Source organism: Amycolatopsis sp. NPDC049868, from assembly GCF_044461365.1.
In the GTDB taxonomy this organism is placed as follows: domain Bacteria; phylum Actinomycetota; class Actinomycetes; order Mycobacteriales; family Pseudonocardiaceae; genus Amycolatopsis.
On record NZ_JBITKV010000013.1, the window covers coordinates 1 to 227,721 of the forward strand.

The following is a 227,721-nucleotide window of genomic DNA, read 5'->3' on the forward strand; positions in this document are numbered from 1 at the left end:
ACGGTTCGCCAAACGAGCCGCCTACCACCGCGCCGAGATCATCCTCGCCTGCATCATCCTCCACCTCCGATGAAGATCCCCAGGACACGCCCTAGTCAGGCAGGACGACGGTGAGGCGCCGGGAGTCCGTCCGGTCCCCGGACGGCCCCAGCGCCCGCTGCGCGTCGGAAAGCACGCTGCGGACGGCCAGGTACGCCTTGGGATCACGTTCCCGGAGCCCCGAGGAACCGGCCCAGATCAGTACGTGCTCGCCGGCCGGGAGCCAGGACAGGTCGGTGAGGCAGTCGTAGAGCGCGTCGAGGTTCTTCCCGAAGTAGTCCGGGAACGACAGCGCCTCCGCGATCGCGTCGAGCGTCGAGTCCTTGTCGACCGTCCGCGCGCCGTCGATCAGGTGCGGATACGCGCCGCGGGCGAACGCCTTGTCCGCCGCTTCCTTGCCCGCGCTCACCGGCTGGGATCCACTACGACGAAGGACTTGTAGTGGTCCTCGGTGTAGTACAGCTCCTTGCCGGTACCGGTCACCAGCCGCCTCGCCCCGCGATCCGGGCTGTTCGGCGTCTTCACCGTGTACTCCCGGTAGTAGCCGGAACCCTTGGCGGGCAGCACCTTCTCCCGGTTCTGGAAGGTGACGTCGTCGTTGCGCGGATACGGATACGGCCCGCCCGCCTGGATGAGCTTCCAGGTGTCGGACGCCTGCGAGGGAAGCTTCGTCAGTGGCTTGACCGGGAGACCCGATTCCTCGCCCGCGACCTTGCCCTTCGCCCCGCTCGCCGCGGCGTCGCCCGACGGCGCGGCCGAAGCGGACGAACTCGCCGGAGCGCTCTTCGTGTCGTCACCGCTGATGCCGTCCTTGACGAACCAGCCTGCGAGCACGAGCACGATCAGGCCGATCAGGGCGGCGGTGATCCGCCTACGGTTGAACATGGTGTGCCAGCTTAGGAGGGCCGGTCGGGGTCGTTCGCATCGCGGGCCGTGCCGAAGCGCCGGGCGACCTTGCCGAAGACCGTGTCGAGCACCCAGGCCGCGACCAGGCACAGCGGCACCACGACCGCCATGACCAGCACGAACTGCACGGGGAACGGGGCCTGCGCGAGCCACAGCTCGACGCCGTCCCACCAGTCTGCAAGCCCGTTGAACACAGTGTGAGCCTACGCTCGCACCCACTGCCGCCGCCGGTCAGGCCATGTAGGTTGCTGACATGTTCGCCGTTTACGCTTCCGAACCCAACGCCGAAAAGCCGCTGGACTCGCTGGTGATCGGCGAGCGGCCCGAACCCGAGGTCCCCGAAGGCTGGGTGCGGGTCAACGTCAAGGCCGCCAGCCTCAACATGCACGACCTGTGGACCTTGCGCGGCGTCGGCATCAAACCCGAGCAGTTCCCGATGATCCTGGGCTGCGACGGCGCCGGCACCCTCGACGACGGCACCGAGGTCGTCGTCCATTCGGTGATCAACGCCCCGGGCTGGCAGGGCGACGACACCCTCGACCCGAAGCGCACCCTGCTCACCGAGAAGCACCAGGGCACCTTCGCCGAGCAGGTCGTGGTCCCGGCACGCAACGTCGTTCCGAAGCCGACGAGCCTGAGCTTCGCGGAAGCCGCGACCATGGGCACGGCGTGGCTGACCGCGTACCGGATGCTGTTCGTGAAGTCCGGGCTGAGGCCTGGACAGACGATGCTCGTCCAGGGTGCCTCCGGCGGCGTCTCGACCGCGCTCGTCCAGCTCGGGCGTGCGGCCGGATTCCGGGTCTGGGTGACCGGACGTAGCGAAGAGAAGCGTGCGCTCGCCGAAAATCTGGGCGCACATCAGACCTTTGAGCCCGGCGCGCGGCTGCCGGAGCGGGTCGACGCGGTCTTCGAAACCGTCGGCAAGGCGACCTGGTCCCACTCCGTGAAGTCGCTGAAACCGGGCGGGATCATCGTCGTCTCGGGTTCGACCAGCGGCCCGGACGCTCACGCGGAGTTGCAGCGCGTGTTCTTTCTGCAACTGCGCATCGCCGGTTCGACCATGGGGACCAGGGACGAACTGAACGATCTCCTCGCCTATCTGGAGCTCACCGGGATCCGTCCGCGGATCGGCGCCGAACTGCCGTTCACGGAGGCCGAAACCGGGTTTAAGAACATGCTCGATGGGGAAACCTCCGGCAAGGTGGTCTTCAGTCATTGATCGGAGGGGTGAGTTCACCCCCTCGCCGTGATCAAGCCCGCACGCAAGCGCACGTCCGCGCGTTCCACGCAGGTCAAACAGTCATTTCGCGGTCTTGTCAAGTGTCAAGAACGTTATGACTTGGCGAGCTTCTTACGACCAAAGTTCGACCAAAATCCGACCTCTCGCGGTTAGCCTGGAACCATGACCGCATCGCAGCGGCCCGAACCGGCGGACCCGGGGGGCCGGACCACCACCGACGCCGACCCGATCCGCGTCTCGTTCCGGCGCTATGCCGGTGTCCGCACCAGAGTGCTCGAAGTCGGGCCGCAGCCGGTGGAATCCACCGACCGCACCCCACGGCGGATGCTCGGCAAACGGGCCACCGCGCGCGGACAGGCCAAGCCGACCGCACCGAGGCTGGTGCTGCTGCACGGCTACTGCGACAGCGCCGACACCTGGCGCCCGGTTCTGGAGCTGCTCGCGGCCGCCGGTGTTCCGGCGGTCGCGGTCGATCTGCCCGGATTCGGTGACGCTCAGCCACTGCGGCCGGGTCCGATGCTGCCGCAGCTCGACGCGTTCACCTCGGCCGTGGTCAAGGAACAGGCCGTACTCGGCACGGTGGTGCTCGCCGGCAACTCGCTCGGCGGCACGATGAGCCTGCGTGCCGCGGAGAACCACCGGCTGCCGGTCGCGGGCGTGGTGTCGATCGCCGCGCCCGGTTTCGTGGACAGCTGGCTCATCCGCACCGTGGCCAGGTACCCGCTGCCGCTGCGGATGTACTCGGCCCTGCCACTGCCGATCCCCGGCTTCGTCGTGCGCGCCGTCGCCGAGCAGGTCGTCCCCCGGCTCCTGTACGCCGACTCCGCCGCCGCGGACGCCGCCCAGGTACGCCGGTTCACCTCGCTGTTCCCGGACTACCGCTCCACCACCACCAGGCTCGAACAGGCGAGGCAGCTCGTCGAAGAGCTGGCGAACGCGTACCGGCTCGAAGAGGTCCGTGTCCCGCTCCTGGTGGTCGTCTGCGGCAAGGACAAGCTGGTCAGCGCCGCCTCCGGGCGGCAGCTGCACGCGCTGGTCCCGCACAGCAGGCTGATGGTGCGCGAGGACTGGGGCCACTGCCCGCAGCTGGACGACCCCGTCGAGATCTCGGAGCTGCTCACCTACTTCTCCGCCGGCGCGTCCAGGCCGTCGAAGATCGCCACTCGCGTGGCCGCCGAAGTGAGCGAGGACACCGTCGCCGGATAGGTGCGAAGTCCTGACTCCCGCTACGGTGCCTTTCGGACTGTGACCCGGTCCGAAAGTCACAACCTGTTGGGAGACGACGATGTCCGCACCGCGCAGCCTGGGCACGGGATCCGGGATATTCCGCCGCAAACCGATCGATCAGATCCAAGAATTCAGTGGAAGCGGCGGGCTTCAGCGCACGCTGGGGCTGCGGCAACTGACCGCGATCGGCGTCGGCGGCATCATCGGCGCGGGGATCTTCTCGCTGGCCGGCGCGGTCGCGAACAAGACGGCGGGCCCCGCCGTGCTGATCTCGTTCCTCATCGCGGGTATCGCCAGCGCCGCCGCCGCGTTCTCCTACGCCGAGTTCGCCGGGCTGATCCCCCGCGCCGGGTCGGCCTACACCTACGGCTACACCGTGCTGGGCGAGATCGTCGGCTGGTTCATCGGCTGGGACCTGCTGCTGGAGTACACCGCGATCGTGGCGGTGGTCGCGATCGGCATCTCCGGCTACTTCAACGAGCTGCTGGGCTACCTCAACATCAAGCTCCCGACGTGGATGCTGGGCGCTCCAGGCACCGAAACGGGCGATGTCGCACCGGGCTCCTACAAGATCAACCTGTTCGCCGTGCTGCTGTGCCTGCTGATCGCCTTCATCCTCAACCAGGGCATGAAGAACGCGGCCCGGTTCGAAACACTGCTGGTCTACCTGAAGGTCGGCCTGGTCCTGCTGGTGATCGTCGTCGGCGTCTTCCACATCAACACCGACAACTACTCGAACTTCTTCCCGTTCGGTCTCAGCGGCGCGTTCACCGGAGCGGCGACGGTGTTCTTCGCGGTCTTCGGATACGACGCCATGTCCACCGCGGCCGAGGAATCGACCGACTCCCAGAAGCACATGCCGAAGGCGATCATCTACTCGCTCGCGATCTCGATGGTGCTCTACGTGCTGGCCTGCCTGGTCCTGACCGGGATGGTCAACTACAAGGACATCGACAGCGAGGCCGCCTTCTCCAGCGCCTTCGCGGGCCTCGGGATGAAGTGGCTCGGCCTGATCATCGCCGTCGGCGCGATCATCGGTATCACCACGGTGCTGTTCACCTTCCTCATGGGCGCGAGCCGCGTCGGCTACTCGATGAGCCGCGACGGCCTGCTGCCCAAGTGGTTCGGCAAGACCCACCCGGTGCGCAAGGTGCCGAGCCGGATGACGTGGGTGCTCGGTATCGCGTCGGCGGTCATCGCCGGGCTGCTGCCCATCGGTGAGGCCGCGGAACTGACGAACATCGGCATCCTGCTCGCGTTCGTCGTCGTCTGCATCGCGGTGATCGTGCTGCGCTACAAGCAGCCGGACCTGCCTCGCACGTTCAAGACGCCGGGTATGCCGATCGTGCCGATCATCGGTGTCGTCTTCTCGATCTGGCTGATCACGTTCCTGAACCCGGAGACCTGGCTGCGGTTCGCGGTCTGGTTCGGCATCGGCCTGATCATCTACTTCGCCTACAGCCGTCGTCACTCGGTGATGAACGCGAACAACGGCGACGCGAAGCAGGTCAGCGGAGACGACTCAAACGCGTAGCGGCTTCGCGGGTTTCGGCCTGGAGGCGTTCGACGATCGACGCCGCCGGGCCGGAGCCCGCGAGTTCATAGGTCTGCCCCGCGTAGAGGGACATGATCTCGGGGTCACCGGCCTTCACCGCCGCCGCGCGGATCGGCTTGGTCAGGTTGTTGACCTCCGGATACGCCGACGGCGCGGTGGCCGAGAAGTCCTCGACGGCGCGGTTGACCAGTGACCGGGCGGGCCGTCCGCTGAACGCCCGGGTGAACGCCGTCGGCCTTCCCCCGTCCGCCAGCGCCTGCCGGTGCGCGGGCTGCGTCCCGGCTTCGTCCGCCCGCAGGAACGCGGTGCCCAGCTGTGCCGCGACGGCCCCCGCCGCCAGCACCGCGGCGATGTCGGCGCCGTGCACGAGCCCACCGGTCGCGACGAGCGGCAAGTCCGTCCGCGCCGAGATCAGCCGGAGCAGGCTCAGGACGCCGTACTGCGCACCCCCGCCTTCGGCTCCGGGCTCGTCGGCGAAAAGCCCTCGATGTGCTCCGGCCTCGAATCCCTGGACCACGAGCGCGTCCGCGCCGACGGCCACGGCCCGATCGGCTTCCGCCGGGCCGGTGACCGTGACGGCCACCTTGCTCCCGTTGGCGTGCAAGCGTTCGACGTCCTCGACCGAAGGCGTGCCGAAGGTGAACGAAACGACCGGCACTTTCCGTTCCAAGACGACGTCGAGCTTCGCGGCATAGGCGTCGTCGTCCCAGGTCGGCTCGCCGGGCTCGACGCCGAGACGCTCGGCCTCCGCTCGCCAGCGCTCGATGTGCACACCGAGATCCGCATCGGCGGCGGAGCCACCCGGCACGAAGAGGTTCACGCCGAACGGCTCACCGGTCAGCTCGGCCGTCTTGGCGATCCGGTCCGAGAGAGCGTCGGCGCTCAGGTAGCCCCCGGCCAGGAAGCCGAACCCGCCCGCCTCGGTCACCGCGGCCACGAGCTCGGGAGTGGTCGGCCCGCCCGCCATCGGGGCCGCGATCACGGGGAAACGCAAGTCTTCGAACACGTTTCCGACGATAGTCTCCTCGCCACGACACGCATTGTGACGTTCGAGTCACTGCAAGGTTCCCTCATGGTGGTCTAGACCTTTAACGGCGAAAATGCGACGATCGGACGGTCGTGACGCGCGTCACGCCCCTGTCCCCCTTGGAGGCCCCGGTGAAGACCTTGAGAGCGCGGCTGGGCCGCGCCTTCGTCGGGGTGGCGCTGCTCGCCGGCGCCACCACCGCAGCCGCCCCCGTCGCCGACGCGGCCACCCCGCCGCTGCAGGCGATCGTCCCGGTCCCGGTCTCGGCCCAAGCGGTCACCGGCTCCGACCACACCCTGACCGCGAGCACCAAGATCTACACCCAGGCCGGGTCGGCGCAGGCCAAGGCCGTCGGCGAGTACCTCGCCGGGATCTTCCGCACGTCCACCGGCTTCCCCTTGCCTGTCGCCGACGCCCCGTCGGGCACACCGGCCGACGGGATTTCGCTCCTTCTGTCCGGCGCCGACTCTCGCGTCGGCGACCAGGGCTACCAGCTGAACTCGACGTCCGCCTCGGTCATCCTGCGCGCGACGACGGCACAAGGCCTCTTCGGCGGCGTACAGACACTGCGTCAGCTGTTGCCCGGCAAGATCGAAAGCCCCACGGTGCAGCAAGGCCCTTGGACGATCCCGGGCGCGAACATCCTGGACTACCCGCGCTTCGGCTACCGAGGCGCGATGCTCGACGTCGCCCGGCACTTCCACCCGGTCGCCACGGTCAAGCGGTACATCGACCAGCTGGCCCAGTACAAGATCAACAACCTGCATCTGCACCTCGCCGACGACCAGGGCTGGCGCATCCAGATCGACAGCTGGCCGCGGCTGACCACCTACGGCGGCAGCACCCAGGTCGGTGGCGGCGCCGGCGGCTACTACACCAAGGCGCAGTACACGGAGATCGTGAACTACGCGGCCTCGCGGTTCATCACGGTCATCCCGGAGATCGACATGCCAGGGCACACCAACGCCGCCTTGGCGTCGTACGCCGAGCTGAACTGCAACAACACCGCTCCTCCGCTGCGCACCGACACCGCCGTCGGCTACAGCTCGCTCTGCATCTCGAAGGAGATCACCTACACCTTCGTCAACGACGTCATCCGCGAGGTCGCCGCGCTGACGCCCGGACCGTACTTCCACCTCGGCGGCGACGAGGCCCAGGCCACCAGCGACGCGGACTACCGCACGTTCATGAACCGCGTCCTGCCGATGGTGGCCGCCGCGGGCAAGCAGGTCGTCGGCTGGCACGAGATCGGCAAGGCCACCCTGCCCGCCACGGCGACCCCGCAGTTCTGGGGCACGACGACGTCCAGCACGGAGGTCTCGAACGCCGTCGCCCGTGGCAGCAAGGTGATCCTGTCACCGGCGAACAAGGCTTACCTGGACATGAAGTACAACTCCAGCACGCCGATCGGGCTCTCGTGGGCGGGCTACATCGAGGTCCAGGACGCCTACAACTGGAACCCGGGCGCCTATCTCTCCGGTGTGCCCGAATCCGCCGTCCGCGGCGTCGAATCCCCGCTGTGGACCGAAACCGTGGTGACCCCGGCGAATATCGACTACCTCGCCTTCCCCCGGCTCCCGGCCCACGCCGAACTCGGCTGGTCGCCGTGGTCGACCCACGACTGGAACACCTTCCGGGTGCGCCTCGGCGCGCAGGCGCCGCGCTGGCAGGCGCAGGGCCTCGCCTACTACAAGTCGAGCCAGGTGCCCTGGGAAACCGGATCCGGCAACCCGGGCACCTGCACGCTCCCCGCGTGGGACCGTGCTTCGGTCTACACCGGCGGAGCGACCGTCTCCCACAACGGGCACAAATGGACGGCCCAGTGGTGGACGCAAGGCGAAGAGCCCGGCACGACCGGCGAATGGGGTGTCTGGCGCGACAACGGCACCTGCTGACCCCGTCCAGTGGTCCCGCTCGGCCCCTTCACCGGGGCGAGCGGGACTACGGTGGTCCCATGGCCGCAGATCTCGAACTCGTCCGCACTCTTTCCTTGCGCGAAAACGGACTCGCGACCGTCTCGACGGTCCGCGCGGACGGCACCGTCCACTCCTCGGTGGTCAACGCCGGTGTCTTCGAAGACCCGGTCACCAAGGCACCGGGAGTCGCTTTCGTGGCGATGGGCGGGGTGAAGAAACTCGACCTGTTCCGCCGAGCGGGCCACGCCACGATCACGTTCCGGCGTGGCTGGGAGTGGGCGGCGGTCCAAGGGAGCACCCACCTCATCGGTCCGGACGACCCGGACCCGGACTTCGACCCCACCGGTCTCCCCCGGCTGCTGCGCGAGGTCTTCATCGCGGCGACGGGAACCCACGACGACTGGGACGAGTACGACCGGGTGATGGCTGCCGAACGCCGGGTCGCGGTCTTCGTCACCGCGAACCGGGTCTCCGGGAATCGCTGATACGCGAAGGCCGCCCGGACGGTGATCCGGGCGGCCTTCGCGAGTATCGGTTACTTCTTCTTGCTACCGGCGTCCTCAGTGGACAGAGCGGCGACGAAGGCCTCCTGCGGGACCTCGACCCGGCCGACGGTCTTCATCCGCTTCTTGCCTTCCTTCTGCTTTTCCAGCAGCTTGCGCTTACGCGAGATGTCACCGCCGTAACACTTCGCGAGCACGTCCTTGCGGATCGCGCGGATGGTCTCGCGGGCGATGATCCGCGACCCGACGGCCGCCTGGATCGGCACCTCGAACTGCTGCCGCGGGATCAGCTCGCGCAGTCGTGTCGCCATCCGGTTTCCGTAGCCGTACGCGGCGTCCTTGTGCACGATCGCCGAGAAGGCGTCGACGGTCTCCCCCTGCAGCAGGATGTCGACCTTGACCAGATCGGCGACCTGGTCGCCGCCCTCTTCGTAGTCGAGCGACGCATAGCCGCGCGTACGCGACTTCAGCGTGTCGAAGAAGTCGAAGATGATCTCCGCGAGGGGGATGTTGTAGCGCAGCTCGACACGGTCCTCGGAGAGGTAGTCCATCCCCAGCAGCGTGCCGCGCTTGGCCTGGCACAGCTCCATGATCGTGCCGACGAACTCCGACGGCGCCAGGATGCTCACCTTGGAAACCGGCTCGTGGACCTCGGAGATCTTCATCCCGGACGGCCAGTCCGAGGGATTCGTCACCACGACCTCGCTCTTGTCCTCGAGCACGACGTTGTAGATGACGTTCGGAGCGGTGGAGATCAGGTCGAGGCCGAATTCGCGCTCGAGCCGGTCACGCGTGATCTCCAGGTGCAGCAGGCCGAGGAAACCGCAGCGGAACCCGAACCCGAGCGCCACGGAGGTTTCCGGCTCGTAGGCGAGCGCGGCGTCGTTGAGCTGGAGCTTGTCCAGTGCCTCACGCAGTTCCGGGTAGTCCGAACCATCGACCGGATACAGGCCGGAGTAGACCATGGGCTTCGGCTCGCGGTAACCCGCGAGCGGTTGGTCGGCGCCCTTGCGCTCGGAGGTGACGGTGTCACCGACCTTCGACTGACGGACGTCCTTCACCCCGGTGATGAGGTAACCCACCTCACCGACCCCGAGCCCCTTGCTCGCCTTGGGCTCCGGCGAGATGATCCCGACCTCGAGGAGTTCGTGGGTGGCACCGGTGGACATCATCTTGATCCGCTCGCGCGGCGTGATCTTGCCGTCGACGACCCTGATGTACGTCACGACGCCCCGGTAGGTGTCGTAGACCGAGTCGAAGATCATCGCGCGAGCGGGCGCGTCCGCGTCGCCGACCGGCGGCGGCACCTGCTTCACGCACTCGTCCAGCAGTTCGGTCACGCCCATGCCGGTCTTCGCCGACACGCGGAGCACGTCGGAAGGCTCGCAGCCGATGATGTGCGCCAGCTCGGCCGCGTACTTGTCCGGGTCGGCCGACGGCAGGTCGATCTTGTTCAGCACCGGAATGATGTGCAGGTTCTTCTCGAGCGCCAGGTAGAGGTTCGCCAGCGTCTGCGCCTCGATCCCCTGCGCGGCGTCGACCAGCAGAATCGCCCCTTCACAGGCCTCCAAGGCCCGGGAGACCTCGTAGGTGAAGTCCACGTGGCCGGGGGTGTCGATCAGGTGCAGGACGTGGTCCTGGCCGTCGACCTTCCAGGGCAGGCGCACGTTCTGCGCCTTGATGGTGATCCCGCGTTCCCGTTCGATGTCCATGCGGTCGAGGTACTGAGCGCGCATGGCCCGCTCCTCGACCACGCCGGTGAGCTGCAGCATCCGATCGGCCAGGGTCGACTTGCCGTGGTCGATATGCGCGATGATGCAGAAGTTCCGGATGAGCTCCGGGGGCGTGAAGGTCGTGTCGGCGAACGTCGTCAACGGGTTTCCTCGCGAAGGTCGGGGTGTGCCAGCTCTATGGTCCCATGCCGCTCCGGGTGCGAGTGGGGGTCATCCCCGATGCGGCCCGTGATGAGCTGTGGTGCCCTCGAAGTATGAGTACTTCACTGTCCCAAATGCTCGATCGCACGTTCGGCCATCCCCGGGGACTGCTCGGTCGGTTCGGCGGCCGGGCGATGGCGCACGGCAATGCCGCCACCGAGCTCCGCGTTGTCGAACTGGCCTCGATCGAGTCCGGCGAGACCGCTCTGGTCGTGGGCCCCGGCCCGGGAGTCGGCCTGCGGGCCACGGCCGAACGCGCGGGCCGGGCGATCGGTGTCGATCCCTCCCAGGAGATGCTTTCCCGCTCTCGACGCCGCTGCGGCGACCGGGTGGAGCTGCGGCAGGGCACCGCGGACTCCACAGGCGAGCCCGACGAGAGCGTCGACGTGGTCCTGAGCGTCAACAACGTGCAGCTGTGGGACGACCGGGCGGCCGGGTTCGCCGAACTGTTCCGGGTGCTGCGTCCCGGCGGCAGGCTGCTGCTTTCGTCGCACGAGAAGTGGTTGCCGGTGTCCCGGCACGAGCTGGCCGACGAAGCGGCCGCCGCCGGCTTCGTCGATCTGCAGACCTGGACTTGGGAGCCGCCGGGCTTCGGCGCCTCACTCGCCGCTCAGCTGCGCGCGATCAAGCCCCTGGGCTAGCGCGGATCAGTGCGCAGCGGATGCTCACGCGGCACTTCGACCAGCACGATCCTGGTGCCGTCCGGGTCGGCGATCCACGCTTCGTCCAGGCCCCAGGGCTCACGCCGCGCGCCGCGAACCGGCTCCAAGCCCTTCTCCGCGAGCTCCTCGAGCGCCGCGGGCAGGTCCCGGACCTGGAGCCACAAGGCGACGTCAGGGGTCGGGCCGGTCTGTCCGGTACCGACGATCTCGATCGACCCGTTCCCGGCGAAGAACACCGTCCCGCCGGGGAACTCCTTGTCGATGGCCAGGCCCAGGGTGTCCCGATAGAACGCCGTCGACACGTCGAGGTCCTTCGGGTGGATCAGCACCCTGCTGCTCAGCACGTCCATGGCTCAATCCCTACCGGATGGGTTCAGGCCATCGCAATCGCGGCGATACCCGCCAGCACCACCACCGACCCGGCCAGCCGGCGGACGGCGTTCGCCTCGCCCAGGACCAGCCAGGCGGCGATGCCACCCAGGACGATGCTCAGCTCCCTCGCCGGTGCGACGAGGCTCACCGGGGCGACCTGGAGGGCGTAGAGCACCAGCAGGTAGGCGACCGGCGAGAGCACACCGACGATGACGACCTCACGTTTGTGCTCGCGCCAGAGCCACGAGACCTCCTCGCGGTCCTTCAGCGCGTACGGCGCCATGAGCAGGCTCTGCACGATCGCGCCGGTTCCGAAGTACACGATCGGCGGGACGCCGAGACCGGTGACCGAATGCGCGTCCCACAGTGTGTAGGCGGCGATCGTCAGGCCGGTCAGCAAGCCGTAGAGCAGACCTTTGCGGCGAGCGACACGATCGGCGGCGCCGGCGTGGGCCGGTGCTCGCCCGGTGCCGATCACCAGCACCCCCGCGACCACGAGCAACGCGCCCACCAGGCCCAAAATCCCCGGCCGCTCGCCGAGCACCACGACGGCGGCGAGCACCGAGATCAGCGGCCCGGTACCGCGGGCGACGGGATAGACGACGGACAGATCACCGACGGCGTATCCCCGTTGGAGGACGATGCCGTAGGTGACGTGGAACACCGCGGTGACCACGGCGGCGAACAGCCAGGTCCACTGTGGACGTTGCGGTTCCACGGCCAGCGAGACCGCCATGACGGGAACGAGCAGGATCGCGGAAAGGCTGTAGTAAGCCCAGACGAACCGGGCTCCACCACGGCGGATCCGCTTGGCGGCGAGGTTCCAGCCCGCGTGGATGACGGCGGCGATGACGACGAAGGACAGAGCGGTGGCGTTCACAGCGGACCTTTCACGTTTTCCGCGCATGCGGAAAACCCGGTCCTCCAGGCTTTTGTCCCGTCAGATGAACGGCGGTGCTTCCGGCTCCGCCGATGGTGCCGCTCGGACCGGTCCCGTCTGCCCTGATTGTGTGTTTTCGCTGAACGGGCAGGCGGCGGAACCCTAGGCACTACGATCTTCACCGTACCGCAAGCACCCCTCCCGAGGCTGCCGCGAGCCGCGCCGGGACGGCTGTTAAGCTTGCCCTTCACCGTCGTGTGGCATTCCGTCATGGAGGAAACCCGCGCCGCTCCCACGAGCACGCAGGGCCGGTCACAGCGCGGCGGTGAAACCACCGAGAGATTCAAGAGGAGCGCCCCCGTGGCCAACATCAAGTCGCAGATCAAGCGCATCACCACCAACGAGAAGGCGCGTCAGCGCAACCAGGCGATCCGGTCCTCGGTGAAGACCGCGATCCGCAAGTTCCGCGAGGCCGCCGACGCCGGCGACAAGGCCAAGGCCCTGGAGCTGCAGAAGGACGCGGCCAAGAAGCTCGACAAGGCCGTGACCAAGGGCGTTCTCCACGCCAACCAGGCCGCCAACAAGAAGTCCGCGCTCGCGAAGCGCGCGAACTCTCTCTGATCGGCTTTCGAAGGGCCCCGGCGACTCGCGTCGCCGGGGCCCTTCGCCGTTCTCAGCGGCTTGTGCCGTGGGCGTCGACGACCTCCAGGACGGCACGCTCCAAGGCGTACTCCGGATTGGCCGCGACCCCCTTGACCTCGGCGTTGAGCCGGGCGACCACCCGCATCGCGGTGGCCAGGCCGTCCTGACCCCAGCCGCGGGCCTGCCCCTGGGCCTTGCGCACCTTCCAGGGCGGCATCCCCAGCTCGCCCGCCATCTGGTTCGGGTTCCCGCGACCGGCGCCGGACACCCGTGCGATCGTCCGGACGGCGTCGGCGAGCGCGTCCGCGACCAGCACATGCGGTACGCCCAGCTGCATCGCCCAGCGCAGCGACTCCAGCGCCGCCGCCTTGTCACCGGCCACGGCCTTCTCGGCGACGGCGAAACCGTTCACGTCCGCGCGGCCACGGTGGTAGCGCCGGACCGCCTGCTCGTCGACCGCCCCGCCGGCGTCCGCGACCAGCTGGGTCGCCGCCGAAGACAGCTCGCGCAGATCCGAACCGACGGCGTCGATCAACGCGAGCACGGCCGCGCCGTCGATCTTCCCGCCGACCCGGCGAACCTCGTTGCGGACAAAGGATTCCCGCTCAGCGGCCTTGGTCAGCTTCGGGCACTCGACGACCTCCGCACCCGCCTTCTTCAAGGCGGCGGGAAGCCCCTTCGCGGCCTTGCTCCGGCCGCCTCCGCTGTGCACGACGACGAGCACGATGCCGTCGGCGGGCGCCTTGACGTAGGCCATCACCCCGTCGGCGAGCTCCTGCGAGATGTCGTGCGCGGATTCGAGGACGATCACCCTGCCCTCGGCGAACAGCGAGGGGCTGACCATTTCCGCCAGTGCCGGGACTGTGAGGTCCGACACCCGGATCCGGGTGAGATCCGCCGTCGGATCGGCCGCTTTGGCCGCGTCCGAAGCGCTGCGGACCGCACGTTCGATCAGCAGCTCTTCCTCACCGAGAACCAGGACCAGCGGCGATGGGGCGGAAGCTTGCGTCGTCACGGTGACGATCCTGCCACTCCTCCTCTCGTGTGCTTTGTCCGGTGATGTGTTCCGGGCGCGGTGGCCCCACGGGAGCCTCATGTCGTACGGTGTTGGCGAGGCGACGCGATCACACGCGTGCCGACAATCGAATACCGCTCATCCAGAGGGGCAGAGGGAACGGCCCGATGAAGCCCCGGCAACCGGCGTCAGCCTGTCATCCCGCGATCGCGGGGTAGCTGACGAACACGGTGCCAATTCCGGCCCGCCATGGCGGGGCAGATGAGGAAGGAACCTCGCGATGACCGCAACCCTCGGCACGACCTCCACCACCAAGACCCCGGATCTCGGACCGGCCGTCGAACTGGTGTCGAAGGAAGAGGGACACCGGCAGCCGCTCGCCCCCGAATTCGTTTCCGCCGAGGACTTCTCGCCGCTCGAGGTCGCCTACGACTTCGGCCGCGTGCGCCGCGAGGACATCGAAGCCGGGCCGAAGAACATCTGGCGCTACAAGAAGCTCCTTCCCGTTCCGTCGAACGTCGAAGAAATCCCCAACACCGAACCCGGCGCCACCCGGCTCATCCAAGCCGACAGGCTCGCGAAAGCCCTGGGCGTCAAGAAGGTCTGGGTCAAGGACGACACCGGGAACCCCACCCACTCGTTCAAGGACCGCGTGGTCGCCGTCGCGCTGGCCGCCGCCCGCGAATTCGGGTTCGACGTGCTGGCCTGTCCGTCGACCGGCAACCTGGCCAACGCCGTCGCCGCCGCGGCGGCCCGCGCCGGCTGGCGGTCGGTCGTGCTGATCCCGAAAACCCTCGAACGCGCCAAGATCCTCACCACCGCCGTGTACGACGGAGACCTGATCGCGGTCGACGGCAACTACGACGACGTGAACCGGCTCGCCACCCAGCTCGCCGCCGAGCAGGAGAGCTGGGCGTTCGTGAACGTGAACGTCCGGCCCTACTACTCGGAAGGCTCCAAGACGCTGGCCTTCGAGGTCGCCGAACAGCTCGGCTGGCGGCTTCCCTCCCAGATCGTGGTGCCGATCGCCTCCGGTTCCCAGCTCACCAAGGTGGACAAGGGTTTCCGCGAGTTCGGTCAGCTCGGCCTCGTCGACGAGACGCCGTACAAGGTGTTCGGCGCGCAGGCCACCGGCTGCTCCCCCGTCTCGGCGGCCTTCCGCGCCGGTCACGATGTCGTCCAGCCGGTCAAGCCGGACACGATCGCCCGGTCGCTGGCGATCGGGAACCCGGCCGACGGTCCCTACGTCCTCGATGTGGTCAACCGCACCGGCGGTGCGATCGAAGACGTCACCGACGAGGAGGTCGTCGAGGGCATCCGGTTGCTCGCGCGCACCGAGGGCATCTTCACCGAGACCGCGGGCGGGGTCACCGTCGCGACGGCCAAGAAGCTCATCGAGACCGGCAAGCTCAACCCGGACGAAGAGATCGTCCTCCTGATCACCGGCGACGGCCTCAAGACCCTTGACGCCGTCGAGGACAAGATCGGCCCGAAGGCCACCGTCAGCGCCTCGGCCGACGCGGTCCGCGAAGCTCTGGGTATCTGAGTTTCCGCCGGGGCCCGCCTCAGGAACGAGGCGGGCCCCGGGGCTCACCCCGCCGTACCAGGGCGAGGCCTCGCGCGTCGGCGACCACCGCGGTGTCGCCGTCCGTGTCCGTCCTGGCGACCGACGCGCCGACGGCCACCAGATTGTCCAAAGTGGACTTGTTCGGATGATCGTAGGTGTTTCCGGCACCGACGCTCACCAACGCGGCCCGTGGCGAGACGGCGTTGAGGAAATCCGGTGCCGTGTAACGACTTCCGTGGTGCGGGACCTTCAGGATCTCGGCACGAAGATCGGCACCCTCGGCCATCAGGTCGGTCTGGGCGGCGAGCTCGATGTCGCCTGTCAGCAACAGGCGGCCCGCTGAAGTCCCGGCGCGCAGGACGACCGAACCGTTGTTGATCACCGTGCCGTCCTGTTCACGAACCGATCGCCGGGTGACATAGCGCGGTCCCAATACATCCAGTGACAACGCGTTCCACTCCAGCCGTTGTCCGATCTCCAGCTCCAGCAAGGGGATCCCGCGGCGCGCCGTCTCGTCCGCGACCTGCTGCCACGCCCAGGCGGGAGCCCGGCCCGGGCCGACGGCGACCGCTCCGACCGACCGGCCCTCGAAGACGGATCCGAGGCCGCCGATATGGTCGGCGTGCAGATGACTCAGCACGATCAGCGGCACGCGGTCCACGCCGAGCCTGCTCAGGCATTCGTCCACCGGGCCTGGTTCCGGCCCGGTGTCGACGAGGACAGCCCGCCCCTGTTCACCCGTGGCGAGGACGACGGCGTCGCCCTGTCCGACGTCACAGGCGACGGCATTCCACGCCGGCGGTGGCCATGCCGGTGCCAGCACCCGCACCGGTACGAAGACGACCAGCCCGGCGGCCAACGCGAACGCCAGGAGGATCCTGGCCTGCCGCAGCCGGATGACCACGAGCAACACGACGAGCAGTCCTGCCGCCAGAAGCCCGCCCCACCAGCCATCCGGCCAGTCCACGACCGCTCCCGGCGCCCGGGCGCCGTGGCGGGCCACGGTGATGAGCCAGCTCGCCTCGGGTTCGGTCAGGCGGACCAGCAGTCTGCCCGCCGACGGCCACCACGGTCCGACGGCGGTGGCGAGCACGCCGAACACGGTGGCCGGGGCGACCACCGGCGCGGCGAGCACGTTGGTCAGCACCGAGACGAGACTGACCGATCCCGCCATGCCCGCGATGACCGGCGCCGTCATCACGAACGCGGCCAGCGGGATGGCCAGCCCCTCGGCATACCCGGCCGGAACGCCGCGTCCGACCAGCCACTCCGCCCACCTCGGCGCCAGCAGGACAAGCCCGGCCGTGGCGAGCACCGAAAGCGCGAACCCGAAGTCGGCGGCCATCGCGGGATCGGCCACGACCAGCCCGGCCACCGCGAACGCCAGCGCGGGCAGCGCCGAACCCCGGCGCCCCAAGGCCAGCGCCAGCAGCCCGACCGCCCCCATCACCCCGGCGCGGAGCACGCTGGGCGCAGGCCCGGCGAGGACCACGAACCCGGCAAGCCCTGCGGCGGCCGCGGCGGCTGAAGTCCGCGGCCCGACCCGGAGCACTCTCGACAGGAGAAGGATCGAGCCGCAGACGATCGCCACGTTCCCACCGCTCACGGCCATCAGGTGGGACATGCCGGAGTCCGTGAACTCGTGTTCCACCCTCGGGGAGAGTGTGCTCGTGTCCCCCACTACCAGTCCGGGCACGAGACCGGCCTCCTCATCCGGGAGAACGGTGCACAGACCCCGGAGCCCGGTGCGCAGCGATTCCGCGGCTCGCTGCCACCAGGGCGCCGGTCCGGCGGCCGACGGCGGACCTCGCACCGAGAGGACCGCGACCGTCAGTTCGGCCCCCTTCGCCGGCGCGAGCCGGCCGGAGGCGGTGACCTGCTGCCCGGGCAGCAGATCCGCCCACCCCTCGGCGGGAGCGAGCAGGAGGATCCGGCCGGCCGAATCCACCACCCGCTCACCCGCCACCGCGGTGTCCACCGTCGCGGCGATGACCACCAGGCGGGTGCCTGCCCGGCGATCGGCGTATCCGGCACCGCGGACCGGACGTGGCCGCTCGGTGACCACCACCCTCGTGGTGGCCTCGCTCCCCCGTGCGGCGGCGGCACGGAGGTCGTCGTGCTCGGCGGCCCGGATCCGCAGCGCCACCGGACCGGCGGTGAGCACGCCGAGGACCGCCAGGGCACCCAGGCCCGCCACCCACCGGGACGCCGTCCGGCGGGCACGGACACCGGCGATGATCGCGAGCACCACGGCGGCCGCACCGCAGAGCATCGTGATCCACCAGCCGGCGAGCAGCCCGGAAAGAGTGCCGAGCCAGGCCGTCGCCGCGGCCGGTAACAGCCGCAGGTCTTGACCCCGCCACGACGCGGTGTCCACTTCGGACGGATCGGCGGACGGGTTCATCCGACGGACACCAATTCCCGGAGCTTTCTGTACTTACTTTCGCCGATCCCTTCTACGTCACGGAGTTGCTCGACGGTGGTGAACCCGCCGTGCCCGGACCGCCAGTCGACGATGCGTTTCGCCATCACCTCGCCGACCCCGGGCAGCGTGTCGAGTTGCTCGGCCGTGGCCGTGTTCAGGTCGAGCTTCCCCGCCGGTGCCGCCGTTCCGGCCGCGGCCGGAACGGGGACACCGACGGCCACCTGCTCACCGTCGGTGAGCCGCCGGGCCAGATTCACTCCGGTCAGATCCGTTCCGGGCTGTGCCCCACCAGCCGCCGTGAGGGCATCGGCGACCCGTGCGCCCGGAGGGATCGTGACCAGGCCGGGTTTGAGCACCCGGCCGACGACGCTGACCACCAGAGGCGCCTTCCCCGCCGCGGCGGGGACGTCTCCGGCGGCCTTCGCCGACGGCAGGGGCGGAACGGTCTCCGCCCCTGGCCGGTGTCCGAACAAGGCGATCGCTCCGGCCACGATCACGGCCACCGCGATCAGCACGGCCACCACGGCGAACCACCGCCGGTTCACCGGAATCCCGTCCGCCGTGAACCGAGCGGGCACCCAGCGGCGGACGAGCCTGCCCGCGGGCGGGCCCTGGGTGGGCGGCGACAGCTGCGCGGCCAGCCACGCCAGCCTGGCGTTGACGGACGGACCCGGTGGTCGGGCGGTTTGGTCGAACACGTGAACGACGCTACGGAGCGGGGATGGCGGGCGGCAGTGGTGAATCCGGAAGCTGTGGACAAGTGGGGTGTTGTGGACAACTCGGCCGCGGCCGAGACCGGATCACCCTTTTCCGTCAGGGCCGTATGGGACGCTGACGGGTTTCCCTAACCTGCTCGCTGGATCACGACGCCGAGCACCCCTGGTCCGGTGTGGGCCCCGATGACAGCGCCGATCTCCGAGACCACGCACCCCTCCGGGCAGTCGATGGATTCCTCGAGCCGGTTGGCCAGTTCGACGGCGCGCTCGGGCGAAGCCAGGTGGTGGACGGCGATGTCGGCGAGCCCGCCCTCGGCCGCCTTCACGGCGAGTTCGACCAGCCGCGCCACCGCGCGATTCATCGTCCGCACCTTCTCCAAGGGCTGGATCCGGCCTTCGGACATGTGGAGCACCGGTTTCACCGCGAGGGCGGTACCGAGCAGGGCGGCCGCCGGCCCGATCCGCCCGCCGCGGCGCAGGTATTCGAGGGTCTCGACGGCGAACAGGGTCTCCGAGCGGCTCACCGCGTCGACCGCGGCCGCCTCCACCTCGGCCGGTTCCGCTCCGCTCGCGGCGGCGCCCGCCGCGCGCAGGGCGGCGAACCCGAGTCCCATCGCGGTGCTGCGCGAATCGACCACGCGCACCTTGTCCGGTCCGACCTCCTGGGCAGCCAGCACCGCCGCCTCCCAGGTCCCCGACAGCTCCCGGGACAGATGGACCGACACGACGGCGTCCGCGCCCTCGGCCAGCGCCGCCCGGAACTCCTTGACGAACTCGGCGGGCGTCGGCCGGGAGGTCGTCACCAGGCTGCGTTTGCCGAGCGCCTCGGCCAGGGCCGCGGGCCCCATCTCGACGCCGTCGAGGAACACGACGCCGTCCACGAGGACATGCAACGGGACCACCCGGATCCCGTTCCGTTCGGCGAAGCCTTCCGGCAGGTGGGCGGTGGAATCCGTGACTACGGCGACCGACACGGCAGCCAGCCTACGTTGCCGCGGGGCGAAGCACCGGGGCCATCAGGCGGGCCATTTCCGCGCCGACGGCGGCATGTCCTTCCCACCCCCAGTGCATCCCGTCCGGATTGCCCCGTCCGCTGAGCACGTGGTCGCCGACGACGGCCCCGAGATCCAGCAGCGGGACGTCCGCACGACGACCCCACTCGGCGATGGCGGCGGCGGCACCGGCGCGGGCGGTGTGCACCCGGCCGTAGGCGTCGGACCGGTGGACGGACGGCAGGATGCCGAAGATCGGCATGTCCGGTCGCAGCACCCGCAGGGCTCCGACGGCGGTGTCGAGGTACTGGACCGTGAGCTTCGACGGCAGGACCACCGGACGTCCTCGAAGAGCGATCGCGAGCCGCGGCTGGGCGGCGAGGTAGGCCTTGCGCGCCACTCGCCGCAGCGGGTCGGGTCGCAGGTACCGCAGGCCGGTGCGCAGGTAGGTGGGCAGCGGCGAGGGCAGCGTGTCCATGCTCCCGACGGCCAGCACGACGGCGTCGACGCGATGGAGATCCGCCCAGACGCGTGGGTCGCCGATCAACGACCACCAGGCGTCACGGGCGGTCCAGCCGAATCCGGCGACGAGATCCACCCCACCACCACCGAGCGCCTCGGCGGCGACATTCGGCCACAGGCGCGCGTCGTCGGCGGCGTGCGGACCGTCCGGGCCGTGGAAACTGAGGGAATCGCCGAACACCAGCAGGCGCGGGGCCATGGATCAGCCGGTGATGCCCGCGTTGTAGGCGGCCAGCCGCCAGTTGCCGTCACGCCGGGTCAGTTCGACCCAGTGACAGTTCGCGATCCCGCCCAGCGTGGGCCAGGACGTGACGGGCAGGCCGAGCAGTTTGGCGGTCAGCGCGATGATCAGACCGCCGTGCGTCGCCAGCAGCACGGCGTCGCCGGCGCCGGAATTGGGGTGGTCGAGGTCCGCGACGACCTCCATCGCGCGTTCGGCGACGTCGACCCGCGACTCGCCGCCCGGCGGCGCCCAGGTCGCGTCGACGCGCCAGCGGGCGCGTTCGCCGGGGTACGCCTCGTCGACCTGCTGGCCGGTGAAGCCCTGCCATTCACCCAGATGGGTTTCCCGAAGGCGCTTGTCGATGCGCAGCGGGACGCCGATGGCCTCGGTGAGCACCGTGGCCGTGTCGGTCGCGCGGCGCAGATCCGAGGCGATCACCAGATCCGGCGAAAACCGGGCGAGCGCGGGCACGGCGAACCTGGCCTGGTTCCAGCCGATCTGGGTCAGCGCGGAGTCCAGATGCCCCTGCATCCGGCCCGCCGCGTTGTAATCGGTCTCACCGTGGCGCCAGAGCACCAGCCGCCGCGGGCTCACGAGGCGCCTTGCGCGTCGGCGGGGTCCTCCTCGGCGGGTGTCTCCAGACCGGCGACCTCGATCCGCGGGCAGTCCTTCCAGAGCCGCTCGAGACCGTAGAAGGAGCGTTCCTCCTGGTGCTGGACGTGGACGACGACGTCGACGTAGTCCAGCAGGACCCAACGGCCCTCGCGGGCGCCTTCACGGCGGACGGGCTTGTGCCCGCCGAGCCGCAGCTGCTCCTCGACGTTGTCGACGATGGCGCCGACCTGGCGCTCGTTGGGCGCGGACGCGATGACGAAGGCGTCGGTGATGACCAGCTGGTCGGACACGTCCAGCACGACCACGTCGCTCGCCTTCTTGTCCGCCGCCGCATGGGCGGCCGCTACGGCCAGCTCTCGTGCCTCGGACGTGGCTGTCACAGTTCTCCTCAAACAGATGGCTTTACTCGCGGGTGCGCCCGACGAGGGTACCCGGTGGGGAACCCCGGTCTTTGCGATAGAGGTCCTTTTTGGCGATGTAGCGCACCACACCGTCGGGGACGAGGTACCAGACGGGTTCCCCGCCTTCGACTCGCTCGCGGCAAGCGGTGGACGAGATCGCCATCGCGGTCACCTCGACGAGGCTCACCTTCCCGCTCGGCAGATGCTGCGAGTTGAGGCGGTACCCCGGCCTGGTGACGCCGATGAAATGCGCGAGGTCGAACAGCTCGTCGGCGTTGCGCCAGGTGAGGATCTGTTCGAGCGCGTCCGCGCCGGTGATGAAGAACAGCTGGTCGTCCGGATACTCCGCGCGCAGGTCGCGCAGGGTGTCGACGGTGTAGGTCTGCCCGACGCGGTCGATGTCGACGCGGCTGACCGAGAAGACGGGGTTGGACGCCGTCGCGATCACCGTCATCAGATAGCGGTCCTCGGCGCGGGTGACCACCCTGTCGGACTTCTGCCACGGCTGACCGGTGGGCACGAAGATGACCTCGTCGAGCGCGAACCGCGACTGGACCTCACTGGCCGCGACGAGGTGCCCGTGGTGAATGGGGTCGAACGTGCCGCCCATGACCCCGATCCTGCGTGGTGACATGGGTCGTGAGCCTATACAGCGCGCGAGGCCGCACGCTCGGGTCGCCGGACCCACCGACCAGGCGTGATCTGGATCACATTACAGTCGGTTCCATGGATGAACGGTCCGTTCACGACATGCCGATCGCGACTTCGTCGGTGGCATGGGGTAGAGGTGGGGACGTGGACACATCGACTCTCCGGGACCGCGCCGAAACCCTCCTCCAGTCGTTGGCGGGCGAGGGCGCCCGGCTGCGTGACGACCAGTGGACGGCCATCGAGGCCTTGGTCGCGCACCGCCGCCGCGCGCTCGTGGTTCAGCGCACCGGCTGGGGGAAGTCCGCGGTCTACTTCCTGGCCACCGCGTTGCTGCGGGAGCGGGGCAACGGCCCGACCGTGATCATCTCGCCGCTGCTCGCGCTGATGCGCAACCAGATCTCCGCGGCGGCGAGGGCGGGCATCCACGCCGCGACGATGAACTCCGCGAACCCGCAGGAGTGGGATCAGGTCCAGGCCGCGATCGCGGCCGGCGAGGTCGATGTCCTCCTCGTCAGCCCGGAACGGCTCAACAACCCGGACTTCCGGGACACCGTCCTGCCGAAGCTGACCGCGAGCGCCGGTCTGCTCGTGGTCGACGAGGCGCACTGCATCTCGGACTGGGGTCACGACTTCCGGCCGGACTACCGGCGGCTGCGGACACTGCTGAAGGACCTGCCCGACGGCGTCCCGGTGCTCGCCACCACCGCGACCGCGAACGACCGTGTGGCGACCGATGTCGCCGAACAGCTCGGCATCGGCAACGGGGGCGACACCCTCGTCCTGCGGGGCAGCCTGGATCGCGAAAGCCTGCACCTCTCGGTGGCCAAGCTGCCGACGTCACAGGCCCGGCTCGCCTGGCTGGCCGAGCATCTGGAGGAGCTGCCGGGCTCCGGGATCATCTACACGCTCACCGTCGCCGCCGCCCACGACGTGGCGGGCCTGCTGACCGAACGCGGCTATCCGGTCGCCGCCTACACCGGGAAGACCGACCCCGCGGACCGCCAGGCGGCCGAAGACGATCTGTTGAACAACAACGTCAAGGCCCTCGTGGCCACTTCGGCGCTGGGCATGGGGTTCGACAAGCCGGATCTGGGCTTCGTCGTCCATCTCGGGGCTCCGTCCTCCCCTATCGCGTATTACCAGCAGGTCGGCCGTGCCGGGCGTGGCGTCGATCGAGCCGAAGTGATCCTGTTGCCGGGCCACGAGGACAAGGACATCTGGGCGTACTTCGGCTCGCTCGCGTTCCCGGACGAACTGCGGGTGACCCAGGTGCTCAACGCGCTGGCGTACGCGGACCGTCCACTGTCGACACCCGCGCTCGAACCGTTCGTCGAGCTGTCACGGTCCAGGTTGGAGATGGTCCTCAAGGTGCTGGACGTCGACGGCGCCGTCCGCCGGGTGAAGGGCGGCTGGGAAGGCACCGGCGAGGAGTGGCAATACGACAAGGAACGCTACGCGCGGGTGAGCGCGGCGCGGACCAACGAACAGAACGCCATGCTGGCCTACCTCGAAACCACCGGCTGCCGGATGGAGTACCTGCGAAAGCAGCTGGACGATCCCGAGGCGACACCCTGCGGACGGTGCGACAACTGCACAGGAAAGCATTGGGACACCACGATTTCCGACGACGTCGTCGACGCCACCCGGCAGCGGCTGCGCCGTCCGGGGGTCGAGGTCGCGCCGCGGAAGATGTGGCCGACCGGGATGGCCGGACTGGAGGTCCCGCTCTCCGGACGGCTGCCGGCGGGCGAGCAGGCCGAAACCGGTCAGGTCGTCGGGCGGGTGACCGACGTCGGCTGGGGCACACGGCTGCGAGAACTCGTCGGCCCGTCCGCGGCGGACACCGAACTCCCCGATCCGGTCTTCCAAGCCTGCATCGAGGTACTCAAAGGCTGGCAGTGGTCGGAGCGTCCGGTCGCGGTGGTGGAGGTGCCATCCGCCACCCGTCCCCAGCTGGTCCACAGCCTGGCGACGAAGCTGGCGTCCATCGGACGGCTGAGCTACCTGGGCGCCATGACGTCGGCGGGGCCGCCCCCGCGTCAGGCGAACAGCGCGCAGCGGCTGGCCGACCTGTGGAATCGCCTCAGCCTTTCCGACGGGCTCGCCGCCGAAGTCGCCTCGGCCGAGGGCCCGATCCTGCTGGTCGACGACCTGATCGACACCGGATGGACGATGACGCTGTCCGCGCGCTTGCTCCGCCAGGCCGGAGCTCGCGCCGTACTGCCGTTCGCGCTCGCGAGCACCTCGTAACCGAGGATCCCGATCCCGACATTCGACAGGTTCTTTCCCGCACGGGAACTTTCTGGCATGGTTCCGTCCACGCGCGAGTACGGAGGTACCGATGGCGGACGCAACGACGGAACGACTGAGGCATCGGCTGCCGGTGAAGAAGTTGTTCGCCGCCAGTGTCGGGAACGCGCTGGAATGGTTCGACTGGACCATCTACGCGACCTTCAGCATCTACTTCGCCAGCGAGTTCTTCCCGAAGGGGAACGAAGCCCTGGCGTTGATCAACACCTTCGCCACGTACGCGCTGGCGTTCTTCTTCCGGCCGCTCGGCGGGATGTTGCTCGGGCGCTTCGCCGACATCAAAGGCCGGAAGCCCGCGATGATCCTGACCATCGTGCTGATGGCCGGCGGTTCGGTGGCCATCGGCCTCCTGCCGACCTTCGACCAGGTCGGCTGGCTGGCCCCGATCCTGTTGCTGCTGGCGAGGGTGGCGCAAGGACTGTCGCTCGGCGGCGAGGTCTCCAACGCTTCGGCGTACCTCGGTGAAATCGCGCCACCCGCCCGCCGCGGGCGGTACTCCGCCTTCTTCTACATCTCGACCGGTTCCGCCGTCCTGATCGCCTCGATCCTCGGGTTCGTACTGGCACGGACGATGTCCAAGGCTGATCTGACGGCGTACGGCTGGCGGATCCCGTTCCTGCTCGGCGGCGTTCTCGGCATCATCGGCCTGTGGTTGCGGCGCAGTCTCGCCGAGACCGAGATCTTCGAGGAGAAGAAGTCGACGGCGCGCCGGGTCGAGCGGCCGCTGCGCACCACCCTTCGCGAGCACCCGCGCGCCGTCGTGCAGCTCGTGGGTTTCTCGATGCTGTCGACCCTTTGCTACTACACGTTCTTCAGCGCCCTGACCTCGTTCGCGGTCAAGACCCGCAAGGCCGACGACGTCGACGTGTTCCTCGCGTTGTCGATCGCGACGGCGTTGTTCGTCGCGCTTCAATATCCGATGGGTGCCCTGTCGGATCGCTTCGGCCGCAAGCCACAGCTGCTCGTCTGGGCGGCGGCGACCGCGATCCTCATCGTCCCGCTGTCCACTTTGGTCCGGCCGGGACTACCTGGGCTGCTGGTCGTGTTCTGCGTCGGGCTCTGCCTGTACACGGCGATGACGTCGATCGCGCCCGCGATCATGAGCGAGCTGTTCCCCACCGAACTGCGCGGTTTGGGTATCGGCGCCTGGTACAACCTGACCGTCGCGTTGTTCGGCGGGACCGCTCCCCTGGTGCTCACGGCACTGTCCGACGCCGGGCTGTCGACGTTGTTCTTCTGGTATGTGGCCGCCGGAGCGGTGATCGCGTTCTTCGTCATCCGGACCCTGCCGGAGACCAAGGGCAGCGACCTGCGCTGAAACTCCGTCGCCGACGACGTGGCAGGTGGCTACTCTCGCGCTCCTACGACGAGCGCGAAGGAGGGACACCGTGTTGTTCGGCGATGTAAGCGAGGAATTGGCGCGACGCGTGGTGACGGCCCTTCGCCACGTCACCGACTTCGAACCTCCGTCCGCGCTGGTGCGGGTCTCCGCGCAGAGTGGCGTCGACTATCAGTGCGATCTCGCGATGAGCCTGGGCAAACGGCTCGGCAAACCGCCGAGGGAGATCGCCGCCGACATCGCGGCGCGGCTCGACGTCGCCGATATCGCCGAGCCGCCGGAGGTCGCGGGGCCGGGTTTCCTCAACTTCACGCTGCGCTCGTCCTGGCTGGCGGAGCGGACGACCGCGCTCAACGGCGACCCCCGGCTGGGTGTCGCGGTGACGCCGCGGCCTCGGCGGATCGCCGTCGACTACAGCAGTCCGAACGTGGCGAAGGAAATGCACGTCGGGCACCTCCGGCCGACCGTCATCGGCGACGCGATCGTCCGGCTGTCGCGGTTCGCCGGGCATGAGGTCATCCCGCACAACCATCTCGGCGATTGGGGTACTCCGTTCGGCATGCTGATCGAGCATCTGCTCGACGAACGCCCGTCCGGCCCGTACGCGATCGGAGATCTCAACGGCTTCTATCGGGCCGCGCGGTCGAAGTTCGACACCGACGACGGCTTCGCGACCCGCTCACGCGAGCGGGTGGTACTCCTGCAAAGCGGCGACGAAGAGACGCTGTCGCTGTGGCGGCGCCTGGTCGACGAGTCGACACGGCATTTCACCCAGGTCTACGAACTTCTCGGGATCGGCCTGACCAGTGAAGACGTCTACGGCGAGAGCTTCTACAACCCGTTTCTCGCCGCGGTCGTGGACGATCTGGACACCGCCGGGCTGACCGAGATCAGCGACGGCGCGGTCTGCGTCTTTCCTGACGGTTTCCGCAACCGGGAAGGCGATCCGCTGCCGCTCATCGTGCGGAAGCGGGACGGCGGTTACGGCTACGCCGCCACCGATCTCGCGACCCTGCGGTACTGGACGGAACAACGCGAGGTCACCGATCTGCTCTACGTCGTCGGCGCGCCGCAAGCACAGCACTTCGCGATGGTCTTCGCCGTGTGCCGGGCCGCCGGCTGGCTCCGCGAGGAGCATCGAGCCGAGCACATCGGGTTCGGCTCGGTACTCGGCGAGGACGGCCGTGCCATGAAGACCCGGGCGGGTGAGTCGGTCCGTCTTTCCGACCTGCTCACCGAGGCGATCTCCCACGCCGCCGAAGTGATCGACGACCGGGCCGACCTCTCCCCTGAAGTCAGGGAAGAGGTCGCCAAGGCGATCGGGATCGGCGCGATCAAGTACGCCGACCTTTCCGGCGATCGCGAGCGTGATTACGTCTTCTCCTGGGGCCGGATGCTCGCCAAAAGCGGGAACACGTCGGTCTATCTGCAATACGCCAACGCGCGGATCCGTTCCGTGCTGGCGAAAGCGGATCAGGACCTCACCGGCGCGCGGGTCCTGCTCGGCCACCCCGCGGAGCGCGCGTTGGCACTCGCGCTGGCCCGCTTCCCCGAGGCGGTCGGCGCGGCGACCGCCGGACATCTCCCCCACAAACTGTGCACCTATCTGTACGAAACCGCGGTCGCCTTCTCGCGGTTCTACGAACAGTGCCCGGTGCTGGACGCGGAAGGCCCCGGCATCCGCGACTCACGACTGCTGCTGGCCGAACTCACCTCGAAGACGCTGACGCTCGGCCTGTCTCTGCTGGGCATCTCCACACCCGCCCGGCTATGAGTCGCCGTGGTCGCTGAAGACCTTGCGCTTCAGCGGAGGGACCGCCTGGAAGAAGCGGAACATCCCTCGTGCCATCGTGCGGCCCGCCCGGTTCTCCGAGACGAACTGGCGGGCACTGCGTTCCGAGTCGCGCACCGCCGCGAAACCGTAGTCACGCATCCGCTGCTCGTAGTCGGCGACCGCGGAGCGCACCGCGCCGGTCTTTCGGGCTTCGACGAGGTTGCGGCACAACAGTTGCGCGTCCCGGAGCGCGGTGTTCGCGCCGATGCCGCGGAACGGGGTCATGCTGTGGATCGCGTCGCCGAGCAACGTGACATTGCTGGTCGGCCATGGCCCTACCGGCTTCGAGGTGAAGATCGGCAGCCGGGACACCGCTTCCTCGGGGGAACCGGCGACCAGCTCCTTGAACGCGGGATCCCAGCCGTCGATCAGGTCCAGCACCAGGGCCCGCAGGGCAGCACCGTCCAATGAGGACAGGTTGCCCGGGTAGCGCCGATCGTCCGCCGCGAACGCCCACATGACGTAACTCGAGGTGTTGTCGAACAGGACTGGGTCGTAGTCCGCCGTCTCGTCGTTGACCGACGAGGCGCCGGCCAGCTCGTGCGGTGCGGTGAACAGGCCCGCCCCGGTGCGCGGCATCACCATGCTCGGACCGTCGGTGAGCCGGGCGGGCAAACGCTTGCGGGTCTCTTCGGTCAGCGGGTGTTTGCCCGCGATCGCGATGATCCCGGTGTCCACCCGCTCGGCCTCGGGAAGAAACTGTTTGCGCACCCGGGAATTGGCCCCGTCGGCGCCGATGACCAGGTCTGCTTCGACGGTGCTGCCGTCGGCGAACTCGCAGACGACCGCCTCGCCTTCACGGCGGTAGCCGACGAACTCCTTGCCGTGGTGCAGAACTCCTTCGAGCCCGTCCGACAGCACCTGATGCAGGCTGATCCGGCTGACCGAATGATGGTCCGACGCGGGATCGGGGCTCGACGTGAGCTCGGTGTCGATCACCATCAGGTCCCGCAGCCGCTCGGTCACGAAGGTGAACGGACCGCTCGTGGTGCCGGTGGTGTCCAGGAACCGCTGCCAGAGATCGGAGGGCAGGCATTCGTGCAGGGCGGCGGAGCCGTGCGGGTTGATGTGCACGCGATAGCCCTGCAGGCGTTCGGTCCGGGTGCGGCTGCGCTCGTGGACGGATACGTCGATTCCCGCCTTGCGCAGCCCTTGCGCCAAGCAGAGACCGCCCGTGCCGCCGCCGATGATCGCGATTCTCGTGGTCATGGTGTTCTCCTCTCTCTGCCGACAACTATCAACCATAAGGATGATAAAGTCAACCATACGTTTGAAAGAGTCAGCGGCTAAGCTGAACCGCATGTCCGAAGCCGCCCCGCGCAGCCCTCGCCGCGCCCCCGTCGAACGCCAGCGCGATCCCGAGCGCACGAAGGCCCAGCTCTTGGAGGCGGCGAAGGCCGAGTTCGGCGCGAAGGGCTACGCCGCGGCACGCGTGAGTGAGATCGCCGCGAAAGCCGGCGTGAACAAGCAACTGATCTCGTACTACTTCGGCGGCAAGGAAGGGCTGTACAACGCGCTGACCGCGACGATGTACGACGACTACGTCGCGGCGGCCGACCACGGGAAACCGTTCGCGGAGGTCGTCCGGTTCTTCGTCCAGTCGGGAGTCCGGGATCACGACCTCGCCAAGCTGTTCCTCTGGGAGAACCTGACCGACGGCGCCCCCGACGCGATCGGTGTCGAAGGGCAGCGCGGATTCCTGCAGCAGCAGGTGGAGTACGTGCGAGCCCGTCAGGCCGCGGGAGACTTCCCCGCCGACCTCGACCCCGCGTTCCTGCTGGTGATCTTCATGGCCGCGTCCAGTGCCGCGCTGGCGCTGCCTCGCGTCGTCCGGGCCGTCTCGGGCCAGGACCCGCAGTCGGCCGAGTTCGCCGAGGCCTACGGCGAACAGCTGGCTCGCCTGGTCGGCCACCTCGCCGATCCGGGGAAGCGGTAGCAAAGGTCCCCCGCTGTCGCTTGAACCTTTCGGGGCTCCTCCGGACTAGAGAGGGCAGACGAAGAGGGGGTGGCCGATGGGACAAGCGAGAGACACCGACTTCAGCGAGTACTTCGCGGCCCGTGTGCAGCGGTTCCGGCGGCTGGCGTTCGGCATGTGCGGTGACTGGCACGGCGCCGAGGACCTGGTGCAGGCCACGTTCGTCCAGCTGTACCGGCGCTGGCGACGCGTCCGGCCGGACACCGTCGACGCCTACGCGCGCCGGATCCTGCTCAACCTCTTCCTGAGCGGAAAGCGCAAACACCGCGGGGAACTGGTGACCTCGGCGCCGCCGGACCGGGCCGCACCGGCCGGCTACGACAGCCACGACCGGATCGATCTCGAGCGGGTGCTCAGCGACCTGACGCCGCGCCAACGCGCGATGGTCGTACTTCGCTTCCTCGAAGACCTCTCGGTCGCCGACGTTGCTTCGTTGCTCGGTGTCGCCGAAGGCACCGTCAAGAGCCAGACCGCCCGCGGGGTCGAGGCACTGCGCGCCGTCCTGGCCTCCCCGACGAGCAAGGAGTAGTCATGGAAGACCAGGACGTCCGCTCCGCCTTGAAGGAGTATGTGACCGAAACGGAGCCGCCGATCGGGCTCAACGGTGACGACGTGCTCGCCGCGGGCCGCCGGTCAAGGCGGCGCCGTCTGACGACCGTGATCGCGGCGGTCGCGTTGGCCGCGGCAGGATTCCCCGCGGGAACGGCACTCATCGTGCTTCCCGACCGGCAAGAGCCGACCGCGACCTCACCTTGCGGCGAGAAGTCGCCCGGCGAAAGCCGCGACGCGGTGACGGCGCGCTTGGATTGCCTGCTCGAACGGGCGATCCGCACCTACGTCACCCCGGCGGACCCGCTCGACCTGGAGACCTATCCGGGGCCGGATAAAACGCTCTACCTCATGTCGGCCGACGTGGGCGACCGGACGGGATCGGTCTTCGTGGAACTGATGACCAACGACGGCACGCTGCTTTCGGCGGAGACCGCCTGCAAAGTGCAGGTCCCGGCTCCGACCACTTGCTCGGCGAGCCTGGTTCGCGGCGGAACCCTCGTGGAGACGACGATCAAAAAGCCCGACAGCCCGGGTTTCGTCGCCTACCAAGCCGCCTACCGGACCGAGCAGGCCATCGTCGTCATCACTTCCACCAACAGCACCGAAGCGGGCACTGACGCACGGCCGTATCCACCGGCTCAGCGTGAACTGCCTCCCCTGACCGAGGCCCAGGTCCGTGAAATCGCCCTGACCCCGGGCCTGGTGCCCTAGCGACGCAGGGGAACGAGATCGTCGGCGTGGACGACCTCGCGCCGCTGTTCCGCGGGGAGGTCGTGGCTGGAGCGGCCGATGAGGTCGGGCAGTTCGCCCGCGTCGAAGGCCACGACGCCGCGCGCCACGGTGCGCTGCCGGAGGTCGACCAGGTCGACGACGTCACCGGCCTGGAAGTCGCCGTCGACGCCGGTGATCCCGGCGGCCAGCAGTGAGCGGCGACGGCGGACGACGGCCGCGACCGCGCCGTCGTCGAGGTGCAGTTTCCCGGACGCGCCCGCGGCGTAGCCCAGCCAGAACCGGCGGGCCGACAGCCGGGAGTCCGCGGCGGCGAACGCCGTGCCGACCTCGGCGGTGGTCAAGGCACGTGCGGCCTCGGAAGCGGCGGCGAGCAGGACCGGGATCCCGGCGCCGGCGGCGGTGCGGGCGGCGGCGAGCTTCGACACCATGCCGCCGGTGCCGAGCCCGGAGCTCGACATGCCGACGGTGATTCCGTCCACATCGGACTCCCCGGCGACCTCGGCGATCTTGCGGGTCGCGCCGTCACGGGGATCCCCGTCGTAAAGACCGTCCACATCGGACAACAGGACGAGCGCATCCGCGCCGATCAGGTGTGCCACCAGCGCGGCCAGCCGGTCGTTGTCGCCGAAGCGGATCTCTTCGGTGGCCACGGTGTCGTTCTCGTTGACCACGGGAACGGCGCCGAGGGCCAGCAGCCGGGTGAACGTGTTCTGCGCGTTCCGGTAGTGCGCACGGCGCACGACGTCGTCCGACGTCAGTAGAACCTGGCCCACGGTCAGGGAAAAGCGGCCGAACGACTCGGCGTAGGCATGCGCCAGCGCGAGCTGTCCGACGCTGGCCGCGGCCTGCTGGGTGGCGAGGTCACGCGGTCGTTTGCCGAGGGCGAGCGGCGCGAGTCCCGCGCCGATCGCGCCCGAGGACACCAGCACGATCTGCGTGCCGCGGGAGACCCGGTCGGCGATCGCGTCCACCAATGCGTCCAGCCTGGCCACGTCGAGACCGTCGCCGGCGGTGGTCAGTGCGGAGGAACCGACCTTGACGACCACACGCTTCGCGTCGGCGATCGCCACCCGGGTTGAGCTCACTCGTCGTCCATCTCGTCTTCGTCTTCGACGCCGTCCGGACCGTCACGACGGATCCGGCGGGCTTCCTTGCGCTCGGCGGCACCGATGCGGCTGGTGTTCTCCAGCCGCACATCCGTGCCCCGGCCCGACAGGTGCACCGCGACCCCGGCCGGGGTCGACGGCTCCCATTCGAACTGGACGTCGCCGATGGTGACGGGGCTGCCGGGTACGGCGCCCTTGCGTGCCAGTACTTCCTCGACACCCAGCCGGTTGAGCCGGTCCGCGAGGTAACCCACGGCTTCGTCGTTGCCGAAGTTGGTCTGCCGGATCCATCGCTCCGGGCGGGAGCCTCGGATGATGAACGCGCCTTCCTCCTCCGGGTCGAGTTCGACGGTGAAGCCTGCGTCGTCGACGGCCATCGGCCGGAGCACGACCTTCGCCGGCTCGGGGGCCGGCTGGTCGGCGCGGTACTTCTCGACGACGGCGGCGAGCGCGTAGGTCAGTTCCTTCAAACCCTGCCGCGACGCCGTCGAGATCTCGAACACGCTAAGCCCGCGGGCTTCCAGTTCCGGGCGCACGAACTCGGCGAGCTCGGCGGCGTCCGGGATGTCGATCTTGTTCAGCACCACCACACGCGGCCGGTCGGCGAGGTCGCCGCCGAGGCTCGGGGTGTAGCGGGCCAGCTCTTCTTCGAGGGCGTCGATGTCGGACAGCGGGTCGCGACCGGGCTCGAAGGTGGCGCAGTCGACGACGTGCACCAGCACCGCGCAGCGTTCGATATGGCGCAGGAAGTCGAGGCCGAGGCCCTTGCCCTCGCTCGCGCCGGGGATCAGCCCCGGCACGTCGGCCATGGTGAACACGGTCGATCCGGCGGTGATCACGCCCAGGTTCGGCACCAGGGTGGTGAACGGGTAGTCGGCGATCTTCGGCTTGGCCGCGGACAGCACCGAGATCAGCGACGACTTGCCCGCGGACGGGAAGCCCAGCAGCCCGACGTCGGCGACCGAACGCAGCTCCAGGACGAGGTCGCGGGTCTCGCCCGGCTCGCCCAGCAGCGCGAACCCGGGCGCCCGGCGGGCCTTGGAGGCCAGCGCCGCGTTGCCGAGGCCGCCACGGCCGCCCTGGGCGGCGACGAAGGTGGTGCCCGGCCCGACCAGGTCGGCCAGGATCTCGCCGTCCTCGGTCATCACGACGGTGCCGGACGGGACACGCATCTCCAGCGTCTCCCCCGCCGCGCCGGCGCGGTTGCCGCCCTGGCCCAGCTTGCCGTTGCCGGCGCGGGCGTGCGGGCGGAAGTGGAAGTCGAGCAGCGTGTGGACGTTCGGATCGACGATCAGCAGCACGTCGCCGCCGTTGCCACCGTTGCCGCCGTCCGGGCCGCCGAGGGGCTTGAACTTCTCGCGGTGCACCGAGGCGCAGCCGTTCCCACCGTCACCGGCGGCCAGATGGATCACCGCTCGGTCCACGAACCGGGACGCCATGACTTGCCTCTATTCACTCGCGAAAAGAAAGGGGATACATAAAACAAACGAGGGGTGGGCCCGGATATTCCGGCCCCACCCCTCGTCAGAGGTTCTAACTCGAAGCCGAAACTCAGGCTTCGGTCGGCACGATGTTGACCGTCTTGCGGCCACGCTTCTCGCCGAACTGGACCGCACCGGCGGCCAGCGCGAACAGCGTGTCGTCGCCGCCACGGCCGACGTTCACGCCGGGGTGGAACTTGGTGCCACGCTGGCGGATCAGGATCTCGCCCGCGTTGACTTCCTGGCCGCCGTAGCGCTTGACGCCCAGCCGCTGCGCGTTCGAATCGCGACCGTTGCGGGAGCTGGACGCACCCTTCTTGTGAGCCATGGCTCAATCCTCTTTCTGACGAAGATCCGGAGAAAGTCCTACTTGGAGATGCCGGTGACCTCGACGCGGGTCAGCTTCTGCCGGTGACCCTGGCGCTTGTGGTAGCCGGTCTTGTTCTTGAACTTGTGGATCCGGATCTTCGGACCCTTGGTCTGCTCGACGACCTTGCCGGTGACCGAGACCTTCGCCAGCGCGTCGGCGTCCGCGGTGACGTCGCCACCGTCCACAAAAAGGACTGCGGGGAAGGTGTGCTCGGTACCCGGCTCGCCTTCGAGCTTCTCGACCTCGACGACGTCGCCGACGGCCACCTTGTACTGCTTGCCGCCAGTCTTGACGATCGCGTACGCCGACACGGAAGTCTCCTGCTTACTCGACAACGGGTGGGGGCTTGCGTGATCGGCCCACCAGGAAAGTCTCGGTGGTCCAGATGCTGCGCAAGGTGCCCGCTCTAGGTGGCGGGCCGTTCTACAGGTTACGTGGGGCTCCCCGGTGCGATCACACCGGGGTGCCCCTAGGTGTTCACTAGCTCTTTTCCGACGCCTTGACCGGCGGACCGGCCGGCCGCGAGGCCGCCCGTCGCGGACGACGGCGGGTGGTGGAGCGCACGGCCGGGGCCGGAACGTCCACCCCGGGCTCGGTCTCCTCCTGGGCCGGAGGAGCCTCGGGCTCGGAAACCTCTTCCGTCACAACAACCTCAGGAGTCACCGGAACCTCGGGCGCTTCGGGCGCCGGGCCCGATTCCGCGACGACGGCGATCTCTTCCTCGCGCACGGCCGGAGCCTCGTCGTCCGGAGTCGTCACCGGTTCACCGGCGAGTTCCGTCGCGGGTGCCTCGGCGACCGGCTCGGAAACCGGCTCAGCGGCCGCCTCGGCCGCCTGTTCGACGGTCGCTTCGGCCACGGGCTCCGAAACCGGCTCAGCGGACTGCTCGGCCGCCTGCGGGGCGTGACCGTTCAGCGCGGCGCCCTCGACGTTCTCGGTGACCTCGTGCGTGTGCTCGCCCTTGGCCGCCTTCGTGGCGTTGGCCACGGCCTGGACCGCCGAAACCACCGACTCGCGCTGGCCGGACGGCTGCGGGGCCTCGGTCTTGGCCGCGACGGGCTCGTTCTGGCCCTGCTCCTCGCCCTTGCCCCGGCCACGGGACCGGCGGGAGCCCTGCTCCTTGCCGCCGCCACCGCCACCGCCGTGGTTGTGACCGTTGCCGCCACCACCGGTGCGCTGCGGCTCGGTCGAGACGACCACGCCGCGGCCCTTGCAGTGCTCGCACGGCGTCGAGAACGCCTCGAGCAGCCCGGTGCCGATCTTCTTGCGGGTCATCTGCACCAGACCGAGCGAGGTGACCTCGGCGACCTGGTGGCGCGTGCGGTCGCGGCCGAGGCATTCGGTCAGCCGCCGCAGCACGAGCTCACGGTTGGATTCGAGCACCATGTCGATGAAGTCGATGACGATGATGCCGCCGATGTCCCGGAGCCGGAGCTGGCGGACGATCTCCTCCGCCGACTCCAGGTTGTTCCTGGTCACCGTCTCCTCGAGGTTGCCACCCGATCCGGTGAACTTGCCGGTGTTGACGTCGATGACCGTCATCGCTTCGGTGCGGTCGATGACCAGGTAGCCGCCCGAGGGCAGCCAGACCTTGCGGTCCAGCGCCTTGGTGATCTGCTCGTCGATCCGGTGGTCGGCGAAGGCCGAACCGGTGCCCGTGTACCGCTTGACGCGATCCGCCAGGTCCGGCGCGACGTGCTGCACGTAGTTGTAGATGGTGTCCCAGGCCTTGTCGCCCTGGATCTCCAGTTTGGCGAAGTCCTCGGTGAACAGGTCGCGGACGACCTTGACCAGCAGGTCCGGCTCTTCGTAGAGCATGACCGGGGCACTGTTCTTCTTGCCGCCGTTGCCGGCTTCGGCCTTCTCCTTGATGACGTCCCACTGCGCCTTGAGGCGGCGGACATCCCGGTCCAGCTCCTCCTCGCTGATGCCCTCGGACGCGGTGCGGATGATCACACCGGCATCCTCGGGGACGATGCGCTTGAGGATGTCCTTCAGGCGGCGGCGCTCGTTCTCCGGGAGCTTCCGGGAGATACCGGTGGCGCCGCCCGCGGGCACGTAGACCAGGAAGCGGCCCGGCAGCGAGATCTGCGTGGTCAGCCGGGCGCCCTTGTGCCCGACCGGGTCCTTGGTGACCTGGACCAGCACGGAGTCGCCGGTGGAGAGCGCCTGCTCGATCTTGCGGGCCTTGCCTTCGAGACCGGCGGCGTCCCAGTCGACCTCGCCGGCGTAGAGCACGGCGTTGCGGCCGCGGCCGATGTCGATGAAGGCGGCCTCCATCGACGGCAGCACGTTCTGCACACGGCCGAGGTACACGTTGCCGACGATCGAGCCGGTGCCCGACGACGTCACGAAGTGCTCGCACAGGACGCCGTCCTCGAGCACGCCGATCTGCGTGGACTCGCCCTTCTCGGCGACGACCATGGTGCGCTCGACCGACTCGCGGCGGGCGAGGAACTCGGCCTCGGACAGGATCGGCGCACGACGGCGGCCCGCCTCGCGGCCGTCCCGGCGGCGCTGGCGCTTGGCCTCGAGCCGGGTCGAGCCGCGCACGCTGCGGACCTCGTCCCGCGCGGGGCGCTCGGTCTCGGCGGCCTTGGCCTGGCGCACGTGGACGACCGTGTTGGGCGGGTCGTCGCTGGTGGCCTCGGCGTTGTCGTCGTCCCCGCCCTTGCGACGACGGCGCCGACGGCGGCGCTTGCTGCCGCCGTCCGAATCGCCGTCGTTGTCCGAGTCGGCCTCGGCGGCCGCTTCGTCGGCGCTCTCGGCACCGGCCTCTTCGGTGTCGGCGTCCTTGTCCTTCGCGCGCTGCTGGCGACCACGCGGGGCTCGCGGCTCTTCGGACTGCTCGTCTTCGTTCTCGGACTCGGCCGAGCTCTCGTCGCCGCCCTTGCCCCGGCCGCGACCACGACGCCCGCGACGACGGCGGCGACGGCCGTTGGCGTCGTCACCGTCCTCGTCGGTGCTCTGGCCTTCGGCCTGCTCGGTCTGCGTCTCGTCCTCGTCGGAGGCGGTCTCGTCGGTCTGGGTGAAGGCCGGCTCCGGCTTGCGGGCGGGCTTCGCCGCGACGGGCTCCGGCGGCAGGAACACCGGCGACGGCGCGGCGAACACCGGGAGATGCGCGGCGACCTTCGACGGCCTGGTCGTGCGCTCCGGCGGCTCCGGGGTCACGGGGGCGGCCAGCGCGGGCGGAACACGCCGCGAAGGGGCCTCCACCTGCGGCTCGACGGGCTCCGGCGCCGCCTTGACCTCAGGCTTGGCTTCGGGCTCGGGAGCCGCGGGGGTCTCGGTGACGGGCTCCTCGGCGGTTTCGGGCTCGTCGCCGCCGGCGAGGGCTTCGGCGAGCTTGAGGGCCACGTCGCGAGTGACGCTGGACTGCGCGCTACGTACGGTCTCGCCGAGCTCACCGAGCTTGGCCATCAGTTCACGGCTGTTGGATCCCAGCAGCTTCGCCAGCGCGTGCACCCGGATACGGGGAGGCAGTTCGCCCAGCTGGCCTGCGATGGGTGTGGCGGTATTCCCGCCGGTGACGGCGGGTGTGTCCGCGTTCGACATATATCTCCTCCGCCCCCGGGCGCGTCGGCTGGCTCACACCGGCTCGACGCGGCCGCGCAGGGGCCCCTTTCTGTTCGTTCCGCCGTGGTGGTCACCAGCAGCGGGAATCCTTGCCCGGCACCGCGACGGCGCCGGGGTTGTCCGGGCGCCGCGTACGGCTGAAGGTCTGCTCGGCGGAGCGCTGGCCACGTTCGCGACATCGGGCCGCCCGCCACGTCGTCGAGCCGCATACAGCGGCGACGCGTGTGGAGGATGTGCAGCACACCACCGGGCCACGAGACCGCGAGCGCCACCTCTCACGTGTGCCCGTCGGCCAGCGGCCACCGCGAGTATCCCACACCCCGGCCCCACTCCGGTGTACTCGGTGCCACAGACCTGGCTCCCGGGCGCGCCGCGGCCACCGGCCGAGCGAACTTCGCGGGAGAGCTTGTCGACCCGGCCGAGGGTGGCTAGCGTGCCGCTCGGGGGTGCCGAAGCTCAGGCCGCGGTGCCCTCGTTGCCCGATGTTCTCCGGTGGGAGGTCCGGTGTCCCTGCTGGGGCGGTCCCTGCGAGCGGCCGTATGCGCCTTGGTGGTGCTCTGCGGCTCGGTCGCGGCTGTCGCGACGGCCGAGGCCGAGCCCTCGTGTCATCCCCAGGGACGGGCCCTGCGTTACGTCGTCGCCTTCGACAAGGGCACTTCCGAGGCCGAGGCCAGGGCGGCCGTCGCCGATGGCTGCGGCAGCACGACCGTCTACTACCCGCAGATCGCCGTGGCCGTGGCGACCTCGGCCGACCGGGACTTCGCCGAACGGGTCCGGCCCGCCGCCGCGTTCAGCGCGCAGGCCGAACGGCTGGCCGTGCAGCGGGCGAACGGCACGTCACCGGCCAGGTCCGCGCCCGCCCGCGCCGAGCTCCAGCCGACGGATCCGGCGAAGGTGTCCTCCGCCGACCGCACCGGCGAGCAGTGGGACATGCGCGCGATCGGCGCCGACAAGGCCCGCGCGATCGAGCCGGGCAGCCGGGACGTCGTCGTCGGCGTCCTCGACTCCGGCGTCGACCCCACTCATCCCGACCTGGCGAAAGCCCTCGACCCGGGCAAGTCCGCGGGCTGCCTGACCGGCGCGCCCGACCGGAACTGGGCCGCTACGACGTCGGTGCACGGCACGCACGTCGCGGGGGTCATCGCCGCCGACGACGACGGCAAAGGGGTCACCGGGGTGGCGCCCGGCGTGCGGATCGCCTCGGTGAAGGTGATCGACGATCGCGGGTACGCCGACCCCGAAGCCGCCGTCTGCGGGCTGATGTGGTCCGTTTCACAGGGCATGGCGGTGACGAACAGCAGCTACTTCGTCGATCCGTGGTCGCTCTCCTGCGCCCACGCCGACGAGCGGGGCGTGGTGAACGAGGTCATGGCCCGCGCCGTCGAGTACGCGACGTCGGCGGGCACCCTCAACATCGCGGCGGCGACCAACGAAGCCGCCGAGCTGGTGCCGTCACCGCGCTCGGGTGCCCGGCGCCAGTCCGAAGGCTGTCACGCGCTGCCCGCCGGTCTGCGTGACGTCGTCGCGGTGTCGTCCGTGAGCGAAGAGCGGGTCAAGGCCGGCTACAGCTCGTACGGGCTCGGCGTGATCGACGTGACCGCTCCGGGTGGCGAGGCCGGGCAGTGCGTGCTTTCGACCGTTCCCGGCGGGTACGCGCCGCTGTGCGGGACGTCGATGGCGGCGCCGCACGTCGCCGGTGTCGCGGCGTTGCTCGCTTCGAAGCATCCCGGCTACAGCGCCCGTCAGCTGAGGCGGACGCTGGACGCCCAGGCCACCCCGATCGCGTGCCCCGCCGACTACGACCTGACCGGTGACGGCTCACAGGACGCGTACTGCACCGGTTACGCGGGATTCAACGGCTTCTACGGGCACGGGCTGGTCGACGCGCTGGCCGCGGTGGCTCCCCGGCGAACGGGCTCGAACCCGGCCCGGTGACGGGTCAGCGCAGCAGGAGCTTGCCGAACCGCTTCGAGGACGCGTAGATCCCGACCGCCGCCAGCGCCACCAGATACGCGACGTTCCCGACCATGCCCCACGACAGGACACCCGCCGAAAGCCCGCGCATCAGCTCGATGCCGTGGTACAGCGGGAAGATCTGCACGATCCACTGGATCCCCGCCGGGTACACCGAAAGCGGGTAGAACGTCGTGGAGAACAGGAACAGCGGCATCAGCACGAGGTTGATGTAGTCGAACTGCGACACCGACCGCAGGAAGGTCACCAGCACGATGCCGATGGCCGAGAACGCCATCGCGATCAGCAGCGCCGCCGGGATCATCAGCAGGGCCCACCACGACCCGGGCAGCCCCATCACGGTCATCACGCCGAGGAAGGTCACCGAGTAGATCCCGCCGCGCAGCACCGACCAGCCGACCTCGCCGAGCGCGATGTCCAGCGGCCCGATCGGGGTGGCGAGCATGGCGTCGTACAGCTTGGCGTACTTCAGCTTGAAGAACAGGTTGTACGTCGAGTCGAGGATCGCGCCGTTCATCGCCGACGCGGCGAGCAGGCCGGGCGCGACGAAGGCGACGTAACTCATCGCCTGGCCGCCGGGCCCGACGACCTCGCCGACGAGCTTGCCGAAGCCGAGCTGGAAGGCCATCAGGTAGAACAGCGGCTCGAAGACACCGGACACGAACAGCATCCAGGCGTGCGAGTACGTCAGGAAGGTCCGCTCCAGCACCGCTGTCGACCGGCCGCTGTACAGCGCGGACGGCAGGATGCGCAGCAGCACCCCGCGGCGCGGGACTTCGGTGAGCACCGCCATTTCAGACCACCAGCCGTCGGTAAAAGTACTTGTGCGCCAACGCCCAGCCCACCCCGGCCAGCACGATCAGGAACGCGAGATGGCCGAGCGTGGCGAGCGGGCCGACGGTGCCGAGGCTGATCGCTCTGGCGGCCTCGTTGCCGTGCCACAGCGGGGAGATCCAGGCGATCCACATCAGCGGGGCAGGCAGTTCGGTGATCGGGAAGAACGTGCCGGAGAACAACGTCATCGGGATCAGGATGAACCGGAACACCAGGCCGAACCGGGTGCCCTCGTCGTAGGTGGTCGCGGCCAGTGCCATCACCGGGGTGCCGCACGCGATGCCGGTGAGCGTGCCGATCAGGATGACGGCGAGCACGCCGAAACTCGTCCAGGACCCGAAGAGCGCCGCGATGACGGCGTAGATCGTGCCCGCCAGGGTCAGCCGCAGGCTCACCCACATGATCTGGCTGCCGAGCACCTGCCCCGGCGTGATCGGGGTGGCGGTGACGGCGATGTAGTCCTGCTGCCATTTGAAACCCGACAGCACCGGGTAGCTCGACTCCCCCACCGCCAGCTGCGCCGCACCGGCCACGAGCAGCGCGGGAGCGACGTACTCCAGGTACGAGAACCCGCCCGTCGCCGCGCCGGCCTGGACCTGCGAGCCGAACCCGAGCCCCATCGCGGCCAGGAAGAGCACCGGTTGCAGGCCCGTCGAGTACAAAGTGGACACCCAGTAGCGGCGGTACCACATCCAATGGCCCTCGACCCGCAGCCAGGCTCCAGCCCAGCGCGAGACCACGCGGCCCGTCGACGCCTTCGTCTGTGCTGTGGTCATCAGTCCACCAGCGTCCGGCCGGTGAGGCGGAGGAAGACGTCCTCCAGCGAGCTGCGGCGGACCAGGCTCGACAAGGGCCGCAGCCCGCGCGCGTGCGCCTGTTCGAGGGTGGCCTCGCCGGTCATCGTGTAGAGCAGGACGCGGTCCGGCAGCACCTCGACGCGTTCGGCGAGGCCTTCGATCCGCTTCGCGGCCGCCTCCTGCTCGCCGTTCGGGAAGCGCAGCTCCACGACCTCGCGGGTGGAGTACCGGCTGATCAGGTCCGCGGGCGAGCCTTCGGCGGCGATCCGGCCGTTGTCCATCACGACCAGCCGGTCGCAGAGCTGCTCCGCCTCGTCCATGTAGTGCGTGGTGATGATCAGCGTGGTCCCGCCGGCCTTGAGCCGGAACAGCCTGTCCCACAACAGGTGGCGGGCCTGCGGATCCAGCCCCGTGGTCGGCTCGTCGAGCAGGAGCAGCTCCGGGTCGTTGACCAGGGACCGCGCGATGGTCAGCCGCCGCTTCATCCCGCCGGAGAGCGAATCGACCTCCGCGTTCGCCCGGTCGGTGAGCTGGGCGAACTCCATCAGCTCCTCGGCCTTGCTCCGCACGTGCGACCGGGAGAGCCCGAAGTAGCGGCCGTAGATCTGCAGGTTCTGCCGGACGGTGAGCTCGGTGTCGAGGTTGTCCTGCTGCGGCACGACGCCGAGCCGGGCGCGGATCTTCGGCCCCTCGACGTCCGGATCCATGCCGAGGACCCGCAGGTCACCGTCGGTGCGCGGGGAGACGCTCGCGATCATCCGCATGGTGGAGGACTTGCCCGCGCCGTTGGGCCCGAGGAAGCCGAAGGCCTCCCCCGGGCGGACCTCGACGTCGATCCCGCGTACGGCCTCGAAATCGCCGAAACGCTTGACCAACGCCTTCGCCTGCACCATCGCCGGTTCGTGCTCCGAGTCACCCACGGTAAGCACCCTAGGACCTGCCACCGACAAAACTCGACCGGTTTATCCGGTCCCTTGTTGGACGGTCCTCGCTCGTCGATACTCACCGACCATGAGTCTCAAGCCCAAAATCGCCCTGTTGTCCGTTTTTGTCAGCGCCGGGCTCCTGGTGGCGCCCGCCGCGCAGGCGGCCGAGCCCCGTGCGGCCACTGTGGACCCGCGTCCGTCCACCGCCAAGCTGGCCTTCGAACTGCACAAGCTGGCGGTGCTCAGCCACGGGAAGATCCGCGTGGACAAGATCGGCCGCAGCAACGAAGGCCGTCCGGTGTGGGCGGCCAGGGTCGGCCACGGCAAGACACGGATCCAGTACGTCACCCAGCAGCACGGTGACGAGCCGCTCGGCACCCCCGCCGCGCTCGAGTTCCTGCGCGAGGTCGGCGTCGGGAACAGCGCGTGGGCGCGGAAGCTGCTTTCGAAGGTGACCGTCGACATCGTCGTGCGCGCCAACCCCGACGGGCACGAGCGCGACTGGCGCTACAACTACGACCCGGACGCCACTCCCGAATACGGTGAGAAGGGCAAGGGGTACGACATCAACCGCTACCACGACCCGGCCGTCGCGCCCGAGGACAACCCGGCCACCGAAGCGGGCCTGATCCAGCGGCGGAACGCGTCGTTCAAGCCGGACATCATGGTCGACTACCACATGCAGGGCCGTTACCGGGACGCCGACGGCAAGGAGATCACCGCTTCGACGATGTGGCCCACGCATCCGGGCGTGAAACCGTCCGATGTGGACTTCGCGAAGCAGATCGCGGTCGTGGTGCAGCGGTCGATCGACGGCAACGGCGGCTACGTCTCGCAGTATCCGGGCGGTTCGTATCAGGGCATCGCGCGCAACGGGTACGGGCTGCTCGGCAACGGCAGCGTGCTGATCGAGCTGAGCCTCATCCCGGAGCGGGAACAGCAGCAGATCCAGGACGCGCGGGCCTCGATGCTCGCGATCGCGCGGGCCGCGGCCGACGGTTCGGTGCGGACCGTGGACCCGGCCGCCGCCGACGCGATCCCGCCGCGGGGTCCGGCGCTGCCGGGCACGGTCGAAGAAGGGGACGAAGCCGCCTGACGCGTGCAATGAACGGTCCTTTCCTTGCGAATTTCGCAAGGAAAGGACCGTTCCTAGCACTAGCGGACGGTGACCGAGAGGCTCCGCGTCACCCCGTTGACGGTGACCGAGAGGTTCGCCGTCCCCGGCCGCAGCGCGGTCAGCACCCCGCTCGCCGGGTCGAACGACGCGACGTCCCACGGCATCGCGGGCAGGAATCCGCCGGCGACATGCGTGCCCCAGCCGCCCTTCCAGTCCGCGCTGACCGGATACGAAACCGGCACCTGACGCGTTCCCTGCGTCACCACGGCACGGACGTCCGCCTTCTCCCCGCGCGCGAGCGACGAGGGACCGGACAGCGTCAGCGCGTCGACGTTCGGCCGCGTCTCGAACCGCACCGGCTGCGCCTTGTCCCCCGGCTCGAACCGGACCATCGTCCAGCCGACGAACCCGCCGTCACCCGGAGCCGCCGCGGGCGACTTCCCGGAGTTGCCGTTCACCAGATACGGCACGCCGTCGACCCGCGAAAGGGCGAAAACGCCCGCGTGCGAGGCGATCGAGGCCGCCTGCTTGCCCGACTCGCGTTCGAAGGCGGTCAGCCAGCCGGTCAGCATGGCGGCCTCCTTGCGGTCGGCCAGCTGCGAGTTCCCGGTGGGGCTCGGGTCCTTGACCGGATGGTGCATCGCGACGACCACGCCGCGGATCCGCCTGTCCGCCTTCGCCCCGTCCAGCGCCTCGCGCAGCATCCGGATCTGGTCGAACCCGCCCGCGCGCAGCGATCCGCGCGAGGAATCCATCAGCACCAACCGGATCCCGGCGACGTCGGCGACGCGGTGGGTCTCCCCGAACGCCGCCTGGAACTCCGCGAGCCCGTGTCCGCCGTCGGCCTCGTGGTTGCCCGGCACGTAGTACCAAGGCGCCTTGCCGACGAGTTCCTCGTCGATGACCGACTTCGCCAGCGCGAAATCGGCGGCCGTGCCCCGGTCGACGAAGTCGCCGTTGATCAGCACGAGATCCGGTTTCGCCGCCACCGCCTCGCGCAGCGCGCGCCGGGCCTGGGCGACCAGCGGGCCGCCGGGCTGGTCGGCGGTGAACTGCGCGTCGCTGACCACGGCGATCCGCAGGCCACCGGTCGCGGCGCCGTCGGTGATCAGCGCCGGGTCACGCGGCGCAGGGTCGGCGGGGACGGCGGCCGCGGGCGCGACCTCGAAGGTGAGATCGTCGAACACCAGCCGTCCCTCGTACTGCTCGGCGGGGACGTTCTCGACGGCGTAGAACTTCGTCAGTCGCTGCCCATCGGGGAGCCCGGCCGGGATGGCCGCGCGGACGTAACGCCAGCCCGTCCAGTCGACGCTCAGCGACAGGTCCACGACCGACGGGACGTTGGCGGCGTCGCGGAGTTCCGCCCGCAGCCAAGCTCCCTTCGCGTCGCCGTTGACCCACAGGCCGACGCGCTGGGTGCCGCGCGGCACCGCGAGCGGCGACGCCGAGTTGACGTAGGCCGCGCGCGTGGCGTTGGTCCCGTTCAGCCGGTAGTCCAGCGCGAGACCGCGACCACCGTCACGGCCGGGCGCCTCGGAAAGCGCGGCGCCGACGACGGCCGGGAAGACGCTGGCGGTCCAGCCCGCCGGGCCGTCCAGCGGTGCCGCGACACGGGACTCCGTGCCGACGGAGGCCGCCAGATGCGTCACCTTCCCGCCCGCGGAGGCGGTGATCGCCGAAGCGCCCGACGCCTTCAGCGCGGTGACCGCGAACCCGTCACCGGACGGTTCGATCTTCACCACCGCGGGGTCGTAGTCGAGTTTGACGTCGTCGGGTTCGATCCACGTGCCGTAACCGTCGGCGTCGTAGCCGAAAACCTTGAACGTGCTCCTCGCGCCTTCGCCGGACAGCGCGACCTGTTCGGTGCTCGTGCCCAGCCGGACCGGTGAGCCGAGGACGTTCAGCGTGGTCTTGCCCATGACGCCACCGCGTTTCGCGTAGACGTCGACGTTCGCGGGCGCGTCGGGCCGGAGCCGGTCGGCGTGCGCGGTGAACACGCCGTCGGTCACGGTGCCGCGGAAGGGATTGGTGCTGAGCCACTGGACGTGGGCGTCGACGGCGGCGCCGGTCTCGTCGTGGCCCCCGGCGACGAGTTTCCGGGTCAGCCCGGAGAGCACGCGCGTCGCGTCGGTGGTGTCCTGCGCGGGAGCGGGCGCGAATCCGGTCAGCCGCCCGCTTCCCGGCACGGTGGCGACGCCGATCCCGTTGGGCACCAGGCGTTCCCCGCCGTCCGACGGCGAATTGCGCACCAGCGGCGACTTCTCGCCCTCCTCGCGGGCGAGCATGGTCGACGAGCCGCCGCCGTCGAGGTTGATGGCGTCGTCCGCGCCGAGCGACTTCATGTGCCGGGCCAGTTCGAGTTCGGTCATGCCGCGGCTGTCCGCCTGGCGTCCGTCGACCGTGGCCAGCCACATCTTCGTGCCGTCGGCGGAGAACCCGACCGCGGTACGGGGGTGCATGGCGACGTTGTCGACCGGCTGGACCGCGCCGTCACGCAGCAGGACCTTGTTCCCACCGACCGAGACGGACAGCTTGCCCGCGTCGCTCTTCGGCGCGTACGCGACGCCCACCTTGTCGCCGGGCTTCAAGCCGGACAACGAATCCACCCCGCCGTCACGGGCGAGCAGGATCGTCGCCCCCGCGGCGATCGGGCCGTCGGCGGGTTGTGTCCGCACCTGCGTGACCACACCGCCGGAGACCTCGATCTCGACGACGCGCCGGGCGCCCGCGACCGAAGTCCGCCGCGAGGACGCGCCCCACAGCGGCGTGTAGACACCGATCGCGTCGCCGCTCAGCACGGGGCTGTTGAAGTTCGACGCGGGCACGACCTTGCCGTCGGGCAGGGTGACCGACGCGTCGAGGAACACCTCCGCGAGACGCGCCTTGCCTTCCTCGGTGATCGACGCGGTCAGGTTGTGACCGCGCGCGGGCGCCGTCTGGAGTTTCCCGGCGTCGATGCCGACGCCGATGGGCGCGCCGGAAGCGTTGATGTCGAAGAAGTCCCCGTTGACCCCGGCGACCGCGCCCGCCCTGGCGACCTGCTGGGAGAGCGGCGTCCGCGCGGAAACCGTGCCGGGGCTGAGGTACGCCGGCTTGAGGGTCTTGTCGGTGAGATCGACGGCGAGGGTGTCGCCGCGGATCCAGCCCGCCGGGTCGTACCGGTCGAACTCGGTGAGATTCAGGCCCGGCGCCACGCGCGAAGTCGCGCTGGTGGTGACGAGACCGTCGTCGGGCGCGGCCACGGCGTACGCGGACGGCCCCTCCTTCGCCGAAGAGGCCGCTGGGGCGGCTTCGACGGGCGCCGGACCGAGCGGAGCGGCCAAGGGATCGGCGTACGCCGGTGGGGCGACGAACAATCCGGGCAGCAGGGCAGCGAGCAACAACAGACGTGATCTTCTCACGAGTTACCCCACGATCGAGTGACAGGCAGCACCGCTCAGCACAGCGGACGCGGGCCGCCAGGAGAAGACCCCGAGGTGAACGTGAACCGAACGGCGTAGGGCGCGAAGGTCAGGGCGTGAAAGGCCCGGCGAGGAAGGTCTTCGCCGCCGTGGCGTCACCGGTGATTTCCAGGCCCGCACCGTCGAGCTCGATCCGTTGCCACAGCAGCAAGTCCAGCGCTTCCGCAGGCCCTTCGACGACGGCACCGGCCGCTTCGGCGGGATCCGCCTGCCGCGAGCCGGGAACGTCGGTTTCGCCCGGCGGTGTGATCAACCAGGCGTGTCCGGTGTCGGATGTCTTCAGCAGCAACGGAATGGTGACCACGGGCGGGGTGTGCCAGCGCTTCACCTTCGGCAGCATGCCGAGGAGGACCTCGTCCACGCCGTCGGCGGCGACGGACGGATCCAGGGTGTATTCGGTCCCTGCCGCGCGATGCGCGTCGAGCAGATGCACCACGGTCTCGTGGACCTGGCGGCGGAACCAGAAGGCTTTGGTCTTGGCGGCCGCGGTGAAGTTCCAGGCGCCGTCTTCGGGAGCCGCCTCGCCCAGCGCCTCGATGAGCTCGTCCGCGCTTTCGCGATACCAGGCGGCGAGATCCGCCCCGGGTTCTTCCTCGAAGCGCTGCGGGGCGAGCTCGCCGGTGCGCACGATCCCGGCCGCCCAGCGGTGGACGTTGCCGAGGTGGACGACCAGGTCACGCAGGAGCCAGTCGCCGCAGCACGGCACGGGCGCGGCGTGGTCCCCGGTGCTCGCCACCCGCGCGAAACCGGCGGTGAGCTCCCGCAGGTGTTCCAGGTACTCATCCGGTGTCATCACGGCTCCCAGGTTCGTGGACGGCGCGGCGGTCCCGCGCCGTCCACGAGTGTGTCAGACCTCGGGGAACCAGAGCTTGAGCTCGCGCTCGGCCGACTCCGGGGAGTCCGAACCGTGCACCAGGTTGTACTGGGTCTCCAGCGCGAAGTCGCCGCGCAGGGTGCCGGGGGTGGCCTTCTCGACCGGGTCGGTGCCGCCGGCGAGCTGACGGAAGGCGGCGATGGCGCGCGGGCCCTCGACGGCGATCGCGACCAGCGGGCCCGAGGTGATGAACTCGAGGAGGTCGCCGAAGAACGGGCGCTCCTTGTGCTCGGCGTAGTGCTCCTCGGCGACCGAGCGCTCGACGGTGCGCAGTTCGAGGGCGGCGAGCTTCAGGCCCTTGCGCTCGATGCGAGCGATGACCTCGCCGACGAGGCCGCGCGCGACGCCATCGGGCTTGACGAGGACCAGCGTGCGTTCAGTCACGGCGGTATTTCTCCTTGGGTGGGATTCGTGCTATTCGCCCGGAGCCTACCGGGGGCTTCGCCGCTCACTTCACGTCGGACCAGGGAATGGCCTCGATGCGCTCCAGGTGCTCCTCGCCCCACTCACCGAGCGCGGCCATCGCGGTGTTGAGGGAATCCCCGAAACCGGTCAGCGAGTACTCCACCTTCGGCGGAACCTGGTGATACACCTCGCGATGCAGCAGCCCGGTGGTCTCCATCTCGCGCAGCTGCAGGATCAGCACCCGTTCACTGATACCGGGCACCGCGCGCCGCAGCTCCCCGAAGCGCAGCGGACCGTCCTGGAGCGCGAACAGGATGAGCCCTTTCCATTTGCCGCCCACGACGGCGATCGCGGCGTCGAGGCCGCAGGTGAACGTGCGGTTCTTGGTCATCGCTTCACTTACCTTTTTGTCGGTACCCGGCAAAATAGTAGGTACTTGATCGAATGTACGCGACCGCCCAGCATGGGGTCATCCCGAAGATTTCCTTTGACTGGAGCGAAAAATGCCGAAGACACCGGTGACCGTCGTGGGCCTCGGTTCGATGGGCTCGGCCCTCGCGGATGCTTTCCTCGCGGCCGGGCATCCGACCACCGTGTGGAACAGGACGGCCTCGAAGGCAGATTCCCTCGTCGCGCGCGGAGCGCGTCCGGCCGCGACGGCCGACGACGCGGTGCGGGCGAGTCCGCTGACCGTCGCCTGCCTGACCACCTACGAAGACACCCGTGCTGCTTTGGAAGCGGCCTCGCTGACCGGACGCGCTTTGGTCACGTTGAACAGCGGCTCACCGGCGGGAGCACGCCGGATGGCCGAGTGGGCGGGGAATCGCGGCGCGCGGTTCCTCGACGGCGCGATCAAGAACGTGCCGTCGGCCGTGGGAGCACCGGACACGCTGCTGTACTACGGCGGCGACAAGACCGTCTTCGACGAGCACCTGGAAACGTTGCGGGTGCTGGGCGGCGACACCGTCCACCTCGGCGAGGAGACCGATCTGGCGGCGCTGTACGAAATGGCCGTCGGCGGCACCCTGTTGCCCGCGCTGGTCGGGTTCTTCCAAGGTGCCGCCGCGCTGCGGTCGCGCGGGCTCGAAGCCGGAACGCTCCTGCCGTACGCCACCAAGTGGTTCGAGATGATCATCTCGGTACTTCCGATGTACGCCAAGGAAATCGACAGCGGCGACTACTCGGCCCCCGCTGCCTCGGTGAATATCTTCCACGCCGGTGCCGCCGCCGACCTCGAACTGGCCGAGGAAGGCGTCGACGTCGGATGGCAGCGGCCGATGCACGACCTCGTGCGGCGGGCGGCCGAGGCCGGGCACGGCGAGCTCAGCATCGCGGTGCTGACGGAACTGCTCAGCGTTGGGGCCGCAGGGTCTTCGACCACAGCGAAGCGCCCCTAGCGTCCCTCAGATCGACCGTGAGCGCGCCGCTCCGTCCGTCGATGTTCACCTCTCCGAAGTGCTGGAAGCCGTCGGCGGGCGAGGTGTTCGCGGCGGGCGGGGCGTGCACGAACACCGCTTCCGGCCCGAAGGTCGGGTCGAGCTTGTTCGGGCCGAACGCGCCGGCGTTGAGCGGGCCGGAGACGAACTCCCAGAACGGGTCGAACTCGGTGAAGGAAGCGCGATCCGGCGAGTAGTGGTGCGCCGCGGTGTAGTGCACGTCGGCGGTCAGCCAGACGACGTTGCGCACCCGCCGCCGCGAGATCTCCCGCAGCACCCAGGCGAGTTCGGTCTCGCGGCCGCCGGGCGCGCCGGGAAGGCCGTTGGCGACGCCCTCGATGGCCTTGCCGTCCGGGACGGTGAGCCCGATCGGAAGGTCGGCCTGGATGATCTTCCAGGTCGCGGTGCTGCGGTCGAGCGCGTCGACGAGCCAGCGGGCCTGGCGATCGCCGAGAATGCGACCCGGCTTGGTCTGATCCGAAGTGTTGGCGTCCTTGTACGTCCGCATGTCCAGCACGAAGACCTCGGCGCGCGAGCCGTGCCGGAAGTTGCGGTACACACGGCCGTCGACGGCCTGGCGGCGGTCGATCGGGTGCCATTCGTGGAACGCCTGGAATGCCCGCGCGGCGAGCACGTCGACGCGCTTCTCGGTGTATTCGGGGCGGTCGTTGAGGATTTCCCCCGGGTACCAGTTGTTCACGACTTCGTGGTCGTCCCACTGGACGTAAGCGGGCACGTTCGCCGTGAAGCGCTTGAGGTTCTCGTCGAGCAGGTTGTAGGCGAACTGGCCGCGGTACTCGTCGAGCGTCTCGGCGACCTTCGACTTCTCCGGGGTGACGATATTGCGCCATACCCGCCCGCCGGGCAGCGCGACGGTCTCGGTGAGCGGGCCGTCGGCGTAGACCGTGTCTCCACAGTGGAGGAACAGGTCCGGACGGCGGTCGGCCATCGCACGGTAGATCGTCATACCGCCGCGTTCGGGGTTGATGCCCCAGTTCTGCCCGGCGACGTCACCGGACCACAGCAGCCGGACGTCGGAGCGGCCGACGGGGGCGGTGGCGAAGCGGCCGGTGACGGCCTCGCTGCGAGTGCGGCCGTCGAGGCCTTCCGCGGTCACGCGGTAGTGGACTTCGGTCCCCGGCGGGAGGCCCGCGACGCGGACCTTGCCCGTACCGCCGGTCTCGGGGCTCATCACCGGGCCGCGCACGCGGCGCGCGTGCCGGAACGACGGATCCCGGGAGACCTCCACGATCAGCCGCGACGGCCGGTCGGCGCGCGACCAGACGATGCCGGAACCGGTGGAGACGTCGCCGGACTGGACACCGTGGGTGAGCACCGGACGGTCGCTTCGGAGCAGCGGAACGGCGTTCGCGGTTCCAGGGAGGAGCAGGCCGCCCGCGACCGCTCCGGCGCCGGTGAGACCGGCTTTGAGCAGCGTGCGGCGGTTGTGGTGGGTTGCGGTCATGGCGCGGTTCTATCCCGCGGCCACGGCCGGTGGGCCAACGGCGGTTTGCGCGGTGATGAACGAACGGACGGTAGCCATTCCGGCGGTCTCCGCGACTCTATTCGGCTTGTCGTGCTTCGCGCGTTCTAGCCAGCGAAGGAAGTTTTCGCCGCCGAGAAGCGACTAAAGAATGCTTCGCAACAAAGAGTTCCCCTAAGGAAAGTGAACCAATTTTCGCGCGTTTTGCTAACTTTTGATTCGAATCTTTGTTCGATTACCTGGTATTCTCGTGGGGTGTCCGGACAACGTATCCTCGAACCGCCGCAGGAGTTGTGGCGTGCCGGTGCGCGGGAGCTCGCGCACGGTGTGGTGGAGCGGTTGTCGGTGGCACGGCAGGCACTGGCGGAGGTCGGGCAATTCCTGGTCGAGATCGAATCCCGCGGCCCGATGGAACTGTTCGGGCACGGCTCGACCGCGGGCTGGTTTTCTGAGACCGCGAGGGTCAGCCCGAACGAGGCCCGCGACACCGTGACTCGCGCGTTGGCTGTGAACGAGAGCCGGAATCTGGATGGCACTCCCGCCCCGGCGTTCGCGCCGATCGCCGGTGCTGCGGCGGCGGAGGGTGACCTCGGGCATCAGCAGCTGGATCCGATCCTCGCGGTGCTGAAGAAGATCCCGGCCGAAGCCTCGGCCGACGACCGGACCGGCGCCGAGCAGATACTGGTCACCTTGGCCCGCCACGCCGGACCGCAGGAGATCAGCAATGTCGGCGCCGACCTCTTGGCACACATGGACCCCGACGGGAACGAACCCAAGGACGAGGACCTGAAACCACCCTCACGCGAGGTGTATTTACGGAAGCGCGACGATGGCTGGTGGCGGCTCAACGGCCTCCTGGACCCGGAATTCGGGGCCCGCGCCAACGCCCTGTTCGAGACCTGGGGACAGCGAAGACCTGTCGACGAGGACGGCAACCGCGACCCCCGTACTCCGGGCGAGCGCCATGGGGACGCACTCTTCGACGCGATCCATTACGCGATGACCAACGACAAAGCCCCCACCCTGTCCGGAGACCGCACGACGGTCGTGGTCACCATCCCCCTGGAGACTTTGACGTCCGGGCTGGGGGCGGCCTGCGTGGACGGGGTCGCGCAGATCACCGCCCGGCATGCCCGGATGCTAGCCTGCGACGCGAAAATCATCCCCGCGCTTCTCGGCAGCGAGAGCGAACCTCTCGACATCGGGCGCGCCGCCCGCAGCGTCACCCCTGCTCAACGCCGCGCCTTGAACCTGCGGGACCAGGGGTGCGCGTTCCCCGGTTGTCGGCGAAGACCGAAACACTGCGAAGCCCACCATATTTTGCCGTGGGGCCAGCTCGGCGACACCGACCTGAACAATCTCTGCCTGCTCTGCCGATATCACCACATGGTCATCCACGGACAATCCGGCTGGAAAGTCCAGATGACCGGCGGCCGACCGGAGTTCATTCCACCGCAGTATTTGGATCCGCTACAAACACCCCGCCGCAACCACCGCTGACACCGAGAGCCCGCCGACCACCAGGCGACGGGCCCATCGGCATGCCCAAGTGGCGGCATCGCAATACTTCCCGCTACAGCGGTCGCACGCTGCCGCCGACTCCCGTGAACGCTCGCCGGAATCGGATTCCGGCGACCGGGGGCTATTTGCTTCCGTAGTCGCGACGCAGCCGCAACCTGCCCACCGTCATCACGAAGAACGGATCTCCAAGTGGCGACGCCGTTACTGCGGTTGCTGCTGCTGACTCGGGAGCGTCCCCGCCGCCATCCGCCGCGCCACGTCCCGCCGCAGCCACAGCAGCCACAGCCAGATCCCGAGGAAGATCACCCCGAGGATCGCCACGGCGGGCAGCGCGACGAAGAAGGCGATCAGCGCGACCTGCAGTACGAGCACCGCGGGCACGGCCCAGGGCTTCTTCAGGAAACCGCACAGCACGATCAGCGCGACCGCGATCACGATCACCGACCAGCCGGTGAGCGAGCCGACGCCACCCCCGAGTTTCGCCACCACCGGCAGCGCGAGCGCGACGGTGATGCCCTCCATGATCAGGGAACCGGCCATCACACCGCGGAAGGACTTCATCGGGTCCTTGGCGGGCGGCTTCGGGGTCTCGTCGGTCACGCCGGCTCCTTACCGAACAGGGTCCTGGCCTCGCCCGCGGTGACGACCGAGCCGGTGACCAGCACGCCGCCGCCCGCCAGCGGTTCCTCAGGGTCGTCGCTCTGCTCGACGAGGCCGATGGCGGTCTCGATCGCGGCGTCCAGGCTGGGCTCGGCCACGACCCGGTCTTCGCCGAAGATCGAGATGGCGACGTCGTTGAGTTCGTCGAGCGGCATCGCGCGCGGGGACGAGTTCTTGGTGACGACGATCTCGGACACCACCGGTTCGAGGGCGTCCAGGATGCCGCGGGCGTCCTTCTCCGCCATCACGCTGACCACGGCGGCGAGACGGCGGAAGGCGAACTCCTCGGCGACGGTGGTCGCGAGCGCCTTGGCGCCGTGCGGGTTGTGGGCGGCGTCGAGCAGCACTGTCGGTGCGGCGCGGACGCGCTCCAGCCTGCCGGGGGTCTCGACCTCGGCGAAGGCCTCGCGAACGGCCTCGACGACCAGCTGCTTGTCCTTGCCCGCGCCGAAGAACGCTTCGACGGCGGCCAGCGCCAGAGCGGCGTTGGCGGCCTGGTGCGCGCCGTGCAGCGGCAGGAAGATCTCGTCGTACACCCCGCCGAGGCCCTGCAGTTTCAGCATCTGCCCGCCGACGGCGACCTCGCGCTCCAGCACACCGAACTCGCTGCCCGCGCGGGCGACGCTCGCGTCGACCTCGACGGCACGTTCCAGCAGGATCTTCTGGACCTCGGGCTCCTGCTCGGCGATGACCGCGACGCTGCCGGGCTTGATGATCCCGGCCTTCTCCACCGCGGCTTTGGCCGGAGAGCCGCCGAAGTACTCGACGTGGTCGACGCCGATCGGCGTGATGACGGCGACGTCGCCGTCCACGACGTTGGTGGCGTCCCAGGAGCCGCCGAGCCCGGTCTCGATGACCGCGGCTTCGACGGGCGCGTCGGCGAAGGCCGCGAACGCCATCCCGGTCAGCACCTCGAACTTGCTCATCGGCACCGCGTCCTGGCCACCGGCGTTGTCCACCATGGTCACGTACGGCGCGACGTCGCGGTACAGGTCGACGTACGCGGCGGCGGAGATGGGGGCGCCGTCGAGCGCGATCCGCTCGGTGACCAGCTGCAGATGCGGGCTCGTGTACCGGCCGACGCGCAGACCCATCCGGGTCAGCAGCGCGTCGATCATCCGGGTGGTCGAACCCTTGCCGTTGGTCCCGGCGACGTGCAGCACCGGGTAACCGCGGTGCGGTTCACCCATCAGGTTGACCAGGGCCGCGATCCGGGCGAGGGACGGCTCGATCTTGGTCTCGGGCCAGCGCTGGTTCAGCTCGGCCTCGACGGCGAGCAGTTCGCGGCGGGCCTGCTGCCCGTTGGGGTCGGACGGGGCGAACTCGTCGCCCTGGTCGTCCAGTTCGTGCAGTTCCACGTCCTCCGGGGCGACGAGGTCCGGCACGGGGCCGAGCGCGAGGTTGTCCCCCAGCTGCCCGATCCCGCCGATGCCGCCCCGTGAACCGCCGCCCGCCTGGTACGCGGCGTCGGGTGCGTCCAGATCCGGGTCGGTGTCGTCGGACGGATCGTGGGCGCGGGCCCCCAATTCGTCGACACCGGCGAAACTGTCCAGATCTGCCAGGTCCGGGGATTCCCTGAAATCTTCGGAATCCCGGCCGTCACCTCGCGGCACGAACTCTCCTCTTACCCTTGCTGCCTGTCGGGCCGAGTCTACGTGCGGCTTTTCCTGGCACTCTCGACGCATGGGGTTCAACCACAACGACCACTATCACCCGCTGCTGCTCGACCAGCTGCCTCCCGGCCCCGGCGTGGCGCTGGACGTGGGCTGCGGCAGCGGGCGGTTCGCACGGCGGCTCGCGGCGACCGGGATGTACGTCGAGGCGATCGACCGGTCCGGTCCGATGATCGACCTCGCCCGCGCCGCCGGCTCACCGGGCCCCGGCACGATCTCGTACCGGCAGGCCGACGTGGTCGCCGAAAAGCTGCCGGACGAGGCGTACGACTTCATCTCCTGCCTCGCGATGCTCCACCACGTGCCGTTCGACACGGTCGCCAAGCTGCGTGACGCGCTGGTCCCCGGCGGTGTGCTCGCCGTGCTCGGTCTCGGCAGGCCCAGCACCTTCGCCGACTACGCGCGCGCTCTCGTGGCCTCGCCGGTCAACGCGCTGGCCAGGGTGGTCGTGTACGCGGGCGACCGGCTGAACGGCGGCGCCGACCCGCTGCCGTCGGCGCCGATCGTGGAGACCTACCCGCCGATGAACCGGATCCGGCGCGACGCGGCCCACCTGCTGCCCGGGAGCAAGGTCCGGAACCTGCTCTTCTACCGCTATCTCCTCGTCTACCGGCGACCGGAAGACGATCACCCGATGTGACGCCCCAAGCGGGTGAAACCGGCACCCGACCACCCGATCGGCGGCGCCGACGGGGGCGGATGCGGTTCATTTTTGAGAGGCCATCCAGTCCGGAGATCGGGGTCCTCATGCGCTACAGACGCGTCCTGTTCGCGGCCGTCTCGACCGTCGTCCTGCTGATCGCCTCCGCCACGGCGGCCACCGCCACCACGCGGTCCTACCGGAATTACGTCGCGCTGGGTGATTCCTACACCTCCGGACCGCTCATCCCGCTCCCCCGCCTCGATCCGCTCTTCTGCGGCAAGTCGACGCAGAACTACCCGTCGATGCTCGCCGCGGCGCTGCGGGTGCGCTCCTTCACCGACATCAGCTGCGGCGGCGCCGACACCACCAACATGACGCAGCGCCAACGCGTGACCCTCGGCAGCAACCCGCCCCAGTTCAGCGCCCTGCGCGCGAACACCGACCTGGTCACGGTCGGTATCGGCGGCAACGACTACGGCGTCTTCGGCACGCTCGTCGGCACCTGCCCGGCACTGCGTGCGAGCGATCCCGCAGGGAACCCGTGCCAGGAGAGGTTCACCGTCGATGGTGTCGACACCATCAAGGCCAAGATCGCCAGTACCGGCAAGAACGTCGAGAAGGTGCTGGCCGGGATCCACGCCCGCTCACCTCGCGCCGCCGTGCTCGTGGTCGGCTATCCCCGGATCGCACCGGAGCGCGGCTATTGCCCGAAGATCCTGCCCTTCGCCGAGGGCGACTACGCCTGGCTCAACGACGTCGAGAAGTCGCTGAACTCGGCGATCGAGAAGGCCGTCGCGGCCGACCGCAAGTCGACCTTCGTGGACACGTTCGGACCGTCCGCGGGACACGACGCCTGCGCGCCGAACGGGGCCGCGTGGATCAACGGGCAGCACACGAAACTGCTCGCCGCGGCGGCTTACCACCCGTACCGCACGGGGATGGCGGGGGTGGCCGGAGTGATCCTCCGTCACCTCCGCTGAATGCCATGAACGGTCCGTTCCTTGCAAATTTTGCAAGGAACGGACCGTTCATAGCGCTTGTCAGGAGGCGGGGAGGGCGGCCAGCCGGGCGTTGATGCGCTCGATATCCGCGACCGCGGTCTCCTTACGGGCCCGGATCTTGCCGATCACCGGCTCCGGCGCCTTGTCGATGAAGGCCTGGTTGCCGAGTTTGGCCTCGGCCTGCGCCAGTTCCTTCTCCGCCGCGCCGAGGTCCTTCTGCAGGCGCTTGCGCTCCGCGGCGACGTCGATCGTGCCGGACAGGTCCAGCTCGACGGTCACCACACCGGCCGACAACCCGACCTCAAGCGACGCGCTCGGCGCGAAGCCTTCCTCGGGCCGGGTGAGCCGGACCAGCGAGCGGATCGGCTCGTCGTGCCCGGTGATCTCGGCGAACCCGTCGCCGGACAGCCGCGCAGCCACCTTCTGGCTGGGCTTGAGGCCCTGGTCCGCGCGGAACCGGCGGACCTCGGTGACCAGCTTCTGCACGTCCGCGATCCGCTTGTCCGCCACGGCGTCGGCGTACGAGGCGTCCGCCACCGGCCACGGGGCGATCACCAGCGACTCGCGGCCGGTCAGCGCCGTCCACAGCTTCTCGGTGATGAACGGGATGAACGGGTGCAGCAGCTTCAGCACGGTGTCGAACACGTGCCCCAGCACCGCGCGCGTCGCCGTCACGCGGGCCTCGTCACCCTGGAAGACCTGGACCTTCGACAGCTCCAGGTACCAGTCGCACAGCTCGGTCCAGGTGAACTGGTAGAGCGTGTCGGTGGCCTTCGCGAACTGGTAGTCCGCCAGGTATCCGGTGACCTCGTCGACAACACTGCCGAGCCTGCCGAGGATCCAGCGGTCGGCCTCGGTGAGTTCGGCGGCCGGGGGCAGCGGGGCGTTCGCGTCCGCGCCGTTCATCATCGCGAACTTGGTCGCGTTCCAGAGCTTCGTGGTGAAGTTCCGGGAGCCCGCGACCCACTCTTCGCCGATCGGCACGTCGGTGCCCGGGTTGGCGCCCCGGGTGAGGGTGAAGCGCAGCGCGTCGGTGCCGTACTTGTCCATCCACTCGATGGGGTCGACACCGTTGCCCGCGGTCTTCGACATCTTCTTGCCGAACTGGTCGCGGACCATGCCGTGCAGCGCGATGGTCTTGAACGGCGCCTCGCCAGTGGCGTAGAGGCCGAACATCATCATCCGCACGACCCAGAAGAACAGGATGTCGTAGCCGGTGACCAGCACCGACGTCGGATAGAACTTGTTGAGGTCCGGGGTCTTCTCCGGCCAGCCGAGGGTGGAGAACGGCCACAGGCCCGAGGAGAACCAGGTGTCGAGGACGTCCGGGTCCTGGGTCCAGCCCTCGCCCGAGGGCGGTTCCTCGTCCGGTCCGACGCAGACGACCTCGTCGTTCGGGCCGTACCAGACCGGGATGCGGTGTCCCCACCACAGCTGACGCGAGATGCACCAGTCGTGCAGGTTGTCGACCCAGTCGAAGTAGCGCTTCTCCATCTCCGCCGGGTGGACGTTCACGCGGCCATCGCGCACCGCGTCGCCGGCGGCCTTCGCGAGCGGGCCGACCTTGACGAACCACTGCAGCGAGAGCCGCGGCTCGATCGGCTCCTTCGACCGCTCGGAGTGCCCGACGCTGTGCAGGTACGGGCGCTTCTCCGCGACGATGCGGCCCTGCTCGCGCAGCTTCTCCCGCACCGCGACACGGGCCTCGAAGCGGTCCATGCCGTCGAACTCGGTGCCGGTGCCGTCGATCCGGCCCTGCTCGTCCATGATCGTGATCATCGGCAGGTCGTGGCGCTGGCCGATCTCGAAGTCGTTCGGGTCGTGCGCGGGGGTCACCTTGACCGCGCCGGTGCCGAACTCCGGGTCGACGTGCTTGTCCGCGACGATCGGGATCTTGCGCCCGGTCAGCGGCAGCTCGACCTCGGTGCCGATGAGGTGGGTGTAGCGCTCGTCGTCCGGGTGGACCGCGACGGCGGTGTCGCCGAGCATCGTCTCCATCCGGGTGGTGGCCACGACGATCGCGTTCTCGCCGTCGCCGTAGCGCATCGAGACGAGTTCGCCCTCGACCTCTTCGTGCTTCACCTCGGCGTCGGACAGCACCGACCGCAGCTCCGGCGACCAGTTGACCAGCCGCTCGGCGCGGTAGATCAGGCCGTCGTCGAAGAGCTTCTTGAAGATCGTGTTGACGGCCTTGGACAGCCCGTCGTCCATGGTGAACCGCTCACGGGTCCAGTCCACGCCCTCGCCGAGGCGCTTCATCTGGGCGAGGATCTTGCCGCCGTGCTCGTTCTTCCACTGCCAGACGCGCTCCACGAAGGCCTCGCGGCCGAGCTCACGGCGGCTGGTGCCCTCGGCGCGGAGCTGCTTCTCGACCAGCGCGTGGACCGCGATGCTCGCGTGGTCCATACCCGGCAGGTACAGCGTCTCGTCGCCGAGCATGCGGTGGTAGCGGGTGATGGCGTCGATCAGGGTGTGCTCGAACGCGTGCCCGATGTGCAGCGAACCGGTCACGTTCGGGGGCGGGATGACTACCGTGAACGGCGGCTTGTCCGACGTGGGGTCGGCCGTGAAGTAGCCGGCGTCTACCCAACGCTGGTAGAGCGAGGCTTCTTCGTCGGCCGGGTTCCAGGTACCCGGAAGGTCGGTCTGCTGCGGCTGGGCGTTCTCGGTCACAGTTGACAAGTCTACGAACCCCCTCTAACGACTTCCTCACCGGCCGTAACGCCCGCCGTTCCCAGCCGATGAGGGGATGTCGTCACGCACTGGGGAGGGGCGGGTTCTTGGAGGACGCGCGGTTGGAGACGCATCCGGATCTGATGGATCCGGAGTGGCGTAAGCATGCCGAACGCGAGGCTCGGCTCGGCGCGAAGAAGGATCTCAAGAAGCGGCGGAAGCAGCGGCCGCGCCGCCGGTTCCGGATGACCCGCAAGGTCGTAGTGGTCATGTTCGTGGTCGGGACCGTGGCGTTACTCGGGGCCGCGGCGGTCGTCGTGCACCAGATGCGGGGAAGCTCTGCTCCCGGGCCGCAGCCTCCGAAGGCGGCCCCCGTGCTCACCGGCGTGGACCTCGATCGGCCGTTCGACCGCACGCCCGCCGCGAACTGGCGTGAAGGGACGGCCGGGATCACCGTGCCGCCGGGGCAGGCCGTCGGCGGCTTCACCGCGCAGGAGGTCGACGCCGCGTACCGGAAGGTGACGGAGGCCATCGCGGCCGCGCGGCTCGGCTCCCGGGCGCTGCGGGAGCACGACGGTTCGGAGCTGCTCGCCCTGCTGGCCCCGAACGAGCGCGCCCGAATCGAGCCGAAGGTCACGAGCGCGGCGACCATCGACAAGAGCCAGTACCTGATCCTCATCGGACCGAACCGGCTGCTTCCGGTGAGTCCGCGCATGACCGGGTCTCTCACCACCAAGGCCGGGGAGAACGGCGAATTGACCATCCACGCCAGTTACGTGACCGCGTACGCCTTCGACGCGCGTCCGGGCGAGGCCAGGTCCCCGCAGGACATCGTCCCGTTCGTCCGGGACGAGCAGGACTACGTGATCCGCAAGGCGCCACCGTTCGCGAAGGCAGACGCCGGGCTCAGCTTCGGGGACGGCTCGGGCTACAACGCGCACATGGCCTGTGACGCGGCCAGGGCCGGGATCCTCGCACCCCAGTACGCTGACAAGGACAGCACCGTCGCCGGCACACCTCCCGTCGACGAGACCAGCACCTACGACCCGACGAAACCCCTCCCGTCGAGGGACACCTGCCGGTAGTCGGCCGAAATCCTGGGGAAGAGGACCGAGATGGACGAAGAGGACCGGCGGATCGAGACCCATCCGGATCTGATGAATCCGGACTGGCAGAAACACGCCGAACGCGACGCCTGGCTGGGTGCGAAGAAGGAACTCAAGAAGAAGCGTCGCAAGCAGCGCAAGGCGGCCGCGACGTCCGGGGGCGGCTACCACTCGCCGGGGTCGAGCCGGTGGCCTGGCATCGCGGCGCTCGTCGGCCTGATCGTGCTGGTCGTGGCCGCGGTGACGGTGAACGCGGTGCAGGAACGCGGCGTCAACGAGACACCCTGGTTCCCGCTGGACGAATCGCAGATCACCCGGCTCGCCACCGACGCCTGACCCCTCGGTCGCGCGCGGAAGCGGCAAGGCGCACGATGGGGTCATGACCCGCGAAGCACCCGCGAACGACGTTGACGAGACACAGCTCGAGGTCGGGAAACCGAAGAGCTGGGCGGCCGGGATCCCCGGTGTCGCCGTCTCCCTGATGCGCGGCATGGAGCAGATGGGCGCCGCGCGCACCGTGAAGACGCTCCGTCTGCTGAACCAGCGCGACGGCTTCGACTGTCCCGGTTGCGCCTGGCCGGAGCCGCGTGAGGTCGACGGCGAGCACCGCAAACTCGCGGAGTTCTGCGAGAACGGGGCGAAGGCCGTCGCCGAGGAGGCGACGAAGCGCCGGGTCGGCCGCGAGTTCTTCGCCCGGCACTCCATCCACGAGCTGGCGGACAAGACGGACTACTGGCTCGGCCAGCAGGGCCGCATCACCGAGCCGTTCGTGCTCCGCGAAGGGGCTTCGCACTACGAACCGATCTCCTGGGACGACGCGTTCACGCTGGTCGCGGACGAACTGCGGGCGCTGAGCGACCCGAACGAGGCGATCTTCTACACCTCCGGCCGCACCAGCAACGAGGCCGCGTTCCTCTACCAGTTGCTCGTGCGCTCCTACGGCACCAACAACCTGCCGGACTGCTCCAACATGTGCCACGAGTCCTCCGGCGCGGCGCTCGCGGCCACGACCGGGATCGGCAAGGGTTCGGTGTCGCTCGCCGACATCCACAAGGCGGACCTGATCGTGGTGGTCGGCCAGAACCCCGGCACCAACCATCCGCGCATGCTGTCCGCGCTGGAGGAGGCCAAGGGCAACGGCGCGAAGATCATGGCGGTCAACCCGCTGCCCGAAGCCGGCCTGATGCGGTTCAAGAACCCGCAGAACGTCCGCGGCGTGGTCGGCAAGGGCACCCCGCTGGCCGACGAGTTCGCGCAGATCCGGCTCGGCGGTGACCTCGCGCTGTTCCAGGCGATCGGTCATCTCCTGCTGCGGTGGGAGCAGGAGACCCCCGGCACGATCGTCGACCACGCGTTCATCGAGTCGTCCTCCGAGGGTTTCGAGGACTACGCGAAGCATCTGCGCGAGATCGACTGGACCGAGGTCGGCGCCGCGACCGGGCTGCCGCGTGAGCAGATCGAGCGGCTGGCGCGGATGATCGCGACGTCGAAGCGGACCATCTACTGCTGGGCGATGGGGCTGACCCAGCACAAGCACGCGGTGCAGACCATCTCCGAGATCGCGAACCTGGCGCTGGTGCGCGGCATGATCGGCGAGCCGGGTGCGGGGCTGTGCCCGGTGCGCGGGCACTCCAACGTCCAGGGCGACCGGACGATGGGCATCTGGGAGAAGATGCCGGAGTCGTTCATGGACAGTCTCGACGCGGAGTTCGGCATCAAGGTGCCGCGGGACCACGGTCACGACACCGTCGCCGCGATCCGCGCGATGCGGGACGGGCAGGGCAAGGTCTTCTTCGCCGTCGGTGGCAATTTCGCTTCCGCGACACCGGATACGGAGCTGACGGAGAAGGCGCTCAAGTCGTGCTCCTTGACCGCGCACGTGTCGACGAAGCTCAATCGCTCGCACGTCGTGCCCGGCAAGACGGCGCTGATCCTGCCCACCCTCGGCCGCACGGAACGCGACCTCCAAGCAGGCGGCGAGCAGTTCGTCACCGTCGAGGACTCGATGTCGCAGGTGCACACCTCACGCGGCAGGCTGGCCCCGGCCAGTGAACACCTGCTCTCCGAGGTCGCGATCATCTGCCATCTCGCGGAAGCCCTGCTCGGCGCCGGGCACGCGGTGCCGTGGCGGGACTTCCACGCCGACTACGACCTCATCCGCGACCGGATCGCCAAGGTCGTCCCCGGCTGCCACGACTACAACGCCCGGGTGCGCGAGCCCGACGGGTTCGTCCTCCCGCACGCGCCGCGCGATTCGCGGCAGTTCAACGGAACCGCGAACGGCAAGGCGAACTTCACCGTCTCCGAACTCGAATACCCCCAGGTGCCCGAAGGCAGGCTGCTGCTGCAGACGATGCGCAGCCACGACCAGTACAACACCACCATCTACGGCCTTTCGGACCGCTACCGCGGCATCGAGGACGCGCGGCGCGTGGTGCTGGTCAACCCCGACGATCTGGTCTCGCTCGGGCTGTCCGACGGCGTGATGGTCGACCTGGTCTCGGAATGGCGGGACGGCGACCGCCGGGCCCCGCGGTTCCGGGTGGTCTCCTATCCGACGGCGAAGGGCTGCGCGGCGGCGTACTTCCCCGAGGCGAACGCCTTGGTGCCGCTGGATTCGGTGGCGGACAAGTCGAACACACCGGTGTCGAAGGCGATCGTGGTACGGCTTGAGCCAGTCGCCGCACCTTAGGCTGCCCGCTTGGCGGTGCCGCGCGGGCTCGACCGAGGTCCACCGTGAAGTGGCCAACCCACTCGCGGAAAGGCCTTGCCATGTCACGAAGATCGACCCTGCGCGGCTTCGCCGCCCTGCTCTCGCTCATGCTCGTCGCGGTACTGCCCGGCGCGGCCACCGCCGCTCCGGCCGCACCTCCCCCGCTGCCCTTCGTCTCCCAACTCGACCTATCCTGCTATCGGACCGAGGGCTACAAACCGCCGCCCACGGAGCTCACCCTCAAGCACCTCAACCCCGTGCTCGGGAAACTGCCGGTGGAGACGGTCAACCTGGGGGAACGTCGGCAGCTTTGCGTGCCGGTCGCGAAGAACGGAGTGATCCCGCCGCCCGGGATCCTCGACTTCGTCCGCTGGGTGGATCTGTCGTGCTATCGGATCGAAGGCCGCGCGGTGGACTTCCCGCTGACGCTGAGCCAGCTGAACCCGGTCGTGCAGAAGCTGGGAATCCAGGACTCGCACGTGACCATGTTGTCGCCGGAGCAGCTGTGCGTCCCGGTCGCGAAGAACGGGAAGCTGCCGCCGCCGGAGATCCTGTCGTTCGTGCGGCACATCGACCTGGAGTGCTACGCCCTGCGCGTCCTCGGCATTCCCACCATCCCGTTCCCGCTCACGCTCGGCCATCTCAACCCGGTGCTGGCCGACCGGCCGAAGGTGGACGTGAAGGTCGGCAACGCGCGGCAATTGTGCGTCCCGGTGGCGAAACGCGGTGACGAGATCCCGCCGGAGGTGCTCGGCACCGTCCAGTGGCTGGATCTGGCGAAGGCGGACGTCAGCACCGCGCCGAGTGTCGTCGGGCCGGTCACGCTGAAGCTGACCCACTTGAACCCGGTGCTGGCCCACCTTCCCAGCGAAGCGGCCGTCATCACCGAGCCGGTTCAGCTGGGCCTTCCGGTCGCCAAGAACGGCAAGATCCCGCCACGGGGATGACCCCGCTCAGTTGATGCATTCGGTGTCGTCGGAGGTGATGGGCTGGTCGGTCCGGACCCCGGCCGCCCCGCCGCCCGAGGACACGCCCGGTCCCTTGTAGACCTGGCCGAGCACGACCTGCACATGGCCCGCCGCGACGGACGAGACCTTCTCGGTTTCCAGCCCGCCGAGCAGCTTCGCGATCTCCGTCGCGGGTCCGGACGCGTCGCTGAACCGGACGACGGAGGTCCGCCGTCCGGTCTCGGCCGTCGTCTCGCCCTTGCCGAATCCCTTCTCCGCGAGGAGATCCGAAACGCGGGCGGCGAGACCGTCCTTGCCGCTCGCGTTGACGACGTCGACCTTGGGGCCCGCGGGCGCCTGCGGGGTCGTGGGCTGGACGCCGATCAGGGACGCGGCGAAAGCCCGCACCTGGGCGGGGTCCACCTGCACGGCGGTCGCGGTCGGCTGCTTGGGGTTGTAGCGATAGTCGGGATTGACCACCGGGATCGTGTCGAAGGCGATGCCGCCGCCGGAGACGCCCCGCATCTGCCGGACGAAGTCGAGCAGATCCCACGAGCCGTCGAGCACGACCGAACGTTTCACCGCGTCGATCAGTTCGGAGAGGCGGGCCGGATTGGCGAGCGTCCCGGCGGAGAGCACCTGCTTCGCCAGCCCCGCGAGGAACACCTGCTGACGGCGGACGCGGTCGAGGTCGCTGCGCGGCAGATCCTCGCGCTGGCGCACGAAGGCGAGCGCGTCGGCGCCCTGGATCAGCTGCTTCCCCGCCTTGAAGTTCGCCCCGGACTTGATGTCCTTGGTGTCCCGCTTCAGGCACACCTCGACCCCGCCGACGGCCTTGCTGATGTCGTAGAAACTCTGCAGGTTGACCTCGGCGAAGTGGTCCATCTTGACGCCGGTGAGGTCCTCGACCGCCTTCAAGGTCGCCTTCCGCGCGGCCGTGATCGCCACCTTGTCGATCTCCGCCTTGTCGGTTTTGCCCGCCGCGCGCTGCGCACTCGCCGAAGCGAATTTGGCGTGGCCGAAGATCCCGTTGATCTTGGTCTTGTCCTTCGTCCCCGGCTCCGCGACCCAAGAGTCGCGCGGGATGGAGAAGGCCTTCACCGCCTTCTGGCCGTTGGGGATGCGGAGCACGATGAGCGTGTCGGTCAGGTCGTCGCCGTTCGCGCCCACGCGCAGTTCACGCAGCATCTCCGGGGACAGCGGGTTGCCGTGCTCGTCGGTCCGCGAATCGCGCCCGACCAGCAGGATGTCCAGCGAACCGTCGGCGGGCTGCTCCCCCGGGTCCGGGGCTTCGATCACGTCTTCGCGGCTGACGCCTTCGAGCGACTCCAGCGTCGTGTATCCGTACGCGGTCCCGCCGAACACCGCCACCGCGAGCGCGGCGACCAGGACCTTCCCCAGCTTGTGCACGTTCCTTGGACGCGCGGGAGCCGCTCATTGCTGCATAGGTGATCCACTTCACATTCGCAGATGCGACGCGCCGTTCAGGTCGAGGATCGCGCCGGACGCCCACGCGGCCTCGCCCGAAGCGAGGTAGAGCACCGCGGCCGCGACCTCCTCCGGCGTGCCGACCCGGCCGAAGGGACTCTCGCCGCTCGCGCCTTCGACCTTCGCCGCGACCCGGTCCGTCGCGGTGAAACCGGGTGCGACCGAGGTCACGGCGATCCCGTGCGGGGCGAGGGCGACGGCGAGCGACTGCCCCAGCGAGTGCAGCGCCGCCTTGCTCGCGCCGTACGCCGGGAATTCGGGCTCACCCTTGAAGGCTCCCCGCGAGCCGATGTTGACCACGCGGCCGGGCGCGCCACGCCCGATCATGTGCCGCGCCACGCAATAGGTCACGTTCGCCGTGCCGAGCACGTTGACGTCGAGCATCCGCCGCCAGACCCGCTGCCAGTCCGCATAGGACACTTCGGCGACGGGGTGGGCCGATCCCGCGGACGGCGCGAAGGCGGCGTTGTTCACGAGGACGTCGACCCCGCCCACCAGCGCCTCGGCCTCGTCGGCGACCCGCTGCGCCACTTCGGGTTCCGAAAGGTCGCCTTGGATCAGGCCGTGCCCGGAACCGGGCAGCTCGCCGAGGGTCCGCTCGGCTTCCTCCCGTTTCGAGGCGTAGTGGACGGCGACACGGTCGCCCTTTTCCGCGAAGGCGCGGGCGATCGCGCGGCCGATGCCGCGCGACGCCCCGGTGACGAGAACTCCCACGAGCCGACCCTACTCAGCCGCCGAAGAGCTGGACCACCTTGCGGAACAGTTCGTAGACGCCGTAGGCGAACGGGAGCGCGACCCACAGCCACGCGAAGACCATCAGCCCGGTGCGGCGGTGTTCGGGAGCCTGTTCGGTCATCGGGCCTCACTCCTCGCGGGCTCGCCGGACGGCGCCGGCTCGTGGTGCTTCGGGTTGACCGGGCGCACCAGTTCGTTGGCGACGAAGCCGACGACCAGCAGGCCGATCATGATGAACAGCGACGTCGAGTACAGATCCGGGCCGACCTTGCCCGCCGACTTCTGGCTGTCGGCGATGGCGTTGACGATCAGCGGCCCGAGCACCCCCGCCATCGACCACGCGGTCAGCAGCCTGCCGTGGATCGCGCCCACCTGGTAGGTGCCGAAGAGGTCCTTCAAATACGCCGGCACGGTCGCGAAGCCGCCGCCGTAGAAGGACAGGATCAGCATCGCGCACAGGACGAACACGAGCTTCGAGGCGTTGGTGGTCAGTGCGATCACCAGGTACAACAGGGCGCCGGCGCCGAGGTACAGCCGGTAGATGTTCTTGCGCCCCACCAGGTCCGAAGTGGACGACCAGACGAACCGGCCGAGCATGTTGGTCAGCGAGAGCAGCGCGACGAACCCGGCCGCGGCGGCGGTGCCGACCGGTGTCGAGGTCTCACGGAAGAAGTCCGCGATCATCGGCGAGGCCTTCTCCAGGATGCCGATGCCCGCGGTCACGTTGAAGCACAGGACCACCCAAAGAAGCCAGAACTGCGGCGTCTTGAGCGCGTTGCGCGCCGACACGTTCGCGGTGGTGATCATCGCGTTGCCGTGGTCGGTCTTCGGTTCCCAGCCCTTCGGCTTCCAGCCGTCGGCGGGAACCCGCACCAGCAGGATGCCGAGGGTCATGAAGACCGCGTAGACCAGGCCGTGCACGAGGAAGGCCGTCGCGACCGTCCCGATGGTCCAGGGCGCCGCGCCCAGCATTTGCGAAGACCACGGGGAGGCGATCAGCGCGCCGCCGCCGAAGCCCATGATCGCGATCCCGGTGGCCATCCCCGGCCGGTCCGGGAACCATTTGATCAAGGTCGAAACCGGCGAGATGTAGCCGATCCCGAGCCCGATACCGCCGATCCCGCCCCAGCCGAGGACGACGAGCCAGTACTGCGACGTCGCGACGCCGAGCGCGGAAAGCAGGAAGCCCGAGCTGAAACAGACCATCGAGACGAACATCGCCCAGCGCGGACCGTTGCGTTCGACCAGCGTCCCGCCGAAGGCCGCCGACAGCCCGAGCATCACGATGCCGAGCTGGAACGGCAGGGCGCTCTCCGTGCCGGTGAGGCCGAGGGTCTTCTCCAGCGGCGGTTTGAACACGCTCCACGCGTAGGCCTGCCCGATCGAGAGGTGAACGGCCAGCGCGGCGGGCGGCACCAGCCAGCGGCTCCAGCCCGGTGCTGCGACGATGCGGGAACGGTCCAGGAAGCCGACAGCCATCCGGCGCCTCCGTACTCTGAGGATGTGCACTGGGAATGTATTACTTAATTCCCGACGTTGCAGTATCCAAGTGTCGAATAACCGGTCAGAAGGGTGGACAAGTGGGCAGGGTGACGGTGCGGCGTCCGGTGCGGAAGATCTCCGCGACCAAGGACGTGCGGCGTCCCGACGCGCTCGCGGCCGAGGAACCGCTGGAGATCCGCGTCGGGGGTAAGGCACTCGCGGTCACCATGCGGACACCCGGCAACGACGTCGAACTCGCGCACGGGTTCCTGTTGTCCGAGGGCGTGCTCGCCTCGCGCGAGGACGTCGCGGTCGCCCGGTACTGCGACGGCGTCGACGACCAGGGCCGCAACACCTACAACGTCCTGGACATCGCGCTGGCCGAAGGGGTCGCTCCGCCGGAGACCGGCGTCGAGCGGAACTTCTACACCACGTCCTCGTGCGGCGTCTGCGGCAAGGCCGCGCTCGACGCGGTGAAGCTGAAGAGCCGGTTCTCCCCGGAGAAGTCCGAATTCTCGGTGAGCACCGACGTGCTGGCGAAGCTCCCGGACACGCTCCGCGCGCACCAGAAGGTGTTCTCCAGCACCGGCGGGCTGCACGCGGCCGCCCTGTTCGACGGCGACGGGAACCTAGCGGTCGTCCGCGAGGACGTCGGCAGGCACAACGCCGTCGACAAGGTGCTCGGCTGGGCGCTGCAGGAGGGCCGGATCCCCGCGGCGGACACCGGGCTGCTGGTGTCCGGCCGCGCCTCGTTCGAGCTGGTGCAGAAGGCCGCCATGGCCGGGATCGGGCTGCTGGCGGCGGTCTCCGCGCCGTCGTCGCTGGCCGCGGAACTGGCCGAGGAGAACGGCATGACCCTCATCGGTTTCCTGCGCGGCGACAGCATGAACCTCTACACCGGGGAACAGCGGGTGCTCGGCCTCGACTGAGCGGCGAGGACGGCTAGAACCATCCTCCTGCACCTACTGGCCGGAAGTCCGTGAAGGCGTGACTCGCGTGATCGGGCACGTGACTCGCGTGACTGGAAGCCGCACCCAGGTGTCCCGCCTTCCAGCACCCGAGATCCGCCTTCAATCACGTGAGTGCGGTGCCGCATCGCGGCCGCGCCCGAAACACCACCGTCGAGCTTCAGCCCAGGTCACCTCGACCCTGCCACGAAAGCCACTTTCGGGACCTCAGACATCGCGAAAGTGGCTTTCGCGACACGCCTCGGCCGTGAGGCGCCGGAAACTACGACCGTACTGTCCTCAGCAACTTACGAGCTTTTACTCCAGCGGCTTCGCGTGATCAGCGGGACGGCACACGTGATTGCGTGGACGACACACGTGATTGGACGGACGGCTCGCGGTGGGGCTCGGCCGCGAGCGCGCCGTCCCGCTGATCACGAGTGTCGTCCTTCTGATCACGAGTGTCGTCCACACAATCACTCGAAAGTACCGGTTCGGCACCGCAGGTCACGGGACCCTTTACTCCGTGCCCACCCAGTTGCCGTGGAAGCCGTTCGGTACTCGGTCCGGCAGGTGCACGGCACCCACCGTCTCCAGTGTCCCCGCGTCCAAAATGGTCAGATCGCTCTTCTGCGTCGCGGCGTCGTAGACGAACCCCATCAGCACACCCTCGTCCTCGCCGGCGTCCACAGAGGACGGGACGAACACGAACTCCCCCACGTGCGCGCCGTCGCCGAATTCCCGCGACTGGACCGACCGGTTCCACAGATCGTGCTTGAGCAAGGAGCCCGAGGACGTCGAACCGTCCCTTGTGGACACGGAGTAGCCGAAGCGGTGTGGCCGCCCGACCAGTCGCTCGTCGACGCGCGGGAACTCCTGACCCTGGTCGTCGAGGCGTTCCTCGACGACCTTGCCGGCGGCCAGGTCGATGGTCCAGCGGTCCAGGGTCGGCGGCCCCTCGGCGGGTCCGAGCAGTTCGGTGTCGAACATCTTCGGGTGACGGACGACGTCGAGCACGATGTCGTCGCCGTCGTCGTAGGCGTTCATGGGGTGGAACACGTAGCACGGCTCGACCTCGAACCAGCGGACGTCGCCGTTTCCACCCTCCCGCGGCATGACACCGACCCGCGCCGGATACTTCGGGTTCCAGCGGTACGGAAAGCCCGCGTTGCCCGAGATCCGCTGTCGCAGCCTCGCGCTGAGCGGGTCCGGCACCTTCACCTTGCCCACCAGCGCGGACACCACCAGCTGGGCGGGCGTGCGCAGGAACGGCGGGACGGAAGCGGCGACGGCCTGTTCGGTCTCGAAGGTGACCGGAAGGTCGTAGAAGACGACGTGCTTCTCGGTCAGGGAGAAGTCGTGCATCATCGGCGAACCGGTGACCTCGACGTCCACCTTGCGCCGCGCGCGGCCCTGCGCGTCGATCACCGAGTACTGCACCTTGTTGCCCCAGCCGAAGAAGTACGACACGGCGTGCAGTTCGCCGGTCTCCGGGTCACGCTTCGGATGGGCGGTGTAGCCGCCGGGAAGGGTGCCGTCGAAGTCGCAGGCGCCGACGGTGTCGAGTTCGTCGGTCAGTTCGAAGTTCGTGGGGCCGCCCTCGATCAGCGCGAGGGTCTTGCCCGCGTGGCCGATGACGTTCGTGTTGGCCCCCAGGGAGGAGACCCCGGAGACCTGCCCGCCTTCCCAGCGCTCGTCGATCTCCCGTGACAGCCGGGGGTTGCGCACCCAGCGGTTGCGGTACCACTCGGCACGGCCGTCCCGCAGCCGGACGCCGTGCACCATGCCGTCGCCCGTGAACCAGTGGTAGGTCGCCGGGTCCACTTCGGACAGCGGGTTCGGCCCGTTCCGCAGATAGCGCCCGTCCAGGTACGCCGGGATGTGCCCGGTGACGCTCAGTTCGGTGATCGTGTGCTCACGGCTGACCGGGGCGAAGTTGCCCTCGAGGAACTTGTTGCCCATCACAGGCCCCCTAGCGCTGGGATAACGAGGTTATGCACTCTTTTATAACAGGGTTATGAGATACTGGCAAGCATGGCATCGAAACCCTCCGCCGCCGAGGTCAAGACCAAGCTGATCGAGGCGGCGATCCGGCTGCTCTCGGAGGGCGGTCCGGAGGCCCTTCAGGCCCGCAAGCTGGCGGCCGAGATCGGCGCGTCGACCATGGCCGTGTACACCCATTTCGGCGGGATGGGCGCACTGGTCGACGAGGTCGCGCGCGAGGGATTCCGGCGGCTGTCGGCGAATCTGGACGCGGTCGGGGAAACCGACGACCCCGCCGCCGACATGATCACCCTGGCGCTGGCGTACCGGCGGACCGTGGTGGACAACCCCCAGCTCTACGCGGTGACCTTCGGCCAGAGCCAGCCCAGCGGACAGAAGGCGGCGCTGGGCGACATGACCAACGAGGAGACCCGCCAAACCCTCAGCGAAGAGGGCGTCGAGGCCTTCAGCTACCTCGTCCGCGCCGCGAAGCGGGTGATCGACGCGGGCCGGATCCGCCCCGCCCCGGAGTTCGAAGTCGCCGCCCAGCTCTGGAGCGCCGTGCACGGCTACATCACGCTGGAGGTCGCCGGTCACTTCGGCGACGGCCGGAATGGCGTGGACCACATCCTGATTCCCCTGGCCACCGCCCTGGGCGTGGGCCTAGGCGACACTTACGAGGCCGCGACGCGGTCCGCGCGGCGCTCGATCGAGGCGTGGCGCGCGAAAGAGGGAAACATCGGCACCTGATCCGGCGATACCCCGGTCACAGGTCGGTGAACCGTGCAACCTTCGAGCGGAAACGCGCGTCTGACCTGGTGGAAGCTCAACGGGGGAACGGGGATAGGTGAACGAGGACGACCAGGGTCACACGACGCCGGCGGGGGTGGACGGCGCCCGCCGATGGCTGAGCCGTCGTTCCGTGCTGATCGCGGGCGCTTCCGGCCTCGGAGTCGCCGGGCTCGCCGCCGGAACCGCCACCGGAGCCCTGCCGTTCAGCGAAGCGCTCCAGCGGGCGCTCGGCGTCGCGTCGCCGACCCCGGCCACCCAGCTGGGCAGCCCCCGTGTCGAACGCGTCTACTCCGAAGCCCGCGGCCGCGAGGTCGATCTCGTGCTCATGCTGCCGACCAAGGCGCCGCCCAAGGGCTTGCCGATGTCGCTGATGCTGCACGGCCTCCACGGCACCGCGCGCCACGCGGCCCCGACAGGGCTGCTCAAGCAGCTCGGCAGCGACGTCGCCCGCAAGGCGGTGCCCCCGTTCGGGTTCGTCGCCGTCGACGGTGGCGACCACTACTGGCACGAGAACAAACCGGGCGACAACCCGATGGCCATGCTGCTCGAAGAAGTCCCCCGCTGGCTCGCCGCGCGCGGCCTCGGCGGCCGGGACGGGCAGCCGTTCGCCGCCACCGGGCTTTCGATGGGCGGCTTCGGCGCGCTGCTGTACACCCGGCGCCGTCTGGAACGTCGTCGCCCGCCCGCCGCGGTCGCGGCCCTCGCGCCCGCCCTGATCACGTCGTGGGCCGAGATGAGCAAACGGCGCGCGTTCCGCGACGCCGCCGACTGGGGCTCACTAGACCCGCTGCGCCATATCGACGTCACCAAGAGCGTGCCGACCGGGATCTGGTGCGGGACCGAAGATCCGTTCATCGGCGGGGTGCGGAAGTTCATCTCCGAGGCCCGGCCCATGGTCGCGCACACCGCGCGCGGCAAACACGGTGACAGCTTCAACCGCACGGTCGTGCCGAGCCTGATCGCGTTCCTCGGCAAGCACGTCCCGAAGAACGCCTGAGGCACTCAGACGCGGAAGTAGATCCTGGTCACGGTCGACCCCGGTCTCAGGTACTGCCGGACCAGGTCGGCGACCTGGTTCACCAGTACCAGGCCGCGTCCGCCGATCTGTCCCGGCGAGGCCGGCCGGCGGCCCGCCAGCGGATCGCGCAGCGTGCCTTCGTCGATGACCTCGCAGAGCACGTAGTCCTCTTCACGCCAGACACGGACGACACCGTGGCCCGAACCGTGCAGCACGCTGTTGGCGGACAGCTCGGCCACGGCGAGCACGAGATCTTCCACCCGCTCCAAGGCGAGCCCGTACTCCTCGGCCCGGTCCTGCGCGAAACTCCGCACCGCGCCGAGCCGGGCGAGGTCGAAGCGGAACGCGTCGGCCGCCGGCGGTTCGGGCAGCGGAAGGTTGTACTTCTCGACGACCGCGTCGGGGGCGTAACCCGCGCTCGGACGATCGCCCCCGGCGCCGGAGAGGGTCGGATGGGTCCGCTCGACGTCGGCGAGGACGTCGTCTTCGAGCCGATCGCGGTCGTACGGGCAAAGGATGCCGAGCTCGCGGTCACCGAAAGCGACGTTGATCAGCGCTTCGTGCTGCGCGCACGCCGGGTACTCGAGGGCCGACCGTCCCGCCCAGATCGGTTCGCCGATGATCCGCACCGGGCCCGGGCGGTTGTCCGCGAACGCGAGCAGCACACCGGGCAGGATGCGGCCCGGGTTACGGCCCGCCTCGGTCATGTCGATGAACTCGACACGGGCGGCGGAATCACCCAGTGCGGCTTCGATCAGCGCCAGATTCCGGCCGGGGACGGCCACCGCGACGGGCTCGCCGAGCTTCAGCCCCTCCAGGATGTACGGAACCGTACCTTTCAGGTACTCGGCGTCACCGGAGTAGAGCAGGCCAACGTGGGAGAAGAGACCCGCGGTGACTGTCACGGACACGTCATACCCCGTGGCCGCGGCTCTGAAACCCTGCTAACGGAGGGAAATGCCGGAATGGGCCCGCGCCGATCAGGCGAGCCAGCGTCCCGCCATCGAGATCAGCCAGAATCCGGCGAGCGTCGCACCGGCGAACAGCCCGGTCCAGGCGACGAGCGACTGATTCGCCTCCGCGCTTCGCGCCGCCTTGAGCCGGATGAGCGCGTACGCCGAAACGGCGAAGAACGGCAGCGGGATCAGCGGCAGGGGCGACAAGCGGACGACACCGGCCACCAGGCAGGTCGCCACCAGCACGCCCAGCGCGATCGTCAGCGCCCGCGGGATCCACGGATGCCCGCGGTAGGCCCCGACGACGATGCGTTCGGTGAGTTCGACGAGTCCCCTGACCTCGCGTGGACTCGCGGCTGCCAGCTCGGGAGCCTCGTTCTCGTCCTTCGTGGGAGTCAGCGGCACCTTCGCATCCTATCCCGGTCCGGTCACCGGCCGGACCGGGCCGGATAAACCGATGCCCCGGCCGGATGGATCCGGCCGGGGCATCGACGACGAAACCACGCTTCGTCAGGCGGACTTCTCACCGCGCTCGCTGCTGCGACGGCGCGACGGCTGACGCGCCACGATCGTCGGGTTCACGTTCTCGCGGACGGTCTGCTCGGTGATGACGACCTTCGCGACGTCGTCGCGGCTGGGGATGTCGTACATGACCGGCTGCAGGACCTCTTCCATGATCGCGCGGAGACCACGGGCGCCGGTGCCGCGGAGCACGGCCTGGTCGGCGATGGCCTCGAGCGCGGTCTTGGTGAACTCCAGCTCGACGTTGTCCATCTCGAAGAGCTTCTTGTACTGCTTCACCAGCGCGTTGCGCGGCGTGGTCAGGATGCTGACCAGCGAGTCCTTGTCGAGGTGGGTCACCGTCGCCACGACCGGGAGGCGGCCGATGAACTCCGGGATCAGCCCGAACTTGATCAGGTCCTCCGGCATGGTGTCGGAGAAGATGTCGCTCTCGTCGATCTCGGCCTTGGTGCGGATCTCCGCGCCGAACCCGAGGCCGCGTTTGCCGACCCGCTCGTTGATGATCTTCTCCAGCCCGGCGAACGCGCCGGCCACGATGAACAGCACGTTCGTCGTGTCGATCTGGATGAACTCCTGGTGCGGGTGCTTCCGGCCGCCCTGCGGCGGCACCGAGGCGGTGGTGCCCTCGAGGATCTTCAGCAGCGCCTGCTGCACGCCCTCGCCGGACACGTCGCGCGTGATCGACGGGTTCTCCGACTTGCGGGCGATCTTGTCGACCTCGTCGATGTAGATGATGCCCGTCTCGGCGCGCTTGACGTCGTAATCCGCCGCCTGGATCAGCTTGAGCAGGATGTTCTCGACGTCCTCGCCCACGTACCCGGCCTCGGTGAGCGCCGTGGCGTCCGCGATCGCGAACGGGACGTTCAGCATCTTCGCCAGGGTCTGGGCCAGATAGGTCTTGCCGCAGCCCGTCGGCCCCAGCATCAGGATATTGGACTTCGCCAGCTCGACCGTCTCGTCCTTGGAATCCTTCGGCCCGGCCTTGTCGTCGGACTGCACACGCTTGTAGTGGTTGTACACCGCCACGGCCAGCGATCGCTTCGCGTCGTCCTGGCCGATGATGTACTGCTCGAGGAACTCGTGGATCTCGGCGGGTTTGGGCAGCTCGTCGAGCTTGACCTCACCGGCCTCGGCCAGTTCCTCTTCGATGATCTCGTTGCAGAGATCGATGCACTCATCGCAGATGTAGACCCCGGGGCCGGCAATGAGCTTCTTCACCTGCTTTTGGCTCTTGCCGCAGAAAGAACATTTCAGCAGGTCGCCGCCGTCACCGATCCGTGCCATGGCCGTTGACCTCGTCCCCTCCGGCGCGATACGCGCCTGACTGTCTTACCGCCCCGGTCACGGATGACCTCTCGGAGCCTCACACACTGCCACTGACGGTACCCGTCCGATGCCGCCGACGGGAGAACCAACGTCACATCTGAGCACGCCAGAAGCTGACCATAGACCAGGGGTCCGGTGCGTGTCGTCACCCGACACGCACCGGTCCCCGGCACGATCAGCTGCTCGAAGCCTTGCGGTACTCGAGCACCTCGTCGACGATCCCGTACGCCTTGGCCTCGTCGGCCGTCAGGATCTTGTCGCGCTCGATGTCCTTCTTGACCTCGTCGGCGTCCTTCTTCGTGTGCTTCGCCAGGATGACCTCCATCTGGCGCCGCACCCGCTGGATCTCGTTGGCCTGGATCTCCAGGTCCGACACCTGGCCGTAGGTGCCCTCGGTGGCGGGCTGGTGGATCAGCACGCGCGAGTTCGGCAGCGTGAACCGCTTGCCGGGGGTACCGGCGGCCAGCAGCACCGCGGCGGCCGAGGCGGCCTGGCCGATGCACATGGTGACGATGTCCGGACGGACGTACTGCATCGTGTCGTAGATCGCCATCAGCGCGGTGAACGAGCCACCGGGCGAGTTGATCAGGATCATGATGTCGCGGTCCGGGTCCTCGTGCTCGAGGTGCAGCAGCTGGACCATCACGTCGTTCGCCGACGCGTCGTCGATCTGCACGCCGAGCATGATCTGACGCTCTTCGTACAGCTTGTTGTACGGGTTCGATTCCTTGATGCCGTAGCTCGTGCGCTCGACGTACGAGGGCAGGACGTACCGCGACTGCGGCAGTTGGAGCCGCGACTGCATCCCGGGCGCCTGCGACCCGTTCGGAAGCTGGAAGTTGCTCATTGAAATTCTCCTGTGTGCCGGGCGCGGATCAGCTGTTGGGAAGCGGGTTCTCACGAGTGAGGACCTGGTCCACGAAGCCGTAGTCCTTCGCCTCCTGCGCGGTGAACCAGCGGTCGCGGTCACCGTCCTGGACGATCTGCTCGACCGTCTGGCCGGTCTGCTCGGCGGTGATCCGGGCCAGCTCCTGCTTCCACTTGCCGAACACCTCGGCCTGGATGGCGATGTCGGAGGCCGTGCCGCCGACACCCGCCGAGGGCTGGTGCATGAGGATGCGCGCGTGCTGCAGCGCGTACCGCTTGCCGGGCGTGCCGGAGGAGAGCAGGAACTGCCCCATCGACGCGGCCAGGCCCATCGCGTAGGTCGCGACGTCCGGGCGGATCAGCTGCATGGTGTCGTAGATCGCGAAACCCGCGGTGACCGAGCCACCGGGCGAGTTGATGTAGAAGCGGATGTCCGACTCGGAGTCGTCTGCGTCGAGCAGCAACAACTGGGCGGTGATCCGGTTCGCGACCTCGTCGTTGACCTCGGAGCCGAGGACGACGATGCGCTCCTGGAGCAACCGCTCGAAGACCGAGTCGGTGAGGTTGAGCCCTGCGGTACCGGTCCGCGCCTGGGGCGTGTGCTGCGTCACGTCATGCCTGCCTTTTCGCCGACGGCGGCGGGTGGAACGTTCGCCGCCGCGTATGTCCAGATGCTTGAGGATCTTGCAACCGACCCTAACGAACTTGGGCGGTGCAGAATGCCTGACACCGCCCAAGTTCGCTTACAGCTTTACGGTCCGTTTCGACCGGACCGGATATTCCCTACTCGGCCGCAGTCTTCGCGGTCTCCTCGGTGACCTGCGTCTCCTCGGCTGCGGGGCCGAAAAGCTCTTCGAGGTCGACCGTGGCGCCGGAGGCGTCGGTCACGGTGGTCTTGCGGACCACCGAGGCCAGCGCCTTGCCGCGGCGGACGTCGGCGTAGATCGCGGTCAGCTGACCGGACTGCTGCGCCCGCTGGACGTACTCGTCCGGGCTGACGCCGAAGCGCTGCGCCTGGTAGATGATCCGCTCGGTGAGCTCGCCGTCGTTGACCGACGTCTGCTCGGCGTCGGCGATGCTGTCCAGCAGCAGCTGCGTGCGGACCGCCTTCTCCGACTCTTCGCGGACCTCGGTGTCGAACTCTTCGACCGTGCGGCCTTCGGCCTCCAGCGCCTTCGCGAACTGCGCCTCGTCGTGGTCAAAGGGGTGGATCGCGTCGTGCTTGCGGTTCTCGATCTCGGCTTCGAGGACCTTCTCCGGGATCGCGACCTCGGTGCGCTCAAGCAGCTCCTCGAGGACCTTGTCGCGGGCCTGGACGCCCTGCTGCATCTTCTTGACGCGGCCGAGGCGCTCGCGAAGGTCGCCCTTCAGCTCGTCGATCGTGTCGAACTCGCTCGCCATCTGGGCGAACTCGTCGTCCGCCTCGGGCAGCTCGCGCTGCTTGATGGTCTGCACGGTGACGGTGACGTCGGCGTCCTTGCCCGCGTGCTCGCCGGCGACCAGCTTCGTGGTGAAGGTCTTGGTCTCGCCGGCGTTCGCGCCGATGATCGCCTCGTCGATGCCGTCGACGAGCTGGCCGGAGCCGATCTCGTAGGACAGCCCGGTGGTCGAGGCCTCCTCGACGTCCTGACCGTCGACGGTGGCCGCGAGGTCGATCGAGACGAAGTCGCCGTTCTCGGCCGGGCGGTCGACACCGGTCAGGGTGCCGAAGCGGGCGCGCAGCTCGTCGAGCTGCTCGTCGACCTCGGCGTCGGTCAGTTCGACGTCGTCGACGCTGACCGCGAAGCCTTCGAGGTCGGGCAGCGAGATCTCCGGGCGGATGTCGACTTCGGCGGTGAACTCGAGGACCTCGCGGTCCTCCAGCTTGGTCACCTCGAACTCGGGCTGCCCCAGCGTGCGGACCTCGCCCGCGCGCACGGCTTCCATGTACTTGGCCGGAATGACCTCGTTGACGACCTCGTCGAGCACCGGGGCTCGCCCGATCCGGCTTTCCAGCACGCGAGCCGGCGCCTTGCCCGGGCGGAAGCCGGGGATGCGCACCTGCTGGGCGATCTTGCGGTAGGCGCGGTCGAAGTTCGGCTTGAGCTCGTCGAACGGCACCTCGACATTGATCTTGACTCGCGTCGGGCTGAGCTGCTCGACGGTGCTCTTCAACGTATTCTCCTCGAGCGGTAAACGATGTGTTTGAGCATCCGCATGTCTTCGACGGCGGATGTGCCCTGGTCACCTTGCAGACCGGGCCGTCCGAGTCTAGGCCGTGGCCCACATCGACCCGGTCCCGGGGCCATCAGCCCACCCTCGTCCGCCGATCACAGGTTTCGAGCAGCGTCCGGCCAACCGGCCCCCGGCCACCCGATCGGACCAGTTTTCGGTTCTTCTCTGTTACGAACCGGCCCTTTCCTGGACACGGATGCGTGCCACGCTTCACCATCGGACGCCGTGACGAGGCGTTTCGACAATGGGATGAAGTTTACAAACCAGTACTAATTGTCTACGGTGTGACAGCTTGTCCCGGTAGCCATCGACCGAGGGGAACGATCGATGACCGTCGCCGTAACCCGGTCCGAGGACACGGGGGAATCACCTGAGAGAAGACGGGCACGCGGTGTGCCCAACCCGCGGATCCCGCTGCCGATGGTTTCGGTGCCGACGGTGCTGCTGTTCGTCGGTGGCGCCATGGTCTGGACGGGTGCCACCTGGCTGGTCGTCAACGAGGCGGCGCCGCTCTGGGTGACCATTCCCCTGCACGCGCTCGTCACCTTCACCATGTTCACCGTGCTGCACGAGTCGACGCATCACGCGGCCGGGCGGCTCACCTGGGTCAACGAACTGCTCGGCAGGATCGCGATGCCGTTCGTGGCGGCCTACGGCTCCTTCCCCTTGGTGCGCTACATCCATCTGGAGCACCACCGCAACACCAACGAGGACGCCCACACCGACCCCGACGCCTGGACCGCGCACGGCCCCTGGTGGCAGTTGCCGCTGCGCTGGCTGACGATCGACCTCTGGTACGCCCGCTTCTACGTGGTGCGGCAGCGCACGCGGCCGCCGTCGGAGCGGATCGAGACCGCGGCCGTCGTCGCGCTGAGCCTCGCCGCGTTCGCCTGGCTGATCGTGAACGGCCACGGCTGGGAACTGCTCATGGTCTACCTGATCCCGCAACGTGCCGGGCTGGCCGTGCTGGCCTGGTGGTTCGACTGGCTCCCGCATCACGACCTCGGCGCGCAGCGGCAGAACCGGTTCGGCGCCACCCGCGTCCGCGTCGGGCTCGAATGGCTGATGACGCCGATCATGCTGTGCCAGAACTACCACCTGGTGCACCATCTCCACCCGGCGATCCCGTTCTACCGGTACCTGCGCACCTGGCGGGACAACCGCGACGCCTACCTCGCCAGGGACGTCCCGATCGCGACGCCGTGGGGCCGCGAACTGACGTCGTCGGAGTACCGCGAATGGCGCCGGCTCACCGGCTCGTTCGACGAGGAACCGCCCGCACCCCAGCCGCTGCGGCCGAGCCGGTTCCACTCGCTGCGGGTCGCCGAGGTCCGGCCGCTGTGCGAAGGCGCCGTCACCGTGACGTTCGAGGTGCCGGAGCGGCTGCGCGAGACCTTCCTTTTCACCCCCGGTCAGCACCTCGTCATCCGCGCGGAGGTCGACGGGGAAGAGGTGCGGCGCGCGTACTCGATCTGTTCGGCGCCGGACTCCGGTGTACTGCGGATCGCGATCAAGCATCAGCTCGGCGGCGCGTTCTCGACGTTCGCCACCACGGAACTCGCGGCGGGCGACGTACTGGACGTCCTGCCCCCGGACGGGGAGTTCACGCTGACCCCGGAGCAGGGCCGCGCCGGGCGTTACGTCGCGCTCGCCGCGGGCAGCGGGATCACGCCGATCCTGTCGATACTGACCGCGACCCTGCGAAACGAGCCGAACAGCAAGGCGACCTTGCTGTACATCAACACCTCCGGCGCCAGCACGATGTTCGCCGACGAGCTCGGCGCGCTCGCCGCGCGGCTGGGCGGACGGCTGCACGTCGTGCACTACCGCACCGACGAACGCGACCCGGACCTGCGCACGCAACGGCTCGAAAAGCCGTTCGACATCGTCGGCGAGGCGCTGGCCATCTCGCACGAGCGCTACCAGCGCGGCCGCCTCGACAGCACCCGCCTCCGCGCCCTGCTGCAGGCGCGGCTGCACCCGGCGAAGGTGGACGACTGGTTCCTGTGCGGCCCGCGCGACCTCGTCGACATGGCCCGCCGGACGCTCACCGAACGGGACGTCCCGGAGGAGAACGTCCACTTCGAACTGTTCCAGGGCGCGCTTCCCGTCCGCCCCTCGCGGCACCCCGGCTCGACGCTGACGGTGACCGCCGGCGGGAAGACCGTCGAAATCCCCGCGACGGTGGGCGAAACCGTGCTCAGCGCCGCGCTCCGGCACGGCGTCGACGCGCCATACGCGTGCGTCGGCGGGGCTTGCGGGACGTGCCGGGCGACCGTGGTGCGAGGCAACGCGCGGATGGACGTGCACTACGCACTCGGGGACGAAGAGGTCGCGGCGGGGCGGATCCTGACCTGCCGGGCGGTGGCCACCTCTCCCGAACTCGGCGTCGACTACGACCGCTGACCGCGGCCACAACGGTCGATGGGATCGAGTCGGTGGCGTGACTGAGTGGACGGCACGTGTGATCAGACGGACGACACGCGTGACTGGGTGGACGACACTCGGACGCGACCGGTCCTGACGCGAGACGTCCGGCTGGACACGCGTGTCGTCCACTCAATCACCTGTGTCGTCCGTCTGATCACGTGTGTCGCCCCGACGGTAGGTCTGTGACCGCGGCGCACAGCGGGCTCACAGGCGGGACACAACGCGCGCATACGACCGCGGCGCACGCTCGGGTCATGGCATCCGGTCCGACCACCGGCTCGCGCCGGTGGCCCCGGCCCGGGCGGCTTTCCCTGCGCGCCAAGCTGACCGGCTCGATGGTGCTGCTGCTCACGTTCGTCTGCCTCGTGATCGGCGTCGCCAGCGAGATCGCGCTGCGGTCGTTCCTCACCCGCCAGATCGACGACCAGCTCTCGGCCGCGTCGGCCCGCGCCCACGACTTCGCGAGCAGGCCGCCGGAGGACGGGCTCGGTCCCGATCCGCTCAACGCGCCGGGCCAGGCCTCCGGGACGCTCGGCGTGCGGGTCTCCGGCGACCGCGTGCTCTACGCGGGAGTCCTTACCGTGCAAGGACTTCCCCAAGGGCTGTCGGCCGAGCAGGAGGCCGGGCTGTTCTCGATCCCGGCGGACCGGCCGCCGATGACGCTGACGATCGGCGGGCTGGGCGATTACCGCGTGCAGGCCGCCTCGATCCCCGGCGGTGTGGTCGTTACCGGGCTCCCGCTCGGGCCGATGCAGGACACGCTGGCCACCGTCGGGTGGATCCTGTTCGGGGTCGCGGCGGCGGGCGTCACCGGCGCCGGGTTCCTCGGCGCGTTCGCCGTCCGGCGCACGCTGCGGCCCCTCGACCGGGTCGCGGCGACCGCGGGCCGGGTGTCGGCGATGCGGCTCGACCGCGGCCAGGTCGCGCTTTCCGTGCGGGTGCCCGAGATCGACACCGATCCGCGGACCGAAGTCGGCCAAGTCGGTTCGGCGCTGAACCTCATGCTCGGGCATATCTCGCGGGCGCTGGAAGCCCGGCAGGCCAGCGAGACCCGGGTCCGCCGGTTCGTCGCCGACGCGAGCCACGAACTCCGCACGCCGCTCGCGGCGATCCGCGGATACGCCGAACTCGCCGGCCGCGGCAGCGCGCTGGCACCGCCGGAGGTCGCGCGTTCGATGTCGCGGATCCAGTCCGAGGCGGCCCGGATGACGACGCTGGTCGAGGATCTCCTTCTGCTGGCGAGACTCGACGCCGGGCGGCCGCTCGAAGCGGGCGAGGTCGACCTCACCCGGCTGGCCGCGGACGCCGTCGGTGACGCGCACGTCGCAGGCCCGGACCATCGCTGGGAACTCCGGCTCCCGCCGGTGCCCGTCCTCGTCCGCGGCGATGTCCAGCGCCTGCACCAGGTACTGGCGAACCTGCTGTCCAACGCGCGCACGCACACCCCGCCGGGCACCACGGTGATCACCGCGCTGACCCGCTCGCACGGCGGGGCCGCGGTGCTCACCGTCACCGACGACGGTCCCGGTATCGCCCCGGAACTCCTTCCGAGCGTGTTCGAACGCTTCGCCCGCGGCGATTCCTCCCGGTCACGGTCCGCGGGCAGCACCGGGCTCGGGATGGCGATCGCGTCGGCCATCGTCGTCGCCCATCACGGCACGATCGAGGTGCACAGCCGTCCGGGGCGCACCGAGTTCGCCGTCCATCTTCCGGTGATCGGATCCTCACAGCGGGTGCACAGCTTCGGCACAACCACCCCCCAGGTCGGCCCCCGACGCTGAGGCCATGACCCTCCTCGCCTCCCGCGACGAAGCCGATCGAACCGCTCCCCCCGCCCGAGGCAGGCCCGCCGATCCGCGCTGGGCCCGGCCGTCCCTGGCCGCGCTTCTGCTCGCGACCGCCGTCCTGTACCTGTGGAACCTCGGGGAATCCGGCTGGGCCAACGCCTTCTACTCGGCGGCCGCGCAGGCCGGATCGCTGAGCTGGAAGGCGTTGTTCTTCGGTTCCAGCGACGCGGCGAACGCGATCACGGTCGACAAGACACCGGCGGCGTTGTGGGTGATGAGCCTTTCCGCGCGCCTGTTCGGCGTCGACGCCTGGAGTGTCCTGGTGCCGCAGGCGTTGATGGGCGTCGGCTCGGTGGCGTTGCTGTACGCCGCGGTGCGCCGGACGTCCGGTCCGGCCGCGGGGCTGCTGGCGGGCACCGTCCTCGCGCTCACCCCGGCCGCCGCGCTGATGTTCCGCTTCAACAACCCCGACGCGTTGCTCGTCCTGCTCTTGACCGCGGGCGCCTACTGCGTCGTCCGCGCACTGGAGAAGGCGAGCCCGCGCTGGCTGGCGCTGGCCGGAGTCGCCGTCGGTTTCGGTTTCCTCGCCAAGATGTTGCAGGCGTTCCTGGTGCTGCCCGCGTTCGGGCTCGCCTACCTGATCGCCGCGCCGACATCGCCGGGCAAACGCCTGCTGCACCTGCTCGGAGCTTTGACCGCAACCATCCTTGCGAGTGGCTGGTATCTCGCCGTCGTCGCGTTGTGGCCCGCGGCCGACCGGCCCTACATCGGCGGCTCGCAGGAGAACAGCCTGTGGGAGCTCGCTTTCGGCTACAACGGCCTCGGCCGCATCACCGGCGACGAGGTCGGCAGTGTCGGCGGGAGTCCCAACGGCGGCTGGGGCGGCACGGGCTGGGACCGGTTGTTCGGCAACGAGATGGCGGGCGGGATCGCCTGGCTCCTGCCGGCCGCCGCCGTCGCGCTGGCCGCCGGGCTGTGGTTCACGCGCCGTGCCCCGCGCACCGACCGCGGGCGGGCGGCGCTGATCGTCTGGGGTGGCTGGTTCCTGGTGACCGCCGCGGTGTTCAGCTATATGGGCGGCATCATCCACGCGTACTACACGATCGCGCTCGCCCCGGCGGTCGCCGCGCTCGTCGGGATCGCCGGGACACAGCTGTGGCGCGCACGGGGGAATCCGGCCGCCGCGGGCACCTTGAGCGCGGGGATCGGGTTGACCGCGCTGACGGCGTATCTCCTGCTGTCACGGCAACCCGACTGGCTTCCAGGGCTGGCGATCGCGGTCCTCGTGGCCGGTCTCCTGTGTGCCTTCCTGGTGTTCTTCGCGTCGCGGTTGCCTGACGCGGCAAGGCGTCTGGTCGCCGTCGGCGCGTTGGTCACGGTTCTCGCGGGCACCGGCGCGTATACGGTCGCGACGGCCGCCACCCCGCATTCCGGCGCGCTTCCCTCAGCCGGGCCGGATACCGGGCGGGGCATGCGGATGGGCGGCGGCGGGCTGCTCGGGACGAGCCTGCCCGGCGACGAGCTGGCCGCTTTGCTCCGGCGGGACAGCGCGAACCACACCTGGGCGGCGGCGACCGTGGGCTCCAACAACGCCGCGGGCTATCAGCTGGGCAGCGGCGCGCCGGTGATGGCCGTCGGCGGGTTCAACGGCACCGATCCGGCCCCCACGCTCGAACAGTTCCAGGAACACGTCCGCAATGGACGGATCCACTACTTCCTCGGCGAAGGCATGATGATGCGCGGGGAGACCGGCAGCGACGCCGCCGAGCGGATCGCCGCGTGGGTCGCGGAAACCTACGAACCGACCACTGTGGACGGTGTCACCGTCTACGACCTGAGCCGGTGAATCCCGTGACAGGACACAGCGACAGCACAGCTCGGGCACAAGGCGACCTCAGCGCGATGGCCGAGATTGAGGCCATGACAACCGCGATCCTCTCCGGCGCCGACACCGGCCGCCGCCCCGCCATCGCCCCGGACGGCTCCCCCGTGCTTGACGTCGTCATCCCGGTCTACAACGAGGAGAACGACCTGGAACCGTGCATCCGCAGGCTGCACGCGCACCTCGTGGAGCAGTTCCCGTACCCGTTCCGGATCACCGTCGCCGACAACGCCAGCACCGACGGCACACTGCGCGTCGCGGAACGGCTGAGCCGCGAGTTCGACGCCGTCGAAGTCCAGCACCTCGAAGAAAAAGGCCGCGGCCGCGCGTTGCGTGCCGTTTGGTCCACTTCGGACGCTCCGGTGCTCGCGTACATGGACGTCGATCTCTCGACGGATCTGGCCGCGCTCGGGCCGCTCATCGCGCCGCTGCTGTCCGGCCATTCCGACCTCGCCATCGGCAGCAGGCTAGCCCGTGGCGCGCGGGTGGTGCGCGGGCCGAAGCGGGAGTTCATCTCCCGCTGCTACAACCTGATCCTGCGCGGCACGCTGGCGGCGAGGTTCAGCGACGCGCAATGCGGTTTCAAGGCGATCCGCGCCGACGTCGCCGAACGGCTGCTCCCCCACATCCAGGACACCGGCTGGTTCTTCGACACCGAACTGCTCGTGCTGGCACAGAAGGCCGGGCTGCGGATCCACGAGGTCCCGGTCGACTGGGTGGACGACCCGGACTCGTCGGTGAACATCATCGCCACCGCGACCGCCGACCTCAAAGGCATCGCACGGCTGGCCAAGGCGACGATGACCGGGCGGATCCCGATCAGTGGCCTGCGCGAACAACTCGGCCGCGCGCCGATCCAGGTACAGGCGCCGGGGGTGGCGCCGAGCCTGGTGCGGCAGCTGGTGCGGTTCGCCGCCGTCGGTGTCGCGAGCACCGTCGCCTACCTCGTGCTCTTCCTGCTGCTGCGGACGTTCACCGGCGCGCAGGCGGCGAACCTCGTCGCGCTGCTGGTGACGGCGATCGGCAACACCGCGCTCAACCGGCGCCTGACCTTCGGGATCCGCGGCCGGGAAGGCGCCGGGCTGCACCAGTTCCAGGGGCTCATCGTGTTCGGTCTCGGGCTCGCGCTCACCAGTGGCGCCCTGGCGCTGCTGCACACGATGACCGCGCCCGGGCTGGCGCTCGAGATCACCGCGCTCGTGCTCGCGAACCTCGCGGCCACCGTCCTGCGCTTCCTGCTGCTGCGCGGCTGGGTGTTCCGCCGCCGTCCCGCCACCGAGATGGAGAGCTGATCCATGACCACCGCACTCGCTTCCCGGGCGGAACCCGGCCACGTCGGGGAAACCGCCACGAAGCCACCCGGCCGATGGGTCCGGCCCGCCGTTTTCGGGCTGCTCGCCGCCACCGCACTGCTGTACTTCTGGAACCTGACCGCCTCCGGCTACGGCAACTCGTTCTACGCGGCGGCCGTGCAGTCGGGCACCCAGGACTGGAAGGCGTGGCTGTTCGGCTCCCTCGACGCGGGGAACGTGCTGACCGTCGACAAACCCCCGGCCGCGCTCTGGGTCACGACGGCGTTCGCCCGGCTCTTCGGCTTCTCCAGCTTCACCGTGCTGGCCCCGCAGGCGCTGATGGGGGTGGCCTCGGTCGGTTTGCTGTACCTGACGGTGAAGCGGACCTCCGGGCCCGTCGCCGGCCTGTTCGCCGGGGCGGCGCTCGCCGTCACCCCGGTCGCCGCGCTCATGTTCAAGTTCAACAACCCGGACGCGCTGCTGACGCTGCTGCTGATCGCGGGCGGGTACTGCACGATCCGCGCGATCGAAAAGGCGAGCCCGCGGTGGCTGGCGCTGGCCGGGGTCGCCATCGGGTTCGGCTTCCTGACCAAGATGATGCAGGCGTTCCTGGTGCTGCCCGCGTTCGGGCTCGCGTACCTGGTCGCGGCGCCGGCTTCGCTCGGCAAACGCCTGCTGCACCTGCTCGGAGCTTTGAGCGCGGTCGTCGTGTCGGCGGGCTGGTTCATCGCGCTGGTCGACCTGTGGCCGACCGATTCGCGGCCGTACATCGGCGGCTCGGAAGGCGACAGCCTGCTCGAACTCGCCTTGGGCTACAACGGGCTCGGCCGGATCTTCGGCATGGGCGGCGGAGTGATGGTCGGTGGCCCTGGCGGCGCCGTCAGCTCCGGCGGCGGGAACGTCGGCTTCGGCGGGGAGAGCGGTCTGACCCGGATGTTCGGCGCGAGCTTCGGCGGCGAGGTGTCGTGGCTGCTGCCCGCCGCGCTGATCGGGCTGGTCGCGGGGCTGTGGTTCACCAGGCGGGCCGCCGGGACCGACCGGACGAGGGCCGCGCTGATCGTGTGGGGCGGCTGGATGCTCGTCACCTCGCTGGTGTTCAGCTTCATGAGCGGGATCGTGCACCCGTACTACGCCGTCGCACTGGCGCCGTCGATCGCCGCGGTGGTGGCGATCTCCGGGACCGCGCTGTGGCGCGGCCGGGCGCATCTCGCGCCCCGGGTGTTCCTGTCGCTGATGATCGCGGCCAGCGCCGTCTGGGCGTACATCCTCCTGGACCGTGACGCGGACTGGCTGCCCGCGTTGCGCTGGATCATCGTCGGCCTCGGTCTGGTGACCGCCACCGTCGTGCTGGTGGGTGTCCCGCCGATGCGCAGACTCGTCGCCGTCGTCGCGACGGTCTCCGTGCTGACGATCGGCCTCGGCACGACCGCGTACGGCATCGAGACCGCTTCGCAGTCGCACTCCGGCTCGATCCCGATCTCCGGCCCGTCCACCGGTGACGAGCGCGGAATGGGCATGGGCATGGAGGAGGGGTCCTCGGCGGAGATCGGCGCCACCCTCGCCGCCACCACGACGAAATGGGCCGCCGCGACGTCGAGTTCGCAGTCCGCGGCGAACCTCGAACTCGCGAGCGGGAAGTCGGTGATCGGCATCGGCGGCTGGAGCGGCCGGGACCCCGCTCCGACGCTGGCCGAATTCCAGCAGTACGTGGCGAACGGCGACATCACCTACTACGTCGAAGGTGGCCGCGGTGGCGGGCCGGGCGGCGGCTCCAACGAGATCTCCGAATGGGTCGCCGAGAACTTCACCGCCACCACGGTCGGCGAGCAGACGGTGTACCACCTGCTTTCCTGAAAATGCTTCGACAAACCTTGGGGCGCACGGGAATCCTGGACGGCGTGAATCGGCCGTACCGCTGGGATCTCGTGCGCCCCGACCAGCTCGGGACGCTACTGGAGCGCGCCGAAGAACCGTCGTTGTGGTTCCTGGACGAACTGATCGAATGCGCCGCGAAGGTGATCGCCCGGGCGGGAGACGCGGACCTCTACTTCGTCGGCCGCTCCGCGGACAGCGTGCACGATCTGCTGAGCGGAACCCCTTGGCGGGAAAGGATCCACCAGTTGCCGCTGTCGTTCGCGGGAACCGGTTCGGGACTGGCGGAGTCCGATGTGGACACTCTTCGCGACTATCTCGCTTCGGCGGGCCTGAGCCCGTACGATCTGGCCCGCGGACGGCCGAAGGTGTTCGTCGACCTCGTCTACACAGGACAGACGTTCACCGACCTCTACCGGCTGTTGCGGAAGTGGATCGACGACGAACGCGAGGCCTGGAGCATCATCCGCGGCCGGCTCCGGTTCCTCGGGATCACCATCCGCGAGGACACCACCCCGTCGGCGTTCCGCTGGCAGCAGCACTTCGGCTGGCCCGCCGACCTGCCCGCGAACGGCGTCCGGAACATCTCGCTCGACGAGCCGGTGTGGCTCTACTTCGGGAACACCCAGCCCAAGCTCACGGCGTCGTTCCCGCGGCCGCGCTGGTCGGACGAGAACGGGCGCGCGCCGGAGCATTCGGAGGAGCGGCTGCGGGGGCTCGCCGAGGCGGTCGCGATCGTCGAGGCCGGGCGTTCGAAGGCGGGCCGGGACCTGCTCGTGCGGCATCTGCGGAAGGAACCGGCGATGGCGGAGAGCTGGCTACGGACGCTGATCACGCGGCTGCGCTGACCGCCGACAGCGGTCCGACACCGAACCCTCAGGTCACCCACAGGATTCAGGCGGATCCTGGAAGCAGGGAATCACCCAGGGGTGAGGAGAAGACGATGAGGGAGCTTCCGCACTGGCACACGGCGAGCGCGCAGGGACCGCGCGCACACAACGCGGACGCCGTCGCGGCGTACGCGGCGGCGGGCGGCCGGGGGATCGTGTTCGCGCTGGCCGATGGAGTCGGAGATCACCCGAACGCGGCACAAGCGGCGCGGACGGCGGCCTCCGCGGCGGCGCGGACACCGGTCGAGCAAGGGGCCGTCGGGGCCGTTCTCGCTGCTCAGCGGGCCGTGCTCGCACTCGGCGGGGCCGGTGACTGCGTCCTCGTCGTGGCCGTCCAGACCGGCGAAGGGTATGGCATCGCGTGGGTCGGGGACGCGCGGGCGTACGCTTGGGACGGTTACACCGTGCGGCAGGTGACGAAGGACCATACGCTCGCGCAGTACTTCCGCGACCACGACCAACCCGTGACACCGCGGATGGAACACGTCGTCACCACCAGCGTCCGCACGGCCGGTGCGCACGAGATCGGCACGGCCACCGTCACGACCGGCGGGCTTCTGCTCACCAGCGACGGTGTGCACAAGACGCTCAGCGGTCCGACCATGCTCGACATCCTCGGGATGCCGGACAGGGCGGCCACCGAGCTGGTGCGGACGGCGATCTCGCTCGGTGGCTCCGACAACGCCACCGCGATCGTGGTGGATCCGCCCGGCGCGGAGGTCACCACGGAAAAGTTTCGCGTCGCGGCCTGAACCGGGCGGTCAGGCCGCGACGCGATCCCTCTTCAGCTGACGGTATTCACGCAGCACCAGCACGATGATCACGACGTCGAGGGCGGCGAAGAACGGCAGCGCGAGCGAGTGCGTGTGGATCGCGCGGAAGACCTCGTAGACCACGAACGCCGAGAGCACCACGGCGGCCACGGGGTAGGCCCGCATCACCTTCTTCGCGAGTGCCCAGACCAGGCCGAGCTTGATGAGGCCGTGCGCGACGAGGTACACGACGGCGAACGTCCGCCCCTCGGCGAAGTGGCCGGCGGCGAGTTCGAGGTGCCGGGCAAGCGTCCCCTCGGGGTCGCCGAGCAGGTCACGGGTGACCACGGCGTGCGCGAAACCGGAGACGACCGTCGCCGGGACGATCATCAGGACGAGCCCGCTCACCAGCTGCAACGCGCCGTCGAGGCCCTTCAGGGCGATGGCGATCCGGAACAGCTTCTCGGTGCTCATGTCACCTCACCCTGCCGCACCGGGCCGCCGCCCGCAGCCGCCGTCACCGGAACAGGCGTTTCCGGCAGGTCCGGCACCGTTCGTGCCGGGCGGTCCGGCCGGCGGGGTCCCTGCCGTAGAACGGAAAGCACGGCGCCCCGCAGAGGGCGAGATAGATCCGTCCGCACCGCAGCGGCCGCTCGCCGACGTGGTGGGCCACGGCCAGCGCCCGGTGGCGTGCGCCCGCTTCCGGCAGCCAGCCGTCGTCCGGCAGCTTCGCGAGCACGTCCGCGTCGACGTCGTCCGAACGGGTGAGCAGCGCCGTGCCGAGATCGGTCAGCCGTTCCCCGAGATCACGGAGGACGTCGGCGCGCGGCGCGTCGTCCTCGACCATCCGGGTGACGAAGGTGATGTCGGTGCCCAGGGAGCCGTGGAGGTCCCGGAGCCGGTCGAGTAGGCGGTGATCCATGCCCTTCCATTAAGGCGTTGCACCCGGGCAAGGAAAGGCTCACGACGCGTAGGTGACCTGGCCGTTCATCACGGTGGCGGTGACGGGGATGTCGCGCAGTCCGGCCGGGGACAGCCGCACCGGATCCACCGCGGTGACGACCAGATCCGCGACATCGCCCACGGCCACCCCGGTCCGGCCTCCGGACGACGCCGCGAGCGCGGCCTCCAGCGGCATGGCCTGTTCGGGGTGCCACGCCGGACGGTCGTCGTCGGTCCGGCTGACCGCCGACGCGATCGCGTCCCACGGGTCCAGCGGCGCGACCGGCGCGTCCGAGCCGAACTGAAGGGTCACCCCGGCGCGGTGCAGCGCGCCGTACGGGAACGCCCGATCGGTCCAGCCGTGCCAGTGCCGGTCGGCGACGTCGCGGTCGTCCGGCTGATGGGCGGGCTGCACACTCGCCACGACACCCAGTTCGGCGAAGCGGGCGACGTCCTCGGCACACAGCAGTTGCGCGTGCTCGATGCGGCCCGCGCAGCCGACGCTCGCGAAGGCGTCGAGCGCGATCTTGTTGGCGTGGTCGCCGATCGCGTGCACCGCGGGTGAAAGACCGTGTTCGGAAGCCTTGCGCATCAACGGCTCCAGTTCCCCGGGCGGCAGTTCGAGCAGCCCGTGGGACTCGGTTCCGGCGTAGTGGCCGACGCAGTACGCGGTGCGCGTGTTCAGTGAGCCGTCGACGAACAGCTTGAACGGCCCCACCGTGAGCAGCCCGCCGCTGTCCTCCAGGACGTCGCCGGAGCGGTGGCCGCGATCGATGGCCGTGTCGAGCAGATACCTCGCGATCACGCAGGAAACCCGGACCGGCAGCGGTTTCCGCGCCAGCCGTCGCCGCCAGTCGGTGACGGTGTCGGCGTATTCGTAGTCGACGATCTTGGTGACGCCACGGGCGGCCGCCGCGTCGAGGGCGTCGGCGACCCAGCCGTCGATGACGTCGTCGGGGGCGACCGGGAGTTCGGCCGTCGCGCTCATGCAGTCGTTCTCCAGCAGCACCCCGGTCGGATGCTCGCGGCCGATGAGCTTCAGCGCGGCGGGGCTGAGCCACAGCGTGTGGAGGTCGGCGCTGAAGAGGGCGACCGGATGCCCGGGCAGCGCCTTCTGCAGCAGATCCTTGTGCGGGGCGTCGGGCCAGAGGCCGTCGCGGAACCCGGCACCGAGGACGAGTTCGCCGGGTGGCGCGGGACGCGCCAGCAGATGGGCGAGCACGAGCTCGACCGTGTGGGCGGCGGAGGTCGCCCCGCCCAGCGGGATCCGGCGGCGTGCGGCCGACCACTGCGCGGTGTGCACGTGCGCGTCGACCAGGCCGGGCAGCAGGGTGCCGCCGTGCCCGTCCAGGGTCTCCGACGCCTCACCCGCTTGCCCCGGACCCGCGATGGCCGCGATCCGGCCGCCCTCGATCCGCACGTCCGACAGGGAACCCGCCAGACCGACCCGGACCCGGCGCAACAGAAGATCGTTCACGCCCTCACCTTGCCAGCCCGCCCGCGTTTAGTCCTCTGAATGCGGGAGGGGGTCAGGAGCGGGCGAAGGTGAGCTTTCCCAGTGCGGCGACCAAAGGCGCGAGTTCGGGGAGTTCCTCGGCGGCGGCGAGGGCCTCGGTGAGGACGGTGTCGTGCGTCGGCCGCGCGGCCGCGAGCAGTTCCTGCCCCGACGGCGTGACCTCGGTGTAGATCCCCCGCCGGTCGTCCGGGCACAGGTAACGCTGCAGCAGCCCCCGGTCCTCCAGCCGCGACACCAGCCGGGTGGTCGCCGACTGGCTCAGCACGACGGCGTTCGACAGCTGGTTCATCCGCAGGTGGAAACCGTCCTGACGGGCGAGCACGTCCAGCACGGTGTACTCGCTCACGGACAGCGAGTGCTGCTGCGCCAGCGCGCGCTCCAGTGCGTCCTCGATCCGCGCGTGCAGTGCGGCGAGGGTCCGCCAGCCCTGCGCGCGTGCCTCCACGGCGTCGTCGGCCAGTGACACGGTTCACCTCTTCCCCGGTTGCCCGAGCTTCGTTGCGTCATGCATCATCAAGCGTGTGCAATATACGGCGCGTGCAACTATTTCAGACGCCCGTAGTTGCCAACGCCAGCCAACACCACTCTACGGGAAGAAGTGAGCCTCCAATGCCTGCCGCTCTGCTCGCACTGGCGATCAGTGCCTTCGGTATCGGCACCACCGAGTTCGTGATCATGGGCCTGTTGCCCGAGGTCGCGGGCGACTTCGGCGTCTCGATCCCCTCCGCCGGGCTGCTGATCTCCGGATACGCGCTGGGCGTCGTGGTCGGCGCCCCGCTGCTGACCGCGCTCGCGTCGCGGGTGCCGCGCAAGACGGTCCTGGTCGGCCTGATGGTCCTGTTCATCGCCGGCAACGTCGTATCCGCACTGGCCCCCACCTATGGCCTGCTAATGACCGGCCGCGTGGTCGCCGCGTTGTCGCACGGCGCGTTCTTCGGCGTCGGCGCGGTCGTCGCCGCCTCGCTGGTCGCGCCGACCAAACAGGCGGGCGCCATCGCGATGATGTTCACCGGCCTGACCGTCGCCAACGTCCTCGGCGTGCCCGCCGGGACCGCGCTCGGCCAGGCGCTGGGCTGGCGTTCGACGTTCTGGGCGGTCAGCGCGCTCGGCGTGATCGGCCTGATCGGGATCCTCGCGCTGGTCCCCGCGCAGGCGACGACGAAGAGCGCCGGGCTGCGCAGCGAACTGGCCGTGTTCCGGCGCCCGCAGGTGTGGCTCGCGCTGGCGATGACCGCGCTCGGCTTCGCCGGGGTGTTCGCATCCTTCACCTACATCGCCCCGATGATGACCGAGGTCGCCGGCTTCTCCCCCGGCGCGGTGACCTGGCTGCTGGTGCTGTTCGGCGGCGGCCTGTTCGTCGGCAACCTGCTCGGCGGCAAGGCGGCCGACCGGTCGCTGATGCCCAGCCTGTACGTCATCCTCGCCGTGCTCGCGGCCGTACTGGTCGTGTTCGTCTTCACCGCGCACGCCCAGCTCCCCGCCGCGATCACCATCGCGGTCTTCGGCGCCGCCGGTTTCGCGACCGTCGCGCCGCTGCAGGCCCGCGTCATGAACAAGGCCGAAGGCGCGCCCGCGCTGGCTTCGGCCGCCAACATCGCCGCGTTCAACCTCGGCAACGCCGGGGGCGCGTGGCTCGGCGGCAAGGCCATCGACGCCGGTCTCGGCTACACCGCGCCCAACTGGATCGGCGCCGCGCTCGCGCTCGCCGGACTGCTGGTCGCGGTCATCTCGGGCATGCTCGACCACGGGCGGCGAAAGGCTCGTCGCGCCGAACTGGCCCCCGCCGCCTGAACCGGAAAAACCCAGAAAGGAACGCAAGTGACCGACATTCCCACCGTCAAGCTCAACAACGGGGTGGAGATGCCGCAGCTCGGGTTCGGCGTCTTCCAGGTGCCGGACGAGGAGACCACCGCCGCGGTCAAGGCCGCGCTGGACGCGGGCTACCGCAGCATCGACACCGCCGCCGTCTACGGCAACGAAGCGGGCGTCGGCAAGGCACTCGCCGAGTCCGGGATCGCCCGCGACGAGCTGTTCATCACCACCAAGCTGTGGAACAGCGAACAGGGCTACGACGCCACGCTGAAGGCGTTCGACGCCAGCCTGGCCAAGCTGGGCCTGGAGCGGCTGGACCTGTACCTCATCCACTGGCCGACTCCCGAGCGCGACCTCTACCGCGACACGTGGAAGGCCTTCGAGAAGCTCTACGCCGACGGCCGGGTGCGCGCGATCGGCGTGTCCAACTTCCAGCCCGCGCACCTCGACCGGCTGGCCGACGCGGGTTCCGTGACCCCGGCGGTCAACCAGGTCGAGGTGCACCCGTACCTGCAGCAGGCCGCGGTGCGCGAATACGACGCGAAGCACGGCATCGCGACCGAGGCCTGGAGCCCGCTGGCCAAGGGCGGCGACCTGCTCGGCGAGGACGCGGTCAAGGCGCTGGCTTCGAAGCACGGCCGCACGCCGGCGCAGATCGTGCTGCGGTGGCATCTGCAGCTGGGCAACATCGTGATCCCGAAGTCCGTGACGCCGTCGCGGATCAAGGAGAACCTCGACGTCTTCGGATTCACGCTGTCGGAAGAGGACATCGCCTCGCTGTCCGTGCTGGACCGGGGCGAGCGGACCGGACCGGATCCCGACACCTTCAACGTCGCCTAGTCATCGGCCTCGTGAGTGGCAAGGACGGTCGGAACCGTCCTTGCCACTCACGAGGCTCTGGGCTTTCGCAGGTAGCGGGCGTAGCGCTTTGTTTTCGCACGAGCCCGCTGCGTAGCCGGTTACTATTCGGCCGCACAGACGGCACTTGTGCGAAAAGAGGTAACCGGACGATGCAGGCCCGAGGACGCGCCGTCCTCGCGACACTTCTGCTCGTGGCGTTCCCAGTGGTGGTCGTCGCGGTGGGTGTCGCCAGTGTGCTGGCGGGCCTGCGGATCCAGGGCAAGATCGGCACCTACGTCATGCTCGGCGGGCTCGCGATCATGGTCGCGCTCGGCTTCGGGCTGATGAGCGCGTTGCGGGCGCGGCGTCCCCCGATCGAGGGACCGCGGCTGGACCGCGAAGCCCATCCCGCGTTCTGGGAGATGATCGACGACCTCGCCGCCCAGGTGAAGACCCGGCCGCCGGACGAGATCGTGCTGATCGGCGAGATCAACGCGGCGGTCAGCGAAGACGCCCGGTTCCTCGGTCTGCGGCCGGGCCGCCGCACGATGCTGATCGGGCTGCCGCTGCTGGCGGCGATGAGCGTGAGCGAGCTGCGGGCGGTCCTTGCGCACGAACTCGGCCACTACAGCGGCGGCCACACCCGCCTGCTCGCGCTGACCTACCGCGGCACCCAGACGCTCGCCTTCACGGTCGACAGGCTGGACGGCGGCCCCGCCAGGGCCCTGCTCTCCGCCTACTCGAAGCTGTACCTGCTGGTCGCGCGGTCGGCGAACCGGCGGCAGGAACTACAGGCCGACGAGGCGTCCGTGCTCGCCGCGGGCAGCCGTACGGCGGCCGCGGCGCTGCGGAAGGCCGCGACGCTGAGCCCGCTGTGGAAGGACTACGCCGAGCGCTACCTGTCGCTCGGCGCGTCGGCGCGGCGCACTCCCCCGGTTCTGCTGGGGTTCCGGTCGTACCTCAACCACCCCGTCCAGCGGGACTGGGTGACCGAGTACGCCGAAGACATCATCGACGGCGAGGAGCTGTCGAAGTACGACAGTCACCCGCCCACGAAGCGGCGGATCGCCGCGCTGGCCGGAGTCCCGGACAACCCGGTGAAGCCGGACGCGCGACCGGGCTGGTCGCTGCTGGGCGCGCCGAAGGTCGACGTGCCGGAGGCTGAGCTGGACGTGCTGATCCGCGACGTCGGGCCCCGCGCGGACTGGGACGAGGTCGTCAAACGCGCGGGCCGCGCGTCGGTGGCGGAGGGCGCGAGGCTGCTGACCGCGGCCGGGATCGAGAGCAGGCTGGCGCCGCGCGGCACGGTCGGCGAGGTCGTGCGGGTCCTGCGTGACGGCGACGCCGACGCGCTCGCGAAACCCCTGCGGGCCCCGTCCCGCGAAGAGGGCCTTGAACTGCTGACCGAGTTGTTCGCCGACACCGTCACCGCCGCGATGATCGACAACGGCGTCGCCGCGCACCGGCTGAACTGGGGCGGCGGCTGGGAGCTGTGCCTCGGCGACGGCGAGCCGTTCGACGTCGCCGAACTGGTCGGCGCGGCGGTGCGCAGCCCGCGCGCGGTGGACGAACTGGTCCACAACCTGCAACTGCTGAGCGTGCCGGCCGCCTACTTCTGCAAGCAGGAGCCCCAGCCGGAGCCGGATCCCGCCGAAGCCCGGATGCTCGGGCTGTTCACCGCGCTCAAGGCCAAGCGGAAGCTCTACGACCTGATCGTCTGCGACACCGAGGTGGTGCTGCTGCCGATGGCGCGTTCGGTGCTGATCCGCCGCGGCCTCGCCGGCCTGATCGGGGGACGCGGCGTGTCGGACCGCAAACGGATCCGGAAGCTGCGGGAACGCGGCCTCGACGATCTGCGCGCCGAACCAGGCGCCCGGCGGATCCCGTTCTCGGACATCGTCGCCGGCGGTTTCCCCCGCCGGAAGCTCACCGCGTACCTGACGCTGGAGCTCTCCGACGGCGAAACACTGGAACTGGCGATCACCGGCAACACCGAGGATTTCGGGACCGCCCACGACGAACTGGCGGCGTTCTTCGACTCGCTGAAGGCCTGACGTATCCCTAAGGCTTGATCCCCACACCACCGAGGCTCAGGTGGTTCAGCTCCGTCAGCGGAGCGAGACGCGGGCCTTCCGGCCACCATTCGTGCAGGTGGACCACGCCGGGTTCGAGGATGTCCAGGCCATCGAACAGCGACTCGATCTCGTCGCGGCCGCGGTGCACCGTGCGGTGCCCGGTGCCGGCCATCAGATCGTCGAGCTTCCGGGCGAGCGCGCCGCGTGCCCCCTCGCCGGGAGTGAAGTCGTGCGTGATCAGCATGTAGGACCCCGGCGCGATCGCGTCGACGTAGGCGCGCACGACGGCCCGCGCCTTGTCGAGGTCTTCGATGTGGTGCAGCACCGAGTTCAGGATCACCGCGACCGGGCGGTCGAATTCGATGTGCTCGGCGACCACCGGATCGGCGAGGGTCTGCGAGGGATCGGTCAGATCCGCGCCGCTCACGTGGACGAGGTGGTCCTCCAGCAGCGCCAGGCCATGCGCCTGGACCACCGGGTCGTGGTCGACGTAGACGACCAGCGCGTCCGGGTTGTACCGCTGCGCCGCCTGGTGGGTGTTCTCCGCGGTGGGCAGCCCGGAGCCCAGATCGAGGAACTGGTCGATCCCGCGGGCGCCGGCGAGGAACCGGACCACCCGGTTCGCCCAGGCGCGGAACTCCTTGGCCATCGCGGCGGCGTCGGGGGCGAGGGTGAGCAGGTCTTCGACCGCCCGCCTGTCGACCTCGTAATGGTCGTGCCCGCCGAGGAGGACGTCCTTCATCCGGGCGAGGTTGGGCTTGCTGTAGTCGAGGGGAAGCGGGCGCCTCGGCACAGACCGGACCTCGTCCGAAGTCATGGACACGTTCCACCCTTCAGCCGCGTACAGGCCACGCGAACGCGCCCACGGCTCCCTCGACATCGACGGACCGTACACAGATTACGACATGGCGTGCACCCACGTGAACCTCCCCAAGGGCCTTGGCTACCTGCGACGATCACCCGAAGCCGAGTTCGCGCCAGGTGCGTCCGCCATCGGTGGTGCGGTACACGGCGGAGCCGCCCTCGGCGTCGGGAAGGCCGTCCACGACCACGCCGACCCGTTCGTCCGGGAAGTCCAGATCGTTGAGGCAGACCCCGCGGCCGCTGAGCACGGTCGTCGTCCAGGTCGTCCCGCCGTCGGCGGTGCTGTGCAGGAATCCGGTGCCGCCGCCTTCCGCCGCGACGGTCGCCGCCGTGGGCGAAGCCGCGCTGAAGCTCTGGTTGATCCCGAGCGTCGGCGCTTGCGCCGTTCCGGTGAACTGCCCGCCGAGCTTCGGCGCGCGCCACAGCCGCCGCACGGTCGCCCCCGGCTGCGGCGTACCCGGCCCCCCGCTGCACAGCGCCAGCACCTGCCCTCGCCGGACTCCGCTCAGCGAAGCCGATCTGTCCGCCGGGCAGGGCGGCGGCGCGGTCGCGAAGGTCAAGCCGTCCGAAGACGTCCAGTACTTCTGGACGCGGTAGTCCGCACCCATGGACACCTGGACCCCGCCGCTCGTGGCGATGTCGCCGTAGGTCGTGGAGCCGGTGACGGTGAATCCCGGGACCGGCAGGAGAAGCCGTGTGCCGGAGATCCCGGCGTACAGCGTCGTCGTCGACGGGCTGCCGAAACCGGTGACCATCGCGAACACCCGGGAGCCGGCTTCGGTGATCTTCGAAAGGTAGAAGGGTTCCCGGACCCCGGCGAGCCTGACCTCGGACCATTTGCCGCCACCGTCGTGGCTGGCGAGCAGCCGGGTGCCGTCGGAGAGGAAGACGTCGCGTTCGTCGATCACCGTGAGCTTGACCTGATTGTGGTTCTCCGGCAACGAGATCGGCGGGTCGCCGACGCGCCGCCACCGCTTCCCGCCATCGGTCGTCGACAGCAGGGACGCGCACCATCCCGGTTTCCCGCACGGCGAGAAGCCGAGGACGAATCCGCGCGACGGTCCGGTCCAGCTCGTCGACGCGGGAGCGAAACCCTTGGGCACCAGCGCATCGGCGACGGCGGGCGGGGTGAAGAAGGCCAGGGCGGTCAGTGCGGCGGCGGCGAGCGCGGCCCACCGGTTCGGCTTCATGACCAACGAGACGTCCGGCCCGCGCCGGGGTTGCCCGCCGTTCGGGGTGAACCCGCGGGTCGTCTCCGGTACGCTCTCGAACCTTGTTTCGCCCGGCGCCGGACCGGGTATACGGCGTTCGGCCGGTGAGACGGAGGTAGCACCGATGGACGACGCGGGTGCGCGTGGTGGCGGTGACGAAGGGGAAGAACCCGATGCCGGGACCACTCAACGCCGGTTCAGCCTGAACGTCCACGACCCGGACCACCTTCCGCGCAAGCTCGCCGGCCGGTACGAGATCGGGGAACAGCTCGGCCGCGGCGCGACCGCACGCGTCTTCCGCGCCCATGACCTGCTCGAACAGCGCGAAGTGGCGCTGAAACTGTTCCACGCCGGCACGATGACCCGGGACGAGCGCCGGCGTCAGCAGGAGATCCAGACCCTCAGCGCGGTCCGTCATCCCGGGCTCGTCCCGCTGTACGACGCGGGCTCCGACGACGGCTACACCTACCTCACGATGCGCCTGGTCGACGGGCCGAACCTGGCCCAGCGGCTGCGTTCCGGCCCGCTTCCCCAGGACGAGGTCGTCGAGCTGACCGCCCGGCTCGCCGACGCGCTCGCGCACGTCCACGCGCACGGCATCACCCACCGTGACCTGAAACCGGCGAACATCCTGATCGCCGACGACGGTCCGCTGATCGGCGACTTCGGGGTGGCGCACGCCTTCGACGCGACCAGGGTGACCGAGACCGGCGGCGTCGTCGGCACGGCGGCGTACATGGCGCCCGAACAGGTCCGCGGCGAGAACGTCGGCCCGCCCGCCGACGTCTATTCGCTCGGCCTTGTCCTGCTCGAATGCCTGTCCGGGGAGCGGGAGTACACCGGCACACCGGTCGAGGCCGCGGTCGGACGGCTGCACCGGCCGCCGCGGATCCCCGGCGGGCTGTCGGCGACCATGACGACGCTGTTGCGCGGGATGACGGCGCGGAAGCCGTCGCAGCGCCCGACGGCCGCGGCGATCTCGCGGATCCTGCTGGAGGATTCCACCGGCACGAAGGTCGCCCACCTGGCGCCGGTCACCCGCAAGCGGGCGGCCGTGGTCGCGGCCATCAGCGCGCCCGCCGCCGCGATCACAGTCGGGGTGCTGCTCGCGGTGAACCAGAACCCGGCGAACCCGCCGGACCGGCCGGACGGCCCGCTTCCCCCGGTGGCGACCGGCTCGTCCGCTCCGGTCGGCGGCCGGGCGCCGCAGTCCTCGGAGGTCGTCGAGGTGCCCACCCACGGCCCGAAGGCGAGCAACGGCTCGGTCGTGGTGACCGATGCCGTTCCCGCCTCCTCCGATCCGTCCGGCGTCACCGAAAGCCTCAGTGCCACCTCGACGCCGAGGGACACGACCGGTTCCAGCGACCAACCGAGCACCTCGGCCAAGCCGAGCAAGACCAAACCCAGCCCCCCGACGAGGACCAGACCGGGGCCTCCCGGCTGAGCGACCCGCCCGGCCGAGTGTCCACAGTGGACGATGATGGGAGACGGCGATGACCTACATCAACGACCCGCGCGAGCCACCGGAAGAGATCGTCGAACAGACGCCCGCCAGGATCCGCGCCGTGCGGATCGTCAACGCCCTCGTCCACGCGGTTTGCTGGATCTTCGCGCTGGTGCTGATCGTGCACGTCCTACTGGTGTTCGGCGAAGCCAATCCGGAGAACGGGTTCGCGCAGCTGATCGACCAGTGGTCGCGAAACGTCTCGCTCGGACTGCGGAACCTGTTCACCCCGGAGGGACTCAAACCGCGGACGTTGTTCAACGACGGTCTCGCCGCGCTGCTGTGGCTGATCATCGGCGGCGTGGTGACCGATCTGGTCTCGCGGATCGGCCTGCCCGGCCCGAAGCGGGTCTGGCGCCGGCGACCGCTCAGTTGAGCGAACCCGGTCCCGTTTCCGGGGCGTCACCGGCCTGGGCCTGTTCGGCCTTGGCGTCGGCGACCTCCGGGGCGCCCTCGGTCTCGGCGGACTGGTCCGGCTCGTGCTCCGTCTCGAAGTGCTCACGGCACCAACGGCCGTAGCGTCTGGCATGTACGGTCATCGCGGCACCTCCTCCTCTGCCACTACGATCCCCCATCATTGTGACGCGCGCCACTCGTTTATCCGGCGAATCGGGCCACGATCGCCGCGCAGAACGCGGGGAGATCGCCGGGATTCCGGCTGGAGATCAGGCCGTTGTCGTCGACCACCTCCTGGTCGACGACGGTGCCGCCGGCGTTGCGGATGTCGGTGCGCACGCTCGGGTACGAGGTGAGCGTGCGGCCGCGGACCACGTCGGCCTCGACCAGCGTCCACGGCCCGTGACAGATCACCCCGACCGGTTTCCCGCTGTTCACGAAGTCGCGTACGAAGCGGACCGCGTTCTCGTCCACGCGCAGGTTGTCCGGATTCATCGTGCCGCCGGGCAGCACGAGCGCGTCGAAGTCGCCGACCGTGACGTCCTTGACGACGCGGTCGACGGTGAACTTGTCCCCCTTGTCGATGTCACCGTTCATGGCCTGGATCTCGCCGGGTTCCAGCGAGACGATCTCGGCCGTCGCGCCGGCGTCGGTGACCGCCTTGCGCGGTTCGGCCAGTTCGACCTGCTCCACGCCGTCCGCGGCGAGAATGGCCACGCGGCGTCCGTTCAGCGATGTCGCCATCGGTTCCCTCCTGAAGTCGTGTTCGCCCCCCGGCTACCCCGGAGCGGCTCCGCCGAACCATGGGTATGAACCGCGAGCGCCGGGGTATTCGCCGCGCATGCGATTGCGGCGAGCGGAGCTGGGGACACCCGGCATCAGGAGGCGGCGAAGAGGCCGCGGATTCGGCTACCTGACCCCGGACGGCGAACCGCTGAAGGACGAGGAGACGATCGAGCGGATCGAGGCGCTGGCGATTCCGCCCGCGTGGCGGCGCGTGTGGATCTCGCCGCACGAGAACGCCCACATCCAGGCCGTCGGGGTCGACGACGCCGGGCGGAAGCAGTACCTCTACCACGGGGAATGGCGACGGGCCCGTGACGAGGAGAAGCACGAGCGCGTCCTCGCGCTGGCGCGGCGGCTCCCCCGGCTCCGCCGGACCATCCAGGAGGATCTCGCTTCCCGCGGCCTCACCCGCGAACGGGTGCTCGCCGGTGCGCTCCGCATGCTCGACCTCGGGGTGTTCAGGACCGGCGGCGAAAGCTACGCCGACGAGAACGGCACGCACGGGGTGGCGACATTGCTGTGCGAGCACGTTTCGATCCGGGACGACTGCCTTCTCTGCGACTACCCCGCGAAAGGTGGGATCCAGCGCAAGGTCCGGCTGCGGGACGACAGCCTCGTCCGGCTGATCCGCTCGCTCAGGCGTGCCCGCGGCGAAGAGGTGCGCCTGCTCGCCTACCGAAACGGTCGCGGGTGGCAGGAAATCCGGGCAGACGACCTCAACGAGCGGTTCAAGGAACTCGCGGGCGACGATTTCACGGCCAAGGACCTGCGGACCTGGAACGCCACCGTCCTGGCCGCTTCGGCTTTCGCGGAGACGGAAAAGCCTTCCAGCCAACGAGGAATGAAGCGAGCGGAGAAGGCCGTGATGACCGAAGTCGCCGAAGAACTCGGCAATACGCCCGCCGTCGCCCGACGGTCCTATGTGGACCCTCGCGTGATCACCGCGTACCACCGGGATCGGACGATCGCGCGCGCGGCGCGACGAGCGGAAAAGGTCTCCGATCCCGACGAGGCCCGCGACATCGTGGAGCGGGCGGTGGTGCGGCTACTGAACGGGTCGTGAGGCCTCGATGGCGAGGACGGCGATGTCGTCGTGTGTCCCGCTGCCGAGCCATTCCCGCACCGCGGTGCGCACCCGGGCGACCACCTCGCGGCCGGACATCCCTTGGCAGCCGTCCAGCAGCTCACGCAGCCGTTCGTCGCCGAACAGGTCCGACGGCCGCTCGTGGTGGCGCGCTTCGGTGATGCCGTCGGTGTAGAGCAGGCAGACGTCGCCCTCGGCCAGCCGGATGGCCGTCTCGGCGAACCGGGCCTGCGGCGAGATCCCGACCAGCGTGCCGGGCAGGGTGATCTCGTCGACCCCGCCCCGGCGGCGCACCACCAGCGGCGCGGGATGCCCGCCGGAGGCGAGGGTCACCCCCAAACCGTCTTCACCCGCCAGCACCGAACCGAGCACCAGGGTGGCGAACCGGCCGCTGCCGCCGGTGATGAGCAGGGAGTTGAGCAGGCTCAGCAACGTCGTGTTGTCGTGTTCGACGAGGTCGAGCGCGGCAAGGGTCTGCCGGACCCGGCCGGTGAGCGCGGCCGCCTCGGCACCCTTCCCGCAGACGTCGCCGAGGACGAACATCGCGCCGCCGCCTTCGCGCGGGAGGACGTCGTAGAAGTCGCCGCCGACGTCGAGCAGGCCGCTCGACGGCTCGTACCAGACGTCGAACTTGACGCCCTGGACGTCCGGCGGCGGTGTCGGGCGCAGCGTGGTCTCCAGGCCGCGGGTGGCCTCTTCCTGGCGGGCGTAGCGGTGCGCGTTCGCCAGCGCCGTCCCGGCCGCGCGGGCGAACTCGGTCACCGCGCGCGGGTGGTCCTCGCCGAACGCGGGCGCGCCGCGCCTGCCGAGCACCACCGCTCCGGTGACCCCGGCGCCGCCGTCGGAGCCCAGCGAGACCACGGTCACGGACGGATGGACGGCGAGCCGTTCCGCGACGATCGCGGGCAGCGTCGCGACCTCCTCTTCGGGGACGGCCTTGGCCTCGGGTTCCTCGACGGAGGCGAAGGTGCCGGCGAGTACGGGCGCGAGCTGGGCCGGGACCCGGCGGATCCGGCCGTGCCCGTGGTTGGTGCGGTGATCGCAGCTCCACCATTCCCACCGGCCCCGGGTGGTCGGCAGCAGCACGAACACGCAATCGGCGAGCTCGGCGGCGGCGACCTCGGCGATCACCTTCGCCGTCCCGTGCCGTCCCCGCGCGGAGGCCAGCCGGGGCGCCGAAGCGGCGAGGAAACCGTCCACGCGCGGGCCGTCGGCCGCGACCGCGGAGGTCACCGTCCACGCGTGCCAGCCGCCGGGCAGCGTCCGGATCCTGGCCGGGAACCGGCGGCCGGTGTGCTCGACATGCCCGACGTCGGGACCTTCGGCGGTCAGTATCGGGCGGCCGCCGCCGAACAGCTCGCGGGCGGCGGGATTCGACCAGCGCAGCGCGCCGCCGACGTCCTGGACGAGCACCGCGTCACGGACGTCTTCCAGCAGCTCGCGCCAGAACCGCCCGGATTCGGGCAGCGCTCCCTCGCTCGCCGTCGGCGACGACTCCGAGGGGAGCGACGTCGAGGCCGGGACCGGCCGTGACACCATTCCCGGACCTCCTCCTGCCTTGCGGGTAGCGCAGTGTGAGCGGGCGGACTGGCTCGAAGTGTAGGTCGAATCATGGCACGCTGATGCGACGACCATGGCTTGGCATGCGTGGTGGAGAGGGTCGACACAGATGACACAGCACTCCCAAAGGGACCGGATCCCCGTGGAAGGTGGTGGCGGCCAGGTGGACGAAGCGACCCTGGAACGCCTGCTCGCGGCGGCTCGTGACCTCGGGGACGGCAACTTCCGGCGGCGGCTCGTGGCGCACGGCGACGGGCTCGCGGCCCAGCTCGCGGGCGCCTTCAACGACATCGCCGAACGGAACCAGCGACTGGTGACCGAACTCCTGCGCGTCCGCGAGGCGGTCGGCAAGGAAGGCAGGCTCACCGAGCGCGTCGCGGCCGAGATCGGCCCCGGCGGCTGGGCCACCGCGGTCGACGTCGTCAACGGGCTGATCGAGGACGTGAGCAGGCCCACCGCCGAACTCAACCGCGTCCTCGGCGCGGTCGCCGAGGGCGATCTGTCCGAGCCGATGCCGCTGGAAGTCGGCGGACGGCCGTTGCAGGGTCAGTTCGCCGAAGTCGCCAAGACCGTCAACGGCCTGATCAAACAGCTTTCGCGGTTCGCGACCGAGGTCACCAGGGTGGCCCGGGAGATCGCCACCGAAGGACGGCTCGGCGGTCAGGCCGAGGTCCCGGGGGTGGCGGGCACCTGGCGTGACCTCACCGACAACGTCAACGTGATGGCCAGCAACCTGACCGATCAGGTGCGCAACATCGCCCAGGTGACCACCGCGGTGGCGCGGGGCGATCTGACCCAGAAGATCAACGTCGACGCGCGCGGCGAGATCCTGGAGCTCAAGAACACCGTCAACATCATGGTCGACCAGCTCTCGTCGTTCGCCGACGAAGTGACCCGGGTGTCGCGCGAGGTGGGTAGCGAAGGCCGTCTCGGCGGTCAGGCGCAGGTCCCCGGCGCGGCGGGCACGTGGCGCGACCTCACCGACTCGGTGAACCTGATGGCGGACAACCTGACCGACCAGGTGCGCAACATCGCCCAGGTGGCCACCGCGGTCGCCCAGGGCGATCTCTCGCAGAAGATCAACGTCGACGCCAAGGGCGAGATCCTCGAACTCAAGAACACCCTGAACACGATGGTCGACCAGCTGTCGTCGTTCGCCGACGAGGTCACGCGGGTGGCGCGCGAGGTCGGCAGCGAAGGCCGTCTCGGCGGGCAGGCGACCGTGCCCGGCGTGGCGGGCACCTGGCGCGGGCTCACCGACTCGGTGAACCAGATGGCGGACAACCTGACCGACCAGGTCCGCAACATCGCCCAGGTCACCACGGCGGTGGCGAAGGGCGACCTGACGCAGAAGATCACGGTCGACGCGCGCGGCGAGATCCTCGAACTCAAGACGACCGTCAACACGATGGTCGACCAGCTTTCGTCATTCGCCGACGAGGTCACGCGAGTCGCGCGTGAGGTCGGCACGGAAGGTCAGCTCGGCGGCCAGGCGCAGGTGCCGGGTGTCGCCGGGACCTGGCGCGACCTCACCGGGTCGGTCAACTTCATGGCGAACAACCTCACCGCGCAGGTCCGCAACATCGCCCAGGTGGCGACCGCGGTGGCGAAGGGCGACCTGTCGCAGAAGATCGCCGTCGACGCCAAGGGCGAGATCCTCGAACTCAAGAACACCCTGAACACGATGGTCGACCAGCTGTCGTCGTTCGCCGACGAGGTCACCCGGGTCGCCCGCGAGGTCGGCAGCGACGGGCGGCTCGGCGGTCAGGCGCAGGTGCCCGGCGTGGCCGGGACGTGGAAGGACCTCACCGACAACGTCAACTTCATGGCGAACAACCTGACCGACCAGGTCCGGAACATCGCCCAGGTCACCACCGCCGTCGCGAAGGGCGACCTGACGCAGAAGATCATCGTCGACGCGCGCGGCGAGATCCTGGAGCTCAAGAACACCGTCAACATCATGGTCGACCAGCTCTCGGCGTTCGCCGACGAAGTCACCCGGGTGTCGCGCGAAGTGGGTACCGAAGGCAAGCTCGGTGGTCAGGCGCAGGTGCGCGGTGTCGCCGGGACGTGGAAGGACCTCACCGACAACGTCAACGTCATGGCCACCAACCTCACCGACCAGGTGCGGAGCATCGCGACGGTGACCACCGCGGTGGCGAACGGCGACCTGTCGAAGAAGATCTCGATCGACGCCCAGGGCGAGGTCGCCGTCCTCGCCGAGACGATCAACAGCATGGTCGAAACGCTGCGCGCGTTCGCCGACGAGGTCACCCGCGTCGCGCGCGAGGTCGGCACCGAGGGCATCCTCGGCGGCCAGGCCCGCGTGCCGAACGTGGCGGGCACGTGGAAGGCGTTGACGGACAACGTGAACGTCATGGCCGACAACCTGACCGGCCAGGTCCGCAGCATCGCGACGGTGACCACCGCGGTGGCGCAAGGCGATCTGTCGAAGAAGATCGACATCGACGCGCGCGGCGAGATCCTCGAACTCAAGACGACCATCAACACGATGGTCGACCAGCTCTCGGCCTTCGCCTCCGAAGTCACCCGCGTCGCCCGCGAGGTCGGCACGGACGGCACGCTCGGCGGTCAGGCGGAGGTGCCCGGCGTCGCCGGCACGTGGTCGCGGCTGACCGAAAGCGTGAACCAGCTGGCCGGGAACCTGACCACCCAGGTGCGCGCGATCGCGCAGGTGGCCACCGCGGTGACCGCCGGCGATCTGACCCGGCACATCACCGTCGACGCGTCCGGGGAGGTGGCCGAACTCAAGGACAACATCAACCAGATGATCGCGAACCTGAAGGAGACCACCCGGGCGAACCGCGAACAGGACTGGCTCAAGACCAACCTCGCGCGGCTGTCCGCGCTCATGCAGGGTCACCGCGATCTCGCGTCGGTGGCGTCGCTGATCCTGTCCGAGCTGACCCCGCTGGTGTCCGCGCAGCAGGGCGCGTTCTTCCTCGCCCGCGAAGACGAGCAGGAAGAGGTGGTCCTGGAGAGCATCGCCACCTACGGGCTGGCGAAATCCCAGACCGGGCTGCGGTTCTCCCCCGGCGAATCGCTCATCGGGCAGGCCGCCGTCGACCGGCGCACGATACTGGTCCACGAAGCGCCGCCGGAGTACGCGCTCATCTCCTCGGGACTGGGTTCGGCCGCCCCGGTCAACGTGATCGTGCTGCCGGTGCTGTTCCAGGGCGAGGTCCTCGGTGTGCTGGAACTCGCGACCATCAACGCCTTCAGCACCGTCCACATCGACCTGCTGGAGCAGCTGAAGGAGACCATCGCGGTCAACGTCAGCACCATCCAGTCGAACTCGCGCACCGAAGCCCTGCTGACCGAATCCCAGCGCCTGGCACAGGAACTGCGCGCGCGGTCCGAGCAGTTGCAGGCACAGCAACGGGAACTGCGCCGGTCCAACACGGATCTGGCGGAGAAGGCGGCGCTGCTGGCCCAGCAGAACCGCGATATCGAGGTCAAGAACAGCGAGATCGAGCAGGCGCGGCAGGAACTCGAAGAGCGTGCCGGGCAGCTGACCATGGCGTCGCAGTACAAGTCCGAGTTCATGGCGAACATGTCGCACGAGCTGCGGACTCCGCTCAACAGCGCGCTGATCCTCGCGAAACTGCTTTCGGAGAACCCGGACGGGAACCTGTCGGAGAAGCAGATCCAGTTCGCGCGGACGATCTACTCGGCGGGCAGCGACCTGCAACAGCTGATCAACGACATCCTCGACATGGCCAAGGTCGAGGCCGGGCATCTGGATCTGCAGATGTCCGACGTCACGCTGCCCGAACTGGTCGAGTACGTCGAATCGATCTGCCGTCCGCTCACCTCGGACAAGGGCCTCGAGTTCGCCGTGCTCATCGACCCGCCGGTGCCGTCTTCGATCCACACCGACGAGCACCGCTTGCAGCAGGTGCTGCGGAACCTGCTGTCCAACGCGGCGAAGTTCACCGATGAGGGCGGCGTGCGCCTGCACATCCGCATGGCCGACCCGGGCGAGGTCGAAGCCGACTCGCTCCGCAACGCCCCCGGCGTCCTCGCGTTCGCCGTGGAGGACACCGGGATCGGGATCGCGCCGGACAAACTCGCGATCATCTTCGACGCGTTCCGCCAGGCCGACGGCACCACCAGCCGCAAGTACGGCGGCACCGGGCTGGGCCTGTCGATCAGCCAGCAGCTGACCGAACTGCTCGGCGGCGAACTGCGTGTCCGCAGCGACCCCGGCAAGGGGAGCACGTTCACCCTGTACCTGCCGGTGAGCGCGGCGAACCTGGTCGTCCCGACCACCCAGGCGAGCGGTGTCCCGCTGATCATGGCCGTCCCGCAGGTGATCCCGGTGAGCCCGTCGCTGCGGTTCCACGGCGAGAAGATCCTGATCGTCGACGACGACCTGCGCAACGTCTTCGCGCTGGCCGCCGTGCTGGAACGCAACGGCCTGGAGGTCATCTACGCCGAGACCGGCGTCGCGGGCATCCGGGCCCTGGAACGGCACGAGGACACCGCGCTCGTCCTGATGGACGTGATGATGCCCGAACTGGACGGCAACGCCACGATCACCGCGATCCGCGCCGAGGCCGCGCACGAAGACCTGCCCGTGATCGCCGTCACCGCGAAGGCGACCGCGGAGGACAAGGCGCGAACCCTGGCTTCGGGCGCGGACGACTACGTGACCAAGCCGGTCGACACCGACAAGCTGCTGGATCTGATCGCGGCCCATCTTGAGGCGGACGCCGCTTCCAGCGGGCTCTCGCAGGCCGTGGCACCCGCCGAGTCCGACTGAGGCGGCGGGCTGGGCAGCTGAAGTACATGAAGGCCCCCATCCTGTACTTAGGCGCAAGGATGGGGGCCTTCATGTACTTGGGAAGGTGTGAAGGCGCTGCGACTGCTGGTGCTTGTGTGGCGAGTCTGTGAAGGCCTCCTTGAGGGACCCAGAGTCCCTCAAGGAGGCCTTCACGGACCTGGGCTCTAACCCGAATCGCCACTCAAGACCACCCGGACACAAAGAAACCCGCAGGCCAGACGCCTGCGGGTTCTGATGTGGAGCTGTGGAGCGGGTGACGGGAATCGAACCCGCGTAGCTAGTTTGGAAGACTAGGGCTCTACCATTGAGCTACACCCGCGTGCCCCCGAAGTACCGGGTGCGAAAACAGCTTAGCGTGACCCGCTAGGCTGTGCGCACACCCCCCGGGAAGATCGGGGAGTCACGGGATGTGGCGCAGCTTGGTAGCGCATCCGCTTTGGGAGCGGAGGGTCGCAGGTTCAAATCCTGTCATCCCGACCAGATGGGGCCGGACCTGCGGGTTCGGCCCTTTTCGTTACCGGGGGTTCCAGCTCGGCGGGCCGCGGCTCTCCGCTCTTCTCCGGCCGACCGGAGAGCCGCTTCGGCAGAAGCATCTTCAGCACTTCGAGCGCCGCGTCACGCCGGGCCTTCTTCCGCGTGAAGATCGCGCAGAACGCAACCACGGACACCAGTCCCAGATAGCCGACCGGCACGAGCCCGACGAGCTCGATCGCCGGGACGCCGGAGAACGAGGAAAGTGCCATGGCCCCTCCGTCAGTACGCGCCTTATCCGCGCTGACGGGGCGGTTTTCCGCAGGTCGAGCTAAGACCCGCAAGGGATCGAGACGATCCGACACCTCGACTTCGGGCTCTGGTCAAAGCTCGAAGGAGGAAGGTCCCCCATGGACCAGTACTCCCTCGTGATCACGAGTCACGTGTCCGGCCGAACCGGATGAGAGCTCCTCCTCCACGATAGGAGCAAGCCGAGCCCTTCCGTACCGCCGAGAGAGGGGCCGCATGAGGGGCGGCTGCTCGATCCCGCTGATCCTCGTCGGCAACCACATCCACTGGAGTATCCGGGCAGGATGGCGATCATGGAGATCCGCCACGCCACCACCACCGACGCCCCCGCCGTGACCACCCTCCTCGCTCAGCTGGGCTACCCGGACAACGACGAGACCGACGTGCGCGCCCGGCTCGAACGCTGGACCCGCCATCCCGAAGGCGCCGCGTTCGTCGCCGAAGCGGACGGCACCGTGGTCGGTGTCATCGCGGTGGTCGCGATCCCGCTCCTCGAACGGGAAGGGGCCGTGGGACGGATCGTGGCCCTGGTGGTGGACGAGACCCAGCGCGGCACCGGGGTCGGACGCGAACTGATCACCACCGCCGAAGAGCAGGCGCTGCGGTGGGGCTGTAGCGCCATGGAGGTCAGCAGTTCCCGCCGCCGGACCGGCGCGCACGCCTTCTACCGGGCACGGGGATACGAAGACCGCTGCGAGCGCAGCGCCAAGTTCTTCCGCGAGCTGACCGCCTGACCAGCTCCCGGATGGTGAGAGCCCTAGGCCCACCGCCACCCGCTTGCGAACATCGGCACCGTGACCGGCAGGCGGAGCGCCAGTGCCAGCGCGGTGCTCCGCGTGGTGCTGGACGAAGGGGCGATAGCGCGCAGCACCATCGCGCGCCGCACCGGGCTGAGTGCCGCGGCCGTCACGGGGCATGTGGCGGAGCTGATGCGCCGCGGGTTCCTCATCGAGCTGCCCGAGGTCGCGGGCGCGGTCGGCAGGCCGTATGTGCCGCTGGATCTCGACACGGAACGGTTCGTGGTGTGCGGAGCGCATGTCGCGGCCGACCATCTCACCGTCGGGCTGCTGGATCTGCGCGGGAAAGTGCTGGCACAGCTGGAAGCCCCGCATCACGGCGCCGAGCCGGCCGTGCAGGTCGCGCAGATCGCGGAACTGCTCGACGACCTCCTCATCGGACACGCGCCGGAGCGGACGCCGCTCGGGCTGGGGGTGGCGACCGGCGGCTGGGTCGACGAGGCTTCGGGAACGGTGGTGGAGCACGGATTGCTCGGCTGGCGCGGGGTCCCGTTGCGCGATCTGCTCACGGAGGTCACCGGTCTCGACGTCCGCGTCGACGGGCATTCGCGTGCGCTCATCCACGCCGAACGCCTGCTGGGGCAACCGAGAACGCGGAGCAGTGTCGTGCAGCTGTTCACCGGCAACGTGGTCGACGCCGCCTTCGCCACCGGCGACACCGTCCACCATGGACCGAGGTCGGCGGCGGGCGCCGTCGCGCATCTGCGGGTCGACGACAGCGACGAGCCTTGCCAGTGCGGGCGTTCCGGCTGCCTGGAAGCGACGGTGTCCGAGCGCACGGTCGCCCGTAAAGCCGCCGAGGCGGGCCTCGTCGAAAACCCTGATTTCGCCGCCGTGCTCCGTTCAGCGGCCTCGGGAAACAAAATCGCCATCGACCTTTTCCAGGAACGCGCGCGGATTATCGGACAGGCCGCCGCCTTGCTCTTCGACGTCCTGAATCCGGAAATCCTCATCGTGCTCGACCAGAGTGTACGCGACGTCGACGGTTGCCTTTCCACGATCCGGGACGAGGTCGCTCAGCGCTCCTGGATTTGCCAGGACGCGACGAAAAGCGTTGTGGCGTCGAGCTTTCCGGGGACCGAGCTGGCGACGGCCGGCGGGGCGGTCATGCTGAACGCCCTCTACGGAGATCCGCTTTTCACGAACCTCGCCAACGCTTCCTGAGTTACTTCACTAAATCGCAAAATTGACGCTCTCCGCCGGGCCTGCGAAGAATCTTCTTCAACGACGAGAACCCGAACGAAAGAGCCCACCGTGAAGAAACCAGTGCCCTTGATCGCCGCGCTCCTCGCCGGATTGGCGCTGTCGGGCTGCGGCGCCTCGGCGACCTCGGCAGGAGTGGCCGGGCAGCCGGAGAAGCTCGAACTCCGCTACCAGGGGTCGGCGAACAGCGTCACCTTCCCCGAACTCGCCGAAGACCTCGGCTACTTCGGCCCGGTCAAACTCAAATGGGTCGGCAACACGATCAGCGGACCGCAGGACATCCAGTCCGCCGCCACCGACCAGACCGACTTCGGCGGCGCCTTCACCGGCGCTGTCGCCAAACTCGTCGACGCCGGCGCTCCGATCAAGGCCGTCGTCAACTACTACGGCTCCGACGAGAAGACCTTCTTGGGCTTCTACGTCAAGGAGGACAGCCCGATCCGCACCCCGCGTGACCTCATCGGCAAGAAGGTCGGCGTCAACACCGTCGGCGCGAACCTGGAGGCGGTCCTCGACACCTGGCTCAAGCGCAACGGCCTCACCGACGCCGAAATCGACCAGGTGCAGCTCGTCGTCCTGCCGCCGATCAACACCGAACAGGCCCTGCGCAACGGCCAGATCGACGTCGCCGGGCTCAACGGTGTCCTGCAGGACCGGGCCCTCGCGGGAGGCGGGGTGCGGCCGATCGTGAAGGACGTCGAGGCGTTCGGGCCGTACAACGGCGGGCCATACGTGCTGCGGACCGACTTCATCAAGAAGTACCCGGAGACCACGAAGACCTTCGTCACCGGCGTGGCCAAGGCGATCGAATGGGCCCGCACCACTCCGCGCGAGGAGGTGATCGCCCGGTTCACCAAGATCATCCAGAACCGCGGCCGCAACGAGAACACCGAAACGCTCAAGTACTGGAAGAGCACCGGTGTCACCAAGGGCGGGCTGATCTCGGACAACGACTACATGCTCTGGACGGGCTGGCTCAAGCAGTCCGGGTTCATCAAGAACGACCAAGTCGACCTGAAGAAGATCTACACCAACGAATTCAACCCGTATCGCGAAGGCGGTGGCGCATGACCGCCAAGATCAGCCTCCGCTCGGTGACCAAGACCTTCGGCGCGTTGACCGCACTCGACGACGTCTCCCTCGACATCGAGGACGGCACGTTCCTCTCCCTCGTCGGGCCGAGCGGTTCCGGCAAGTCCACGCTGCTCGATCTGCTCGGCGGGCTCGCGAAACCCACCTCCGGCGAGGTCCTGATCGACGGGAAACCCGTCACCGGGCCGGGACTGGATCGCGGTGTCGTGTTCCAGCAGTACGCGCTGTTCCCGTGGCGCACCGCGCGGGCCAACGTCGAGTTCGGCCTCGAAGGCGGCACCCTGAACAAGCGGCAGCGTGCCGAGCGGGCACGGGAATTCCTCGACCTGGTCGGGCTTTCCGGGTTCGAGGAGCATCTTCCCCACGAGCTTTCCGGTGGGATGAAACAACGGGTCGCGATCGCGAGAAGCCTCGCCTACGACCCGGACGTACTGCTGATGGACGAGCCGTACGCCGCGCTGGACTCCCAGACCCGCGAACTCCTTCAAGAGGAGCTTCGGCGGATCTGGAAACGCACCGGCAAGACCATCGTCTTCATCACCCACAGCATCGAGGAAGCCGTCTATTTAGGACAGAAGGTCGCGGTGCTCACGTCCCGGCCGGGCAGGCTCAAGGACGTCGTCGACATCGACCTCGGCGACCGTTCGAACGAGGACCTGCGCTCGGCGCCCGCCTTCGTGGCCCATCGCCATCGGCTGTGGGAACTGCTGCACGACGAGATCCGGAGGGCCGCCTGATGACCGCCACTCTCGAAGCGCCGAAGGTCCACACCGGACCGAAGGTCGCCGGGAAACCTCGCAAGAAGAAGAACCCGTTACGCAAGGCCTTCCGCAGTTCGGCCGCGATCCTGCTCTTCCTCGCCGTCTGGGAGCTCGCTCCCCAGTACCTGCTCGACGAAGGCACGAGGACCTTCCTCCCGCCGCTGTCGGAGGACCTCGCCGCGCTCTGGGAGCTGATCCTCAACGGGCAGCTGGCCGACCATCTGCTGGCGAGTCTCGGCCGGTCCGCCGCCGGATTCGTGATCGCGGTGGGTGTCTCGGTGCCGCTCGGCCTGCTGATCGCCTGGTACCGGCCGCTCGCGGAATTCCTGAACCCGCTGCTGGAGCTGGCCCGCAACACCGCCGCGCTGGCCCTGCTGCCGGTGTTCACGCTCCTGCTCGGCATCGGCGAGGTGTCCAAGATCGCGCTGATCGTCTACGCCTGTGTCTGGCCGGTGCTGCTCAACACGATCGCCGGGGTGAACACCGTGGATCCGTTGCTGGTCAAGGCCGCGCGCTCGCTCGGGCTGTCGAGCCCGAGCCTGTTCCGGAAGGTGATCCTGCCGTCGGCGGTGCCGACCATCTTCACCGGTATCCGGATGGCGGCCGCGTACTCGATCCTCATCCTGATCGCCGCCGAAATGGTCGGCGCCAAGGCCGGGCTCGGCTATCTGATCAACAACTCGCAGGTCAACTTCCAGATCCAGCAGATGTACGCCGCGATCATCACGGTGTCGGTGCTGGGCCTGGCCATCAACGCGGGCTTCGTCGCGCTGGAGCGGCGGTTCTCCACCTGGCGTGTCAAGGAGAAGGCGTGAAGCACTTACACCTCAACGCGTTCGTGATGCCGAACGGCCATCACGAGGCGGCGTGGCGGCATCCGAGCACGGATCCGCACCGGGCCGCGACACTGAAACACTATGTCGACATCGCCCGCACGGCGGAGCGCGGCAAGCTGGATTCGCTGTTCCTCGCCGACGGCGTCGCCTTGTGGGGCAACGTCCGCTACAACTCGCACACCCTGTTCGAGCCGCTGACGTTGCTTTCCGCGCTGGCCGGGGCGACCGAGCGCATCGGGCTGATCGCCACCGCGTCGACGACCTACAACGAGCCGTACCACCTGGCGCGGAAGTTCGCGTCGCTCGACCACCTCAGCGGCGGGCGCGCGGGCTGGAACATCGTGACGTCGGCGGGCGAGGACGAGGCACGCAACTTCAACCGCGACGCCCGGCCGGCGCACGCGCTGCGCTACGAGCGCGCCACCGAATTCGTCGAAGTGGCCAGGAAACTCTGGGACAGCTGGGACGACGACGCGGCGGTGATCGACAAGGCGAGCGGTGTCTACGCCGACACCGACCGCATCCACCCCATCGACCACAACGGCCCGCATTTCCAGGTCCGCGGCCCGCTCAACATCCCGCGCCCGGTGCAGGGACATCCGTTGCTCGTCCAGGCCGGTTCCTCGGAGACGGGCAAGGAGTACGCCGCCCGGTTCGCCGAGGCGGTCTTCACCGCGCAGCAGACCTTCGCCGAGGGCAAGGCTTTCTACGACGACGTCAAGGGCAGGCTCGCGAACTACGGCCGCTCGCCGGAGGAGATCAAGATCCTGCCTGGGATCAGCCCGATCCTGGGGCGCACCGAGGCCGAAGCGAAAGAACGCGAGGCCGAACTCAACGCCCTCATCACGCCCGCGTACGGCGTGCGGCAGCTGTCGACCATGCTCGACCACGACCTGACGCCGTACCCGCTCGACGGTCCCCTGCCCGACGTCGGCACGTTCACCGAAGGCGCCCAGAGCCGGTTCGAACTGGTCACAGGCCTGGCGCGGCGCGAGAACCTGACGATCCGCCAGCTGATCGAGCGGCTGGCGGGCGGCCGGGGACACCGCGTCTTCGCCGGTACTGCCACGCAGGTGGCCGACCAGCTGGAGCACTGGTTCACCGAAGGCGCCGCGGACGGCTTCAACGTCATGCCGCCCACGCTGCCGGGTGGGCTGGAGGACTTCGTCGACCTCGTGGTCCCCGAACTTCAGCGGCGCGGCCTGTTCCGCACCGAGTACACCGCCACGACCTTGCGCGGCCACTACGGCCTCGCCCGTCCAGTCCATCGCACCCCAGTGAAGGAGCACGCCGCATGACCGCACTCAACACCCAGGTCGAAGTCCGCAAGATCACCGGCAGGATCGGCGCGCAGGTCGTCGGCGTCGACCCGGCCAAGGATCTCGACGCCGCGACCGTCGCGTTCGTCACCGAGGCCCTCCACGAGCACAAGGCGCTCGTCTTCCGCGATGTCGACCTCGACGACGCGGGCCAGCAGCGGTTCGCCGGGCACTTCGGCGGACTGACCAAGGCACACCCGACCGTCCCGTCGGTCGACGGCGAGCCCGCCATCCTGCCGGTCGACAGCGAACAGGGCCGCGCGAACCAGTGGCACACCGACGTCACCTTCGTGCTCAACCCGCCGAAGGCCAGCACGCTGCGCAGCCTGGTCGTCCCTCCGTACGGCGGCGAGACGCTGATCGCCAACTCGGCCGCCGCGTACCGGGACCTGCCGGAGCCGCTCCGGGCGTTCGCCGACACGCTGCGCGCCGAGCACACCAACGACTACGACTACGCGAAGGCGCCCGAGACCCTCGACGACGCGGAGCGGGAACGCCGCGAGGTGTTCGTCTCGCAGAAGTTCCGCACGGTCCACCCGGTGGTGCGGGTGCATCCGGCGACCGGGGAACGCGGGCTGTACATCGGCGGGTTCGCGCAGCGGATCATCGGGCTGTCCAAGGGCGAGTCGCGCGACATCCTGCGGCTGCTGCAGTCCTACGTGACCCGCCCGGAGAACGTCGTCCGGGTGAGCTGGGAGCCGAACCAGCTGGTGCTGTTCGACAACCGCATCACCCAGCACTACGCCGTCGACAACTACGACGACCTGCCCCGCCGCCTGAACCGGGTGACCGTGGCGGGCGACGTCCCGGTGGGCATCGACGGGGTGCCGAGCGAATCCCTCGAAGGCGACGCTTCGCACTACTCCCCCGTCGCCTGACTCCCTGAATGGGGTAAGACTGGCGTCGTGAAGGACGATCGTCAGGTGGAAGCGCTCCTGAGGGAGCTGGCCCCGCAGGTCATCGGGTTGCTGGTGCGCAAACACGGGCAGTTCGACGCCTGCGAGGACGCCGTCCAGGAAGCCCTGCTCTCGGCCGCGCAGCAATGGCCGGAGCAGGGCATCCCGGACAGCCCGAAGTCCTGGCTCGCGACGGTCGCGTCACGGCGGCTGGTCGACGAGTGGCGCAGCGAAAGCGCACGACGGCGGCGCGAGGAGAACGACGCGCTGATGGACCTGGCCGGTCCGCGCGAAACCTCCGCCGTATCCGATTCGGACGACACGCTCACCGTCCTTTTCCTGTGCTGCCACCCTTCCCTGTCCGCGCCGTCACAGCTCGCGCTCACGTTGCGCGCGGTCGGCGGCCTGACCACCGGCGAGATCGCGAACGCGTTCCTGGTCCCCGAATCGACCCTCGCCCAGCGGATCAGCCGGGCGAAACAGACCATCAAGAAGGCGGGCGCCGAGTTCGTCCTGCCGCCGTCCGCGGAACTCGGCGAACGGCTCCGCGTCGTCCTCCAGGTGCTGTACCTGATCTTCAACGAGGGCTACACGACCAGCGGCGGCCCCGACCTGCACCGCGCCGACCTGACCGCGGAGGCGATCCGGCTGACCCGGCTGCTCCGGCGGCTCATGCCGGACGAGGACGAGGTCACCGGTCTGCTCGCGCTCATGCTGCTGACCGACGCCCGCCGGACCGCCCGCGCCGGCGACGACGGCTCGCTCGTCCCGCTCGCCGAGCAGGACCGCTCGCGCTGGAACGCGGAAACGATCGCCGAAGGGGTTTCGCTGGTGAGCAAGGCCTTGGCGGCGGGTCCGGTCGGGCCGTACCAGGTGCAGGCCGCGATCGCCGCCGTCCACTCCGAGGCGGCCACCGCGGCCGGCACGGACTGGCCCCAGATCCTCGCGCTCTACGACGTCCTCGAGAAGGTCTCGCCCGGCCCCGTCGTCACGCTCAACCGCGCCGTCGCGGTCGCCGAGGTCAACGGGCCGGAAGCGGGCCTCGAACTGCTGGCCACGCTCGACGGCGACAGCCGGATGGACCAGACGCACCGGCTCGATTCCGTACGCGGGCATCTGCTGGAACTGGCCGGAGACACCGGCGCCGCGCGCGAGGCGTATCTGCGGGCCGCCGGGAAGACCGCGAGCGAACCCGAGAAGCGGTACCTGACCCGGCGCGCGGAGCGGCTCACCTGAGCACCCGGAGGATCGTCTCGTGCGACTTCTCGTGGACGTAACCGGTGTAGACGGCGTGGATCCGGTGCTCGTCGCCGTTGTAGAGGGTCACGGTCGCCTTGATCGGAATGTCACGCTGCTTCTCCACGTGTGAGAACTCCTCGTACGGCAGCCAGACCGCTTCCGCCCGGGCGGCGACCGCGAACGGGGCCTGCGTCATCAGCGCGAGCAGTGCCTCCTTCCCCGGCTCGGACTCGGCCCCCGGGACCGGCGAGAAGATCAGGCCGCGTTCGGTGATGACCAGATGGCCGTGCCGATCGTCGAATCTCACGTTCGCCAGCCCGCCGATCACCGGCGCCTCGCCCGGCGAAAGCCGTTCCGTCCCGCCGTTCGCGGCCGCCGGGTCGATGCCCAGCCCCGCCAGCGCCGCGCGGGCACGCACGGCATGTTCCGGTCCGCCAATCAGCAGATCCTCGATGAGGTCGAAGTCCAGGAAGGACCCGTCGGCGAGGACGAAATCCGGTTCGTCGTCCCATCGGTGCACGAACCGCATCGTGCCCGCGTCCAGGGCGGCCAGTATGACGGCGGCCGTGAGCCCATCCTCCGGAACATCCGCACCCGGCAACGTGAGAAGCGTTTCGAGGCTTCCGCCTGGCTGCCCCGATGCGCGGGCGATGGCCCGGTACGCGGCCTCGGCGTCGATCTTCAGCCTCGCCAGTGCCGCCTCGCGCGGGTACGTGTCCCAGGGCAGGCGACGGCGCTCACCGAAGTCGAACGACGCCTCTTCGAGCCGGGCGGCGGACCGGACGGGGTCGGCGAGCAGGCCCAGCGCCGGACGTTCGTCCACATCGGACTTCCCGGGCGCGGTTTCCAAGGCCCACAGCCGTTCCGTCATCGGCGGATGGGTGTCCCAGCGGGACGGAAGCCGGATGGGCTCGTCGACGGTGGCCAGCCACTCGCGCCGTGCGTCGAGCATTCCGGCGAAACCGCCGTAGACATCGTCGGGGGCCATCTCGACCTCCGCTCCGAGTGCGACGTGGACGCCCAGATACCGCGTCCATTCCCCGTCGAGCCGCGGATGCAGCCGTAACGCCGACTGCGCGGCGGCCCGGCCGGCGATCCGGCCCATGACCTGGTCGGCTTCGAACTCGCGGCGGCGGCTCGCGGCCCGCTGGGTCAGGACGAACAGCCGCGCGTAACCGCGGAACAGCCAGGACAACGGGTTGATCGTGCTTCGGGGAAAGCGGTCGAGCATCCGCGCGACGGCGACGTGGGAGCGGTAACCGGTCACGCTCGTCCGGCCGTCGAGCTGCCCGTAGTGGGCGAGCTCGTGCGCCAGCACGGCGCGCGCCTGGGCGCGGGTCAACGCTTGGAGCGTCGGAAGGCCGATCGACAGGAACCGGCGGCCGGCTTTCAGCCCGAACAACCGCGCCTCCTCGACGACCGACGCCCCCGGCCCGGCGGTGAGCCACACCTGGTCCGGCGGCCGGGTGCCGATCGTCTCCGCCAGTTCGGTGAGGGTCGCCCACAGCTCAGGGGCGTCGTCGCGGTAGAGCGGGACCCCTTTCGGCACGAAGGGCACCGGGCGGATCGGGAGGAGCGCCGCGATCCCGGCGCCGAACAGCAACCCCATGCCGAGCCCGGCGAGGACGAACAGCGGGACGTTGTCGATCCCGGCCAGCAGGAAGCCGCCGCCGAAAGCGAGCAGGAGGAAGATCAGCGTGGCCAAGGCGTAGAACCCCACCACCAGGAACACGACCTTGACCACGCCGATCCGCATGGCCGGAAACCTACCCGGTGGCGAGGTCCGCGTAGTCCAGATTCGCCGGACCGTCCGGTGTGGTGGCGGTGAGCCGGATCGTGTTCGTACCGGCGGCGAGATCCAGTGAGCGCGAGACCGTACTCCAAGCCGTCCACGCGCCGGTGCCCGCGAAGGCGACCCCGGTGGCCACCACGGTTCCGTTCACCGAGACATCGACCGGCCGGTTCGAGGTGGTGCCGTTGGCGTACCCGAAGCTCACCCGCACCGGGCCCGCCGAGGCGGCGTCGACCTTCCACTCCACGTGGCTCCCGACGGCGTTGGCGCCGTTGACGAAACCGGTACCGGAGAATCCCGCGTGATTCGAGTCGATCGTCCCGCCCGCGGACACCGTGCCGGCCTCGGCCTCATGGCGGGTCACCGAGCCGGATCCCTTGGAGACGCGGTAGACCACGGTGCCGTGTGCCGGGACGGACGCGCTGATCTTCCCGGTGGTCGTCCGGGTCGCCTTCGACCACAGATCCTTCAGCAGGTACGACGGTGCGCCGCCGATACCCAGCGCCGCCGCGGTGGTGCCGATCGTCGCGGCCGAAGTGTTCTCATTGGACAGTGCCACCGCCCGGTCCCCATTGGCCAGCACCTTGTTGTAGACGACGAGGCCGCCGTCGGAACTCACGACCGTCGCCTGCTTCCCCAGCGGATCCTGGTCGAGGGCGATGATGTCGGTGTTCTTGAGGATGCCGAACGTCTCCGCGCCCGCCTTGCGCAGATCACTGCCGATGAGCAGCGGCGCGGCCATCATCGCCCAGAGGCTGAAATGGGTGCGGTACTCGGTCGCGGTCATCCCGCCGTTGCCGACTTCGAGCATGTCGGGATCGTTCCAGTGCCCGGGACCGGCGTACTTCGCGAGCACACGGTTCGCCTTCGCCTTGCCGATCATGCTCGTCCAGTTGTCGGAGATGTCGCCGGTGGTGCGCCACAGGTTCCCGACCGGCTCACCCCAGGTCCACACCTTGGGTTCGGACCGGCCCCATTCGCAGATCGAGTAGACGATCGGGCGGCCGGTCCTGGCGAGTGCGTCCCGCATCGCCTTGTACCGCTTCTGCGCGTCGACGCCCTGGTTGTTGCAGTTGTCGTACTTCAGGTAGTCGACGCCCCACGACGCGAAGAGGTTCGCGTCCCGTTGCTCGTGTCCGAGGCCGCCGGGGAAACCCGCGGTGTTGCAGGTCTTGGTGCCGGCGCTGGTGTAGATGCCGAACTTGAGGCCCTTCGAGTGGACGTAGTCGGCCAATGCCTTGATACCGCTGGGGAATCTCTTCGGATCCGGCTGCAGATCACCTTGCGCGTTCCGGGTGGGCAGCGCCCAGCAGTCGTCGATGTTGACGTACCGGTACCCGACGTCCTTCAGGCCCTGCGAGACGAAGATGTCCGCGATCCCCTTGATCATCGCCTCGTCGAATTCCGCGCGGCAATGGGTCGAGTTCCAGTTGTTGAACCCCATCGGCGGGGTGCGGGCGAGGCCGTTTTCCAGCGCCAGCGCGGGTTCGGGAACCGTCAGGACCGGGGTCAGCAGGAGTGCCGCGGCGGCGATGGCCGCGAACCGCCGCAGGAAGGTGGATGCCGACATGCTCTCTCCTTGGATGCGCTCGGGGAAGGCATCCGACGAGTACGCGGCGGAAGAGCACTCGTAGAACCAGTCTTGAGTAAAGAGCGCTTACGAAGCGCGGTCAAGACCGTGTGTCACTCATCGGCCTTCCTGGCGGTGGCCATGGCGCGCTCGGTCTCCCAGAACGCGCGCATCGACACGATCAGCCCGTCCTCGCGCACCCGGTAGACGAACACGCCGTCGGTGTCGACGCGGTAGCCGCCGGGCAGGTACGTCGTGATCGTGCCGACGTTCGCGACCTCGTCCCCGGCCGCGTGGGAATCGCGGATGGTGAACTGGAAGCGTTCGACGTTCGCGATCGTCTTGTCCCAGAAGGCACTGATCCCGTCGTGCCCGTGGTGTCCCTTGCCTTCTTCGTCGAACATCGACCGGCCGATCGGGTCCTCGACGACGGCGTCCCCGGCGAAGAGTTCGAGCCAGGCGGGCTTGTCCCCCGCGGTGACCGCGGTCATCGAACGGAACGCGGCCCGCCGCGCGGGCGGCTGTTCGGTGGCCGGATCCCAGCAGACGTCGACACCCATGGTTCAGTCTCCCAACTTCGCGATGATCCGGTCGCCGAACTTCTTGATGGAATCGAGCTTCGGGCCGACCTCGGCGTCGAAACCGAGGCCGTCGAACACCCACGGCATGGTGATGATGTCGGTGACGCCGATGTCGCCCTGCTCGCGGTAGCCGTCGAGCCCGAACTTGTCGATGCAGACGGCCTGATACTCGAAGGGATCGCCGGCGCGGCCCTGTTCGGCCAGCAGTCCGCGCAGCTTGGCGATCGTGTCGGCCAGGTCGTCGAACTTCATCATCGCCGAAGACCAGCCATCGGCGACGCGCGCGGCCCGGCGCAGCGCGACGTCGGTGTGCCCGCCGATGTAGAACGGCACCCGCGACGGCGGCGTCGGGCTCATGCGGAGCTTGTCGAAGTCGAAGAACTCACCGTGGAACTCGACCATCCCGCCGTCGAGGATCAGGCGCAGCACCTCGATGGCCTCGTCGACGCGTTTGCCGCGCTTCTCGTACGGCGCGCCGCACCAGCGGAACTCCTCCGGCGACCAGCCGACGCCGAGCCCGAGCCCGAACCGGCCGCCGGTCAGCGCCGCGACCGAGTTGACCTGGCGGGCGAGCAGGACCGGGTTCCGGGAGCCGAGTTTGAGCACGGAGGTGTAGAACGTGAGCCGCTCGGTGACCGCGCCCATCGAGGCGGCCGCGACCAGCGGATCGGCCCAGGGGGTCTCCTCGGTCCAGAAGCGGCTGCCGTCGGGCGTGTACGGATAGTCGGCCGAGACCGTTTCGGAATAGAACAGGGAATCCGGGAGCGCGATCGAGGAGAAACCCGCCTCTTCGGCGGCCCGGGCGAGCTCGCCCAGCTGATCGAGCGGATTCATCGCGATCGACAGGGTGAACTTCATGGGGCCGAACTATAACGTGTTCTAGTTTCGCCCGCCAGTGCGCGCGGGAACCCCAGGCGGGTTCTCCGCGTTGATCCGGGCAAAGGCCGAACGATTCCTGGAGTTGAACCCATGGGCACCGCGATCTTCCTGATCGTGCTCCTCGTCGTCGTGGTCGGCGGCGGCATCTACTTCGCGAAATCCCAGGCGGCGGCCAAGAAGCGCCAGCTGGACGACGCGAAGGCGGACGCACGGCGCCTGGTCGAACGACTGGGCGGTCAGGTCATGAACCTCACCGGCACGGACACCGCCTCCCAGCAGGCGATGGCGGACGCGTCCGAACGCTTCACCGCCGCGGGCTCCCAGATGGAGCAGGCGCAGACCGTCGAGCAGGCCCGGCTGGTGCGCGAGACCGCCATCGAGGGGCTCTATTACGTCCGCGCGGCGCGGCTCGCGATGGGCATGGACCCCGGTCCGGAACTGCCCGGCAGCGAAGAGCGCGATCGGGCGGGCAAGGTCACCGAGTACCGCTCGGTCGACGTCGAGGGCGAGCACTACGAGGCCTCGCCGGACCCGAGCCAGCGCACGCCGCACTACTACCCCGGTGGCCGCGTGGCCGGCCGCCCGGTGCCGCAGGGCTGGTACAGCGAGCCGTGGTGGAAGCCCGCGCTCGTCGCCGGCGCCTGGGGTCTCGGTTCGATGCTGCTGTTCAGCGCGATGTTCTCCGGTATGGCGGGGATCGCGAGCGCGTCGGCCTGGGAGTCCGGGTACGACGCGGGCCAGGAGGACGCGGGCGCCGGCGGTGACGCGGGCGGCGACGCCGGAGGCGACACGGGCGGGGACGCCGGTGGGTTCGACGGCGGCGGTTTCGATGGTGGCGGGTTCGACGGCGGGGGCTTCGATGGCGGAGGCTTCGACTTCTAGCCCGCGCCCCGTCCCTCAAATGCTATGAAAGGTCCTTTCCTTGCAAAATTTGCAAGGAAAGGACCTTTCATAGCATTAGGAAGCTGTTCGGGCGGGTTCACAGGTCGGGCGGGTCGTGAGTGACCGGACGACACAGGTGATCCGGCGGTCGACACGCGTGACTGGATGGACGACACGAGCGCAGCGGTCCGGGCCGAGTACGTCAGGCGGGCTGGCAGGTCGGGCACCAGAAGAGGTTCCGCGCCGCCAGATCGCTCCGCAGCACCGCCGTCCCGCACACGAGACAGGGCATCCCCTCGCGGCGGTAAACGTAGACCTCGCCCCCGTGCCGGTCCTGCCGCGGCGCGCGGCCGGTGACCTCGGGCAGATGCTCCGGGGCGACCGTGTCGATCCGTCCCACCCGGACACCGTGCCGCATGAGCGTCACGAGATCCGCCCACATGTCGTCCCACAGCCCGCGATCGAGCGCGCGGCCGGGGACGAGCGGGGCAACACCGTGCCGGAACAGCACCTCGGCGCGATACACGTTGCCGACGCCCGCCAGCACCGACTGGTCCATCAGCAGTGCCGCGATCGACGTCTTCGACCGCGAGATCCGCTCCCACGCCTTGTCCGGCTTCGCGTCACGACGCAGCGGATCCGGGCCGAGCCGCGCTTTGATCGCGTCGACCTGGGGCGCGTCCAGGAGTTCGCACTGGTTCGGGCCGCGCAGGTCGGCGGAATGCGTCGGTCCGACCAGCCGCATCCGTACCTGGCCCACCGGCTCCGAAACGGGCAGCGGCTCGTCGGAGAACGTGCCGTAGAGGCCGAGGTGGACGTGCACCGTCCCGTGTGGACCGTAGTCGTGGAACAGGTGCTTCCCGTACGCCTCGGCCTTCACCAGCACCCGGCCGTCCAAACGGGACGCTTCCGCGGCGAACCGTCCCTGCGGACTGCCCACCTCGACCGGATGACCGGCGAAACGGCGTTTGTGCAGACGTGCCAGACGATGGAGCGTGTGCCCCTCGGGCATGTCAGTGCTCGGGCAGCGGCGGCGGCCAGCCGGTGTTCTCGTAGTCCAGGATCTGCTGGACGCGGCGGCCGTGGCGCTCGTCCGGGCTCGGCGGGGTCGCGAGGAACGCCTCGACGATCTCCGTGGCCTCTTCGGTGCTGTGCATCCGCGCGCCGACGCCGATCAGCTGGGCGTGGTTGTGCTCGCGGGTGAGCTTCGCGGTCTCGACGCTCCACGCGAGGCCGGCGCGAGCGCCCTTCACCTTGTTGGCCGCGATCTGCTCGCCGTTGCCGGAGCCGCCGACGACGATGCCGAGGCTGCCCTCGTCCGCGACGACGCGGCGGGCCGCCTCGATGCAGAACGCCGGGTAGTCGTCGGCCGCGTCGTAGACGAAGGGGCCGACGTCCTCGACGTCGTGGCCCTGCTCCTTGAGGTGGGCCACGAGGTGGTTCTTCAGTTCGAAACCGGCATGGTCAGAGCCAAGGTAAACACGCACAGCGCGGAGTCTGCCATCACGTTCCGGCGCGGGCATGCTGTGGGGGTGGACATCAGACTCGAATGGGGATCCGAGGGTGTCGCCGCCTTGGGCGCGGAATGCGCCGTGCTGGTCATCGTCGACGTACTTTCCTTCTGCACCACAACGGATCTCGTGCTGGGCAACGGCGGCCGGGTGCTGCCGGTCCACTGGCGAGACCATCGCGGCGAGGAGGCCGCGAAAGCGCGGGGAGCCATCCTCGCGGGTGAAAGTGAATGGACTTTGCGACCTTCGTCTGTGACGGAAATCCCTTCCGGCACGCTCCTGGCACTGCCGTCTCCCAACGGCGCCACGCTCTGCGACGCCGCCGCCACGACCGGTGCCGAAGTCCTGGCGGGATGCCTGCGCAACGCGTCCGCCGTCGCCACGCGCGCGGCGGAACTCGCGGACGGCCGGCCGATCGGCGTCATCCCGGCGGGGGAACGCTGGGGCATCGACCTGTACAGCGAGTCCAAGACGTTCGGACCGCTGAGGCCGTGCGTCGAGGACCAGCTCGGCGCGGGGGCGATCGCCGCGGCACTGGACGGCTACGGCCGCCTGTCCGCCGAAGCCCGTCTCGCGGCCATCGCGGCGAAAACGATCGACATCGCCGAAGCACTGACAGAGTGTTCTTCGGGGCGCGAGCTCGCCGCGGCCGGGCACGCGAACGACGTGGCCCTCGCCGCACAGCTCGACACGAGCGGCACGGTTCCTGTGCTGCGCAACGGAATTCTGGAGGATTCGTGACTTGGCTCGAACTCGCGGACGGCGTGTACGCGCGCCGTTACGAGGAGCTGGACCTGACCGTCGGCCTCGTCGTCGGCGATGAACGCTGCCTGGTCGTCGACGTTCGCGGTGATGTCGACCAGGGTGCCGAACTGGCCGCGGCGGTGCGGGAGATCACGCCGCTGCCGTGGTCCGTCGTCTACACCCACGCGCATTTCGATCACGCCTTCGGCACGACGGCGTTCCTGCCGTGCGACGTCTGGGCGCACGAAGCGTGCCTGACCGAGCTGACGACCCACGGCGACGCCTCCCGGCTCAAGTGGATCCAGCACTATCTCGGTGAGAACCGCCCGGAGATGGCGGAGGCGCTGGAACGCACCGAAATCACCATGCCGGACAAGCCGGTCGTCGAAACCGCCGAGATCGACCTCGGCGGCCGCACCGCCGTGCTGCGGTTCCTCGGCCGGGCCCACACGGATCACGACCTGTTCGTGCACGTGCCCGACGCGGGCGTGATCTTCGCGGGCGACGCCGTCGAGAACGCCGAAGCCGGCTTCAGCGCGTTCTCCTTCAACGACGGCAGCTTCCTGGCCGAATGGCCGGGCGTGCTGGACTCGATCCTCGCGCTGGAACCGAAGATCATCGTGGCCGGGCACGGGGACCCCGTCGACGCCGCCTTCATCGAGAAGCACCGAGACGGGCTGCGCGAACTCATCGCGCTCAAGACCGGGATCGCGGCGGGAGACCTCACGACGGACGAAGCCGTCGCGAGGTCCCCCTACCCCGGCGATGTCACCAGGGCCGCCCTGGCGACCCCTTAATCGAAGTTCAGCTCACCGGACCGGGTGCGCTTCAGCTCGAAGAAGTCCGGGTAGCTCGCCAGCGCGCGGGCGCCGTCGAAGACCTTGACGGCGTCCTCGCCACGCGGGATCGAGCTGAGCACCGGGCCGAAGAAGGCGACGCCGTCGATGTGGATGGTCGGGGTGCCGACGTCCATTCCGACCGGATTCATACCTTCGTAGTGACTCTTTTTGAGCGCTTCGTCGTACTCGGTCGACTCGGCTGCCTCGGCCAGTTCGGCCGGGGCACCGATGGCCTCGAGGGTCTCCTTGATGACCTTCGGGATGTCCTTGTCGCCCTGGTTGTGGTGGCGCGTGCCGAACTCCGTGTAGAAGTCGCGCAGGGCCTCCTCGCCGTTCTTCTCCGCCAGCGCGGTGGCCACGCGGACGGGGCCCCAGCCGCGGCCCAGCAGCTCCTTGTACTGCTCAGGCAGGTCCTCACGGCCGCTGTTGAGCTCGGACAGGCTCATGATCCGGAACCTCAGGTCGAGGTTGCGGTGCTTCTCCACCTCGAGGATCCAGCGCGAGCTGATCCAGGCGAAGGGGCAGATCGGGTCGAAGTAGAAGTCGACCTTGGTCTTCTCGGACGGGGCGGTCATCAGGTTCTCCCAGTGCCATCGTCTTGGGGTGGTCCGGTACACACACGGTGCTACACAGCGGCCAACATCGCCGCCGTCGGCGTTGTTCCCGTCGTCAGCACGGGCTCCGACATGATTGGATGCTGTAGTTGGAAACCAAAACCGATACCGATGACCAGAGGTGCCAGTGCCCGCCCCCAACCTGACCCGAGACCAAGCCAAGCTGCGCGCGGAACTGCTCGACGTCGAGTCCTACGACATCGAGCTGGATCTGACCGACGGCCGTGGCGGTCCCGGTGAGAAGACCTTCACGTCGAAGACGACGATCAAGTTCGCGAGCGCCAGAAGCGGCGAAGCGTCGTGGATCGACATCGTCGCGGAGGGGATCGAGTCGGCCGTCCTCAACGGGACGGACCTCGACGTCAGCGGGTACGTCGAGGACAAGGGCATCGAGCTGCCCGGGCTCGCCGAGTCGAACGAGCTCGTCGTGGACGCGGTCTGCCGGTACATGAACACCGGCGAGGGCCTGCACCGGTTCGTCGACCCGGTCGACGACGGCGTCTACCTCTACACACAGTTCGAGACCGCGGACGCGAAGCGCATGTTCGCCTGCTTCGACCAGCCCGACCTCAAGTCGGTCTACCGGCTCACCGTGATCGCGCCGAAGGACTGGAAGGTCATCTCGAACGCGCTGATCGAATCCACGGAGGAGACCCCGGAAGGGGCCGTCCGCACCGTGTTCAAGGTGTCCGAGCGGATCTCGACCTACCTGGTCGCGCTGATCGCGGGCCCGTACAGCGAGTGGCGCGACGAATTCTCCGACTCCCACCGCACGATCCCGCTGGGCATCTACTGCCGCGCCTCGCTCGCCGAGCATATGGACGCGGACAAGCTGTTCACCGAGACCAAGCAGGGTTTCGCCTTCTACCACGAGAAGTTCGCGACCCCGTACCCGTTCTCCAAGTACGACCAGCTGTTCGTGCCGGAGTTCAACGCGGGCGCGATGGAGAACGCCGGCGCGGTCACCTTCCTGGAGGACTACGTCTTCCGCAGCCGCGTCACCCGCTACGCCTACGAGCGCCGCGCCGAGACGCTGCTGCACGAGATGGCGCACATGTGGTTCGGCGACCTGGTCACCATGCGCTGGTGGGACGACCTGTGGCTGAACGAGTCGTTCGCGACCTTCGCGAGCGTGCTGGCCCAGGCCGAGGCCACCGAGTACAAGAACGCGTGGACCAGCTTCGCGAACATCGAGAAGTCGTGGGCGTACCGGCAGGACCAGCTGCCCTCGACGCACCCGATCGCCGCGGACATCGTCGACCTGCACGCGGTCGAGGTGAACTTCGACGGCATCACCTACGCCAAGGGCGCGAGCGTGCTCAAGCAGCTCGTCGCCTATGTCGGGCTGGAGCACTTCCTCGAAGGCCTCAAGGTCTACTTCGGCAAGCACGCCTGGGGCAACGCGACCCTGGCGGACCTGCTGGGCGCGCTGGAAGAGGCCTCGGGCCGCGACCTGTCGTGGTGGAGCGCGCAGTGGCTGGAGACCACCGGTCTCAACTCGCTGAGCCCGCGCTACGAGATCGGCGCCGACGGCACGTACTCCGCGTTCGCCGTCACCCAGACCGGCGCCAAGCCGGGTGCCGGCGAGCTGCGCACGCACCGCGTCGCGGTCGGCGTCTACGACGAGGACGAGAACGGCAAGATCGTCCGCAAGCACCGCGTCGAGCTCGACGTGGACGGCGAGCGCACCGAGGTGCCGGGGCTGGTCGGTCTCCCGGCGGGCAAGCTCGTGCTGGTCAACGACGACGACCTGACCTACTGCACGATGCGGCTCGACCCGGCGTCGCTGACCACGCTGATCGACCGCATCGCCGACATCACCGAACCGCTGCCCCGCACGCTGTGCTGGTCGGCGGCGTGGGAGATGACGCGCGAGGCCGAGCTCAAGGCCCGCGACTTCGTCACGCTGGTGCAGCGTGGCGTGCACACCGAGACCGAGGTCGGCGTGGTGCAGCGGCTGCTGCTGCAGGCGCAGACGGCACTGAACTCGTACGCGAAGCCGGAGTGGGCGGCGGACAAGGGCTGGCCGGAGTTCTCCGCGCGGCTGCTGGAACTGGCGCAGGGCGCCGAGGCCGGTTCGGACCACCAGCTCGCGTTCGTGAACTCGCTCGCCGGTTGCGTGCTCGACGACAAGACGCTGGCGATCATCGCGGGCTGGCTCGACGGCACGGCGCCGCTGGAGGGCCTGACCGTCGACACCGACCTGCGCTGGCGGCTGCTGCACGCGCTGGTCGCGCACGGCAAGGCGGAGAACCCCGAGATCGACGCGGAACTCGGCAAGGACGACACCGCCGCCGGACGGCGCCAGGCGGAGCGCTCACGGGCGCTGCGGCCGACCGCCGAGGCGAAGGCCGACGCGTGGCAGCGGGCGGTGTACGACGACGAGCTGCCCAACGCGGTCAGCGACTCGCTCATCACCGGCTTCTCCCACCCGGGCCAGAAGCACCTGCTGGGCGACTACGTGACGCGCTACTTCGACGTCATCGACGAGGTGTGGCAGCGGCGCTCCAGCGAGCGGGCGCAGCCGACCGTGGTCGGGCTGTACCCGTCGTGGGCCGTCGAGCCGGCGACCGTCACGGCGTCGGACGAGTGGCTGGCCGGGGAGCACCCGGCGGCGCTGCGCCGTCTCGTGTCGGAAGGCCGGGCCGGGATCGTGCGGGCGCTGGCCGCCCGTGAGTTCGACTCGCAGGCCGGGGTCTAGTCCCCGTAAACGCTATGAACGGTCCGTTCCTTGCAAATTTCGCAAGGAACGGACCGTTCATAGCATTTGAAGCGGCTTAAAGCGTCAGTGCTGCGGAGCGCCCGCCTGGTCGCTCAGCATGCGGAGAGCGTTCACGAGGCCACCGACGAGGTCGCCTTCCTTGAACGAGGCCACCATGCTGGCCACGGCGAGCTTCGCGCCGCGGTCGGGCAGGCGGTGCCGGGCCTGCGTGCCCGTCACGATCTCGATCGCCCGTTGGCCGGGCGACACGGCGACGACGACGCCGTCGGCCGGGTTGTCGGTCGAGGTCAGCAGGCCTTCGGCGGTGACGCGGGTGTCCTCGCCGAGGTCGCCGAGGTACACACTGAAGTCCAGGCCGGTCTCGCGGCTGGCGAGCGTCAGCGCCTCGTCCAGCCGGGCGAGCTGCTGGGTCGTGAATGGGCTGATCGGACCAGCCGGTTCGTACATCTTGGCGGCGGAAATCCGGCCGCTCGAAGTAACGGCGGCGCCGTAACCGGGCTCTTCGTCAACAGCGGTGGACGAATGGGTCAGTTCACCAGTTGCCACGAGCGCCTCCCGTCACCGAAGCTCCGTCCGCAGCGACGACGGCGGTCGCGCCGCCCCCGCTCGCGTGCGAATGCCTTGCGCCGACACCGTCAGGGTTGGCGCTCCACCACATGGCCGGGTACTCCCACGGCTGCCCCGGCCGGTACCGGGCGACGCCCGCGCCCTTCGACCGCAGCGTGGCCACCCCGCACAGCGCGTAGATGGCCAAGGGGATCACCGCGAAGACCAGGATCGTCTCGACAAGGTTCACGCGCGTGAGCGTATCCGATGGCGTGCGGCCGCACCCGCTCGCACGGCCTTGCGCCGCGGCACGTACCGCTCGTCGTCCGGAGGGGGCCGTCCGCCGCTTGCCGCGAAAGCGCTCCCACGTTGGGGCGAAGCCCTCAAGGCCGAAAGGTTGCAACTCAACGTACGGGCGGCCGCACCCGGCGCTGTCGTCTTGTCGCGGCCTTGAAATCCTCGTAGCTTTTTCACCTGTACGGGCCTTGCGCCCAGCTCCCCCACCCCAGCAGGTAACGCACCGGTCGCAGGAGGATATGTCATGCAGAGCACCCAGACACCCGGCCAGGCGATCATCGACGACGTTTCGTCACTCTTCGAAATTGAATTCGTCCCCGGCACGCGTGTGACGGCGGGCACACGGGTTACGCGCGGTACTCGCGTCACTCGCGGTACGCGGGTCACCGCCGGTACCCGGGTCACCCGCGGAACTCGCGTCACCCGAGGCACCCGCGTCACCGCTGGAACCCGCGTCACCCGTGGCACGCGCGTCACCCGCGGCACCCGCGTGACGGCAGGCACCCGCGTCACCTGCGGCACGCGTGTCACTCGCGGAACCCGCGTCACCCGGGGCACCCGCGTCACCTGCCAGAGCGACTTCTCCCTCGCCGCCTGAGTCCGGGCACGACCGGCAAGTAGGGGACGGCGAGCTTCACCACGGCGTCATCGGCCCGCCCCGGCCGCCGAAAGGCAGCCGGGGCGCCGACGTTTTCAGGGCCCGGTCAAGGTCAGGTCAGGCCGCGGTTCCCAGGTACGGCCGCCACAACGGGTCGGCCTCCTTCGAATGCGCGAGCAGCCGCCAGTGCGGCCCGTGCGGGGCCCTCGGCACGACGCGCAGGCGCCAGCCGATCTCGGAAAGCAGCTTGTCCGCCTTCCGGTGGTTGCACTTGGCGCAGCAGGCCACGCAGTTCGTCCAGCTGTGGGGACCTCCGCGACTGCGCGGGACGACGTGGTCGATGGTCTCGGCCCGCCCCCCGCAGTAAGCGCAGCGGTATCGATCGCGATGCATCAGCCCGGCCCGGGTCAGCGGCACCTGCGCGCGGTAGGGCACGCGCACGTAGGTACTCAGCCGGATCACCGAAGGCACGGGCAGCGAGACCGTGGCGGCGTGCAGTTCGAGCCCCGCCGGGTCTCCGTGCACCACCTCGGCCTTGCCGCACATCACGAGGACCACCGCGCGCCGCAACGGCAGCGCCGTGAGCGGTTCGAACGTGGCGTTCAACAGCAATACCCGTCTGCGGCCCCAAGACGACGCTGTTGTCGTAGTGGGTACCGCCGTGGACGACGGGTCCCGCCCTCTACGCTGTCCGGGCGGGCGGGCAACACCCCCTGGCCGCGTTCCCGGCCCGCCCGGTGGAGCCCCGTGCGAGGGGGCACCTCCCGGATGGGCACGCAACACGACCTCCGGCGCCTGTCCGGCCACGGCTTGGCTCGGGACGCCGAGGGGGATGGGTTGTCGGTCTGGCACTCGACCACCTCCACCGGTGCAGGCATAGTCGACCACAGATCAGCCCCAAAGTGCACGTGTGTTACTGGACGTGTCACATGCGCGCGACCCGGCGGCCACATGAAGTTGGGTGTTTCGCCTCCGCCGGGGGCGTGCGGCGTGACCGATCCCCGCCGAGTACGAAAGGACATTTCCTCTCCGTGAACCTGCTGCCCACCGAACCCCCGGCCTGCACGCGCGAAGCCGGCAGCCTGTGCTACCAGGTGTTCCAGGTCACAAAGAACGAATGGCTCTCCGCGTCGGCGGGCTGGCTGCTGACGAAGCCGATCAGGATCCTGATGATCGTCGCCGTGGCGTTCCTGCTGCGGTACCTGGTGCGACGCCTGATCAACCGCGTGACGCGGATGCCGAGCGGCTCCTCGAAACTGCCCGCCCTCTTGAGACCGCTGCGGGAGAAGGCTCCCGAGGTGCTCGGATCGTCGGTGATGGAACGGCGCCGTCAGCGCGCCGCCACGATCGGCTCGGTGCTCAAGTCGATGGCGACGTTCTTCATCTACGGCCTCGCGTTCATCCTCGTACTGGGCGAACTGGGTATCGACCTGGCGCCGATCATCGCCTCCGCCGGCATCGTCGGTGTCGCGCTCGGTTTCGGTGCGCAGAACCTCGTCAAGGACTTCCTGTCCGGCATCTTCATGATGATCGAGGACCAATACGGCGTCGGTGACGTCGTCGACGTCGGCGAGGCGTCCGGCACCGTCGAGGCCGTCGGCCTCCGGATCACCACTTTGCGTGACATCAACGGCACCGTCTGGTACGTCCGCAACGGCGAGGTGCTCCGGGTCGGCAACTCGAGCCAGGGCTTCGCGGTCGCCGTCGTCGACGTCCCGCTCAGCTACTCGGCCGACGTCGAGAAGGCCACCGAGCTGATGGCCGAGAAGGCGAAGACGCTCCTGGAGAGCGAAGGACTGGCGCCCAACGTGCTGGAGCCGCCGGAGATGCTCGGCGTGGAGACCGTCACCCCCGAGGGCATCAAGCTCCGGCTGACGGTGAAGGTCCGGCCGGGCAAGCAGTGGTCCGTGCAGCGCGCGCTGCGGGCACACCTGCTCGCCGCGCTCGACGAGGCGGGCTTCGAGCCACCTCTGGGGCGCTTTATGTCGTCCGGCCCTGCCTCGCAGTAGGACAAGGGCAGAATGGAGCTGTGTCCGTGACCGAACCTGATCCCACCACCTTGTACGAGGCCATCGGCGGTGAACCGGTGTTCACCCGGATCGTCGCGCGGTTCTACGCCGAAGTGGCGGTCGACGAGGTGCTTCGCCCGCTGTATCCGGAGGAGGACCTCGGCCCGGCCGAGGAGCGTTTCCGGCTGTTCCTCATGCAGTACTGGGGCGGCCCGCACACCTACTCCGACCAGCGCGGTCACCCGCGGCTGAGGATGCGGCACGCCCCGTTCAAGATCGGCCCGATCGAACGCGACGCCTGGTTGCGCTGCATCGAGATCGCGGTCGACGAGGAGAACATCGAGGAGCCCTACCGCGGGCAGCTGTGGGCGTACCTGGAGATGGCCGCCAACAGCATGATGAACAGTTTCGTGTGATGGAGCGCGACGTGGCTTGGTGGGACCAGGCGGTCTTCTACCAGGTCTACGTGCGCTCGTTCGCAGATTCGGACGGGGACGGCGTCGGTGACCTCGAAGGCATCCGCGGCAAGCTCGGCTACCTGGAGCTGCTCGGGGTCGACGCGCTGTGGCTGGCGCCGTTCTACCGCTCCCCCATGGCCGACCACGGCTACGACATCGCCGACCCGCGCGACGTCGACCCGATGTTCGGCACCCTCGGCGACTTCGACGTGCTGCTGACCGAGGCGCACAAACGCGGTATCAAGGTCACCGTCGACGTCGTCCCCAATCACACCAGCAATACCCATGCCTGGTTCAAATCGGCGATGGCGGCGCCGCCGGGCAGCCCGGAACGGGATCGCTACATCTTCCGTGACGGGCTCGGCCCGCGCGGCGACCAGCCGCCGAACAACTGGGTCAGCTCGTTCGGCGGCCCGGCGTGGACGCGGGTGCCGGACGGCCAGTGGTACCTGCACCTGTTCTCGCCGCAGCAGCCGGATCTGAACTGGGCCAACCACGAGGTCGCCGCCGATCTGGAGCGGACCCTGCGGTTCTGGCTGGACCACGGCGTGGACGGCTTCCGCATCGACGTCGCGCACGGTATGGCGAAACCGCCGGGCCTGCCGGATATGGACCCGAGGGTGAACCCGCTCGGGCCGAGCGAGTTCTACGACCCGCGGTTCGACAACGACCGTGTCCACGAGATCCACCAGATGATCCGCAAGGTGCTCGACGAGTACCCGGGCACCATGGCCGTCGGCGAGATCTGGGTGACCGACGAGGAGCGCCTCGCGCGCTACCTACGGCCGGACGAGCTGCACCTGGCCTTCAACTTCCGGCTCGTGCTCACGCACTTCGACGCGGACGCGCTGCGGACGGCCATCGAGCGGTCCTTGGCGGTGCCGAAAGCCGCCGGAGCCCCCGCCACCTGGACGTTGAGCAACCACGACGTCTGGCGGCAGGTCAGCCGGTACGGCGGCGGCGAACGCGGCGTCCGGCGCGCCAGGGCGATGGCGCTCGTCGAGCTGGCGCTGCCCGGCGCGGTCTATCTGTACAACGGCGAGGAACTGGGGCTCGGCAACGTCGACATCCCGCCGGAGGCGCTCGCGGATCCGCGAGCCAAGATCTCCGGTGCCGAGTTCGGCCGGGACGCGTCACGTGTGCCGCTGCCGTGGGAAGGCGACCTGCCGCCGTTCGGTTTCTCCCGCAATCCGAGGACGTGGTTGCCGATGCCGGCCTCGTGGGCGTCGGTGACCGTCGAAGCGCAGCTGGAGGATCCGGCGTCGACGCTCTCGCTGTACCGGCGGGCGATCGAGATCCGCAAGTCGCACAAGGCTTTCCGCGGTGACGAGCTCGAATGGTACGGCGCCCCGGCCGGATGTTTCGCGTTCCGGCGGCGCGGCGGCAGGCTGGTCTGCGCGCTGAACACGTCGGCGAGCCCGATCGCGCTGCCGCCGGGCGAGGTGCTGCTGTCGAGCGTGCCGTTGGTGAACGGGAAACTGCCGCCGGACGCGGCCGCCTGGCTCGTCTGACCCCCTTCCCCGCGTGCAATGAACGGTCCGTTCCTTGCAAATTTCGCAAGGAACGGACCGTTCATGGCGTTACCGGGTCAGTTGTTGTTGAAGCCCGGGTGCAGCTTGTACTGCGTCTGGGCGTTGAACTGGTTCTGCCGGACGAGCTTCGCCGGGAAGGTCCGCCAGTCGTTGAGGTCCAGGACGTCCAGGCCCTTCACGATGTCGGACGAGAAGATGTAGCCGTTGTACCAGTACGTCGACCACGTCCCACCGCCGACGAGCTTCTCGTTCGACAGCGGGCCCCGCTCCCAGAACGCGATCTCCTTCGGCTTCGCCGAGTCGGTGAAGTCCCACACCGAGACACCGCCCTGGTACCAGGACTGGACCATGATGTCCTTGCCCGGCACCGGGATCAGCGAACCGTTGTGCGCCACGCAGTTCTCGGTCTCGGACTGCAGCCGCGGGATCTTGTAGTAGCTGCGGAACTCCAGCTTGCGGTCGTCGCCGCGGCCGGTGATCTCGTAGATGCCGTTGGCACCGCGGGTGGAGCCGAACTTCTCCAGGCAGGTCGCCATCCCGCCGCCGCCGAGTTCGTCGGTGAAGACGATCTTGGTGGCGTCGTTGTTGAAGGTGGCGCTGTGCCAGAACGCGAAGTTCACGTTGTCCTGGACGCGGTTGATGACCCGCGGCTTGAGCCGGTCGGAGATGTCGAGCAGGACGCCGTCACCCATGCAGGCGCCGGCCATCAGGTCCTTCTCCGGCAGCGCCGTGAGGTCGTGGCAACCGGTGGTCGCCGAGCGGCGGGTGCCGTCGGGGTTGGTGCCGCCTTCGTTGCCACCGTCCGGGAACAGCACCGGCGTCGCGACCAGCGAGGCCTTCGCCGGCTCCTTCACCGGGACCTTGATGATCGACAGCTTGTCGTGCGGCGGCTGGCAGTCGGGCAGGTTCGCCGCCGGCGCGTACGACGAGACGTAGATGTAGACGTCCTTGCCGCGTTTGTCCGGCACCAGGGTGTTGGTGTGCGAACCGCAGTCGGTCTCGACCGCCGCGACGTACTTCGGCGCCGCGAGGTTCGAGATGTCGAAGATCTTGATGCCCTCCCACGCCGTCTTGTCCGAGGCGGGCTTCGAGACGCTGTTGCACGAGTTGTCGCTGCGCGACGAGTCGGTCGACAGGAAGAGCAGGTCACCGGAGATCGACACGTCGTTCTGCCCACCGGGGCAGAGGACCTGGCTGACGATCTTCGGGCGGTACGGGTTGCGGACGTCGAAGACGTTGAACCCGTCGTAGGTACCGATGATCGCGTGCCCCTTGGTGAACGCGATGTCGGTGCCGGTCGAGTCCTTGGTGAACGGTCCCTGCTGCGGGACGTTCGCGATCGACCGGAGATTCGGGCTGTGGACGATCTCGTCCACACCCGGGATCGCGGTCGCCGACGGTTCGGCGACGACGGCCGGCGCGGCGAGCGCGCTGGAGGCCCCGAGGGCGGCGACCGCGGCCGCCGACACGAAGACCCTGGTCAAGCGACGTTTCAGCCCAGGCTGCAGCACGATATGGCTCTCCTTCCACCCAGCTTTACGCGCACCTTATTCCTTATTTAGGCTCAGCAGATACCGACCAACGGAGGAAGTCCCGGGATGCGAAAAAGTTTGACATCGGCGCTGGTCGCCGCCGCTTTCCTCGTCTCGGGCTGCACCGGTGACGCGGAGCCCGCCGCACCGGTCCAGAGCGCGCCGGTGATCGTGCCCGGCAAACCCGGCGAGCAGGCGAGCACCGGCTCCCCCGGCCCGGTGAACCGCGATCAGCCCAACGACGCCGACGTCGAGTACATGACGATGATGATCCCGCACCACCAGCAGGCGAAGGTGATGACCGACCTGGTGCCGGGCAAGACGGCCAACGAGCAGATCCGGGCGATCGCCGGGCGGATCTCGGTCGCGCAGGACGGCGAGATCACGATGATGAAGACCTGGCTGGCCGACCGCGGCAAGCCGGTGCCCGGCGAAGGGCACGCTGGTCACGGCGGAGGACACGATCACGCGCTCATGCCGGGCATGGCGACCGAGGCCCAGCTGGCGGATCTGCGCGCGGCGAACGGGGCGGCGTTCGAAAAGCTGTTCCTCGACCTGATGATCGCGCACCACCAGGGCGCGCTGACCATGGCCGAAGCCCAGCTCGGCAAGGGGGTGGAGGTCAAGGCGCAGGAGATGGCGCAGGAGGTCATCACCGGCCAGACCGCCGAGATCGAGCGCATGAAGACGATGCGCGGAAAGCTCTAGGCCTCGCCCGAGCCCAGATCGCCGAAACCGGAGTCGCCGGAGTCGCCGGAGTCGCCGGAGTCGCCGGAGTCGCCGGAGTCGCCGGAGTCACTGTCGAGGGTGCCCGAGACGATCCAGGTCGCCAGCGCGGCGGCCTGGACGTAGGGCGCCGCCTTCGCCGCGGCTCGTCCGGCGCTCTTGGCGCGGCCCCACTTCTCCGGGCGTTCGGCGCGTTCGGGCGCCTCCTCACCCGGCGGCCGCTCGGTCCGCCACGGAGTCTCCTCCGGCCGGACCTCGGCGAGGAAGTCCGCGGTCGGGTCGTCCCCGTCCTTGTCGTTCATGGGGACAGCCTGACACCGCGGGCGGCCGGAAGCCACCCGCGGCGTCAGCGGTAAGAAGACCGTCAGAACAACAGCGGCAGAAGCGCGTGGCGGCGTTTGAGGACGGCGCCGTACCGGGCGTCGATGCGCATCCACGAATCCGTCGCGGTGACGCGGACGACGTCGCCGTCGATCGACGAGTCCACGAAACCCATCCCCGACAAGGCGAACAGGCACCGCATCTGGACCTTGATCTCCAGCTCGTTGCCCGAAACGGTGAGCACCGCCTGGTCCATCAGCGACGCCGGCGGGGTGCCGTGCGGGCCGACGTTGTCGCGCGCGAGGGTGACCCCGCGATCGGCCAGCTCCGAGATCACCGTCGCCGGCAATTCGTCCACCAGCTGCCAGCGGCCGGGAGCGGGCAGCTCGGAATGCCACATCAGGTCGCGGGCGGGGCCCGGATCCATCCGCTCGCCACCCGCGACGGTCAGCGCGGCGAGCAGCTCGTTCCCGGACACGGTGATGTCCGACGGCGTGATGTCACCGGCGACGGCCCTGGTGGCGAGGACCTCGAACGGCGTCGCGCACCACGCCTCGACGACACCGTCGCCACGCTGCCGCAACCGCACCAGCGTGTTCTGGTCGAGCCGGACCGCCCTGGCCACGAACGCGCCGAGCGTTTCGCGGTCGCCGGCGTCCGGGATGACGAGCTCAGGCATCCGCGAACCCCTTCTCCAGGAAGGCACGTTCGTCCTCGGTCAGCCGCCGGGGCCGCTCGGACGCGGTGTCGAACGGCGCGAGCACCGTCTCCGCGGTGACCGCGACCTTGTCGGTCCCGGCGGGCCCGGCGTGCACCCGGTAGCCGAGGGTGAAGCTGGCGTGCTTCAAGTCCTTCAACGAGATCTCCACCCGGATGTCCTGATCGGACACCACGATCGGCGAACGGTAATGGACGGCCAGCTTCACCACCACGATGCCCTTGGGCAGCTCGGTGAGCCCGGCGCGGACGGCGTCCCCGAACAACAGCGGGATCCGTGCCTCTTCGAGCAGGGTCACCAGATTCGCGTGGTTGACGTGCCCGTAGACGTCCATATCCGACCAGCGCGGCCGGATCAGGGAAATGTACGCCACTACCTCACCGTGCTCCGGATCTGCCTCGCCGCCACCGACAGCGTCGCCAGGTCGAGCTTGCCGAACTGGCTGATCTCGTCCAGCGCGACACGGGCCCGCTGCAGCCGCGAAGCGTTCGTCTTCTCCCAGTGGGCGATCTTCTCGTCCGGGTCGGTGCCCGAATCGCTGTGCCGCAAGGCGTCCAGCGTTATCGTCCGCAAGGAACCGTAGACGTCGTCCCGCAGCGCCAGCCGCGCGAGCGCGTGCCAGCGGTTGCCGCGTTCGAGACCGCTGATCGACGTCAGCATCTTGTCGATGCCGAGGTGGTCGGAAAGCGCGTAGTACAGGCCCGCGGTCTCCGTCGGCGTGTGCACCGCGTCGATTCCCGCCTGCTGCTCGGCCAGCTCCGCGACGTCGGTGACGTCGAGCAGACCGAAGGTGTGCAGCAGCAGCGCCACCCGGCCGGCGAGTTCCGCCGGGACGCCCTTCTCGATCAGCCGCTCGGTGTTCGCGTCCACCGAAGCGCACTCGACACCGCGAAGCAGCTCGTGCGCCCTCGGGGCCAGCTCGCCGACGACCCGGCCGAACCGGTTGATCTCGGCGAGCGGGGCCAGCGGCTGCGGCCGGTTGGTGAGGAACCAGCGGGCGGCCCGGTCGAGCAGCCGACGGGTCTCCAGCATCATCTCGTCGGCGACCTCGGTGGGCACGACGTTGTCCAGCGCGTCGATCTGGGCCCACAGCGAGGGCAGGTCGTACACGTGGGTGACCACGGCGTACGCGCGGACGGCGTCGGTCGCGGTCGCGTTCATCTCCTCCATCAGGCGGAAGACGTACGAGATCCCGGCGCCGTCGACGACCTCGTTGGCCACCATCGTCGTGATGATCTCGCGCTTCAGCGGGTGCTGGAAGATCGCGTCGCCGAAGCGCTCCCGAAGCGGCTTCGGGAAGTACTCGGGCAGACGACGCGAGAACACCTCGGAGTCCGGCAGTTCGCTGGCCAGCAGCTCGTCCTTGAGGTCGAGCTTGACGTGCGCGAGCAGCGTCGCCAGCTCCGGCGAGGTGAGACCCTCGCCCGCCTTCTCCAGCGCACGGAACTCCGCCGAACTCGGCAGCGCTTCGAGCTTGCGGTCGAAGGCGCCCTTCGCGACCAGGGCCGCGACGAGCCGCTGGTGCACCGAGACCATCGGGCCGGCGTGCGCCCGGCTGACGCCGAGTACCGCGTTCTGCCGGTAGTTGTCGGCCAGCACCAGCTCGCCGACCTCGTCGGTCATCTGCTCGAGCAGTTCGTTGCGCTGCTCGGCGTCGAGCGACCCGGTCGAGACCAGGTGGTCCAGCAGGATCTTGATGTTGACCTCGTGGTCGGAGCAGTCCACGCCGGCCGAGTTGTCGAGCGCGTCGGTGTTGATCTTGCCGCCCGTGCGGGCGAACTCGATCCGGCCGAGCTGGGTCAGGCCCAGGTTCCCGCCCTCGCCGACGACCTTGACGCGAAGCTGGTTGCCGTTGACGCGCAGGGCGTCGTTGGCCTTGTCGCCCGCGTCGGCGTGGCTCTCGTTCTCGGCCTTGACGTAGGTGCCGATGCCGCCGTTCCACAGCAGCTCGACCGGGGACAGCAGGATCGCCTGCATCAGGTCGTTGGGCGCCAGTTTCGTGACGTCTTCGCCGAGGCCGAGCGCCTCGCGGACCTGCGGGCTGACCGGGATCGTCTTCGCCGAACGCGAGTAGATCCCGCCGCCCTCGCTGATCAGCGAGCGGTCGTAGTCCTCCCACGACGAACGCGGCAGCTCGAACAGCCTGCGCCGCTCGGCGAACGAGGTCGCCGAATCCGGGTTCGGGTCGAGGAAGATGTGCATGTGGTTGAAGGCGGCCACGAGCCGGATGTGCTCCGAGAGCAGCATCCCGTTGCCGAAGACGTCACCCATCATGTCGCCGATGCCGACGACGGTGAAGTCCTCGGTCTGGGTGTCCTTGCCCAGCTCGCGGAAGTTGCGCTTGACGCTCTCCCAAGCGCCCTTCGCGGTGATGCCCATGGCCTTGTGGTCGTAGCCGACCGAGCCACCGGAGGCGAAGGCGTCGCCGAGCCAGAAACCGTAGTTCGCCGAAACCTCGTTCGCGATGTCGGAGAACTTCGCGGTGCCCTTGTCGGCCGCGACCACGAGGTAGCTGTCGTCGCCGTCGTGGCGGACCACGCGCGGCGCCGGGACGGTCTTGCCCTCGACGCGGTTGTCGGTCACGTCGAGCAGGCCGGAGATGAACATCCGGTAGCAGGCGATGCCCTCGTTCAGCTGGGCGTCGCGGTCCAGGCCCGGGTCACCCGTCGCCGCCGGCGGGCGCTTCACGACGAAGCCGCCCTTCGCGCCGACAGGCACGATGACCGCGTTCTTGACCGCCTGCGCCTTGACCAGACCGAGGATCTCCGTGCGGAAATCCTCCCGGCGGTCGGACCACCGCAGGCCACCGCGCGCGACGTCGCCGAAGCGCAGGTGCACACCCTCGATCCGGGGCGAGTACACGAAGATCTCGTACTTCGGCCGCGGCTCGGGCAGCTCGGGCACCGCGCTCGGGTCGAGTTTGAGCGCCAGGTATTGGCGGGAGTTCCCGTCCCCGTCGGTGACGTGGTAGTTCGTCCGCAGCGTGGCGAGGATGACCGACATCAGCCGTCGCAGGATCCGGTCCTCGTCGAGGCTCGTCACCTCGTCGACCAGCTTGCCGATCTCGGTGGTGAGCTGATCTGCCTGCGACGCGCGGGCCTCGTCGCCGAGCGCGAGGTCGAAGCGGGTCTCGAACAGCCGCACCAGCGCGGTGGCGATGTCGGTGTGCGCGAGGACGGTGTTCTCGATGTACTCCTGCGAGAACGGGATCTTCGTCTGGCGCAGATACCGCGAATAGGCCCGCAGGATGGCCGCCTGGCGCCAGGTGAGCCCGGCGCGCAGGACGAGACCGTTGAAGCCGTCGACCTCGCAGTCGCCGCGCCAGGCGGCGTGGAAGGCGTCCTGGAAGCGGGTGCGGAGATCGCTGTCCGCGTGGTCGAGGACCTGCGGGTCGATCCGCAGGCCGAAGTCGTAGATCCAGGACCGGCCGCCGTCTTCGCGGCGCAGTTCGTACGGCCGCTCGTCGACGACCTCGACGCCCATCCGCTGCAGGACCGGGAGCACCTGGGAGAGGGTGACGCCCTCGCCGCGCAGGTACAGCTTGAAGCGCCGCTCCCCCGCCTCGGCGTCGGCGGGCAGGTAGAACGACAGCGACAGGTCGCCCTCGTCGGTCAGCGACTCCAGTGCGCGGAGGTCCGCGAGCGCTTCGAGCGCGGTGAAGTCCTCCTTGTAGCCCTCGGGGAACACCGCGGCGAACCGCTGCCCCTGTTCGCCCGCGGACTCCTCGACCAGCAGGCCGATCGCGACGCCGCTGTCCCCGGCGCGCTCGCGGCGCTCGGCGAGGATCGCCTCGACCATCCGGTCGTCCCAGCTGCGAACGGCTTCGTTGAGCCGTTCCTGGATGCGCAGGGTGTCCGGTGCGGAGCGCTGCGATGGATCGGTGTGCACGATGAAGTGCACCTGCGCGAGCACGGTCTCGCCGATGCGCGCGCTGTACTCCAGTTGCGTGCCTTCGAGTTCTTCGAGCAGGACCTCCTGCATCGCGAGCCGCGAACGGGTGGTGTAGCGGTCACGCGGGAGGTACACGAGGCACGAGTAGAAGCGGCCGTACGGGTCGCGGCGCAGGAACAGGCGCAGCCGTCTGCGATCCGAAAGCGTGATCGCGCCCGTCGTCGTCGAGTAGAGCGAGTCGGTGTCGGCCGAGAACAGGTCCGCACGCGGCCAGTTCTGCAGCACTTCGAGCATCCGCTGGCCGGAGAAGGACTCCATCGGGAAGCCCGCGCGGTGGATGACCTCGCGGACCCGGTCGCAGACCACCGGGATGTCGAGCACGTTCTCGTGCAGCGCGGTGGTGGTGAACATGCCGAGGAACCGGTGCTCGCCCGTGACGTTCCCGTTGTCGTCGAACGTTTTCACGCCGACGTAGTACGGATACACCGGGCGGTGCACGGTGGACGGCGCGCTCGCCTGGGTCAGTACCAGCAGCGTCGGCGCGAGCGCGGAAGCCGCCGTGTCGGGGCCCGCGGTGAGGCCGCGCGCGGCAAGGCTGTCCTGGCGCAGCACGCCCAGCCCGGTGGCGAGCACCGCGCGCAGGGCGGGCTCCTCGCTGTCCGGGTGCGGGTTTTCGACCAGCTCGTAACGGCGGTACCCGAGGAAGGTGAAGTGACCCTCGGCCAGCCAGCGCAGCAGCCGGGCGCCCTCGGCGACCTCGTGCGCGGGCAGCCGCGGCGGGTTCCCGTCCAGCTCGTCGGCGAGACGGCGCGCCGTCTCCGTCATCTTGTCGGTGTCCTCGACGACCTCGCGGACGTCACCCAGCACCGAAGACAGCCGGTTGTCCAGCTCACGAGCCCGGTTCGGGTCCGTGACCAGGTCGATCTCGATGTACATCCACGACTCGGCCGCCGAATTCGCCGGCGGCTCCGCCGGGTCGGCGTCCGGGTGGACCTCCAGCAGCTCACCGGTCAGATCCCGGCTCACCACGACGATCGGGTGCACGATGCGCTGCACCTGCACCCCGTCCCGCGCGAACTCGGCCGCGACCGAATCCACCAGGTACGGCATGTCGTCCGTGACGACCTGCACCACGGTGGCCTCACGCGTCCAGCCGTCTTCGGGCCCAGTCGGGTTCAGCAACCGCACCGCGGGGCGGCCGGGCATCCGGTCCTTCGCCAGCTGCAGGTGCGAACGGACCGCTCCGACGAGGTCGACCGGGTCGTCGCCGAGAATCTCTTCGGCCGGGATGTGCCGGTAGTACAGGCGGATCAAGTCGCCGATCTCCGGGGCGTACGCCGCGGCGGCGTCGATCAGGTCGTCCCGGATCTGCTCCGGGTTGGCCGACCGGCGCCGGGCGCCATCCTCGGCGCCGACATCTTTTCCGGGCGGGGACGAGACTCCCGTCGAGCTCATTTGAGGCAACTCTCCACTGTAGCGAGATTGACACCGCGACCGGCACGACTCTGTACCGGCCCTGACCCAACCTACAGCTCCGGACCGTCGGCTCCACAAGGCCGGGTCATTCCCGCCCGTCGAAGATTTCCCTGCTCAGATACCGGAATCGCCGTGATCGGTTCAGCTACTCGCCGGTCACATAGGCGGTCTGTCCGGGCCTTCCCGCGCCCCGCCGCACCGGGGTGACCAGCACCCATTCGCGCACGCGGTCCCGTCGGGCGGCCACACCCGGCGAGCTGAATCGTTCAAGCCGGGCGCGGCTCCCATCGAGGTGAGCAAGGGACCTTTGCTACCGCGAGAGGTCAGTCGCTCCCGTTGGTGCGGTGCCGGTCGTGGCCGTTGACCGGACGCTTTCCCGGGTCCTGGGAGCCGAGCTGCTTCACGAGCGCGGCGGCACTGGCGGTGCCCGCCTGATGCTCGGCGAGCGCGCGGGCGAGCAGGTCGGCGAGACCGGCGTCGGGCGGCGGTTCCTCCTCCGCGATCGCGCGGGCGTAGCTCTCCGGGAACGGCGTGATCGGCCGCCAGGAACCGGTGTCGGTCAGCGGGTCCAACGCCGGTGGCATCCGCAACCGCGGCAGCCAGGGATCCGCGACCTCTTCCTTGGCGGCCGGGCGAAGGCTTTCCTGGGGCACCCCGCCGTGCGGAGGCGCCGGATCTTCCCGAGGCGGCGGAGCGAGCGGAACGGCGGGCTCGCGGTACTCGACCGGCGGCTGTTCGCGGCGGGTGTCGGCGCGTTCTTCGACGAGGGGTTCGTGGTGCACGGGATCCGCGGCGCCGTCCGCACGGCGACGACCGCCGCCATGTCCGCCGGCGCTCGAGATCCCGAGCCGGTCCAGCACCGATTTCGCCGCCACGGAACCATGTTCGGCGTCGTGCCTCGTCTTGCGCGAGACGGGCGCCGGGGACCGGCGGGCACGCTCTTCGGCCGCCCACTCGTCGCTCTCCCACAACGGGGCGGCGGTGCCGGGCGGACGCGGCGGCACGGCCTCCGCCACCCGCGGCAGGGGCTCGGCGGCGGGCTCGGGAGCGAGAAGCAGTTCCGGGACGACGGGTTCCGAGGCCGCCACGGGCACGGCAGCGATCTCACGCGCCGCGGGCTCCTCCTGACGACGGCGGCGCCCAGGCTCCGGCTCGGGACGCGACACCGGCGCGGGGCTCGGAGCGGGTTCCGGTTTCGTCGGCGGCATCAGTTTCGGCGCGACGGGTTCGGCCTTGGGCTCGAACCTGATCGACGGCGTGGCCTTCTTCGGCACCCGACGGCGCCAGTCGCTGTCGGACGCCGCGACTTCCGGTGCGGGCTCCGGGCGGGACGGCGGCCGCAACACCGGCGCCTCGCTCTTTTCCGCGACCTGAGCCACGGGACGCTCCACCGGACGCGGCTGCTCGACGGGACGCGAAGGCTCGACCGGCGCCTGCCGTGTCGGTGCGGGCTCCGGCTGCCTGCTCTGCCGCACCGGCTGCGGCTCACGACGAACCGGCGGCTCGGCCGCGGCTCGTTTCGGCAGTGCCACGTCGATCGGCGGTATCACCGCGGTCACCTCGGCCGGTTCCGGCGCCGGAACCGGCTTCGGAGCGGGCGCCGCGGCGGACGACCGCGCGGCGACGACCCGCAAGACGTCGTCGAGGTCTACGGCGGCGTTCTCGGCGGAGCCGAACTCGCCGACCAGCACGTTGCACGCCTGCCTGCGCGCACGGGCGTGCAGATGCTCGGCGGCCCGCGAACGATGCAGGCAGCCGATGGCCTCTTCGGCCCGGCCTAGCCGTTCCTCGATCTGCGCGAGCTCCAGCCACAGCCGTGCCGTGACGGCGTGCAGGTTGCGGTCACCGGTCCCTGCGACCGCCTCACGGACGAGCATGCCCGCGGCCTCACCGGATCCCGCCGGCAGCAGGACACGGGTGGCCACCGCCAGCCGCAGCCAGGCGGCCGGGGCGATCCCCGCGGCCCGGATGGGGGCGTCGAGGATCGGTTGCGCGACCTCCAGCGCCATCTCCGTGTCGCCCCGGTCCAGCAACGTGCAGACGAGTTGCAGGATCAGCCTGATCCGGACGAGACCGCCGTCGTCGTCCGGGTTTCCGAGCTTTTCGAGCATGCCCAGCCCGGTCCGCGCGGCGTCGGCGGCCGCTGTCAGGTCTCCGTGACGACGACGGTGCGCCGACACCCCGACCCGCAACATCGCGCGGATCAGCAGCTGCGAGTCCGCCGTCATCGAGCCGTCGCCGAGTACGAGCTTGTCCGCCTCGGCGAGCACCCGGTCCAGTTCCGCCTTCCGGCCGAACTGCGCCAGGCAGCCGACGAGGTGACACAACGCCTCGGCGCGGTGCGACGGCGAAACCGCCGGATCCGCCAGCAACGGACGCAACGCGGCCAGCCCCGTCAACGGGATGCCGACGCTGCGCGCGCAGACCGCCAGATCGATCCTCAGCCGGGCGGCGATGTCGCCGTAGCCCGCGTGTTCCGCGGCGCGCAGGGCCGCCACGGCCCGGCCGACCGTCCGGGGACGGCCACCGAGCCGCACCCGGGCGCTCACCACCAGGCTCTCCGCGCGGATCCACTGCTCGTCGGCCCCGGCGGCCTCGGCGAGCGCGGCGGCGCGCTCCCCGAGGACCAGGGCGAGCTCGGGCGCCCTCAGGTGCAGGGCGTCCGCGCGTTCGATCAACCTGCCGACAGCGGACAGGGTTCCCCCGGTGGCAGCCATCCGCCCACCCACCATGGTGGTGGGCGAGCCCGGCCGTTGGCGCTTGCTGGCTTCCACGGGGAACCCCCGGCCCTCAGTCGCGGGTCAGCTTGCGATGGGTGACGCGGTGCGGACGAGCCGCCTCGGCACCGAGACGCTCGACCTTGTTCTTCTCGTAGCCCTCGAAGTTACCTTCGAACCAGAACCATTGCGAGGGGTTCTCGTCCGTACCTTCCCAGGCGAGGATGTGCGTCGCGACCCGGTCGAGGAACCACCGGTCGTGCGAGATCACCACGGCGCAGCCGGGGAACTGCTCGAGAGCGTTCTCCAGCGAGCCCAGGGTCTCGACGTCCAGGTCGTTCGTCGGCTCGTCGAGCAGGATCAGGTTCCCGCCCTGTTTGAGGGTCAGCGCCAGGTTCAGCCGGTTGCGCTCACCACCGGAGAGCACGCCCGCCGGCTTCTGCTGGTCCGGGCCCTTGAAACCGAACGCGCTGACGTAGGCACGCGAGGGCATTTCGGTCTGCCCGACGTGGATGTAGTCCAGCTTGTCCGAAACCACCTCCCATACCGTCTTCTTAGGGTCGATCCCGCCGCGGTTCTGGTCCACATAGGACAGTTTGACCGTCTCGCCGATCTTGACCCGGCCGTCGTCCGGCTCCTCGAGCCCGACGATCGTCTTGAACAGGGTCGTCTTGCCGACACCGTTCGGCCCGATCACCCCGACGATGCCGTTGCGCGGCAGGTCGAACGACAGCCCGTCGATCAGCACCCGGTCGTCGAAACCCTTGCGCAGCTTCTCGACCTCGACGACCACGCTGCCCAGCCGGGGCCCCGGCGGGATCTGGATCTCTTCGAAGTCGAGCTTGCGGTGCTTGTCCGCCTCCGCGGCCATCTCCTCGTAGCGGTCGAGCCGGGACCGCGACTTGGTCTGACGCGCCTTGGCGTTGGACCGGACCCATTCGAGTTCGGACTTCAGCCGCTTCGCGAGCTTGGCGTCCTTCTTGCCCTGGACCTCGAGGCGCTCGCGCTTCTTCTCCAGGTACGTCGAGTAGTTGCCCTCGTAGCCGACGACCCGGCCGCGGTCGAGCTCCATGATCCACTGCGCCACGTTGTCCAGGAAGTACCGGTCGTGCGTGACGGCGAGGACGGCGCCGGCGTAGTTCGCCAGGAACTGTTCCAGCCACAGCACGCTTTCGGCGTCCAGGTGGTTGGTGGGCTCGTCGAGGAGCAGCAGGTCGGGCGCGGACAGGAGCAGCTTGCACAGCGCGACCCGGCGGCGCTCACCACCGGAGAGGTGGGTGACCGGCTCGTCCGGCGGCGGGCAGCGCAGGGCGTCCATCGCCTGCTCGACCGTGGAGTCGATCTCCCATGCGTCGGCGTGGTCGAGCTCCTCCTGGAGCTTGCCCATCTCCTCCATCAGCTCGTCGCTGTAGTCGGTCGCCATGAGCTCGGCGACCTCGTTGAAGCGGTTGAGCTTGACCTTGATGTCGCCAAGACCCTCTTCGACGTTCTCGCGGACGGTCTTTTCCTCGTTGAGCTCCGGCTCCTGCATGAGGATGCCGACGCTGGCGCCAGGCTGGAGGAAGGCTTCGCCGTTACTGGCCTGCTCGATCCCCGCCATGATCTTCAGAACGGTGGATTTACCCGCACCGTTCGGCCCCACCACGCCGATCTTGGCGCCGGGGTAGAACGCGGTGCTGACGTCGTCGAGGATGACCTTGTCCCCGACGGTCTTGCGCACCTTCTTCATGGTGTAGATGAACTCGGCCATACAAGCGATCGTAGAGCGAGCCGATCGCGGCCTTGACGGCGGTCACCACCGAGCTACCGACAGTCAGTCCGATATCACTGAGGGAGCATCGGTATCTCACGCCACGGGTGCGTCCTCCAGTGCGATGACCATGGGATTCCCCGCGGGCGGCGGTGCCGACGGGATCGCCCTCGGCCGATCCCGTCCCATGCGCTGGATCTCGGCCGAACACCGTGCGAGGTTGGGACCGATGGAGAAGGCCTCAAGCTCAGGTAGACCCAGAGGTGCCGGGATCTCCTCCGCCGTCTCGGCACCGCGCAACCGCCCGGCCACGATCACCGGGTCGCCTTTGCTCAGGCAGGAGAACGCCGCCATCGCCAGCTTGCGCCAGCAGGTGACCTTGACCGCGAGTTGCCGCCCCTCGCCCCACTCCCCTCTTTCCTTGTCGTACCGACGTTCGACACTCCGCAAGCCGAACGACACGACGTCGTGCCCGTGCACCCGCTCCGGATGGTGGACCGGCTCGCTGGTCAGGTTGCCGATCATGGTCACCCACGTTTCGCCCATCGCCATCACACTCGCCCTTCTCCTCGGCCCGGGACCTTCCCGGTGTTTCCCTTGATCACAGACTGCCCCGGATCAAGGGCGGAAAAGGACGTGAACCGGATCTGTGGACAACTCCGGGCGTTGTGGGCTTCCTGTGGACAACTCGACGCGGAGGACCGAGGACTGTCGGCGAGGCGTGCTAGGAGCCGGAACCCGGCCCCCGCCCCTGGTCGGCGAGTTTCTTCAGCATCGCGTTGTAGGCGTTCAGATCCGCGTCGCCCGAGGCCTCCTCGCGGCGATCACGGCGCCGCGCCTCCCGCTCGTCCTGACGCGCCCACTGCACCAGCAGCGCGACGAGCACGAGCAGCACCGGCAGCTCACCGGACGCCCACGCGATCCCGCCGCCGAGCCGCTGGTCGGTCAGCAGGTCGGTGACCCACGGCAGTTTCAGCCCGCGGTAGAAGTCCTGCCCGAGCACGGTCTGCATGCTCATCAACGCGATCCCGAAGAACGCGTGGAACGGCATCGCGGCGAACATCATCCCCAGCCGTCCCAGCGGCGGGAGCCGTCGTGGCGCCGGGTCGACCCCGATCACCGGCCAATAGAAGACGTAGCCGGCGAGCAGGAAGTGCGCGTTCATCGCCAGATGCGCCCAGTGGTAGTTCAGCGCGGCGTCGAACAGCCCCGAGAAGTACAGGCCGTAGAAGGAACCGACGAACAGCAGCAGCGCGACGATCGGATGTGTCAGGAACCGCGAAAGCGGCGAGTGCACGAACGCGAGCAGCCATTCACGCGGTCCGGGCGGGGCGTCCTTGCCCGCCGTGGGCAACGCGCGCAAGGCGAGTGTCACGGGTCCGCCGAGCACGAACAGCACCGGCGCCACCATGGACAGCAACATGTGGTTGCCCATGTGCACGCTGAACATCGCGGGCGCGTACCGCCCGATGCCGGACGACGTCGCGATCAGCAGCACGAAACAGCCCGCGAGCCACGCGACCGTCCGGCCGGTGGCCCAGGTGTCGCCGCGGCGCCGCAGCCGCCGGACCCCGGCGAGGTACAGCCCGGCGAGAACGATCGCGAGGGTGCCGTAGACGAGGTCGAACCGCCAATCCGTGAGCAGCCGGAGGACGGTCGGCGGACCGTGGAGGTCGTAGCCGATCAGCAGTTCCGTGGTCGACGGCTGGGTGAGCGATTCCTGCGGCGGAGGGGTCTTCGCGAGTCCGGTGGCGATGCCGATCGTGATGAACATGATCAGCACCTCGACCGCGGCGAGCCGCAGCAACTGACCACCGCCGGCGCCGTTCACCAACCCGGCGACGCCCTTCTGCCGTTGCTGATGCCCGAAGACACCGAGCAGCAGCAACGCGACGATCTTCGCGACCACCAGCAGGCCGTAGTCCGTGGTGAACAGGTCGGCGATCCTGATCCGCACCAGCGCGTTGACGATGCCGGAGACCGCCATCACGATCCAGCAGACCAAGGCCAGCTTGGAGAACCGTGTCGCGGCGAGCTTGAGGTTCTCGCCGCGGCGCCAGCCGAGCGCGAGCAGCGCCACGAGCCCGCCGACCCACAGCGCGGCGGCGACCAGGTGATACAGCAGGCTGTTGGTCGCCATGTCGTGCGAGCCGCCGCTCGCGGAATGCCCCGTGACCGCCACCGGCACGAGACCGCCGACGGACAGGAAGAACACCACCGTCGTCCAGCCCCAGGTCAGCGCGAGACGGCAGCCGAGCGCGACCAGCAGCGCGATCAACGCGGTGAACAGCCAGGCCTTGGGCTGTTCGATGGCGTCCACGAGGTCGATCAGCACCTGCGGCGAGAGCACCTCGGTGAAGGGGCGCCCCGCGCCGTCCGCCGCCGAGAAGAAGATCGACGCGGCGGCCGCGAAGAACCAGACCCACGCCGCCACGCCCGCGACCCGGATGGCCGCGTAACCGTCGGCCGCGAGCGTGCCGGACTTCTGCGGCGGGACGAGGAACGCGGCGAGCAGCAGCGAACCCACGCACAGCACCGAAGCCGCCTCGGCCAGCACGCGGACGACGGTGATGCCGTAGCGCGTCACCAGCCCCGGGTCCGGGAGTCCGGCGATGACGTAACCGGCGCCACCGGTCAGCGCGACCAGGCCGACGGCCACCACCGCGGCGAGGAGCGCCCCGATCGACACCAACGGCAGGACACCGGCCTTCCGCGCGGACGGGGCCGGTTTCGTCTCGGGGTCTGAAGGCACGTCACGAGGGTATGCCGAACGCGCAACCGGCAAGATGGCGGCGTGCGGATCATCCTGCTGAGGCACGCCGAGTCGCTCGGCAACATCGACGAGCTCGCCTACACCCGGATCCCCGACCACGCGCTGCCGCTCACCGATGCCGGCCGCGAGCAGGCCCGGCTGGCGGGCCCGGAGATCGGGGAACTCCTCGACGGGCAGCGGCCGGCGGTCTACGTCAGCCCGTATCTGCGGACGCGGGAAACCTTGCGGCTGCTGGACATTCGTGACTCCTGCGAGCGGATCGTGCCGGAGCCGAGACTGCGGGAACAGGACTGGGGCAACCTCCAGGATCCGCAGGAGCAGGAGGTCCAGAAACAACGCCGCCACGAGTTCGGGCACTTCTTCTACCGGCTCCCGTTCGGCGAGTCCGGCGCGGACGTGGACGACCGGGTCGCGGCGTTCCTCAGCGAACTGGCGGCGTGCGGCGAAGATCACCCCCGGACCGTGCTGGTCGTCTCACACGGGCTGACCATCCGGTTGCTGTGCCGACGGCTCTTCGGCTGGAGCATCGAGCTGTTCGAGTCCCTGTCCAACCCGACGACCTGCGAATACCGGGTAGTCGAGCGGGTGGGCGACAAATGGACGCTGGACCGCCCGTTCCGTCAGTGGCGGGACTCACCCGACGGGGAGACGCAGAACTGAAGGAGCGAGGAGCACCACTCTCGTTCCCAGCCCCGGACTGGATTCGATCCGCGCGAAACCGCCGATCTCCGCCATCCGCGCGATGATCGAGTTCTCGAGACCGAAGCCACGCCGCCGGTCACCGACATCGAATCCGGCACCGTGATCGCGCACCGTCAGGGAAACCCCGCCACCGATCTCCTCGACACTGACCACGGCCCGCCTGGTCCCGGAGTGCTTCAACGTGTTCCGCAAGGCCTCCCTGGCCGAGTCATGCAGTGCCTCGGCCGCTTCCTCCGCGAGCTCCGGAGCGCAGTCGTCCTGGATGACGACCTCGGCGCGCAACCCCTCCGCGGCCATTTCGGCGGCGAGCAGCCGAAGCCGCTGGTGCAGCCCGATCCCTTCGGTGGATTCGTGTTCGAGACTGATCCGGATGCGCATCGCCTGCGCGCGGGCGATCCGGCGGACGCGGTCGAGGCTGGCCGCCGGGTCGAGTTCGTCGGCGGGCGCGGGGATCGCGAACGACTCCATCACCTGCAGGACGGTGTCGTGGACGTCGCGGCGATGCCGTTCTCGTTCCGCCGCCCGGCCCTGCTGCTCCCCGAAACCGAGCGCGAACCGCATCGAAGCGCCGACCACGCCGACGATCGCGAGCGACGCCACCAGCGCGGTCGTGAGAGTGAGCAAGAGACCGAGCGAGGAGGCGGGGTACAGCACGGCGTGCAGCGCCACCGCTCCCCCGATGACCAACGCCCCCGCCGGTGCGCCACGCAGGAGGGCGCAGATCATCACCGTGCCCATCAGATGGGTCCAGGTGATCGACGTGATCGCGTTGTCCTGCGCGAACGGCGCGGCCGCCAGGAGAAACAGCGCGGCGAACCCGGCGTCCAGCACGGGAACGACCCGAGTACCGGCCGGAGGGCGGCGGAAGATCCAGACGGCCTCGGTGACGTTCGGCACCAGGTGCAGCAGCACGAAAATCCACAGCACCGACCCGCCGGTTCCCGCCGTCCACAGCACCTGCGCCAGCATCACCAGCCGGAACGCCACCGGGACCAGGATGAGCCAGGGCAGCGTGGTCTGCACCAGCCGCGCCGGAATCCCGGCGCCCCCTCCGCGCATCAGCACTCTCACGCCGCCCCCTCCCCGGATCAGCCTTCCTGAAATGGCGACCAAGTCGCATTCATTTCAGTTTACCGAGCAGTCAGCTTGCCCGGGCCCCGGCGAGAATGTCAACGGGCGACGGGTTCGGCGACCTCCTCCCGTTTCCGCGCCCGCGCCGCGGCCACCGCGGACGGCACGATCAGCGCGGCGGTCAAGCCGACCAACAGGAACGACACCGAAAGCGACGTCACCTGCGCGATCCCGCCGATCAGCGGCGGCCCGGCGAGGAAGCCGGTGTAGGCGATCGCCGTGACGAAGGCCAGTTCCCGCTCGCCTCCGGTTCCGTCGGCGCGTTTCCCCGACGCTCCCGCGAGACTCAACGCGATCGGGAAGGCGGCGGCCAGCCCGGCGCCCGCCAGAGCGAAGCCGACGAACCCGAACACCGGCAGGCTCGCCACCGCGGCGAGCACCAGGCCCGCCGCGGCGATCCCGGCGCCGACCGCCAGCGCGCGCGTCGCGCCGAAACGGTTCTGCAGCCAGGCACCCGCGAGCCTGGCGAGCGCCATGGCCAGGGCGAACCCGGAGTAGGCGAAGGCCGCGGCGCCGTCGCCGACCCCGTGCACGGACGTCATCAGCAGGGCGGACCAGTCCGAACTCGCGCCCTCCGCGATCGCCGAGAACAACGCGATGGCGGCGAGCAGCCAGAGGACGGGACGTTTGATCGGCGGTACTCGCGGCTTCTCGACGGGTTCGGTGTGCACGGGCCGCGCGCCGGGCACGGCCGTGATGACGAAGGCCAGCACGACCAGCGCGGACAACGCGGCGACCGTGAGATGCCGTCCCGGCGACCACTGGTGCGACGCGGCGAACCCGGCGGCGACGGATCCCGCCAGCGCGCCGAAGCTGAATCCGGCGTGCAGGATCGGCATGATGGCCCGCCCGGAGCGGCGTTCCACCTCGACTCCCGCGACGTTCATCGCCACGTCCAGCGCGCCGACGCTCGCGCCGAGGACGAACAGCGCCCCGGCGAGCAGGACGACCGACGTCGAGAAGCCGATCATCGGCAGCGCGGCGCAGGCGATGATCGTGCTGCCCGCGACCACCGCCCGGGCGCCGTGGCGTTCGATCAGCCGCCCCGAAACCGACGCCGCGATCAGCATGCCGACACTCGCGCCCAGCAAGGCCAGCCCGAAAACGCCCGGTGAGGCGTTCACCCGTTCCGACAACGCCGGAGTCCGCGGCGCCCAGGAGCCGAGCGCGGCCCCGTTGAGCGCGAACACGACGAAAACGGCCGTACGGTCACGCATAGACCCCAGTCTCCTTTCGATTCCCCTTCCCCCAGAATGACTTAAGCGCTTCAGAAAGTCCACCGGTGCTGCCCGGGACTACACTGCGCCGGTGACCAGCACGCGACGGCGAAGGCCGACGTTGGACGATGTCGCCGACGCCGTCGGGGTGTCGCGGGCGACCGTGTCCAACGCCTACAACCGGCCCGATCAGCTGTCCGCCCAGCTGCGGGAAGAGGTGCTTCGCGCGGCCAAGAAGATCGGGTACGCGGGGCCGAACCCGACCGCGCGCAGTCTCGCCACCAGCCGCACCGGCGCGATCGCCGTCCTGCTCGACACGAACCTTTCGACGGCGTTCTCCGATCCCGCGTTGTCGGTCACCCTCGACGCGCTCTCGACCGTCGTCGACCCCGAGGGCCACGCCCTCCTGCTGCTCCCCGGCGACGGCGAGAGCGGCGGCCCGCGCGCGGAGCGGATCCTGACCGCGCAAGCCGATATCGCGGTGGCGTATTCGCTGGCCGACGGCGCACCGGCGCTGAACGCGGTCCGGGACCGCGGGATGCCGCTGGTGGTGATCGACCAGCCGCATATCCGCGGTTCGGCCAGGATCGGGGTCGAGGACCGGGCGGGAGCGGCCGCTGCGGCCCGACACCTGGTGGAACTCGGGCACCGGCGGATCGGGATCTTCTCGGCGCAGTGCCTCTCGGCCCCGCGCGGCGGGGAGCTGAGCGTGGCCGAGGCCGGGAACAGCCGGTTCCACGACAACCGCGAACGGATGGCCGGCTATCTGGAGACGCTGGCCGAAGCGGGGATCCCGGCGGCGGACATCCCGATCTGGGAGGCGTCCGGGCTCTCGGTCGAAGGTGCCCTGCCGAGCGCTTTCGGCCTGCTCGACCGGCACCCGCGACCGACGGCGCTGCTGTGCATGTCGGACCTGCTGGCGCTGGCGGCGATCTCGGCGGCCAGACATCTCGGCCTGTCGGTCCCGGGTGATCTTTCGGTCGTGGGCTTCGACGACGTGCCGCCCGCTCGATGGTCCGAACCACCGCTGACGACCGTCCGGCAGGATCTCGCCGCCAAGGGACGGGCGGCCGGCGAACTGGTACTGGGCCTGCTGCGCGGGGAGAAGGTCCCCGCGCCCACCGAGGTACCCGCCGAGCTGGTCGTCAGGGACTCCACCGCGCCCGCGTAGCAGCCGATTTCGGCAAGCACAAGGCGGTCCCGGCGATATGTGGACAACTCGCCCTGATCGAGCGGCGCACAACTACTTATCCACAGAAGTAGAAATGCGGGCAGACAAACCCTTCCCCTCGCGCCAACCTGGAATCACACATTCACCGACGGCGATCCAGCCGCCGATTCACGGGGGAGAACCCAGCCATGCAACGACGTTTGACGAACCTGCGCGCCCGCCTCCCGCACGTGCTCCTGCTCGCCCTGGCGGGCTTGCTGACCAGCGCCGGAGTCGCCGGCGCCGCCACCGCACCGCCCGAACCCGCCTGCCAGAAGGGCGAGTTCTGCGTATGGGGCGCGGAATCATACGGCGGCGAGGTGCACAAATTCGACCTGCGCACCTCCAATCCCGAGGAATGTATTCCCTTGCCCGAACGCTTCGACGGACATTCGTTCGTCAACCGGCTGAGCCGTGACGTGACGATTTACCAGAGCGAGGAATGCACGACGGAGGGAGATTTCATCACCTATCCGGGTGGCGGCACCTACGTACCCCAGGGACCGTTCGTGATCCGCGCCCTCAAGATCTGGGACTGACCACCCCGGCGGTTCGTGCCGGTCCCTCGCGGAAGAGTCGACTCGCGACCTGCACGAACCCAGGGGCCGCTCCCCCGAAGCGGCCCCGGCCCGTGAGCGCGTCACCCCGCGTCGTGACGCGCTCACGGGTGTTCCAAAAAACGGTGGGCTCGACCTGAAACGATCTGGCGGTGTCGAACGATCGACAGGTTGGCGACGGCTAAGCTGCCGATGCTGGGCGACACCCAACGTCGCCGACGTCGGCCCTCGTAGCTCAGCTGGATAGAGCAAGAGCCTTCTAATCTCTAGGTCGCAGGTTCAAGTCCTGCCGGGGGCACGCCGCCAGAGGGACACCCCTGGTCACGCAAGTGGCCAGGGGGCTCCTCATCTCACGCCGCCAGGCCGTCCCATCTGGACACTCCGCCGACCGGACGACGCCACGAACTGATTAACAGCCTCGATCTTGACCAGCGCAACATCGTCGACCTCGACCACGCCGTAGAGGCTGCCTGGCATCACCCGGACACGATCAGCCAGTCGACTACCACGATGACCGAGAACACCGCCACACCCACCGCGACCCCAAGCCATGGCGACTTGCGTCGCCGATCGAGACGCACGACACACAGCCAGGCGAGGACAATCGAGGCTAACCAGCCGGCCAGCGGAAGCCAGAACGCGACGTTCTGGCCAGTGCTGGTGCACAAGAACGGCTCGTCGCCCGGACGGCACGAGTCGCTGCTCATCGCCCCACCCACACCGAGCGTGAACGCGACCAGCGCACCTGCGAGCACCAACACCACACACACCGCCGCCAGCAGCTTGCGCGCCGCTGATGTTTCCGAGGTGTTCGGCACGCTCACCCTCGCGTGGTTCCCGAAGCAGGAGCCCCGCCGCCGCGTCGCTTGGCTGCGGTCGTCAAGTGACAACCAGTCTCGATCGATATCACCGTGGTCTTGTCCGTCGACAGTGTCACACTCGCCAGGTACCGGTCTTTCAGTTCGAACTCGAACGCGGGCGGCTTGCTCACCTGCAATCCCGGCTTATCGAACCCATGTAATGCGCCAACTTCGGTCACGATGCGTGTCGCGGCCGGCCACTGCTCGCCCGTGACCGGTTTCGGCGCGATGAGGAAGCTCAGGAACATGCGGACCGCGTCCTGGCTGTCCACCCCAGGGAACTCGTTCGCGCACCCCGATTGGCGCCCATCCTGCTTGTCGACCCAGTCCTTCACTCCCAGCTCCGCGGTGAGTCTGGTCTGCAGGGCCTGGCGGAGCTTGTCGTAGTGCGCGACCGCCTCATCGATCGACGGCCTACGGGAAAGCTCGGCGTACTGATCCTGACTGGGCATCGACTTCTCCGACGACGGTGTTCCGACGTACTGCCCGCTATCGCTGCAGGCCGCCACGGGCAGCAGCAGGCTCGCGGTCATGATGACGGCAAGAGGTGTTCGGCTCGGCATGAGAAACAAGTCTTCCTAGCGTGCGGCGACAGCCAGCTGCGGCAAACCCGCAACGACAGCGGCGATGTTGTGCTTGCTGGTCGAATCGGCCCCACCGGGCATGGTCTTGGTGTATTCGCTGTGCCCGCGCGACGCGGCCAACGGAGCGCCATCAGCGCCCACCGCAGCATCAGCCGACAGCTGGTTCATGCCCTCCATCGCATACGGCGCGCGGCCGTACCGCCACGTTTCCGGCACATACTGGGCGACCGCGTCGCCCTCGGCCTTGATGTTGTAGGCGTGCCCCTCAGGGACCTTCAGATCGTGGGCGGTGTTGTCGGTCCCGAAATTGTTCGCAACCCCCGGGCTGCCGAACACCACCGCGTCATCCACCCCCGTACCAGCATGGGTGAGACTGAGCCCTGTCACGATCGATCCCTGCGAATGCCCCAACGCGGTCAGGTGCGGATCTGTCGGGCGGGACGCGTTGATGCCCTGATCGAACCTGGCCAGCTTGTCCCCACCCACATCCACGTTTTCCGCGGTCGCTAGCCCCATCAACGAGGCCGGATCGTCGAACGTGGAGGGTTCGTAGCCGATCCAGGTGACCGTGGCCACCGAACCCCCACCCTGGGTGGCAAGCATCCGCTCGGCACTGCGCGCGACACCATCCATGTCATCAACGTAGCCGCGCATGTTCCCATCCACCGTGGAGTTCATCCCGGGGGTGAACACCGCGACATGCTGGGCGGTGTCAACGTTGCCGTTGGCGATCGCGGCCTTCGGATGGTCACCGGTGAGATCCAGCGACATCAGCTGACGATTCGCGTTGAGAGTGCCGTCCGGGTTGTGCATCATCGCGGTGATCGAGTCAATCGCCTTCACCCGCTGCTCCAGGCGCGCGATCTCATCAGAATCGCCATCCTCCCGACGCAACCGCTCCAGCCCGGCGGTTAATCCGCGTTTCTGCTGCTCAAGCAGATTCAGATTCGCAGTGCTGCGATCGGCCGCCTTCACTCCGTCCCGGTTGCCAACCCAATCGGGATGCTGCGCGATCAACTGCTTGCGCTGCGCCTCGGACAAGGCGGCCCACCACGCGGCGTTCGTCGACGGATCCGCCCCTACTGGAGGGGGCGTCAAAACCGACAAGGCACCGTTCACAGCCCCTGAGTTGCCGGCAGCGGCCAAGCTGGTGTTCTCGTTGTCGTTCCCCGTCGCGTCGATCACGTTCCCGGCTTCGATCCGTCCCAGCACCGCGCATAAGTCATCGTCGATGTCGATGGCTTGCCGCAAGACCTGCTCGACCCGGTCTTTCAGCTCCTCGGCGAGCCGAGCGCGTTCCTCCGCGACCAGCTGTGCCTGCTCCGGCGGGACGTTCGGCACCCCGTTGTCGACGACCGCGCCATCCGCTGCGATGGTGAAATGGTTACCCGAGGCGATCGCTTCGGCCTCCCGCACCCCGTTCTGGACACCGGTGATCGCGTCCCCGGTGTCCCCGGCCGCTCGGCGCAGCGCCGCGATGTCCGCGGCGTACTCCTCCAGACCATCGATGATCTGGTTCACTTCGGCCGTCGCCGCGCCGGCCGCGTCACCATGCCACCCCTCAGGTGTGTTGATGTCGCGCAGATCGTCCGAACACGCCACCAGCTTGTTGTAGGCGGTATTGATCGCTCCGACCGCCTCCTGCAACACCGCCGGATTCCAGCGCTTGGCCTCACCCCAAGTAACCATCAGACCGGCTTCACCGGCCCTGGCACGGGGACCGTGATATCCGCCGCCGCGGCCGCTTCCTGGCCCGAATACAGGTCTGCGGCCTTCGTCATGTTCCCGGCGTGGGTATCGAGGCGGGCTTCAAAGCCCGTTTGCCGGGACACCAACACATGCTTGACCCGCGCCATCGCCAACGCGGCCCGCGACCCCGGCATACCGAGATCACCCGCCGGCACCGCGGCCGGACAGCCGGCGCTCCGCAACCCTTCGACGACCCGTCCGGCCGCCTGACCCGTGCCCCGGATCTTGTCGACCACCACCTGGTAACCCGTCACGAACGCCTCCCCGTCGCCGGTAACCAATGGTCACCCTACGACAGCGACGCGTACCCATTCAACCCGTCACACCACCCGTGAACAGCGAAAACAATGTTTCGCGTCGATCTACCCACACCCAAGTAAGTAGGACTGCTCAATCCTGAGCGTCGGCCGCTCGATCGCCGGGATCCGAAGGTCGCTCGCTGGCGGAGGTGCGCTGGCCACCTTCTCAAGCCGATCGCACAACTCCCGCAGGTTCGCTGACGTGCTCCCGTCCGCAACCGCCTTCCGCAAGATCGTGGCCGCCTCACGCAAGTCCCGAGCCGCGCCGTCACGCACTTCGGCCACTCTCACCCGTCGTTGATCACCAGCTTCGTCTTCAGACGCCGCGCCCCGCCATTGCTATTTCTCTCCCTTTTCGTCAGGTCAGCGTTCCGGCACTCTCCTCACCCGCGACCACGGTCGACCGGACCTTGGTCCGCAACAGCGAGTCGGGGCCTTCGGCGAACGGGTCATGGTCCAGTACCACGAAGTCGGCCGCCAGCCCCGGTGTCAGGTGCCCGGTCAGTCCCTCCCACCGGCACGAGTAGGCGGCGTGCCGGGTGCCGTGCGCGAGGGCGTCGGCCATGGGCAGGGCGTACTCCGGGATGTTGGGTGGCAGGCCGGGGTCGGACGCCGATCGCCGGGTGGTGGCGATGAACATGTTCGGCAACGGCGGGTGGGGTGCGGTCGGCGCGTCGGAGCCGAACGCGAGCACCGCGCCGGCGGCGGTCAGCTCCGGCCACGGGTATCCGCGTCGCACGCGGTCGTCGCCGAGCACCGCCCGCCAGTTGTCTTGGATCGCCGGGTCGGCGTGCACCGGCTGCATGGACGCGACCACGCCGAGCCGGGCTAGCCGCCGTACGTTCTCTTCGGTCACCACCTCGATGTGCTCCAGCCGGTGCCGCCGGTCGCGGGGCCCGTTGACCTCGATCGCGTGCTCCAGCGCGGAGAGTGCGATGTCGGACGCCTCGTCGCCGATCGCGTGCAGCGCCACCTGCAACCCGGCCGCGTCCGCCGCCGCCACGACGGGGGACAGTGCGGCCAGGTCCCAGATCGGTCCGGGGTGGCTGCCGTCGGCGAAAGGGGCTTTCATCGCCGCGGTGCAGCTGTCGATCACGCCGTCCACCATCAGCTTGATGCCGGTGACGCGCAGCCATGGCCCGGACAGCCGCCTGGCCAGCTCCACCGCCCGCCGCACTTGCCGAAGGTCGTCCTCGGTGCTGCCGGTTCGCTTGATCAGCCAGTGCCCGGCCACTCGCAGCGGCAACCGGCCGCCGCCGCGGAACAGTGCCCGCTCGAGCGCGTCCAGGTCGTCCTGCCCCAATCCCATGTCCACCGCGCCGGTCACGCCGTCGGAAAGGTACCGCTCGAACGCCGAGGCCAGTGCGGCGTCGCGCTCGTCGTCGCTCGCCTCCGCGTCGAGGAACCGCCGCACCAGTTGCAACGAGGCCGCCTCGTACAGCATGCCGTCCGGCTCGCCTGTCTCGTCGCGGCCGATCCGGCCGCCGATCGGGTCGGGGGTGTCCGCCGTGATCCCGAGTTCCCGCAGCGCGGCGCTGTTGACCCACGTCGAGTGCAGGTCGTTGGCGGCGAGATAGACCGGCCGGTCCGGCACGGCCGCGTCGATCATGCCCCGGTCCGGGCCGCGCCCGTCCAGCGCGCCGAACAGCCAGCTGCGGCCGAGGATTCGTGGTACGGCAGGGTCGGCGTCCGCCGCTTCCTTGACCCTGGCCTGGATCTCGGCCACGTCGGTGGCGTCGAACAGGTCGACCTGCCGCAACGCCTCGCCCATGCCCAGCAGGTGGGTGTGCGCGTCCACGAACCCGGGCAGCACGAACGCGCCGCCGAGGTCCACCAGGCGCGCACCGTCGGCCAGACCGTCCGCCGTCACGGTGTCGCCGACGAACTCGATCGACTCCCCGCGCACGATCATGGATTCCGCCCACGCGGGCTCGTCGGCGGTGAAGATCCGGCCACCCCGGTAGTGGACCAGTTCCGGCTTGCTCATTTCACTCCTTGTGTCGACGAACGCATCGCCAGGGCGTAGATCGCCCCCGAGACGATCAGCCCCACCGGCAGGGACAGGTCGATCCCGCTCACCAGCCCGGCCAGGAACCCGATGTGCACGCCGGGCACGGCGAGGAACTCGACGGCGAACGCGGCGCCCACCACCAGCGCGGCGAAACCGGCCCAGTTGACCCCGCCCCGGTACCAGAACGGACTGCCGCTGCCGAGGTCGCTGAGCGCGTGGCCGTCGTACCGGTTACGCCGCAGCAGCAGGTCGACGACGTAGATGGCCATGATCGGGGCCAGCACCGCCACCATCAGCTGGAGCATCCGGCTGACCGTGTCGAGGAAGTTCGAGACCAGCAGCGCGTACATGGTCAGCAGGACGCTGACCGTGCCGTAGAACAGCACGCTGCGCGACCGGCGGACGCGTATCCCGATCGCCTGGAGCGCCAGCCCTGAGCTGTAGATGATCAGCGCGTTGTTGGCGATGGCGCCCAGGATCATGGCGATCAGGAAGACCGGGGAGAACCAGCCCGGCAGCAGACTCGTGAGCGCGGTCTGCGGATCGCTCATGTCCAGTGTGGTGGCGGCGATCGCGCCCAGCGCGGTGCACAGGACGCTGGGCAGGTACGCGCCGGCCGCCGTCCAGCCGACGATGGCCGACGGCTTGGCGGTGCGTGGCAGGTAGCGGGCGAAGTCGGCGCTGGTGCTGTAGGACAACGGGGCGGAGGCGACCATGGCCAGCCCGGCGGCCAGCGCCGCCCACAAGTCGACTCCCTGAAGCTCCTGCGGCGGCCGGTGCCCCCAGTCGGCGTTGCCCAGCACGAAGAACGCCAGCACCGCGAACACCACCGCGAGGACCGCGGCGAGCGGCATGTACAGCTTGATGATCGCGGCGTGCCCGTAGACGCTGATCGCCAGGGTCACCGCCGCCACGCCGACGATGACCAGCGTCTTGCCAACCGTGTCGAGTTCCAGGCCGAACCTGGAGCACAGGCTGAACGCCGTCACCGACGCCGCCGAGAGACTCAGCGCCACGTAGCACACGGAGATCAGCGAGCCGTTGAAAGTGACCAGCGCCCGGTTGCCGCGAACGCCGTACATGGTCCGGGTGATGACCGAGCTCGGGGTGCCCGCCGCCGGGCCGCTGACCGAGATCAGCCCGACCAGCACCCAGAACAGGTTGCCGAGCAGGATCACGCCGAGCGCCTGCCACAGGCTCAGGCCCAGCACCACGAGCGCGCCGCCGACCACCAGGCTGAGGTAGCTGACGTTCGGCGCGGCCCACACGCCGAACAGGTCGCGTGCCCGGCCGTGCCGCTCGTCGTCGCCGATGACGTCGATACCGTGCGTCTCGATGCGGGTGGCCTGTGCGGAAGCGGGTTCGGGCACCGCTCTACCTGCGGGGTCTTGGATCACGGCGGGGCCTCCAGCGGGTCCTCTGCGAACTGAGACGTGGGTCACGGGGTGTGGGGACGGTAGGGCGGGCCGCCCGGCCACGTCGATGGACGCGGGGTTGAACTTTCCGCGTGACGGTGGACACTGCGTCCATGCCGCTGACTGTCGCCGCTCTGCTCGCCGCGCCCGAGCTTCGCCTGGCCCTGGTCGCCGGGGAGGGCGGCCGGGACCGGGTGATCCAGGCGGCGCACGTCTCGGAGCTGGCCCGCCCCGGCGACTGGCTGCAAGGCGGCGAACTGCTGATGACGGCCGGCGTGGTGCTGCCGACGGACCGGCGGTCCTGCCGTCGGTTCGTGCGGGACGTGGTCGAGGGCGGCGCGGCGGCGCTGGCGTTCGGCGTCGGCCACGGCCAGCCGCACCGGGAGCCGCCCGGCGAACTGGTGGCCGCCGCCGAGGACGCCGGGCTGCCACTGCTCGTCGTGCCGGACGAGGTGCCGTTCATCGCGGTGACCAAGGCGGTGTTCGCCGCCCTGGCCGCCGAGGACCGGCGCGCCCTGGAGCACACCGTCGACGTGCAGCGCAGGCTGACCGTCGCGGCGACCTCGGGCGGTGGGCTGAACGCGATCCTCAAGGTGTGGCTGGACGCGACCGGTCGCGCCGCCGTGGTGACCGACCTGCTCGGCCGCGAACTGGTCGCGGTCGGCGAGTCCGCGCCCGCGCTGCTCGCCGCGGGGCGCACGGTGCTGGACGAGGTGGGCGCCCGAGGGCTGCTGGGCAGTGCGTCGGTCGCGGCGGACGGGCTGACCGTGGCCGTGCAGCCGATCGGCGCCCGGCGGTTGCGCGGGCACGTGCTGCTCGCCAGGGCGCCCCAGCCACAACCGGGCACGCTGGACGCCGCCCTGGCTTCACTGCTGACGCTGGAACTGGAGCGCAGGCACCTGGCCGACGAACCGCGTCGGCGGGCCGGTGCGGAGGCGCTGAACCGGCTGCTGGACGGGCTACCCGACGACCAGGCCGGGTCGCTGCTGACCGCGTTCGGGCTGGCCACGCCTTCGGTACGCGGCCTCGCCGTGGTGGCCGGGGCCGGGGAAGCGGACGATCTGGCGGCCGATCTCGCCCTCGTGCTGCCGGGCGGCCTCGTGCGGAGGTCCGAGAACACCGTGGAAGCGCTGGTCGTGGACGAAATCGACGTAACCGCGCTGCTCGACCGGTTCGCGCCGGAGCGCCCGGCGGGCGTCGGCGCGGCACTGCGGCCGGGCTCGGCGGCCGTCTCGCTCCGGCAGGCGCGGGCACTGCTGGCGACCAGCGTTCGCCTCGGCCGTCCCGCCGAGGCCGGCGAGCACAGCACCAGCAGGCTGCTGCTCACCCTGGGGCCGCCGGAGCTGCTGGCCTCGTTCGCCGACACCGTGCTGGCGACGGTCGACGCCGCCGACCCGCGGGGACAGCTGCTGGCCACCTTGCGGGCCTGGTTGGACGCCAATTCCGCCTGGGACGTCACGGCACAGCGCCTCGGCGTCCACCGGCACACCGTGCGCAACCGCATCGACCGGATCGAGCAGCTCACCGGACGGACCCTGACCACCGCGACCGTGCGCTACGAGATGTGGCTCGCGCTGGAGGCCCGCGACGCGCTCGCTTACGCCGGGACCGCACCGGATTCGCCGCTGCGTCCACAGTGATCGGCTGATTTGGACGCGGCGTCCATCGACGGGGTCGGGACGGCGCACGTACCTTGCCGTGCACGCTGACAGAAGGCAGGTGTTAGATGGTTTCTCCGGATGTCGATGTCGTGATCGTGGGCGCGGGGTTCGCCGGCCTGACGGCCGCCCGCGATCTCGGTGCCGCCGGTCGCTCGGTGCGTGTGCTGGAGGCGCGCGACCGGATCGGCGGCCGCACCTGGTACCGGACCGACCTGTTCGACGGGGCCGGGCTGGAGATGGGTGGTACGTGGATCGTTCCCGAGCAGACCTTCGTCACCGAAGAGGTCCACCGGTACGGAATCGCCGTCAGTGACAGCGAACTGCCCGCCCGGATGACCTGGTCCGACCGGGGGCGCGTGCTGGAGTCGCTGCTGCCGGTGCCGCCCGCCGAACTGGAGGACCTGGAGCAGGCGGTCCGCGCACTGGTGGCGGCGGGCGCGCGGCTCGACGTGGACCGCCCGCTGGCCGAGCAAGGTCTGGCCGACCTCGACGTGCCGATCCGCCAATGGGCCGACGAGGCGGGGTTGAAGGGCAACGCCCGGGAACTGCTGATCTCCTGGTTCTGCGGCTGCGGCAACGCTTCGGCCGACACCGGCTCCGCGCTGGACGTGCTGCGCTGGCTCGCCGCCATGGGCAACTCCGTCTGGGGCATGGTCCGGGCCAGCGTGCTCGGCCGGACCTTCGACGACGGCACCGTCTCGCTGGCCACGGCACTGGCGGAGGACGGCGGCACGGACATCCGGTTGAGCACGCCGGTGCGATGGGTGCGCCAGGAGACCGACCACGTCGTCGTCGGCCACGACGGCGGTGAGGTCACGGCGCGGCGGGTGCTGGTCACCGTTCCCATCGGTGTACAGCGGCACATCGAGTTCACGCCCGCGCTGTCCCCGGCGAAGCTGGCCATCTCCACCGAGAACCACGCGGGGCAGGGGCAGAAGGTGTGGGCGCTGGCCCGCAACGTGCCGGACGACCTGAGCGGATACGGCTGGGGTACCGCGTTCGACTACGTGGGCGCGATGTACACCGTGCCCGAGGGCGTGGTGCTGGTGTGCTTCGCGCCCGAGCACGACCGGGTGGACGGACACGACGTGGCGGACGTGCAGCGGGCGGTGCGCGAGTTCGCGCCCGAAGCCGAGGTCGTCGCCGCGACCACGTACGAGTGGGTGGACGACGAATGGTCGCGCGGCACCTGGACGACGTTCCGGGCCGGGCAGATCTCCCGTTACGAGCGGGATCTCGCCGTGCCGGAGGGATTGGTGCACTTCGCCGGCGCGCACACCGCCCAGCGGTGGCCGGGCTTCATCGACGGCGCGATCGACAGCGGTCGCCGCGCCGCCGCCGAGCTGCTGGCGGTGTTGTGACGACCGGGTCAGCCTTGTAGTGCCGGTACCCAAGGACGACGCTATAGGTTGTGCGCATGTACGTGCCGGCGCCGACGCAGCGTGACCCTCAGCCGACCGCAGGGCCCTGGTGGCTGCTCATCGGCCCCGGGTTCGCCGCGCTCATCGGTTTGTTCCTGCTCACCGTGATCTACCGCTTCGACGGCGAGTCGCCGTTGCAGATCGATCTGGGCCTGTCGAGCCAGTCCCTGCTGCTGAGCGGCGTCGTCGCGTATGTCGTGGCGGCCGCGCTCGCGTTCCCGGCGGGGCTGCTGCTCGGCGCGCGCTTTCCGACGTCGGTGACCGTGCCCGCGCTCGTCCTGATGCTGATGGGTGTCCTCCTGGTCGCCTTCGTCCCCGGCAGCGGTCTGCTCCTGGTCGGCCGGGTGCTGAACGGACTCGGCGCGGGCGCCGTCCTCGGCGTGACCGTCGCGCTGATCCGGCGGCTCCAGGCCGGTCGCGGTGTCGCGGCCGGGGTGGCGGCCGGTCTCGGTGTCCTCGCCTTGGTGATCGCGCCGGTTCTCGGCGGTCTGCTTTCGGACGTCACCGGCTTCCGCGTGGTGTACGTGGTGGCCGCGCTGTTCGTGTTGGTCGCGCTCGTGGTCGCCGGAGTCCTCGGCATTGTCGCGCTGGCGAAGCCGAAACCCGTGCCGTACGCCTGACCTTCAGTCTCCGAGGCTCCGCAACGCCACGAGCACTTCGTCCGGCACGTCGAGGCGTGCTTCCACTTCCGACACCTTCGTGGCCACGCGCCGGTACGTCGCGCGGCCACGGGCGCTGAGGTGCACGAGCACGCGACGTCTGTCCGCGGCGTCGACCTCACGGTAGGCCTGCGCGGTGGTGACCAGCTTGTCCACCACCCTGGTCAGCGTCGGGGCGGTGGCGAGCGTCCGGTCGGCGAGATCGGCCATGGCGAGCCCGCCCTTGCCGCTCAGCGCGTCCAGCACCAGCCACTGGTCCAAGGTGAGGCCTTCTTTGGCGAGCACCTGCTCGACCCTGGCGGCGACGGCACGGGCGGCACGGGTGAGCGAGCCGGTGAGCGACGTTCCGGCGGTCGTGACGCCGCGTGTCCCCATATCCCGTCCCCTTGCCAAAACCGGACACCCTCGCAATACTTCCAGGTGAAAGCACTTTGACCTTACCGGGCCACCGCACGGAGCGCCATGCCCCTACGCCTCGCCACCCGGCCCCGCGACGACACCTGGCGTGTGGCCATGGTGGTCCCGCTGCAGGGGCCCGCCGGGCTGTTCGGCCCGTCGTGCGAGGCGATCACGGAGCTGGCCGTCCACGAGCTCAACGAATCGGGCGGCATCCTCGGCAGGCAGGTCGAGGCCGAGGTGGTCGACGGCGGCGGCACCCCCGAGCAAGTGGCGGGCGACTTGCGGCGTCTGGTCGACAGCGGGCGGGTCGACGCGGTGAGCGGCTGGCATATCTCGTCGATCCGGCACGCGCTCGCGCCGGTCGTGGCCGACAGGATCCCGTATGTGTATACGTCACTCTACGAAGGCGGCGAGCGCCGCTCGGGCATCTTCTGCACGGGCGAGACACCACGTTGCCAGATCGAACCGGCACTGCGCTGGCTGCGCGATCACCTCGGCGCCCGGCGCTGGTTCGTCGTCGGCGACGACTACGTCTGGCCGCACCGCTCGGCCCGCGCGATCCGGCAGTACGCCAAGGATCTCGATCTGCGCATCACCGGAGAGGCGTTCGTCGGGCTCGGCGCCGGCGATATGTCCACAGTGGTCCGAAAGATCGAACGGTCCACAAGCGACGGTGTGCTCATGTTGCTGGTCGGGCAGGACGCGGTGCGGTTCAACCGCGCCTTCGCCGCGGACGGGCTCAGCGATCGACTGGTCCGGTTCAGTCCGTTGATGGAAGAGAACATGCTCCTGGCGAGCGGCGCGAACGCCACCGGCAACCTCTACGTCTCCGCCGCCTACTTCCGTTCCATGGTCACCGCCGACGCGATGGACCTGCTCGGCCGTTACGTCGACCGCAACGGTCCCGGCGCCCCCGCCCTGAACAACGCCGCCGAATCCTGTTACGAGGGGTTGCACACGCTCGCGGAACTCGTCCGCCGGGCGGGGACGCCGGAGCTTCCCGCGCTCAACGCGGCGATCGACGGCGTCGCCTACCACGGCCCTCGCGGCACGATCGAGTTCCGCGGGCAGCAGGCCGATCAGCACGTCCATCTCGCGGTCGCCGACGGTTACGACTTCGAAGTCCTCACCCGGCTCTGAAATCCGCCCTCTTGACTCACTCCGGCACACCACATACTTTCATTTGAAATTATTCCACGTGACGTCGATTACGCGGAGGTGAGCATGGGCAACGTGGGCCTGCTCTACGTCGGCGCCGCCCTGATGATCAACGGCCTGATGTTGCTCGGCCGGATACCACCGCGGTCGGCGGCGGTGCTGAACCTGTTCGTCGGCGCGCTCCAGTGCGTCACCCCGACCGTGCTGATCGTGCAGGCGGGCGGCGACCGGGACGCGATCCTCGCCGCGTCCAGCCTCTACCTGTTCGGTTTCACCTATCTGTATGTCGGCATCGCGAATCTCGCGGGCCTGGCGCCTGAAGGCATCGGCTGGTTCTCGCTCTTCGTGGCGGGCGCCGCCGTGGTGTACGCGGGAATCGGCTTCTGGCACGACGACGATCCGGTGTTCGGCGTCATCTGGCTGTCCTGGGCGCTGTTGTGGTCCTTGTTCTTCCTGGTTCTCGGCCTCGGAAAGGAACAGCTGACGCGGTTCACAGGCTGGACCGCCCTGCTGCTCAGCCAGCCCACGTGCACGGTGCCCGCCTTCCTCGGCCTCACCGGCGTTTACCCGTCCTGAAAAACCGTTCGGAGAAAAGGAGTCTTCATGCGACACGGTGACATTTCCGCCAGCCCGGACACGGTCGGCGTCGCGGTGGTCAACTACAAGATGCCTCGTCTGCACACCAAGGCCGAAGTCCTCGACAACGCCCGCAAGATCGCCGAAATGGTGGTGGGCATGAAATCCGGCCTTCCCGGCATGGACCTCGTGGTGTTCCCCGAGTACTCGACGCAGGGCATCATGTACGACCCGAAGGAAATGTACGAGACCGCGGCGACGATTCCCGGCGAGGAGACCGAGATCTTCGCCGCCGCCTGCCGGGAAGCTCAGACCTGGGGTGTCTTCTCGATCACCGGAGAGCGGCACGAAGACCACCCGAACAAGCCGCCGTACAACACGCTCGTGCTCATCAACGACCGCGGCGAGATCGTCCAGAAGTACCGCAAGATCCTGCCCTGGTGCCCGATCGAAGGCTGGTACCCCGGCGAGGAGACCTACGTCAGCGACGGCCCCAAGGGTATGAAGATCTCGCTGATCATCTGCGACGACGGGAACTACCCGGAGATCTGGCGCGACTGCGCGATGAAGGGCGCGGAACTGATCGTGCGCTGCCAGGGCTACATGTACCCGGCCAAGGAACAGCAGATCCTGATCGCCAAGGCGATGGCGTGGGCCAACAACTGTTACGTGGCCGTGGCGAACGCCGCCGGTTTCGACGGTGTGTACTCGTACTTCGGCCATTCCGCGATCATCGGCTTCGACGGGCGCACACTCGGCGAGACCGGCGAAGAAGAGTACGGGATCCAGTACGCGCAGCTTTCGGTGTCGGCGATCCGTGACGCGCGGACCTACGACCAGTCGCAGAACCACATATTCAAGCTGCTGCACCGCGGTTACACCGGAGTGCAGGACGCGGACGAAGGCGACAAGGGCGTGGCGGACTGTCCGTTCGACTTCTACAAGCTCTGGGTCACCGACGCCAAGAAGGCGCAGGAGAAAGTGGAGTCGATCACCCGCGACACCATCACTCCTCGGCACCCCTGACGAGGACGGTGCGCCCTAGACTCGGGACATGGACCGGATCGACAGCGGCCGCCGGACGATCGCCGCCCCGCCTGAGACCGTCTACCAGGCACTCCTCGACCGGGAGTCCCTCGAAGCCTGGCTGCCGCCCGAAGGCATGCGCGGCCGGATCGAGCACTGGGATCCGCGGCCCGGCGGCGGTTTCCGGATGACCCTCACCTACCTCGACGCGTCCGCCGCGTCCGGCAAATCGTCGGACGCGACGGACGTCGTCGAAGTCGGGTTCGCCGACCTGGTGCCCGCCGAACGCGTTGTGCAGCAGGCCGTTTTCGAGTCCGGAGACCCCGCGTTCGCGGGCACCATGACGATGACCTGGGAGCTGGCCGCCGCGGGTGACGGCACCGAAGTGACCGTCACCGCGACGGACGTGCCGCCCGGTATCGGCCAGGCGGATCACGAGGCCGGGATCGCCTCCTCGCTGGCCAACCTGGCTTCCTTCGCCGAGGCCCGCTGACGGCCGGACGCGATGACGACCGCGGCGAGCACGGCCATCACCAGCGGCACGACCAGCGCCGCCCGGAATCCGCCGAGCGCCGCCTCGGGTGAGCCACCCGCGCCGAGGGCGGCGACGTTGACGGCGGTCACCGCGGACAGCCCGAGCGCCGCGCCGAACTGGAACGCCGTGTACAGCAGACCGCCCGCGAGTCCCTGTTCGTCCTCGGCGATCCCGTCGGTGGCGACGATCGTCAGCGGACCGTAGGCGAGCGCGAACCCGAGCCCCAGGATGATCATCGACGGGAACATCGCCGCGTACGTCCAGTCCAGGCCCAGCGGCAGGAAGAGCGCGTACGCCACGGCGGCGAGCACGAAACCGCCGAAGATCAGCCGGGTGTTGCCGAACCTCGCCACCAGCCGCGGGGTGAGCGTCGGCGCGAGGATCGCGTCGACCCCGACCGCCAGCAGCGCCAGGCTCGTCTCCAGCGTCGACCAGCCCCGGAGTTCCTGCAGGTACAGCGTGACCAGGAACTGGAACCCGAAGAACGAGCCCGCGAACAGCAGGGCGCTGACGTTCGCCCGCACCAGCGGCCCCGACTTCAGGATGCCCAGGCGCACCAGCGGCGCGGGCGAGCGGCGTTCGACGGACACGAAGGCCGTCAGCGCGGCCACTCCCCCGGCGAACGAAGCGACGGTCCAGCCCCAGCCCTGCCCGGGGTGTTCCAGCCGGACCACCGCGTAGGCGATCAGCAGCATCGCCACCGTGACGGTGACCGCTCCGGCGAGGTCCAGGCGACGCGGCCCGCCCTCGTCGCGAGCGGGTTCCTTGATGAGCCAGAGCGCGGCGAGCAGGATGACCGCGGACAGGATCACCGGCGTGAAGAACACCCAGCGCCAGTCGATCCTGGTCAGCAGGCCGCCGATGACGAGGCCGAGCGAGAAGCCGCCCGCCCCGGTGCCGGCGTAGAACAGCAGGGCCTTGTTGCGCTTCGGGCCCTCTTCGAAGCTCGTGGTGATGATGGACAGGCCTGCCGGGGTCATGAAGGCCGCGGCGACGCCGGTGACGAACCGGGCGAGCAGCAGCATCCAGCCTTCGGTGGCGAATCCGCCCAGCCCGGAGAAGACGAGGAACACCACCAGCCACCCGACGAACATGCGGCGGCGGCCGTACAGGTCGGCGGCGCGCCCACCCAGCAGCATGAACCCGCCGTAGCCGAGCACGTAGGCGCTCACCACGCCGCTCAGCGTCGCGGTCGACAGGCCGAGTTCGGCCCGGATGGACGGCAGCGCCACGTTCAGCATCGCGACGTCGATGCCTTCCAGGAAGATGGCGCCGCACAGCACGAGGAGCACGCCCCAGGCCCGCCCGCCCATCCGGTCGGCGCGCGGAAGCGTTTGCGAGTTGCTCAAGATCGGATCTCCCTCAGTGAACGGGAACCGACGGTTACTCATCAGCCGGTCGGTTCCCTCTTGTAACCAAGGGGATCTTCCGTCACCATCGATGACCATGGAAGAAGGCACTTTGAACTCACCTAGTCGTTGCGAACTCACCGAGGAGGACTACGAGGCCTTCCAGTGGGACACGCGCGAGGACTGCGAGGTCCGCCAGATCCTGGACCGGGTGGCGGACAAGTGGTCGCTACTGGTGATCGCGCTGCTGGACCGCAACACCCTGCGGTTCACCGAGCTCAAGTACAAGATCGACGGCATCAGCCAGCGCATGCTCACCACGACGCTGCGGCACCTGGAACGCGACGGGCTCGTGAACCGGACCGTCTATCCGGTGGTGCCGCCCCGGGTCGAGTACGCGCTGACGCCGCTGGGCATGACGCTGCACAAGACCATCCAGTCGCTGGTCACCTGGACCGAGGACCACCAGAGCGAAATCGCCCTCGCGCGCGCCCAGTACGACAAACGCGTCACCGCCTAGGGAGTCGCATGGCCAGGCTGTCCGGAGGGGATCCGTCACTGCTGCGGCGGCTCAACGCCATCGCCGTCCTGCGAGCGCTGTACGCGGCCGAGGACCTCACCCTCGCGGAACTGGTCAAGGCGAGCGAGGTCTCCCGGCCGACGGTCGAGGAGATCGCCGCCGACCTCGGCGAACAAGGCCTGGTCGAGGAGGTCCCGCTCTCCCCCGGCGCGCCTCGGCCGGTGGGCAGACCCGCCAAGCGGTACCGCTTCCGCCAGGAGTCCGGGCACGTCGCCGGTCTCGAGATCGGCCCGCATCAGGCGTTGTGCCTGGTCGCCGACCTGCGGGGCGAGGTCGTCGGGAGGGCGATGGCCGGGCTCACCCCCGAAACGGCCGCCGCGGACCGGCTCGACACCGCGCACCGGGTGCTCGGCAAGGCCGTCGAAGGCCGCGCCAACGTGCGGATGCTCGGTATCGGCACCGTCGGCGTGGTGTCCGGCGGCAAGGTCGTCCACAACTACCGGCTTCCGGGCTGGACCGGCGTCGATCTGCCCGCGGAGTTCGCCGGCGGCTGGCCGGTGCTGGCCGGGAACGACACCGAACTCGCGACGCTGGCCGAACATTGGCGCGGCGCCGCGCACGGCCTCGACGACGTCGTCTACGTGCGAGCCGGGCCCGCCGTCTCACTGGGCCTGCTGCTCGGCGGGAAGCTGCACGCCGGCCACCACGGCGCGGCCGGCGAGATCGGCGCCCTGCGGCAGGCCGGCGGGTTCGCCGAGCTCGTCGCCGCCACCGTCCTCGCCGTCGATCCCGAACTGGTGGTGATCGGCGGCCCGGAGGATCTCCTGGCGACCACGCTGCGCGCAGAACTGGCCCGGCTGTGCCTGTTCCCGCCGCGCGTCGAAACGTCGACGCTCGGCGAAGACGCGGTCGCGCTCGGCGCGGTCCGGCTGGCGCTGAGCCGGGTGGAGCGCGAACTGTTCAGCGTCGCGGACGTCGCCGGAGCAGGCTGATCGCCACGATCAGCACGGCCACCGCGCCACTGGTGAACAGCTGCGTCCGCGCGTCGGCGTCCGTCCACATGAGAACGAGAACACCCGCCATCGCGAGCAGCGCGACCCAGCTGAGCCACGGGAAACCCCACATCCGCACCGGCAGGCCGGCGGCCGTGCCGTCGCGTTCCGCCGCCTTCCGCAGCCGCAACTGGGAGACGGCGACGAAGATCCACACCAGCAGGATGTTCGCCCCGATGGCGTTGAGCAGGAACGGCAGCACATGTTCGGGAGCGAGGAAGTTCAGCAATACGGCCACGAAACCGAAGGCCACCGACGCGAGCACCGCCGTCCGCGGGACACCCGCGCCGGACAGCTTCAGCATCGCGCGGGGTGCTTCACCGCGTTCGGCCAAGGAGAACACCATCCGCGAGGCACCGTAGAGGTTCGCGTTGAGCGCCGAGAGCAACGAAGTCAGCACGACGAAACTCATCAGCAGCGCCGCCGACGGCACCCCGATCTTCTCCAGGATGGTGACGAAGGGGCTGGTGTTGGCCGAAGCGGACTCCCACGGCAGCAGCAACACCATCAGCGCCACGGAACCGATGTAGAACAGCAGCAGCCGGACGATGACCGTGCGCGTGGTGCGACGGATCGAGCCCGCCGGATCGTCGGACTCCGCCGCGGCGATGGTCACCAGTTCCATGCCACCGAAGGAGAACGCGACCGCGAGCAGACCGGTCAGCACCCCTTGGAGGCCATTGGGCAGGAAACCGCCGTGCCCGGTGAGATTGCTCAGGCCGACCGGCGTCGTCCCCGGCAGGATCCCGAACACCGCCAGTGTGCCGAGGACGAGGAAGGCGACCACGGCGGTCACCTTGATCGCGCCGAACCAGAACTCGAATTCCCCGAACGAGCGCACGGCGAACAGGTTCACCACGGTCAGCACCGCCATGAACAGCAGCACCCAGGTCCACTGTGGAACCTTGGGCAGCAGCCCGTTCGCGATCCCCGCGGCCGCGGTCGCCTCGGCGGCGACCACGACCACCAGCAGCGACCAGTACAGCCAGCCGACGGTGAACCCGGCCCAGCGGCCGAGCGCCTTCTCCGCGTACACCGAGAACGAGCCGCTGCTCGGCTCGGCGGCCGCCATCTCGCCCAGCATGCGCATCACGAGCACCATGAGCAGGCCCGCGACCACATAGGACAGCAGGATGCCGGGACCCGCGGTCTTGATCCCGGCGCCGGTGCCGACGAACAGCCCGGCGCCGATCGCCCCGCTGATGGCCAGCATGGTGACGTGCCGCCGCCGGAACCCGGTGCCGAGCGATTTCGTCTCGATCGCGGTCACGGGTTCGGCGGGACCTGGTGCGGGCATGGTGGATCCATTCGTCTGCGTGCCGGAGAAGCTCAACCGCGGGACAACTCTTCCAGCCGTTCGTGCAGCCGGTCGACGTGGTCCTCGCTTTCGGGCTTCATCAGCACGCTACGCAGGATCCTCGCGCCGTCCGCATCCGCGTCGACCCCGGTGTGACGCAGACCGAACCGCGCCTCGCTCACGCGCAGCGTGCTGAGGAACACCGGCTCCCTGGCCGCGGCCATGCCTGTGCGCAGGATCCGCGCGCTCTCCTGGTCGATCCTCGACAGCGAGAGCGGCTCCGTACGGGGGAAGTAGGTGACGATGTCGAGTTCCGGTGGCTGGTACAGGTCGAAGCGTTCGGAGTCCTCCAGCAGTTTCGCCCACCGCAACGCCGCGCGGCGCCCGGCCGCGAGCACGCGGCCCAGTCCGTCCGGGGTGGGCGGCAGGACCCGGAAGGTGAGCCACAACGCGGCGGCGGCCGCGCCCGCCCGGGAGCATTCGAGGCTGATTTCGCCGAGATGCAGCTCCTCCGAGGTGAAGTAGGTGTACGGCGAATCGTGCAGGTAGAACCGGCCCGCCCCGGGGTCCTTGAACAGCACCGCGCCGCAGCCGTAGGGCTGGAGGCCGTGCTTGTGCGGGTCGATGACGATCGAGTCGGCCTCGGCGATGGCCAGCCACGGGGCTTCGGGCAGCCCCTCCGGACCGTCCGAACCGGACAGAAGCCGGAAGAATCCCCCGTATGCGGCGTCGACGTGCACCCGGACGCCGTAGCGTTCGCGCAGCGCCAGCGCTTCGTGGATCGGCTCCACCGTGCCGAGCGCGGTCGTCCCGGCGGTGAGGACGACGGTGCCGATCTTCCCGGTGCGCAGCAGATCTTCGAGCGCGTCCAGATCCATCGCGCCGCGTGCGTCGACCGGCACCGTATGCCCCTCGACGCCGAGGACGCCGCACATCCGGCCGTGCGTGTAATGCGCCTCGGTGCTGTACGCGATCCCCTTGCCCGGATGCGTTTCCCGCGCGACGAACAGCGCCTCGAGGTTCGCCACCGTGCCGCTGGTGGTCAGATGCCCCAGATGCTCCGTGTAGCCGAACATCGTCGCCAGGGCCTGGACGACCTCGCGTTCCATCTCCGCCGTCGCGGGACCGCCGTCGAGCGCGTGGTTGTTGGGGTTGACCAGCATCGCGGTCAAGTAGCCGACCACCGCGGCCGGATGCGGCGGTTTGAGCATCTGGCCGGCGTAGGACGGGTGAAAGAACGGGTAGTTGTCCTTCAGCCGTTCGGTGAGCTCCTCGAACGCCGTCTCGAACCGCCCGTCGGAGATCTCCAGTGACGGATGCGGCCGGACGGGGGTGAACGTCTCCGCCCACGCCTCGTTCGACGTCAACGCCTGACCGAGCCAATACCGGAAGTCCATCAAGGGCGCCCTTCGCTTCGTTCGGCTCCAAAAAACGTAGGAGTCGCCCGAGGTCTCGCGCAACCGTCTTCGGTAGGGGTCAGCTCCCGCGGGTACGCCTCTCTTCGCCCTTCTCCTCCAGCTGCCGGACGATCTCCCGCAGCGAAGCGGCCAGCTTGGTGCACTCCGCGGAGCTCAGCCGTTCGGTGACGAACGCTTCCTCCTGGTTGAACTCCGGGAAGAGCTCGCGCATCAGCCGCTCCCCTTCCGGGGTCAGCGCGAGCAGCACCAGCCGTCCGTCGACGGGGTGTTTGCGCCGGGTGACCAGGCCGTGCGCCTCCAGGGTCTTCATGACGCCGGTGAGCGTCCCCTTGGTGATCCCGGACTCCGCGGCGACGTGCCTGGTCTCCTTCTCGCCGAAGATCCACACCACCCAGAGCACCACGAACGCGGTCCAGGTGAGCCCCGCGGTGCGCAGGACCGAGTTCTCGAAGTGCAGCCGGACCGCGATCGCGGCGCGGTGGAGGTTCGCCACCGCCTCCATCCGCTCCCACAACAGCGGGATACCGCCCAGTTTGGCCCGGACGGCGTTCTCGGTCTCGGCCAGTGTGTGATACCCGGTCAACAGCCACATCCTCACCGGCCCCGGAGGTACCAGCCCGGTGGGCACGCACCCCCGCGCGCCCGCTCCGCCGATCGTATGCGGAACGGGCGGGAGTCCACAGTGGTCTTTCCGGGTTGTGCTAAGCGGCGGGCGCCAAGGGCTCCAGCAGATCCTGTCCTGTTTCGGACAATTCCGCGGGTACCCGGCCGCCGGGAACGCCACCGCCGGGCATCCGGATCAGCCCGGCGTGGGCGAGGCGGTGGGCCGTGCTCTGGTCACTGCACGGCAAGCCGTCGACGTAGAGATCGGGCTCCAGGCTGACGGTGATTTCGGCCCTGCCCTGTGCCACGGCTCGCAGCATGGCCAGGGCGCGGGCCGACCAGCCTTCGGGATCTTTGGTGGTTTCGGTCATTCGGGGTCACTCCTCTGACCTGAGGTTTTCCCGTCGGCCGCGGTTCAAACATGACCGCGGTCACCGGTTCCGGACGCGCAGCGCCCGGCCTTCGGTCGTCGTACTGTTCACGATGCTCTGACCGCTCGATTTCCGCCAGACGACGTCGTAGCCGCCGCCGCTGCGGTCGACCCGCACACCGTCCAGCGAGATCCCGCGGACGTCGTCGGTGAGGAACGCCGGGCGGCCGTCGGACCGGTCGAACCCGATCTCGCCGCCGGTGAAGCGGATCCCGGCCGCGTGCCGGAGCCAGAAGCCGTACGCCGGGCGCTTGCCGAAGATCCGCGGCGGATAGGTCGTCGACGCTTCCGGCGGGACGACATCGGCTTCGGCGGCCGGATGCCCGCCGGGAACGGTGAGCTTCACGTTGTCGAAGGTGATGTTCTCGATCGGCGCGTCGGTGCGGCCGGAGATGGTGCTGGCGTACTCCGGATCGCCGGGGATGTCCCTTGGCGCGATCAGATCCGTGCCGGTGATGTTCCGGTAGGTGATGTTCCGGATCCGGCCGGCGGGCGGGTTTCCTGGACAACGGGACCGCTTGCCGACGTGAAGGAAGATCGGCGACGCGGTCTTGGTCAACTTGATGTCGGTGAAGGTGACGTCCTCGATGACCGCGCCGTCCATCGAGACCATGCCGAGGCCCGCCTTCGAGGCGCCGGTGATGGTCAGGTTGCTGAACCGCGTGTTCCGGAAACCGCCGCAGGTCTCCGATCCGAACTGCACGGCGTTGTTCTCGGTCGAGAGGATCGTGGAATCGCGCACGACGTTGTTCTCGCTGACGAAGGTTCTGCCTAGCGCGTAGTCGCTTTTGAAGGCGACGGCGTCGTCACTGGCCTCGATCCGGGAGTCGGCGAGTTCGACCCGCGAACTGTTGATGAAGTTGATGCCGTCCCGGTCATCGGTGCTGAAGACCTTGACCCGGTTGAGTTTCAGCCCGTCGCAGCCGTTGGCGATCAGGGCGAAATGGCCGCCGCGGCGGAGAGTGAGGTCGGTGAAGCTGACGTTCTTGCAGAGTTTGAGCGAGATCATCTTGTCGGCGACACCGGCGGGGATGTTCTCGCCGGTCTCCAGTTCATCGGCGCCGTCGATGGTGCCCGTCCCGGTGAACGCGACGTTCTCGACGTTCTCGCCCCAGATCAACGCGTTCCGGAAATGGCTGTGGCCGAAGTCCTGGTAGGCGTCGTACGGATTCGGCTCGGGGGCGTCCATCCCGCTGCCCGAGGCGATGATCTTCGCCCCGGCGCGCAGGTTGAGCGTGATGTCGCTCTTGAGGTGGATCGTCCTGGCCAGGTAGGTGCCCGGTGGGAAGTCGACGATCCCGCCGCGGGCCGCGGCGGCGGCCGAGATCGCCCTGTCGATGGCCGGGGAATCGACGGTCGTGCCGTTTCCCTTGGCCCCGTAGTCCTTGACGTTGAAGGTGGCCGCGGCCGCTCCGGACGGGAACGCCACGGCCAGACCTGCCACGAGTGAGAAGACGGTGAACAACGCACCGCCGGATCGACGCCTCATGTTGGGTGGTCCCTCGACTCACGTGCGGCGCCGGGGAGGCGGAACCCGGAGACGCACTGAACTGGTGTCGATCGCCGACCTTAGAAGCGGCGCCGCGACCGCGTCAACCGGCCGTTCGGGGCCCTCACCGGGCGGGCACGGCCGCGCGATGCTCGGCGATGTCCCCGAACAGGTCGCCCATCTCCTCGACGCGCTCGATCACCTGCTCGGCGGTGAACAGCAGGTCGGCGGCCTTGCGGCAGGCTTCGACCTCTTCCCAGGTCACCGGCGTGGAGACGGTCGGGACGGCACGGCCGCGCAGCGAGTACGGCGCGATGGTGGTCTTGGCGGTGTTGTTCTGGCTCCAGTCGATGAACACGCGGCCGGGGCGGATGGCCTTCGTCATCTTGGCGACGATGGTTTCCGGTGACCGGCGCGCGAGTTCCTCCGCGACGGCCTTGGCGTACTCGGAAGTGCGCTCGTCGGACCGCGTGCGCACCGGGCAGTACAACTGCATTCCCTTGTTGCCGCTGGTCTTCGCGTACACCGTGAGACCGTCTCCGATGAGCAGGTCGCTGAGCGTCTCGGCCACCCGGCAGCAGTCGACGACGTCCGCGGGCGGCCCGGGGTCGAGGTCGAACACCAGCAGATCGGGTGATTTCCGCGCACCACGCGGACCGACCGTCCACTGTGGAACGTGCAGTTCCAGCGCGGCGAGATTGGCCGCCCACATCAACGTCGGGAGATCGCCGACCACCGGATAGTCGAGCGTCTCCTCGCCGCCCCGCCGGCCGCGGTTGGTGAGCCGCGCGGTGCGCACCCAATCGGGCGCGTGGCGGGAAACGTTCTTCTCGTAGAACGGTTCGCCGTCGACTCCGTCGGGGAACCGGCGGAAGGTGGCGGCACGGTCGCGCAGATGCGGGAGCATGGCCGGGGCTATCCGGCGGTAGTAGTCGAGGACCTCGCGTTTGGTGAAGCCGTGCGCGGGGTAGAGCACCTTGTCCAGATTGGACAGCCCCAGCCGCCGACCTTCGACCTCGACCGTTATCCGCTCCTCAGGCACCCTTCGACGATAGATCACCGGCGGGGTTTCCGGGGTACCGTGAGGCATGAGCACCGTGCCGGACGCGATCGCCCCGATGCTGGCGACCGACGGCGACCTGCCCACCGGCGGGTGGGGGTACGAATACAAATGGGACGGCTACCGCTGCTGCCTGCGTGTCGCGCGCGACGGCGAGACACGCCTGACCAGCCGCCGCGGGCTCGACATCACGGCGACGTACCCGGACGTCACCGGCGAAGCGCTCGATGGTCGCGAAGCCGTCCTCGACGGCGAGATCGTCGTGCTCGACGAGCAAGGCCGGCCCAGCTTCCCGCTGTTGCAGACCCGGCACCTGCGTACACCGGACGCGTCGCTGCTGGAACGCAGCCCGGTGCACTTCTTCGCCTTCGACGTGTTGCTTCTCGACGGCGACGTCCTGCTCGACGAGCCTTACGCGGCCCGGCGCGAGGTGCTGAGGTCCTTGGGCGCCGGCGGCCGCATCACCATCCCACCGGGGTACACCGACGAAGACATCTCGCCCGATCAGCTGCTCGACGTCGTCCGGCAGCACGGGCTCGAAGGATTGATCGCGAAGAAGCTCGACAGCCGGTACTACCCCGGCAAGCGCACCCGGCAGTGGGTCAAACGGGCGCTGTGGCATACCCAAGAGGTCGTGGTCGGCGGCTGGCGTCCCGGCGACGGACGGCGCTCGGGGACACTCGGCGCGCTGCTGCTCGGCGCCCATGACGAAGCCGGGGACCTGCGCTACATCGGCGACGTCGGGACCGGGTTCACCGACAAGGTCCTCGAAGACCTGCATGCCCGGCTCACCCCGCTGGAACGGAAGAAGCCGCCCTTCGCCTCGGAGGTCCCGCGCGATCGGGCCCGGCGAGTGCACTGGGTGGAGCCGGAACTCGTCGGCGAGGTCGTGCACCGGAACTGGACGCCGGACGGCCGTCTGCGGCATACGACCTGGCGGGGTTTGCGGGCGGACAAGACCCCCGAGGACGTCAAGGTGCCGGCGGCGGCAACTGATCCAGGATGAGCGCGGCCGCGCGTTCGACCTGACGACGGCGTCGTTCGTCGACGACGTCCTGGATGCTGAACGCCCAGTGCGCCTCGAACAGGCACACCAGCGCGTACACCGTGTCCGCGACGTCGTCGGAAGACGCACCGGGACTGTGCGCGGCCAACAGCGCTTCGAGCTCGGGCAGCCACAGCTCGGTCCACAGCTCGCGCAACCGGCGGCGCACGTGCTCGTCGCGGGCGCTCAAGGCCACCAATTCCGTCCACACGACCAAGTCCTCGCGGGTGCGATACGCCCCTGGCGCGAAGAGCGACAAGACCCGCTCCCGGAGTGACAGGCCCGGATCACGGCGGAAGATCTCCGTTCCCATGGCGCCGACGGCGTGCTCGATGAACGCGCCGATCAGGTCGTCGCGGGAGCCGAAGTAGTGCAGGACCAGCGTGCGCTGCATTCCCGCCACTTCCGCCACCTTGGCGAAGGTCACGCCGGCCAGCCCGTCGCGCACCACCACTTCGGCCGTGGCCCGGAGGATCTCCGGGATCCGTTCACCGGCCTTGCTCGGCCTCCCGACTTGATTTACTGTCATGACAGTAAATATATCAAGGGGGTCTGACATGCGGGTTCTCGCACTCGGCGGAGGCGGAGAGATGGGGGCCGCCGCGGCGGCGGTCCTGGCCGCGAACGACTCGGTGACCGAAGTGGTCATCGCCGACCGCGACCTGTCCCGCGCCACCGCGGTGGCGGGCCCGCTGGGGGCGAAGGTGTCGGCGCGACGGGTCGACGCGACGGATCACGCCGGGCTGGTCACCGCGATGAAGCGGCATGACCTGGTCGTCAACACGGTGGGCCCGTTCTTCCGGTTCGGCGTGCCGATCCTGACCGCCGCGCTCGAAGCGGGCCGCGACTACGTCGACATCTGCGACGATCCGGAACCGACGTCGCGGATGCTCGAACTCGACGAGCGGGCCAAATCCGCCGGGACGTGCGCCCTGATCGGCACCGGCGCCAGCCCCGGCATCGCGAGCATGCTCGCCGTGCGCGCGGCACGGGAACTGGACACCGTCGAAACCCTCCTCACCGGCTGGAACATCGCCGCGGCGCAGCCGGAAACACCGCACCGCGGCGCGGGTCCGAGCGCGGCGGTCGTGCACATGATGGAGCAGATCAGCGGCACCATCCCCGTCCTGCGCGACGGCAGGCCGGTGCACCGTCCGGCGCTGGAGAAACTCAGCTGGCACCACCCCGGGCTCGGCGTGCTGCACGGGCGCACTGTCGGGCATCCGGAGGCCGTGACCCTGCACCGCGCCTTCCCCACGCTGCGCTCCAGCACCAACGTCTGCGTCGGGGACAAGACGGCGCTCGGCATGCTGGCGGGGCTGCGGCGGCTCATCGACGCCAGGGTGCTCAGTCCCGAACGCGCGGCGCGGCTCGTGGAACGGGCGGAGAAGCTGCTGACCTCCGAAACGAGCGACATCTTCAAACGTGGCACTCCGCCTCCCCCGTTCGCCGTGGCCACCGGCGTTCGCGAGGGGCGTCCCGGCGTCGCGGCGACGATCCTGGCCAACACGCCGGGATTCACCATGGCCGCCGTCACCGGTGTCCCGCTCGCCGTGTCGGCACTGCTCATCCCCTCCGCCCGGCGGCCGGGTGTGCACACCCAGGAGACGCTCATCGACCCCGACGATTTCTTCGCCGCGCTGGCCCCGCACTGCATCGGGAACCCGTCGCCCGCGCAAATGACCGCCACCACGACGAGCTGGGCGTCGGAAGAGGAGAACGAGCGAGCGCTCGACGCGTCGCTTCTGACCGCTTTGCTGCGCTGAGTTCCGCGCTGGGCTTGTTCGCCTGTGGGGCGGGGCCGCCGGCCGAGCCATAACCCCACGCTGGCGCCGAAGGATCCGTAACCGGCATCGGCGCGCATCGCGTTCGTCAGCTCGTCGACGTTGGCCTTGTGCGCGGCTTCATGGCGGTCCCACACGCGACAGTGGCTCCACCCGGGGTGGCCGCGCTGACGTTCGTGAACAACAGTACGGCGCCGACGATCAGGACCAAGGCCGAGACGGGCTTCTGGGGCAGCGCCGTTCCATGTCCCCGGCGTGTCAGCGCCGTGGCGGTCCGGTGTCAGGCCGGTCGGCGATCGTTGCTTTCACCAACGAGGGATCACCACCACCAAGGAGTTCGAGATGTCCGTTTTCCCCACCCCGCAGCCGATCGCCGCCACGCTGACCGTCGCCGGCGCCCGGGTTCGCCTCACCGCGAGCGAACGCACCGACACGGTGGTGCTGGTCGAGCCGATCGACGCCGCGAGCAAGTCGGACGTGAAGGTCGCCGAGAACACCAAGGTCGGCTTCGACGGCGGAAAGCTGTCGATCGAGACGAAGAAGGCGGGCGGCAAGAAGGGCTCGGTCGCGATCACGATCGAGGTGCCCACCGGTTCTCAGCTGGCCCTGAACACGGCTTGGTCGGACGTCCACGCCGAGGGCGAGTTCGGCGACTGTGCGCTGGAGATGTCGTCGGGACAGGTCCGGATCGACCGCGTCGCGGCGGTGCGAGGCGACCTCGCGGCCGGTGAGATCGCGATCGGGCACGTCGCCGGGACCGTGGCCCTCGAAGGCGGCTCGGCCGGAGTCCGGATCGGCGAGGTCGAAGGCACCGTCAAGTACTCGGGCGCGACCGGGAAGGTCTGGATCGGGCACGCCCGGTCCGACGTCGAACTTTCCGGTTCCAGCGGAAGTTTCGACATCGACCGCGCCGACGGCGACATCGTCGCGACGGCGGCCAATTGCCCGATCCGCGTCGGACGGCTGTCGCGCGGCGAGGCCGAACTGATGAACGCGTCCGGCGGCATCGAGATCGGCGTCGACGGGGACACCGCGTCCGTGGATGCCAAGAGCACCAAGGGATCCGTGCGCAACTCCCTCGCGAACGGCAGCGAGGGCGAGGCCAAGGTTTACGCCCGCACGCGACTGGACGACATCGTCATTCACCGCGCCGCGTGAATCCGGCGGTTCGGCGGGGTGGTCGCGGTTAGCCGACTACTGCGATCACCCCACTGGCGCACGGTCATTCGACGTTGACTTTCCCGATGCTGAACGAAGAAGCCGGGGATCCCTTTGCCCTAAGCCTCTCGTGACCTTTGGGCGCGATATAGTCTGAATATGCTATAGCACAGGTGTTCGATTCGGCGTAGCGTTGATCTTGTGTCCAGCGACGATGCCTCTCCGAAGACGTCCACCGAGTGGTGGCGCGTCGACACGGCGACGCTGCACGCCCGCAAACAAGAACTCGAAGTCCTGAAACGACAGCTGGATGCCGAGCAGAACGCGATCCTCGCGGAAATCAATACCCGCGGGATACGCGGCTGTAGTGGTCATTCGACGTTGGCGGGGCTGATTTACGAGGATTTCCTGGTGTCGGAGAAGGAAGCCGACGCCCGCGCCGACCGGGTACTGGCCCTGCATCCCGGTCCCTCGATCGGCGGCGACCCTGAACCGCCGTTGGCGCCGTTGACTGCTGAGGCTGCTGCGGAGGGTGCGATCGGCGGCGGTCAGATCGACGCCATCATCAAGACTCTCGCCCGGATTCCGTCCAGTGTTCCGGAGGAGGATGTGCGGGCTGGGGAGAAGATCCTGGTCGAGCTGGCTAGGCGTGCCGGGCCACGGCAGATCGCCAGCGCCGGACGCCGCCTGCTCGACAAACTCGACCCCGACGGCAAAGAACCCCGCAACGACGACCCCAAAGAAACCCGGCCGGAGCTACGGTTCGTCAAACACCGCGACGGCACCTTGGGTCTCAAGGCGCGGCTAGATCTGGAAACCTACGCCCGCTTGAAATCGGATTTGGATCCGATGGCCAAACCCCACAAGGCCGTCGACGGGGTCCGGGACTCCCGAACCCAGGACGAACGCTACGGGGATGCCTTCACCGACTACGTGCGGTTGAAGACCACCAGCCGCAACCTCCCCGGCCAAGCAGGCGAGGCCACGCACATCCTGGTCACCATGTCCTACGACGACCTGATCCGCGATATTGGTGAAGCCCATCTGGATCTGGTGGGGCCGATCAGCGCCACCGACGCCCGCATCCTCGCCTGCGACGCCCGCGTCAGCCCCGGCGTCCTCGGCACCGCAGGCGAGCCGTTGGACATCGGCCGCTCCAAACGCACGGTGTCGTTGGCCCAGAAATACGCGCTCACCCTCCGAGACGGAGGCTGCGCGTTCCCCGGCTGCGACATGCCCGTACCCCGCTGCACCGCACACCACATCGTGTTCTGGCGACACCACGGCGAAACCAAAATCGACAACCTCGTCCTACTCTGCACCAAACACCACCGGCTGATCCACCGCAGCGAATGGAAAGTCCAGATCGCCCAAGACGGACTCCCCGAATTCACCCCACCCACCTACCTCGACCCCACCGGGACCCCGAGGCGCAACACTATGCACCTCAGGACATAGGCCAACCCGTGAAGCTTCCAGATCGGACAGCGGTACAACGGCCTACAACTCACCTTGGAGTCGCTCGATGAAGTTGGTTTGGGAAGGATGCCTCAACGGCCGCGACGTCGGCGGCTTGCTCTCGGCCGATGGACGGCGGACCCGTTACGGCGCGCTTCTCCGGTCCGACAGCCACACTCGGTTGACCGCCGAGGGAATAGCCGCGGTCCGCGCCGCGGGGATCGGTCGCATACTCGACCTCCGATGGGCGCGGGAAACCGCACTGGAGCCCAGCCCGTTCGCGGACGATCCCATGTACCGCAACGCTCCTTTGATCGCCGAGCTGGCCGAGCAGGGCACCACCATGCCGGACGCGTACCGCACCATGCTCGACGACAACCAACGTCAGATAACCGGCGTCTTCGTTCAGCTGAGCGACGCTCCTCCCGGTCCGCTCGCGGTGCACTGCAGCGCCGGGCGAGACCGGACGGGAGTGCTCGTCGCGCTCGCGCTGAGTGTCGCGGGTGTGCCGCCCGCGTCGATCGCCGCGGACTACGCGCTCACGGAGGGCTGCAGCGGCGACACGATCCTCCGCACCCTGGCCCATTTGGAGAACCGCCACGGAGGCGTGTTCACCTACCTGACGAAGGGAGGAGCGAGCAGGACTCAGCTGAGCCAGGTAAGGGATCGCCTGCTTTCCTAGAACGCGGCCGACGCGAACCGGTCCAGCGCGGCGAGTTTCCAGGCCCGCTTCACGTCGCTCGAATGATGCCCCGAATCGTCGTCGATCAACAGCTCCGCACCGGGCCAGGCACGGGCGAGTTCCCAGGCTGTGTCCACCGGGCAGCTCAGGTCTCGGCGCCCGTGGATCAGCACTCCGGGAATGTCCCGCAGCAGACCGGCGTCGCGGATCAGCGCGCCGGGTTCCAGCCAGGCGGCGTGGGAGTAATAGTGCGTGACGATGCGGGCGAACGCGAGTTCCCATTCGCCGATCGGACCATTGTGGACGGTCGCACCGGGTTCCAGTGACAGCACGGTGTCCTCCCAGACGCACCAGGAACGGGCGGCCTCGGTCCGTACCGTCGGGCCGGGATCTTCCAGGAGCCGCGCGTAGGCGGTGACCAGATCGCCGGAAAGATCGCCGCGGAAACGGGCCCATTCCTCGGGGAAGAACCGGCCGGCACCGTGATACAGCCAGTCGATCTCGGACTGTCTCGTCGTACTGATGGAGCTGACGACGACCTCGGTGACCCGCTCCGGAAAACGTTCGGCGTAGGCGAGCGCGAGTGTCGTGCCCCATGAACCTCCGGTGACGAGCCAGCGTTCGATCCCCAGATGTTCCCGCAGGCGTTCCATGTCGGCGACGAGATGATCCGTCGTGTTGTGCCGCATGTCGGTCGCCGGGTCGCTCGCGTGCGGGGTGCTGCGACCGCAGCCGCGCTGATCGAACAGCACCGCGCGATAGCGGGCCGGGTCGAACATCCGCCGCATCCCCGGCGTACAGCCCTGCCCGGGGCCGCCGTGCAGCATGACCGCCGGCTTCCCGGTGGGGTTCCCGCAGGTCTCCCAGTAGACGACGTTGCCGTCACCTACATCGAGCAGTCCCTTGTCATACGGCTCGGCAGGTGGGTACAGATCGATCATGAACCAAGGCTAGACCGTCAGTGAGACCGCGAAACACTTTCGCCGCAACGAAGTTCAGCACACCGGCCCTTTCCTCACCGCGTCCGAAGGAGCAGATTCAGAGATTCACCCTCGAAAGACCACGAACGGAGAACCATGGCGGTCGACGGCATGAACTACACCCTTGGGGTGGAAGAAGAGTTCGTCCTGCTCGACCCGATGGACGGCTCGGTCGCGTTGCGCGCGCCCGAGCTTCTCGAAGACCTCGCCTCCGAACCGGACGTCACCGCCGAGTTGATGCGGTTCCAGATCGAGACCGCGACCGGCATCTGCCGCGGCCTGGACGAGGTGCGCTCGGATCTGACGCGGCTGCGGCAGACGGTCGCGACGGCAGCGGAGGCCGAGGGCTGCCTGATGGTGGCGACGGGGATCGCGCCCTGCGGCAGGCGGGGAGACACGCTCACGCCCGAACCCCGTTACCGGCGGATGGCCCAGGCGTTCCCCGACCTGATCGACGACGCGGGGACGTGCGCCTGTCATGTGCACGTCGGCCTGCCGTCGCGGGATCTCGGCGCACGCGTCCTCGCCGGACTGCGGCCGTGGCTCGCCCCGTTGCTGGCACTCAGTGTCAACTCCCCGGTGGAGAACGGTGCCGATTCCGGCTGGTCGAGCAGGCGTTTCCCGATCTGGGACCGCTGGCCGACGGCGAAACCGCCCGAGGAATGGTCCGGCGCGGCCGCGTACGACCGGAGCATCGGGGAGGCCTTGCGCCGCGGTGCCGCCCTCGACGCGACGGGCGTGTACTTCTACGCGCGCCTTTCCCCAAGGTATCCCACGGTCGAGGTGCGGATCGCCGACGTCTGCCTGGCCGTCGACGACGCAGTGCTCCTCGCGGCACTGGTACGCGGGCTGGTCGCGACCTGCGCCGGGACGACGAGACCGCCGCGCGTCCGCGGTACCCGGATCGACGCCGCCTTGACGGCCGCCGCGCGCCGCGGGCTCGACGGGCCGGGCGTCGACGTCTTCACCGGCCGGGAGGCCGATCAGCGCGAACTCCTCGGCGAACTCGTCGAGTTCATCCGGCCGGCGCTCACGGCCGCGGGCGACGCGGAAGACGTCGATCGGGGGTTGGACTCACTGTTCGAACACGGGACCGGTGCGGCCCGGCAACGCCGGCTGCTCGCGGAGGCGGCTTCTCCCGGCGAGTTCGCCGCGGATCTCGCCCACGCGACGATGAACGTCCCGGCCCGGTAGGCGAGCCGGCGTCACAGCCAGCCGGACTCGCGCGCGATCCGCACCGCGTCGACCCGGTTACGGGCGCTGAGCTTCGAAACGATCGTCGTCAGGTAGTTCCGCACGGTGCCGGCGGACAGGAACAGTTCGGCGGCGATCTCGGTCGGGTCGGAGCCGACCGACGCCAGCCGGAGCACCTCGATCTCGCGGGCGGTGAGCGGGCATTCCTCGCTGTCCCAGGCGGCGAGCGCCAGGTCGCCGTCGACGACGCGCCGCCCGGCGGCGACCCCGCGCACCGCGTTGGCGAGCCTGTCGGCGGGCGCGTCCTTGCGCAGGAAACCGTTGACCTTCGCGGCCAGGGCCCGTCGCAGGGTTCCGGGGCTGCCGAGCGAGGTGAGGATCAGGGTGCGCACGCCGGGCAGTTGCTCGTGCAGTTCGGCGGCCGCGGTGAGCCCGTCCTTGCCCGGCAGGTCGATGTCGATCAGCGCGATGTCGGGACGCGCGGACTCGGCGAGCGGGAGGATCTCGTCGCCGCTGGCGCATTCGGCGACGACTTCGATGTCGGGTTCCAAACCGAGCAGCGCGACCAGGGCCCCCCGGACAATGTGCATGTCCTCGGCCACCAGGACCTTGATCATCGACCCCATCTGCCTTTCGCCTGCGTCTCGCCCCACGAGCCGACGATACTATCCTCACACACTCGTTCCGCGAAATGGAAACCGGCCCTTGACCGCCGCGGGGGGACGCGGTCAAGAGCCGGTTCTGTGTTGCCGCGGGAATACGTTCTTCGGACCGCGCCAACACGGCCGGGGAGGTTCCGGCGTGAATGCGCTACCAGGAATTCTGCGGTCACCGGCCGCCAGGGGCCAGTGCGCGCACCACCGGTGGACCATGGTTTTCGCATGCTCGCCCACCCTGTGAAATTTTCACGCCGGAGCACACATGAATCCATATCCGGCGGTGAATCAAGCACTTCAGGAGAAGCGGCGGCGAACACTACTGTCGGAAACCGCAAAGCATGCCAGAATTCCTCGAGCGAAAGGACGGCACAATGGATGAGACTGTCCGGCGAGCCGTGGAGCGAGCCATTGGGGCCATGAACGAGAAACTGGGCGAAGAGCTCACTATCGACGACATCGCCCGCGCCGCGACCTTCAGCAAATTCCATTTCACCAGGGTGTTCCAGCAGGCCACCGGGGTCTCGCCCGGCCGGTTCCTGTCCGCGCTGCGGCTCGACGAGGCCAAGCGCCTGCTGCTGACCACCTCGATCACGGTCGCCGACATCAGCCACCGCGTCGGCTACAACAGCGTCGGCACCTTCAGCACGCGGTTCAGCAGCCGCGTCGGCCTGTCCCCGTCCGCGTACCGGCGGCAGGGCGGCTTCCAGCGCCGTCTGGCCGGCGAACCCCGCCCCGGCCCGATGCGGGCGATCGTCCGCGGTTTCGTGTCGGCGCCGCCGGAGATCTCGCCCGGTCTCGTCTTCGTCGGTCTCTTCCCGACGCGGATCCCCGAGGGCGCGCCCGTGCGGTACACGGTCATCGACGCCCCCGGCCCCTATCAGCTGACCGAGGTCCCGGAAGGCGACTGGCACCTCGTCGCGCACTGCGTGACCGGCCCGCTCACGCGCCGCGGCACCGGGTACACCGGGCACCACGGTCCGATCACCGTCGAGCCGGGTGTCACCGCACGGCTCGCGGACCTGCGGATGCGTCCCCAGCGCCTGTTCGACCCGCCGGTACTGCTCGCACTGCCCGATCTGCGGCACCGGCCGGAGCCGGTCAAGCGCGCGGCCTGACCCGCACCCGGATGTCAGGAAAGGGTCGTTCAGGACGAAGAACGTCTTGAACGACCCTTTCCTGACATCTGCGGCGCCTCAGGCGGAGAGCCGGCCCGCCGAAGGGGCCAGACCGTCCCGGATGTTCCGCCGCCACAGCTCGTACGCGGGCGTCCCGTCCGCGGCGTCCTCGGTGACCTCGGTCGAGTCGGCCAACTCGACGGCCTCTTCGATGCTCAGCCCGGCGAGCGCACGCGCGGCGCGGCGGGTGTGCGGCGGGACGAACGACGAGAAGGTCCTCGCCTTCACCGCGAAGACGACACCGAGCCCGAGCTCGTCCTGGTGCTCCCCCGCCGCCTCGCGGAGCCTCACCAGCCCGGCCCGGTCGCAGCCGCCCGCGAAGGTCGAAGCCAGCCCGACCCCGCTCCACAGGTCCGGGCGGCGTCCGGCCGGGAAGCGGTTCACCGCCGCGGCGACCTTCACCGGGTCTCCGCCGTTGATGAACCACAGCGCGCGCCCGATGCCCTGATCGCAGGCGCGCGGGAAGTACGCGGGGGCGCCCGCCCACGGGTACGGCTTGGGGACGAACTGCTCGCCGACCCACTTGCGCGTGTCGAAGTAGGCGCGGTCGAAGGCGTAGCCGTCGACCGCGAGCCAGCTCATCGTCGGGTGGAACGGCACGCCGTCGAGGTCCGGCAGCACCTTCTTCCACAGCGGCCGGGGCAACCGGGCCATCGCGAACCCGATGCCGATGTAGGTCAGGAACACGTGCGGGAGACCGGGGCCGCTCATCAGTTCGGCCGTGCGGTCCTTCCGGCCGCCGGGCATGACGTCGAGGATGGTGAACGCCATCGCCGCGCCCTCGTAGGCGAACCCGCGCATCTCCGGCTCGACCATGTCCAGCCGCCGTTCGGCCTCCCACAGTGCCGGGGCGTCGATCCCCCACTCGAAACCGCACACCACCGACTGCGGGATCGACTCCAGCCGCGCGGTGGCCGGCGTCGGCGGCACTCCGAAGCCGCGCCCCTCGAAGCCGACCGAAGCCAGCGAAGGCGCGAACATGACCTTGCGCAGGGCACCCAGCAATGAGCTCATCATACGTCCTTTGTGGATAGTGGCGGCTTCGCGCGAACCGGCTCGTGCCGAGGAGACCATGCCGCGATCGACGTCCGATCGAGGTCGGCGCCGGTACCGCCGAACAGTCCATCGCCGCCTTCGAAAAGGAGAGAGTTCACCCGTTCGCCGGACTGATTCACCGGAATGGAACGTACTCGGCGGAGAATGAAAACCACACGAGGTAGCAATTTTACCGTCTTCTGACCTGACAGCGAGTAATCGATCGCTCGCAGTTTCAGTACACTCGAAGCCGGGCCATCGTCGCAGCTCACCGGCACATTGATCACGACAGGCAGGCCACGAGGAAAAGTGCAACCTTGTATCGTGCGATTCCGATTCACTCTTCCGGGTTTGCTATGTACACTGAGAGTTAGCGCGTTTCTGGGGAAGAGGAGGTCGGAGTGATCCGAGTCCTATTGGCCGAGGATATGCACATGGTCCGTGGCGCTTTGGTCGCCCTGCTGAACCTCGAACAGGACATCGAGGTCGTCGCCGAGGTCTGTTCGGGCGACAAGATCCTTCCGATGGCCGCGGAGTATCTCCCGGACGTCGCGATCATCGACATCGATCTACCCGCCAAGGACGGGCTCGCGGCCGCTTCCGAGCTCTGCCAGCAACTTCCGAGCGTCCGCACGCTGATCCTCACCTCGCTCGGCCGCCCCGGCACCGTCCGCCGCGCGCTCGACGCGAAGGTCAACGGATTCCTGCTCAAGGACGCGCCTGCCGACAAGCTCGCCAACGCCGTCCGTTCGGTCGCCATCGGCCGCCGGGTCATCGACAGTGAACTCGCGTTGTCCGCCTGGGAAACGGAAGACTGCCCGCTGACCCCGCGGGAAGCGGAGATCCTCCGCCTCGCCGCGAACGGGCGCACGGTCGCCGACATCGCGGCGGAGCTGTTCCTGTCACCGGGAACCGTGCGGAACTATCTCGCCACCGTGGTCACGAAACTCAACGCCCGCAACAGGGTCGACGCCATTCGTATCGCCACCGATTCCGACTGGCTCTGACCCGTTCCGCGTCTTCTCTTTTGCCACAACCGGTTCATCGCTCCAGGTCGTGACGATCGCATACCGCGCAACGAAGAAATCATGGCCTGCCTGGTGTTTCCGGCACTGTTCCGAAGGTTCTGCCTCTGTCACCGTCATGGAGGGGGAGTCCGCCGGAGGGCAGGGGATGCACGCGATGACCATCGAACCGGGTGACACGGCCAGGCTGCTGGGGCCACTCGAGCTGCACATCGGCGGTGCCGATCGCGCGCCGAGCACGCCGAAACTCCTACAACTGCTGGCGATGCTGCTCATCCGTCCCGGCAAGACGGTCCACGTCGATTCCCTCGTCCACGAGCTGTGGAACGACGCGCCCCCGCGCAGTGTCCGCCGGACCCTGCACACCTACGTCCACCACCTCCGCCGTCACCTCGACCCCGACGGCAACGGCGGAGTGCTGGTCACCAGCGCGCCCGGTTACCGGCTCGAGATCGACGCGGGCGTGGTCGACGTGTCGGAGTTCCAGCGGCTCCACCGGCTCGGCCGCGACCTGCTGGACGAGGGGGACGACGCGGCGGCCGCGCACGCGTTCCGCACCGCGCTGGATCTGTGGTCCGGTCCCCCGCTGGCGAACATCCACTGTGGACCGACCTTGGCCGCCTACACCGTCTATCTGCTGGAGCATCGGCGCAATGCCCGCGACCTGTGGATCGAGGCCGAGATCCGGGCGGGCAGGCACCGGGAGATGCTCGGCGTGCTGCGGTCGCTGACCACCGCCGACCCGTTCGACGAAACCCTGCACGCCCACCTGATCCGCGCGCTGGGGCTCAGCGGACGGCGTAGCGACGCGCTGGCGTCCTACGAGTGGCTGCGAACCAGGCTCGAGGACGAACTGGGGGTGACACCCTGCGCCGAACTGCGAGAGCTGCACCGCGAACTGCTCTCCGAGGGACATCCGATCCGCTGAACGAGCACCACCCGCCACCACCAGATCAAAGAAACTGAGGAGTCAAGCATGACCGCTCGCACCTATGGCCAGTTCTGCGGCCTCGCCCGCGCGCTCGAGATCATCGGGGAACGCTGGTCCCTGCTCGTGATCCGTGATCTCGTGCTCGGGCCGAAGCGCTTCGACGAGCTCCAGCACGGCCTGCCGAAGATCCCGACGAGCATCCTGTCGACCCGGCTCAACGAACTCGAACGGCACGGCGTCGTCCAGCGCCGGGTGCTCTCGCAGCTCGACGCCGGGGTGGTCTACGAGCTGACCGAATACGGCAACGACCTCGACCAGATCCTGCTGCAGCTGGGCCTGTGGGGCGCCCGTTCGCTCACCGACCCGGCCGCCGACGACCTGTTCACCCTCGACGCGGCCATCCTGTCGCTGTACACCACGTTCCAGCCCGACGCGGCCCGCGGCATCGACTGCGCGTTCGAACTGCACTACGGCGATCAGATGATCGTGCACGCGGTGGTCGAGGACGGCGCCATGACCGCCGGGGAGGGCCCGCACCCGAACCCCGACCTCGTCATCGAGCCGCGCGGTCCGGTCGTGCTGAAGCTGCTGAACGGCGAGATGGACGCCGCGAGCGCGCTCACCTGCGGCGCGGTGGCCATCAAGGGCGAGCCGGCGATGCTGGAACTGTTCACCCGGCTGTTCCACATCCCCTCGGCCCCGTCGAAGGCCGAAGGGCTCGTCACGCACTGAACCCCTCGACGCGCGGGACCGGGGACGCCGGTCCCGCGCGTCATTCGAAGCGTGTGGTGTCGCCGGCACCCCGGCGCACGATCTCCGGCTCGCCCGACGAGAAATCGATGACCGTGGTGGGCTCGACCCCGCAGTCGCCGGAGTCGATCACCGCGTCCACCACGTGCTCCAGCCGTTCCTTGATGTCCCAGCCCTGGGTCATCGGCTCCTCCTGGTCGGGCAGCAGCAGCGTGCTCGACAGCAGCGGCTCGCCGAGTTCGCCGAGCAGGGCCTGGGTGACCACGTGATCCGGGATGCGCACGCCGACGGTCTTCTTCTTGGCGTGCAGCAGCCGGCGCGGAACCTCCTTGGTGGCCGGGAGGATGAACGTGTAACTGCCCGGTGTGGACGCCTTGACCGCGCGGAAGACCGCGTTGTCCACGTGCACGAACTGGCCGAGCTGGGCGAAGTCCTGGCACACCAGGGTGAAATGGTGGCGGTCGTCGAGTTTGCGGATGCTCCGGATGCGGTCGATGCCCTGTTTGTTCCCCAGCTGGCAGCCGAGGGCGAAACAGGAGTCCGTCGGGTACGCGATGAGCCCGTCTTCGCGCAGGATGTCGACGACCTGTCCGATCGCGCGCCGTTGCGGATTTTCCGGATGTACGTCGAAATACCTGGCCATGCGCAGAGCTTAGAGCCACCGGGGCCCGGCCGCCCCGCGTGGCGTCCACAACTGCGTACACAGTGGAACCCGGCGTCTTCCATCGTGGCGTGTTCCGCGATCGTCCGCGTGGTCCGAATGTCCCACACCCGCGCGGGGGACCATCAGGATTTCCCTGTCCCGGCGGGGAAAACGTCTCCTTGATCATCCTCCTTCCCGTTCGCGGAAGCGGGAACCGGGGTAACGAAGATGGGTTAGGATCCGAATCACACCGCGATGGAGGTCGTGCGACGGCCTCGGCCGTCGCAAGGGGGCAGCACGACAAGGATCAAGACGTCTTCTGTTACACAGGGGTGCCCGTGCCGGACCAGCTCGCCGTGACCGCCGAACCTCTGGGTACCGCCGGGGTCGACCGGCGCCCGCGGCGGGCGCTGTTCCTCGCCGGGCTGATCATCACCGTCGTTTTCGTCAACTCCTGCCTGTTCGGTCTCCTCGCCGTCTTGTTCCGGCCGGGAGTGGACTTCTGGCAGGGCCTGCTGGCCGTGCTGTACGTCGGGCCCGTGCTGGCGATCCAGCTGCTGTACTTCAGCCGTCCGGCGGTCCGGCTCGACACCAGGCTCGCGAAGGCGATGCTGGCGGTGCAGGCGTGCCTGGCGTTCCTGCCGACCCTGCACTTCGACGCGGCGCTGAGCTCGCTGACCACCCTCGCGGCGGGCAGCGCGCTGCTGCTGTTCCGGCCGCGGACGGGCTGGACGGTGTTCACCGTGTTCATGGCGGGCACGATCTGGATCCTCTGGACCTACGACGAGACCTGGCTCGGCGCGGTGTTCGACAGCGTCACCGCGGTCTTGTACGCCCTGGTCGTGTACCTCCTGACCTGGCTCGCCCGGCTGGTCACCGAACTGCACCAGGCCAGAACCGAGCTGGCGAGGCGCGCCGTGGCCGAACAGCGGCTGGCCTTCGCGAGGGACCTGCACGACCTGCTCGGCCTCAGCCTGTCCGCGATCGCGCTCAAGGGCGAGCTGGTGCACCGGCTGCTGCGGAAGTCACTGGACCGGGCCCGTGAGGAACTCGCCGAGATCACCGGGATCGCCCAGCGGACGCTGTCCGACGTGCGGTCGGTGGCCAGGGGGTACCGGGAGCTGTCGCTCGACAAGGAATCACGGACCGCGGTGTCGCTGCTCTCGGCGTCGAACGTCGCGGTGCGGGTCGACCTCGAACAGGTCGATCTCCCGGTGAAGCTGCGCACCCTGCTGGCGAAGGTGCTGCGCGAAGGGGTCACGAACGTGCTCCGCTACACCGGCGTCGAGCACTGCGAGATCACCGTGCGCGAGAACGGCGGCCGGGTGGCGCTGGAGATCGTCCACGACGGGACGGCGCACGACGACGTCCCCGGGGAAACGGCCGAGAGCCTGCGCGAGGTGACCGAGGAGGTCGCCGGGCACGGCGGGAAGCTGACCGCGGGCCCCGACGCGGCGGGCCGGTGGCGGCTGCATGCCGAACTCCCGGTGCCCGAACAGGCGGAGCCCGCCGAGACGGCGCTGGCCGAGGAAGCCGGGCACTGGTCCCGGATCGACGCCAGGAACGTCCAGTGGACGATGACGGTGGTCTTCATCGTCTTCAGCCTCTCCGCGATGGCCCGGGCGTTCATGCTGACCGACGACGGCTGGTCCCTCGCGCTCATCGCCGGCTATCTCACGGCGCTGACCACGCTGCAGCTGGCCTATTTCGCCCGCCCGAACGTCCGGCTGCGCTCGCGGCAGAGCTACGCGCTGCTGTTCGTGCAGGCCTGCCTGATCTTCCTGCCGCTGATCCCGCTCGGCAGCGCGTGGGTGAGCCTGCCCAGCCTGTTCGCCGGCACCGCGCTGCTGGTGCTGCCGCCGCTGGCAGGCTGGACGGCGTTCGCCGTGACCGCCGCCGGTGTGGTGCTGATCCGGGTCTCCTACGGCACCGACTTCCTCGGCGGCTTCTACACCTTCGCGTCCATCCTGAACACCGGGCTGATGGTGTTCGGGCTGATCTGGCTGATCCGGCTGGTGACCGAACTGGGCGAGACCAGGAAACGCCTCGCCGAGGTCGCGGTCGCGGAGGAGCGGCTGCGGTTCGCCCGCGACCTGCACGACCTGCTGGGGATGAGCCTGTCGGCGATCGCGCTGAAGAGCGAGCTGACCAGCCGGATCATGGATATCGACACCGATCGCGCCTCCGCCGAGCTGCTGGAGATCCTCGGGCTGACGCGGCAGGCGCTGACCGACGTCCGGTCGGTCGCGAGCGGCTACCGCGAACTGTCGCTGGATCAGGAGTCGCGGTCGGCACAGGCGGTTCTGGTGGCCGCCGATGTCCAGGTGCGGCTGGAGATCGAGCACGAAGACCTGCCGACGACGGTGCGGACCGTGCTGGCCGTGGTGCTGCGCGAGGGCGTGACGAACGTGTTGCGGCACAGCAAGGTCGAACGCTGCGAGATCGCCGTGCGGCGGACCGGCGACGGCGTCGCGCTCGACATCGTCAACGACGGCGTGGTGAACGGGCGGCCGCCGAAGCCGGAGCAGCCGGTGCGGGTGGAGGCCCCGGGCAGCGGCATCATGAACATGTCCGACCGCGTCGCCGGGCTCGGCGGGGAACTGACCGCCGGTGTCGAGCCCGACGGGCGGTTCCGGCTGCGTGCCGTGGTGCCCGTTTAGATCCAGCCGGATTCTTTCGCGATCCGGATCGCGTCGACCCGGTTGCGCGCGTTGAGCTTCGACACGATCGTGGTCAGGTAGTTGCGCACGGTTCCGGTGGAGAGAAAGGCCTTCGCCGCGACCTCCAGGGTGTCGCGGCCTTCGGCGGTCAGCCGCAGGACGTCGATCTCCCGCGGGGTCAGCGGGCATTCCACGGTGTCCCAGGCGGCGAGGGCCAGATCGCCGTCGACCATCCGCCGTCCGGCCGCCACCCCGCGCACGGCGTTGGCGAGTTTCTCCGCGGGGGCGTCCTTCAACAGGAAGCCGCTCACTTTGGCCGCCAGTGCCCGGCGGAGCGTGCCAGGCCTGCCGAGGCTGGTCAGGATCAGGGTCCTGACCTCCGGGAGCTGTTCGTGGAGTTCGGTGGCCGCGGTGAGCCCGTCCTTGCCGGGGAGATCGATGTCGATGATCGCGACCTGGGTGCGGGAGACCCGTGCGGCGGGGAGGATCTCGTCACCCGACGCCACTTCGGACACCACTTCGATATCCGGTTCCAGCCGCAGCAGCGCCACGAGCGCCCCCCGGACGATGTGCATGTCTTCGGCCACGAGAACTCTGATCACCATGGCGCCGTCCCCTCACGCACACCCCCATGGCCCCAACATAAACACGCCCGCACGGAACGCGTTCCACCGTTCGGGTGGTGAGCCGGCCAGGCCCGTCGCGGGGGCGACCGGGTGAAAGGGTCGCCCGGCAACGGATTCCGCAGTCGGTCGGCTACTTTCCGTCGATGTGCCGGGACGTCCTCCGCACACGAAACCGGCCGCCACTCGCCTTCGGGGGGCGAGTGACGGCCGAAGACGTGCTCTCAGCTCGCTTCGGCCAGCGGCGGGGCCGTGCAACAAGCGCCGGTGAAGCAGCTGAATGCCTCACTGCGGTGCTGGTTGGTCCAGTGGTCGAACCGGTCGATCACCAGCTCGATGTCGTTCCCGGCGAACCCGGTGTCGATCCCCCGGACGGCGAAGAGCGAGCGGACGTTGTCGGTCGCGGTGTTCATCATCGATGGCTCCCAGGCTGTTCGGTGGTGTTCCTTCGATGAGGAAATCGTGCTGCTCAGGGCGGGTACGCGACCAGTGCCATGCATCATCGCGGGGATGTGCTTTTCACCTACGCCGGAAGGTGCCCTTCGCCTGCTCCGTTTCCGCGATCATGAGCACCGAACGGAGTAACAAGCGCCGTTTTCGACGACGGAAAGTGGCGGGGTGATCTCAGCACGACATGGTGACCGCCCGTGGTCACCATACGGTTACCCGCACCCGGATGGCCCAATCAGCGGGATGCCTCTTCGAGCAACGTCGCGAGGCCGGCGTACCCGCCTTCCTTCAACCGCACGCCCGAAATCTTCGCGTAGGCGGCGTCGGCGCGGATCCCGAGCCCTTCCACCATCCGGTTCATGAAATTGAACAGGGCGCACACGAGGACGGCGTCGTGCAACGCGGTCTCGTCCCAGCCCGCCGCGTACACCGCTTCGGCGTCCGCGTCGGTCATCCGTGACGGTGTGCGGGTCAGCTTGCCCACGTAGGCCAGCACGGGCTTCATCCGGTCTTCCACGGGCGAGGAGTCGAGATCGGCCAGTGCGGCGGCCAGAAGCCCTTCCGGCACACCGAAAGCCTCCGCGGTGACGGTGTGGACCCCGTGGCAGTACCGGCAATCGTTGACGCCGGAGACGTAGGCCGCGATCAGCTCCCGCTCCCCCGCGCCGAACGCCGACGGCGCCCGCATGACCAGTTCGTGGAAGTCCAGCAGTTTCGCCGCGGGCGCGGGGAACTTCTGGAAGACCTGCAGCAGTGTGGCGTCAGTCGGCAAAGACCCGAGATAGGACATCCTGTGTATCGCTCCCGTTTTCCGGCGCCCGCAGGTGTCCGGCGAACTCGACCATGTCGTCTACGTCATCGCGACGCAGCCAGCAGGCCGCGAGGCAGGCCACCGATGCCGGTCCCAGCCCGGCCACCGTGGCGGTGACCCGCGCGGTGGCGTGTTCCCATTCTCGGCGCAGGGAACCCGCCGCGGTCATCTCCGGACCTGCTTCGATCAGCGGGCGGACCGCGCGCCAGCGCAGGATGCCGGCCTCGACGAGCGCGCCGGTGCCGAGGTCGAGCGCGTCGTGCCGGGCCTGATCCACGGCGAGGGCCACCAACGCGGGCTCGTCGGCGAGGCGGGCCAGCCCGACCCCGGCGAGCAGGCGTTCGGCATCCAGGCCCAGCAGGATCACCCCCGACTCGGTCGAGGGCGCGTCGTCGATCGACGGCAGGGTGAAACGGGAGTCGTAGGGCTCAGACACGGGCAACGTCCTTTGTGGCCGTCCTCAGCGGGCTTTCCCGGCGCAGATTCCCGGCGACGGCCGCCGCGACCCGGGCGGTGGCGACACGATGGCCGTCGATGTTGCGGGCGGCCGGGCCCAGCGCCATCCCCGCGGCCGCGCCGACGGCGAAGACCCGGGGAGCGCCGACGTAGGCGAAGGTGCGTTCGTCCAGCCGCGGCCAGCCGCCGCGATCGAGAACGGCCTCGTCGGGCATCAGGCCGTCACCGATCGACGGTGTGGTGCCGAGCGCCAGCACGGCGTGGTCCACCGAAACCCGCGAACCGTCTTCGAGGTGGAGCCCGACGCCCGGCGTCACCTTCGTGATCGCCTTGCCGCGATGCACGATCAGCCGCCCTTCGGCTTCGGCCGACTCGAGCATCGGCCGGAACTCGAACATGATCGACGCACGCCGGAAACGGCCCATCAGTTCGAGCCGCTCGGACCAGCTCACCCCGTCGAAGCGGGCACGGCCCTCGGGACGGAAGAACGACGAGTTGACGTCGGCGCATTGGTAGCGTTCCCCCGCTTCGCGGACCACCCAGTGCACCTCGCGCCCTTGGGCGAGCCCGGTGGAGATCAGGTGCGCGGCGGTGAGGCCGGCGCCGACGACGGCGAGCCGTTTCCCGCCGCCGGGAACGGGTTCGTCCCAGTAGCTCACGCCGCGCGGCGGATGGCCGCCACCCCACCAGGTGTCCGGGGCGGACCGGCGCTCCTCGCCGAGGCAGAGCACGACATGGCGCGCGGTGACGGAGAACCGGTCGGCGCGCACGGTGACCGCGGCCGAGGTCGGCAGCACCTCGCGGACCGAGCCGCGCCAGGTCCGTTCGGTGACGTGGTGGCTCGCGGCCAGATGGCGGCAATAGGCCTCGAAGACGTCGACCGGGACGACCGAACGATGCCCGGCCTGCGCCATGCGGATCTCCCGGCGCTCCACCGGGGTCAGCACCGCCCAGTGCAGCCGCGCGAAGTCCAGCAGCTCGCAGTCGCGGTAGCCCTCGACGCCGGGGTGGTGTTCGTACGGCGACCGCAGCACACGCTGGCCGAGCAGGTCGACGCGGTCGAAGAACCGGCCGCAGGGACGGCCGTCGCGGTCGACGACGACGAGGTCGCGGACGCCGTGATGCCACAAGGCGGAAGCGACGGCGAGCCCGGCCGGGCCCGCCCCGACGATGACCACGTCGGCGGCGGACGGCGGCGCGGGCGTGATCGCCACGCGGGATCCGGGGAGGACCGGCCACTCCCGCCCGCGCGGCGATTCGAGCAGATGCGGTTCCGGGACGAAGGTGATCACCGGTGTGCTCAGCCGATCACGGTCACCGGGACGATCAGCTCGATCACGGGCCGCTGTTTCATCCCGTTGCTGATCAGTTCGTCCAATGACTGCTGGGACTGCTCCGCGGTGTCGGTGGCGATCGGGCTGTAGCGGGAATAGGAGTAGGTCGGCTTCCGCCCGCCGGCGTCGAGCGAGTACACCTTCAGCACGGCTTCGCCGGGCCGGACTTCACCGTCGTAGAAGGTGAGCCGGCGCTGATCCGGCGTCATGAAGGATTTCGAGAACTGGCGGGAAAGCACGAGGGTGTCGGCGTCGTTGACGAAGGTCGAGTCCTCGTCGGTGACGACCTGCATCGCGACCCAGGTCTTGTCGGTCAGGTTGGTCTCGGACTTGATCACCTGCCAGCGGCCCGGTTCGGGGAGATTGACGCTGACCGAGATGTCGTGCTCGGTGGTGTCGATCGCCCCGGAGATCATCAGCACCCTCCGGCGGACGTCGGCGACCCCGGCCATCTGAATGTCACGTGCGCGTACCCGTGTGGAAACATCCAATCCCGGGAATTCAGGAGATGACATCTTTTCATGCCTCCAGACCTCGAAAACCGCATTCCAGACCGGCAGAATTCACCCCATCCGCAAACACACGAAGAATTTCACGCCGAACTGGACGGTGTCAAGATGAGGAACACATGATCCACTGGTACGAAAGACTGCCGGTACCGGCGCGCGGACTGGGCCGTTCAGCGGTACCCGATCAGGATCCGTCGACGTCGTCGGCCCATGCCGCGGCGGGCGTACCGTGCTCCAGCGCGCCGATGTAGACGATCTCGAACGAGGAATCGGTCCGCTTGAGCCCTATCCTGATGACGAGATCATGTTTCACCAGAATGATGAACTGATGCGGGTCGCGACCATCTCCGAAAATGTCGTAGATGAGAAAAGCGGATCCGTCGGCTACCGCGAAAAGCGCTTCGTAGATAACATTGCGGTCAGCCTGCGGAGCGTTGATCGCCCATTCTTCCAGCACCTGCAAACCCGACGTGAGCTGGAGGCGCATAGCCATCCGGAGGCCTCCTCGTGGTCTGGCCGGTTCGCGGGCGATCTTCATTCTCGCGCGCGTGATACCCGGCGGTCTTCTTCGTCCGTGCTGTCGTACGGGGGTGACCTGGCGTCTAGTTGTAGCCGAGGACGATGTGCTCGGCCGGGAAATCGTTTTCGGCGGGCTGCCTCGGCTCCGGGACGAACGCCGCCGCGTCGGCCTCGACGGCCCCGCACGGGTCGAGATCATCGGTCACGACCCAAATTCGCACCTGTGCCGTCATGGCGTTCCTCCCGGCCTTCGATGAACGACTCACTTGACAACCAAGGATGGACCCGTCCGATCGGAAGCCGGTCGTGACGCGCTCGAGAATGCCGGGCGCGGGCGATGAGCAAAGGAAAAGTCGCCGGTGACAGGGTGCCGGTAGTGCCCTTGTGGTACCCCGAAACCCAAGGAGCGCGCCATGACCGAACGTCTCGACCCGTATGAGATCTACGCCGAAGACGAGCTCGACGTCGACCTGCTGGGCCTGTCCTGGCCCGATCCCTCGGTCCCCGAGCAGCGGGACCGGCAATGAGCGCCACGGAGCGATGCTGACGCCACGAAAGCCACTTTCGCGACATTGAACGTCGCGAAAGTGGCTTTCACAGCACCTTTACGGGTTCGCGCGACTCAGCGCAGCGCGGAGGTGCGCCAGGTCGGCGCGACGAGCGGCGACCAGGCCGGCCGGCCGGGCACCGCGGGCGGGGGCGCGGCCGAAGCCAGCGCGGTGAAGACGGCGACGAGCGCCGCCAGGTCGGCGTCTTCCGGGTCCCCCCGCAGGACCCGGAAGACCGGCGCACTGTCCATTCCGGACGGTGACATGGTTCCCCCGTTCAGATCGGGTGGTTGCCGTGCTTGCGCTGAGGCGCCGCCTTTCGCTTGTCCTGCAGCATGTCCAGCGCTCTGGCGACGGCGGACCGGGTGTCCGCGGGGTCGATGATGTCGTCGACCAGGCCGCGTTCGGCCGAGTACTGCGGGTTCATGAACTCCTCGGTGTACTCGGCCACCAGGTGGGCGCGCAACGCGTCCGGATCGGGCGCGACGGCGAGATCCTTGCGGAACAACACGTTCACCGCGCCCTCGGCGCCCATCACGGCGATCTGGTTGGTCGGCCACGCCAGTGAGAGGTCGGTCCCGATGGACCGCGAGTCCATCACGATGTACGCGCCGCCGTACGCCTTGCGCAGGATGACCTGCACGCGCGGCACGGTCGCCTCGCAGTAGGCGTGCAGCAGTTGCGCCCCGTGCCGGATGATCCCGGAATGCTCCTGCTCGACACCCGGCAGGAAACCCGGAACGTCCACAAGGGTCACCAGCGGGATGCTGAACGCGTCGCAGAACCGCACGAATCGCGCCGCCTTCTGCGATGCCGGGCCGTCGAGCACGCCGGCGAACACCACCGGCTGGTTGCCGACCAGGCCGACCACGCGCCCGTCGACCCGCGCGAGCGCGCACAGCACGTTCTGCGCCCACCGTTCGTGCAGCTCGAAGAATTCGCCGTCGTCGGCCAGTTCCGAGAACACGTCACGCATGTCGTAGGGCTTGTTCGGCTCCACCGGGACGAGTTCGGCGAACCGCGGCCGCCGGTCCTTGCCCGCGTCCTGCGACGGCTCGCGGGGCGCGGGCTCCAGGTAGTTCGACGGAAGCAGCGACACCAGGTACCGGACGTCGGCGAGGCAGCTCTCCTCGTCGTCGTGCACCACGGTCGCCACACCGGACGACGCGCCGTGCACGTCCGCGCCGCCCAGTTCGTCGTGGGTGACCCGTTCCCCGGTCACGGTCTCGACGACGTCCGGCCCGGTCAGGTACATGCGGGCGGTGTCGCGCACCATGAACACGAAATCCGCGAGTGCGGGCGAATACGCGGCTCCACCCGCGCACGGCCCCAGCACCACGCTGATCTGCGGGATGACCCCGGACGCCTCGACCTGGCGGCGGAAGATGCCGCCGTAGCCGTTGAGCGCCATGACACCTTCCTGGATCCGCGCTCCCCCGCTGTCGTTGAGCCCGATCAGCGGCGAGCCGGTGGCGATCGCCAGATCCATCACCTTCTGGATCTTCGCCGCGTGCGCCTCGCCGAGCGAACCGCCGAAAACGGTGAAGTCCTGCGCGTAGACGAACACACGCCGTCCGTCGATGGTGCCGGAGCCGGCGATGACGCCGTCGGTGTACGGCCGGTTCTCCGCCAGTCCGAGCCCGCTCGCCTGATGCCGCCGGTACAGCTCGACCTCGGTGAAGGAATCGGGGTCCAGCAACAGATCCAGCCGTTCGCGCGCGGTGTGCTTGCCGAGCGAGTGCTGCCGGCGGACGCCGTCGAGCCGTCCGTCGACGATATGCTCGCGCAGTTCGTCGCGCTGGGTGCGCAGCAACGGCATCGTCGGTTCCGGTGGATGCACCGGTTCGGCGCCGCGGGCGAGCGGGATCACCCGCCCGTCGGTCGGCCTCGGGATCCGGGAGCGCCGCAGCCGGTCTTCCGGCAGCGGCACCACCTCGGAGTCCTCCGTGCGCTGGGCGCCCGGATCGCCCTGCAGGGTCACGCCGCCTCCCTCATACGGGCCTCGCGCTCGAGCTCGTCGAGTTCGATCTCGCGCACGATGTCGCGCCAGCACACCCCCCGTCCGAGCCGGGGCATCGTGGTCACCACCGGCGGCCGTTCGGCGGTGTGCGCCGGAGCGGGCGTGGCGGATTCGTTGGTGGTCATGACATTTCCTCTCCCTGTCAGGCCGATGCCCGTATCCGGCCGTCGATCTGGTGGTAGCCGCCGCTGTAGAAGACGAGCGAGTCCTGCGCGGTGCCGCGGCTGGAGGCGACCACCTTGCCGAGGAAGATCGAGTGGTCACCGCCTTCGTGGACCTCCGCCAGCTCGCATTCCAGCCACGCCAGGGCGCCGTCTAGCAGCGGGGCGCCGGTCTGCGGCCCGGCCGTCCAGTCCACCGAGTCGAACTGCGCGAGCCCGGCCGGACGGCGCCAGTCCGCGAAGTACTTCGCCAGTTCCTTCTGGTCCGACGCCAGCACCGTGACCGCGTACGAGCCCGCCGTCACGATCGCCTCGTGCATCCGGGCCGCGCGGGAAACGCAGCACAGCACCATCGGCGGCTCCAGTGACACGGAGGTGACGGCGTTGGCGGTCATCCCGTGTGCCCGTTCGCCCCCGGCGGTCAGCACGGTGACCCCGGTGGCGAATTGGCCCATCACCTCCCGCAAACCGGCCTGCGCGGACAACCGGCGCCGGGCGACGGGCGTCGGCAGCCGTTTCAGCACCGGCCGCGAGGGTTCCTCCAGCGTGCCCACGTCATTCCCCCTTGCCGTCGACCGCGTACGGGGCCAGCGCCTCACGCAGCTGTTCGGGCACCCGGCTGGGCACCGTGGCCGTGTTCGGGCCGCGCATGCACGCGATCCGCTGCCGTCCGCGGGCCACCAGCCGCTCGCCTTCCGCGGTGAGGTGGACGTAGTCGAAGGTGAACTGGATCTGGGTCTGGGTCAGCTCTTCCAGCCGCAGCCGGATGGACAGCTCGTCGAACGCGGTGATCTCCGCGTAGAACTCGCAGTCGACCTTGAGCGTGAACAGCTTGAGGTCGTGGCGGACCTCTTCGAGCACCGCGGGCGCCTTCTCCTTCAGGAACATCTCGCGGCACCGGCCCTGCCAGCGCACGTAGTTCACGTAGTAGACGTTGCCCACCAGGTTGGTCTCTTCGAATCCGACCGTGTGGAGGATCTCGTAGTAGTCGGCCATGTCAGCTCTCCTCTCCCTGGAGCACCGCGAAGACGACGGGATCGGTCCGGTCGTTGACGGTCGTCACCCAGGTGGCGATACGGGCACCGCCGTGGGAAAGCACCGCCCAGCCGTCCGGGTCGACCCGGTGCACGGTGAGCGCCTGTGTCATGTCCCCGGTCTTGCGCACGCATTCCAGCGCGCTCCAGACCCTCGTGTGCGCCACCGAAAGCGGCTCGCGGGCGTCCGCGGCCAGCAGCTCGCCCACCGCGAGCAGATCCTCGCCGAGCAAGCCCGCCCAATCCTCCTGCGTCCGTTCGATCGCCGTTTCGACGTCGCACGCGATCCGGCCGCCGCCCGCGATCGCCAGGGTGAGGCCGGCGCTGTGCGACGCGCTCACCTCGACCCCGTCGGCCTCCGGTTTCCCGTCCGGGCGGTAGCGGATCTCGAGCGGCGCGTCGACCGCGCGGCCGGCGGCCAGTGCCGTCTGCGCCCGCCGCTCCGGTGTGGTCTCCACCGAAACGCCCACCGGATCCGGTTCGACGACGACCGCGCGGGACGAGCCGAGCAGCCGTTCGACGGAACGCTCCAAATAGGACCCGAGCATCGACGGGACCCAAGGCCCCTCGCCGTCGCGTTTGCGCACCGCGCGCAGCTTCAGCCCTTCCCACCGCTCGACCAGTTTCCCGTCGGGGTTGCGGACGTCGAGGTCGTAGACATAGCTGTCGCCGTCCTGCGAACGCTCGCGTGCGTCGAGGAGCACGTACTCCGGGTGCTGCTCGCCGGGTTCGGCGAGGTACAGCCGTTCGATCCCTTGCGGCAGCAGGGTCGCGTCCGGGACACAGCACTGGATCGCGTGCATCATCGCGTCGCGGGTGCCCGGGTCGGCCAGGAGCTGCTCCTGCGGGAGGAACGGCGCGAACCAGTCGACCTCGGCGCCGGTCGCGATCTCCGCGACCGCGTGCCGCGCGCTGGCCCGCCGGTATCCGGTGACCCGCTGGAATCGCTTGCCCTGGAACAGGACCGTGCCGTAGAGCTCGGTCGTCGGGTCGACCGGGACCGGCGGCAGCGCGACGTCGCGGGCGACGGTGTCGCCGAGCGGATCCGGCCGAGAGAACCGCAGCCGGGCCCGGAAGTGGTCGGCGCTGAAGCCGGTCTCCCCGCTGCGCAGCACCACGTCCACCGTTTCGGCGTCCCTGGCCAGCGCGGCGAGCCGGATCGTGGTCGACCCGCCCGGCGAGACGATGATCGGGCGCAGGAACTCGACGTCGGAGAACACCGGCGCCGGCAGGGTTTCCGCGGCCAGCGCGGCCTTGGCGACCTGGGTCATCGCCTCCATGCCGATCACCGCCGGGAACAGCAGCTGACCGTCGAGCAGGTGGTCGGCCAGATACGGGTCGCTGCCCGCGGACAGGTCGGCCTCGGTGATCAGCTCGACCCCCGGATAGTGCACGACGGCGCGGTCGACGAAACGGGTCAGCGGCAGTTCGCGCTTTTCCACCGGCAGGGTGGCCAGCCCGGCGGTCCGGCCGCAGACGACCAGTACCGACGGGGCGGCCGGATCGCCGACGACCTGACGGAGGATCTCGATGCCCTCCTCGGTCGGGATGGGGGTGATGCCGTCGCGCATCAAAGCGCTGACCACACCGAGCTTTTCGCCCATCCCCGTCCCGGACCAGACCGACCATTCGAGCGCGATCGCCCTGGCCTGCGGGTGTTCCTGGCCGAACCGCACGGTCAGTTCGGTCATCCAGTCGTTGGCCGTGGCGTAGTGTGCCTCGCCGCGCAGACCCGCCCGGCCGATGATGCTGCCGAAGGTCACCAGCAGCTTGATCTTGTCCTTGTCGACGGCGTCGAGGACGGCGTTGAGACCGCCGATCTTCGGGGCCAGCGTCTTGCGGAAGCTCTCCTCGGTCAAGGAGAACAGCGCGGCGGGCTCGTTGCGGCCCGCGCCGTGCAGTACCGCGGTGACCGGGCCGAACTCGGCCTGCACCCGGCCGATCGCGTCGGCCACCTGCCGTCCGTCGGTGACGTCGGCACGTTCGTAGCGGTAGGTGATACCCGCCGCCGCCATGCGGCCGAGGTTCTCCGAAAGTTCGGCGTCGTCGGCCGGGTCGCTCCGGCCGAGCAGTGCCAGCTTCGCACCGGAATCCTTGGCCAGCGCCAACGCGCTCTCGGCGGTGATGCCCTTGCCGCCACCCGTGACGAGCAGGACGTCGCCGGTGCCGAGCGGGGTGCCTTCGGCCTCGGCCGGGGCCAGTGCGGCGAGCTTCGGCACCGTGCGGATCCCGGCGGTGTCGTAACGGACCTCACTGAAGTCGGTCGTCGCCGCCACCTCGGTGACCACAGTGGACACCGCGGCGTCGAGGGCTTCGGGATCGACCGGATCGAGGTCGGCGAGGTCGACGATCGTGGTGCGGGCCGACGGGTCCTCCAGCCGGAGCGTCTTGGCCAGACCAGAGGCACCGAGGCCGTGCTGCACCACGACGAACCGAGTGCCGTTGGGCGCGGCCAGCACCGCGCGGCCCGCGTCCAGGAACAGGCCGACGTCGCCGGAACCGCTGTCCGCGTTCAGGCAGAGGAGGACACCGTCGCCGACGCCCGCCGTGGCCAATGCCGCGCGCAGCGGCTCCGCCAGCGGATGACCGGCCGGGGCGAACGCCGTCCACTCCGCGGTGGAGATACCCGTGGCGAGATCGGGCGACGGCTTCGGCGCGACGACGTACTCGACCGCGAACGGCCGGACCCACGGTCCGACCCCGGCGACCTCGGCCTGGTTGGTGTCGGCGGGTTTGGCGGTCTGCGCGAGTTCGTCGATCATCTCGGCGAGTTCGCCGAGACACACGGTCGCGAAGTTCGGCATGCCCTCCAGCGCCGGACGGCCGAGCGCCCGGGTCACGTCGTTGACCAGCTGGCCGACGGTGATCGACGAAAGGTGCAGATCATCGAGGGGATGCGTGTCGGCGGTGACCGCTTCGAGCGGCAGCTCGACCCGTTCGGACGCGAGCTTGCGCAGGAGGTCGAGGGTGCTGCTGCCGCCGCTTTCCGAAGCCGTTCCGGCGGCTGCCTCGGTGGGCTCGGCGACCCGGTCGCGGGTCAGGACGGCGCCGATGGACGGCGCGGCCTCGCACGGGCTGGCGAGGAAGGAGAACTCGCCGTCCGCGGGCAGGGCCCGCACGACGCGGCCGTCGAACAGCGCGGAGGTCTCCAGCCGCGCACCGAAGGCGAACGCGGCGCCGGCGACCTTCAGCACCGGCGCGAGGGTCAGGCTGTCGGTGTCGATCGAAAGCGCCGGGGTGCCGGGCGCGATCGTGCCGAACAGACCGGTGAGCACCCGGCCGGGGCCGACCTCGATCACCAGGTCGCTGCGCTCGGCGACCTTCGCGGCCGCCTCACGGAAGCGGACCGGCAGGACCACCTGGTCGCGCAGCAGATCGCGCAGGTCTTCGGCGGCGTGCAGGACGTCACCGGTCACCGTGGAGACGACCGGCCGGTCGAGCCGCGCGAAGTCGAACGCGGCGAGTTCCTCGGTCATCGCCTCGGCGGCCGGGACGACCGCGGGCGAGTGGAAGGCGTGCGAGACGTTGATGCGCGCGGCGGTGACCCCTTCCGCGCGGGCACGGGCGACCACGCGGTCGATCGCCTCCGCCGGTCCGGAAAGGACGGTCTGCTCGGGCGCGTTGTAGCCCGCGATGACGACCTCTTCGCCCTCGGCGAGCCCCTCGGCGACACTCGGCGTGGCCGCGATCGCCGCCATGGCACCGTCTCCGTCGCTGGCGGTCGCCATCACCTTGCCGCGGATCTTGGCCAGCTTGAGGACTTCGCGTTCGGTGAGCGCGCCACCCCAGTGCAGGGCGGTGAGCTCGCCGAGGCTGTGGCCCGCGACCGTGCCCGCCTCGATACCGAGGCTCTTCAGGACACGCAGCCCAGCGAGCGAACCCGTGACGATGCGCGGCTGCGCGACGTCGGTGGCGACCTGGTCGGCGCCGGTGGACAGATTCGCGGCGCGGTAGATGTCGTCGGCGTGTGCGAAACGTTTGCGCACCGCGCCGGCCCTGCCCTGCCCGGAACCCTGGCCGGGGAACAGGAAGCCGATCTTCGGGGACTGGGAACGGGAGCCGGCGAAGATGCCTTCCTTGGCGGAGAAGACTTCCGGCTCCCCTTCACCGAGAAGGTCGAGGAGTTTGGCCAGTTTGCGCTCGGCGTCGTCGGGGCCGGCCGCGACGATCGCCGCACGGACCGGTTTCCCGGACAGTTCCGCCGAAAGCGTGCCCGCGAGGTCCGCGAGCTCCGCGAACGAGAGCTTCGGCACGATCTCCAGCAGACCGGTCACCCGGCCGCGCAGCGAAGCGGCGTCGTCGGCGTCGAGGAGCAGCAGTTCGCTGTCCTGCCGTCCGGCGACCAGCGACCTGGTCCGCTCGTCGAGTTCCTTGCGCCGGGCCGCGCCCGGGGCTTCGGTGACGGTGACGTGCGAGTTGATGCCGCCGAACCCCATCGCGGAGACACCGGCGCGGACCGGCTGGTCCGAGGGCCACAGCCCGGCCTCGGCGGGCACGTACATCCGCGCGGAGTCGCCGACCAGCGACTCGTGCGGTTCGAAGTGGCCGGTCGCGGGCGGGATGACCTGGTGGTAGACCGCCAAGGTCGCCTTGATCAGCCCGGCGACCCCGGCCGCGGCCTTGGTGTGGCCGATATTGCCCTTGATCGTGCTCAGCGCGGCCCGCTCGGCGAGCGGATCGGCGTCCCGGCGGGCGGTGGAGAGCGCCTCGATCTCGGTGGCGTCGCCCAGCGCGGTCCCGGTGCCGTGGCCCTCGAAGTAGGAAACGGTTTCGACGCCGTAACCCGCCTTGTCATACGCCCGCTTGAGCGCGAGGCGGTGACCCGACGCCTCGGGGCGGGTGATGCCGCCCTTGCCGTCGGACGAGACCCCCCAGCCGCCGATGTTGGCGTAGATCCGCTTGCCCTGCGCGATCGCGTCCTCCTCGCGCATCAGCACGAGCATGCCGGACCCCTCGCCGGGCCAGAACCCGTTGGAATCGGCGTCGTAGACCTTCATCTCGCGTTTGGCGAGCGCGCCGGTCTTGGCGAAACCGATCACCTCGAACGGGTCGATCGACAAGTCGACACCACCCGCGATGGCGACGTCGAGGTCGCCCTCCGAAAGCGCGTTCGCCGCCGTGACCACGGAAAGCAGCGACGACGAGCAGGCACCGTCCACAGTGAACCCGCCGCCGCCGAAATCGAAGAAGTTGCAGACCCGGCCGGCGATCGTGTTCGCCAGCCCGCCCGCGAGAGTGTCCTCGTCGATCTCCGGGAAGGGGGCCTTGTACTGCGCCTCGAGATCGTGGAGGAACTCGGCGGTGTCGCCGTCGGCCCAGCCGCGCTCGGCGAGCGCGGCCGCGACCGTGCGGCGCACGTACGGCCAGCGCAGCCGCATGATGTTGGCCCGCGAGAACTCGCCGGTGAGGCTGTTGCCGATGACCACGCCGGTGGCGGGCCTCGGCAGCCCCTCGCCCTCGGGGAAGCCCGCGTCCGCCAGCGCCTGCGCGGCGACGTCGAGGGCCAGCCAATGCGTGGTGTCGGTCGAGCGGAACGTGCTGCCCGCGACCTTGTACTTGATCCGGTCGAATTCGTAGTCGCGGAGGACCGCGGCCTTCTGGGCGTAGAAACGGTCCGGCGCCTTGGGGTCGGGCGAGTAGTAGTCCTCGCGGTTCATCCGCTCGTCGGGCAGCCTCCGGAACGCCCGGCGGCCGGCGAGGACGTTCTCCCACAGCTCTTCCGGGGAACCGGCGTCCGGGTATCGGAGACCGATACCGACAATCGAAATCCGCTCAACGCTCATGCCACCGCACTCCCCTAGCTCTCAACCACTCAAGTCACGGAATCCGGTCCCGGCGCCGGCTCTGTCCCCAGATACGCGGCCGCCGTCCGTTCGCGCAGTCCGGTCAAGCATGAACCGGGGGCCGACGCGGAGTCTTCTCTCAAGTTGTTGACCGGGATCGGTCATCCGGCCGGGTGAGACCAGCACGATGTCGCGAAAGCCACTTTCGGGACACCAGATGTCTCGAAAGTGGCTTTCGCGTCACCTTGCCGTCAATAGCCCCGCACGCTTGAGAGCGAGACGCACCGAGTGGCGGCGGCGAAACTCGCCCACGCCACCAGTTCGACCAGCTCCCGGTCACCCCGGTGCGCCGCCATCACCAAGGCCTCGTCGACCTGGTAGGGCGCCTTGGCCACGACCAAGGCCAAGCGGACCGCGGGATCGTCGAAGGCGTCCACCCAGGAACGGCTCAGCCCAGGAGGCTTACCGTCCCAAGTGGACAGTTCTCGCTCCACGACGTCCCGCACGACCGAAGGCACCGTCAATGCGCCGAACGCCGACGCGGCACGGGAAAACGCGTCCTCGACGACCGGATTGCCCGCGGCCCAGCCGAAATCCTGGGAGCCCACCGGCAACAGGTCCAACGACTCGCCCGGCGAAGCCCCCGTCACCGGCCGGAGGAACCGCCTTAAGACGGCCTTCGCCTTCGCGCGCGCCGAATCCGGCACGGACGACGGCAGCGGTGAAGGTCCGAGGAACACGCTCACCACCCGGTTCAGGTAGTGGAACGTGAACGCGACCGCCGTCAGCTCCGCCCGGGCGCCGGGCGGCAAAGGCGCCGCGAGAGGATCCGCCACGGGACGGCCCTCGGCGATCGCCGCGGCCTCCGAAGAGCGCCCGAGCGAGTCCAGCGCCATCCCATGGACCTCGACACAGTACGGACACGAGTTCCCTCGCGACACCAGCGTCGCGACGATCTCCCGGTCCGCCCGGCTCGTCTCCCCCGCCGCCACCAGCGATTCCCGCAGCATCACCCAGCTCGCCGCGAGGACCGCCGGTGACGGCGAATGCACCGCGACCGGCGGGGCCAGCATCCCGAAATCGCGTTCCAGCCGGCCGTAGACGTCGCGCACGAGCCCGGTCGCCCGGCCGAAGGGAACCGGCCGGACATACCGGACTTCGCGCACCGCGCGCCGCAGCGCGAGCCTCACCAGCACGGGTGCCACGCTCAGCTCCCGGCCACCAGCGACAGCTTGCTGACCGCCCGCCGCCCGGTGATGGAGCCGTCCGGGGCCGGCGCGCCGTAGGTGACGTCGACACCGCGCGCCTGCAGCGCCCGCACGATCCCCGGCACCGAACGTTCGGCCAGTGCCGCGATCGTCATCGCCGGGTTCACCGTCAGCGCGCCCGGCACGGAAGCGCTGTCGGTCACGAAGATCCCGGGGTGGTCGCGGAGTTCGTGGTTCGGGTGCAGCGCCGAGGTCGCCGGGTCGTCACCGATCCGGCACGACGCCAGCGGGTGCACGGTGTACGCGCCGACGACGTCGTTGGTCCACGGCGCCACCTTCGCCAGGCCGTCCTTCTCGAGGATCTCCTTGCACTCCGCGTCGGCCAGCGCCCAGCCGTGCCGGGTGTTCGGCGTCGGGTCGTACTTCAGCGGGCCGCGGCCGAGCATCTGCTGCGAGATGCGGTAGGCGTTGCCGGTGGGCGGCGGCGCGCCGAAGACGCCCTCGTTGTCGTCCTCGGTCATCAGGAAGATGGTCAGCCAGGAGGCCCACTTCTTGAGGATCTCCTTCTTCTCCACCCCGAACCAGCGCGGTTCGTCACCATCCGGCGACTGCGCGAGGATGGTGCCGAGCCCGGGCGGGAAGTACAGCTGCTCCAGCGAGTACCGCTCGTACTCCGGCAGCGAACCGTCGAGTTTGTCCCAGTTCGCCACGGTCGGGCCCTTGCCGATGTGGTTGGCCTCGTAGACCTTCCCGTCCTCACGGGACAGCCCGAGCACCTCGCGGACGCGCTCCTCGTTGATGATCGCGGTGTTGAGCCGCTCCCCGTTACCCGAGAAGTACCGGCCGACCGCGTGCGGCATGGTGCCCAGCGCCGCCTCCGAACGCTGCAGGATCACCGGCGTCGCGCCGGCACCCGCGGCGATGATGACGATCTTCGCGTCGATCGTCCCGCTCCCGGACTGGAGACGGTAGTCCTCGTCGTCCACGAGGTTGAAGTGCACGCGGTAGTCGCCGTCGTCGATCCGCTCGATCCGCTGCACCTCGTGCAGCGGCCGGATCTTCGCGCCGTGCGCGAGCGCCGCGGGCAGGTAGTTGGTCAGCAGCGAGCGTTTCGCGTCGAACCGGCACCCCGCCATCATGAAGTTGCAGTTCACGCAGCGGTCGTTGTCCACCGCGACCGGAGCGGGATTGGCGGTCCGGCCGGAGTGGTCGCAGAACGCCGCCCACAGCCCGCCCGCGTACGAGACGTCGTTCCAGTCCTGTGTGGACACGGGAAGCGACTCCGAAACCCGGTCGTACCAAGGCTCCAGGGTGTCGCGCGTCAGCGCCGAAGGCCACATCCGACGGCCGATGCTGCCGTGCCGTTCGAACACGAACTTCGGCGCGCGGGGCATCGCGGCGAAGTACACCACGCTGCCGCCGCCGACGCAGTTCCCGCCGAGCACGCTCATCCCGTCGCCGACGACGAAGTCGAACGCCCGGGTGTAGGACGAGCCGAGCAGATAGTCGTGCTCGAACTCCTTCGTCTCCAGCCACGGCCCGCGTTCCAGCACGGTGACCTTCGCCCCGCCCGCGGCCAAGTGGTAGGCGGGGATGGAGCCACCGAATCCGCTGCCGACGATGACGACGTCGGTCTTGTCGTAGGCGGTCATGCGGGGCTCCCGGAAGGCGTGGTGTCGGGGTGGACTCGGGCCAGCTCGCGGCGGTAGGAGAAGCTGGGGAACCGCCACAGACCGTCTTCGTCCGGCGCGGTGTACCCCATCGCCAGCAGGCCGGGGTGGCCCTCGGCGATGGCTTCGGCGGTGTGCTTGTGCGCCGCGCTGTCGAAGGACATGTTGCAGAACAAGGCGAGACTGACCCAGCCGTCCTTCTCCGGATGTCCCGGCGCGGTCAGCGATCGCACGAGCGCCGTCCTGTCCGCGAAGGACAGTGCGACGAACGGCGGCAGCGACTCGTCCAGCGTGACGTCGTTCTCCTTGGCGTAGCTCTTCGCGTGCTCGTTGAGGGACTGCGCCAGATAAGGCAGGCCGACGGTCACCCCGGTCGCCTCGGTGTGCAGCAGTTCGAGCGCGCCCGCGGCGACCGCGCCCGGCCCCGGCGAAGCGCCGGCGATGGCGTGATCGCCGGGGAAGCGCTTCTCCCCCGGCACGATGGTGTCCGCGTAGGCCTCCAAAGTGGACACCTTGACCTGTTCGTCCGAATCCACGGAACCTACCTCCTGTTCCTGGTGTGCACGGTCATCGGCAGCCCGCCGCGCACCCGGAGCGACAGCATCGCCTCGGGAACCACGTCGTAGCCCGGGAGCTTTCTGAGTTCGAGGTCGCGCAGGACCATCGTCAGCACGAAAACCGCCTCCATCACGCCGAGGCTGTTGCCGATGCAGAACCGCGGCCCGGCGCCGAACGGGATGTAGGCGTAGCGGGGCCGCCCGCTCGGCCGGTCCGGGTCGAACCGGTCCGGATCGAATTTCTCCGGCTCCGGCCAGAACGCCGGATGCCGGTGCAGTGTGAAGGGCACGACGACGACGTCGGATCCGGCGGGGATGTGATAGCCGCCGATCTCGTCGTCGGCCTGCGCCACCCGCGGCAGCAGCCACACCGGCGGGTACAGCCGCATGACCTCTTCGACCACCCTCGCCGTATACGGCAACCGGTGCAGATCTTCATGCGTCGGCAGCTGGTCGCCCAGCACCGCATCGGCCTCGGCACGCAGTTTCGCCGCGATCTCCGGATGTTCGTCGAGCAGATGGAACGCCCAGCCCAGCGTGCTCGCCGTCGTCTCGTGCCCGGCCAGCAGCAGCGTGATCAGCTCGTCCCGCATCTGCTCGCGGGTCCCGTCGGTCGCGATGAGACGCGAAAGCACGTCCTCGCCGTTCTCGACCGGGTTCGCCAGCCGCTGCTCGACGAGTTCGTCGGCGATACAGCGCAGGTCGTCCCGCGATTCCCGGAACCGCAGCTGTTTCTTCAGCGGGGCCCATTGCGGGACCATGCTCAGCGTCACCGCTTCGAACATCGCCTGGTCCTGCACGGCCTCGAACGAGTGCCCCAGCGAGGTGAACCCGCCGAGATCCGCGTCGAGCAGCGTCTTGCCGAGCACGCCGAGGGTCAGCCCGGTCATCTCGTGCAGGATCTCCACCGGTCCTTCGGTGTCCCGCAAGCGTTTCACGAGCCCTTCGACCTCGTTCGCGACGACCGAGGCCTGCCGCGCGATCCGCTTGGGCTGGAACACCGGCTGGATGGTCCGGCGCTGCTTCTTCCAGACGTCGCCGTCGCTGGTGAGCAGCCCGTCGCCGAGCGCCCGCCTGGCCTCCTGGAGGCCGATTCCCTTGTGGTAGTTGGCCGCGTTGTCCGCGAGTACGTGTTTCGCCAGTTCGGGGTGGTTCACCAGGTACATCGTCTTCGGACCGATCGCGATCCGGACGACGTCCCCGTGCGCCTGAGCCGAATCCGACATGAGCGCCAGCCGGTCGGTGAAGAGCTTCTTCAGCAGACCGAAGGTCGCTCGGCGCGGCGGGCCGGGCGGCGCGAGACGCGCCGCCCGGCTGTTTTCCGCACCGGGGGTCATGCCGCCACGGCCCCGGTTTCCGTCTCCGGCTTCCCGGCCGGCTTCGGCAGGGACGTGAGCTCGGCCGACTTCGCCTGCTCGGCCTCCCACTTCTCGGTGGCCTTCTTCGAGAAGTGCAGACCCCACAGGAACATCCCGCGGATGAGGCAGACCAGCGCGGTGGCGAGGAACAGGCCGTACGCCACGTGCACGATCATGAAGAACCCGTACGCCAGCGCCACCCCCGAACCGAACAGGATCTGCGACGCGGGCTTCGACGGGGTCGTCCCCGGGTCGGTCACCATGTAGTTCGTGTAGAGCACGAACGCCACACCGGTCATCATCCCGAGCGCGCCGGGGATCGCGGTGTCGAACACCAGACCACGGATGATCGCCTGCAGCGCGAAGGTGATCAGCCAGGCGCCGATCAGCCACATGCGCTGGGTCAGCATCGCGTTGAGCACGGTGCCCGACACCATGATGATGCCGACGATCAGCCAGCCGACCCACGAGTCGACCTGCTCGGTGAAGTGATACGGCGGCGCGATACTCGCCCAGGGGAACACCAGCAGGATGATCGTGATGCCGAAGTTCGACGGGTTCATGTAGTGGCGGAGCCTGCCGCGCACCGGCGCCTGAAGGACCCACTTGGCGCCGACGGCGACCACGACGCCGAACATCATGACCAGCACCTGGTCGTTGACGTAGGTGAGCATGTTCAGCGCGAGACCGGTGATATGCGCGGGGAAGAGGAACTCCACCAGTCCCTTGAAACCGTTGCCCCGGAAGCGGACGTCCCGCCCCTGGACGCGGGCCCCGATGATCTCCAGCAGGATTTCCGTGGCGTACGCCGTGGCCAGCGCGATGAACGGATAGGTGTAGGGCTGCTCGAAACCGAGCACGGTGTAGCCGATGATGTTGAAGATGGTGATCGAGATCGCGAACCGGCGAAGGGCCGTGATCGTCTTGTTGCTCTTCGGTGCCGTGAGTGTCTGCTCAGCCATGACGGTCATTTCTCCTTAGCCTGAGCGCCGAGCTGGAACGTGTGGTCGCCCGGGGTCAGCTGGACTTCCTGCGTGCGGATCTGCCCGGTCAGGTCGCGCCACTGCAGGCAGACCTTCACCGGCCCGGTGACCTTGCCCAGCCCGATCTGGATCTCGTGGCTGCGCTTGCCGGAGTGGCCGCTGCCTCCGTCGACGCGGTCCATGTACTTCTTGCCGTCGGGGGTGACGACGGTGACCTGCGCGCCGATCGCCGCGGTACCGGCCGCCTTGAGCGGGCCGTCCGCCGAAGCCTTGTCGTGCACCAGCTTCAGGTTCAGGTAGGACCCGGTGCCCGGGCTGACGTTGCGGTAGAAGATCGGCTGTTCCCACTGGCGGGCCACGGCGAAGTCGAGCTTGCCGTCGCCGTCGGCGTCGCCGGTGGCGATACCGCGGGTGGGCACCGGGACCGCGAGACCGAGGCGCGGGGCCAGGTCGGTGTAGCGGCCGTCGGAGCTCTTGGCCCAGAAGTGCAGGGTGTGGTCGCCACCGACGTCGTCACCGGCGACCATGTTCGGCCAGAAGTACGGGTGCTTCAGCAGTTCGTCGTTGGAGGTCGCCAGTTCCTGCAGCTGCGGCCAGCGGTTGACGTCGCCCTTGACGAAACCGGTCGCCTGGGTGATCACCGATTCGCCGCTGTTGTTGTAGTCGGCGATCTTGACGTCCCAGCCCCAGCCGGACCACGCGGTGCCCGCCTGTGCGCTGCGGTCCACCCACGGCGCCTCGCCGCCCTGCAGACGGCCACGCAGATCCGCGGTGTCCTTGGCGGTGTTCATGAACTGGAAGTGGCTTTCCTCGATACCCCAGGACGTCGTGATGTTGCTGACGTACAGGTCGTAGAGACCGTCGTGGTCGAGGTCGGCGAAGTCGACGCCCATGCCCTTGAAGGAGTCGTTGCCGATCACCTTGGACTTCGGCTCGTTGGGCCCGCGGATGCCCTTCACCTCGGCGAATTCGACGTGACCGGGGCGGGACTTGTTGTACAGCAGGCGGTCGTGGCCGAAGTCGTTGCCGATGTAGAGCTCCGGCAGGTTGTCCCCGTCGACGTCGGTGGCGCTGGCCGCCAGCGACCAGCCGCCCTGGGCGTCGGCCGGGATGGCCTTGTCGTCGAGGGCGAACGTCGCGTTCGGCTTCGCGCCGTGCGTGGCGCCGGTGAACCGCAGGATGTACTTGCCACCACTGTTGTCGGCGTGCGACATCGACTTGTTCATCTCGACCCCGCCGGAGACGCGGTCGTCCAGCACCGCGCTGTCGGGGAAGTAGTTGCCGATGAAGATGTCCTGGTGGCCGTCGCCGTCGAAGTCACCGACCGACGCGGCGTTGGTGTTCCACAAGGGACCGGAGTACTCGCCGTTCTTGGAGTTGTTGCCCGGCACCAGTTCCACCGGCTCGTAAGCCTTCGGCTCCAGCTTCGTGGCGCCCGGCTTCGAGAGGAACAGGATCGGGGTGCGGCCCCAGTAGTAGGCCAGCAGGTCGACCCGGCCGTCCTCGTTGTAGTCCGCGGGAACGCAGCCCATGGGCGCGATGTACTTGCCCATCGGCAGCGGTGCCGCGTCGAGCGCGAACGGCGCGTAACGGTCCCCGCCCTTGCCCGGTGTCGGGGTGATCACCAGCTGGTCGCTGCGCGGGTCCACGAAGCACAGGTCGTTCGCGAGCCGGTCGCCGTCGAGGTCGTTGACCGCGATCGCGGCACCGACCGAGGAGATCCAGGCGCGGATGTGCTCGTACTCCTTGTTCACCGTCCGGATCGACTGGCTCTTCGCCGCTTCCGGCAAGGCGATCGTCAGCGGTTCGAACGCGTACTTCGATGCCATGGTGTCGGCCTCGGCGGTCGAGACGGTGGGCAGCTGCGCCACCACGAACAGTCCCGCCATCAGCAACAGCGCCACGATGCCCGCAAGCTGCTTGCGGAGCCAGCCCAAGGTCGCGGTCATTTCCCTGCACCTCCAGAGTTGAGAACCTCATCGGCGATGCGCTGTCGCCAGGTTTCGAATGCCGGGAGTTCGCCGTCGACCACGGTCGCCGGGCGCACCTCCTGGGTGATGGCCGCGGCCCGCTCGGCCGGCAGCCCGCAGATCGCCTGCGTGGCGACCTCGGTCTCGGGGATCAGCAGCCCGGCGCGGACGCGGGCTTCGGCGGCGAATGCACTGCCCTGGGCAAGGTTCCCGCGGTGCTCACCGGCGAATTCGACCAGCTTCAGCAGTTCGTCGCCGGTGACACCGCACGCGTAGGTCGAGGCGAGCCCGATGCCGGCGTAGAGGTCTCCGTGCCGCTGTTCCGGGAAGCGCGCGACCGTGTCGGCGACCAGGTCGACGTCGGTACCGCAGATGAACCACAGGGCCCGCCCGATGCCCTGGTCGATCGCCCGCAGCGCGTAGCCGTCGTTTCCGGGCGGCCAGGAGAAGTCCGGATCCTGGAACTGCCCGTCGACGTACTTCGCCGTCTTGAAGTAGGCCTGGTGGAAGCCGTAGCCGTCGAGCACCAGCCAGCGCAGCAACGGGTCGAAGTCCTCGGCGGACGGCCAGCGGAACCGCGGCAGGCGGGCCATCGCCCAGCCGACGCCGACGTAGATGATGTAGTCGTGCTTCTCGCCGGGGCCGTCGAGGAACCGCTCGATATGACGGCGACCGCCGCCCGGCAGCCCGTCCAGCATTCCGTAACCCATTCCGGCGCCCTCGTACGCGAAGCCGCGGTATTTCACCGGAATACGCTCAAGCCATTCTTCCGCCTGATCGACGGAACGTGCTTCGACCGCGTGCGCGTAGCCGAGCAGGAATTTCTCACCGACGGTCTCCAGCAATTCTTGAGCGGCCGGGCTCTTCTTGTGGAAACCGCGCTTGTCCAGTGACGTCTCGGAGACGTCCGGCGTGATCATGCGACGTCTGATCGTGCGCCAACCATTGCCCAACGCACTCTCCCCCTAACGGGTGGATTCGAATTCTGGATTGCTTAAAGGCTCACATGCGTGGTGACGAGGCGACTACTCCACGGTTGCGCCGCGGTTCTCCCGGTTTGCGAGACCGGGAGACCGCGGGAATAACTTCGCCTCAGGCCACCGCGCGGAGGTACTCGGGAGCGGGCATGGTCATCCGGTTCCCGGCGGAGCTCGGACCACCGGCGAGGGTGATCGCCATCGGCGCGTCGGTGGGCCGCGGGGCGCGCATCGGCATCCGCAGGTGGACCCTGCCGTACCGGGTGATGTCGACGCGCCCGGGCAGCGTGCCGACGGAGAACGAGGAGGCCGCGGTCCCGGCGGCGTGCTCGGCCACCCCGATGACGGTCCACCGCCCCTCGGGGACGTTCTGGATCTCGATATCCGCGGACAGGACGTTCGCCCTGCCGCCGAAGGCGACGGGACCGCACTGCGGGATCGACTCGGCGAACAGTCCGATGAGGACACTCGCCGGGCCCGCCCCGCGCGGGGTCTCGACCCGCACGCTGATCGTGCCGGTGCCGCTGCGCATGGTGGCGCTGCCCATTCCGGCGCTGTGCAACGCTTCCAGGGTCGGGAGGCGCTGGAAATGCGGGGCCAGCGCCACGAGCAGCTCACCGACCTCGGGGTCGCGGTACTGGGTCGGGGTCATCCCGACCGCGCGGGTGAAGCGGCTGGTGAACGTGCCGACACTGCTGTAGCCGACACTGCACACGATGTCCGACACCGTCAGCGATGTCGTCAGCAGCAGTCGTTTCGCTTCGAAGAGCCGGATCGCGGTGAGGTACCGGCCGGGGGTGACCCCGGTCGCCTTGGTGAAGATCCGCGAGAAGTGGAACGGGCTGACGAAGACTTCCGATGCCAGGTCGCCCAAGGTGATCGGGTCGAAGTACCTCGCGTGCATCGATGAGATGGCCTGCAGCACCGCAGGTTGCAAGGGGGACGCCGGCTCGGGGGGCCGACCGGGTTCGGTGACGCCTTTCTCGTTCGCCGCCATGGCGACTGTTCGTAGCTGCATCAGACCAACCTCGGATTCGCTGTCGCTTTTCCTCTGTACGCCAGCAAACGCGGTGTCGATTTCAGTGTGCTCGATGAGCGATCGAGACCCAGGCCACTCAGACGGGGAGGTCGAGCACGCACTCGCCGACGCTGACCTCGGCGGGCCAGTCCAGCTTGAGCGCGCGATCGACGCGGTCACCGGCGTCCACCGGGACGGCGTGCGCGGCCAGCCCCATGGCGCGGGCGACGAGGTACAGCGTCTGTTGCAGCGCACCGACGTGCGCGAGGGTGGTGGCATACGCGCCGCCACCGAGGACGGACGCCATCCGCGGCATCCGCGCGGTCACGGTGATCAGCGCCGAGGGCCGTCGATGGTTGCCGCCGCCGATCATCGCCATGTCGAGCATCGCGTCGAGGTCGGCCTCGTCGGCGTTGACGAGGCCGAGCCGATGCCCCAGCGGGTCGTAGTGGTAGATCCCGCGATCCAGTCCCGAGCAGCGGTTGACCGAGACGTACAACTCGAGCTCGTACAGGCAGGCGACGCTGAAATACGGCCGCTGCGAGGCACTGTGGGCAGGCCCGTTCGGCAGATGCGCGGGCCCGATCGACCGGATCCGCGCGCCGCGGAACAGGAACTCGCCGATCTGCTCGGCGGTCAGCACGCCCTCGGTGAATTCGGGGCAGGTGTGATCGTTCTCCAGCAACGCCGTCAGCGTCGGATCGGTCTCCGCGCGCTCGGCCAGATCCGGCCGATACAGCGGGTGGACCGGCCCTTCGCCGGTGGCGGCCTTGACCACCGGTGGTTTCCCGAGGCCGGGCAGGTCCGCCGGGCCACCGGGCCGCCAGGTGCGGCTGGTGGTGTGGAACGAGAGCTCGTCCGGAGACCACAAGCCCAGTTCGGGATCGTCGTCCTCGGCGAACCGGCCGTGTTCCCCGGCGACCTGGACGACGCCCGCGGCGACCAGATAGGACACGATCGCGCCGACCACCGCGGCGTCGATACCGGTCGTGGACACGATGTCCCCGACCGATTTCGCCGTCGCCAGTGTCGCCGCGACATGCACCGCCCACGGTTGGGACAGCACGACGCGATACCGCGCGGACGGCGACTCCAGTCCCATCCCGTCGGCGTCGGAACGCAGGGAACTGAAGCGGGACAACCGGATCGGGCGCGTCGCCGGGATCTCCACCGGCGCGAACACCGGTGCGAGCACGACCGGGATCACCGACAGCAGCGGTCCCCTGCCGTCGGCGAGACCGAGCGAGCGCACCACGGAACCGCCGAGTTCCTTGAGTGCCTGCCGCAGCGCGTCGGCGCCTTCGGCCGTCCAGCTCAGCTCGCCTTCGAGATCGGGCTCCCGCTCGACGGGCTCCCACGAAGACGTCACGTTCGCCAGCGAGACCGGCCCCAAGGCCATCCGCCGCAACGATTCCAGCACCAGCGGTTCCGCGCGGTCGAATTCGAACTCGCCCCAGCGGGTGACGACCACCAGCGAGCCGTCCTCACCGATCTCGACAAGGCTGTCGTCGGTGAGCGACCACAAGGGGATCGTTTCGGCCACTCCGCCGGGGGGATCTGTCGTCAACGGTTGCTCCAGCTTGATCTACAAGAACATGGGGAAAGGGTTCAGCCGGTCGTAGGGGGTCGGCTCGGCGAGCCTGCCCAGCCGCACCGGCACGTCGAAAAGGCGCCCGGGGGCGAAGCGGCTCCAGAACGGGCGCAGCCCCGGAACGACCACCCGCACCACCGGGAGGTCGATGTCCGGTCTGGTCTGGTCCAGCACGAGCGTCTCCATTCCCAATGCGGAAAGCTTGCGTACCAAGCACTCCACGTCGTCGCGGACATCCGGCCGCCGGACGAACTTGAAGTCGGCGGCGCGTTTCGCCGACCGCCCCGGTGCCGGCAGCAGATACGGCTGGTTCCCGACGGTCGCGTACTTCAGCCACGCCGACGCGTCGGGATCGTCGAGTTCGACGTCGTTCGCGAGCACCGCCGGGATCATCTGGTTGAGCTCGCTGACCGCCCGCCGCAACGCCGTCCTGGGGTCCAGGTGAGCGCCGAAGCCCATCATGACGTTCTCGCGCGGTCCGGCGATACTCCTGGACAGCGCGACCATCACCGGCACGCCGAGATCCGCGGTCAGGTCGAGCACCCACAGCTCCCGGCCCGCCCGCGCGTACTGGCCGACCATCTCCTCGGCCCACGGGTCGTCGAACGACGCGATGTCGACGCCGGGCACGGGAAGCCGGTTGTACCACCACATCGCGACGGCGTCGCGTTCGACGAGTTCGAGCAGGCCCTGCAGGATCGCGTCCTCGATACTGCTTCCGGCCGCGCAGCCGTTGGAGTCCGCGCGCATCCCGGTGAGCCCGCACTCCGGCGGCACCCCGTAGTAGAGGTACGCCGTCGGCATCAGCTTCCGCCGCTGCTGCGAGAGTGACCACAACGGCGTCCAGTCGACAGCGGCCTCGGTGTCGAACCGGTCGGGGACGTGCTGGAAGTTCGCGTGCTTGGCGTTCCACTCGACGCGCGTTTCGTACTGGCGCTCATCGAAAAGCATGCACGAGTTCGGGTGGACGGCGTCGTCGCCGAGCGCGCGGAAGGTGTCGCGGATCCGCAGTTCGTCGCCCTGGTAGTTGGCCGAGAACCGTTCGATCGCCTCGCACAGGGCGCCGACCTCGGCGTCGATCGGGCTCGCGCCCTTGCCGCCGTTGTCCCCGCGCAGCCCGGCCTGCAACCCCGCCTCACCGCGCACGCGGCGCGCGACGTTCAGCCCGGAGCGGTACGCGTTCACGAACGCCGGCGCTCTCGGGTCGCGGGCGATCTCCTTGACGATGCCGGTGACCGGGCTGACCAGGTGGCCGTAGCGGTCGAGCACCTCGACCGGGGTGAGCGTCCGGTGCCCGCCACCGCCCGACGTCGCCTTCTTGGCCTCCCGCAGGACGACCGGCTCGGCCGTCCGCGCGGCGACGATGCCTTCGTCACCGCATTCGGGGCACTGCGGGCGGCGCCGCAGTTCGTGCAGCCGCCCCTGGAGGTCGAGGGTGTCGAGGATCCACACGGCCTGCTGCCCTGGATAGCGGTGCCCCGCCAGCCATTTGGACGCTTCGAGGGAGATCAGGTGCGACGCGGCCGCGGTCAGCGGCGGCACGGCGGGCATCGGGAACGACGCGGGACCGTCGTGCCCCAGTACCTCCTGCACACAGGCCTCGGCGTGCCGGTGCCCCCACAACCGGTTCGTCAGGCAGTGCCAGCAGCCGGACCGGCCGGGCTGCATAATCGGGCCGATCCACACCTGCGAACCCGACGGCCGGGCCAGCAGCCAGGGCCGCCCGGTGCGCCGGTGCGCGGCGTCGATCTCGGCCAGCCTCGGGTCGAGGTAGTCGTCGCACAGCACGATGGCCAGCTCGGACGCCGTCTCGACCACTTCGATACCGCTCGCGGCCAGCGCGCTCGCCACCTGCGAGGTGTCGACGCCGCGGCCGATCGCGGTCAGGCTCGCCGTCGCCGGTTTCTGACGGCAGGCCACCGCGGACGCGTCGAGCCCGCACGCATCCCAGTACGCGAGTGCGCGCTCGTCCCCGCTGAACTCGTCCGGGACGCGGACGGTGACCAGACCGGCCTCGACCAGCCGGGCCACCACCCCGGTGACCTGCTCGGCGTTCATCCCCTCCGGGCAGGCGGACAGGAGCCCGTCGAGGTCACGGGTGCCGTCGAGCAGGGCCGCCACCGACGCGACCTGCGCCCCGCGGATGGCGATGACCCCCTGTTCGGAGAACAGGTAGGCACCGTTGCCCTCGCTGATCTCCGCACGCAGATGCCGTTTGAATCCCAGTCCGCCGATCGAGGTGGGCGTGGACGATGCCTCGCGCATGATGACCCCCAGTAGGTCGGTTCGATTCTCGAATCCTGCTGCGCGGGGCCTGGTGGCGGCCAGTGTGCGATTCACGCGTCGGACGTGAAAAACCCATGTTCTTCCGGGAGACACGCATGCGGGCCCTGGTGGACGGCTCACTGGCCCGGCGACCGGCCGCTCTGTCACTGTCGAAGTACTGGGAATCAGGTCACGACGCGTATCGAGCTGGAGGGCGCTTGCGATGTACACCGGATCACGAGTAGCGGACAAGCACCACGGCTCGGCACCCAACCCGATTCCGGCCTCGTCCGCAAGCCCCGTCCGTTTCAGCCTTCTCGGCCCGCTCGAACTCGTGCGGGACGGGATCGATTACGCGCCGACGACGCCGAAGCTGTTGCAGGTGCTCGCCATGCTGGTCATGAGCCCGGGGAAGATCGTGCACATCGACACGATCGTGCAGGAGCTGTGGGCCAACGACCCGCCGCGCAGCGTCCGCACCACCATGCACACCTACGTCTACCAGCTGCGCAAGTGCATCGACGAGAACGAGCTGGCTCCGTACGGCGAGACCATGCTGGCGACGAAACCGCCAGGGTACGTGTTCCGGATCGCCCCGGAGCAGGTGGACGTCTTCGAGTTCCAGGAGCTGCAGCACAAGGGCCGCGAGCTGCACCTGCGCGGTGAGCACGCCGACGCGGCGAAGGCCTTCCGGTCCGCGCTCGACCTGTGGTCTGGGCCGCCGCTCGCGAACGTCCACTGTGGACCGGTGCTGTCGGCGTACGCGGTCGATCTCGTCGAGCAGCGGCGCAGCACCCTCCACCTGCGGATCGAGGCGGATATCGCGGCCGGGATGCGGCACGAGCTGATCGGCGAACTGCGTTCCCTGGTCACCGCGAATCCGCTCGACGAGGCACTGCACGGGCAGCTGATCCGCGTGCTCGGCCGCAGCGGGCGGCGCTCCGACGCGCTCGCCACGTACCGTCAGGTGCGAACGAGACTCAACAACGAACTGGGCGTGGAACCCTGTGACGAACTGCAGGTCCTGCACCACGACCTGCTTTCCGAAGGCGAACCCGCGTGAACCCCGCTCCCACCACGGAAACGAAAGTGAGGATCGACGGATGAGCAGTCGTACCTATGGACAGTTCTGCGGGCTCGCCCGCGCGCTGGAGATCATCGGCGAACGCTGGTCGCTGCTGATCGTCCGTGACCTCGTCCTCGGCCCGAAGCGGTTCACCGAACTGCAGGCGGGCCTGCCCAAGATCCCGGCGAGCACGTTGTCCGCGCGGCTCAACGAACTCGAACAGTCCGGCGTGCTCCGCCGCCGCCTGCTCCCCCAGCTCGACGCCGCGGTGGTCTACGAGCTCACCGAATACGGCAGCGAACTCGACCAGATCGTGCTGGACCTCGGGCTTTGGGGCGCGCGATCGCTCGGGCAGCCGGCCGCCGAGGACGTCTTCACCCTGGATTCGGCGATTTTGTCGCTGTACACGACCTTCCGGAGTGAAAAGGCCAAGGGCGTCCAGGTCACCTACGAGCTGCGCTACCCGGGCGAGATGATCCTGCACGCGATCGTCGAGGACGGCGCGCTCAAGGTCGCGGAGGGCGCGCACCCCGGCGCCGACGCGGTCATCGAACCGCTGGGCCCGTTCATCAAGGATCTGCTGAGCGGGGATCTCGCCGCCGCCGACGCGACGCGGACCGGGAAGATCCGCATCGAGGGCGCCTTCGAATATCTGGAACTGTTCACGGAATTGTTCCACATTCCCGCCGCTCCGAAAATGTCCGACGGAATCGTCGTCCGTTGATCCATCCGGCGTAACACCGCCGGTCGGATCAGCAATCCGGAGTAACGAAAACCCTCGGAACGCGGGATATCGTCGACATCCGTCACCGGTCGGTCTTTCGCCCTAGGAGCCCTTCATGGCCGCACTCGATTCGCCTCGTCCGGGTCTGCTCGCCTCGCTCAACGGGAAATACCACCGCGCGGCGCTCCTCACCTTCGCGGTGGTCGTCGTGGCCCACTGGGCGGAACACCTCGTGCAGGCCTTCCAGATCTACGCCCTCGGCTGGAAGACCCCGGACGCCCGCGGCGTGCTCGGCATCCCCTTTCCCAAACTGATCAGCTCCGAATGGCTGCACTACGGCTACGCCATCGTCATGCTGATCTTCCTGTTCGCCCTGCGCAAGGGTTTCGCCGGCCGTTCGCGGCAGTGGTGGAATCTGGCGCTCGGCCTGCAGTTCTGGCACCACATCGAGCATCTGCTCCTGCTGATCCAGGCGCAGACCGGCTGGCGCCTCGGCGGCGGCACCGCGCCGAGCAGCATCATCCAGCTGTTCATCCCGCGCGTGGAACTGCACCTGTTCTACAACACGATCGTCACCATCCCGATGATCATCGCGATGCTCGTGCACCGGAAGGCCTCCGCCGCCGAGCGTGAGCTGACCGGCTGCACGTGCTCGCCCATCAGCCGGCGTGAGCTGGCGACCGCGGCATCGTGACCGGGAGACTCTTCGCGCTCCTGGCCCTCGTGGCGGTGTGGTTCGGGGTCTCGGTGCTCACCGCGGCCCCGGCCTCGGCCCACGTCGAACTCCTCTCCTCGAACCCCGCCGACGGCGCCCGGCTCACCTCGGCGCCGTCGCGGGTCTCGATCACCCTGTCGGAGAACATCGGCATCCAGCCGAATTCGATCAAGGTCGTCGACCAACAGGGCACCGACGTGGTGTCCGGTCCGGTGTTCCAGCCCGGCGAGGTCGCCGAAGAGGTCGCCGTCGCACTCGAACCCGACCTCCCCGACGGCAGCTATCTGGTCGAGTACGCCTTCGTCTCGACCGACTCGCATCCGGTGCGCGGCACGATCGCCTTCGTGATCGGCACCGGACCCCTGATCACCTCGGCGGGCGCGGTGTCCGCCTCGACCGGGACCGACCCGGTGACCGACGCGCTGTTCACCACTTTCCGCTGGGGGTCCTTCGGCGGTGTCGCGCTGCTCGGCGGGCTGGTGTTCCTGCTGGTCTGCCGTCCGGGCGGCCGGGCCGACCCGGCGGCACGGAAGCTGATCACCGCGGGCCTGTGGCTCTCGGGCATCACGGCCGTGGCCGGGTTCCTGCTGCAAGGTCCGTACGTCGCCGGCCGCGGGGTGGGTGCGATCTTCGACCCGGCACTGATCGAGGCGACCCTGCGGGTGGCGTACGGGAAGCTCCTGCTCCTGCGCCTGGCCACGATCGTCGCGCTCGCCGTGATCGTGCGGCGGCTGCTGACCGGCGACCTGCCGGACCGGCTGCGGCCGCGCTACGAGAACCTCGGCATCGCGGCCGGGTTCATCGTGATGCTGAGCTTCTCCGCGACCGGGCACGCGGTGGCCGACAAGATCATGTTCCTCTCGGTCGGCGCGGACCTCGCGCATTTCGGCGCGATGGCCGTCTGGGTGGGCGGGCTGATCCAGCTGGCCGTGCTCCTGCGCGGCAGGTACTCGGCGTCGGAGGCCGAGCCCGCGCTGGCGCGGTTCCATCCGATCGCCACCCGGTCGATCGTGCTCATGGTGGTCAGCGGCGCCTACCTGGGCTTCCGGCTCGTCCCGTCGGTGGAGGCGCTCTGGACGTCGGCCTACGGCATCGTCTTCGTGCTGAAGCTGACCGGGTTCGCCGCGTTGCTGCTGGTGGCGAACCTGAGCCGCACCGCGGTGCGCCGCGGGATCTCCGGCCGGGGCGGCATCGGAGTGGTGACCGCCGACCTGCGGAAACT

203 protein-coding genes, 3 tRNA genes and 1 riboswitch (1 of these 207 only partly in view) are annotated in these 227,721 nt (G+C 69.2%); of the genes, 87 read left to right on the forward strand and 119 right to left on the reverse strand.

All coding sequences use genetic code 11. The annotated features are described in order from the left end of the window. Positions 1–91: 91 nt before the first annotated feature. Genes ACIBTM_RS37015 through ACIBTM_RS37025 form a run of 3 tightly spaced genes read right to left on the reverse strand, consistent with a single transcriptional unit; the run spans position 92 to position 1,139 of the window. A complete protein-coding gene (locus ACIBTM_RS37015) occupies positions 92–448 on the reverse strand; it encodes a barstar family protein (RefSeq protein WP_395881824.1) in 357 nt (118 codons plus the stop codon). Then, a complete protein-coding gene (locus ACIBTM_RS37020; RefSeq protein ID WP_395881825.1) occupies positions 445–924 on the reverse strand; it encodes a ribonuclease domain-containing protein in 480 nt (159 codons plus the stop codon). Before ACIBTM_RS37020 ends, ACIBTM_RS37015 begins: the two co-directional genes overlap by 4 nt. Before the next feature lie 11 nt (positions 925–935). Beyond that, positions 936–1,139: a CDP-alcohol phosphatidyltransferase family protein gene (locus ACIBTM_RS37025; protein WP_016332415.1), complete on the reverse strand. Its 204-nt coding sequence runs from the start codon at positions 1,137–1,139 to the stop codon at positions 936–938. A gap of 59 nt (positions 1,140–1,198) precedes the next feature. Between ACIBTM_RS37025 and ACIBTM_RS37030 the strand changes: the two genes are divergently transcribed. The 3 genes from ACIBTM_RS37030 to ACIBTM_RS37040 all read left to right on the forward strand — a co-directional run bounded on the left by ACIBTM_RS37030 (position 1,199) and on the right by ACIBTM_RS37040 (position 4,946). Next, positions 1,199–2,164 carry a zinc-binding dehydrogenase gene (locus ACIBTM_RS37030; RefSeq protein WP_395881826.1) on the forward strand — a complete coding sequence of 322 codons (966 nt, stop codon included), beginning with the start codon at positions 1,199–1,201 and terminating at the stop codon, positions 2,162–2,164. A 183-nt stretch (positions 2,165–2,347) separates the two neighbouring features. Then, the gene (locus ACIBTM_RS37035; protein WP_395881827.1) at positions 2,348–3,391 is read left to right on the forward strand and encodes an alpha/beta hydrolase; all 1,044 of its coding nucleotides are present in this window, start codon (positions 2,348–2,350) and stop codon (positions 3,389–3,391) included. 79 nt (positions 3,392–3,470) lie between these two features. Next, entirely contained in the window at positions 3,471–4,946 is a 1,476-nt protein-coding gene (locus ACIBTM_RS37040; protein WP_395881828.1) for an amino acid permease, read from the forward strand. On the opposite strand, the gene ACIBTM_RS37045 is transcribed toward ACIBTM_RS37040, so the two are convergent. Then, a complete protein-coding gene (locus ACIBTM_RS37045; protein WP_395881829.1) occupies positions 4,921–5,973 on the reverse strand; it encodes a nitronate monooxygenase in 1,053 nt (350 codons plus the stop codon). The two genes, ACIBTM_RS37040 and ACIBTM_RS37045, sit on opposite strands and share 26 nt — an antisense overlap. Positions 5,974–6,125: 152 nt before the next feature. On the opposite strand from ACIBTM_RS37045, the gene ACIBTM_RS37050 reads away from it, so the two are divergent. Further along, the gene (locus ACIBTM_RS37050) at positions 6,126–7,889 is read left to right on the forward strand and encodes a family 20 glycosylhydrolase (RefSeq protein WP_395881830.1); all 1,764 of its coding nucleotides are present in this window, start codon (positions 6,126–6,128) and stop codon (positions 7,887–7,889) included. 59 nt (positions 7,890–7,948) lie between these two features. After that, positions 7,949–8,395: a pyridoxamine 5'-phosphate oxidase gene (locus ACIBTM_RS37055; RefSeq protein ID WP_395881831.1), complete on the forward strand. Its 447-nt coding sequence runs from the start codon at positions 7,949–7,951 to the stop codon at positions 8,393–8,395. Positions 8,396–8,445: 50 nt separating this feature from the next. Here the strand turns inward: ACIBTM_RS37055 and lepA are convergent, their stop codons facing one another. Then, on the reverse strand, positions 8,446–10,287 hold the full coding sequence (lepA, locus tag ACIBTM_RS37060; RefSeq protein WP_395881832.1) for a translation elongation factor 4: 1,842 nt from the start codon (positions 10,285–10,287) through the stop codon (positions 8,446–8,448). Between the two features lie 113 nt (positions 10,288–10,400). On the opposite strand from lepA, the gene ACIBTM_RS37065 reads away from it, so the two are divergent. Further along, complete coding sequence (locus ACIBTM_RS37065) at positions 10,401–10,988, forward strand: class I SAM-dependent methyltransferase (RefSeq protein WP_395881833.1); 588 nt, start codon at positions 10,401–10,403, stop codon at positions 10,986–10,988. Here ACIBTM_RS37065 and ACIBTM_RS37070 read toward each other — a convergent pair. Both ACIBTM_RS37070 and ACIBTM_RS37075 read right to left on the reverse strand, forming a co-directional pair. Further along, positions 10,985–11,359, reverse strand: a complete 375-nt coding sequence (locus tag ACIBTM_RS37070; protein ID WP_395881834.1) for a VOC family protein — start codon at positions 11,357–11,359, stop codon at positions 10,985–10,987. The two genes, ACIBTM_RS37065 and ACIBTM_RS37070, sit on opposite strands and share 4 nt — an antisense overlap. Before the next feature lie 23 nt (positions 11,360–11,382). After that, the gene (locus tag ACIBTM_RS37075; protein ID WP_395881835.1) at positions 11,383–12,288 is read right to left on the reverse strand and encodes an EamA family transporter; all 906 of its coding nucleotides are present in this window, start codon (positions 12,286–12,288) and stop codon (positions 11,383–11,385) included. A 333-nt stretch (positions 12,289–12,621) separates the two neighbouring features. Between ACIBTM_RS37075 and rpsT the strand changes: the two genes are divergently transcribed. Further along, complete coding sequence (rpsT, locus tag ACIBTM_RS37080; protein ID WP_007034798.1) at positions 12,622–12,882, forward strand: 30S ribosomal protein S20; 261 nt, start codon at positions 12,622–12,624, stop codon at positions 12,880–12,882. A 52-nt stretch (positions 12,883–12,934) separates the two neighbouring features. Here the strand turns inward: rpsT and holA are convergent, their stop codons facing one another. Beyond that, complete coding sequence (holA, locus tag ACIBTM_RS37085) at positions 12,935–13,918, reverse strand: DNA polymerase III subunit delta (protein ID WP_016332404.1); 984 nt, start codon at positions 13,916–13,918, stop codon at positions 12,935–12,937. Between the two features lie 135 nt (positions 13,919–14,053). Further along, positions 14,054–14,186, forward strand: a riboswitch (SAM riboswitch). Between the two features lie 12 nt (positions 14,187–14,198). Between holA and thrC the strand changes: the two genes are divergently transcribed. Further along, positions 14,199–15,464, forward strand: coding sequence for a threonine synthase (gene thrC, locus ACIBTM_RS37090; protein ID WP_005158594.1), 1,266 nt, complete (start codon positions 14,199–14,201; stop codon positions 15,462–15,464). A gap of 19 nt (positions 15,465–15,483) precedes the next feature. Here thrC and ACIBTM_RS37095 read toward each other — a convergent pair whose 3' ends face one another. From ACIBTM_RS37095 to nadD, 7 genes are all read right to left on the reverse strand, one after another. Beyond that, positions 15,484–17,889, reverse strand: coding sequence for a ComEC/Rec2 family competence protein (locus tag ACIBTM_RS37095; protein ID WP_395881836.1), 2,406 nt, complete (start codon positions 17,887–17,889; stop codon positions 15,484–15,486). Continuing rightward, positions 17,886–18,608, reverse strand: a complete 723-nt coding sequence (locus tag ACIBTM_RS37100) for a helix-hairpin-helix domain-containing protein (protein WP_395881837.1) — start codon at positions 18,606–18,608, stop codon at positions 17,886–17,888. The genes ACIBTM_RS37095 and ACIBTM_RS37100 overlap by 4 nt, the downstream gene beginning before the upstream one ends. Before the next feature lie 146 nt (positions 18,609–18,754). Beyond that, positions 18,755–19,600 (reverse strand): DegV family protein, encoded by an 846-nt coding sequence (locus ACIBTM_RS37105; RefSeq protein ID WP_395881838.1) that lies wholly within the window; start codon positions 19,598–19,600, stop codon positions 18,755–18,757. 10 nt (positions 19,601–19,610) lie between these two features. Then, positions 19,611–20,339 carry a diglucosylglycerate octanoyltransferase gene (octT, locus tag ACIBTM_RS37110; RefSeq protein ID WP_395881839.1) on the reverse strand — a complete coding sequence of 243 codons (729 nt, stop codon included), beginning with the start codon at positions 20,337–20,339 and terminating at the stop codon, positions 19,611–19,613. 3 nt (positions 20,340–20,342) lie between these two features. Further along, on the reverse strand, positions 20,343–20,957 hold the full coding sequence (locus ACIBTM_RS37115; RefSeq protein WP_395881840.1) for a histidine phosphatase family protein: 615 nt from the start codon (positions 20,955–20,957) through the stop codon (positions 20,343–20,345). Then, positions 20,954–21,358 (reverse strand): ribosome silencing factor, encoded by a 405-nt coding sequence (gene rsfS / locus ACIBTM_RS37120; RefSeq protein ID WP_395881841.1) that lies wholly within the window; start codon positions 21,356–21,358, stop codon positions 20,954–20,956. The genes ACIBTM_RS37115 and rsfS overlap by 4 nt, the downstream gene beginning before the upstream one ends. A 22-nt stretch (positions 21,359–21,380) precedes the next feature. Continuing rightward, entirely contained in the window at positions 21,381–22,013 is a 633-nt protein-coding gene (gene nadD / locus ACIBTM_RS37125; protein WP_073846459.1) for a nicotinate-nucleotide adenylyltransferase, read from the reverse strand. A 161-nt stretch (positions 22,014–22,174) separates the two neighbouring features. On the opposite strand from nadD, the gene ACIBTM_RS37130 reads away from it, so the two are divergent. The 3 genes from ACIBTM_RS37130 (at position 22,175) to argS (ending at position 27,453) form a co-directional block, all read left to right on the forward strand. Further along, a complete protein-coding gene (locus ACIBTM_RS37130; RefSeq protein WP_395881842.1) occupies positions 22,175–24,280 on the forward strand; it encodes a RecQ family ATP-dependent DNA helicase in 2,106 nt (701 codons plus the stop codon). Positions 24,281–24,371: 91 nt separating this feature from the next. Then, entirely contained in the window at positions 24,372–25,658 is a 1,287-nt protein-coding gene (locus tag ACIBTM_RS37135; protein WP_038517199.1) for an MFS transporter, read from the forward strand. 70 nt (positions 25,659–25,728) lie between these two features. Continuing rightward, a complete protein-coding gene (gene argS / locus ACIBTM_RS37140; protein ID WP_395881843.1) occupies positions 25,729–27,453 on the forward strand; it encodes an arginine--tRNA ligase in 1,725 nt (574 codons plus the stop codon). Here argS and ACIBTM_RS37145 read toward each other — a convergent pair. Beyond that, on the reverse strand, positions 27,448–28,722 hold the full coding sequence (locus tag ACIBTM_RS37145; RefSeq protein ID WP_395881844.1) for an FAD-dependent oxidoreductase: 1,275 nt from the start codon (positions 28,720–28,722) through the stop codon (positions 27,448–27,450). The two genes, argS and ACIBTM_RS37145, sit on opposite strands and share 6 nt — an antisense overlap. Positions 28,723–28,813: 91 nt before the next feature. On the opposite strand from ACIBTM_RS37145, the gene ACIBTM_RS37150 reads away from it, so the two are divergent. From ACIBTM_RS37150 to ACIBTM_RS37160, 3 genes are all read left to right on the forward strand, one after another. Then, positions 28,814–29,449 carry a TetR/AcrR family transcriptional regulator gene (locus tag ACIBTM_RS37150; protein ID WP_395881845.1) on the forward strand — a complete coding sequence of 212 codons (636 nt, stop codon included), beginning with the start codon at positions 28,814–28,816 and terminating at the stop codon, positions 29,447–29,449. A 76-nt stretch (positions 29,450–29,525) separates the two neighbouring features. Then, on the forward strand, positions 29,526–30,017 hold the full coding sequence (locus tag ACIBTM_RS37155) for a SigE family RNA polymerase sigma factor (protein WP_395881846.1): 492 nt from the start codon (positions 29,526–29,528) through the stop codon (positions 30,015–30,017). 2 nt (positions 30,018–30,019) lie between these two features. Further along, positions 30,020–30,751: a hypothetical protein gene (locus ACIBTM_RS37160; protein ID WP_395881847.1), complete on the forward strand. Its 732-nt coding sequence runs from the start codon at positions 30,020–30,022 to the stop codon at positions 30,749–30,751. Here ACIBTM_RS37160 and proB read toward each other — a convergent pair. The 5 genes from proB to ACIBTM_RS37185 form a co-directional block, all read right to left on the reverse strand. Then, positions 30,748–31,857: a glutamate 5-kinase gene (proB, locus tag ACIBTM_RS37165; protein WP_395881848.1), complete on the reverse strand. Its 1,110-nt coding sequence runs from the start codon at positions 31,855–31,857 to the stop codon at positions 30,748–30,750. The two genes, ACIBTM_RS37160 and proB, sit on opposite strands and share 4 nt — an antisense overlap. Beyond that, a complete protein-coding gene (gene obgE, locus ACIBTM_RS37170; RefSeq protein WP_395881849.1) occupies positions 31,854–33,317 on the reverse strand; it encodes a GTPase ObgE in 1,464 nt (487 codons plus the stop codon). Before obgE ends, proB begins: the two co-directional genes overlap by 4 nt. A gap of 112 nt (positions 33,318–33,429) precedes the next feature. Then, a complete protein-coding gene (gene rpmA / locus ACIBTM_RS37175) occupies positions 33,430–33,687 on the reverse strand; it encodes a 50S ribosomal protein L27 (protein WP_007034782.1) in 258 nt (85 codons plus the stop codon). A 38-nt stretch (positions 33,688–33,725) separates the two neighbouring features. Then, the gene (gene rplU / locus ACIBTM_RS37180; RefSeq protein ID WP_395881850.1) at positions 33,726–34,040 is read right to left on the reverse strand and encodes a 50S ribosomal protein L21; all 315 of its coding nucleotides are present in this window, start codon (positions 34,038–34,040) and stop codon (positions 33,726–33,728) included. Between the two features lie 169 nt (positions 34,041–34,209). Further along, positions 34,210–37,284 carry a translation initiation factor IF-2 N-terminal domain-containing protein gene (locus ACIBTM_RS37185; protein ID WP_395881851.1) on the reverse strand — a complete coding sequence of 1,025 codons (3,075 nt, stop codon included), beginning with the start codon at positions 37,282–37,284 and terminating at the stop codon, positions 34,210–34,212. Between the two features lie 525 nt (positions 37,285–37,809). On the opposite strand from ACIBTM_RS37185, the gene ACIBTM_RS37190 reads away from it, so the two are divergent. Then, positions 37,810–39,240, forward strand: a complete 1,431-nt coding sequence (locus tag ACIBTM_RS37190) for a S8 family peptidase (protein ID WP_395881852.1) — start codon at positions 37,810–37,812, stop codon at positions 39,238–39,240. Between the two features lie 4 nt (positions 39,241–39,244). Here the strand turns inward: ACIBTM_RS37190 and ACIBTM_RS37195 are convergent, their stop codons facing one another. Genes ACIBTM_RS37195 through ACIBTM_RS37205 form a run of 3 tightly spaced genes read right to left on the reverse strand, consistent with a single transcriptional unit; the run spans position 39,245 to position 41,803 of the window. Then, positions 39,245–40,072: an ABC transporter permease gene (locus ACIBTM_RS37195; RefSeq protein WP_395881853.1), complete on the reverse strand. Its 828-nt coding sequence runs from the start codon at positions 40,070–40,072 to the stop codon at positions 39,245–39,247. Position 40,073: 1 nt separating this feature from the next. Further along, complete coding sequence (locus tag ACIBTM_RS37200; protein WP_395881854.1) at positions 40,074–40,889, reverse strand: ABC transporter permease; 816 nt, start codon at positions 40,887–40,889, stop codon at positions 40,074–40,076. Next, on the reverse strand, positions 40,889–41,803 hold the full coding sequence (locus tag ACIBTM_RS37205; RefSeq protein ID WP_046199923.1) for an ABC transporter ATP-binding protein: 915 nt from the start codon (positions 41,801–41,803) through the stop codon (positions 40,889–40,891). The genes ACIBTM_RS37200 and ACIBTM_RS37205 overlap by 1 nt, the downstream gene beginning before the upstream one ends. Positions 41,804–41,921: 118 nt before the next feature. On the opposite strand from ACIBTM_RS37205, the gene ACIBTM_RS37210 reads away from it, so the two are divergent. Further along, entirely contained in the window at positions 41,922–42,932 is a 1,011-nt protein-coding gene (locus ACIBTM_RS37210) for a M14 family zinc carboxypeptidase (protein ID WP_395881855.1), read from the forward strand. A 59-nt stretch (positions 42,933–42,991) separates the two neighbouring features. On the opposite strand, the gene ACIBTM_RS37215 is transcribed toward ACIBTM_RS37210, so the two are convergent. From ACIBTM_RS37215 to ACIBTM_RS37230, 4 genes are all read right to left on the reverse strand, one after another. Next, a complete protein-coding gene (locus ACIBTM_RS37215; protein ID WP_395881997.1) occupies positions 42,992–46,336 on the reverse strand; it encodes a phosphodiester glycosidase family protein in 3,345 nt (1,114 codons plus the stop codon). Between the two features lie 127 nt (positions 46,337–46,463). Beyond that, positions 46,464–47,207, reverse strand: coding sequence for a maleylpyruvate isomerase family mycothiol-dependent enzyme (locus tag ACIBTM_RS37220; RefSeq protein ID WP_395881856.1), 744 nt, complete (start codon positions 47,205–47,207; stop codon positions 46,464–46,466). 54 nt (positions 47,208–47,261) lie between these two features. Next, positions 47,262–47,672: a nucleoside-diphosphate kinase gene (ndk, locus tag ACIBTM_RS37225; protein ID WP_005158515.1), complete on the reverse strand. Its 411-nt coding sequence runs from the start codon at positions 47,670–47,672 to the stop codon at positions 47,262–47,264. A 64-nt stretch (positions 47,673–47,736) separates the two neighbouring features. Further along, the gene (locus ACIBTM_RS37230; protein WP_395881857.1) at positions 47,737–48,084 is read right to left on the reverse strand and encodes a winged helix-turn-helix transcriptional regulator; all 348 of its coding nucleotides are present in this window, start codon (positions 48,082–48,084) and stop codon (positions 47,737–47,739) included. Positions 48,085–48,196: 112 nt separating this feature from the next. Here ACIBTM_RS37230 and ACIBTM_RS37235 point away from each other — a divergent pair, with 112 nt between their 5' ends. Then, complete coding sequence (locus ACIBTM_RS37235) at positions 48,197–49,090, forward strand: NAD(P)-dependent oxidoreductase (RefSeq protein ID WP_395881858.1); 894 nt, start codon at positions 48,197–48,199, stop codon at positions 49,088–49,090. Here the strand turns inward: ACIBTM_RS37235 and ACIBTM_RS37240 are convergent. After that, the gene (locus tag ACIBTM_RS37240; protein ID WP_395881859.1) at positions 49,044–50,594 is read right to left on the reverse strand and encodes an alkaline phosphatase D family protein; all 1,551 of its coding nucleotides are present in this window, start codon (positions 50,592–50,594) and stop codon (positions 49,044–49,046) included. The two genes, ACIBTM_RS37235 and ACIBTM_RS37240, sit on opposite strands and share 47 nt — an antisense overlap. A gap of 273 nt (positions 50,595–50,867) precedes the next feature. On the opposite strand from ACIBTM_RS37240, the gene ACIBTM_RS37245 reads away from it, so the two are divergent. Further along, entirely contained in the window at positions 50,868–52,112 is a 1,245-nt protein-coding gene (locus tag ACIBTM_RS37245; protein WP_395881998.1) for a DUF222 domain-containing protein, read from the forward strand. A gap of 222 nt (positions 52,113–52,334) precedes the next feature. Here ACIBTM_RS37245 and ACIBTM_RS37250 read toward each other — a convergent pair whose 3' ends face one another. Beyond that, a complete protein-coding gene (locus tag ACIBTM_RS37250) occupies positions 52,335–52,733 on the reverse strand; it encodes a DUF4233 domain-containing protein (RefSeq protein WP_034316250.1) in 399 nt (132 codons plus the stop codon). Next, entirely contained in the window at positions 52,730–54,406 is a 1,677-nt protein-coding gene (locus tag ACIBTM_RS37255) for a bifunctional folylpolyglutamate synthase/dihydrofolate synthase (protein WP_395881860.1), read from the reverse strand. The genes ACIBTM_RS37250 and ACIBTM_RS37255 overlap by 4 nt, the downstream gene beginning before the upstream one ends. 70 nt (positions 54,407–54,476) lie before the next feature. Between ACIBTM_RS37255 and ACIBTM_RS37260 the strand changes: the two genes are divergently transcribed. Next, positions 54,477–55,106, forward strand: a complete 630-nt coding sequence (locus tag ACIBTM_RS37260; protein WP_395881861.1) for a class I SAM-dependent methyltransferase — start codon at positions 54,477–54,479, stop codon at positions 55,104–55,106. A 107-nt stretch (positions 55,107–55,213) separates the two neighbouring features. Then, on the forward strand, positions 55,214–56,089 hold the full coding sequence (locus tag ACIBTM_RS37265; protein ID WP_395881862.1) for an SGNH/GDSL hydrolase family protein: 876 nt from the start codon (positions 55,214–55,216) through the stop codon (positions 56,087–56,089). A 60-nt stretch (positions 56,090–56,149) separates the two neighbouring features. Here ACIBTM_RS37265 and ACIBTM_RS37270 read toward each other — a convergent pair whose 3' ends face one another. Then, positions 56,150–58,783 carry a valine--tRNA ligase gene (locus ACIBTM_RS37270; RefSeq protein WP_395881863.1) on the reverse strand — a complete coding sequence of 878 codons (2,634 nt, stop codon included), beginning with the start codon at positions 58,781–58,783 and terminating at the stop codon, positions 56,150–56,152. A gap of 107 nt (positions 58,784–58,890) precedes the next feature. Between ACIBTM_RS37270 and ACIBTM_RS37275 the strand changes: the two genes are divergently transcribed. The 4 genes from ACIBTM_RS37275 to ACIBTM_RS37290 all read left to right on the forward strand — a co-directional run bounded on the left by ACIBTM_RS37275 (position 58,891) and on the right by ACIBTM_RS37290 (position 63,549). Then, entirely contained in the window at positions 58,891–59,868 is a 978-nt protein-coding gene (locus tag ACIBTM_RS37275; RefSeq protein WP_395881864.1) for a hypothetical protein, read from the forward strand. A gap of 30 nt (positions 59,869–59,898) precedes the next feature. Further along, positions 59,899–60,225 (forward strand): hypothetical protein, encoded by a 327-nt coding sequence (locus ACIBTM_RS37280; RefSeq protein ID WP_395881865.1) that lies wholly within the window; start codon positions 59,899–59,901, stop codon positions 60,223–60,225. A gap of 43 nt (positions 60,226–60,268) precedes the next feature. Next, positions 60,269–62,581 (forward strand): FdhF/YdeP family oxidoreductase, encoded by a 2,313-nt coding sequence (locus ACIBTM_RS37285; RefSeq protein WP_395881866.1) that lies wholly within the window; start codon positions 60,269–60,271, stop codon positions 62,579–62,581. Positions 62,582–62,661: 80 nt separating this feature from the next. Continuing rightward, entirely contained in the window at positions 62,662–63,549 is an 888-nt protein-coding gene (locus ACIBTM_RS37290) for a hypothetical protein (protein ID WP_395881867.1), read from the forward strand. 6 nt (positions 63,550–63,555) lie between these two features. Here ACIBTM_RS37290 and ACIBTM_RS37295 read toward each other — a convergent pair whose 3' ends face one another. From ACIBTM_RS37295 to ACIBTM_RS37310, 4 genes are read right to left on the reverse strand one after another with little or no spacing between them, the layout of a single operon-like run. Then, entirely contained in the window at positions 63,556–64,959 is a 1,404-nt protein-coding gene (locus ACIBTM_RS37295) for an LCP family protein (protein WP_395881868.1), read from the reverse strand. Between the two features lie 48 nt (positions 64,960–65,007). Further along, positions 65,008–65,751 carry an SDR family NAD(P)-dependent oxidoreductase gene (locus ACIBTM_RS37300; protein ID WP_395881869.1) on the reverse strand — a complete coding sequence of 248 codons (744 nt, stop codon included), beginning with the start codon at positions 65,749–65,751 and terminating at the stop codon, positions 65,008–65,010. Between the two features lie 13 nt (positions 65,752–65,764). After that, on the reverse strand, positions 65,765–65,893 hold the full coding sequence (locus ACIBTM_RS37305) for a hypothetical protein (RefSeq protein ID WP_395881870.1): 129 nt from the start codon (positions 65,891–65,893) through the stop codon (positions 65,765–65,767). After that, the gene (locus tag ACIBTM_RS37310; RefSeq protein ID WP_395881871.1) at positions 65,890–67,251 is read right to left on the reverse strand and encodes an OFA family MFS transporter; all 1,362 of its coding nucleotides are present in this window, start codon (positions 67,249–67,251) and stop codon (positions 65,890–65,892) included. Before ACIBTM_RS37310 ends, ACIBTM_RS37305 begins: the two co-directional genes overlap by 4 nt. A gap of 101 nt (positions 67,252–67,352) precedes the next feature. Here ACIBTM_RS37310 and fdhD point away from each other — a divergent pair, with 101 nt between their 5' ends. Next, the gene (fdhD, locus tag ACIBTM_RS37315; RefSeq protein WP_395881872.1) at positions 67,353–68,183 is read left to right on the forward strand and encodes a formate dehydrogenase accessory sulfurtransferase FdhD; all 831 of its coding nucleotides are present in this window, start codon (positions 67,353–67,355) and stop codon (positions 68,181–68,183) included. 537 nt (positions 68,184–68,720) lie between these two features. Here the strand turns inward: fdhD and ACIBTM_RS37320 are convergent. Continuing rightward, positions 68,721–70,163 (reverse strand): carotenoid oxygenase family protein, encoded by a 1,443-nt coding sequence (locus tag ACIBTM_RS37320; RefSeq protein WP_395881873.1) that lies wholly within the window; start codon positions 70,161–70,163, stop codon positions 68,721–68,723. A 72-nt stretch (positions 70,164–70,235) separates the two neighbouring features. On the opposite strand from ACIBTM_RS37320, the gene ACIBTM_RS37325 reads away from it, so the two are divergent. Continuing rightward, positions 70,236–70,934 (forward strand): TetR/AcrR family transcriptional regulator, encoded by a 699-nt coding sequence (locus tag ACIBTM_RS37325; protein ID WP_395881874.1) that lies wholly within the window; start codon positions 70,236–70,238, stop codon positions 70,932–70,934. A gap of 97 nt (positions 70,935–71,031) precedes the next feature. Then, positions 71,032–71,973: an alpha/beta hydrolase gene (locus tag ACIBTM_RS37330; RefSeq protein ID WP_395881875.1), complete on the forward strand. Its 942-nt coding sequence runs from the start codon at positions 71,032–71,034 to the stop codon at positions 71,971–71,973. Positions 71,974–71,978: 5 nt separating this feature from the next. Here the strand turns inward: ACIBTM_RS37330 and ACIBTM_RS37335 are convergent, their stop codons facing one another. From ACIBTM_RS37335 to tig, 6 genes are all read right to left on the reverse strand, one after another. Then, positions 71,979–72,899 carry an anti-sigma factor RsbA family regulatory protein gene (locus ACIBTM_RS37335; RefSeq protein WP_395881876.1) on the reverse strand — a complete coding sequence of 307 codons (921 nt, stop codon included), beginning with the start codon at positions 72,897–72,899 and terminating at the stop codon, positions 71,979–71,981. Between the two features lie 75 nt (positions 72,900–72,974). Next, positions 72,975–73,355: a hypothetical protein gene (locus tag ACIBTM_RS37340; protein ID WP_395881877.1), complete on the reverse strand. Its 381-nt coding sequence runs from the start codon at positions 73,353–73,355 to the stop codon at positions 72,975–72,977. 105 nt (positions 73,356–73,460) lie between these two features. Then, the gene (clpX, locus tag ACIBTM_RS37345) at positions 73,461–74,756 is read right to left on the reverse strand and encodes an ATP-dependent Clp protease ATP-binding subunit ClpX (RefSeq protein ID WP_016332355.1); all 1,296 of its coding nucleotides are present in this window, start codon (positions 74,754–74,756) and stop codon (positions 73,461–73,463) included. Positions 74,757–74,973: 217 nt separating this feature from the next. Further along, on the reverse strand, positions 74,974–75,645 hold the full coding sequence (locus ACIBTM_RS37350; RefSeq protein ID WP_240594604.1) for an ATP-dependent Clp protease proteolytic subunit: 672 nt from the start codon (positions 75,643–75,645) through the stop codon (positions 74,974–74,976). 28 nt (positions 75,646–75,673) lie between these two features. Further along, complete coding sequence (locus ACIBTM_RS37355; RefSeq protein ID WP_395881878.1) at positions 75,674–76,276, reverse strand: ClpP family protease; 603 nt, start codon at positions 76,274–76,276, stop codon at positions 75,674–75,676. A 172-nt stretch (positions 76,277–76,448) separates the two neighbouring features. Next, positions 76,449–77,819, reverse strand: coding sequence for a trigger factor (gene tig / locus ACIBTM_RS37360; protein ID WP_395881879.1), 1,371 nt, complete (start codon positions 77,817–77,819; stop codon positions 76,449–76,451). Between the two features lie 453 nt (positions 77,820–78,272). On the opposite strand from tig, the gene ACIBTM_RS37365 reads away from it, so the two are divergent. From ACIBTM_RS37365 to ACIBTM_RS37395, 7 genes are all read left to right on the forward strand, one after another. Continuing rightward, positions 78,273–80,285: a fatty acid desaturase gene (locus ACIBTM_RS37365; RefSeq protein WP_395881999.1), complete on the forward strand. Its 2,013-nt coding sequence runs from the start codon at positions 78,273–78,275 to the stop codon at positions 80,283–80,285. Between the two features lie 278 nt (positions 80,286–80,563). Then, positions 80,564–82,090, forward strand: coding sequence for a sensor histidine kinase (locus tag ACIBTM_RS37370; RefSeq protein WP_395881880.1), 1,527 nt, complete (start codon positions 80,564–80,566; stop codon positions 82,088–82,090). 4 nt (positions 82,091–82,094) lie between these two features. Continuing rightward, entirely contained in the window at positions 82,095–83,942 is a 1,848-nt protein-coding gene (locus ACIBTM_RS37375; RefSeq protein WP_395881881.1) for an ArnT family glycosyltransferase, read from the forward strand. Positions 83,943–84,016: 74 nt separating this feature from the next. Next, positions 84,017–85,270 carry a glycosyltransferase gene (locus ACIBTM_RS37380; protein WP_395881882.1) on the forward strand — a complete coding sequence of 418 codons (1,254 nt, stop codon included), beginning with the start codon at positions 84,017–84,019 and terminating at the stop codon, positions 85,268–85,270. Between the two features lie 3 nt (positions 85,271–85,273). After that, the gene (locus ACIBTM_RS37385; protein ID WP_395881883.1) at positions 85,274–87,124 is read left to right on the forward strand and encodes an ArnT family glycosyltransferase; all 1,851 of its coding nucleotides are present in this window, start codon (positions 85,274–85,276) and stop codon (positions 87,122–87,124) included. A 44-nt stretch (positions 87,125–87,168) separates the two neighbouring features. Beyond that, positions 87,169–87,990, forward strand: coding sequence for a hypothetical protein (locus tag ACIBTM_RS37390; RefSeq protein WP_395881884.1), 822 nt, complete (start codon positions 87,169–87,171; stop codon positions 87,988–87,990). Positions 87,991–88,085: 95 nt separating this feature from the next. Continuing rightward, positions 88,086–88,784: a PP2C family protein-serine/threonine phosphatase gene (locus ACIBTM_RS37395; RefSeq protein WP_395881885.1), complete on the forward strand. Its 699-nt coding sequence runs from the start codon at positions 88,086–88,088 to the stop codon at positions 88,782–88,784. A 9-nt stretch (positions 88,785–88,793) separates the two neighbouring features. On the opposite strand, the gene ACIBTM_RS37400 is transcribed toward ACIBTM_RS37395, so the two are convergent. Genes ACIBTM_RS37400 through ACIBTM_RS37415 form a run of 4 tightly spaced genes read right to left on the reverse strand, consistent with a single transcriptional unit; the run spans position 88,794 to position 91,708 of the window. After that, complete coding sequence (locus ACIBTM_RS37400; RefSeq protein WP_395881886.1) at positions 88,794–89,258, reverse strand: DUF2127 domain-containing protein; 465 nt, start codon at positions 89,256–89,258, stop codon at positions 88,794–88,796. A gap of 43 nt (positions 89,259–89,301) precedes the next feature. Continuing rightward, entirely contained in the window at positions 89,302–89,706 is a 405-nt protein-coding gene (locus ACIBTM_RS37405; RefSeq protein ID WP_395881887.1) for a hypothetical protein, read from the reverse strand. Between the two features lie 39 nt (positions 89,707–89,745). Beyond that, complete coding sequence (locus tag ACIBTM_RS37410) at positions 89,746–91,203, reverse strand: amidohydrolase (protein ID WP_395881888.1); 1,458 nt, start codon at positions 91,201–91,203, stop codon at positions 89,746–89,748. 52 nt (positions 91,204–91,255) lie between these two features. Then, positions 91,256–91,708 carry a MarR family winged helix-turn-helix transcriptional regulator gene (locus ACIBTM_RS37415; RefSeq protein WP_037347597.1) on the reverse strand — a complete coding sequence of 151 codons (453 nt, stop codon included), beginning with the start codon at positions 91,706–91,708 and terminating at the stop codon, positions 91,256–91,258. Between the two features lie 143 nt (positions 91,709–91,851). Between ACIBTM_RS37415 and ACIBTM_RS37420 the strand changes: the two genes are divergently transcribed. The 3 genes from ACIBTM_RS37420 to ACIBTM_RS37430 all read left to right on the forward strand — a co-directional run bounded on the left by ACIBTM_RS37420 (position 91,852) and on the right by ACIBTM_RS37430 (position 95,948). After that, positions 91,852–93,033: an MFS transporter gene (locus ACIBTM_RS37420; protein ID WP_395881889.1), complete on the forward strand. Its 1,182-nt coding sequence runs from the start codon at positions 91,852–91,854 to the stop codon at positions 93,031–93,033. Between the two features lie 27 nt (positions 93,034–93,060). Beyond that, entirely contained in the window at positions 93,061–93,894 is an 834-nt protein-coding gene (locus ACIBTM_RS37425) for an aldo/keto reductase (RefSeq protein ID WP_395881890.1), read from the forward strand. Positions 93,895–94,064: 170 nt separating this feature from the next. Then, on the forward strand, positions 94,065–95,948 hold the full coding sequence (locus ACIBTM_RS37430; RefSeq protein ID WP_395881891.1) for a M48 family metalloprotease: 1,884 nt from the start codon (positions 94,065–94,067) through the stop codon (positions 95,946–95,948). 7 nt (positions 95,949–95,955) lie between these two features. On the opposite strand, the gene ACIBTM_RS37435 is transcribed toward ACIBTM_RS37430, so the two are convergent. Both ACIBTM_RS37435 and ACIBTM_RS37440 read right to left on the reverse strand, forming a co-directional pair. Continuing rightward, positions 95,956–96,786 (reverse strand): SAM-dependent methyltransferase, encoded by an 831-nt coding sequence (locus ACIBTM_RS37435; RefSeq protein ID WP_395882000.1) that lies wholly within the window; start codon positions 96,784–96,786, stop codon positions 95,956–95,958. Positions 96,787–96,925: 139 nt separating this feature from the next. Next, entirely contained in the window at positions 96,926–98,023 is a 1,098-nt protein-coding gene (locus tag ACIBTM_RS37440; protein WP_395881892.1) for a hypothetical protein, read from the reverse strand. Positions 98,024–98,168: 145 nt separating this feature from the next. On the opposite strand from ACIBTM_RS37440, the gene ACIBTM_RS37445 reads away from it, so the two are divergent. Then, positions 98,169–99,488, forward strand: coding sequence for a protein kinase (locus ACIBTM_RS37445; protein WP_395881893.1), 1,320 nt, complete (start codon positions 98,169–98,171; stop codon positions 99,486–99,488). Between the two features lie 49 nt (positions 99,489–99,537). After that, positions 99,538–99,924 (forward strand): hypothetical protein, encoded by a 387-nt coding sequence (locus tag ACIBTM_RS37450; protein WP_395881894.1) that lies wholly within the window; start codon positions 99,538–99,540, stop codon positions 99,922–99,924. Here ACIBTM_RS37450 and ACIBTM_RS37455 read toward each other — a convergent pair. Together ACIBTM_RS37455 and ACIBTM_RS37460 are read right to left on the reverse strand one after the other, a co-directional pair. Next, positions 99,917–100,087, reverse strand: a complete 171-nt coding sequence (locus ACIBTM_RS37455) for a hypothetical protein (protein WP_395881895.1) — start codon at positions 100,085–100,087, stop codon at positions 99,917–99,919. The two genes, ACIBTM_RS37450 and ACIBTM_RS37455, sit on opposite strands and share 8 nt — an antisense overlap. 58 nt (positions 100,088–100,145) lie before the next feature. After that, on the reverse strand, positions 100,146–100,688 hold the full coding sequence (locus ACIBTM_RS37460; RefSeq protein WP_395881896.1) for a type 1 glutamine amidotransferase domain-containing protein: 543 nt from the start codon (positions 100,686–100,688) through the stop codon (positions 100,146–100,148). A 97-nt stretch (positions 100,689–100,785) separates the two neighbouring features. Here ACIBTM_RS37460 and ACIBTM_RS37465 point away from each other — a divergent pair, with 97 nt between their 5' ends. Further along, on the forward strand, positions 100,786–101,793 hold the full coding sequence (locus ACIBTM_RS37465; protein ID WP_395881897.1) for a DNA topoisomerase IB: 1,008 nt from the start codon (positions 100,786–100,788) through the stop codon (positions 101,791–101,793). Here the strand turns inward: ACIBTM_RS37465 and ACIBTM_RS37470 are convergent. Beyond that, the gene (locus ACIBTM_RS37470) at positions 101,776–103,353 is read right to left on the reverse strand and encodes a SpoIIE family protein phosphatase (protein WP_395881898.1); all 1,578 of its coding nucleotides are present in this window, start codon (positions 103,351–103,353) and stop codon (positions 101,776–101,778) included. The two genes, ACIBTM_RS37465 and ACIBTM_RS37470, sit on opposite strands and share 18 nt — an antisense overlap. A 130-nt stretch (positions 103,354–103,483) precedes the next feature. On the opposite strand from ACIBTM_RS37470, the gene ACIBTM_RS37475 reads away from it, so the two are divergent. After that, positions 103,484–108,160 carry a HAMP domain-containing protein gene (locus ACIBTM_RS37475; RefSeq protein WP_395881899.1) on the forward strand — a complete coding sequence of 1,559 codons (4,677 nt, stop codon included), beginning with the start codon at positions 103,484–103,486 and terminating at the stop codon, positions 108,158–108,160. Between the two features lie 266 nt (positions 108,161–108,426). Here ACIBTM_RS37475 and ACIBTM_RS37480 read toward each other — a convergent pair. Beyond that, a tRNA-Gly gene (locus ACIBTM_RS37480) sits at positions 108,427–108,500 on the reverse strand. 84 nt (positions 108,501–108,584) lie between these two features. Here ACIBTM_RS37480 and ACIBTM_RS37485 point away from each other — a divergent pair. After that, positions 108,585–108,661, forward strand: a tRNA-Pro gene (locus ACIBTM_RS37485). On the opposite strand, the gene ACIBTM_RS37490 is transcribed toward ACIBTM_RS37485, so the two are convergent. Continuing rightward, on the reverse strand, positions 108,640–108,924 hold the full coding sequence (locus ACIBTM_RS37490) for a hypothetical protein (protein WP_395881900.1): 285 nt from the start codon (positions 108,922–108,924) through the stop codon (positions 108,640–108,642). The two genes, ACIBTM_RS37485 and ACIBTM_RS37490, sit on opposite strands and share 22 nt — an antisense overlap. Before the next feature lie 330 nt (positions 108,925–109,254). Here ACIBTM_RS37490 and ACIBTM_RS37495 point away from each other — a divergent pair, with 330 nt between their 5' ends. The 8 genes from ACIBTM_RS37495 to ACIBTM_RS37530 all read left to right on the forward strand — a co-directional run bounded on the left by ACIBTM_RS37495 (position 109,255) and on the right by ACIBTM_RS37530 (position 117,101). Further along, a complete protein-coding gene (locus ACIBTM_RS37495; protein WP_395881901.1) occupies positions 109,255–109,695 on the forward strand; it encodes a GNAT family N-acetyltransferase in 441 nt (146 codons plus the stop codon). A 60-nt stretch (positions 109,696–109,755) separates the two neighbouring features. Continuing rightward, entirely contained in the window at positions 109,756–110,922 is a 1,167-nt protein-coding gene (locus ACIBTM_RS37500) for an ROK family protein (RefSeq protein WP_395881902.1), read from the forward strand. Between the two features lie 90 nt (positions 110,923–111,012). Continuing rightward, positions 111,013–112,032 (forward strand): ABC transporter substrate-binding protein, encoded by a 1,020-nt coding sequence (locus tag ACIBTM_RS37505; RefSeq protein ID WP_395881903.1) that lies wholly within the window; start codon positions 111,013–111,015, stop codon positions 112,030–112,032. Further along, positions 112,029–112,790: an ABC transporter ATP-binding protein gene (locus ACIBTM_RS37510; RefSeq protein ID WP_219153701.1), complete on the forward strand. Its 762-nt coding sequence runs from the start codon at positions 112,029–112,031 to the stop codon at positions 112,788–112,790. Before ACIBTM_RS37505 ends, ACIBTM_RS37510 begins: the two co-directional genes overlap by 4 nt. Continuing rightward, positions 112,790–113,629, forward strand: a complete 840-nt coding sequence (locus tag ACIBTM_RS37515) for an ABC transporter permease (RefSeq protein ID WP_395881904.1) — start codon at positions 112,790–112,792, stop codon at positions 113,627–113,629. The genes ACIBTM_RS37510 and ACIBTM_RS37515 overlap by 1 nt, the downstream gene beginning before the upstream one ends. After that, the gene (locus tag ACIBTM_RS37520) at positions 113,626–114,948 is read left to right on the forward strand and encodes an LLM class flavin-dependent oxidoreductase (protein ID WP_378346034.1); all 1,323 of its coding nucleotides are present in this window, start codon (positions 113,626–113,628) and stop codon (positions 114,946–114,948) included. The genes ACIBTM_RS37515 and ACIBTM_RS37520 overlap by 4 nt, the downstream gene beginning before the upstream one ends. After that, the gene (locus ACIBTM_RS37525) at positions 114,945–115,847 is read left to right on the forward strand and encodes a TauD/TfdA dioxygenase family protein (protein ID WP_395881905.1); all 903 of its coding nucleotides are present in this window, start codon (positions 114,945–114,947) and stop codon (positions 115,845–115,847) included. The genes ACIBTM_RS37520 and ACIBTM_RS37525 overlap by 4 nt, the downstream gene beginning before the upstream one ends. A 27-nt stretch (positions 115,848–115,874) precedes the next feature. After that, complete coding sequence (locus tag ACIBTM_RS37530; RefSeq protein ID WP_395881906.1) at positions 115,875–117,101, forward strand: RNA polymerase sigma factor; 1,227 nt, start codon at positions 115,875–115,877, stop codon at positions 117,099–117,101. On the opposite strand, the gene ACIBTM_RS37535 is transcribed toward ACIBTM_RS37530, so the two are convergent. From ACIBTM_RS37535 to ACIBTM_RS37550, 4 genes are all read right to left on the reverse strand, one after another. Then, entirely contained in the window at positions 117,094–118,860 is a 1,767-nt protein-coding gene (locus ACIBTM_RS37535) for a M48 family metallopeptidase (RefSeq protein WP_395881907.1), read from the reverse strand. The two genes, ACIBTM_RS37530 and ACIBTM_RS37535, sit on opposite strands and share 8 nt — an antisense overlap. 10 nt (positions 118,861–118,870) lie before the next feature. After that, complete coding sequence (locus ACIBTM_RS37540) at positions 118,871–120,466, reverse strand: carbohydrate-binding protein (RefSeq protein ID WP_395881908.1); 1,596 nt, start codon at positions 120,464–120,466, stop codon at positions 118,871–118,873. Positions 120,467–120,579: 113 nt separating this feature from the next. Then, a complete protein-coding gene (locus ACIBTM_RS37545; protein ID WP_378345007.1) occupies positions 120,580–121,026 on the reverse strand; it encodes a nuclear transport factor 2 family protein in 447 nt (148 codons plus the stop codon). A gap of 3 nt (positions 121,027–121,029) precedes the next feature. Next, on the reverse strand, positions 121,030–121,905 hold the full coding sequence (locus tag ACIBTM_RS37550) for a TIGR03619 family F420-dependent LLM class oxidoreductase (RefSeq protein ID WP_395881909.1): 876 nt from the start codon (positions 121,903–121,905) through the stop codon (positions 121,030–121,032). 111 nt (positions 121,906–122,016) lie between these two features. Between ACIBTM_RS37550 and ACIBTM_RS37555 the strand changes: the two genes are divergently transcribed. Then, positions 122,017–122,808, forward strand: coding sequence for a hypothetical protein (locus tag ACIBTM_RS37555; RefSeq protein ID WP_395881910.1), 792 nt, complete (start codon positions 122,017–122,019; stop codon positions 122,806–122,808). Positions 122,809–123,010: 202 nt separating this feature from the next. Here ACIBTM_RS37555 and ACIBTM_RS37560 read toward each other — a convergent pair whose 3' ends face one another. Continuing rightward, positions 123,011–123,820, reverse strand: coding sequence for an Fpg/Nei family DNA glycosylase (locus tag ACIBTM_RS37560; protein ID WP_395881911.1), 810 nt, complete (start codon positions 123,818–123,820; stop codon positions 123,011–123,013). Between the two features lies 1 nt (position 123,821). After that, positions 123,822–124,295 (reverse strand): ribose-5-phosphate isomerase, encoded by a 474-nt coding sequence (locus ACIBTM_RS37565; protein ID WP_395881912.1) that lies wholly within the window; start codon positions 124,293–124,295, stop codon positions 123,822–123,824. 45 nt (positions 124,296–124,340) lie between these two features. On the opposite strand from ACIBTM_RS37565, the gene ACIBTM_RS37570 reads away from it, so the two are divergent. After that, a complete protein-coding gene (locus ACIBTM_RS37570) occupies positions 124,341–125,060 on the forward strand; it encodes a 2-phosphosulfolactate phosphatase (protein ID WP_395881913.1) in 720 nt (239 codons plus the stop codon). After that, complete coding sequence (locus tag ACIBTM_RS37575; RefSeq protein ID WP_395881914.1) at positions 125,057–125,860, forward strand: MBL fold metallo-hydrolase; 804 nt, start codon at positions 125,057–125,059, stop codon at positions 125,858–125,860. Before ACIBTM_RS37570 ends, ACIBTM_RS37575 begins: the two co-directional genes overlap by 4 nt. Here ACIBTM_RS37575 and ACIBTM_RS37580 read toward each other — a convergent pair. After that, positions 125,857–126,477: a disulfide bond formation protein DsbA gene (locus tag ACIBTM_RS37580; RefSeq protein ID WP_395881915.1), complete on the reverse strand. Its 621-nt coding sequence runs from the start codon at positions 126,475–126,477 to the stop codon at positions 125,857–125,859. The genes ACIBTM_RS37575 and ACIBTM_RS37580 overlap by 4 nt on opposite strands. A gap of 166 nt (positions 126,478–126,643) precedes the next feature. Here ACIBTM_RS37580 and pepN point away from each other — a divergent pair, with 166 nt between their 5' ends. Beyond that, entirely contained in the window at positions 126,644–129,217 is a 2,574-nt protein-coding gene (pepN, locus tag ACIBTM_RS37585; RefSeq protein WP_395881916.1) for an aminopeptidase N, read from the forward strand. Between the two features lie 84 nt (positions 129,218–129,301). Here pepN and ACIBTM_RS37590 read toward each other — a convergent pair whose 3' ends face one another. Together ACIBTM_RS37590 and ACIBTM_RS37595 are read right to left on the reverse strand one after the other, a co-directional pair. Continuing rightward, entirely contained in the window at positions 129,302–129,784 is a 483-nt protein-coding gene (locus ACIBTM_RS37590; RefSeq protein WP_395881917.1) for a DUF5130 family protein, read from the reverse strand. After that, on the reverse strand, positions 129,771–130,034 hold the full coding sequence (locus ACIBTM_RS37595) for a hypothetical protein (RefSeq protein ID WP_395881918.1): 264 nt from the start codon (positions 130,032–130,034) through the stop codon (positions 129,771–129,773). The genes ACIBTM_RS37590 and ACIBTM_RS37595 overlap by 14 nt, the downstream gene beginning before the upstream one ends. 291 nt (positions 130,035–130,325) lie before the next feature. Here ACIBTM_RS37595 and ACIBTM_RS37600 point away from each other — a divergent pair, with 291 nt between their 5' ends. Continuing rightward, positions 130,326–130,679, forward strand: a complete 354-nt coding sequence (locus ACIBTM_RS37600) for a hypothetical protein (protein ID WP_395881919.1) — start codon at positions 130,326–130,328, stop codon at positions 130,677–130,679. Between the two features lie 117 nt (positions 130,680–130,796). On the opposite strand, the gene ACIBTM_RS37605 is transcribed toward ACIBTM_RS37600, so the two are convergent. Beyond that, on the reverse strand, positions 130,797–131,291 hold the full coding sequence (locus ACIBTM_RS37605) for an HNH endonuclease (RefSeq protein WP_007034711.1): 495 nt from the start codon (positions 131,289–131,291) through the stop codon (positions 130,797–130,799). A 419-nt stretch (positions 131,292–131,710) separates the two neighbouring features. On the opposite strand from ACIBTM_RS37605, the gene ACIBTM_RS37610 reads away from it, so the two are divergent. The 3 genes from ACIBTM_RS37610 to ACIBTM_RS37620 are packed head-to-tail and all read left to right on the forward strand — an operon-like array spanning position 131,711 to position 134,657. Beyond that, positions 131,711–132,688: a mechanosensitive ion channel family protein gene (locus ACIBTM_RS37610; RefSeq protein ID WP_395881920.1), complete on the forward strand. Its 978-nt coding sequence runs from the start codon at positions 131,711–131,713 to the stop codon at positions 132,686–132,688. Positions 132,689–132,708: 20 nt separating this feature from the next. Continuing rightward, entirely contained in the window at positions 132,709–133,104 is a 396-nt protein-coding gene (locus ACIBTM_RS37615) for a globin (protein WP_395881921.1), read from the forward strand. Further along, positions 133,104–134,657: a glycoside hydrolase family 13 protein gene (locus ACIBTM_RS37620; RefSeq protein WP_395881922.1), complete on the forward strand. Its 1,554-nt coding sequence runs from the start codon at positions 133,104–133,106 to the stop codon at positions 134,655–134,657. Before ACIBTM_RS37615 ends, ACIBTM_RS37620 begins: the two co-directional genes overlap by 1 nt. 77 nt (positions 134,658–134,734) lie before the next feature. On the opposite strand, the gene ACIBTM_RS37625 is transcribed toward ACIBTM_RS37620, so the two are convergent. Then, a complete protein-coding gene (locus ACIBTM_RS37625) occupies positions 134,735–136,189 on the reverse strand; it encodes an LVIVD repeat-containing protein (protein WP_395881923.1) in 1,455 nt (484 codons plus the stop codon). An 87-nt stretch (positions 136,190–136,276) separates the two neighbouring features. Between ACIBTM_RS37625 and ACIBTM_RS37630 the strand changes: the two genes are divergently transcribed. Further along, the gene (locus ACIBTM_RS37630) at positions 136,277–136,918 is read left to right on the forward strand and encodes a DUF305 domain-containing protein (RefSeq protein WP_395881924.1); all 642 of its coding nucleotides are present in this window, start codon (positions 136,277–136,279) and stop codon (positions 136,916–136,918) included. On the opposite strand, the gene ACIBTM_RS37635 is transcribed toward ACIBTM_RS37630, so the two are convergent. The 8 genes from ACIBTM_RS37635 to ACIBTM_RS37670 form a co-directional block, all read right to left on the reverse strand. Continuing rightward, positions 136,915–137,238: a hypothetical protein gene (locus tag ACIBTM_RS37635; RefSeq protein ID WP_395881925.1), complete on the reverse strand. Its 324-nt coding sequence runs from the start codon at positions 137,236–137,238 to the stop codon at positions 136,915–136,917. The two genes, ACIBTM_RS37630 and ACIBTM_RS37635, sit on opposite strands and share 4 nt — an antisense overlap. A gap of 62 nt (positions 137,239–137,300) precedes the next feature. Continuing rightward, entirely contained in the window at positions 137,301–137,936 is a 636-nt protein-coding gene (locus ACIBTM_RS37640; RefSeq protein WP_037347649.1) for a hypothetical protein, read from the reverse strand. After that, positions 137,929–138,348 carry an acyl-CoA thioesterase gene (locus tag ACIBTM_RS37645; RefSeq protein ID WP_395881926.1) on the reverse strand — a complete coding sequence of 140 codons (420 nt, stop codon included), beginning with the start codon at positions 138,346–138,348 and terminating at the stop codon, positions 137,929–137,931. Before ACIBTM_RS37645 ends, ACIBTM_RS37640 begins: the two co-directional genes overlap by 8 nt. Beyond that, on the reverse strand, positions 138,348–143,321 hold the full coding sequence (locus ACIBTM_RS37650; protein ID WP_395881927.1) for an NAD-glutamate dehydrogenase: 4,974 nt from the start codon (positions 143,319–143,321) through the stop codon (positions 138,348–138,350). Before ACIBTM_RS37650 ends, ACIBTM_RS37645 begins: the two co-directional genes overlap by 1 nt. Before the next feature lie 344 nt (positions 143,322–143,665). Beyond that, positions 143,666–146,116, reverse strand: a complete 2,451-nt coding sequence (locus ACIBTM_RS37655; protein ID WP_395881928.1) for a hypothetical protein — start codon at positions 146,114–146,116, stop codon at positions 143,666–143,668. A 16-nt stretch (positions 146,117–146,132) separates the two neighbouring features. Further along, positions 146,133–147,809, reverse strand: coding sequence for an energy-dependent translational throttle protein EttA (gene ettA / locus ACIBTM_RS37660; RefSeq protein WP_007034699.1), 1,677 nt, complete (start codon positions 147,807–147,809; stop codon positions 146,133–146,135). A 96-nt stretch (positions 147,810–147,905) separates the two neighbouring features. Then, on the reverse strand, positions 147,906–148,355 hold the full coding sequence (locus ACIBTM_RS37665; protein WP_395881929.1) for a single-stranded DNA-binding protein: 450 nt from the start codon (positions 148,353–148,355) through the stop codon (positions 147,906–147,908). A gap of 178 nt (positions 148,356–148,533) precedes the next feature. Continuing rightward, entirely contained in the window at positions 148,534–150,561 is a 2,028-nt protein-coding gene (locus ACIBTM_RS37670) for a cytochrome c oxidase assembly protein (RefSeq protein WP_378421987.1), read from the reverse strand. Positions 150,562–150,603: 42 nt separating this feature from the next. Here ACIBTM_RS37670 and ACIBTM_RS37675 point away from each other — a divergent pair, with 42 nt between their 5' ends. Further along, positions 150,604–151,242: a histidine phosphatase family protein gene (locus ACIBTM_RS37675; RefSeq protein ID WP_395881930.1), complete on the forward strand. Its 639-nt coding sequence runs from the start codon at positions 150,604–150,606 to the stop codon at positions 151,240–151,242. Here the strand turns inward: ACIBTM_RS37675 and ACIBTM_RS37680 are convergent. Continuing rightward, positions 151,216–152,349, reverse strand: a complete 1,134-nt coding sequence (locus ACIBTM_RS37680) for a sensor histidine kinase (RefSeq protein ID WP_395882001.1) — start codon at positions 152,347–152,349, stop codon at positions 151,216–151,218. The two genes, ACIBTM_RS37675 and ACIBTM_RS37680, sit on opposite strands and share 27 nt — an antisense overlap. A gap of 104 nt (positions 152,350–152,453) precedes the next feature. Further along, complete coding sequence (locus ACIBTM_RS37685; RefSeq protein WP_395881931.1) at positions 152,454–153,632, reverse strand: MFS transporter; 1,179 nt, start codon at positions 153,630–153,632, stop codon at positions 152,454–152,456. Positions 153,633–153,753: 121 nt separating this feature from the next. On the opposite strand from ACIBTM_RS37685, the gene ACIBTM_RS37690 reads away from it, so the two are divergent. The 3 genes from ACIBTM_RS37690 (at position 153,754) to ACIBTM_RS37700 (ending at position 155,697) form a co-directional block, all read left to right on the forward strand. Continuing rightward, positions 153,754–154,803 carry a LacI family DNA-binding transcriptional regulator gene (locus tag ACIBTM_RS37690; protein WP_395882002.1) on the forward strand — a complete coding sequence of 350 codons (1,050 nt, stop codon included), beginning with the start codon at positions 153,754–153,756 and terminating at the stop codon, positions 154,801–154,803. A 188-nt stretch (positions 154,804–154,991) separates the two neighbouring features. Further along, entirely contained in the window at positions 154,992–155,381 is a 390-nt protein-coding gene (locus ACIBTM_RS37695) for a peptidase inhibitor family I36 protein (protein WP_395881932.1), read from the forward strand. 242 nt (positions 155,382–155,623) lie between these two features. Then, a tRNA-Arg gene (locus ACIBTM_RS37700) sits at positions 155,624–155,697 on the forward strand. Positions 155,698–155,875: 178 nt separating this feature from the next. Here the strand turns inward: ACIBTM_RS37700 and ACIBTM_RS37705 are convergent. The 6 genes from ACIBTM_RS37705 to ACIBTM_RS37730 all read right to left on the reverse strand — a co-directional run bounded on the left by ACIBTM_RS37705 (position 155,876) and on the right by ACIBTM_RS37730 (position 162,272). Further along, positions 155,876–156,223, reverse strand: coding sequence for a hypothetical protein (locus tag ACIBTM_RS37705; RefSeq protein WP_395881933.1), 348 nt, complete (start codon positions 156,221–156,223; stop codon positions 155,876–155,878). Beyond that, complete coding sequence (locus tag ACIBTM_RS37710; protein WP_395881934.1) at positions 156,220–156,822, reverse strand: LppA family lipoprotein; 603 nt, start codon at positions 156,820–156,822, stop codon at positions 156,220–156,222. Before ACIBTM_RS37710 ends, ACIBTM_RS37705 begins: the two co-directional genes overlap by 4 nt. A gap of 15 nt (positions 156,823–156,837) precedes the next feature. Further along, positions 156,838–158,532, reverse strand: a complete 1,695-nt coding sequence (locus ACIBTM_RS37715; protein ID WP_395881935.1) for an alpha/beta hydrolase — start codon at positions 158,530–158,532, stop codon at positions 156,838–156,840. Continuing rightward, the gene (locus ACIBTM_RS37720; RefSeq protein WP_395881936.1) at positions 158,532–158,846 is read right to left on the reverse strand and encodes a hypothetical protein; all 315 of its coding nucleotides are present in this window, start codon (positions 158,844–158,846) and stop codon (positions 158,532–158,534) included. Before ACIBTM_RS37720 ends, ACIBTM_RS37715 begins: the two co-directional genes overlap by 1 nt. A 403-nt stretch (positions 158,847–159,249) precedes the next feature. Continuing rightward, a complete protein-coding gene (locus ACIBTM_RS37725; protein WP_395881937.1) occupies positions 159,250–160,878 on the reverse strand; it encodes an amidohydrolase in 1,629 nt (542 codons plus the stop codon). After that, a complete protein-coding gene (locus ACIBTM_RS37730) occupies positions 160,875–162,272 on the reverse strand; it encodes a purine-cytosine permease family protein (RefSeq protein WP_395881938.1) in 1,398 nt (465 codons plus the stop codon). The genes ACIBTM_RS37725 and ACIBTM_RS37730 overlap by 4 nt, the downstream gene beginning before the upstream one ends. 158 nt (positions 162,273–162,430) lie before the next feature. On the opposite strand from ACIBTM_RS37730, the gene ACIBTM_RS37735 reads away from it, so the two are divergent. From ACIBTM_RS37735 to ACIBTM_RS37745, 3 genes are all read left to right on the forward strand, one after another. Next, positions 162,431–163,957 carry a PucR family transcriptional regulator gene (locus ACIBTM_RS37735; RefSeq protein WP_395881939.1) on the forward strand — a complete coding sequence of 509 codons (1,527 nt, stop codon included), beginning with the start codon at positions 162,431–162,433 and terminating at the stop codon, positions 163,955–163,957. Between the two features lie 86 nt (positions 163,958–164,043). Then, positions 164,044–165,339 (forward strand): flavin monoamine oxidase family protein, encoded by a 1,296-nt coding sequence (locus tag ACIBTM_RS37740; RefSeq protein WP_395881940.1) that lies wholly within the window; start codon positions 164,044–164,046, stop codon positions 165,337–165,339. A gap of 56 nt (positions 165,340–165,395) precedes the next feature. Beyond that, positions 165,396–166,019: an MFS transporter gene (locus ACIBTM_RS37745; RefSeq protein ID WP_395881941.1), complete on the forward strand. Its 624-nt coding sequence runs from the start codon at positions 165,396–165,398 to the stop codon at positions 166,017–166,019. 3 nt (positions 166,020–166,022) lie between these two features. On the opposite strand, the gene ACIBTM_RS37750 is transcribed toward ACIBTM_RS37745, so the two are convergent. Continuing rightward, positions 166,023–166,433 (reverse strand): MarR family transcriptional regulator, encoded by a 411-nt coding sequence (locus ACIBTM_RS37750; RefSeq protein ID WP_395881942.1) that lies wholly within the window; start codon positions 166,431–166,433, stop codon positions 166,023–166,025. A gap of 87 nt (positions 166,434–166,520) precedes the next feature. On the opposite strand from ACIBTM_RS37750, the gene ACIBTM_RS37755 reads away from it, so the two are divergent. From ACIBTM_RS37755 to ACIBTM_RS37770, 4 genes are all read left to right on the forward strand, one after another. Next, the gene (locus ACIBTM_RS37755) at positions 166,521–167,597 is read left to right on the forward strand and encodes a substrate-binding domain-containing protein (RefSeq protein WP_395881943.1); all 1,077 of its coding nucleotides are present in this window, start codon (positions 166,521–166,523) and stop codon (positions 167,595–167,597) included. Between the two features lie 84 nt (positions 167,598–167,681). Continuing rightward, entirely contained in the window at positions 167,682–168,191 is a 510-nt protein-coding gene (locus ACIBTM_RS37760) for an AmiS/UreI family transporter (RefSeq protein ID WP_395881944.1), read from the forward strand. A 27-nt stretch (positions 168,192–168,218) separates the two neighbouring features. After that, complete coding sequence (locus tag ACIBTM_RS37765) at positions 168,219–169,217, forward strand: aliphatic amidase (RefSeq protein WP_395881945.1); 999 nt, start codon at positions 168,219–168,221, stop codon at positions 169,215–169,217. Between the two features lie 28 nt (positions 169,218–169,245). Beyond that, a complete protein-coding gene (locus ACIBTM_RS37770; RefSeq protein WP_395881946.1) occupies positions 169,246–169,710 on the forward strand; it encodes an SRPBCC family protein in 465 nt (154 codons plus the stop codon). On the opposite strand, the gene ACIBTM_RS37775 is transcribed toward ACIBTM_RS37770, so the two are convergent. Next, the gene (locus ACIBTM_RS37775; RefSeq protein ID WP_395882003.1) at positions 169,650–171,065 is read right to left on the reverse strand and encodes an MFS transporter; all 1,416 of its coding nucleotides are present in this window, start codon (positions 171,063–171,065) and stop codon (positions 169,650–169,652) included. The genes ACIBTM_RS37770 and ACIBTM_RS37775 overlap by 61 nt on opposite strands. 127 nt (positions 171,066–171,192) lie before the next feature. On the opposite strand from ACIBTM_RS37775, the gene ACIBTM_RS37780 reads away from it, so the two are divergent. Together ACIBTM_RS37780 and ACIBTM_RS37785 are read left to right on the forward strand one after the other, a co-directional pair. After that, entirely contained in the window at positions 171,193–171,621 is a 429-nt protein-coding gene (locus ACIBTM_RS37780) for a winged helix-turn-helix transcriptional regulator (RefSeq protein WP_395881947.1), read from the forward strand. Positions 171,622–171,629: 8 nt separating this feature from the next. Continuing rightward, the gene (locus ACIBTM_RS37785; RefSeq protein ID WP_395881948.1) at positions 171,630–172,613 is read left to right on the forward strand and encodes an ROK family protein; all 984 of its coding nucleotides are present in this window, start codon (positions 171,630–171,632) and stop codon (positions 172,611–172,613) included. Here ACIBTM_RS37785 and ACIBTM_RS37790 read toward each other — a convergent pair. The 6 genes from ACIBTM_RS37790 to ligD (ACIBTM_RS37815) form a co-directional block, all read right to left on the reverse strand. Next, on the reverse strand, positions 172,582–173,970 hold the full coding sequence (locus ACIBTM_RS37790; RefSeq protein ID WP_395881949.1) for an amino acid permease: 1,389 nt from the start codon (positions 173,968–173,970) through the stop codon (positions 172,582–172,584). The genes ACIBTM_RS37785 and ACIBTM_RS37790 overlap by 32 nt on opposite strands. 32 nt (positions 173,971–174,002) lie before the next feature. Next, positions 174,003–175,367: a pyridoxal phosphate-dependent decarboxylase family protein gene (locus ACIBTM_RS37795; RefSeq protein WP_395881950.1), complete on the reverse strand. Its 1,365-nt coding sequence runs from the start codon at positions 175,365–175,367 to the stop codon at positions 174,003–174,005. 79 nt (positions 175,368–175,446) lie between these two features. Further along, entirely contained in the window at positions 175,447–175,980 is a 534-nt protein-coding gene (locus ACIBTM_RS37800) for a MarR family winged helix-turn-helix transcriptional regulator (protein WP_395882004.1), read from the reverse strand. A 109-nt stretch (positions 175,981–176,089) separates the two neighbouring features. Beyond that, positions 176,090–176,362, reverse strand: a complete 273-nt coding sequence (locus ACIBTM_RS37805) for a hypothetical protein (RefSeq protein WP_395881951.1) — start codon at positions 176,360–176,362, stop codon at positions 176,090–176,092. A 60-nt stretch (positions 176,363–176,422) separates the two neighbouring features. Then, positions 176,423–177,910 carry a glycoside hydrolase family 28 protein gene (locus ACIBTM_RS37810; protein ID WP_395881952.1) on the reverse strand — a complete coding sequence of 496 codons (1,488 nt, stop codon included), beginning with the start codon at positions 177,908–177,910 and terminating at the stop codon, positions 176,423–176,425. 124 nt (positions 177,911–178,034) lie between these two features. Next, the gene (gene ligD, locus ACIBTM_RS37815) at positions 178,035–178,952 is read right to left on the reverse strand and encodes a non-homologous end-joining DNA ligase (protein WP_395881953.1); all 918 of its coding nucleotides are present in this window, start codon (positions 178,950–178,952) and stop codon (positions 178,035–178,037) included. Positions 178,953–178,998: 46 nt separating this feature from the next. Here ligD (ACIBTM_RS37815) and ligD (ACIBTM_RS37820) point away from each other — a divergent pair, with 46 nt between their 5' ends. After that, entirely contained in the window at positions 178,999–179,976 is a 978-nt protein-coding gene (gene ligD, locus ACIBTM_RS37820) for a non-homologous end-joining DNA ligase (RefSeq protein ID WP_395881954.1), read from the forward strand. Here ligD (ACIBTM_RS37820) and ACIBTM_RS37825 read toward each other — a convergent pair. Beyond that, positions 179,942–180,544: a TetR/AcrR family transcriptional regulator gene (locus ACIBTM_RS37825; protein ID WP_395881955.1), complete on the reverse strand. Its 603-nt coding sequence runs from the start codon at positions 180,542–180,544 to the stop codon at positions 179,942–179,944. The two genes, ligD (ACIBTM_RS37820) and ACIBTM_RS37825, sit on opposite strands and share 35 nt — an antisense overlap. 28 nt (positions 180,545–180,572) lie before the next feature. Between ACIBTM_RS37825 and ACIBTM_RS37830 the strand changes: the two genes are divergently transcribed. The 4 genes from ACIBTM_RS37830 (at position 180,573) to ACIBTM_RS37845 (ending at position 185,097) form a co-directional block, all read left to right on the forward strand. Further along, a complete protein-coding gene (locus ACIBTM_RS37830) occupies positions 180,573–181,781 on the forward strand; it encodes a saccharopine dehydrogenase family protein (RefSeq protein WP_395881956.1) in 1,209 nt (402 codons plus the stop codon). 360 nt (positions 181,782–182,141) lie between these two features. Further along, entirely contained in the window at positions 182,142–182,957 is an 816-nt protein-coding gene (locus tag ACIBTM_RS37835) for a DUF4097 family beta strand repeat-containing protein (RefSeq protein ID WP_395881957.1), read from the forward strand. A gap of 201 nt (positions 182,958–183,158) precedes the next feature. Beyond that, the gene (locus ACIBTM_RS37840; RefSeq protein WP_395881958.1) at positions 183,159–184,415 is read left to right on the forward strand and encodes a DUF222 domain-containing protein; all 1,257 of its coding nucleotides are present in this window, start codon (positions 183,159–183,161) and stop codon (positions 184,413–184,415) included. Between the two features lie 67 nt (positions 184,416–184,482). Continuing rightward, positions 184,483–185,097 carry a tyrosine-protein phosphatase gene (locus ACIBTM_RS37845; RefSeq protein ID WP_395881959.1) on the forward strand — a complete coding sequence of 205 codons (615 nt, stop codon included), beginning with the start codon at positions 184,483–184,485 and terminating at the stop codon, positions 185,095–185,097. Here the strand turns inward: ACIBTM_RS37845 and pip are convergent. Then, positions 185,094–186,038 carry a prolyl aminopeptidase gene (gene pip / locus ACIBTM_RS37850; protein WP_395881960.1) on the reverse strand — a complete coding sequence of 315 codons (945 nt, stop codon included), beginning with the start codon at positions 186,036–186,038 and terminating at the stop codon, positions 185,094–185,096. The two genes, ACIBTM_RS37845 and pip, sit on opposite strands and share 4 nt — an antisense overlap. 135 nt (positions 186,039–186,173) lie before the next feature. Between pip and ACIBTM_RS37855 the strand changes: the two genes are divergently transcribed. Next, complete coding sequence (locus tag ACIBTM_RS37855) at positions 186,174–187,271, forward strand: glutamate--cysteine ligase (protein ID WP_395881961.1); 1,098 nt, start codon at positions 186,174–186,176, stop codon at positions 187,269–187,271. Positions 187,272–187,282: 11 nt separating this feature from the next. On the opposite strand, the gene ACIBTM_RS37860 is transcribed toward ACIBTM_RS37855, so the two are convergent. Then, the gene (locus tag ACIBTM_RS37860) at positions 187,283–187,888 is read right to left on the reverse strand and encodes a DNA-binding response regulator (RefSeq protein ID WP_395882005.1); all 606 of its coding nucleotides are present in this window, start codon (positions 187,886–187,888) and stop codon (positions 187,283–187,285) included. Positions 187,889–188,346: 458 nt separating this feature from the next. On the opposite strand from ACIBTM_RS37860, the gene ACIBTM_RS37865 reads away from it, so the two are divergent. Next, positions 188,347–189,045, forward strand: a complete 699-nt coding sequence (locus ACIBTM_RS37865) for an AraC family transcriptional regulator (protein ID WP_395881962.1) — start codon at positions 188,347–188,349, stop codon at positions 189,043–189,045. Between the two features lie 78 nt (positions 189,046–189,123). On the opposite strand, the gene ACIBTM_RS37870 is transcribed toward ACIBTM_RS37865, so the two are convergent. Both ACIBTM_RS37870 and ACIBTM_RS37875 read right to left on the reverse strand, forming a co-directional pair. Next, on the reverse strand, positions 189,124–190,119 hold the full coding sequence (locus ACIBTM_RS37870) for a DUF1702 family protein (RefSeq protein ID WP_395881963.1): 996 nt from the start codon (positions 190,117–190,119) through the stop codon (positions 189,124–189,126). Beyond that, on the reverse strand, positions 190,119–190,427 hold the full coding sequence (locus ACIBTM_RS37875) for a hypothetical protein (protein ID WP_395881964.1): 309 nt from the start codon (positions 190,425–190,427) through the stop codon (positions 190,119–190,121). The genes ACIBTM_RS37870 and ACIBTM_RS37875 overlap by 1 nt, the downstream gene beginning before the upstream one ends. Before the next feature lie 114 nt (positions 190,428–190,541). On the opposite strand from ACIBTM_RS37875, the gene ACIBTM_RS37880 reads away from it, so the two are divergent. The 3 genes from ACIBTM_RS37880 (at position 190,542) to ACIBTM_RS37890 (ending at position 192,828) form a co-directional block, all read left to right on the forward strand. Then, the gene (locus ACIBTM_RS37880; RefSeq protein ID WP_037347757.1) at positions 190,542–191,147 is read left to right on the forward strand and encodes a DNA-binding response regulator; all 606 of its coding nucleotides are present in this window, start codon (positions 190,542–190,544) and stop codon (positions 191,145–191,147) included. A 166-nt stretch (positions 191,148–191,313) separates the two neighbouring features. Continuing rightward, entirely contained in the window at positions 191,314–192,093 is a 780-nt protein-coding gene (locus tag ACIBTM_RS37885) for a BTAD domain-containing putative transcriptional regulator (RefSeq protein WP_395882006.1), read from the forward strand. A 48-nt stretch (positions 192,094–192,141) separates the two neighbouring features. Then, positions 192,142–192,828, forward strand: coding sequence for a helix-turn-helix domain-containing protein (locus tag ACIBTM_RS37890; protein ID WP_016332244.1), 687 nt, complete (start codon positions 192,142–192,144; stop codon positions 192,826–192,828). A gap of 40 nt (positions 192,829–192,868) precedes the next feature. On the opposite strand, the gene ACIBTM_RS37895 is transcribed toward ACIBTM_RS37890, so the two are convergent. Next, entirely contained in the window at positions 192,869–193,489 is a 621-nt protein-coding gene (locus ACIBTM_RS37895) for an L-threonylcarbamoyladenylate synthase (RefSeq protein WP_395881965.1), read from the reverse strand. 338 nt (positions 193,490–193,827) lie between these two features. Here ACIBTM_RS37895 and ACIBTM_RS37900 point away from each other — a divergent pair, with 338 nt between their 5' ends. After that, the gene (locus ACIBTM_RS37900; RefSeq protein WP_395881966.1) at positions 193,828–196,149 is read left to right on the forward strand and encodes a sensor histidine kinase; all 2,322 of its coding nucleotides are present in this window, start codon (positions 193,828–193,830) and stop codon (positions 196,147–196,149) included. Here the strand turns inward: ACIBTM_RS37900 and ACIBTM_RS37905 are convergent. The 24 genes from ACIBTM_RS37905 to ACIBTM_RS38020 all read right to left on the reverse strand — a co-directional run bounded on the left by ACIBTM_RS37905 (position 196,146) and on the right by ACIBTM_RS38020 (position 223,994). After that, on the reverse strand, positions 196,146–196,754 hold the full coding sequence (locus tag ACIBTM_RS37905) for a DNA-binding response regulator (RefSeq protein WP_081976077.1): 609 nt from the start codon (positions 196,752–196,754) through the stop codon (positions 196,146–196,148). The genes ACIBTM_RS37900 and ACIBTM_RS37905 overlap by 4 nt on opposite strands. Positions 196,755–196,996: 242 nt before the next feature. Further along, a complete protein-coding gene (locus ACIBTM_RS37910; protein WP_395881967.1) occupies positions 196,997–197,188 on the reverse strand; it encodes a hypothetical protein in 192 nt (63 codons plus the stop codon). A 269-nt stretch (positions 197,189–197,457) separates the two neighbouring features. After that, positions 197,458–198,012: a carboxymuconolactone decarboxylase family protein gene (locus ACIBTM_RS37915; RefSeq protein ID WP_395881968.1), complete on the reverse strand. Its 555-nt coding sequence runs from the start codon at positions 198,010–198,012 to the stop codon at positions 197,458–197,460. Next, positions 197,984–198,469, reverse strand: coding sequence for a DUF6187 family protein (locus ACIBTM_RS37920; protein ID WP_395881969.1), 486 nt, complete (start codon positions 198,467–198,469; stop codon positions 197,984–197,986). The genes ACIBTM_RS37915 and ACIBTM_RS37920 overlap by 29 nt, the downstream gene beginning before the upstream one ends. After that, positions 198,462–199,781 carry an FAD-dependent oxidoreductase gene (locus ACIBTM_RS37925; protein ID WP_395881970.1) on the reverse strand — a complete coding sequence of 440 codons (1,320 nt, stop codon included), beginning with the start codon at positions 199,779–199,781 and terminating at the stop codon, positions 198,462–198,464. The genes ACIBTM_RS37920 and ACIBTM_RS37925 overlap by 8 nt, the downstream gene beginning before the upstream one ends. An 8-nt stretch (positions 199,782–199,789) precedes the next feature. Further along, positions 199,790–200,275, reverse strand: coding sequence for a DUF6423 family protein (locus ACIBTM_RS37930; RefSeq protein WP_395881971.1), 486 nt, complete (start codon positions 200,273–200,275; stop codon positions 199,790–199,792). A 241-nt stretch (positions 200,276–200,516) separates the two neighbouring features. After that, positions 200,517–200,825, reverse strand: a complete 309-nt coding sequence (locus ACIBTM_RS37935; RefSeq protein ID WP_016332236.1) for a DUF6235 family protein — start codon at positions 200,823–200,825, stop codon at positions 200,517–200,519. A gap of 109 nt (positions 200,826–200,934) precedes the next feature. Further along, a complete protein-coding gene (locus tag ACIBTM_RS37940) occupies positions 200,935–201,084 on the reverse strand; it encodes a hypothetical protein (RefSeq protein WP_395881972.1) in 150 nt (49 codons plus the stop codon). A gap of 389 nt (positions 201,085–201,473) precedes the next feature. Beyond that, positions 201,474–201,665, reverse strand: coding sequence for an acyl-CoA carboxylase subunit epsilon (locus ACIBTM_RS37945; RefSeq protein ID WP_395881974.1), 192 nt, complete (start codon positions 201,663–201,665; stop codon positions 201,474–201,476). Between the two features lie 11 nt (positions 201,666–201,676). Beyond that, positions 201,677–203,218, reverse strand: a complete 1,542-nt coding sequence (locus ACIBTM_RS37950) for an acyl-CoA carboxylase subunit beta (protein ID WP_395882007.1) — start codon at positions 203,216–203,218, stop codon at positions 201,677–201,679. 158 nt (positions 203,219–203,376) lie between these two features. Continuing rightward, positions 203,377–203,544, reverse strand: a complete 168-nt coding sequence (locus tag ACIBTM_RS37955; RefSeq protein ID WP_395881976.1) for a DUF6222 family protein — start codon at positions 203,542–203,544, stop codon at positions 203,377–203,379. 17 nt (positions 203,545–203,561) lie between these two features. Further along, positions 203,562–204,134, reverse strand: a complete 573-nt coding sequence (locus tag ACIBTM_RS37960) for a flavin reductase family protein (protein WP_395881979.1) — start codon at positions 204,132–204,134, stop codon at positions 203,562–203,564. A gap of 1 nt (position 204,135) precedes the next feature. Beyond that, on the reverse strand, positions 204,136–204,576 hold the full coding sequence (locus tag ACIBTM_RS37965) for a thioesterase family protein (RefSeq protein ID WP_005154182.1): 441 nt from the start codon (positions 204,574–204,576) through the stop codon (positions 204,136–204,138). Between the two features lies 1 nt (position 204,577). Beyond that, positions 204,578–210,397: an SDR family NAD(P)-dependent oxidoreductase gene (locus ACIBTM_RS37970; protein ID WP_395881980.1), complete on the reverse strand. Its 5,820-nt coding sequence runs from the start codon at positions 210,395–210,397 to the stop codon at positions 204,578–204,580. A 251-nt stretch (positions 210,398–210,648) separates the two neighbouring features. Continuing rightward, positions 210,649–211,602, reverse strand: a complete 954-nt coding sequence (locus tag ACIBTM_RS37975) for a carboxymuconolactone decarboxylase family protein (RefSeq protein WP_395881981.1) — start codon at positions 211,600–211,602, stop codon at positions 210,649–210,651. A gap of 2 nt (positions 211,603–211,604) precedes the next feature. Beyond that, positions 211,605–213,257 (reverse strand): GMC family oxidoreductase N-terminal domain-containing protein, encoded by a 1,653-nt coding sequence (locus ACIBTM_RS37980; protein ID WP_395881982.1) that lies wholly within the window; start codon positions 213,255–213,257, stop codon positions 211,605–211,607. After that, positions 213,254–213,811, reverse strand: a complete 558-nt coding sequence (locus ACIBTM_RS37985; RefSeq protein ID WP_395881983.1) for a DUF5987 family protein — start codon at positions 213,809–213,811, stop codon at positions 213,254–213,256. Before ACIBTM_RS37985 ends, ACIBTM_RS37980 begins: the two co-directional genes overlap by 4 nt. Positions 213,812–213,816: 5 nt before the next feature. After that, a complete protein-coding gene (locus ACIBTM_RS37990; protein ID WP_395881984.1) occupies positions 213,817–215,169 on the reverse strand; it encodes a cytochrome P450 in 1,353 nt (450 codons plus the stop codon). Then, entirely contained in the window at positions 215,166–216,161 is a 996-nt protein-coding gene (locus ACIBTM_RS37995; RefSeq protein ID WP_395881985.1) for an enediyne biosynthesis protein, read from the reverse strand. The genes ACIBTM_RS37990 and ACIBTM_RS37995 overlap by 4 nt, the downstream gene beginning before the upstream one ends. Next, positions 216,158–218,122, reverse strand: coding sequence for a CRTAC1 family protein (locus ACIBTM_RS38000; protein WP_395881986.1), 1,965 nt, complete (start codon positions 218,120–218,122; stop codon positions 216,158–216,160). Before ACIBTM_RS38000 ends, ACIBTM_RS37995 begins: the two co-directional genes overlap by 4 nt. Next, on the reverse strand, positions 218,119–219,075 hold the full coding sequence (locus tag ACIBTM_RS38005) for a DUF1702 family protein (protein ID WP_395882008.1): 957 nt from the start codon (positions 219,073–219,075) through the stop codon (positions 218,119–218,121). Before ACIBTM_RS38005 ends, ACIBTM_RS38000 begins: the two co-directional genes overlap by 4 nt. Before the next feature lie 160 nt (positions 219,076–219,235). Next, the gene (locus ACIBTM_RS38010) at positions 219,236–220,138 is read right to left on the reverse strand and encodes a helix-turn-helix transcriptional regulator (RefSeq protein WP_378373373.1); all 903 of its coding nucleotides are present in this window, start codon (positions 220,136–220,138) and stop codon (positions 219,236–219,238) included. A 97-nt stretch (positions 220,139–220,235) separates the two neighbouring features. Then, entirely contained in the window at positions 220,236–221,681 is a 1,446-nt protein-coding gene (locus tag ACIBTM_RS38015) for a SagB family peptide dehydrogenase (protein WP_395882009.1), read from the reverse strand. Positions 221,682–221,723: 42 nt separating this feature from the next. Further along, entirely contained in the window at positions 221,724–223,994 is a 2,271-nt protein-coding gene (locus ACIBTM_RS38020; protein WP_395881987.1) for a TOMM precursor leader peptide-binding protein, read from the reverse strand. A gap of 223 nt (positions 223,995–224,217) precedes the next feature. Here ACIBTM_RS38020 and ACIBTM_RS38025 point away from each other — a divergent pair, with 223 nt between their 5' ends. From ACIBTM_RS38025 to ACIBTM_RS38040, 4 genes are all read left to right on the forward strand, one after another. Then, the gene (locus ACIBTM_RS38025) at positions 224,218–225,057 is read left to right on the forward strand and encodes a BTAD domain-containing putative transcriptional regulator (protein WP_395881988.1); all 840 of its coding nucleotides are present in this window, start codon (positions 224,218–224,220) and stop codon (positions 225,055–225,057) included. A gap of 40 nt (positions 225,058–225,097) precedes the next feature. Continuing rightward, positions 225,098–225,784: a winged helix-turn-helix transcriptional regulator gene (locus ACIBTM_RS38030; RefSeq protein WP_395881989.1), complete on the forward strand. Its 687-nt coding sequence runs from the start codon at positions 225,098–225,100 to the stop codon at positions 225,782–225,784. A gap of 115 nt (positions 225,785–225,899) precedes the next feature. Then, on the forward strand, positions 225,900–226,478 hold the full coding sequence (locus tag ACIBTM_RS38035; protein ID WP_395881990.1) for a hypothetical protein: 579 nt from the start codon (positions 225,900–225,902) through the stop codon (positions 226,476–226,478). Beyond that, positions 226,475–227,721: the 5' portion of a copper resistance CopC/CopD family protein gene (locus tag ACIBTM_RS38040; protein ID WP_395881991.1), read on the forward strand. 88 nt of this gene lie beyond the right edge of the window; 1,247 of the gene's 1,335 nt are visible here — the first part of the coding sequence; it begins with the start codon at positions 226,475–226,477; the stop codon falls past the right edge of the window. The genes ACIBTM_RS38035 and ACIBTM_RS38040 overlap by 4 nt, the downstream gene beginning before the upstream one ends.

What these genes read in the sequence shown, in the direction of transcription:
- ACIBTM_RS37020 (WP_395881825.1), bottom strand. Translation starts at nt 924, where the DNA reads ATGTTCAACCGTAGGCGGATCACCGCCGCCCTGATCGGCCTGATCGTG.
- ACIBTM_RS37030 (WP_395881826.1), top strand. Translation starts at nt 1,199, where the DNA reads ATGTTCGCCGTTTACGCTTCCGAACCCAACGCCGAAAAGCCGCTGGAC.
- ACIBTM_RS37035 (WP_395881827.1), top strand. Translation starts at nt 2,348, where the DNA reads ATGACCGCATCGCAGCGGCCCGAACCGGCGGACCCGGGGGGCCGGACC.
- ACIBTM_RS37040 (WP_395881828.1), top strand. Translation starts at nt 3,471, where the DNA reads ATGTCCGCACCGCGCAGCCTGGGCACGGGATCCGGGATATTCCGCCGC.
- ACIBTM_RS37055 (WP_395881831.1), top strand. Translation starts at nt 7,949, where the DNA reads ATGGCCGCAGATCTCGAACTCGTCCGCACTCTTTCCTTGCGCGAAAAC.
- ACIBTM_RS37065 (WP_395881833.1), top strand. Translation starts at nt 10,401, where the DNA reads ATGAGTACTTCACTGTCCCAAATGCTCGATCGCACGTTCGGCCATCCC.
- ACIBTM_RS37070 (WP_395881834.1), bottom strand. Translation starts at nt 11,359, where the DNA reads ATGGACGTGCTGAGCAGCAGGGTGCTGATCCACCCGAAGGACCTCGAC.
- ACIBTM_RS37075 (WP_395881835.1), bottom strand. Translation starts at nt 12,288, where the DNA reads ATGCGCGGAAAACGTGAAAGGTCCGCTGTGAACGCCACCGCTCTGTCC.
- thrC (WP_005158594.1), top strand. Translation starts at nt 14,199, where the DNA reads ATGACCGCAACCCTCGGCACGACCTCCACCACCAAGACCCCGGATCTC.
- ACIBTM_RS37095 (WP_395881836.1), bottom strand. Translation starts at nt 17,889, where the DNA reads ATGAACCCGTCCGCCGATCCGTCCGAAGTGGACACCGCGTCGTGGCGG.
- octT (WP_395881839.1), bottom strand. Translation starts at nt 20,339, where the DNA reads ATGGCCCCGCGCCTGCTGGTGTTCGGCGATTCCCTCAGTTTCCACGGC.
- nadD (WP_073846459.1), bottom strand. Translation starts at nt 22,013, where the DNA reads ATGTCACCACGCAGGATCGGGGTCATGGGCGGCACGTTCGACCCCATT.
- ACIBTM_RS37135 (WP_038517199.1), top strand. Translation starts at nt 24,372, where the DNA reads ATGGCGGACGCAACGACGGAACGACTGAGGCATCGGCTGCCGGTGAAG.
- ACIBTM_RS37145 (WP_395881844.1), bottom strand. Translation starts at nt 28,722, where the DNA reads ATGACCACGAGAATCGCGATCATCGGCGGCGGCACGGGCGGTCTCTGC.
- ACIBTM_RS37150 (WP_395881845.1), top strand. Translation starts at nt 28,814, where the DNA reads ATGTCCGAAGCCGCCCCGCGCAGCCCTCGCCGCGCCCCCGTCGAACGC.
- ACIBTM_RS37155 (WP_395881846.1), top strand. Translation starts at nt 29,526, where the DNA reads ATGGGACAAGCGAGAGACACCGACTTCAGCGAGTACTTCGCGGCCCGT.
- ACIBTM_RS37160 (WP_395881847.1), top strand. Translation starts at nt 30,020, where the DNA reads ATGGAAGACCAGGACGTCCGCTCCGCCTTGAAGGAGTATGTGACCGAA.
- obgE (WP_395881849.1), bottom strand. Translation starts at nt 33,317, where the DNA reads ATGGCGTCCCGGTTCGTGGACCGAGCGGTGATCCATCTGGCCGCCGGT.
- rpmA (WP_007034782.1), bottom strand. Translation starts at nt 33,687, where the DNA reads ATGGCTCACAAGAAGGGTGCGTCCAGCTCCCGCAACGGTCGCGATTCG.
- ACIBTM_RS37185 (WP_395881851.1), bottom strand. Translation starts at nt 37,284, where the DNA reads ATGTCGAACGCGGACACACCCGCCGTCACCGGCGGGAATACCGCCACA.
- ACIBTM_RS37195 (WP_395881853.1), bottom strand. Translation starts at nt 40,072, where the DNA reads ATGGCGGTGCTCACCGAAGTCCCGCGCCGCGGGGTGCTGCTGCGCATC.
- ACIBTM_RS37200 (WP_395881854.1), bottom strand. Translation starts at nt 40,889, where the DNA reads ATGACCACAGCACAGACGAAGGCGTCGACGGGCCGCGTGGTCTCGCGC.
- ACIBTM_RS37205 (WP_046199923.1), bottom strand. Translation starts at nt 41,803, where the DNA reads ATGGTGCAGGCGAAGGCGTTGGTCAAGCGTTTCGGCGATTTCGAGGCC.
- ACIBTM_RS37210 (WP_395881855.1), top strand. Translation starts at nt 41,922, where the DNA reads ATGAGTCTCAAGCCCAAAATCGCCCTGTTGTCCGTTTTTGTCAGCGCC.
- ACIBTM_RS37220 (WP_395881856.1), bottom strand. Translation starts at nt 47,207, where the DNA reads ATGACACCGGATGAGTACCTGGAACACCTGCGGGAGCTCACCGCCGGT.
- ACIBTM_RS37230 (WP_395881857.1), bottom strand. Translation starts at nt 48,084, where the DNA reads ATGACCAAGAACCGCACGTTCACCTGCGGCCTCGACGCCGCGATCGCC.
- ACIBTM_RS37235 (WP_395881858.1), top strand. Translation starts at nt 48,197, where the DNA reads ATGCCGAAGACACCGGTGACCGTCGTGGGCCTCGGTTCGATGGGCTCG.
- ACIBTM_RS37240 (WP_395881859.1), bottom strand. Translation starts at nt 50,594, where the DNA reads ATGACCGCAACCCACCACAACCGCCGCACGCTGCTCAAAGCCGGTCTC.
- ACIBTM_RS37260 (WP_395881861.1), top strand. Translation starts at nt 54,477, where the DNA reads ATGGGGTTCAACCACAACGACCACTATCACCCGCTGCTGCTCGACCAG.
- ACIBTM_RS37265 (WP_395881862.1), top strand. Translation starts at nt 55,214, where the DNA reads ATGCGCTACAGACGCGTCCTGTTCGCGGCCGTCTCGACCGTCGTCCTG.
- ACIBTM_RS37280 (WP_395881865.1), top strand. Translation starts at nt 59,899, where the DNA reads ATGGACGAAGAGGACCGGCGGATCGAGACCCATCCGGATCTGATGAAT.
- ACIBTM_RS37285 (WP_395881866.1), top strand. Translation starts at nt 60,269, where the DNA reads ATGACCCGCGAAGCACCCGCGAACGACGTTGACGAGACACAGCTCGAG.
- ACIBTM_RS37290 (WP_395881867.1), top strand. Translation starts at nt 62,662, where the DNA reads ATGTCACGAAGATCGACCCTGCGCGGCTTCGCCGCCCTGCTCTCGCTC.
- ACIBTM_RS37305 (WP_395881870.1), bottom strand. Translation starts at nt 65,893, where the DNA reads ATGACCGAACAGGCTCCCGAACACCGCCGCACCGGGCTGATGGTCTTC.
- ACIBTM_RS37310 (WP_395881871.1), bottom strand. Translation starts at nt 67,251, where the DNA reads ATGGCTGTCGGCTTCCTGGACCGTTCCCGCATCGTCGCAGCACCGGGC.
- ACIBTM_RS37320 (WP_395881873.1), bottom strand. Translation starts at nt 70,163, where the DNA reads ATGGGCAACAAGTTCCTCGAGGGCAACTTCGCCCCGGTCAGCCGTGAG.
- ACIBTM_RS37325 (WP_395881874.1), top strand. Translation starts at nt 70,236, where the DNA reads ATGGCATCGAAACCCTCCGCCGCCGAGGTCAAGACCAAGCTGATCGAG.
- clpX (WP_016332355.1), bottom strand. Translation starts at nt 74,756, where the DNA reads ATGGCACGGATCGGTGACGGCGGCGACCTGCTGAAATGTTCTTTCTGC.
- ACIBTM_RS37350 (WP_240594604.1), bottom strand. Translation starts at nt 75,645, where the DNA reads ATGAGCAACTTCCAGCTTCCGAACGGGTCGCAGGCGCCCGGGATGCAG.
- ACIBTM_RS37370 (WP_395881880.1), top strand. Translation starts at nt 80,564, where the DNA reads ATGGCATCCGGTCCGACCACCGGCTCGCGCCGGTGGCCCCGGCCCGGG.
- ACIBTM_RS37375 (WP_395881881.1), top strand. Translation starts at nt 82,095, where the DNA reads ATGACCCTCCTCGCCTCCCGCGACGAAGCCGATCGAACCGCTCCCCCC.
- ACIBTM_RS37380 (WP_395881882.1), top strand. Translation starts at nt 84,017, where the DNA reads ATGACAACCGCGATCCTCTCCGGCGCCGACACCGGCCGCCGCCCCGCC.
- ACIBTM_RS37385 (WP_395881883.1), top strand. Translation starts at nt 85,274, where the DNA reads ATGACCACCGCACTCGCTTCCCGGGCGGAACCCGGCCACGTCGGGGAA.
- ACIBTM_RS37395 (WP_395881885.1), top strand. Translation starts at nt 88,086, where the DNA reads ATGAGGGAGCTTCCGCACTGGCACACGGCGAGCGCGCAGGGACCGCGC.
- ACIBTM_RS37400 (WP_395881886.1), bottom strand. Translation starts at nt 89,258, where the DNA reads ATGAGCACCGAGAAGCTGTTCCGGATCGCCATCGCCCTGAAGGGCCTC.
- ACIBTM_RS37405 (WP_395881887.1), bottom strand. Translation starts at nt 89,706, where the DNA reads ATGGATCACCGCCTACTCGACCGGCTCCGGGACCTCCACGGCTCCCTG.
- ACIBTM_RS37420 (WP_395881889.1), top strand. Translation starts at nt 91,852, where the DNA reads ATGCCTGCCGCTCTGCTCGCACTGGCGATCAGTGCCTTCGGTATCGGC.
- ACIBTM_RS37430 (WP_395881891.1), top strand. Translation starts at nt 94,065, where the DNA reads ATGCAGGCCCGAGGACGCGCCGTCCTCGCGACACTTCTGCTCGTGGCG.
- ACIBTM_RS37435 (WP_395882000.1), bottom strand. Translation starts at nt 96,786, where the DNA reads ATGACTTCGGACGAGGTCCGGTCTGTGCCGAGGCGCCCGCTTCCCCTC.
- ACIBTM_RS37440 (WP_395881892.1), bottom strand. Translation starts at nt 98,023, where the DNA reads ATGAAGCCGAACCGGTGGGCCGCGCTCGCCGCCGCCGCACTGACCGCC.
- ACIBTM_RS37445 (WP_395881893.1), top strand. Translation starts at nt 98,169, where the DNA reads ATGGACGACGCGGGTGCGCGTGGTGGCGGTGACGAAGGGGAAGAACCC.
- ACIBTM_RS37450 (WP_395881894.1), top strand. Translation starts at nt 99,538, where the DNA reads ATGACCTACATCAACGACCCGCGCGAGCCACCGGAAGAGATCGTCGAA.
- ACIBTM_RS37455 (WP_395881895.1), bottom strand. Translation starts at nt 100,087, where the DNA reads ATGACCGTACATGCCAGACGCTACGGCCGTTGGTGCCGTGAGCACTTC.
- ACIBTM_RS37460 (WP_395881896.1), bottom strand. Translation starts at nt 100,688, where the DNA reads ATGGCGACATCGCTGAACGGACGCCGCGTGGCCATTCTCGCCGCGGAC.
- ACIBTM_RS37465 (WP_395881897.1), top strand. Translation starts at nt 100,786, where the DNA reads ATGCGATTGCGGCGAGCGGAGCTGGGGACACCCGGCATCAGGAGGCGG.
- ACIBTM_RS37470 (WP_395881898.1), bottom strand. Translation starts at nt 103,353, where the DNA reads ATGGTGTCACGGCCGGTCCCGGCCTCGACGTCGCTCCCCTCGGAGTCG.
- ACIBTM_RS37475 (WP_395881899.1), top strand. Translation starts at nt 103,484, where the DNA reads ATGACACAGCACTCCCAAAGGGACCGGATCCCCGTGGAAGGTGGTGGC.
- ACIBTM_RS37490 (WP_395881900.1), bottom strand. Translation starts at nt 108,924, where the DNA reads ATGGCACTTTCCTCGTTCTCCGGCGTCCCGGCGATCGAGCTCGTCGGG.
- ACIBTM_RS37495 (WP_395881901.1), top strand. Translation starts at nt 109,255, where the DNA reads ATGGAGATCCGCCACGCCACCACCACCGACGCCCCCGCCGTGACCACC.
- ACIBTM_RS37510 (WP_219153701.1), top strand. Translation starts at nt 112,029, where the DNA reads ATGACCGCCAAGATCAGCCTCCGCTCGGTGACCAAGACCTTCGGCGCG.
- ACIBTM_RS37515 (WP_395881904.1), top strand. Translation starts at nt 112,790, where the DNA reads ATGACCGCCACTCTCGAAGCGCCGAAGGTCCACACCGGACCGAAGGTC.
- ACIBTM_RS37525 (WP_395881905.1), top strand. Translation starts at nt 114,945, where the DNA reads ATGACCGCACTCAACACCCAGGTCGAAGTCCGCAAGATCACCGGCAGG.
- ACIBTM_RS37535 (WP_395881907.1), bottom strand. Translation starts at nt 118,860, where the DNA reads ATGCGGATCGGCGTGGTCAAGGTCGTGTTCCTGGTGGTGGGGTTCTAC.
- ACIBTM_RS37540 (WP_395881908.1), bottom strand. Translation starts at nt 120,466, where the DNA reads ATGTCGGCATCCACCTTCCTGCGGCGGTTCGCGGCCATCGCCGCCGCG.
- ACIBTM_RS37545 (WP_378345007.1), bottom strand. Translation starts at nt 121,026, where the DNA reads ATGGGTGTCGACGTCTGCTGGGATCCGGCCACCGAACAGCCGCCCGCG.
- ACIBTM_RS37550 (WP_395881909.1), bottom strand. Translation starts at nt 121,905, where the DNA reads ATGAAGTTCACCCTGTCGATCGCGATGAATCCGCTCGATCAGCTGGGC.
- ACIBTM_RS37555 (WP_395881910.1), top strand. Translation starts at nt 122,017, where the DNA reads ATGGGCACCGCGATCTTCCTGATCGTGCTCCTCGTCGTCGTGGTCGGC.
- ACIBTM_RS37560 (WP_395881911.1), bottom strand. Translation starts at nt 123,820, where the DNA reads ATGCCCGAGGGGCACACGCTCCATCGTCTGGCACGTCTGCACAAACGC.
- ACIBTM_RS37580 (WP_395881915.1), bottom strand. Translation starts at nt 126,477, where the DNA reads ATGACCGCCCCGTCCGAGAAGACCAAGGTCGACTTCTACTTCGACCCG.
- ACIBTM_RS37600 (WP_395881919.1), top strand. Translation starts at nt 130,326, where the DNA reads ATGCAGAGCACCCAGACACCCGGCCAGGCGATCATCGACGACGTTTCG.
- ACIBTM_RS37620 (WP_395881922.1), top strand. Translation starts at nt 133,104, where the DNA reads ATGGAGCGCGACGTGGCTTGGTGGGACCAGGCGGTCTTCTACCAGGTC.
- ACIBTM_RS37630 (WP_395881924.1), top strand. Translation starts at nt 136,277, where the DNA reads ATGCGAAAAAGTTTGACATCGGCGCTGGTCGCCGCCGCTTTCCTCGTC.
- ACIBTM_RS37635 (WP_395881925.1), bottom strand. Translation starts at nt 137,238, where the DNA reads ATGAACGACAAGGACGGGGACGACCCGACCGCGGACTTCCTCGCCGAG.
- ACIBTM_RS37640 (WP_037347649.1), bottom strand. Translation starts at nt 137,936, where the DNA reads ATGCCTGAGCTCGTCATCCCGGACGCCGGCGACCGCGAAACGCTCGGC.
- ACIBTM_RS37650 (WP_395881927.1), bottom strand. Translation starts at nt 143,321, where the DNA reads ATGAGCTCGACGGGAGTCTCGTCCCCGCCCGGAAAAGATGTCGGCGCC.
- ettA (WP_007034699.1), bottom strand. Translation starts at nt 147,809, where the DNA reads ATGGCCGAGTTCATCTACACCATGAAGAAGGTGCGCAAGACCGTCGGG.
- ACIBTM_RS37665 (WP_395881929.1), bottom strand. Translation starts at nt 148,355, where the DNA reads ATGGGCGAAACGTGGGTGACCATGATCGGCAACCTGACCAGCGAGCCG.
- ACIBTM_RS37685 (WP_395881931.1), bottom strand. Translation starts at nt 153,632, where the DNA reads ATGCGTGACCGTACGGCCGTTTTCGTCGTGTTCGCGCTCAACGGGGCC.
- ACIBTM_RS37695 (WP_395881932.1), top strand. Translation starts at nt 154,992, where the DNA reads ATGCAACGACGTTTGACGAACCTGCGCGCCCGCCTCCCGCACGTGCTC.
- ACIBTM_RS37710 (WP_395881934.1), bottom strand. Translation starts at nt 156,822, where the DNA reads ATGCCGAGCCGAACACCTCTTGCCGTCATCATGACCGCGAGCCTGCTG.
- ACIBTM_RS37715 (WP_395881935.1), bottom strand. Translation starts at nt 158,532, where the DNA reads ATGGTTACTTGGGGTGAGGCCAAGCGCTGGAATCCGGCGGTGTTGCAG.
- ACIBTM_RS37725 (WP_395881937.1), bottom strand. Translation starts at nt 160,878, where the DNA reads ATGAGCAAGCCGGAACTGGTCCACTACCGGGGTGGCCGGATCTTCACC.
- ACIBTM_RS37735 (WP_395881939.1), top strand. Translation starts at nt 162,431, where the DNA reads ATGCCGCTGACTGTCGCCGCTCTGCTCGCCGCGCCCGAGCTTCGCCTG.
- ACIBTM_RS37740 (WP_395881940.1), top strand. Translation starts at nt 164,044, where the DNA reads ATGGTTTCTCCGGATGTCGATGTCGTGATCGTGGGCGCGGGGTTCGCC.
- ACIBTM_RS37745 (WP_395881941.1), top strand. Translation starts at nt 165,396, where the DNA reads ATGTACGTGCCGGCGCCGACGCAGCGTGACCCTCAGCCGACCGCAGGG.
- ACIBTM_RS37750 (WP_395881942.1), bottom strand. Translation starts at nt 166,433, where the DNA reads ATGGGGACACGCGGCGTCACGACCGCCGGAACGTCGCTCACCGGCTCG.
- ACIBTM_RS37755 (WP_395881943.1), top strand. Translation starts at nt 166,521, where the DNA reads ATGCCCCTACGCCTCGCCACCCGGCCCCGCGACGACACCTGGCGTGTG.
- ACIBTM_RS37760 (WP_395881944.1), top strand. Translation starts at nt 167,682, where the DNA reads ATGGGCAACGTGGGCCTGCTCTACGTCGGCGCCGCCCTGATGATCAAC.
- ACIBTM_RS37765 (WP_395881945.1), top strand. Translation starts at nt 168,219, where the DNA reads ATGCGACACGGTGACATTTCCGCCAGCCCGGACACGGTCGGCGTCGCG.
- ACIBTM_RS37770 (WP_395881946.1), top strand. Translation starts at nt 169,246, where the DNA reads ATGGACCGGATCGACAGCGGCCGCCGGACGATCGCCGCCCCGCCTGAG.
- ACIBTM_RS37775 (WP_395882003.1), bottom strand. Translation starts at nt 171,065, where the DNA reads ATGGGCGGGCGGGCCTGGGGCGTGCTCCTCGTGCTGTGCGGCGCCATC.
- ACIBTM_RS37780 (WP_395881947.1), top strand. Translation starts at nt 171,193, where the DNA reads ATGACCATGGAAGAAGGCACTTTGAACTCACCTAGTCGTTGCGAACTC.
- ACIBTM_RS37785 (WP_395881948.1), top strand. Translation starts at nt 171,630, where the DNA reads ATGGCCAGGCTGTCCGGAGGGGATCCGTCACTGCTGCGGCGGCTCAAC.
- ACIBTM_RS37790 (WP_395881949.1), bottom strand. Translation starts at nt 173,970, where the DNA reads ATGCCCGCACCAGGTCCCGCCGAACCCGTGACCGCGATCGAGACGAAA.
- ACIBTM_RS37795 (WP_395881950.1), bottom strand. Translation starts at nt 175,367, where the DNA reads ATGGACTTCCGGTATTGGCTCGGTCAGGCGTTGACGTCGAACGAGGCG.
- ACIBTM_RS37800 (WP_395882004.1), bottom strand. Translation starts at nt 175,980, where the DNA reads ATGTGGCTGTTGACCGGGTATCACACACTGGCCGAGACCGAGAACGCC.
- ACIBTM_RS37805 (WP_395881951.1), bottom strand. Translation starts at nt 176,362, where the DNA reads ATGACCGAAACCACCAAAGATCCCGAAGGCTGGTCGGCCCGCGCCCTG.
- ACIBTM_RS37810 (WP_395881952.1), bottom strand. Translation starts at nt 177,910, where the DNA reads ATGAGGCGTCGATCCGGCGGTGCGTTGTTCACCGTCTTCTCACTCGTG.
- ligD (WP_395881954.1), top strand. Translation starts at nt 178,999, where the DNA reads ATGAGCACCGTGCCGGACGCGATCGCCCCGATGCTGGCGACCGACGGC.
- ACIBTM_RS37825 (WP_395881955.1), bottom strand. Translation starts at nt 180,544, where the DNA reads ATGACAGTAAATCAAGTCGGGAGGCCGAGCAAGGCCGGTGAACGGATC.
- ACIBTM_RS37830 (WP_395881956.1), top strand. Translation starts at nt 180,573, where the DNA reads ATGCGGGTTCTCGCACTCGGCGGAGGCGGAGAGATGGGGGCCGCCGCG.
- ACIBTM_RS37835 (WP_395881957.1), top strand. Translation starts at nt 182,142, where the DNA reads ATGTCCGTTTTCCCCACCCCGCAGCCGATCGCCGCCACGCTGACCGTC.
- ACIBTM_RS37845 (WP_395881959.1), top strand. Translation starts at nt 184,483, where the DNA reads ATGAAGTTGGTTTGGGAAGGATGCCTCAACGGCCGCGACGTCGGCGGC.
- pip (WP_395881960.1), bottom strand. Translation starts at nt 186,038, where the DNA reads ATGATCGATCTGTACCCACCTGCCGAGCCGTATGACAAGGGACTGCTC.
- ACIBTM_RS37855 (WP_395881961.1), top strand. Translation starts at nt 186,174, where the DNA reads ATGGCGGTCGACGGCATGAACTACACCCTTGGGGTGGAAGAAGAGTTC.
- ACIBTM_RS37860 (WP_395882005.1), bottom strand. Translation starts at nt 187,888, where the DNA reads ATGATCAAGGTCCTGGTGGCCGAGGACATGCACATTGTCCGGGGGGCC.
- ACIBTM_RS37865 (WP_395881962.1), top strand. Translation starts at nt 188,347, where the DNA reads ATGAACGAGAAACTGGGCGAAGAGCTCACTATCGACGACATCGCCCGC.
- ACIBTM_RS37870 (WP_395881963.1), bottom strand. Translation starts at nt 190,119, where the DNA reads ATGAGCTCATTGCTGGGTGCCCTGCGCAAGGTCATGTTCGCGCCTTCG.
- ACIBTM_RS37885 (WP_395882006.1), top strand. Translation starts at nt 191,314, where the DNA reads ATGCACGCGATGACCATCGAACCGGGTGACACGGCCAGGCTGCTGGGG.
- ACIBTM_RS37890 (WP_016332244.1), top strand. Translation starts at nt 192,142, where the DNA reads ATGACCGCTCGCACCTATGGCCAGTTCTGCGGCCTCGCCCGCGCGCTC.
- ACIBTM_RS37895 (WP_395881965.1), bottom strand. Translation starts at nt 193,489, where the DNA reads ATGGCCAGGTATTTCGACGTACATCCGGAAAATCCGCAACGGCGCGCG.
- ACIBTM_RS37905 (WP_081976077.1), bottom strand. Translation starts at nt 196,754, where the DNA reads ATGGTGATCAGAGTTCTCGTGGCCGAAGACATGCACATCGTCCGGGGG.
- ACIBTM_RS37910 (WP_395881967.1), bottom strand. Translation starts at nt 197,188, where the DNA reads ATGATGAACACCGCGACCGACAACGTCCGCTCGCTCTTCGCCGTCCGG.
- ACIBTM_RS37915 (WP_395881968.1), bottom strand. Translation starts at nt 198,012, where the DNA reads ATGTCCTATCTCGGGTCTTTGCCGACTGACGCCACACTGCTGCAGGTC.
- ACIBTM_RS37930 (WP_395881971.1), bottom strand. Translation starts at nt 200,275, where the DNA reads ATGGCCGGGGTCGCCGACGTCCGCCGGAGGGTGCTGATGATCTCCGGG.
- ACIBTM_RS37935 (WP_016332236.1), bottom strand. Translation starts at nt 200,825, where the DNA reads ATGGCTATGCGCCTCCAGCTCACGTCGGGTTTGCAGGTGCTGGAAGAA.
- ACIBTM_RS37940 (WP_395881972.1), bottom strand. Translation starts at nt 201,084, where the DNA reads ATGACGGCACAGGTGCGAATTTGGGTCGTGACCGATGATCTCGACCCG.
- ACIBTM_RS37945 (WP_395881974.1), bottom strand. Translation starts at nt 201,665, where the DNA reads ATGTCACCGTCCGGAATGGACAGTGCGCCGGTCTTCCGGGTCCTGCGG.
- ACIBTM_RS37950 (WP_395882007.1), bottom strand. Translation starts at nt 203,218, where the DNA reads ATGCCGTTGCTGCGCACCCAGCGCGACGAACTGCGCGAGCATATCGTC.
- ACIBTM_RS37955 (WP_395881976.1), bottom strand. Translation starts at nt 203,544, where the DNA reads ATGACCACCAACGAATCCGCCACGCCCGCTCCGGCGCACACCGCCGAA.
- ACIBTM_RS37965 (WP_005154182.1), bottom strand. Translation starts at nt 204,576, where the DNA reads ATGGCCGACTACTACGAGATCCTCCACACGGTCGGATTCGAAGAGACC.
- ACIBTM_RS37970 (WP_395881980.1), bottom strand. Translation starts at nt 210,397, where the DNA reads ATGAGCGTTGAGCGGATTTCGATTGTCGGTATCGGTCTCCGATACCCG.
- ACIBTM_RS37980 (WP_395881982.1), bottom strand. Translation starts at nt 213,257, where the DNA reads ATGACCGCCTACGACAAGACCGACGTCGTCATCGTCGGCAGCGGATTC.
- ACIBTM_RS37990 (WP_395881984.1), bottom strand. Translation starts at nt 215,169, where the DNA reads ATGACCCCCGGTGCGGAAAACAGCCGGGCGGCGCGTCTCGCGCCGCCC.
- ACIBTM_RS37995 (WP_395881985.1), bottom strand. Translation starts at nt 216,161, where the DNA reads ATGACCGTCATGGCTGAGCAGACACTCACGGCACCGAAGAGCAACAAG.
- ACIBTM_RS38000 (WP_395881986.1), bottom strand. Translation starts at nt 218,122, where the DNA reads ATGACCGCGACCTTGGGCTGGCTCCGCAAGCAGCTTGCGGGCATCGTG.
- ACIBTM_RS38010 (WP_378373373.1), bottom strand. Translation starts at nt 220,138, where the DNA reads ATGCAGCTACGAACAGTCGCCATGGCGGCGAACGAGAAAGGCGTCACC.
- ACIBTM_RS38020 (WP_395881987.1), bottom strand. Translation starts at nt 223,994, where the DNA reads ATGCGCGAGGCATCGTCCACGCCCACCTCGATCGGCGGACTGGGATTC.
- ACIBTM_RS38025 (WP_395881988.1), top strand. Translation starts at nt 224,218, where the DNA reads ATGTACACCGGATCACGAGTAGCGGACAAGCACCACGGCTCGGCACCC.
- ACIBTM_RS38030 (WP_395881989.1), top strand. Translation starts at nt 225,098, where the DNA reads ATGAGCAGTCGTACCTATGGACAGTTCTGCGGGCTCGCCCGCGCGCTG.
- ACIBTM_RS38035 (WP_395881990.1), top strand. Translation starts at nt 225,900, where the DNA reads ATGGCCGCACTCGATTCGCCTCGTCCGGGTCTGCTCGCCTCGCTCAAC.